Genomic DNA, 230,686 nt, shown 5'->3' with positions numbered 1-230,686 from the left:
AGAAATTTATTCAATATACTCATACACTTGATCATCCATCATTTGCAAAACAGCTGTTTATGCTGATCGAAGATGCAAGACTTGAAGAAATCACCAAAAAGAAAAGACCAGGTACTAAAAAAGCTTTTGCTACAAGGCGCTCGGTCTATTTCAAGTACTTCAATTCACAATTGAACGTACACAAGGTAAAAGGAGTTACAACCGATGCATTTTTTAATCTGATTTATTTGCTTATATTTGCTGATTCTCCAATAGATGAGTGGCCACACGTCCAGACAGATATTAACCGGGCAAAACCGTTTATCACACAGCAAATTGAAAAAGCACACGAAACTTCATCTACGGCGGATACGATTAAAATTTGTAAAGCCTTATGTGAAGTAACGGATGAGTTGCTTGCAAAAGATATGCTGAATGAATATTTCCATCTTCCTGAAAAGACAATTAATAATTGGGCTGAAGGACTTACATTTGAAGATCTGAAAAGAAAAGATGAACTAATCAATGACGATGTTGAAAAAGAAAAGCCTACCGGCAATGAAGAAGTTGAAGATGAGGAGTTTAAAGCTTGGCACAGGGAGTCTGAAGAAGAAGGTGAGTCTTTTCTGCAATTCGAATTAGAATCAGGCACAAAGACTTCTATAGATACTGAAGCTGCGAGAGAAGGCGATGACCAGGAACAGGCTCTCGGGAGTGTGCAGGGTAGTTCCAAGAAATCTCAGCGACAGGAATTTGATGAACAGGATGCTGAACGAAAATCAGAGGAAACAAATGAAGGGGGATCTTCTAAATACGGTAAAGAAAATGAGCATGCGTTTCCTGTCTTTGAAAATCCTGACATTGTAAAGGATCAGGAAAAGTTACTATACCAGCAGTATAAGAAAGATATATCACTTTATCAGAAAAAACTTCAAAAAATTATAGAAAAAACACTGGATCATAAAAAAACAAATCCTCGAGATCATCTTGTAAAAGGCAGACTGAGCAAAAATCTGATCCCTTACTTTACTGATGAAAAACCGAGAATATTTTATAAAAAAGATGAAGAATCTCCTAAAATTGATGCTGCATTTGAGTTATTACTTGATTGTTCAGCTTCAATGTTTGACAAAATGGATGAAACGAAAAAAGGACTCGTTTTATTTCATGAAGCATTGAAATCGGTTCAGGTCCCTCATGAAATTACCGGGTTTTGGGAAAGTACACCTAAGGCAGGACAGGATGGACAACCAAACCATTTCAGAACAGTGATTTCATTCGATCGAAGCCTTTACCAGGGTGGAGAAGAGATCATGCAGCTTGAACCAGAAGAGGATAATCGCGATGGTTATGCCATCAGACATATGACTGAAAGACTTGAAAAACGGACTGAAAAACAAAAGTTTTTACTCGTTTTCTCTGATGGTGAGCCTGCAGCAGCCGATTATGAACAGAATGGAATTGTTGACACACATGACGCTGTGCTTTCAGCCAGAAAGAGGGGAATAGAAGTGATGAATGTTTTCCTCTCAACGTCAGAAATCCCTGAAAGTCAGAAAGAAGTTATTCAAAATATTTATGGGCGATTCAGTCTATTTGTTCAAAACATAGATGAACTTCCGGATATTTTATTTCCGCTGTTGAAAAGACTGCTGTATAAGAGCATATAAAATCAGATTTCATTCACTGAGAAAAAAATCATGATGCATTCCCGTTTCTAATTCTCTTTTATTGACTACACTAAGAGTAGCAAAAAGAACAGAGGAGATGAACAACGGTGAATGCACAGCATTTGGCCCGCCTGGAGGAATTCAGCAGACATAACGACCATGTTAATAAGAATTATTGGAAAAGTTCCAAGCGAAAGTCTTCTGACTGGCAGAGAAAAATGTAAAAACCGCTGTGTATCTGACACAGCGGTTTTTGTTCTAAGATCCTTTGTTTTTAAGTTGAAGTAACTGCTGTTTTAATTCAGCTTCCATCGCCTGAATTTCACCTTCAGCCTGTCGGCGTTTCTGGCGGCCTTCTTCCTGAATGCGTAACGTTTCCTCTAATGTAGATACAAGGTTTGACTGAGTTGTTTTTAACGTCTCAATATCCACAATTCCTCTTTCATTTTCCTTTGCGGTTTCAATACTGTTCGTTTTTAACATCTCTGAATTCTTTAATAGCAATTCATTTGTCGTTTTCGTTACCTGCTTTTGAGCTTCCACAGCACGTTGCTGTCTGAACAAAGTAAGCGCAATAGCAATTTGGTTCTTCCAAAGTGGGATCGCTGTCAGAATAGAAGCCTGGATCTTCTCAGCCAGTGCCTGGTTAATATTCTGAATCATTCTGATCTGAGGTGCACTTTGAATCGTGATTTGTCTGCTTAACTGAAGATCATGGATTCGTTTATCCAGTCTGTCTAAAAACTGCATCATATCATTTACTTCCTGATAAGCCATCTGATCAGTGCTTTTTTCAGCTTTATTGCGCAGCGTGGGAATGACATTGTTCTCAAGGTCTTCACGTTTTATTTCTGCAGCAGCAATATAAATATTCAACGCCTGAAAATATTCCTTGTTTTCATTATAAAGCTGATCAAGCATTTGAATATCATCAATTAATGATTTTTTGGAATGATCAAGCCTCACACTAATCCTGTCAACCTGAGCTCCAACTTTTTGATATTTGGATAAAATTTCATTGACGGATCTATTAACACGGCTGAATAACTTAGAAATCACATTTTTCTTTTGTTCCGTTAATTCATCAGGATCAATTTGCTCAAGCCTGTCCATCAATTCCTTTAATATATCACCAATCGGACCAACATCTTTTCTCTGCACATGATCAAGCATGGCATGAGAGAAGTTAGATAGTTTTGACTGGGCAGCGGTCCCATACTGCAATATTGACTGGTGATCAGCAGGATCTATTTGTTTAGAAAGGATTTCAGCCTGTTTACGGTCTTCTTCCGTTAACACATCAGCTAATCTTTTTGGTGCAGGGTTTTGATTTGAATCTTTTTCAACAGTTGTCACTTCATTTTCACCAAAGGGGTTTGCCAGCAAATCATCCAGATTGGACGATCTTTCTTCTACTTTTACCTGTTGCTTATCTTCCATTAAAACAACCTCCCGCTATTTATGCTCTATTGTCTTTTTGGCCATATCCAATTCGATTCTTAATGTATCAATGTCATTTGAAAGGACCTTCATTAAGTCTTCTTCCAATGAACTATTCAATTCATGAAGTGTTTTTCTTGTATCTTCCAACGAAACCAACACTTCTTTATTTTTCACTGGTTGAGTGACAAGTAACGTATATTTTTCTGTCAGTTCAACAGCAGTGTCCAGGTGATAAAAGAAAAATCTTTCTGAGATATAAAAACGTTTAGGATCCTTTTTAACAATTGTAAAGATTCTTCTTGAAAATTTAATCATATCATTCAGCTGTCTCATAGCTGAAATTGATCTGATTTGAAACTGTTTGCCCTGAAGGCGTGAAATCTTTTTCTGAGCCTCTTTTAAATTAGATTGGATATACTCATACTCGCTTTTAGTTAAACCATATGTTTTTAAAAGTGAACGTTTTTGAAACCACTTTATTGTATAGAATGGGACCAGCCCTCCAAAAACACCTGCTAATACTGAAGGCCAGAAAGGCACATTTATGAGAAAGAGAGCCGAAATCCAGGTAATACTTGCAATAGGTATTGATACACCAAGACGGGTCAGAAAATTTAATATTTGTTTCATATCCATCTTCTCCTTTTACGGACTTATAGTATCTTATACGGAATAAGGATGTTATAAGTTTCAATTATCCTTTTTTCTATTGTCTACTATTAAAGAATAGGAAGCAAGCGAAGCAATTTCGAAAAATTACAATAGACTTAAAGACTATTTAAAACGAAATAAATTCCAAGAACAGTAGTTTTTTTTATTTAGTAAAGGTATAATATAATTCGAACGTACTATATATGAGCCATTTGGTTTATTTTTTTGGAAGCGAGGGGCAAAAGATGATTCAACAATTTGAGTACTCACACGAGTTAGCGGATATTTATCGCCTGTTTGGGGATCGCACGAGGTTAATAATGGCTAAGAAAATGGCTGAAGAAGAATGGACGGTATCTGAATTCGTTCAGTTGTTTGGTATCAGCCAGCCACTTGTCAGTCAGCACATTAAAAAACTTAAAACAGCAAAATTAATAACCGAACAAAGACAAGGTAAAAGAATTCTTTATAAGCTCAATGAAGAAGCAGAGAACTATCATTTAGTTTTAAGAATTATTGAACCATTAATTGTGGAAGAACCTGAACATGCGGTGAATCTTGAACCTGTGAACGTTTGATCGCTGAGCAAATCCGTTTCTTTTCTATTCAATGTTAAGTACACTAAAAGCAGCCCACTAAAGAAAGGCGGTGCTGCTTGTGTGGCGGATCGTTCAGCTGAAAAGCGATGCAGAACCATGGTGGTTTTTAGATGGATGGGAAAAAGATATTGTAGATGAGTGGCATTTCAGCTCTAAAGATGAAGCTTTTAATTTTTACAGCGATAAAATGACAGATAAACAAACGAAGTATGAATATGTACGTGTAAAAAGAGGAACACAGGTAGCATTTTGGAATAAAGAAGAGTTTTTTTTCTGTGATGACTGTGATGAGGATTTGCAGGTCTATCACGGCTTTATTTTATTTCACCTGGATGCACCATTTACGAAAGAAACGATGAATGCTGAAGAACAGTCTTTTTTCGAGAAAATTTTCACACATAAAAACGAGGCCTGAGTTCAGGCCTCGTTTTTATTATACCATTTTACTTTTTTTCATTCGCTGATCATCATAACGTTTTCTGATGGTAATGAATCTGTATGCATTCACTACAATCGCTTTACCAACTGCATAAGTAGGCACAGCCATAATCAGTCCGAGCAGTCCTCCAAAGCTTCCGGCAACCAGAAGAAGAAAAATGATGGTTAATGGATGGACCTGCAGCTTTTTCCCCATCACCTGTGGAGAAATCAAGTTACTTTCAATCTGCTGTGCAACAATGACAACAATAATAACGAATAAAGCAGTTAAAGGAGATTCTATGAATCCGACCACAACTGCCGGAATAGTACCGATAAAAGGTCCAACAAAAGGGATTACGTTCGTTAACATCGCAACTAAGGCTAGTACGATTGTGTACTCAAGCCCTATAATCAGGTAACCGATATAAAGCAGAACCCCTACACAAAAACTGACAATCAGCTGCCCCTGAATATAAGAGCTCAACGCAACGTCCATATCCTGCAATACTTTTCTGCCTTCCGGGCGAAATTCTTCAGGAGTAAAACGCAGAAATTGTTCTGGCAGCTTTTGACCGTCTTTTAACATGTAAAATAAAACAAAAGGAATGGTAACCAGCACAATCGCTATGTTTGTGATTACACCAATAATAGACATCAGGTTCGATCCAATTGAATCCAGTGACCCCTGAAGGGTACTCGCAATGCGGTCAGTAATATCCTGCAGGGAAAAGTCCTGCTGTTCCTGAATACTCTTAAACCAGTCAGACTGTATTAAATTCATCGTCATAGCGTTAAGCTCATTAAATATGGACGGGATATTATCCACTAATGAATTAAACTGCCTGGATAAAGGGGGTCCTATTAAAAAGACCAGTCCTACGATCAGACCGATACCGGCAAGATAGATAATTAGTATGGAGATTCCTCTGGGCAGATATTTTGCTGCAAAATTGACAACTGGTCTTAACAGATAGTAAAGTACACCTGCAATCGCAATTGGCGCAAACAGGGTAGTAACGATAATCACAATCGGGGTAAAAATATATTCTACTAATGATAACAAGTAAATAATAATTAAAATGGTTATTAAGCCAAAACCAAAGCGAAACCATTTTGACTTTGCTAATTCACTCAATTCTTTTCCCTCCATCAATATGTATAATTGAGAATATCATAACCTACTGCGATTCAATATGCTAACAATATATTCAAGAAGGAGGGGTCACCCATTGAAATTTCTAAAAAGAGTCCAGTTTATCTTACACTTCCGGAAATCACTGCCTTTTATTAAAGATTTCTTTATATCATCTTCAGTAAGTGCCGGAAAGAAACTCATCATTGGAGGACTGATCGCTGCATATGCTTTGATGCCGGCAGACATTATTCCTGATTATCTTTTTCTGGTAGGGATCACAGATGATATAGCCTTTACAACATTTATGCTGCAGCTGGCTATTAAAATGGCTCCGCATGAGCTCGCCAAAAAGCATCAATTGCATATCACCTAATTTTTTCAGCAATACTTCTTAATTGATTTGACATTCTCTATAAACGATGTATAATAAGGATTACAAGTCAATAAGCAAGGATACCTGCAGCGCATGATTCACATATTACAAAGAGTGATCGGAAAGCACGGTACTTTTTGTAATATGTGAATTTTCTATTTATGGTAAGTTTGCATATTGTCAATTTATTTTTGGAGGTTTTTTATTATGAAAACTGGTACAGTAAAATGGTTTAACGCAGAAAAAGGTTTTGGCTTCATCGAAGTTGAAGGAGAAAACGATGTATTCGTACACTTCTCAGCGATCACTGGCGATGGCTTCAAGTCTCTTGACGAAGGCCAGCAGGTAGAATTCGAAGTGGTTGAAGGTAACCGTGGACCACAAGCAGCTAACGTTGTAAAACTGTAATTGTTGATATAAAAACCGTTCTCTTAATTGAGAACGGTTTTTCTTTTTGTCGATTTTCATTGCCATTGCCCATACAGCGCATTTATCAGTTGCATAAGCTGACTATAAGGAGGCGGATGTAATGAAAGAAAAAGAGCCTGTTAAATCTTCTAAGCCACATCCATTTGATGCTTTTTGGGAATTTCAAAAGAAAAAAGCAGAGCGTAACGAAAAATTAAAAGAAAATAATTCCACAAAACCTTATTGGTGGTAAATGACATGCCGGCTGTCTTATTATAAAGATAGGAGCCGGTATACATAAGTGAACGCCGCTCAGAAGGGGAGGCACAAATGGAACATACTCGCGAAGAACAGGAAAACTTTTATTTTCGACTAAGAACTAAAACAGACGAATTTCTAAAGAGTAAAACAGGTAGAAATCACAAATATGCTAAATATCTGTTATTTGCACCTGATATCTTTTATTTATTAATTCAAGTCGTGAAGGACAAAAGAGTCTCCGGAAAAGACAAAGCTATGGTAGCAGGTGCAATCGGATATTTCATTCTGCCTTTTGATCTGATTCCTGAGGGATTGATCGGACCTGGAGGGTATATCGATGATTTAGTTGTTGCATCATTTGTATTACAAACGATCGTCAACAACCTGTCACCTGAGATTATTCATGATCACTGGGCTGGAGATGATGATGGACTTGAAGTCATCAAAAAAATTGCTGGTCTATCAGATAAGGTATTGAAAAAAGGAACACTCCCGGGATTACTGAAAAAATTTCAAAAATAATAAAAACCCCTGCTGAGATATATTCAGCAGGGGTTTTCTATTATGATGATACTTGCTGTTTATTCCATTCCAAAAACTCATCGTACGTCAGCTGTTTATCTGTGATCTTGCCATCCGTAATATCAATAATACGGTTTGCGATTGTCTGAACGAACTGATGGTCATGTGATGTAAAAATCATTGCGCCTTTATAATTAATCAGGCCATTGTTAAGCGCTGTAATCGACTCAAGATCAAGATGGTTTGTCGGTTCATCCAAAAGCAATACATTCGCTTTTTTCAGCATCATGCGTGACAGCATACAGCGTACTTTTTCTCCTCCGGATAGTACAGAAGGCTTTTTCCTGACTTCTTCACCTGAAAATAACATTCTTCCAAGGAAGCCTCTTAGGAAAGTTTCACTTTCGTCTTCAGGACTGTACTGTCTTAACCAGTCAACCAGGTCTGATTCCTGGCCTTCAAAGTAAGTGGAGTTGTCATGAGGGAAGTAAGCCTGTGAAGTTGTAATTCCCCATTTAAAGCTTCCGCTGTCAGGCTCAATTTCACCCATTAAAATACGCATTAACGTTGTTTTAGCAATCTCATCTGTGCCTGCCAGCGCAATTTTATCATCTTTATTCATTGTGAAGCTAACGTTATCGAGTACTTTTACACCGTCGATCGTCTTACTTATATCTTTCACCTGAAGAACATCGTTTCCGATTTCGCGCTCCATTTCAAATTGTACGAAAGGATATTTACGGGAAGACGGTTTAATATCATCAAGCGTTATTTTTTCGAGAGATTTTTTACGGGATGTTGCCTGTTTGGATTTAGAAGCATTCGCACTGAAACGTGCAACAAATGCCTGCAGCTCTTTAATTTTCTCTTCTTTCTTCTGGTTCTGGTCAGAAAGCAGTTTTTGAGCAAGCTGACTTGACTCATACCAAAAGTCATAGTTCCCCATATAAACCTGAATTTTACTAAAGTCCAGATCAGCAATATGCGTACATACAGTATTAAGGAAGTGACGGTCATGGGATACCACGATTACTGTATTCTCAAAATTAATCAGAAAATCTTCCAACCACTGGATCGCCTGAATATCAAGCCCGTTAGTAGGCTCATCCAGCAGTAATACATCCGGCTTGCCGAAAAGTGCCTGAGCAAGAAGTACTTTCACCTTTTCAGATCCAGTCAATTCAGACATTTTCTTATTAAAGTGTTCTTCTCCTATACCAAGACCCTGAAGAAGAATGGCAGCTTCTGATTCTGCTTCCCAACCATTCATCTCACCAAATTCACCTTCAAGTTCGGCTGCTTTAATACCGTCTTCATCCGAAAAATCTTCTTTCATATAAATAGCGTTTTTCTCCTGCATTACTTCAAAAAGGCGCGTGTGCCCCATGAGTACTACATTAATTACTTCTTCTTCTTCATATTCAAAGTGGTTCTGTTTCAAAATTGCGAGACGTTCATTTGGTCCCATTGAAACATTACCTGTCTGTGCTTCCAGTTCACCTGATAAAATCTTTAGAAACGTTGATTTCCCTGCACCGTTCGCGCCGATTAAACCGTAACAGTTACCCGGGTTAAATTTAATATTCACATCTTCAAACAGTTTGCGGTCTCCAAAACGAAGACTGACATCTGATACTTGTATCATTTAATAATCCCTCCATTAAAACATATCAATACATTATATCACTTTCTATTGCTTGATGGAAATGAATTAGAGATTAGTACAAATTCGAGAGTCTTAAGTTTGAAATAATATTTCTATATGAGATAGAATAAAGCATAGTAATCACTTGAAAGGTGGAGATCAATAATGCACCATATTTTTCATGAGGGTAAACAAGACAAACCTGTTTTACTGCTATTACACGGTACAGGCGGAACTGAGCAGGATTTACTGCCCATCGCTGATATGATAGACCCTGAAGCAAGTATACTAAGCGTCAGAGGGAATGTTAGTGAACAGGGCATGCCACGTTTCTTCAAACGATTAAGTGAAGGCGTGTTTGACATTGAGGATCTAAAGTATCGTACGAAGGAGTTACATGAATTCCTGGATGAAGCAGCGCAGAAGTATCAATTTGACAGAAAAAATGTCATTGCAATAGGCTATTCTAACGGAGCGAATATCGCCGGAAGTCTATTATTTAATTACAGTGATTCTTTAAGAGCCGCTATGTTACATCATCCAATGGTGCCATTACGCGACCATAAATTACCTGATCTTACAGGTACCAGAGTCTTCATCGGAGCAGGGGAAAACGATCCGATTTGTGCGCCTGAAGAAACTAAAGATTTAACTGAACTACTGAAAAATGCAGGGGCAGCAGTAGAAACAAAATGGTACAATCGCGGACACCAGTTAACTGAAGATGAAGTAACTGAAGCAAAAAAGTGGTATAAAACCTTATAGCAAATGGAAAAGCCTGCAAAATTGCAGGCTTTTCCTGTATAATGAAAGCAAACATATGATCGTACATGCGTTTACAGGCATCATGAATAGTCCGGAGATATATAAAAACCAAATTACATAGCTACTAAAAGGAGGAGTTAGATGAGTAAGCATAATCCGAAAAAATTCGCATTAAATATGAGCGCTTCCCAATTTACGAAGTTCTACATACTTCACATGTTATCGATCAGGCATTCAGGCATGATCAGTGAACATTTTAAAGCAGAATTCAGAAAGATAGGCGGAAATTGGGAGCCTGCTCCAAGCACATTGCTTGATGCACTTCATGATATGGCAGAAGAAGGCTTGCTTCACAGAACAGAGGATTATAAGTCACATGAACGCAAACGTCAGAAAGTCTATTGGTATACGTTAACGGACCAGGGAAAAGATGCTTTTGAAGTTATGAAAAAACAGTTCCTTCCATTATTTGAAGAACAAAAACGCATTATAGAAAATATCCTGAATACTGTTTTTAAATAACACCGGCATTCCAGCGGTGTTTTTATGTTTCTTTCTGTTAAAAATACCTCAGGAACGCTATACTTACCTGTAACAGCATCAAATTTTGTGATACAGTTAGTCAGTTATTTTAGATTTCAGGAGGCATAAAAATGAGCGAACAAGCATCAATTGGTGGAACGGTACAGACAATGACAGTCGGCGGTAAAACGTCTTTTGGTTTTTATTTAATGAGAGGAACTGAAGAAATCCCTATAAATGACTCAGAAATTCATGAAGAGATCAGTGAAGGTGATATCAGAGAGTTTTTTGTATACCCTGACAGAAAAGGAAGATTAACAGCGTCAACCATTATTCCGGAAATCAGAAAAGGTGTATACGGGTGGGCTAAAGTAATTAAAGTGAATGACCGTGATGGAGCGGCACTTGATATTGGCATTTCCAGAGAAGTGACTGTACTTCCGGAGGATCTTCCAGCTGTAGAGCACGTGTGGCCTGAAGCTGGCGATTATTTGTACATCACTTTACGTACAGACCTCTCTGGTCAAATGTTCGGAAGACTTGCTACAGAAGAAGTGGTACAGGTCTTGTCAGAACGTGCAGATGAAGATGTGCACAACAAAGAACTAAAAGGAAGACCATACCGACTTCTGCACGTAGGTACTTTTGTGTTAACAGAAGAAGGATACCGTTGCTTTATACATGAAAGTGAACGTAAGAGTGAGCCACGTCTTGGCCAGGACATTACAGTACGCATTATTGGCGTGAAAGAAGACGGCTCATTAAATGGTTCACTGCTTCCTAGAAAACAGGATAAGATGGACGAAGATTCAGAAGTCATTTTTGATTACTTAATTAGTCGTGGTGGCAGCATGCCATTTGGAGACAAGAGCAGCCCGGATGAAATTAAAATGATCTTTAATATGAGTAAAGCGTCGTTTAAACGTGCACTTGGAAGACTTTATAAAGAAAAGAAAATAACTCAGAGCAACGGAGAGACACATTTAATTCAGTCTAACGGAGATGACCGTTAATGAAAATAGATGTGACAAAAAATGAGTACCGAGAGATTTTAAGAGCGCTTTACCTTTCAGATATGGTCAGACACTCAATGAAGGAAGCGGGAGAGCATTCCCAATCCTTCGTTGAAGCTGAGCAAAAGCTCTACGCTTATTATAAGGATTTTGAAAGTGAAGATTTGATTGAAGAACATAATGCCGTGTTAGTGCCAACGTTAACAATGGAATCTGAAGAATCTGTTCATTTAAGAAAGTACGAAAATGACATACTGGAGGATCAGATTGCTGCTGTTTTAGCAAGAAATGAATGGGAAGAAGAGCTAAAAAAAGGATCTATTACTGAAGAAAGTGCGATCGAAGCATTGATTCAGCTTGAAGAAAAATATCATCAGCAATTGGCTGCAAAAGGCTTATCGTCACTTACTGTAAAATAAAGGAGGATAATTGAATTGATGCGTGTACAACCGGCAATGATAGCATTAAATTTGATATTTGCTGTATTTTTCGGAATATGGAGTGTAAGGCAATTTCTCAGTGATGATTTTGCTCTTGGTATTTTTTTAATATTAATCAGTGCAGTAAATGGTTTTATCGCATTCAGACGATATAAGATCGCTAAATTTCATGAAGAAGCAAAATAAAAAGTGGGCATTCACTTTTTATTTTTTCTATTCTGTCTCACTATTAGTAGTAAACTTTTGAAATGAGACAGTATTCGTGAGGGTTCATTAACTTCCTATAATATATATTATGTAAACTAGAATTAGTGAATAAGTTATAACTGCAAATATGATCTCTCCCTCTAAAAAAATGACCTGCAAATATGCAGGTCATTCATTTCTGGATGAATCTCTTGGATGAGCTCTCATGTTCTTACCATAAAAAATTTCATCCATCTCAATTTTGAGTCTGTCAGTAATGTCTGATGCTTCATCATCTGTTAGTGAATCTTTATTATAACCAAACAGATAGTTGTTTAGATCAAAATCTTTCAGCTTACATTTAGTGTGAAATATATTTTCCGGATATACATTCACATCAATCATGTCATAATCATCCTTGATACCACTAGGAATGAAATTTTGTATTGAATTGATATCATGGTCAATAAATAGCTTATGACCATCTACATCACGTGTAAACCCACGTACCCTGTAATCCATCGTCATAATATCTGTATCAAATGAATGAATCAGGTAATTCAAAGCTTTTAGCGGTGAAATTTCTCCACATGTTGACACATCAATATCTGCTCTGAACGTACTGATCCCTTCATGAGGATGATATTCCGGATACGTATGAACAGTAATATGACTTTTATCCAGGTGAAGTGCTGCTGTTGATGGCAGCGGCCCTGGTGACTCTTCAAAATTTTCGGTTGGCACTTCCACGATTGGTCCTTCAGATACGAGAATCGTAACACTCGCCCCCTGTGGCACGTAGTCCTGTTTTGCTACATTCAATACGTGAGCCCCTATAATATCTGCAACATTTGTGAGGATTTTAGTTAACCTGTCCGCATTATACTGTTCATCAATATATGCAATATACGCTTCTCTTTCCTTTTTTGATTTCGTATAACATACGTCATACATATTAAAACTGAGAGATTTCGTTAAGTTGTTAAATTCATGCAACTGAATTCTTTTTTCTTGTGACAATTTCATAATCAAACTCCTTTAAGCATACGAGTATTTATTTCCATACCCCTGACAGATAGGTCTGAAACGAATGAAGCTCATGCTTGTAGTTTACCACTGCTTTCTACAATTTTAAAACGTTAAAACTCCCTGCTGAAAAAAGGAAGAAACCACTTTACTCCTTTTTTATTGAATGGAAGCAATTTCATATCTAAAATTAAATGACTTAAATATGCACAAAAACAAACAGTCGTAATTCCCTCTATACCGAGTCTGAGTTCAAGTGTATGAGCAATGTAAGTAAATATGATCAGACCCGGTAGTGAATGCGTCAAACCTCTGTGAGATAAAAAAGAACTTACGATTGTGAATAAACCAAAGTAAATCAGCCAATACTCCGTATAAAACCAGCCGATCCCTGCTAAAGTAAATCCGGTCAACATAACCATAAACCGTTGTTTAATTAAAAATCTTGGTGCAATAATGAGAGTGACGGCAGCAATAAGACCTCCTGCTTTTATGACACCTGACAAGGAAATCAGACTGAATATGCCTATTAATACACCGATCGCCGATAACGTATACCAAAGCCATTTACGATGAAGTGATATTCTGTTTGAAAGCCTGCCATTTGTGTCCAGGTCCGGCGCAAGCGCGGCTGTACTTCCAAGAAGCATAACCAATCCTGTTGCTGCAGGCTCAAGGTCATAAAATACAGCTGTACCCAGACCGATTGTTGTACCGACAAGTGCATGAGATGCGCCTTTCATAATTCTTCATCCTTTTCACTGAATATGTATAAAACTATTATACCGAACATATGATCGAACATCTATAAAACAGCATAATAAGTTGTTTTTTTCTATTTTTTTGGATTAATCGGGTTTTCTTAGGGTAAATATTGATTGTAATCAAATAAATTAGGAAAGGGGTGACAGCATATGATGAGAATTTTATGGTGGATTATTGTTATTTTAATCGTAGTTTGGCTAGTAGGACTGCTATTAGATATTGCTGGTGGTATTATTCATGTATTAATAATTATTGCAGTCATCTTAATCATCTACAACCTGATAACAGGCAGGAAAAAATTATAGATAAAAACGCAGCGCTAAAGAAAAGGCGCTGCGTTTTTTATTATTTAAGGAATTCTTTTATCGCTTCCTGATTTGCCGCCCAGTCTAATTCAAGAACGGATCCGGCTCCTTCATATGTTGGCGTGGAATAGGTACCTTCAACAGGTACAGTAAGCCTCTCAACTTCTCCTCCACCACTGAATAACACACTTGAAAATAAGCGTAATTTGGATGATTCAGATATGCTTGTCTGCAGATAAGGCTGAACAGATCCAATCGTCTTCGGTGCTCTTGCAATTGAAGATACGCTGACTGTATGATCGATCAATGCTTCAATTACCTGCTGCTGACGATCGACTCTACCAAAATCACCTTCACTGTCAGCTCTGAACCGGGCATAGCCAAGCAATTCCTGACCATTAAGTTTTTGTTCTCCAGCTTCAAGTGATACACCAATTTTTTCGGACATCGCTTTTTCTACATTCATTTCGATCCCGTCAGGTGCAATTGTATCAACAGCTGTTTCAAAAGCTTTAAAGTCAACAATCATATAATCGTGTATTGGAACGTCAAAGTTATGATCAATCGTTTTCCTTAATAATTCCGGTCCACCAAGATAAAAAGCAGTATTCAGCTTATAAGGACCGTATTCCGGTATTTCTGTATAGATATCTCTCATTAGTGATACGAGTTTAATCGTGTCACTTTCACTATCCCACTGAGCGATCATCATTGTATCAGACCTTGATTTTTCTTCTCCTCTGCTATCGACACCAATTAACAAAATGTTTCTTTTGCCGTTTTCCGGTGAAGAACGCTGAAACTCCTCACCCTGCTGAAGAGTTGGTGCAGCTCCTTGTGAGGACTGGTAACCCAGCCAGTATTGACTGCCTGCATAACCTGCAACGATCATGATGAACAATATAAATAAAGCAAATATCATTCTACCTTTTCTTATTTTCTTCTTTCTTTTTTGAACTCTTGTTTCCATAGCTCCTCCTGAGTGTGTGATTACACACCGTTAATCTCTGTCTTGATTATTAATATAGACGCATATCTGCGCTATTCGTTACACTTTAACCTCTCTTTTTATAAAAATCAAACCATATTTCGGGAAAAATTGATATCGGAATGTTAAAATAAACTATTCTAAATTGGAGGTCTTGATATGAAATTTGAAAAAGCAACATTTGCCGGAGGATGCTTTTGGTGTATGGTGAAGCCTTTTGATCAATTTGAAGGGATTGAGAAGGTTGTTTCAGGTTACACCGGAGGACACATAAAAAACCCTTCATATGAAGATGTGAAGTCGGGAGAATCAGGTCACAGAGAAGCCGTACAAATTACGTTTGATCCAGCGCTATTTCCTTATGATCAGCTGCTTGAAATATATTGGCAGCAAGTGGATCCTACAGACGATGAAGGACAGTTTCAGGACCGTGGTCCATCTTATCGTGCTACAGTTTTTTACCATAATGAAGAACAAAAGTTAAAAGCTGAAAAGTCAAAACAGGATCTTGCAAATTCAGGTCGCTTTAAAAAGCCGGTAATAACGCCAATAGAACCCGCAGCTGAATTTTATCCTGCAGAGGAATATCATCAGGAATTTTATAAAAAAGACCCGGAAGCCTACAAAAAAGATCGAGAACAGTCAGGCAGAGATGAGTTTATCGGCCAGTATTGGGACAAATAAGCATAAAAAAGTGAAGGCACATCAGGTGCCTTCACTTTTTATATAGAATCAGAAAACAAAATGTAACATTAGCCAGTCAAATATAAACCAGACCCCCGTGATGATTCCTGCAAGTGCAAAAAATAATACGATAACATTTCGATCTGCATTCTTCTTTTTTAATTGTACATAAAAAATGATCATGCTAATCATCAAAAGAATAAATCCGAACAGCACTATACCTACACTCCCCTTTTATTCCCCCACACATAGGTGTGCAGCTGGGGTAGAACTCGCACGTGATTCAACCGGTTATTTTCCATCACTTTATCAATCAGCCATTCATATCTTGAAATTAAGTTAGGAATCAGCTGTTCATCTTTTTCTTCATGTACCTGATCATTTCCAGTCTGAAGATAAAATGGCACATCAGGATAGCGATGATGAAGATCTTCAGCAAAATTCAGATCATTATCATCAAAAATCACTATTTTAAGAGAATAAGCGTGGTGACTTTCACTTAGTTTTTTCATGATATCATCAAGAATTCCCATGTTTGGTTTCATGCCTGAACTTGGAGGTTTAGGTGAAAGTGTCAAATCATCAATATCCATGAACCAGTCCTGCCAGATACTGCCCTGGGTTTCCAATGCAACTTTGATCCCTTCCTGATGAAGAAGATCAACGAGCTCAGATAAATGTTTAAGCAAAGCAGGATTCCCACCGGAAATGGTTACGTGCTCAAATAAATCTCCACCCGTTTCTCTTAATTCTTCAAGAATTTCTTCAGCTGTCATTCGATTAATTTCATCTTTAGCACTTCCATCCCAGGTAAATGCTGAGTCACACCAGGAACAGCTGTAATCACACCCTGCTGTTCTGACAAACATTGTTTTCTGACCAATCACCATGCCTTCACCCTGAACTGTCGGGCCGAAAATCTCTAATACAGGAAATTTCTTTTCGCGTTTTTCCATTATTGATTCCCTGCTTTCTTAGGCCGGTATAGGACATAACTCGTTGGTGTTTCACGCAGAAATACCTGAAGGCATGTTGGATTGTTTTCAGTCTGTTGTAAATGCTTCTCAATAATTTCCCAAATAGACCTTGCGACAACTTCTGTTGTAGGAAATCTATCAGGATCATTTTTTGAAAACAAATCATCATCATTTAACAATGTGTGGTCGAAACGATCGTGAACGAGCTGTTTGATTTTTTTAAAATTGATTAAGAAACCTGCGTGGTCCAGATCGTCACCTGCAACAGTAATATTCACGTAGTAAGTATGTCCGTGAACAAACTGACACTTTCCTGCATCTTCTGTCGGAATTGCATGTGCTGCAGAGAAGTGGAAGTCCTTATTCAATTCATATGAATAATTGTGCATTGGAGCGGGATAGATTTGCTGCATCATCTCATCCCCTCCTTGCTGTTTAAATACTCGTTCATGCCATTCAAACGAAGTTTGCATGACGGACAATCTCCGCATCCGTCCCCTTTTATCCCGTTATAACAAGTGATTGTATGATTTCGAATATAATCAAATCGATTCAGTTCATCAGCAAGCGCCCATGTTTCTTTCTTATCTAGCCACATTAACGGTGTGTGGAACACAAAATCTTTATCCATCGATAAATTAACTGATACGTTCAGTGATTTCACAAAGGCATCTCTGCAGTCTGGGTATCCACTGAAATCAGTTTCGCAGACTCCGGTAACAACGTGCTTTGCATTAACTTGATGAGCTAATACAGATGCAAAAGACAGAAACATCAGGTTTCGTCCAGGTACGAATGTTGATGGAAGTTCTCCTTCTTTTTCTGTAATTTCCTCATCTCTTGTTAAGGCAGATGGTGCCAGCTGGTTTAGTAAGCTCATATCTAATAAATGGTGTTTGACACCCAAATCGCTTGCGATCTCTTTTGCTGCTTCAATTTCAGAGGCATGACGCTGACCGTAAGCGAATGTCACAGCTTCTACTGAATCAAATTTTTCCAAAGCCCAAAATAGACAAGTGGTACTATCCTGACCACCGCTAAAAACAACAATTGCTTTATTTTTATCCATAAAAAAAGCTCCTCTCCTTTTCATGATGCGATTCATGAAAGAAGTAAGAGTGTTCACGAGTCAACTAAAAAAAAGCAGGGTTTTCCTGCAATGTGTCCTAGTTTTTTATAGAGGGATGGTCGCGAACCTCTTTACCTATTCATATACTACATGTAGTTTATCACATGTCCGTACCTCTGAGAAGCCGCAAGTGGCCCTGCGGCTTATAAAATTAGAAATTTTGAGGGTTTGGTACTACTTCAATATTTCTGCTGCCTCTGACCATATCACTGCCACATATCGGACACTGTTGTTCTACCTGGCCTTTTACAGAGAAATTATCACGCATCCATACATTACAGCCATCAGCTGAACATTCCCATACGTCAGTTTGCTCTTTTTGAATTTCTTCAGTTGGTTTTCTTTGAAACATCACTGATTGTCCCCCTTCAGTTACAAAATCAGGTTTTATCTTTGATCAGATAAAAGGGATCTTGTAATGTCTTATCTTACAGTATATCATTATACATTTACTATTATACACTATTTATCATTTCTTTGCTTGTTGCATTGATTTCTTCTATCATTTTTTTGTGTAATATAAAAACAGCCGTACGGAACGGCTGTTTGTTTGTTATTCCGGTGTCCCGGGACGAGGTGACTTCCCTGTCTGGTCTTCCTGCAGTTCATTGTAATATTGAACAGATGTCTGTGCACCTTCCGACATCATCTTATCATCTTCATGAGAGTAGTCAGTGGTTTTTTCACCAGTCTTATAATTATCGTATGATTTCTTTGCATCATCCACCATTTGACTTACTTTCACTTTCGAATCTTCAAAAGCAACTTTTGCTTTGTCTCTGTTTTCTTTTTTCTTAAAATAAGCTGCGCCTGCTGCGCCAAGTCCAAGTATTGCTAGTCGTTTAAATCCCATTATAAAGCCCTCCTCTTTCATTCATATTATCTTTATTTCCTTTATTGTTTCTTTTGAAACATCTTTTTAATTCGGAGTTGCTACTAAGTAAGTTTTATTCAGATTAAAAAAAGGGAATGTAATACTAGTAAGCCTATTAGGAGGGATAAAATGAGCAAAGATAATAAATTTAACGACCAGCCTGATCGCATCAAAAGTGATAAGAAAAATATCCTGGATCGGCACGAAGATGAAAAGTTCACTGATCCTGTTCCTGTTGAAGATCAGAAAATTGATCAGAAAAATGAAAAAAAGAAAAGAAACTCACAGTCTGATTCTTCTTCGGAAGGGTTATTGGACACCGAGAAATAAGATATGTATAAATCCTCTAATTCGTGTTAAAATATGAGTGTAGTATTCCTCTAGTCAATTGCTCATTACTATTATTCATGGAGGTGGCTTAATTATGAAGCGAAACCGAGATGAACTGTTAAGAGACCATCAGCCGGAGGAAACAGCACATGTAAGAGCTGACCAGTTATTGACGAATGGATTACGTGAGGATGAAGTTCAGGAAATTTCTGAGTTTCAGGATGATGGCTGGCAATTTGTAGATGAAGATTATTAATTTAAAACAAAACTCCCTGCACTTGTGCAGGGAGTTTTATAATGCCTACAATTCATCTGTTTGCCGTGAATTAAAACTGCATAACACTAAATATCAGTTTGACATAAAAGTTCCGCCGTTAATATGAATCGTCTGACCAGTCATATAGGAACTGTCATCTGACGCCAGCATCACGTATGCAGGAGCAAGCTCCGCAGGCTGACCTGGTCTTTCCTGAGGATTAGAAGCTCCAAATTCAGACACCTGTTCACTGTCAAATGTTGAAGGAATTAACGGTGTCCAAATTGGCCCTGGTGCTACAGCATTTACTCTGATTTTTCTTGCTGTCAATGATTTTGCAAGAGATCTTGTAAAGCTCGTGATTGCACCCTTTGTTGAAGAATAATCAATCAGCTGTTCGTTTCCTGCATACGCTGTCACAGAGCTGGTATTAATAATCGCACTACCTTCTTTCAGGTGTTCAAGTGAAGCTTTGACTAAATGAAACATTGAAAAAATATTTGTTTTAAAAGTTTTTTCAAGCTGAGCAGCAGAGATTTCTTCAATTGAGTCTTTCGGGTGCTGTTCCGCTGCATTATTGACTAGTACGTCAAGGCCGCCAAATTCTTTAACAGTACTTGAAACTGCCAATTTACAAAATTCTTCATTACCTACATCGCCGCTGAGAATCAGACATTTTGCTCCATAGGCCTGCACTTCTTCTTTAGTTTTTTTAGCGTCTTCATGTTCATCTAAATAGACAATAGAAAGGTTGGCACCCTCTTTTGCATAAGCAATAGCAGCTGCTTTACCGATTCCACTGTCTCCACCGGTAATCAGGATTGTTTTTCCCTTCAGCTTCCCGCTCCCTTTATAATTCTTATCATCGTGAATGGGTTCAGGGTTCATTGCTGATGTTTCACCAGGCTGTTTGTTTTGATGTTGTCCGGGCTGGCCATTTTTTTGGACATCTGAAAAATTCACTTTATCTCCACTCCTTTATAGTCAATTGACGATCTTTTCTTTATTCCTCTAGTACATGTATTAACCAAAATACACCAACCGCAAACCATCATATTTTTCAAAAAGTGGGAAAACGTATTCTCTACCGGTTTTATTATCACAATTAAAAACCGCCTGTTATACTGACAGGCGGTTTGAAGGGTATTCATTTAGTATTGTTCCTTGATTGACAGGTTTCAATTGCATGACCTTAAATTCAGGATACATTGCCGTCAACTGTTCACTCACACAGGACGAAGCTGAATCTTCAGCAAAAACAGCAATACAAGGACCTGCTCCGCTGATTGTCACTGCAAAAGCACCCAGATCACCTGATTTTTCTTTAATCTCTTCAAATTGCGGGAAAAAATTCAACCTGTACGGCTCATGAAAACCATCCTTCATCATGACTTGACCGGCTTTCCGAAAGTCTTTGACTAATAATGATGCCACCATAACATTCGCTGCAGCACTTGATAATACTGCTTCATGGTGCTTCAAAGTATCAGGTATGACACCTCTTGATTTTTCTGTTTCAAGCTCATTTTCAGGTGCCATGATGACGACTGAAAATCCTTCAACGGGCAACGATATACTAGTTAATTCATGATCAGCATATCTTGAGACAGTCAATCCTCCGGCAATAGAAGCTGATACATTATCCGGGTGGCCTTCAATTTCTGAGGCAGCTTTTATTTGCTCATCAATACTTAAATTTAAGTTCATTAGGCGATCTGCTATTGAAACACCTGCTGCTATAGCTGCAGCACTGCTCCCCAATCCTCTGGATAAGGGGATATCAGAACGAACGTATAGTTCAGCTGTCGGACATTCCATACCAGCATCTCTTGCTACCTTATGAATTGTTTTCAGAATCAGGTTTGATCCATCAGGCGGCAGGTGCTGAAATTCCTGTTGATCATATGAAACGCTCCATGAACTGCCAGGTTCCACATCAATTGTCTGGAATATTGGCAGAGCAAGTCCGATCGAATCAAAGCCCGGTCCCAGATTTGCTGTCGAAGCTGGTGTTCTTACTGAAAATGGAGAGAAGGTCACAGAATAACCTCTCCTTTCAATTCGCTTCTTAATGCTTCAATTTCAGGTTTAATGACAAGAGGTTCCAGGTCTGAAATGCCAATTGCAGTTTCCGGATCTTTGAGTCCATTACCTGTTAAAACAGCAGTAACAGTAGATCCTTTTTTAATTTTCCCTTCAGCAATACGTTTCTTTATAGCTGCAATAGGTGCGCATGATGCAGGTTCTGCAAAGACTCCTTCGCGTTGGGCTATCAACTGATATGCTTCCAGGATCTCTTCATCTGTCACTTCTAAAATATGACCATCAGACTCTTCCAAAGCATTTAAAGCTAATTTCCAGCTCGCAGGATGTCCGATACGAATTGCAGTAGCGACTGTTTCAGGCTGATCGAACACTCTGCCGTGCACAATTGGTGCCGCTCCGGAAGCCTGGGCGCCAAGCAGCTCAGGAAGACTCCCTCCCTGCTTTTGTTGATATTCAGTGAACCCTTTCCAATACGCTGAAATATTCCCTGCATTTCCTACAGGAAGAGCCAGAATATCCGGTGCCTGTCCAAGCTGATCAATTAATTCTAATGCTGCTGTTTTTTGACCTTCCAGCCGATAAGGATTTACTGAATTCACAAGTGTAATATCCTCTTCTTCACTGATTTTTCTCACAAGGTTTAACGCCTCATCAAAATTTCCTTCAATTGAAATGATCTCAGCTCCATACATACGCGCCTGAGCAAGCTTGCCAAGTGCAATCTTCCCTTCCGGAATAACGACAATAGTCCGTAATCCTGCTCTGGCACCGTAGGCAGCTGCAGAAGCCGAAGTGTTTCCTGTTGATGCACAGATGATTGCTTTGCTGCCTGCTTCTTTTGCTTTCGCTACAGCCATTACCATTCCACGATCTTTAAAAGAACCGGTAGGATTTGCACCTTCTACCTTAGCGTAAAGTGTAATTCCCCACTCTTTTGACAGGGTTTCTAAATAGATTAAAGGGGTGTTTCCTTCATTCAGGCTTAACATAGGTGTTTCTTCATTTACCGGGAGCCATTCTTTGTATTGTTCTAGTAATCCTTTCCACCTCATTAGCGGTCGCCCCCTTCTACTCTATATTGACTGATAATCGTTTTTACTACGTCAGAGCCGTTTAGTTCATCAATAATTTTATGATGATTTTTTCTGGAGACCGGATGAGTAATTAAAATCACTTCAGCCTCTCCTTCCTTTTCTCCAGGACGTTGTATAATTGAACTCAAACTTGCTTCATACTTTCCGTAAATATCTGTCAGTGATGAAAATACACCAATTTCATCTTTTACCAGCAGCCTGTGAAAAAATTGTGCGCGTTGCTGATCTTCCTGCTTAATTTGACGGGCATTCACGTAATCAATGTGTCTTGCACCAGAAACGCCTAATAGAAGGTTTCGGCATGCTGAGATGACATCAGATACTACAGATGTAGCGGTTGGCATAGACCCTGCTCCAGGACCGTAAAACATTGTTTCTCCAACAGCATCACCATATACATATACAGCGTTGTACTCATTTCTGACTGCTGCAAGCGGGTGGGAAGATCTCAGAAATACCGGCTCTACAGCTACGTCTACACCGTCTTTATCTTTTTCAGCAAAGCCAAGCATCTTTACGCTATATCCAAATTGCTCAGCAAGTGACATATCTTCTGCAGTAATATTTGTCATTCCGGTCACTTCAACATCATCCAGATAAACTTCCATTGAAAATGCGAGCGTCGCAAGAATTGCCATCTTTCTCGCGGCATCCAGTCCTTCTACATCAGCTGTCGGATCGCTTTCAGCAAATCCAAGTGCCTGCGCTTCTTTCAATGCATATTCATAGCTCCAGCCTTCTTCTTTCATTTTAGTCAGGATATAGTTAGTCGTTCCATTCACGATTCCCATAATTGTAGAAATACGGTCAGAAGCTAAACCATCTTCAAGCGTCCTGATAATCGGAATCCCACCGGCCACACTCGCCTCATAATAAAGGTCCGCCTGGTGCTCTTCAGCTAACTTTAATAAAGAATGTCCGTGAAGAGCCATTAAGTCTTTATTCGCAGTTATAACAGCCTTATTTGCTTTCAGGGCTTTTTCGATCGCCTGGTGTGCTTCTTCTATACCGCCCATTACTTCGACAATTACTTTAATGGATTCATCCTGTATGACATCGTCTATATCTGTTGTTAATTCACTTCCATTTATATCTGCACTCCGGTGTTTGTCTATATCCCGAACAGCAATTTTTTTAATTTTCACGGCTGCTCCAAGTTTTTGGGAAAGTTGCAGCTCATTTTCTCTTATAATCGTTGCAACTCCGCTTCCTACTGTTCCAAAACCTAACATTCCAACATTGATTTGCTTTTCCATCAACATGCACCTGCTTCCATTACATTGTACTTTATAAAAAGACATTTGTTTTTGATATACGGACAATTATAGCTCTGTGAGTACTTTGTGACAACCCATTAACCAGAACTTTTTTCACATTTCACAAGCAAACGCTTACATTTAAACCGACTTGTAAACTTATTATGGAAGACACTTCTATATTATGAGAAACTGTATATAGAACCACTTGGGAGTGAACGTGTTGATTAAATTTTTAAACCTATCAATTACAGCTTTAGTAATTATTGCAGTAAACGTGATACTTATGATGATACTAGAATCCGGATTTATCGATGTTTCATTTTTTGCAGGTATTTTCAGTATTGTTGTAATCCGATTTTTTACAGCTCCGGGCAACTACGCTAAAGCGAACAGGCAGCCTGCAGAATCATCTCTTTCGACGGTTCAATTTGAAGAGCAGACAAAATACTTGTATCCGAAAGTGATAGAAGGAACCAGTTTAGTTTATACAGCTCTTTCATTAGCCGCAGTTTTTATTGCCTATTATGATTATTTAATATGACAAAAACAGCACATCCTTTCATGTGCTGTTTTTGTTTTCTTTGTATAGGGTATAGCAGGTTAGATAGACGTATAGGAGGCAAACATCCATGATCGATCATCAATGGTTTTTGGCTGTACTTGATACCAGACCAAATGAATTTGAAGGCTACCATTACAGCGTTTGTTTTATAAACCAGTCTGAATCTAAAATTGATCAGCTTACTTATACGGTTTCAGGACAAATTAAAGCTTACCCCCGGCCAATCTCTGCTGAAGAGACCAGGGTACTTGGTGATTTAAAACCTCATTATGTTGTTGAAATCGAACATGTACCCAAAAATGGTTTTATTGGTGATTTGACTTACACCTTTGATATCATAATCGGAGAGAAAAAAGAAACGCTGCATTTCTTTATCCCGAAACAACTCATTGGTGCGGCATATTCTATGTATGATCTTCCTGTCGTTCACCAGCGGGGCTATTTCTTTTTAAACAAAAGTGATTATTTGAAGGAGTGAATGGAATGAATTTGAACGAAAGATTAAAAAATGGACAACTGTTGCCTCTCTCTGATAAACCTAACAATGTTTCAACTCAAACGGATGATTCTGAAAAAAGGCTTGAACCACTTCCTTACAGAGGTTCAAGGGATGAATCTAAACAAAGACTTAAATCAATTCTGGAATCCATGGATAAAATCGTGATTAAAAATGAAAACGAAAATATGATTTATGCCATTGAAACCTCGTCATTCTTTAAATTTAAAGATGATGTAGATTTTTTATTTTCAGATGATGAACAAGTGATTCATTACCGCTCTGCATCTCGCGTTGGACACTCCGACTTCGGCGTGAACAAGAAACGGATGAAAACAATACGAGATCTTTATATGGAGGAGATTTGATGGAACGTTATCAGGCAGTGATTATAGGCGGTGGCTCTGCAGGTATGACCGCAGCTTCCGGTATGGCTTCATTGGGAGCAAAAGTAGCGCTCATCGAAAAAAGAGATTCATTGGGAGGAGATTGTCTGCATTTTGGATGTGTCCCTTCTAAAGCATTAATTAAAACGGCTAATATGTCACATAATATGTATGAAGCCGCAGATTTACTCGGATTAAATATAAGTGGCACGTTAAGCTTTGAAAAAGTGAAGAATAGAATTAACGAAGCGAGAGACACGATTCAGTCTCATGACAGCAGTGACAGGTTTACTGATATGGGTGCTGATGTGTATTTTGGAGAAGCTTCATTTGAATCTGACCATGTCATCAATATTTCTGGTGAAACCTCTATTTACGCAGATAAAGTAGTGATAGCTACAGGTTCAAAACCTGTTATCCCTCCTATCGACGGTATAGAAACGATCCCATATGTAACGAATGAAACAATCTTTGATCTCCCTGCTCTTCCTTCGAAATTGGGTGTCATTGGCGGTGGTACAGTAGGTTTGGAAATGGCTCAGGCATTTTCAAGACTGGGTTCTGAAGTGACTGTATTCGAAGGATCAGGCAGACTCTTTTCCAAGGAAGATCGTGATATTGCACGCTTTATGGAAAACGAAATGTCTAAAGAATTAAATATTGAACTGAATGCAAAAGTAATAAATGCTGACTATAAGAATGAGAAGTCTGTATTGACAGTGGAGCAGAAAGATCAGCAGTCAACCTATGAGTTCGATGTAATATTGGTGGCAGCAGGACGTAAACCGGCGATCGATTCGTTACAACTGGAAAATGCAGGTGTTGAAAAAGTAAAAGGCTTTATTCATACAGATACCTCATTCAGAACATCAAGACCCCATATATTTGCTGTTGGTGACACGATCAATACACTGCCATTTACTCATGCTGCAGGAGAAGAAGCTAAAACAGTGGTATCAAATGTTCTATTTGGACTGAAGAATACACTCGATCACAGCAACACTCCATGGGTCACTTTTACTGTTCCCGAGGTATTCCATCTGGGCATGACTGAGCAGGAAGCTGAAGATCATAACATTGACTATAAAGTTTACAGAGCACATTTAAATGAGGTTGACAGGTTTATCACAGCTCATGAAACCAGAGGATTCGTAAAATTTATTACAGATAAAAAAGGTTATATACTAGGTGCACATGCTGCCGGTACTGATGCCGGTGAATGGATGCAGCTTGCTGTTTTTGCAAAGAAAAACAAAATGAAAGTTGGCACACTCTCCAGAATGGTATACACCTACCCGGTTAAGGCCGGTGCAGTGCAGAAATCAGCTGATTTATTCTGGAGAGAAAAACTGTTTGACGGACCAATTCCGAAGTTAACTAAAAATTTTTTCGAATTAAAGTACAAACTGTCTAACGGACCACGTCAACAGGAAGAACAAAATCAACATTAAAAAAAGCAGCCTTAGTGGCTGCTTTTTTTATCGGATCTGACCGTTTCCTGTCATTACATACTTAATTGTGGTTAATGCCGGTAATCCCATTGGTCCGCGAGCGTGAAGCTTTTGAGTTGAAATACCAATTTCAGCACCAAAGCCAAGTGCACTGCCGTCAGTAAAGCGTGTAGACGCATTTTGATATATTGCTGCAGCATCTACCATTCCTTTGAAACGCTTTGCAGTATTTTCATTTTCTGTCACGATTGCTTCTGAATGTTTTGTTCCGAATTCATCAATGTGCGCAATCGCTTCATCTACATCAGAAACAATTTTCATCGCGATATCAAGACTCAGGAATTCATTTGCCCAGTGATCCTGATCAGCTTTCATCGCACCAGGAATAACTTCACATGCTGAATCATCACCATAAACATTGATATTATTTTCTTCTAACGTTGCAATAAGCTTATCTTTGTGTGTATTTAAGAAAGCTTCATGAATGATCACTGTCTCAGCAGCATTACATACTGCAGGACGATCAGTTTTGGCATTCACTAAAATCGCTAGTGCTTTTTCAGCATCGGCATCTTTATCTATATAAATGTGGCAGTTCCCTACACCCGTTTCGAGCACTGGAACCGTTGCATTGTTAACAACCGCTGAAATCAGCTTGCCACCACCGCGTGGAATCAGCACATCGATGTGTTCTTTCATTGTAAATAGCTCTTCAGTTGCTGAACGATCCGTGCTGTCAATAAACTGAACTGCATCTGAAGAAATTTCAGTTTCCTGAAGTGCTTCTTTCATAACGCTGACAATTTGACGATTCGAGTTGATTGCAGAAGAACCGCCTTTAAGCACAATTGCATTACCGGATTTTAATGCCAGTCCGGTAGCATCAGCTGTAACGTTCGGACGTGCTTCATAGATCATTCCGATGACACCCAGTGGCACACGTATCGTTTGTACATTTAGACCATTTTCAAGCGTCCACTCATCTGTAACCTTTCCAGATGGATCATCAAGCTTTGCTACCTGGCGCAAGCCGTCTGCAAAGTCTTTGACACGATCCTCATCAAGTGCAAGACGGTCCATATAAGCAGCGTCATACCCTGCATCTTTTCCGTTTGCAAGATCTTTCGAATTGGCTTCAAGAATCAATGCAGTATTCTTTTCCAAATGGTCAGCAATAGTATTTAATGCTTTATTTTTAGTTTCAGTTGAAAGCAGTCCGAGCTCTTTTGAAGCTTTCTGTGCTGCCTGCGCCTGTTGTTTTACATTTATTTTTGTCATTGTAGTCATCAAACCACTCCTTGTGAGATTTTGGTTTTTTGCCTTTATATCCTTGATTAGCCTGTCGATTAAACTCCCAGTGGAAGCGCTACATCCAATTCACATACGAACGATTCATTATTGATTGCGGCTTCCGGCTTCTGGTCAGACTGATTAAGTTGGAATTGTTCAAGATCTTTAGAAGAATAATTGACAACCCCAAGTCCAAGCTTGTTATTATCCACGTCTAAGATACGTACAACACTACCTTTTTTAAAGTATCCGTTGATTTGATAAATATGACTTGGCTGTAAATTACCTTTTTCATTTACAATGATATCTTTTGCTTTTTTATCAATTAAAATTTCACCTTCAGGGCCTGAGTTAAACGCAATCCACTGTCGTTTACGGTCAAGATTCACATCAATTTTTGCAAGTTCAAAGTAAGTCCCGCGCGCAGTTTCATTTACTGCTTCTACAATGATGTCTTTCACACCGGCTCTCCCGAGGAAAGATGGTATGCCTGAAGCCATAGAAATTTTAAATGCATCTATTTTAGATCTCATACCGCCAGTACCGACAGCTGAACCCGGTTCACCAGCCATATCTTCAATTTCACGTGTAATTTCAGTTACTTCTTTTAACAGTTCAGCGTCAGGGTTTTTACGCGGATCATCATTATACAGTCCGTCAATATCAGATAAAATAACCAGCTGATCAGAATCTACAAGGCCTGCAACTTTGGCAGATAATGTATCGTTATCTCCAAATCTCAGGCGATCAGTTGTCACAGTATCGTTTTCATTAACGATCGGTACAATTCCGCGCTCCAATAAAACATTAATGGTATTTCTCACGTTGTTGTAGCGTGTTTCATCGGAAAAATCGCTGCGGGTAATTAAGATTTGTGAAGCAGCATATCCGTGAGATGTAAACAACTCAGAATAAGTCTCAATCAGACGTCCCTGGCCAATTGCTGCCGCTGCCTGTTTTTCAGGTAAAGATGATGGACGGTTAACAAAGCCCAGAGTTCTGTACCCGGCTGCCACAGCACCAGAAGATACTAATACGACTTCATGGCCATCATCTTTTAATTCAGCAACCTGATCTGTAATACGCTGAATTTTTCTTCGGCTGATGTCACCTGATGAACTTGTCAATGAACTGCTTCCAATTTTAATTACAACTCTTTTTTGATTATCCGATGTCATGCTATCACTCCTGATTTTAAGAATTTCTGTCTATTGTTTTTAAACTGTTTACTGAACAGTTACTTTAGCCATTTGTTCTGTAATCTCTTTCGATCGGTTCATTGCACCCTCTATGGCTGCCTTAATTGCTGTACCCCCGCCATTTTCGTTTAATGCGTTCAGTCCAGCAGCAGTTGTTCCATTTGGTGATGTAACGTTTTGTCTTAATTCAGTTGGTGTTTCATCGCGTTCAATCATCATTTTTGCTGCGCCAAGGATTGTCTGTGCACCAATATCACGTGCTTGTTGAACATTCATGCCATTCTCCTGGGCAGTCTTTTCAATATGCTCCATCAAATAATAGAAGTAAGCCGGTCCGCTTCCGGCGATACCTGTGAAAAGATCCATTTGATCTTCTTCAATCACGTACACCTCTCCAATAGAAGAAAGCAGACTTTTAGCTAACTTCACGTTTTTCATCGTGACATTCTGTCCCGGTGAAATTGCAGTAGCTGATTCTCTCAGCATACTTGAGGTATTTGGCATGACTCGAATCACCTGTTGACCTTCATTTAAGTGTTCTTCCATAAATTCAGTTGAAATTCCGGCTAAAACACTCATTACGACCTGATCTGGTCTAATATAATCTTTAATTGAGAGTAAAGAGCTTTCTGCGTCTTTAGGCTTCATAGCCAGGAAGATCACATCATAAGAAGAAAGCTGTAATTTATCCCTCATAATTCCCTGAATTCCATATTCATTATGAAGTTCAAGTAAGCGATCAGCGTTACTTCTGTTTGTTGCAGTGACTTGACGGGGTTCTAGTGTTCCAGTCTTAACGATCCCTGAAATCATTGCCTCCGCCATATTTCCTGCTCCAATAAATGCTACTCTTAAATCCTTAGACATTTAGCCCATCTCCTTTGTTTTCATTGCTATTTTCAGATATATTGTTCGGTTTTTTGTTCGCTTTTTTAATCACGAGTATTATCGTAACACGTAGGAGACCTCACACAAGGGTAAACCGGAAAGTAGTGAGTTAGAAGCAGTTACACAGAGTGAAAGCGCTAACATGCGGGTGAGATTTCTCCTGAATCCGAATTATGGCTTCTCAGCGTACCAGAACATGAAATTTCGGCATATTTAATTTTCGTTTTTACTTAGCACTCTTATAAATTGCGCTATACGTGTGTTTAAAGCACTTTATAAAAAAACTCTGAAAAGGAGTGTCCTTTTCAGAGTAAATTTCATACTGATTATTTTTTCAGTTTAAGATCTAGATCAAATTTATTCATTAGATCTTTTACTAACTTCTGGTGGTATTCATCACTTACGACTCCATGAGAGCCACGAACAATTTCAGTTGCATAGTGCAGTGGAGGTGCTGATTCTTCCACAGGATCTATGACAATAAACGTTAAACTCTTATGGTAATGAATGCCGTCCACTGTCACATCTACCATTGCAGGTCTGTACATGCCACTGTCGACTCCTTCACGGTGAAACAGATATTCAACTGCGCTCTGATTTACTTTATACAACACACCCTCACCAGAACCGCCGGTTTCAATTACATTTGCCCTGCCTCCATCATGCACACTTAATGAATAGTTCATTTCAAGTCTTTCTACTTTTCCGCCGCCAATTTTATTCAAAAACAGATGATCCACTTTTGCCAGCTTAAATCTTTCATCATCCATACATGAACCATAAGCAAAGTAATACTGAATCGGTCTATCCATTTCCATGTGTATTAACCAGTCATTGAATCTGACATTCTCTACTAATTCAACGTCCGATTGTGGAACCTGAGTAAATGCTTCATGCTCACCAAGGTGATCAGTATAAACAGTTATTTTTGCAAGTTCACCATTCATTTTCATTAAATTTTTTAAGTTCTTGCTCTTTTCAATACTTACTTCATAGAGCTCACCATATGCTCTTTCATTCGAGTCCGGCTGCAAAATCGGATCCAGATGGTCCGCTAAAAACAGCTTTCCTTTCGTCCATGCCTGGGAAGCGAGTAATTTTTCCCCTTCAAGAATAATATCTCTACTGCCATGTTTTCTTAATGTGCCATAAACAAAAAATAGTTCACTCATATTATTAACTCCTTTAATAAATAACTTAACTCGTACACACGTTCGTGTTACACTTAACTAGGTGATAATAATGAAACTGATTAGATGGAGTTATGCCGGGCGTGGAAGAGTCAGAGCTTATTTTGATGAATTTCCTCATTCAATTGTTCACTTATCAAAAATCCGAAAAAAATATTTTGTTAGATTTGTCGATTGGAACAAACTTGATCCTGTCGTCAGCAGGGATGATCTTTATGCAATTGAAAAAACAGTTAATGAAGCCCTATCCAATGATTTTAAGATAAAGAATCAGGAGTAGAATTGCAAGCTGAACGGTATGAAGATGGGAAAAGTGTTTGCCGGATTAATCCGGGCTGATAGAACCCTATATTTACAGACATAAAAAAAGCGTGCACAAGGCACGCTTTTTTTTAATCTTTTTCAGGGCCATCGTCCCAGCACTCAGTATTTTTCAGATTAGGAATACTGTTCTTATAAAATACCGGGTCAATTCCCTGTCTTTTTTGCTGCTTGTAATCCTGAAGCACTTTAAAAGCCAGAGGTGCCATAAGTGAAATTGCAATTAAGTTAATCAATGCCATTGTTCCCATCGAAACATCTGCAAGATTCCATACAACTCCGAACTCCTGTACCGCTCCAAAATACACCATACCAATCACAATAAAGCGATAAATATTTACGTAAAGCATATTATTTCGGATAAATTCAATATTTGTTTCTCCGTAGTAATAGTTCCCAACGATGGAACTGAATGCAAAAAGGAAAATTGCGACACTAATAAAGCCCGCTGCCCAATCTCCTACGTGATATGCAAGCGCGTCCTGAGTCAGCTGAATGCCATCACTTCCGTTTAAATACTCATTGGACATAATGATAATCAATGCTGTTGCGGTACATATGATGATTGTATCAACAAATACACCCAGCGCCTGTATTAATCCCTGCTTAGCAGGGTGTGTAACCCCTGCGGTTGCAGCAGCATTAGGCGCGCTACCCATACCGGCTTCATTCGAGAAAAGACCTCTTTTAACACCATTTAGAATCGCTGCACCAATACCTCCGGAAACAACTTCAGTAAATCCAAAAGCATTGCTGAAAATAACCTGAAACATTGGAAAGACTAGATTAAGATTCGTGACAAGAACATATAAAGCAAGAATAAGATAAAGGATAGCCATAACTGGTACAACAATGCTTGTCACAGCTGCAACCCGCTTTACACCACCAAAAATCACAATAGCCGTTAACACGACGAGAACAAGTCCGACAATTTGACGATTCCAGCCAAATGACCCTTCTAAAGCAAGTGAAATCGTATTTGATTGAACTGAATTAAATACAAGTCCAAATGTAATAGAAATAATAATTGCAAAGATTATACCGAGCCATCTTGCATTAAGACCCTTTTCCATATAATATGCCGGCCCGCCGCGAAAGCCGTCTTTATCGTCATCCACTTTGTATACCTGAGCAAGAGTGGATTCCACAAACGCTGTAGCAGATCCTACAAGCGCGATCACCCACATCCAGAACACAGCACCAGGACCTCCAAGTGCGATGGCAGTTGCAACTCCGGCGAGGTTCCCTGTTCCTACTCTTGAAGCAGTAGAAATTGTAAATGCTTTAAAAGAAGAAATCCCTCTTCTTCCCTTAGCAGACACCGTAGTTTTTTCAGTCAGAAGCTTTAACATATCCCCAAAAGATGTGAATTGCAAAAAGCGTCCTCTGATCGTAAAATACAATCCGCAGCCTATCAATACAATGATCAGTATGTAGTTCCACAAAAACCCATTCAGTGTTGTTGCAATCTCGTCAATCAATGTAACAAACTGTAATGAACTCAAAAGAAATCCCCCTTTATTTAATGACATAGAAATGGAAGAAAGCGGCACCTTCTTCCATTCCCCCTATATTCTTTTAATTAAACCTATTCATTCACAATATTTCTCCACGATTGAATAACATTCCCTTTATCAATCTCATCAATAATGAATGAGCCGTTTGAATACCTGTCATTGTTACGCAGCACTGACGTTTTGATCGAAGCACGATTGCCTTTATCAGTTTCCAGAATAAATTCGTCCGTTCGCGCTGCATTAAAAATTTCAACCAGCCTGTGAGGATTCCGCTTAAGTTCTCTTAGCATTATGAGACCTCTTTTAGCTCTGGAGCTCTTTTCAAATTCGGATACTGCCATTTTCTTTACTGCACCACGATTGGTGATCGCCAAAAGACTGTCTTCATCTTCTGCAATAATGGCAGATACTACGAAATCACCGTCTTTCAAATTAATTCCTTTCACTCCAGCGGCACGTTGGCCCACCATACCCACTTCTTCTTCCGAAAACCTTAATCCATAGCCATAATGTGTAGCGAGCATGAGCGTACTTTTACCATTTGTTCTGTGAACTGCAATCAATTCATCCTCTTTTTTTACATTCAACCCGACAAGCAGACGGGCAGTCCTCTGAGCTTTATACAGACTTAACTCAGATTTTTTAACCATACCCTTCTTCGTAATGAAAACAAGCGTATCATGGTCAAAATTATTTACACCTTCAGCGTGTATAATTTCTTCATCCCGATCTGCTGAGACAATGGATGAAAAATGCTGTCCAAGATCTTTCCAGCGAATCTCCGGCAGCATGTGGACAGGAAAATGAATGTAATTACCTTTGTTTGTGAAAAGAAGCAGTGAATCTGTCGTGTTTATATTCAAAAGCGCATGCAGCCTGTCAGTATCTTTCATAGCTAAATCTTTGCCATTAGATGCGGCATAAGATCTTTGAGATGTACGTTTGATGTAACCGTCTTTAGTCACTGATACGACAACGTCCTCACTCGCTACTAACACTTCCATGTTAATTTTAATTTCTTCTATATCGTGCTCAATAACTGAACGTCTGCTGTCTTCGTATTGTTTTTTGACTGTTTTCAACTCTTTTTTAATGACAGAAAGCAGCTTTGAATCACTTGTCAATATTGAATCCAATTGATTAATTTTAGCATCGAGCTCGTTAGATTCTTTTTGCAGAGCAGTCACATCTGTATTCGTTAAACGATAAAGTTGTAATGAAACGATGGCTTCTGCCTGGACTTCGGTAAATTCAAAACGCTTTTCAAGATTGTTTTTTGCATCTTTTTTGTCTTTTGAACCACGAATCGTCTCAATGACTTCATCGAGTACCGATAAAGCTTTAATAAGCCCTTCAACAATATGCTTTCTATTGATGGCTTTGTCGTAATCATATTTTGTTCTTCTGGTTACAACCTCTTTTTGATGTCCAATGTAAGCATCGAGCATATCATTAAGGCCCATTAACATTGGGCGCTTTTTATAAATGGCAACCATATTAAAATTATAGTGAACCTGCAAATCAGTATTTTTATATAAAAAATTTAATACGCCATTCGCGTCAGCTTCTTTCTTTAGCTCAACGACGATTCTCAGACCTGTGCGATCTGTTTCATCTCTGACTTCAGCAATTCCTTCAACTTTTTTGTCAGCTCTGGCCTCGTCCATCTTCTTTACAAGCACAGCTTTATTTACTTCAAAAGGGATTTCCGTTATCACAAGCTGCTGTTTAGCGCCTCGGATATCTTCTATATCAACTTTTCCGCGAATAACAATTTTACCTTTGCCTGTCTTATAAGCATTTTTAATTCCATCCACGCCCTGGATGATACCGCCTGTTGGAAAATCAGGACCTTTAATAACAGTCATCAGATCTTCAACTGTCGCATCAGGCTTTTCAATCCTCATTACCGCTGCATCAATCACTTCACCTAAATGATGAGGTGGAATTTCTGTTGCATACCCAGCAGAAATTCCGGTTGATCCATTGACCAGAAGGTTGGGATACCGGGCTGGCAGCACAACAGGTTCTTCAGATGTATCATCAAAATTTGAAATGTGATCGACTGTATCTGATTCTATGTCACGAAGCAACTCACCTGAAATAGCTGATAATCTGGCTTCTGTATAACGCATTGCGGCAGCAGGGTCACCATCTATACTACCGTTATTTCCGTGCATTTCCACAAGTAGATTTCTCACTTTCCAGCTTTGACTCATTCTGACCATCGCCTCATAAACAGAAGAATCTCCGTGCGGGTGATAATTACCAATTACGTTACCCACAGTCTTGGCAGATTTTCTAAACCCTTTTAAGTGTGTATTTCCTTCCATATGCATTGCATACAGTATTCTGCGCTGTACGGGCTTTAAACCGTCCCTTGCATCAGGCAGTGCTCTTTCCTGGATTATATATTTGCTGTAACGTCCAAATCTATCCCCTAACACTTCTTCAAGAGGAAGATCCTGAAAGCGTTCTGTCGCTGTCATTTACTTATTCCTCCTCTGATGTCATGATTTGTTCATTTTCAAGAATGTTCTCATTATCTTCCAGACCGAATGCAACGTTCGCTTCGATCCATTTTCTTCTTGGCTCTACCTTATCACCCATCAATGTTGTTACCCGTCTTTCTGCACGGGCGCCATCATCAATTCTTACTCTGATCAGCGTGCGCGTTTCAGGATCCATAGTCGTTTCCCAGAGCTGTGATGCGTTCATTTCCCCCAGACCTTTATATCGCTGAAGTATATAACCCTTACCGACTTTTTTTGTTACATTGCTTAATTCATCATCTGTCCAGGCGTATTCTATTACTTCTTTTTTACCAGTACCTTTACTCACTTTATAAAGTGGAGGAAGTGCGATATAAACTTTTCCTCCTTCAACAAGCGGCTTCATATAGCGATAGAAAAATGTAAGTAGCAGCACTTGTATATGAGCACCGTCCGTATCAGCATCTGTCATGATAACAATTTTATCGTACTGCACGTCATCCAAATTGAAATCAGGTCCAACACCGGCACCAATGGCATGAATAATTGTATTAATTTCTTCATTTTTAAAAATATCAGCCAGCTTCGCTTTTTCTGTATTGATTACTTTACCACGCAAAGGCAGCACCGCCTGGAATTTCCGGTCACGACCCTGCTTAGCAGAACCCCCGGCAGAATCACCCTCGACTAAATATAGTTCATTTTTCGCTGCATTTTTTGATTGTGCAGGAGTAAGCTTTCCCGACAGAATCGTATCCGATCTTTTTCTCTTCTTTCCGTTTCTTGCATCTTCGCGGGCTCTTCTGGCAGCTTCTCGTGCCTGCTGCGCTCTGACTGCTTTTTTAATCAGCATTGAGCTAATATCAGGATTTTCTTCAAGGAAGTAAAGAAGTTTACCTGCAACAACTGCATCTACTGCAGAGCGGGCCTCTGAAGTACCAAGCTTCCCTTTGGTCTGACCTTCAAATTGGAGAATTTGCTCAGGCACTCTAATTGAAATAATACTGGCAAATCCCTCTCTGATATCACTGCCTTCGAGATTTTTATCTTTTTCCTTCAGAAGGCTGACCTTCCTTGCGTATTCATTGAAAATTCTTGTGACAGCTGATTTGGCACCAGCTTCATGCGTTCCGCCATCTTTGGTCCTGACATTATTGACAAAAGATAAAATGGTCTCTGAAAACCCATCATTGAACTGAAATGCAAGTTCCACCTCAATTCCCCCGTGCTCACCTTCGAATGAAACTACAGGATGCAGCGTATCTTTTTCCTCGTTCAAATAAGAGACAAATGCCTGAATACCAGTTTCAAATTGAAAAAGTTCATTTTTATCTTCTCTCAGATCTGTAATTTCGATTGCAAACCCTTTTAATAAAAACGCGCTCTCTCTCAGCCTTTCGCTTAAAGTCTCATAATTAAAATGGGTCACACTGAAAATCGATGGATCAGGCTTAAAATGTATTAAAGTACCCGCTTCTTTCGTTGACCCCTTTTTTTCAAGCGTTGTTACCGGTTTGCCTCCATTTTCAAAACGCTGCTTAAAAACAGAGCCATCCCGGTAAATTGTAACGTCAAGCCATTCCGAAAGTGCATTTACTACTGAAGCACCAACGCCATGAAGACCTCCACTGGTTTTGTAGCCGCCCTGTCCAAACTTACCGCCTGCATGAAGTACTGTAAAAATTACTTCTGGAGTAGGTTTACCTGATCGGTGGATTCCCGTCGGCATGCCCCGCCCGTAATCCCGAACTGAAATACTGTCATCTTCATGTATTTTTACATCTATTCGTTCGCCGTACCCACCGAGGGCCTCATCGACTGAATTGTCCACTATTTCATATACCAGATGATGGAGACCGCGTGCGTCAGTTGAACCTATATACATTCCCGGTCTCTTCCGAACAGCTTCTAGACCCTCAAGTACCTGGATTGCATCATCGTTATATTCCATTGTTGATTTTTTAGACACTAAAATTCCCCTTCCAACTACACAAACAGGTGTTCGCTTTTATATATTATAGCATAAAATGCCGTACCCATCATATTCTATACTTATTTTATCAGGCATTTCAAATCCAATTGAACAAAATACCTGTGTCAACCCGTATTATTTTTTATTTTACAGAAATAATACGAAAAAAAGCACTGCATTTAAGCAGTGCTCATCAATTTAAGGCTGGGTAATACTATGTTCCACTTTAATACAGCGATCCATGATCACTTTTCGGCCCTGGTCTGTTAAATTCTTGTACACTTCCTCGTCTATTACATCAAGTTGTGTCCAGAATACCGGCGCATCCGTTTCAAGATAATCTTCAGCTAATTCTTTTAAAAACTCTGAACGTCTGAATACATTTACGATGTCAACACTTTCCGGTAAATCCTTTAAAGTTGGCACTGCTTTAACGCCAAGAGCCTCTTCAATCATCGGATTAACCGGGATGATTTCGTACCCTGCATCCTGCATTGCTTTCGATACACTGTAAGAAGTTCTTGCCGGATTATCACTTAAGCCGACTACGGCAATTTTTTTAGCATCCTGTAAAATTGACCTGATTTCATTACGGTCTGGATTTTCCAATTTATTCATCCCCTTATTCTTCAATTAAACCTTTGCTTGTCAGAAATTCTTCTGCAATCGTTCTGTAATCTTCACCGTCTATATCTGCTTTTGCATTCATTTCCTGCATCTCTTCTTCTGAAATTTGACCAGCCAATCCGCCCATTACCTCTTCAAGTTCAGGGTAATTGTCAAGAACTTCCTGTCTCACAAGCGGTACTGCATCATATTTCGGAAAGAAACCTTTATCATCTTCAGTTGTTTCAAGTTCAAACCTTTCAATACGTCCATCAGTTGTAAAAGCAGGAATCACATCCACTTCACCTGTTCTGACAGCATCATACATGATACTCGGATCAAAACTTTCAGCTGTAGTAAATTCAAAATCATAAGCTTCAACTAATGCATCATAACCATCTGCTTCCCGTTCATAGAATGAATGAGGAGCCCCAAATACAAGTTCACTGCTCATTTCAGCCAGTTCACTATACGTTGAGGCTTCAATGCCTTCACCACTTCTGTAAGCCATCGTATAACCATTTTCAAATCCAAGTGGCTCCAGCCAGGTTACTTCAAATTGTTCTTCATACCCTGATCTGACACGTTCTAAGACTGAATCACTTGATTCACCCTGTTCCGCTTTTTCATTCAAAACTGCTTCAAGGCCCGTTCCTGTATATTCTACGTACATATCGATGTCACCATTTTCCAGTGATGGTGTCAGAATGGCCACTTCTCCAAGTCCTTCTTCCAATTCAACTTCGTAATCAGAATTTGCTTCGATATAAAGCTCTAAAATATGAGGCAGAATGTATTGTTCAGTCCAGGGTTTACCTGCAACGATAATTGGATCATTACCTTCTCCTGATCCGCTTTCCCCGCCGCATGCTGCCAATATTCCGGACATAGCAATTATTGAAGCTCCTGCAATTTTTTTTGTATGTTTCATCAAATCACTCCTTATTATGATTTTAACCCTTTTGGTGTCGTTTTTTTCTCAAGCGTTTTTAGTATAAAATCGAATATCAATGCTAATAGCGCTACGGGTATCGCTCCTGCAAGTACTAGACTGTTGTTATATGATTGCAGCCCTCTCCAAATCACATCACCAAGTCCCCCGGCGCCTACAAATGTAGCGAGTGTCGCCACACCTACCGTCAATACTGTAGCTGTTCTGATACCTGCCATAAGAAAAGGTAGAGACAATGGCAATTCAATTTTAAATAAAATCTGACTGTCCGTCATGCCCATTCCTCGACCGGCTTCGATTACCGCCTGATCTACACCGGTGATACCTGTATATGTATTTCTTAAGATAGGCAGTAAAGCATAAATAATGAGTGCGATCAAAGCTGTTTCAAACCCAATGCCCATGATAGGGACTAAAAATCCGAATAAAGCTAAACTTGGTATGGTCTGAAAAACTGCAGTAACGCCAATATAAAACTCTGCAACCTTCTGATTTCTTGAGATGAATATTCCCAGAGGCAGACTAATCGCTATGGCAATAAAGATAGCAGTAAAAGATAAATAAAGGTGTTCAAGCGTAGCCTCGATGATCAAACCCTGGCGTGACATCACAGTATCTATAAATGTTTGAAAGAAGTTCATCGTGCTGCCTCCTCTTCATCAATTCCTGCAAGTGCTGTCAGCAGACGATCTTTCTTCAATACACCAATCACCTTTTCATTTTCTTTAACTGACGCCGATTCAACTTTCTGCTGAATAAAGTATCTCACTGCGTCCTTTATCGTCAACGAAGCATCTATCACATAAGCATCTTCTGGTCTAGTTACTGTTGAGTCGACAAATGCATGAATGCTTTGACTGGAATGATCATTGAGGTAGGTCTGAATTCTCTCTTCGCCTATGAAAGATCGGACAAATTCGTTAGCCGGATTTCTTAATAATTCCTGCGGAGCTGCAATTTGCTGTATAACGCCATCTTTCATGACAACAATTTCATCTGCGATTTTCAGTGCTTCATCCATATCATGAGTCACAAACACGATCGTTTTTTTGATCGTCGTCTGTAACTGCTTCAACTCATCCTGCAGCTGCTCGCGGCTGATAGGGTCCAGGGCGCTGAATGGCTCGTCCATCAGGATAATTGGCGGTTCATCAGCAAGGGCCCTCACAACACCCACACGCTGCTGTTGACCACCACTCAATTCCAGAGGGTATCTTTTCTTATAGATTTCCGGTTCAAGACCTACAAGATTCAACAGCTCATCAACCCGGTTTTCATATTCAGCTTTCTTTTTCCCTTTTAATTTTGGAATCAGACCCACGTTTTCTTCAATCGTCATATGCGGGAAAAGTCCTATTCTCTGTATGACATAGCCAATATTTCTTCTCAATTCGACTTCCTTAACAGCACTTGTATCTCTGCCATCAATCTCTATTGTGCCGGAAGTAATACTGATCAGCCTGTTGATCATTTTCATCGTCGTAGTCTTTCCACATCCGCTTGGTCCGATCAGTGCTACAAGCTGACCTTCTTTAATATGTAAATTCATGTCTTTGATCGCTTCCGTACCGTCATCGAACGTTTTGGAAACATTTTTAAAAACGATCATAGATGCACCCCTTTCCTTTCTCTATATCTATAAATTAATTCCCCTAGTACAAACTTCATAAACTTTTTTTTAGCAGTTACGACAGTTTACAATTAAATTAAACGGATAATGAATAAAAGTTTATTTTTCATTGGTCTATTCATGATAATATAAAGATAATCATTTTACATATCCTAAGGAGACTCTATTATGGAAATTGCGATTATACTGATTGTTGCTTATATTCTCGGATCAATCCCTTCAGGCTTATGGGTTGGAAAATTATTTTATAAAAAAGATATTCGGGATTATGGCAGCGGTAATCTTGGCGCCACGAATACATTCAGAACATTAGGAAAAAAAGCAGGAATTGTCGTCACGCTGCTGGATATCTTAAAAGGTACTGCTGCTACTATTATCCCACTGTTAACCGGTCTGCCTGATATCATGCTCATTGCTGGAGTAATCGCTGTGATTGGTCATATATTCCCGGTATTTGCCGGCTTCAGAGGAGGCAAAGCTGTTGCTACTTCTTCTGGAGTTGTGCTGGGTTATGCACCTCTTCTATTTGTGTTAGTTGTGCTTGTTTTCTTGATCACACTGAAGCTATCTAAGTATGTTTCACTCTCTTCAATGGCCGCTGCACTATTCGGCATACTATATTGCATCATTTTCACAGATGATCTATTTTTGACAATTATAGTTGGCGTAATGGCAGCATTTATTGTCATTCGTCACAAAAGTAATATCTCCCGCATCAGAGATAAAACAGAACCAAAAATCACATGGATGTAAAAAACCTGTGCTGTCACCATTGGACAGCACAGGTTTTTTAATGTCCAAAAAGATGTGGGGAAACAAATATCATTACAATAGCTGCAGCTGATAGGACACCTGTACTCATCAGCCATATTTTTTTGTTTCTACGATGCATCAGGACGAGTCCGCTGTAAAGAACTGCCCCAACAAATATTGAAATGAGTGCTTCGACACGGTCAGAAGGCTCTAATTGTATAAATACCTGCACTGCAAGACCGCCAAAAATAAACGCACCAATCCACCAAAATAGTTTTTTCTCCAAGATTAACACCCTTTCTTTGTCATGATATGCTTCTTATTCTATAATAAAAGTTAATCTAATATCTGTTAGTTAGTAACAGATTCGAAAGGAGTTTCTTCAATTGAACATCACATTATCAAATGAAGCGCTTGAATGGTTTAAAAATGAAATGCTAATTGAAAAAGGCTCCCATGTTCGGTTTTTCGCTAAATACGGTGGTTCCAGTGCGGTGCAGGAGGGTTTTTCTCTCGGTGTCGCAAAGGACGAACCCGTTGAACCTGCAGCCGAAACAGAAAAATCAGGCATATACTTTTTTGTAGAAGAAAGCGATGTCTGGTATTTTGATGGTCATGACCTGCATGTAGCGTATGATAAAAAGCTGGAAGGTCCGGAATACGAGTATAAAAAATCCTAAACCGCAGAAATGCGGTTTTTACTTTAAATTAAATCTGTCTATCTGGTCTTCCATTCCTTCTGCCTTCAGGATTTCCAGCTGAATATCTCCAATCAGGTCATAGTGTGAGTAACCATCTTCTCGGACATGAATCCACTCTTTCTTTAAACCGTACTTCTTCCCCCATTTATATAATTGATTTAAATTGGAAGCCCCTGCTTTCGTTACTGTCTTCATATTATCAAACCGGTCATCTATCCAGTAGTGCGTTAAGAAAGCGACTTTTCCTGCTTCAATTTCTTTTTTCCACTTTACCAATTCATGTCTCTTTATTCCAAAAGCCATTAAGATCTGCTCTTCTGCATTTCGGGTACTTTTTTATGTGCTTCACACGCTTCATGCCACTCCGGAAAAAACTTTCTTATTAAAACCGGTCTGAAATTGTCACGTTTCACACACACATGCTTTGTTAAAGCGGTTGCTGCTATTTTTCCATTTTCAAGGAGGATTTCATAACCATAGTGTGTTCTTAAACCGTCATAATGTTCCATCCATGTATGTATTGTAACGGTATCTCCATACTTTACAGGACTTTTATAGGAAATATTCACATCCATCACAGGAGCAAGAATACCTTCATTCTCCATATCAGAATACTTAAACCCCATTTTTTCAATTAAAGAGGTTCTTCCGATTTCCATCCATACTAAATAATTGGCGTGATAGACTACACCCATTTGATCGGTTTCAGCATAGCGAACTTCTATTTCTTTTTTTGCAGTTAACATTCATTAACCTCATTTCATTAGGATGTAGCATTATTATAACTCAAAAAAATGAGAAGAAAAAATAAAAGCACCCTATCCCGGATGGACAGAATGCGATCTGATTAGTTTTTCTCGTTCCAAGAAGTCCATCTTTTTTCTAAACGTTCCTCAATCCGATCCATTTTTACTGGATCTCTTTGTATGTCAGATCGATTTTCTGCCATCAACTCCTGAAAGGTCTTACCTTTAACCCTCACGTCGCAGTCACCTCCTAATATCAGTATGTCACAAAATATAACAGCTTAAACTATAATTATTTGAATATTTAATTACTTAAAAATTTTTGATATAAAAAATCCGACAGTCGGATAACTGTCGGATCATAAAAAATTAAACTGTCAGTTTGTCACGAAGTACCATTCTCAGGATACCACCGTGACGGTAGTAATCTACTTCTACATCTGAATCAAAACGTGCAAGCACTTCAAATTCAGTTACTTTTCCGTCTTCACCAGTTGCAGTCACAGTCAGAATATCACGAGGTTTAACATCATCCGTGATATTTACTGCAATTGATTCCGTGCCTGTTAAGCCTAATGTTTCAGCACTTTCGCCCTTCTTAAATTGAAGCGGCAGAACGCCCATAAACACAAGATTTGAACGGTGAATTCGCTCATAGCTTTCTGCAATAACAGTTTTAATACCAAGAAGGTTAGTACCTTTGGCAGCCCAGTCACGTGATGAGCCCATACCGTAATCTTTACCGGCAATCACAACAAGTCCTGTATTGTCTTTCTGATACTTCATACACGCATCATAGATCGCCATCACTTCACCTGTAGGCCAGTAAGTTGTATAACCGCCCTCTGTACCAGGTGCAATCTGATTACGGATACGGATGTTAGCAAACGTACCGCGCATCATTACTTCATGGTTACCTCGACGTGATCCATATGAGTTAAAGTCACGGATTTCAACGCCATTTTCACGCAGGTATTTACCTGCAGGTGTATCCTTACCAATTGCTCCGGCTGGTGAAATGTGATCTGTCGTTACAGAGTCTCCAAATTTACCAACAATGCGCATTCCACTAAGTGTTTCAATTGCAGAAGGATGTTCAGTAAGTCCTTCAAAGAATGGAGGATTCTGAATATAAGTCGAATCATCAGAAAATGCATAGAGTGCATCATCATTCGTCTCAATTTCGTTCCATCTCTCATTATTATCAAATACACGCTCATACTCTTCACGGAAGAGCTCAGGTGTTACAGTTGATTTAACAATCGCATTCACTTCTTCAGTAGTTGGCCAAATATCTTTCAGGAAGATATCCTGACCGTCTTTCCCTTTACCGATTGGATCCTTTTGAAGATCGATATCAACTGTACCAGCCAGGGCATAAGCTACAACCAGTGGTGGAGAAGCAAGATAGTTAGCACGTACTAACGGGTGGATACGGCCTTCAAAGTTACGATTCCCGGAAAGAACAGATGACACTAGTAAATCACTTTCTGAAATTGTTTTTTCTATTTCAGGAAGAAGCGGTCCGGAGTTACCGATACAAGTTGTGCAACCATAACCAACAAGATCGAATCCTAGATTTGCAAGCGGATCAAGCAAGTCAGCATCTCGAAGGTAACCGGACACTACTTTAGAACCTGGTGCGAGTGAAGTTTTCACATACTTCGGTACTTCCATGCCAAGATCAACTGCTTTTTTAGCTACAAGTCCGGCACCGAGCATTACGTATGGATTAGATGTATTTGTACAGCTAGTGATTGCTGCAATTCCAATCGCACCTGTTTTCATTGGTACTACGTCTCCATTGTTAAATTCAACAACGGCTTCTTTATTAATTTCTTCTTTTTCAAGACCAAAGCCCTGAACACCTTCTTTAGCAGTCAGTGCTTTATGGAATTCCTTTTTCATATCAGAAAGAGGGATCAAATCCTGTGGACGCTTAGGACCTGACAGGTTAGGTTCCACTTTTGAAAGGTCAATCTCAACGATATCAGTATAAGTCGGATCTTCTTTGTCAGTAGTAAAGAACATATCATTATGCTGTAAGTATTCTTTTACAACAGCAATATCACTGTCTTCACGTCCAGTCAGACGCATGTAGTTAAGAGATTCTTCATCAACCGGGAAGAAACCACATGTAGCGCCGTATTCAGGTGCCATGTTGGCAATCGTTGCACGGTCAGCAAGTGGCAGATTTGCAACACCTTCTCCGAAGAATTCAACAAATTTTCCAACTACACCTTTTTGACGAAGTACCTGCGTTACTTTCAGTGCAAGGTCAGTCGCAGTTGCTCCCTGTGGAAGCTGCTTAGTAAGGCGCACACCGATTACTTCCGGGATCGGGAAATATGATGGCTGCCCCAGCATGCCTGCTTCTGCTTCAATACCGCCGACACCCCATCCTAATACACCGATTCCGTTAATCATCGTTGTATGTGAGTCAGTTCCGACAAGTGTATCCGGGAATGCAATTGTTTCGCCTTCCGCGTTTTCATTTGCATGGACAACATTTGCAAGGTACTCAAGGTTTACCTGGTGTACAATACCTGTTGCAGGCGGAACAGCACGATAGTTGTCAAAAGCCTTCTGTGCCCATGAAAGGAACTGGTAACGCTCAGCATTGCGTTCAAATTCAAGATCCATGTTAACCTGGAGCGAATCCGGAGTACCGTATTTATCAACTTGTACTGAGTGGTCAATTACAAGATCAACCGGAATTTCAGGGTTAATTTTATCTGGAGAACCACCCATTTTTGACATTGCATCGCGCAGTGACGCAAGGTCAACTACTGCAGGTACTCCTGTAAAGTCCTGAAGAATAACGCGTGATGGTTTGAAAGGAACTTCAGAATCCTTCACTTCTTCAGAACCCCAGTTAGCAAGGTTTTTAATATGGTCTTCTTTAATAATACGACCATCATATTGACGTAAAACAGACTCAAGCAAAACGCGGATTGAGTATGGAAGTTTGGAAATGTTCGTAAGACCCTTTTCTTCAAGCGCCTTTAACTCATAATAATGATAGCGTTTACCTTCAAGCTCGAAAGATTTTTTCGATTGAAAAATATCTTGATTAGCCAACTTATTTCCCCCTCTAAATTTTAGTAAAGCGACGTTATGTAACTTTTTTCGCACAATTTAATCTTAATACAACTGACTTCATAAGTAAATATCAATAAAGTTATGTTATTTGATAAGTTTAACTTATCAAATAACATAAATACGATTCATTCTGGTTAAAACACGTGAATTCTAGCACCTTTTTTCATAGCTTTAATAATCCTTCAATATGATAAGTGCTTTATCAGCATAATATTAATGTTGCCGATTCATCAGTACATGGCTGATATCAAGCAGCCAATGTTCATTTCCTTTTGGAGCAATCAATTGTATACCGATCGGCAAACCATTTTCCGCAATGTGCAATGGCAGGCTAATTGCAGGCTGCCCCGTTAAATTGGCAAGCTGAGTGTAAGGCGTCAGTGTTAAACTTGGCTCAAACATTTGGTAGATTAAATCCTGCTGGTCCTTTTGTGAGATTGAACCGATATTTTCAAGTGCACTCTTCATCTTCCCATTGTATCTCAGTTGACCAATTTCAGGCGCAGTGTGGGCAGCTGAAGGGGTTAAATACAAATCATATTTCTCATGAAATTCATGCATTGCTGCTGATGCACCATCCCACGCAGCCAGACTTCGGCTAAATTCTCCTGCTGAACATTTTAAACCCGCCTGATAGAGTGCCCATGTTTCAATTTCCATATCTTCAAAAGTTAACTTTCTGCCCAGAGATACTTCTAAATTATAAATAAGGGACGCCATCTCACCCGAGTTCATCAAATAGTATTGTTTGATCAGCTCTGTTCCGTTAATTTCAGGCGTCGCTTCTACACATGTATAGCCCATACCTTCTAACTTGATAACTGTATTCATTACAGCTTGTACTGCTTCTCTGCTGACGGGCGTACCTACCGGAGAAACAGTTGAATATGCTATTTTAAATCGTTGATGTTTGTTCATTGCATCCAGATATCCATCACGATACAGAGGCGTATGGAATGCGGCTTCCTTCTGATAAATTTGCATACTTTCCAGCAGCTGAGCAGTATCTCTTAAAGATTTTGTAAGAAAAAAATCGATTGCAGCACCCTGCCACTGCCTTCCTGAACCGGGACCAACCGAAATCCTTCCACGCGTAGGCTTTAAACCAATTAATCCTGAGAATGAAGCAGGTATCCGTATGGACCCTCCACCGTCACTTGCACCCGCTACAGGTACCATGCCGCTTGCAACGGCAGCTGCTGCACCTCCACTTGACCCTCCAGGTGAATGGTTTGGGTTTATCGGGTTCCTCGATGGACCGTGCAACACGGGCTCAGTAATATTTTTCAAACCGAATTCCGGTGCATTAGTATGCCCTAAAATAATAAAACCTGCTTTTTTTAATCTGTCTACGAAATAGCTGTTTCTGGATGCATATGTATTTGCTAAAATTCTGGAACCTGCAGTTGCTGGGGAACCTTCAACATTTTGTGACATATCTTTTAATAAGACAGGCACACCTCCGAATGGAGCGGACAGGTCAGCCTCTTCAGCTTCAGCCAGTGCTTTTTCAGATCGCAAATGAGTAACTGCATTTAAATGAGAGTTATTCACTTCTATCATACTAATGGCAGCTTCAACAGCTTCCCGCGAAGTAATTTGTTTCGATTTGATCATTTCTGCAAGTGCTGTTGCATCCTTTGTTAAATATTCTTCAGGCTTCAAACGATCATCCTCCTATTTAGGCGCTCTGAATCCAGCGTTTTCTGCTTCTTCAACTGAACAGAACCACTCCTCTGGAATCGTTTGTTCATAATATGATGATGTTTCCGTGTGATAGATCTTATCACCGCGCGAATTAACATTGCCTTTAATTGTACATGACTCATCTGTTTGATCTGTTTTATAATTTTCAAGTGACCAAATTCCCAGTTCTTCTCTCTGAGCCTCACCTTCCGTTGCTTTGAACTCATCTACATATCTCGTGTTTGGCGGATAGACAGAAACCCTCGCAAGGCCTGCTGCGAGTATCTTTTCGTTAAACATTTCTTCATTATGCCATACATACGCTAACAGCCTGCCGTAACGGTCTCTTTCAGAAACATCAAGCTCCAATTCTACAAATTCTCCTTCAAGCTGAGATGTAAATTCGGAGGCTTCTGGTCCATATGGCTCTACACCAACTGTTGGATGTTTCGTTTCAGGCGTATCTATTAATAACAACCTAATACGCTCATCTGAACCATCGCCAAGCTTCACATCCAGCGTATCGCCATCTACTACATAAGTAACTTCTCCGGACAATTCATTCTCACTGCAGCCACCGAGCAACAATAGAAAGAATATAATCGTAAATCTCTTCATTCGACCTCCGTTTTACGGGTGTTTTTCTTGATAGTTTTCATAAAATCCGAGCACTTCCTCTACATATTGATCACTTCGATTATATAAAAAAATTGCTTTTTCCAATTCACCTTCAGAAGCTCCGTTTTGTGACAGATAGTTCGCTGCACTGAATACGGCATCCTCCAGATCATAAGGATCGGCTACGCCATCTTCATTTGCATCAACACCATATCCCCCATACTTCTCAATCGCTGAAGGGTCTGTTAATTCTTCAGTAGGAATATCACCTTCGCCCAGCCCGCTGCAGCTTGGATGAGACCACCCGATAAATGTACATGGCATAAACTGCATATGACCTTCTGCCCCAACAGGAGAAACCAACGTGTCCATAGTTGAAAATCTAGTTTCGACTCTGTGATGAGCTGCAAGAAGACGCCAGTCAACATCATACTCATCAGAAGCTTTCTTATAAACTGCTATATTTTCTTCAGGAATCTGCAGTTCAACTGGTGCACCGTTTTGCTCCAGTACGTCAAGTGTTTTGCCCCGGTACTCGTCATCACTTAATAAAACATATGCAGTTGAGAATATCACTACTAAAAAAAATGAAAACAGAGTTAATAGCAACCTATTACGTTTGATTTTGTTTTTACGCTTATTTTTAGCCAAACTGCCAACCTCTTCCTTTATCTTCTTACACTCTTATATTGTAACGGTTTGGGTTAATGATGAACAGAATTTACCGTCTGGAAAGCCAGGATCCACCTTTAGCCTTTTGTTTGTTTATCTCTAATGACACGATTCAATTTTTTTATAGATTCCGTTATCATTTCGATTTCCTCTAAGGATAAGTGAACATAATAATCATTTCTCATCTTTTCATTAAAATCTTTAATTCTCCTCGCAAACATACGGCCTTTTGGCCCCAGATAAATGAGTGTCTCCCTTTTATTATCAGGATTTTTCTCCCTCTCCAGAAAGCGATCCTGTTCGAGTCTTGCAATTGCCTGACTGACTGCACTTTTTGACACTTGGAATTCATCAACCAGCTCTTTTGCAGTCAAAGGTGCGTGTGCCACACAAAACATTAGATAACTCTCCTGCTGAGGAGTTAAATTAAACTGGCTGAGTGTAGCCAGATCATCTGTTAACAATCTGCTCATTTCATCAAACGTGTCATGCAGTTCCTTCACGTATGTATCAAGAGTTTTCATCATATATCTCCTTATTTCGCAAATAGTTAAGTTCAGTTAACTATACTATATAGACATTTTTCATCTAATTCAATCATAGTCCTCTTTTTATTGCACTCACTAATGATATATTCACTACATGTCGTACATTAAAAAATAACGCACTGTAATTTCAGCTTAAGGCGGATTCTCTGCGAAGCTCTAAGACCCACCAGCCTATCTATACCTGTCTTAATTGTCCCTTAATACCAGGTGACTTGCACCCTTTCGATCCAATCATCATCCGTGCAAAGATCACATAGCAAAAAAATCCTCTGTGCCCGGAAGAACACAGAGGATTTTTCAATTTTACTTTTCTTCGTTTGTAGATTTAGATTGCTTTTCTTTCGATTTCATTTTATTAGGTTTGAGCATTAACCCAAGCTCTTTCCGCTCTTCATTCAATGCTTTATAAGTTGAAATCATCATTAATATCATGATAAAGGAGAACGGAAATGCTGCTACAATTAACGCATTCTGAAGTGCTTGCAGACCATCTGCTGATAACAGGATAACTGCTACAGCTGACTGGGCAAGTCCCCATGTTAACTTAACCGTATTAGGTGGTGTCAGTGAACCATAGGTTGTTTGCATACCTAATACAAACGTAGCTGAATCAGCAGAAGTAATAAAGAAAGTACTGATCAGCAGAATTGCGATCACTGATAGGATAATGCCTAATTGATATTCATTAAACACGGCAAACAATACTTCTTCGGTCAGTAATCCTGTTAAGTCAACATTTCCCTGCTGCTGAACGTTAATCGCACTAGAACCGAATACAGCGAACCAGAAAAAGCTGACAAGTGAAGGTAAGACAAGTACACCAGCCATAAATTCTCTGATTGTTCTTCCTCGTGATACACGAGCAATGAAAATACCTACGAATGGTGACCATGAAATCCACCATGCCCAGTAGAAAATTGTCCAGGCATTAATCCAGTCACGATTGCCTGCGTCAAGAGGCGCGATTCTGAAGCTCATTTCCAAGATATTTTGCGCATAAGCTCCAAGGGAGTTTGTAAATAGATTTAGTATTAACATAGTAGGACCAATTACCAGCATAACTACCATCAGCAGAACTGCCAGTACCATATTTGTATTCGACAAATATCTGATCCCCTTACTAATGCCTGTCCATGCTGAAATCATAAATAGCACTGTGACGATCGCTATGATGATTAACTGCCATGTAAAACTAATTTCAATGCCAGTCAGATAGGCTAATCCGCCATTAATCTGAATTGCCCCAAATCCAAGTGTTGTTGCTACTCCGACAACAGTGGCAAAAACAGCGAGCACATCTACTACTGTGCCCCAGCCCCCGCGCATTCTATCTCCGAATAAAGGAATCAGCGTGGCAGATACCAACCCTGGTTCTCCTTTTCGGAATTTAAAGTAAGCTAACGCTAAGGCTACTACTGCATAGATTGCCCATGCATGGAGTCCCCAGTGAAAGAATGTATATTGCATTGAGTCTTTTAAAGCTTGATCACTGCCTGCTTCAGCAAGCGGTGGATTGCTGGCGAAATGCAGCATTGGTTCTGCTGCCCCCCAAAAAACTAATCCAATACCCATTCCGGCACTGAACAACATGGCAAACCACGTACCAGTTGAATACTCCGGACGCTCATCAGGCTTACCAAGTCTGATTTGACCGATTGGTGTTAATGCAAGAGCGATACAAAATATGACCATGATGGTCACGAGAATTAAGTAATACCAACCAAACGTTGATGAAATAAATGACTGCATATTGGCAGTTGCTTCTTGAAAACTAGTAGGTGCAGCAATGGCATAAATAACAGCTGCCAGTACTATCGCTAAAGTAATCCAAAAGACATTTGATACTCTCTTTTTCATAATACTCTCCTTCCTTAATATAGTTTTACATCCCTGCGTGATCTAGATAAAATGAGGGAAATAGATAGCTGGTTACTAGGGACTACACATATATACCCTTAACCAGAATTTAAAAACACGTTCATCATCGTATCATACCGGCATAGAGCCTTACAAGGGATAAATATTCCACAAATTATAAAAACGCCAAGATAAATGGCGTTTTTAGGAAAAAATATCTAGTTATTGCTTTCAAATATTATGGTTGGTTCTTCTGGCAAAGATGGCTGTTCCGGGTTTAGATCTACAGATGAATCAGGTAGATCAGATTGATTTCCGATCTCCTGTCCACTCTCTTGCACAGTATCATCCGACGTTTTTTCGGTCACTCCAGATCCTGTACTTTGTTCTTCATCCATTTCAGATGAAGGAGAGTTTATTTTAGTAGTTTCTTCAGTAATTTCCTGATCTTCCACATACTCTTCCGCTACTGTATTTTCTTTTTCCGAAACATTTGTGTCCTGACTTTCCTCAGGCTGTTTTTCATCTACTTCGTCTTGCTGATCTACTATTTGTTCATCATTCGACTCTTCTTCATCAACAGAAATCAACAGAAATGTGATCATCATCACACTGGTCATCAAAACTGTCGACATCACACTGAGCAATATCCATTGCCTTCGGTTCATGATGACCCTCCTTCTGTTAATAAGTTGTCAGTTTCAGTTTCCTCTGTATCCAATAAATCCCCCGCTGCCAAAATGATAAAGTCGTCTGGAATTCTTCAAGAGGTACTGTATACTCTGCACCATTATTATTCCACAACTGATTAAAATAAGCTTCAGTATCTTCCATTACTTGAGTACGAGAAGGACCTGATATCACAATGTCACTCTCGAGATTGTAATCTCTCATATTCCGCATTGTAAAATTGGTTGAACCTGAGATTATTTTACTTGATTCACCTGTACGTACATACATCATTTTCGGATGATATTGTTCAATATCAACATTATACCACTTAATATCGATTTTATTACCAGAATTTTCTATCATTTCGTTAGCGACCGGTCTGTTCGGAAGTCCGGTTTTTTTATTTCCGAAAGCTGTTTCATTTGGGTCCATTACAATTGAAACCTTTACATCTCTATCAGATGATGCAACTAACTCATCTACAATATCAGGTTCTGATAAGTAGTACATCGCAATCCAGATCTCATCATTTTCTTTTGTATCTGTAATTGCCTGAAGCACTTGAGCTTTTGTTTTTCCTTCTGTACTGTAGGATACTGTTAATTCTGCATCATCTTGATTAGCTGGTGGTTGAAAATCAGGAAAATCAACATGACTTCCTGACATTCTTGCAACCGCTTCTTCTGCATTTAGCATATCTTTGATTACCTGTCCATTCACTTCATACGCCACATTACTGTGAAAGCCTGATTCATTATGAGCGTTCGCTGACAACACCATACCGCTTTGATCAGTAATGACAACTTTTCTGTGATTAGCTTTTATATTGCCAAGATCTAGATAAGATCTGACGGTCATTTCCGGCCCTCCATCTACAAAGCCATTAGGAAGCCAGCCGTTTTCACTTTTCCCGAAATACTTTGGCCCCATTCTCCAAAAAGCAGAATAAATTGGGGTAGAATCTCGAAGCGGTTCTAAATTTGAAATGATTACTTCCACACCAGCATCTTTAAGAGGTTCAAGCCATTCACCGGGATATGAACCATAACCGGTGTTAAAAGGATCGGTTATAAAGATAATCGGCATGTCAGGATGGTCTGATTTTTTTTCGATTATTTTATCCATTAGATTACCAGCTAAATCAGGGTATCCTTTATCCTCACTCACTCTTCCATCCATCATGAAAATATCAATGACTACAAATTCTTCTGCTTCATCGATCATTTCATGCACACGGTCATATATTTGATGGTCAAGCACACGCTCTCCATCTTTTTCATAAGTTAAGTCACGATAAAATGAGACATCACTTGACGGATATTCCTCACTTTGTATAGAAATCCCTTCCGGTAGTGGCTTAAATTGATTGTAAAACAGGATAACTAAATAAACGACTAAAAAAGCCAGTAAATACCATCTTTTTTTCTTAAACCACTTTTTCTTTTTCACGTTTTTCCTCCGACTCAACTTTCTCCCAATGCTTTAAGATCAGCTATGATTTCGTCTTCCGGCACTGATTCATATCCATCATAACTCTTCACTACTGTGCCGTCCGGACTGATAAGATAAATACTTGTAGGATGACTCATTTGATCAGAACCGGGATCGTCCACAACAAGACCCTGGAATGATTCGAGTGCCAGGGTGCTGACCTCATCAAAGTTATATCCTGTTAAGAAATCCCACTTTTCTTCATTGAGATCATATCGCCCCATAAATTCCTGTAATGCTTCTTCTGTATCTCTTTCAGGGTCTACACTGAATGAAATCATCCGATAACTCTCTATCCCTTCATCCTCAATCGCCTGTTGCAGCTCTGTCATATTATAAGTCATTGGAGGACATACAGTATCACAATTAGTGAAAATAAAGTTTGCGACTACTGGCGTACCTTCTAAATCCTGGTTAGTCACTTGATCTCCATTATGATTGGTGAAATCAAAACCTTCTAATTCTCTTTCCATATTCCCTTCAAACTCACCGGAACATGCAGACATGACCATTGTGGCAGTCATTCCTGCAGCTAATATTCTTTTTTTCATTTTAAAGCTCCTTTAACCGAATTCCCCGTATGTACTCAATCGTACAAAAATCATTAAGCTGTTACAATATCACCTGATTCATTAAGTTGTATATATTGTGACACTCAGATTGATTCAAATATAAATTTTGTGGAGCTTCCGCCTTTAGATGAAAATACTTCTAACCTGGCATCAATACGCTCTTTTAGTTCCGGCACATGCGATATCACTCCCACTAACCTTCCGCCTGCCTGAATATCCATCAGTGATTCTATTGCCTGATCAAGAGATTCAGGGTCAAGTGTACCAAAACCTTCGTCAATAAACATCGTTTCCAGTGAGACTCCTCCTGCATAAGACTGGACAACATCAGCAAGCCCCAATGCGAGCGCTAAAGACGCTTTAAATGCCTCACCTCCCGATAATGTCTTGACGTGTCTCTGCTGCCCTGTGTAGTGATCCATCACCAGCAGTTCAAGTCCACCCTGTTTGTTTCCTTTAGACCTGTCTTCTTTTCTGTGAAGTTCATACCTTCCGGAAGTCATCTTTAATAGTCTTTCATTCGCTACTAACAGAATATCTTCTAAATAATAGGCTAGAACAAATCTTTCAAATGTCAGCTTTAGTTCATTTTGACCGTTTGCAATTTCTGATAAATGCCCTGTAATTTTATAACTTTTTTCAACCTCACTTGAAGCATCCATATTTTTTTCAAGTTCCACCAATAAGTTTTCATGGTGGGTAATATATCTGATTAACGAGGAAGTTCTTTCTTCTAACTGCTCTATTTCTTTTTCCACTGTTTCTTTCTCATGGTTAAGCACCTTTATATCAGGTCTTGAAACATTTTCTAAATCCATTTTCAGTTTTTCGGCATACTCATTCAGTGCATAAACTTTTTTTTCATATGATGATATTTGATTGTCCAACTCTTCTTTTTTATTTTTTTCAAGCTTGGATTGAACCAGATCACTAACTTCTGAAAATATAGAGCCCTCAATTACTTCTTCCAATTTTTTTGCTGCATTCTCATAGGAAACTTCAGCCTTGGACTCTTCTTCAAGCGCCTGTTTATATCTCTCTGACAATCGGCTATACTCTTTTTCAGCTTGTTGAAAAGCAGTCTCTGCATGCTCAAATTTTTCTTTATAGGCAGTAATTTTTATATCCAGTTCCCTGATCTCTGCTGACAAGTATTGTGTATCAAGATATTTTGAAGGTATCTCCTCTTTAAGCTGATTCACCTGTGTTCTGATACTGATAAACGCATCTCGTTTTTGTTGTACGATTTCTTCAAGCTCCTGTGTCTTCTGTTTTAATTCTGCTGACTGCTGCTCAACTTCCTTTCTTTCAATCGAAGGCTCTTTATCATTTAAAAATTTGATCAGCTCTTCATGTTCATGATTTTTTTTCGTTTTTAATTCAAGATAGTAGTGGATATCATCATGTCCGTCATATAGCTCGGATGCAGTAATTTCACTGTTAAGTTTCTGTTTATTTTGCTCAACTTCTTTCAATTTAGCATTCAAATGTTCTATGGCCGATTCAAGTTTAATAACTTCAGATTGATACAACTGAATGTTTCGTTGGAATACGGATGAATCAACGATATCCCCACCCTTTTTTGCCGGGTTAGGATGATCAGGTGAACCACATACAGGACATGCTTCACCGTCTTTCAATTCACGTGACAGCTCCAGAGCATGCTGTGCTGATTGCTCATGTAATGCCTGATCTAAACGAACCTGTTCCTTATCCAGTTTGATTTTAAAATCACTTAGTGAACCTTTTTTATTATTTAATTCCTTGATGGTAAATTGAAATGTTGATTCTAACTCATCAAGTTCCTGAAACATTTTAATAACTGAATGAATGCTGTTTAACTGAATTTTAATTTCTGAGGACCTGTTTTGGTTTTCATACCATGATTGTTGCTTGGTGAGCAGTTTTTCTCTTAATGTTTCATTTTCAGTCAATTGCTTTTTAAACTGATCCAGTTTCCCTCGTTCTGCTTTTCCAATTTCAGCATGATGTGAGAGGTCTTTGGATTTTTCATGATATCTTTCGGTCTTATCTTTAAATGCCAGAAGTTCAGTCTGCTTTTTTTCTTTTAACTTAAACTCTTCTTTTACATCTTTTAAGCTTTCCAGTGTCTTTTGTAATTCAGCGCACTCCAGTTTCATTGCAATCAGTTTCCCATGTGTTTCTATCCCGTATTGACTTCTGACACGCTTATCTTCTTTTTTGATATTAGCATCCTGATAATAAGGCCATATAGTCTCGGCTTCTATTGTCATGTGAAGTGTTTGCTTTGCTTGACTGATTATATCGCTTTGCTCTTCCAATTGATTCAACTCTGCATTGGTTTTTTCCAATTCATTAAATGCACGTTCCACATAACTGGCGCTTTCAATTGCTTTTAGAACTTTTTTATAATTTTCTCTTTTATTAGTGATGTCTTTTTTATTTATATTTGACTTTTCTTTCTGAGTTGCTACTAAGTTTTTAGCTATTATTATAATTTCTTTTTCATTTTTACGTCCCTGAGTTAAAGCTTCCTTCAGTTCTTCATGATCAAGTGGGTCGAATCCTGAAAACAATCGTTCACGGTCTTTTGAGTATCCGTCTGCCTGATCTCTTAATTCCTTTGATTTTGATTTTAAATAATCCTGAAAAAATCTATATGATTCAGTGTGGAATAGTTTCTGAAGAATTCTTTCTTTGTCCGTGCTGTCAGATGTAAGTAAAGTTCTAAATTCACCCTGCGGAATCATCAGTATCTGTTTGAACTGGTGAAAGTCCAGTTGCATCAGACGATTGATGTGCTCGTCAGATTCACTAAGTGTTGCACCTATCAGATGATGTTCTCCATCAATCAGTTCATAAAACTCAGCTTTAGCGCTTACAGTCGTATACCCTTCCCCTCTTGACTTCTTTTTCACCTGGATTGGAGAACGGTTAATACGATAGATTTTACGTTTTAAAGCAAATGTAAAGTCTACACTTGTTAACAGGTCTTCATCTGCAAAGTCACTTCTCAAATCCTGAGCAGAGCGCTCTTCTCCACTTGTTTTTCCATACAGTGCAAACGCAATCGCATCAAAAATCGTCGTTTTACCTGCTCCTGTCTTTCCTGAAATCACAAACATTGTTCTCGATCCAAGCTCGTCAAAATGGATTTCTTCAGTTTTCGCATATGGACCAAAGGCACTCATAACCAATTTGATGGGTCTCATTGATTGTCACTTCCTTTTAAAGCATCGTTCATACTGGTCTCTAATTCATTCTCAATCTCTTCTGTCCACTCTGCTTCAGTTACATATTCAAAGAAGCGTTTAAAAAGTTCAGGATCTGAAATATTTTCATGCTTCTCACGCACCTGTCGTTCCATATTGCTGTCCCGTATTGCTCTTTCACGCTCAAGGTGAAGAACATTCGGATAAATTGACCTTAATTTGTTTATCGGATCAATTAAAGCACCTTCATCTGTTAAGACTGCTTTAATATAGTCTTCTTTATATTTATAAAAGTCCTGGGATAACATTTCTTCCAGAGAACCACGAAGTATAACTAAGTCTCTTTTGGGTTTTAAAAGAATCTCTTTTACTGCAGCCTTACCATTTTCTATCGTAACGCTTTTTACCATTTTGTGATGATCCGCTTCAGAAAAGGAATATTTTAATAGTGAACCTGCATAATGTATTTTTTCATCTCTAATCGCATATGGACTGTGAAGATGTCCCAGTGCTGTATAACAAAATGAATCAAAACATTCTTTGCCCACAGTGCCGGCTCCACCTACAGATAAAATCCGTTCGGAATCACTAGTGGAACCCCCTGCTACAAATGAATGACCTACCAATACTTCAGGTTTTTCACCAAAGTCTTTTGCTGATTTAATCACTTTTACAATTTCAGTCATCGCATCATGATGAGTAGCAATTGTTTCACTATTTAACAATGCTCTAATCACTGCCGGTTCCGCATAAGGGACTGAATGAAATCTAACGCCATTTATTTCTACACCTCCATCATCCGGCTGCCATTTACCTGTGACGTGGAGGTTCGAATGTTTATACCATGCGGATCCAAAAGAAATGCGGTCTGCACTATCATGATTGCCGGATATTGCAATGATCGGGATTTTCATATCCACATTAAGTGTATGTAGTGTGCGGTTCAGGAGATTGACTGCTTCAGCAGGCGGAACTGAACGATCATACAAGTCTCCTGCAATCACAATTGCGTCAGGTTTTTCCGTATCTGCCAGTTCAATAAATTGATCTAGAATGCAGGCTTGGTCCTCTGTCATATACACCCCATGAACAAGCTTTCCGAGATGCCAATCAGCTGTATGTAAAAATTTCATTTTATTATTCCCCTTTTATAAATGATTATTTCATTATATCAGAACAGGCGTTTGTTATTATCGTGATTCAGTATTCACATTCAAAAAACGTATAAAAATTCATACTTTTGACTGATTTATTAATTTGAATTTTCAGATATTATTGTATATACAACCAATGAGAGGAGGAAAAACCATGAGGAAAATCGAAACAGAATACGTTGAACATCATGATTTAGAGTCTGAAGATTACATCCGCGTAACCGCTGACAACGAAAATATATACGAAGTCCGCCGTGAAAACCTTCACCAGCTACTCTCTCTTGGCTATCGTCAGGTAAAATGATTACTGCCCCCACTTCTTTAAACAATTTTAATGCTAATATAATACATGACTTTATCAGCCAGTTCTTGAAGCCATCAGTAAACTCCTTTATAATAATCTTAGATTAATTGAACGGAGTGACGGATGTGCTTGAAGGCTGGTTTTTATGGTTTATACTTTTTTGGGTCGTAGTACTTGTCTCTTTGTTTGCAATCGGCGGTTTTTTTATGTTCAGGAAATTCCTGAAAAGAATGCCTAAAGAAGACGGAAAATCAGATTTAGATTGGGAAGAGCACTATGTGAATAAAACAATTCATTTATGGGGAGCTCCTGAGAAAGAATTGCTGAATGAACTTGTCAGCCCTGTTCCCGAATTATTCCGCGATGTAGCAAAACAAAAAATCGCAGGAAATATCGGAAAACTGGCTATCTCAGAAAATGCCGATAAGATTACGCTCGACTTGATCATTAGAGGCTATATTGTTGCCACACCTAAAAGAGATCATAAATTTTTGCGAAAGAAACTGGATGAACTGAATATTGATATTACACAGTACGAAAACTTATTTGTCCTATGAAAAAAACATCACAATGTGATGTTTTTTTATTTTCCAATATTTAAGCCATTTGTGTGGATTGAGCAGACGCATTCCCTTTTTCAATTTTTCTGAATTGAATCAGCATCGCGCTTCTCCAGGGCACAATCATCCCAAATGCTAAAATCCAGAACATACCGCTTAACGTTCCTAATTCAAGTGTAGTACTTAATGCAAGCTTCATAATAATTCTCAACACAAGGAGTCCAATCAGGATGAAGGGAAAGGCCCTGGAAGCTTTTAAATAAATTCCGTCTTCCTTTTGTTCGAAACTTGACGTTTTAATCAGTACAATTGAAAACAATGCACCGACAACCAGAGCTTCCAGCGCTTCAAGCGGTGTTACTCGGAAATATGGAAAGAGAAACATGAAAGCACCTGTACTCATAAAAATCGGGGGTAAAAATATTTTTTTTGCTGTGACAGGTTTTTTAGCAGCTTTCAGCCTGATTATAAAGACAGCTACACCCATAAAAACAGCAGCTATTGTAGAAAGATATAAAAGCATAAGCACACATCCTTAATTCCTCACATATGTAAACCTCCGTTAAGTATAATAGAGTTTTATCATTTTGTAAAAGGCACTCATGAGGCTACTTCTTCACCACTCTGCTTAGCGATTCCACAACACGCGTTCCATCAAAGGGCTTTACGATAAAGTCTTTAGCTCCTGCTTCGATGGCTTCAATCACCATTTTTTGCTGTCCCATAGCTGAACACATGATAATATTGGCTTTTGGATCCTCTTTTAAGATTTCCTTAGCAGCAGAAATACCGTCCAAAACAGGCATCGTAATATCCATTGTTACCAGGTCAGGGTGTAAAGATCTATATTTTTCTACAGCCTCTTCACCATTCTCAGCTTCTCCAATTACCTGAAATGTTGAATTTTCAAGCATATTCCTTAATGTCAGTCTCATAAATTTAGCATCATCAACAACAAGAACTTTTGTCATCCATATCACCCTTATCTATATAGTTAATATTAACTATACAACTAAACTAAAAGTCCTTCAATAGTTTACTGTTAATCCTTACCTTTTTAATTTATATAGCTGATTACATCGTATGTATGGTTGTGATCAGCAGTCTTAAGTAATTTAACTCTAATTATTAAAGCTCTGTTAAAGTTGGCTGTTGATTTCCGCTTCAGGCGGACCCCGCAGCCGGGCGCTGAGCCATCATGCTTCGCCTGTCCCATCTGTCCCTTCCTGCCATAGGGAGTCACCGCCTTACGCTCCAATCACCAGCTGTGCAGAAATAACACTGGACTTTATCATAGTCATTATAAAAAACCCGGAACAGAATTTGTTCCAGGTTTTTTCACTCTATCAATATTTATGAATCTTTACACTAGTAGCTCATAACAAATCGACACTGCAAGTAATTAAATAACTTAGAAACCGGTGAAGTCACCGAATATAGGCAGCATTAAATTTATAATCCAGGTTAGGCCATCAAAGAACAATATAATACCCATTGCGATCATCACCCAGCCACCGACCTTCATAATTAAAACACTTCTCTTCTTAATCCAATTCATTTTCCCGAGGAAAAATGAAAGAATAAAGAATGGTAATGCAAACCCTAAGAAGTAAGCAATCATGTAAGGAAAACCTGAACCCGGGTTGGATGCTGACATCGTAAATACAGCACCTAGTATTGGTCCCATACACGGTGTCCAGCCAGCTGCAAAAGCGAGGCCAATCAGTAATGAACCTGCATATCCGGATGGACGGTTTTTAAAGTTCAGCCTTCTTTCCTTCATTAAGAAATCCGGAGAAAAAACGCCTACAATGACCAGTCCAAAAACAACAATTAATATGGCTCCAACCTGGCGAATCACGTTTTGATACTGGTTAAAAATATCTGCGATCCACGTAGAGGTAAATGCAAGACCGAGAAAAACAAGTAAAAACCCTAATAGAAAAAACAAAGTATGAAGCAAGCTCGTTTTTTGTCTCATTCCTTTACCTTTTGACAGGTCTTCAACAGACATCCCTGTAATGTATGATAGAAATGCTGGGTATAGCGGTAGTACACATGGAGATATAAAACTTAAAAATCCCGCTCCAAATGCAAAAAAGATATTCAAATCAGTCATAAAAACACTCCGATCGGTATTCAATAGATTCATTTTAGCAAATCAAAGCAAAGTTCTCATTGCCTTCAGCCTAATATATATATTACATTTTTATGTATGTTATACTTCTGTCACAAATCTACTTGTAAAAATACTGGGATTAGGGATTAATTTCTTTTCAATTCATTCTTTTTTCTGTATACTAGACCCTAAGTTAACAGAATGACAAATAATGTATAGGTTCCATTAAGGATCCTGACGAAAGGATAGACTTTGAATGGGGGATCAACACAAAAAGCTAATTGAAGCCATTGAGGACAAGCGTCAGTTGTTGATTCACACTGCTGCTAAAGAAGGACTATCATCTCCTTCTGCCGTTCGGTATTCTCAGGAGCTTGACGACCTTCTAAATGAATTTGAACGAATACACACTTACAGACCAGCTGCATTAGAGGTACAAACAAAATAAAAAAGGCTTCTAACATTGAAGCCTTTTTTATTTTGTTTTATGCCCTGGATTCTATATATGTAAATTGATATGGGAAATTTTAAGTGCTGGTTACTCAATACGGTATAAGCTTTTAAATAATTCCTAATTAATATTGGTATGTTAGTATCCATTATTGCTTTTATATCACTGACGTTTGTGGTTTAAGTTCATCACGCTCCTGGCGAAAAGCCTTCCGTGTGAAGCGAATGTCAACAGTCTTCTTTAACAAATGCTTCTGAACAAATAATAAAAGCACTCCTAGTTAAAGAAGTGCTTGTCAATTTATTATTTACCTTGTTGTTTATTCATAGCGCTCATCATCTGATTGATTTTTTTCTGCGACGGTTTCTGCCCCATCTGCATCATCATCATGCGAAGCATTTGCTCATTGATTGGCGGGTTCTTTTTAAGATAGGTCATCATGTATTTACGTGCGATGAAAAATCCAAGTGCGACTCCGGCCAGCAAAGCTACAACAATTAATACAATTGCAAGCCATAATTCCATTTCTTATTGCCTCCTATTTGTTACTTTCATATAAAAGTGTACAAGATCAATGAGCATTATACAATCATTTATTACATAAATCGAGTACTTTATATAATATTTTTTCACAAATCTACCCATAAGGGTTTTAACCCGAATTCTCTTTACTTAAATAAAGCTGAGGGGCAACTCATAGCCCCCCAGCTTTCACAATTATCTATTTCTGAATTAACGCTTCAACGCGTTTTACTACATTTTCAGCTGTAAAGCCATACTCTTCAAGGACTTTTCCACCTGGAGCTGATGCACCAAATGTATCAATTCCCAATACATCGCCTTCATCTCCAGTGTATCTTTCCCAGCCAAGCGGAGACGCCATTTCAATCGCAAAACGCTTCTTCACATTCTTCGGCAGCACAGATTCTTTATATTCTGCAGATTGTTTCTCGAAACGATCCCATGATGGCATTGAAATAACTGACGCATCAATATTTTTTTCACGAAGTGATTGTTGGGCTTCATAAGCAAGGCTGATTTCGGATCCAGTTGCAAGAAGCAGGACATCAGCATCTTCTTTTTCAGAAGGTGATAAAACATATGCACCTTTCTTCACACCTTCATACGCAGATTCTGCAGAACCAGGAATTGTAGGAAGACCCTGACGAGTTAGTACAAGTACCGTTGGATGGTCAACCGCTTCCATTGAAAGTTTCCATGCAGCTGCAACCTCGTTTCCATCAGCAGGACGTACAACTGATAGTCCTGGCATTGCTCTAAGTGAAGGCAACTGTTCAACCGGTTCATGAGTTGGTCCATCTTCCCCAACTGCAATACTATCATGTGTAAATACATACGTTACTGGCACGCCCATCAATGCTGATAATCTGATTGCCGGTCTCACATAATCACTGAATACAAAGAATGTTCCACCGTACACACGCAGACCGCCATGAAGCGCCATACCATTTAGTGCTGTACCCATCGCAAACTCACGTACTCCAAACCAGATATTTCTTCCTTCCGGTGTTTCAGGAGTAAAGTCTGCTTCATCTTTCATCATTGTGTTATTCGAACCTGCAAGGTCTGCTGAACCCCCAAATAATGAAGGAACCGTTTTTGAAATTGCATTCAGAACTTCTCCTGAAGAAGCACGGCTAGCAAGAGACTTGCCTTCTTCATATACAGGCAGTTCATTGTCCCATCCTTCTGCAAGTTTACCATTCATAGCATTCTCAAATTCCTGTGCCAGTTCAGGATAAGCCTTTTTGTAGCTTGCGAATGTCTCATTCCACTCTTGTTCTTTTTTCGAGCCATTCTGTGCAACTAACTCTTCAAAGCGATTATATACTTCATCAGGTACATAAAATGCTTCTTTAGCTTCCCACTGGTACGCCTCTTTTGCTAATACTGATTCTTCATCACCCAGTGGTGCTCCGTGCGCTTTTGAAGTGCCTGCTCTGTTTGGGGAACCGAAACCAATGACAGTCTTGATTTCAATCATCGCAGGGCGGCTCGTGTCTGCTTTAGCAGCTTTAATTGCATCTGCCACTTTCGCAACGTCGTTACCGTCATCAACGCGGATATATTGCCAATTGTAAGATTCAAATCTCTTTTTTACACTTTCAGAGAATGAACGGTCAAGGTCTCCATCCAGAGAAATATCATTCGAATCATATAAAACGATTAGCTTGTCTAACTGTAAATGTCCAGCCAATGACGCTGCTTCTGAGGATACTCCTTCCATTAAATCACCGTCACCACAAAGGGTGTAAGTATAATGATCAACAACCTGGTGTTCATCCCGGTTATATTTTGCGGCTAGATGTTTTTCAGCCATCGCCATGCCGACAGCCATGCCGATTCCTTGTCCAAGCGGACCGGTTGTCGCTTCTACACCTTTAGTATGTTTATATTCAGGGTGACCTGGTGTTTTAGATCCCCACTGCCTGAAGTTTTTAATTTCATCTAATGAAAGATCATAACCTGAAAGATGAAGAAGACTATAAAGAAGCATTGATCCGTGGCCAGCTGAGAGTACGAAGCGGTCACGGTCAAACCAGTCCGGATTTTTCGGATTGTGATTCATAAATTGAGTCCATAGTGTATACGCAAATGGTGCTGCACCCATTGGGAGTCCCGGGTGACCGGAATTCGCTTTATCAATTGCGTCAATTGATAGTGTTCTGATCGTGTTAATTGCTAAGTCATCTGTCTTATTAAACATCAAATACATCCTCTCTATATTCACGTGATACGTCTTATTGTACGAAAAAAAAGAGAGATGTACAAACATCTCACCCCTCAAAACATAAACTCTTAAAGAATTAATTCATTTTAAGCATTATTAATTCAGTTTATTTCTATTTTTAGCGTCCTTAAGTTTCTCAGGCGTAACATCTTTACCTTCAGGATCAATAACAGTCACATTTTCAATCGTCTGCTTCATGGATCCTCTGAAAGCCTTCAAATACTCCTGCCTTAAAGCCTGTTGTTCTTCAGCTTCAGCTGCTGAAAGTGTGTCTTCCTTGGATTTCGCTGATAATTCATTTATTCGTTTAATCTTGTCATCAGATAACATTTCATTCACCCCTTCTTTCAGGTAAGCTTCTATGTATGTTAAAAGAAAGAGAATGGTTTGACAAGTTATTTGATCACTCAGTCTTTGATGCCATGTATTCCACATACCTTCTGTGCACAGTCGCTTTGGAAACCGGATGTCCCAATCCTCTGAGTACAGATGAAATCTCCTGAAAGGTAAGACCATTTGTACGCAGCCTGACGATTTCATCTACAGGAATTTCGATTTTTTCCCTGCCGTCTTTGTTTCCACGGTTTTTCAGATTTTTTTGCGGTTTAAAGCCCTGTTCCACTGCGCGTTTCATCCCTCTTTTAATTTTGAGATTATGCAGCTTTCTCTGATGCTCCTCAACCATACTGACGATTTGAAGTATCATTGAATCTGATTCTGATAATTCAAGTTCCCCATCATGAGCAATCGTGAAAATTTTAATCTCTTCTTTCTGTAATGTATGCAACAGAGCAATCTTCGCATTTCCTCTCCCAATTCGTGTTTCATCCTGAATCAGCAGCCCTTCAGCCTTATAAAAACGAATACTGTCTAACAGCTCAAACACACCGTCGCGATCAAGCTCAAACCCGCTCTCTTTTTTCCGAATAATTGAAACGACTTGGTAATTCATTTGATCGGCCAGATTCTTCAGTTCTTCTTCCTGCCTTGTAAGTGAAGTTTCCTGCGCTTCCTTTTCAGTACTGACCCTGCAGTATATAATAACTTTCAACAGGTTCACTCCTTATTTATTTTCAGATACTAAATGAATTGTGTCTTTGTCATAATCCAAAACTTCCTTGCTTACAGGAAGCTCCAGCGAATCACCAGCCAGAATGACATGTGATGATAAATTATTATGTTCTGTTACCCATTCAATGAAACGCTCCGGCGTCATGGATGAATGACCTGCATATTCTTCAGCATACGCCCATAGTGTATCACCATTTTCGACTGTAACCTCTGCATAAGATGTATCACTTGTTGCCGTTTGTGTAAATACCAAAAATAAACTTAAAATCAGTGCCGTAACCACGAATAGAATAACAAATGAATATTTTCTCCACAATGCAGTCATTAAATATCGCCTCCATCGAATATGTGTTCGCTTTTGTTACTCTGAGTATAATACGAACATTTGTTTTGGTCAACACAAAAACTCGAACTTATGTTTGTATTTTTAAAACTGCTATGCTATAATTTAGAAAAGATTTGAAGTAAAGAGAGGTGCTTTAACTTGAAGAAATTATCAAAACGTCAGCTTGATATATTAAATTTCATTAAACGGGAAGTTCAGGATAAAGGGTATCCGCCTTCCGTTCGTGAAATCGGTCTTGCAGTTGGACTGGCCTCAAGTTCCACAGTGCACGGTCATCTTGCAAGGCTTGAGAGCAAAGGACTTATCAGAAGAGACCCTACTAAACCGAGAGCGATAGAAGTGATCTCTTTAGAAGAGGATAAGATCCCAACACAGCGCGTTGTGAATGTGCCACTGGTTGGTAAGGTAACTGCAGGTTCACCGATTACAGCAATTGAGAATGTAGAAGAATACTTCCCTCTACCTGAAAGGCTTGCTTCATCTGATGATGCGGTTTTCATGCTGGAGATCATGGGAGATTCTATGATTGAAGCTGGAATTTTAGACGGGGATCTTGTTATTGTTAAGCAACAAAATACTGCTAATAATGGTGACATAGTTGTTGCGATGACAGATGAAGATGAGGCTACAGTTAAACGCTTCTTTAAAGAAAAAGATTATGTGAGATTGCAGCCGGAAAATTCTTCAATGGCACCAATTATATTAAATAACGTTTCTATTTTGGGTAAAGTTGTCGGGGTTTACAGACAAGTACATTAAAAAACTGAACGGCCTGACATTTACGTCAGGCCGTTCAGTTTTTTTGTTTAAGTATGGTCAAGAAGAACGGATTTGATATAATCAGCAAGTTCATCCGGAATCTCTACAGGCAGCATATGCCCTCCCTTATCAAACAGATGTGTCGATGAAGATTTAATTTTCTTGTCAGCCTTGTCGAGCATTTTGAGGGGATTATAAATAACTTCCTGTCTTCCTGCAGCTACGTATACAGGCATGGTTAGAGTCGATAACTCTTCATCTTTAAACATCTTAGGAGGGGTCATCACGTACTCCCAGGTGACATGTTTCTGGCCGTAAAAATATAACTGATGCAGTTTTTCGTGTTCAGGTTTTTTGTTAACCGTCAACCACCTGCAAAAATGATTAATAATAATTGATTTATTTGGAATTAAATTTGTAAGTAAAAGCCTGAAATAAAACGAAAGATTCATTCTTTTAATTGAAGCTGCTGGAGAAAGTATAATAAGTGATTTAACTCTTTCGGGTTTTAAAATTGCATAATTCATCGCATGCCAGCCACCATTAGAATGACCAGTAATCGTTACCTTCGTAAAATGAAATTCATCAAACACTTCTGTTATCCATGTTGCATAATCTTCACGCTCATTCAGGTGTTCTTTTGTATTACTAAGATTGAATTCACCTAATACATCAATAAAATATAGTTCGAAATCAGCAGATAATTTCGTAGCACACTCATACCATTCAGCTGAACTGAAACCAAATGCATGAAAGAAAACAAGCGGCTCTTTACTTTTATTACCACACACTTTAACGGAAACATCTCCGAAGGAAGTCTGTACAATTTTTTCTTCGTAAGAAATTTTCCAAAGATTCATGACTTCTTTATAAGTTGTATAATATTGCTCAAAACCTTCTTTGGATTTAAACCCCTTATAGGATTCCGCCAAAACAATCACCCCTTTTACCTCTTTTACCCGTTATTAAAAGGCTTGCACCCTTGTTAGTTATTTTTTAATTATTCATTTGTATATTAACCACCTTCAGTTACTAATAAGCATGTATGGTAAAAGTAAATAGATTATCAAGAGCTTAAAAAAGCCCTTAAAGCATTGCTGCTTCAAGGGCATTAATATTAGTACATTTCTAAATACTGTTCTCTCTCCCATGGGTGAACCTGCGTGCGGAACATAAGTTATATAGAAGAAACACGTCATAGAATGTATTAAATACTGTCCTTATAGCATTTTTCATTTTAACATAGTATGCGACTATTAATGATTGTAAAACATTTGTGGGCGTTTTGTGGGCAGTACTGTGGGCGTAATAAAACCCTCTATCACTTTGATGACAGAGGGTTTTATTTATTCTGATTTTCTTCTGAAATAGTTTCCGTCTGAGTAATCTACTCTTTCTCTTTCTTCGAATGAATCCATAAACTTTTCATACACATTACCTGCTGCTACAAACAAAATACCAGTAGCAAACGCTCCAAAAAATGTCGCAATTGCTATTGGTGCTCTATAGGGGTGTGGATCAAGCATATCAAGATCATCTGCAAATATAGCAGTTGGATCCAGCACCTTTAGGTTTACCCAAATATAAATTAATGATATGAATCCACTGACAATAAATATGTAACCAATCCATCTTAGAATTTTCTCCATGCTCATCCTCCTTTTTTACCATCATACCAAAAGATTCCATTATTTGAGACAAAAATTTTTAATTGATTTTAATCAAAGAGAAAAAGTACAGAATGATCAATTTCTGCTTCTAAATCTTCTTCTGTATCAACATCACTTGCAGCAAATTTAATTTCTTTTAAACCAACCGAATTGATTATATACTCAGCTAATTTATCTTTATGGTTCGTACCCGGAGTATTGTAAAATCTATTCAACGCTCCGGCAAAAAGATCAGCAAACTGAAGAAATATGTCACCATCAGAAGACATAGGAATTATTTGATCTATTTTCACATCATCATTAAAATGCAATTTGAAATTATCCGTTAAAGATTGTTTTAAAGTTTCTAATGTAAGTTCACTATCACCATCTTCATCTTTAATCAAATCGATTTTTTGAGGAAATGTTATTCTATTTGATTCAATCTCATGGTTCAATCCAAGCCTTACAAATTGGTAGTAAAGTTTATTAACAAGTTCTGAAATTGGTATTTTATTAATTTTGGTTTTATTTACCGCTACGGCTTTAAAGCTAGCCATGTCAGCATTATTGATCAGGGTATCAAAAAATTCTATATAAAGATTTAAATCTTTATCATTATTTTTAAGTTCCTTAAAATGAAATTCATTTGGAAGAACGACACCTTCGGACTCTTTTTTCTTCTTCCATTCTATATTATTTCTCAGCACCTTAGATGATGATTTATTATTAAGTATCCAAACCCCAGCTACCATTAAATAATTACTGGTTTTTCCCGTTTCATCCGCATAAATCACAGTAATACCATGGCTTGGTTGCTCCATAAGTTGAGATTCTTTTTCACTTTCCTCAAGGCCTCTTCTTCTAGCTCTGACTTTTTTATCAGCTAGAAACATTTTATACTCGTTTTGTATTTTTGCTCTTGATCTTGCTATAGAAGTCAGTCTTTCCATTTTATATAGTCTTGTTAAATCTACAAAGTTTGATTTTAGCCCATTATATACCTGCCAATATTTAATTTGTAACGTAATATCAGAATTACGCGATTCAGGATATCGGTTTAGTATGTGCGCCACTCTTGTTGTAAGGTGTTTCGTATCACCTGCTCTGACAGCTCTCCACAATGCTTCTTTTTTCTTCTTTCTATCAATTTCTTTAGCGATATCTTCAGGAGATGGAATCGTATCATCCCCTTCATCTGATAATATTTCCGCATCAATTTGTTCCAATATTTCTAAATCCTGATTATCATTAGTCATTTTATCCCTCCTTACAACCAAATTCTCCATATTTTTTAAAATCCCTTTTTATTTACTGAAAAAATTGTCAAAATAAAAAAGCCCCCAACCTGAAATGGCTGAGGGCTTAAACTTATTTTTGCTTATCATAATTATAGAGCATTTGGTTAACTTGCTGTCGGGTAGCAGGGAAGGTCGGTCTTGTACCATCTGATATACCCTTTTCTTTTACCCATTCAGTAGCTTCTTTGTGAGCTGGATACGGTTCAGCATTTGGATCCTGAAGAATGCCGACACGATTAATTATAGTTGCAATCGCACCAATTGCATCCGACTCAGAGATATCACCTTTCTCTGTCTGCTCAGCATGCTCTCTTGAACTGAAGATACCGACTGTGTGAGCATCTTCAAATAATTTAACTGTCTCTTTTCTAAATGTAGGGCTATTTGGTTTGAACAAAATGGTTTCCTCCTTAGAATCATTTTTATTTGGTGCTGTTGCCCCTGGTACTGCAGGTGGTTTAACGGCTGCCTGAAGTGCTTTCTTCGACTGTGGACCATATACGCCATCGGCAGTTAGCTTTCTACTCGACTGAAAAGCTTTTAATGCTGATTCACTTGCCGGGCCGAATATGCCATCTGCTGTGATCTTATGGCCAAGCGCAATCAATAGCTTCTGCATTTCTTCAACTGCAGCACCTTCAGCACCATTTTCGAGATAATCGCGTTCAGAAGCTGCCTGTACACTCCCGAATGATGGGCGCTTACCTGCCTGGAGGTCTCTCCATGTTAAACCCTTCGTATATTCTAAATGCGGTGCATCCACAAATCCTTTCCAGTCTCCACCCCACGTAAAACCCAACGATTTCCCAATCTGAGCTACCCGACGCCACTGAGCGTCAACTACCCAAATGGCTTTTAAACCATCGTCTGATACTAAAAAGTAATCAATGGCCAGTCCGTAGTTGTGTACGGATTGTCCAGGCTTTGCATTTGAAACGATGCTTCCTTCATTACCGTAAAGCTTTCCATTCCACCAATAGTTAGGGCGGCCCATGCCGTAGATTGAAGCTTGCTGAGTGTTGGATCGGTAACCTGAACTAATTTGAACGTTAATACCTTCATCGTAAGACTTTGTTATAAGTGTAATAGCCAGTGATCTAATTTGAGGCACCACAGCGCCCATATTGCGAACACTGCGGTCAATTAAAGTCTGTAACGGTACTCTGCTCATTTTAATTCATCCTTCCTTTTAGCTTTCTCAAGTTCTTCATCTACTTTCGTTCCGCCCAATTCCTCTTTAAATTGTTTACTTAGTGAAGCTACATCGTCAGGATTCATAACCTTTAATTTGTTTGCTAACTCTTTAGGCACTAGGACACCGACCTGTGCAAGATTTTCAATGATTGATAGTACTTCGTTTGCGATATAAAAAATAACGGTTGCATAAGTAATCGCACCGTTTAACCCCAGTATTTGATCAATAATATTTGCTATGATGATCACACCAAAAATGAGAATCTTTCTGGCGTAACCAAACAGACTTTTTCTTGACCACAGATTGCCGTTTTTAACTGCCTTAAAAATGCCAGTGACAATATCAATTGCCATCAATAACATTAAAAAATCCAAGAACTTTACCGGACCGAATAGATATAACCGTGCTACTTCTAAATGCTCCAAATCGACACCTCCGACAGATAGTAAAAATAAATTGTCCATTATGATCTTCCTCTCTTAATGAAATGGACCCCCCTTGTTGCATATAAAAAAGCACCTCATGTGAGATGCTTTCTGATCATTATTTACTTCTATTTCTTATGGAGATTAAGTCATCTATATATTTCATCTCCTCGTCCTTAATCTCATTAAAGATATTGTCCACTCGGTCATCAAACTCTAATCTGTTTTTTACTAACCCGTTTTCAATGAGTATTTCTAATACTGCTTTGTTAAATGCTTTTTGTTTAATATGTTGAAATTCAGTACTAATTGTAATAATATTCTCTGCTTCACTCAAGGTTCTCCCTCCTCTTCTGTATCAGTATTTCGACAGAAGAAGAGGTCAATCCTCTATTTTGCCAGTAAGTCTGCTAAGAACATGAGCTCTTCTAATTTTAATTCACGTCCCAATTTCCCTTCAAACTCTTCGACAATTTTCTCAAGCAGTTCTGAATCAATTTCTTTTACTAATGGCTGATAGTCCACAATTGATCAACACCCACAAAAGAATTTGAAACGACCCTAGAACCTCTATCAATAATATAAACTATCTTCTTACAAATGAAACTAATTTTTAAACAATTTTTCCAGTGACAACATACTTATTTCCTGATTTCGCTAATAAAACCCGATCTCCGGCAGATGGTTCATAGTGACTTAAATAAGGAAACGGACCAATAGGTGACGGATCACCATCGATCACGACGCTTGGTCTTGAACCATCATTCGCATAAGCAGCATCGATGGTGCCCAGGACATGCTGCCGTGGTTCCCTTTTTCGCCGACCACCAGTCAGTTGCCTTTGGACCTCCTCTCTGATGACCTGCAGCAGCGCCCCTGCTCCCTGATTCAAATTAGGTTTCACTCTCTCACCTCCTAAACGGTTATGATTTCCCGGGCTCTGTGACTCATCGTTGCGCCTGCTGCCAGCGTCATGCTCCAACCGAGCTCCTGAAACTTTGCATTCACTCCTAAAATGTCATGCTGCAGACGGTAAATATCCTTATGACTGTGCATTGGCATAATGGCAGTTTGAAACGTCATTTCCGTGTAAACCTGAGAATCCTGAAACGCCTGCTTTTGCACAATCCCCTGCAGGCTTGTGATATCAGCCGCGTCCACATCGATATACTTCGTGACGGTACGACCACGGGCCGGAATACTTGTCGGACTGTCTGGACTCATATTTTCGTATGTGTACGTGAGTGGTACCCGGTCAGGCTCACTGATCACCCCTACCCATTGGTTAGGTACCGCAAAGAAATCCTGTAAGGCAGTTGCTCCCGGCGTAATGACTGACCACTGATCTGTCTTATACTCAAACTCAGATGATCGTGTGGAAGGATTGCGGTATGGCCGGCTTGTAAAGTACCCATATTCGTCCACATAAATCTTTTCATAGTTAATCGCCTGTAGGAGGGAATTAATAACCTCTAATCTGCTTGTATCTGGATCCCAAGAAAACCATGTAGGTAGCTGCACGTCTGATTTTTCAATGTTGATCTGAGTAACTCCTGTGGACTGAATGATATCTGTGATGACATCCGTTACATATTCACCTTCGTCAGCAACGTACCTCGCTGTGAATCCGTCATCGATTAGAATCTGCAGTTTGTCATATGCTTCTACATTCCGATAAATCACGCGCTGCTGATATGACTTTTCAGGCGTGGATAATAAAAAGACGCCGAGTGGAAACTCGATGGTCTCATTCCGTATACGCAGCCGGGCAAAGGGCTGTATGCGATCAGATAAGTAATTGATCTCACCAGTATCTTTGATTTGAAACTTTGCTGTCCGATGAATTTCTGCTTCGTTGTCCATATCAATTGTGGAAGAATCAGCGACGACTAAATGTGAGACATCACCGATCCGCTGATCTTCTTTATTTAACAGGTCAAAACGGAAGTCAATATAACGACTCCCGTATCTCCCCAATAGCGCTGAAATGACCTGCTCTTTTGTTAGATTCGGGTGAGTTAATGGCAGCATCAAATGTCCTCCTCATAATCAACCTGGATAAACTCAATCGGCACGTTATAGCCCCAATCCGTTTCTGTTTCAGGCAGCATAAAAATGACGCCGAACATACGCCGCCCTCTTGCATCCCGATATAATAATGTGGTCTGCCTGCTTAATAGATTGTGCAACGCTTCAAGATCATCGGACTCTCGCTCAATCTGAAGGACCACAATTACTTTTGACTGCTGCCGTGGAGAAAACTCAGCCATTGGATGAGCTCGACCTTCAAAGGCTGTGACCTGTCCACTCAACATTCGCTCTGCTGATCGCCCAGGCTCGAAGTATTCAAAATGATAAAGGCTGCCCGTGTCATCTGGATCCATTAACCAAATACTCTGCAGGTTGATTGATTCTGATACGGTACCACTATTGCAATACGTTTCATTGTTTCCATATGCCTTTACATAATATTGATAGGTTTGATCGTGACCAGGTGTGTAATCAGTGAATGAACCATTTAACGGGACAGCATTCGCGATTCTTGTCCATGAGGCTTCGCCTGATTTTCTTCGGAATACATTATGATGAGTAACGTATGGCTCAGTTCCTACCGGATCCGGATTTGTAATCTGTAGTTGAATAGTTGCTGCATATCCATTTCCGCTAATACTCAAAGTTGGAACAGCCGGCGGTGTATATGAAACCAATACGTTAATTACATGAGGATCACTCCACAATCCATCACTGTTCTTGATAGATAGCTCAATCGAATAATTCTCTTCATTTTCAAGACCGGCGTTTGCAGTTACTGCTTTATTCATTGATGTCCGCTCATCCGTCCACACAATTGAATCAGCTTCATCTTTCACCTGTAAACGATAGCCTGTTTGTCCACTGGATGACCATTGAATAGTCGGGTTTGCTACAGCAATAGTCGAACCTTGGCTATAATTTGTAATCGTCGGCATAGCAGGTTTATTGCCTGCGAAGAAAACTTGAATGTCTGAATAAGGGCTCGACAGCTCTGCTTGATCGTATGTTCTTATACGCCATTCAATTTCACCATAAGGTAAGCCACTAATATCATGATATTGATTCACTGTTACCTGTGAGACTTCATTCCATGTGAATGAGCCTCTTAATCTCCATTGCAGATCATATTTTGATTGTGGATCCCCGGAGTCAGGGTCATTATGCTGCCATGATAAACGAATTGTTTGAGCCCGATCTCTCGATTGTCCACCGGCAGGAGATAAATTGATTGGTGCAGCTGGAGCCTGGTTATGCTGAATTGTAAATACTCCATCTGACTCATCCCATTCACTGTAATCATAACCGTCATAAGCTCGAATTCTTAATTTTGCTGTAGATGTTTCTGGTTCGTTTATAAAATCATAATCATATGATGTTGCACCAGGTGAAGTCAAACCAATTAAATTTGTGTAGTTTCCTCCATTATCAATTGAAAGTTGAAGATTGTATTGTATTGATGCACTATCCCAAATTTCATATTTTATATAAGCCAGGTAATCATTCCCCGGATTATTGGGTGATACGGTTGTACCGTAATAGTACCAGCCCTTTTGGTATTCTGCGTTCCCATAATTATGTTGCATTTTTCCTTCGGGGTCATTTATTTCTATTGCTACTTTAGTTCCTATAGGTAATTTAACTAGCCGACTAGGAATACCAATGCGATAGTATATTTCAGCATTATTTAGTGCCTGGACTGTTTCTGTATGATATATCACACCATCAGGTAACTTAGTCGTTTCGTTCACTCCTACAAGTCTCATGGTGAAGTTATATGGGTAGGAGTCTGGATTTATACACCTTAAATACATTCCAATTTCAGAAATGTATTGGTTTTCGGTAACTTCCATAACTTGTCCGGAATTCCCTGTAGTTGCACTCATCCATGTTGCGAAAGGAAGCCCACCAGTTTTTACGTACTCAGTTATTGTGGTTTCAGTATTATCCTCGCTCTCTTTCCACGCTATAGTATGCAAACTGTTCCAAGTCTCTCCACCATTAGGATTCAATAAAATTGGGGAGGTTGGTAAGGTATTATAGTTAACAACTAATTTGGGTCTGGCTGATGTATAAGAAGATTCTTTAGATCTAAATTGAAAATAAGCATCTACGTTATCACTATTTAATCTTACACCATAATTAGGAGTTTCTTCGTTTGCCCATTGATCGACAATTTCGGTAATGTTCCAGCTTTTCACACCTAAACCACTCAATGAATACTGTCCATACCTAGTATCATTGACACTCGGTTTGTTTGGCTGAGATATTGTAGCTTCTTGCCATTCATCTAACACGATTTCAGCCCAGGAATTTACTGCTTTGTTTCCCCAGTTATAAGCTGTTAACTGTAATTCAGCATTTAATATTTTAGCGTCGTTAGGAATAAAACTTAAATCACATTGAATGTAAGTATAATATCTTGTAGCTGTACTGTTTGAACCAATGATTACTGAGACATTACTTCCGTAATTAGAAGCAGAACCTTCGAAGATATATGCATCCTTCATCAAATTTTGATCGTTAATAGTTACAGTAGGGTCAATCTCAATAGGATAAACTAGACCAGTCACATCTGCTGTGAGCTGTACATACGTTTTATTGTTCTCTTGAACGATAGCCTGTTCGACATCTCGCTCCGTTCCCGCAGCATCTAATAACCAAGCAGGAGCAAGCTTTAATTGTCCCGCTCTCAGGTCTTCGGTAAACTCTTTTCCTTTGACCTCAAAAGAAAAAGACGAAGGCGCACGATCTGTTTTCAGAATGATCGTTTCCTTCAGTCCATCTGGTATTACTTTCAATTCAACATCTGCATCATTCCAAACATCCTGATATGTGATCGTACTTCTATCAGTTGAATGTAGTTCACCTTTTGATGGAGAAGCCCCAACCGGAATAAAGGTCAGCTTATCCTGACCCTTTCCGATAGAGTACCCTTTCTTAAAATTACGCGGAATTTTTACATCAAAGGGAACATTTAAACCTCTGAATCCATATTGATCACGGTTCATCACTTTCTTTTGTTTAGCCGCTTTTGCAACTTCTTTTGCTCTTTTAAAATCTTCTTTGCTTTCACGTGTAACTGGTTCTTCGATAATATCAAAATCAGCTTCGTCATAAAGATCAGTATTGATATTATGAAGGTTTCCTTGTTCATCTTCATAATGGACTGAGCTTTGAAAAATCTCAGTTGTATAGGATCCATCAAAGTTCATCCAGGTCTTACTATTACGAGTACGCTTTGGCATCATTTCTCCGACTTTAAAATTGTTCGTTGGCAAGCTGATCACCCCTTTCTTGAAATCTGACGTAATGCACCTGATGCGGTATTGAATGAATAAGCCGCGATTTCTTCGCTATCCATATAAATGCTGATCGGCTGCGGTGAACCTTGTGATAATGGGACGGTCCTGGAAACAGCTGCACTTATTGAATTAATCATTCGATCAGCTGATGGCATTGAAGCTGTGGAAGGCAATACTGCATTAATCGATGAAGCATTTAAAGTACCGATGCCAGCAGTAGAAATACCACTCATAGCTGATTTAATTTTCCGGCCTAATGCTTCAATCTCTCCTAACCTGCTACTCAGAGTGCCGACCACCCCATTAACTAAACTGTTTCCGTAATCCTTACCAATGTTCAGATAGTCGTCCACATACTCTTGAAGCGCTGCCTTTGATTTCTCCTGATTCTCGATCTCCTGAAGCACCTGTTCATTTCCTAAATCTTTTATAGCTTGCATCCATGCCTCATTTGCCTGTGCTTGCGTCAAGTTGCCCTGTTCCACATGCAGGGCTAATTGTTCCTGGAGTGCTTCAAACCGCTCACGCTGGAGCTCATACTCTTTCTCAGCAGCCTGCATGGCTTGCTCTTGTTCCAGTTCAATTGCTTCAAGTTGTTGAGCTCTCATTGCTTCATATTGATCTGCTCTCAATTCATATCGTTCTTCCAGTGCTTCCCGCTCCTGATCACGCTGTTTTTGCAATAATGAGAGAGAATCTTCAAGTGCCTGCTCCTGCTGATCATATGAATCATTGATCTTATCTTTTTCAAGCTGCAGGGATTCGCGTAAGTCCTCCCGCTCCCATTCAAGGCGTTGCTTTGCGATAGTAGAGTCAAGGTCCGCAATCTCCTGCTTAACGGCTTTAACCGTATCTTCATCACCCATAAAGTTCGCAACAGTCAACCGGCGGTTTAGATTCTCCTGTTCACTTGCAAACTCAGCTTCTATTTCTTCCCGACCTTCACGCTGTTCTTTCTTTTCAAGTGCTGCAAGTTGCTCATCGATGGCAGACAGTTCAGCATCTCGACGTTTATTAATATTTTCAATCTGACGCTCAATGGCTGCTTCTTGCGCCTTTGTCTGAGCATCAAAAGAAGCAAGCGCTGCATCCTTCTGACGATCCAGTTCCGTTAAAAAGGAATCCGTCTCACCTTTAAATGCTTCACTTGCTACTCTATTTTTATCATCCAGGTCATTCAATTGATTTCTCAGTGCTGTTTCGTATGCACGGTTTTGAGCAGTCGCCATTTCATAAAACGCTTCAGCACCTATTTTAGCCGACTCTTCAGCAAGTCTGGCCGCCTCCTCAAATGCTTCGCGCTGACTATCCATTAATGAATCGGTGAACGCCATTTGTTCTGCTTTCAAGTCATGCAGCTCACTTGTAGCTGTGGCGACGCGTTCATTATAATCTGAGAGCGAAATTTTGCCGTTATTATAAGCCCAATTTAATTTGTCGATGATGATCTGCTGCTCTTTAATTCGGTTCGCATATTCACGTTCTTTTTCTGCCTGCAGCACAGTCAGCCGGGCCTGCTTTTCTTTCGCATCATTTAATTGTTCGATTGTTGCGCCTTCTTGAGACAGTAAAGCAATTTGACGTTCAAGGCTCGCAATCTCAGCCGCTCTGATCTCACGTATTCTGCCAACAGTGCTGCCGGCTGATGTGAGGTTAAGCATCGGCTGGTAGTCCACAAGCTGATAATCACTTGTATCCGGCGTACCATTCGCATAGCGCGGTACATTATTAAAAAATTGTTTAGTCTTCATTGCTGATAAAACAGAAGTACCTTTCGGTAGGTCCATGAATGTTGGTGTGGAAGGACTGAGTAAGGATTCTCCACCAGGTAGATTAATGAGCTCTGGTCCGGCATTGAAGCCAGTACCATCACCTACAAGAGCAAGACCTCCAGGGTGACTGTCAGTACCATGAGCATATCCAATACGTCTGAAGTTATTTGAATCCTGTGGTTGAAGTCTCACAGGTTTATAAACGATACTTCCAAGTTCGCTATTCAATTGTTCAACAGATGGGCTTGTATTTAGTTCAACATCCTTATATATCGTTCTTCCTGCTACTTCATTCATTGTTTCAAGCTTTGAACGAGCTTCATCAATTTTGGCTTGCTGACTATCCAGTTTAGCGTTTTGGTTATCATATTCCCTTGTAGAGATCTGTTGTGTCGCCAATTGTTGATCAAGTTTATTTCGAGCAACATCTATATTAGCTTGTTCTTCTCGAAGTTTATCTAACCCTTTACCTTTTTCGGATGTGAGTCCTGCTTGTGAAAGGATTAAGGCTTCGTAATCTGCAGTCAATTCATCATACAAAGAAAGTTCTTGTTCAACTTTTCCAAGTTTTTCTTCCTGTTTTCCAATTTGCGAATCGTAGTATTGGATTTGCTCTTGATTTGCTACATTGTTATCCTGCAATTGATCTCTTTCAGCCTGAAGTCCATTTAACTTATTTGCCAGCGCTTCTTGATCTGTCTGACTCATATTCTTACCAGCTTGATCAATTTCTTTTTTAACACCTAATATTTCTTTATCGATTTGCTGAATACGTTCGTTTCCAGCAGCTTCTTCATCCACAAACACTTTTCTATTTGCAGATAAACTATTGATTTCGCTTTGAATAGCCGATTGTTCTTTTAAAGAGTTTTCAACATTTTTACTCTCTTCATAAAGAGCATTGTAAGTATCAGCAGATAACCTTTCACGTTCAGCAGCACTTAATTCCTTTACTTGACTTAGTACCGCAGCGTAGGCATCACCTTGTTCACTGATTGCAAGAGCAGTTGCAGGTGCGTTTTCCACAATTACTTCATTCAAACTCAAGAATTCTTCCATTTCAGCATTAGTCAGACCGCTTTTTTCAAGAAGCAATGCTTGTTCATCCGTTAATGCTTTGATCGCATCTTCAGTTTTAGCTTCCTTCAGTTCTGCCATAACATCCATGTAGTTAAGAATTTCACCTGTAGTCAGCTCATTCTTTTCCCGGAGCTCTTCAAATTTCGCAATATTATTATCAAGCTGATCAATTTCATCTTCTCTAGCTTGTAATGCTTCCACAGTTTTTTCAAGGTTCTGATCACTAGCTTTGTTTAACTCATAAATCCCCAATGCAAGAGCTCCGGTACCTGCCACAGCTAATCCAGCAGGGCCACCAAGACCTAATAGACCAATCTTTCCTACCAAGCCTTTACCGCCAGACTTTCCTAATAAATCACCTAAACTTGTACCGACTTTAATTAAACCACCGACACCGCCTGCAATATGACCAAAACCAACCGTTGCAGGTCCTAATGCTGCAGCTAAGCCCGCTAATTGAACGACATTCTCCTGCGCTTCAGGAGACATATCTTTAAATGCTTCAGTCATTTCATTTACTTTGTCTGCTGCTTTTGGAAGCCATTCCTCTGCTAGATCAACCAGTATTTCACCAGCCGGCTCTAAATCAGCTTGAAAATCGCGGAATGCTGCAGTAGCTCTTGTTCCGATGTTATCATTCGCTGCATCCCCGGCTTTCTTTGCTGCACCTTCTACTTCACCCAACAAGTCTATGGTTGGATCTAGCGCAAGAAGGGCACTGTCTTTTACGTCTTCCCATTTAGTACCGAAGATTTCCACACCTGCAGCATTTCGTTCTGTTGCATCTTCCATGCCAGAAAGCGCTGTGATTGTAGCAAAAAACGCACCGTTGGCTTTTTCACCACCTTCTGCTATATCTGACATCATTTTCTCGCCGTCAATACCGATTCGCTCATATCCTTTAGCGACACGTTCACCTGACTGCTCCGCTTCAATCGTGAACTCTTTCATAGCATCTGCTAATACGTCAGTATTTCTGGACCCAGATTGCAATCCTTGTATGAGCAAATTCATCGATTTTTCACTGGATAAACCAAGTGCCTCAAATTGAGGACTGTATTCACGGAATGTATCAAGTAAGTCATCACCACGAGGACCGGCAAGTTGTAAACCTCTTGTCAGAAGGTCCATTGCTTGAGTTCCGGAATCCCCAAAGTTATCCATGATTGTACCTGCTGCAGCAGTGGTTTCATTGATACCTACTTTGAATACCTTTTCCATATCGAATGCAGCTGCAGTAACTGCTTTAATATCTTTGTCAGACATATTACGCATGTTTTGTTCAACTGTCGCAACGTTTTCAGCCGCCTGCATTACAGAATCGCCGTATGCATCTTCCCACAGCTCTTTTGAAATATTCATTAATTGGGCAGCACGATCTTCTGTAACGCCTAACTGAGCTTGAATTTGTCCTTGTGCTGCGTCAAAGTCTGCTGCAGATTTAAGGGACGCTACACCAAGACCAACGATTGGAGCCGTGACACCAACTGTCAGTTTCTCACCGACATTCTTTGATTTTTCTGCAACGTTATCTAATTTATCAGCCGCTGCTCCGGCTTGCTTCGATAGCTTCTCCCACGCTGATTCAGTCTGTCCTGCAATTGACTGTTGACGTTTTAATGCTTCATTGACCTGACCAATCTCAGTTTCAGTACGGGTATATTCAGCAATCGCTTTATTAAGCTTCGTTGATAGGTTCTCAGTCGCTTTGGCATCTTTACCCTTTTCCTTCACAGACTTGTCATAAGCGTCACGTAATTGTTTCACGTAACCTTCCTGCTGTTTCAAGGTACGCCCCAGAGTCTCCTGACGTGTCTTTAAACCTTCAATAGACTGACCCCAATCTTTACCCTTTTGACGTAAGATGGTAAGCTCTCCACCCATTGTTTTAAGGTTACGTTCAGCTGATGCAATTGTTTTATTAAACTCTGCTCCGCCGTCCAGAGAAAGGGATACTTTCAACTTGCCGATTTCTTCTGACATGGTTTCACCTCACTCCTTTACATTAATAGGAATCCATAATCTTTTACTGGTGCCGACTGACCACCATCTGCTTTAGGTTTTGATAAAGTCATTACAAATAAATAACGCCAGAAGTCCATCTGATCAATTTCTTCCAAGGAATGACCTTTATCAATCAGATAATGATACATTTCTTTTATTCGATCAGGCGTTATTTTTTCTCCTTTTTTCCGTTTCCCTCTTCATCCTTTGGTTTTAGTTCAGCGTACGGATCTTTAGTAAGATCGTTTACAAATTGACCAATTACTTTAAAGATTTCATACGGTGCAACCCCATTTATAAATTCCTCTTCTGTAAATTGATGCTGAAATGTACGAACAATCAAACCCACATATTCTTTTACATTGTCAGTCGTGATCTTCTCAATTCTTTTCGATATCACTAAATAATCTAAATATGCTCCCATTGGAGGGTAAGGTAAGTGATATGTTTTTTCTTCAACCTTTACTTCTTTTTCACCGTTGTCATTATCAGTCGTTACAAGATTTTTCAATATAATTTCCACTAAAATTCCTCCTTATAGATAAATAGAAAAAAGAGAGCCCGTGAAGGACCCTCTTACACTTTGTTGATTAAGGCGTTGGTGTTTCTTCAGACACAGCGTCAAACCATGCATCGATCACAGCCTGATTCGAGTCATCCTGAACGATATGGATTTTTTCATGTCCATCAGAGTCACGTCCGATAAACGTAGCCGAGATAGTCGGTGTCTGGAATTCAGGTGATTCACCTTTTGTATTATTCGTCTGAGTCGGACGGCTGAATTTACCTTTATAGAGCCAGATGTACGCATCGTCTTCATCTTCACCTGTTAGACGACAGCCAAATGCTACATACGGTGCACGGTCATTACGACTCTGCACTAAGGCACCATCTGAGTTAATTTTCTGGCCAAGTAGTGCAGCTCGATCTTCAAGTGACAGTGCAGCAATACCAATTTCTACAGTTGTTGGTCCGTTAGAGCTTGCAGTTGCTGATGGGCCGTTATCAGAGTAAAGTGTAGCCATATTCGTGGTAGGTGTCTCATTAAAAGACATTGCCCCTTTCAGTGCTACTGGTGTGTCATAAACAGTTGGTCCACCCTTTGGGTCATCCGTCAAAATCGCATAGTGAAAATTATCTAATCCTGTATACATTAATGTTTCCTCCTTGTTTTTCAAATAATAAAAAGCCCTCAGTCTGAGAGCTTCATTGAGTAGTTATAAGTCAGGTGATAATAGTAATAGCCGGTGTCTGTCTCATATCCCGGAATGCCACCAGTAAATAAGAATTCCGCCTCTGCCATTAACTCTTTTACCTGAGAGACCAGTGCATTGTAATTACTTTTAGAATAAACGCTCACCTGTACATTAGAGAGCGTATTCTGTAATTTGTTATCCGTGTGAATGTTAGGCCTGTCCACAACCTCAAAGTAGATCACATAGGTCGTAGCCGATCCACTGTAAAAATGGAGCGCCGTCGGAACGGTAACCGGCGCAAGTGCATTCTGGATTACACCGGTGACACTCATAGCCCCATCCCTTTCTGCAGTTCTTCTTTTAAGATTCGGTTCAAAGCTTGTAGTTCCTGATAAAAAGTTGGTCTTAATATTGGACGAGCTGGCATCTTGCTTGTGCCCCATTCGTGGAAGAACATATAGAAAGCATCGTTTTGTTGGTTACTGAAACCAATGAAAATCTTACCGGCATGAACCTCACTAATGAGAACACTTTCTTCAGCTTTACCTGTCTTTCTATCAAGACCCAATTTATATACATTATCAGTGAGTTTCTTTTTTAAATGTTCCGCACTTTTGTTTAATGCAGAGCCTTCCACCTCACCAAATATCTGCATATCCTTTAGTTTTTGAGAGAGTCTGTCAACCCCCTCAAACTCTACCCTCATGACTGATCATTCAGGGCGGCAATCGCTTTATCCTTACCTCTAACCTTTTCGCCATTAGGTAATTCATAATGACCGCCTCCCAAGTGTTTTAGTTCAGCTTCAGTTTCTTCTTCTGCAGCAACTAAAAAACCCTTATCGATTAATTCATCAATTCGGGCTTGTGAGGTATTTGTATAAAGTTGATCCTTACCATAATACTGTTTATCAGTGTCTTTAAATAATCGTTTTACTTTGTATGATTGAGCCATTTCCTGTCACCTCTCCGTTATCGTTTTTCGTTGCCAATGATCGTCAGGGTTCTGTTCTCTTCCTCATCATTTAGAATTGATTCAATATCAAATTCTCGATTGTCATAAAGGATTCTCATATCTTCATCCAAACCCTCAGTGTAATGAATGATAAACCGCATCTGATTTTCATTTTGTGTGGATGAGGCAGAAAAGTATTCAGTACCCTTCAAAGTTTTAATCATCGCCCAGGCTGCCTTTACATCCTGCCAACCTTCCACAGGGAAACCATCCGGATCCTTACCGCCTGATGAATACTTTTGGAACATAACCCTGTGCCTGAAATGGCCGGAGTGATTATTCGGATTATACTTAAATGGTTTCATCCGTTTCATCCTCCAGCACAATTTCATCAAGCGCCTTATCTAAACCTAATCCGTTTATCTCGCTTTGGAAGTTTTTATTAAAAAACTCCAATGCATCGTTATAAACGTATCTTGACCTTTCATAGACCAGCTCCTTAAAATCTTCATCAGTTGCAATATCATAAGGTCCGCAATCTTTAAGCAGCGCTTTTTCAGACGCAGAAAGAATGCGCTCCAGGTTATCATCTTCATAATCTCCCAGGTGCATCCTTTCTTTAAATTGAGTTACGATCTCCGGTGTGATGCTCATTTACATCACTCCTTATCCTTTTTCTCATCAACCCTTAACAGATAAGAGCCGTCAAGGTTTTTTGCTACCTCGTCGGCTCTTTTTATAGTCATTTCAATTTCATCATTCTTTTTATACTTCTCATCAGTGTGGATGTCCCTAAAGGTTTTCAACACTTTGAATTTAACCATCAATGATTACTCCTTTCTTAGCCTGCTGGTACTTCTGCCGGAGTAAAGTTGATATCAAGGTCATAAACAAGTGCAGCCTTGTTATCTTTCGGCTTACCATTCGCAAACTGCTTCATCGTATAAAGTGTTGCATCTTCAATAGCAAGAGTCTGATCAAATTTCTTAACTTTAACTCCGCCAGTCAGTTTCGCTTTGTATCGACCTTTAACAAAGAATAGCGCTTTACCTGCAGGGATTTCATCAGATTCAACCATTGTTAGATTGTATGGTAGTGACATTACCCACTGACCGTTATTAGTTTGAATTGTGTTACGGAATTTAACGGCAATTGCATCAGTAGAGTTAACTACCATCACAACTTTATTATCTACCTTTACAGAGTCGCCTTTAGCGTCCACAGAAAGAGCAGACACCACTCCAAACAGTTCCCCTGCAACAATTTCACCGTTTTCTGAAGGAGTGAAAGTTAACGTACCGCTCGAAGTTTTATCAGTTACTGCACCAGTTCCCGGATCCACATTTTTTAGGAGTCCGACAGGTTGTTTCGCAACAGAGCCGCCACCTTTCACAAGACCAAATTCCAGACCTACGCTGTAAGATTCAGTAAGAAGGGCGCGAACATAACGCTCAATCCACACTGGTCCAAGTTCAAGCATGTCATTCGGAATAACTGCAAATGCTGTCAGTTTCAGTGAGCCTACCTCTTCATCAGTAAACGCAGCTGCTACTTGACCTGCGATAGGTCCGAATAGATCTCCCCATGCATAAGTTTTTGTAGGATCCGCATCAATGTATCTTTTGACCGCTCCGAGGTTCTCCAAGCCAATTGCTTCAATTAAAGGATGTTCCTTAACAAGGTCCTCAAATACACGCTCCTGGGTAGTAACAGGAAGGATAGAATCATCATCAAAACCTCCTGAAATAACCACTTCATTGAAGAATTTATTTTCTTCTGAAGTCAAAACGTTTTTGCCGCGCTGCTGAAGGATTGAACGATCAAGCATTTCATTGTTAACCTGCTTTGTGATGGCTGCAGTTACTTCTGTTTGAAGTGCTTCAAAGTAGTTCTCATACGCTTCAGTTTGTTCTGTATCAGTTGCCTCAGCATTTGAAAGAACAGCAGTCAACTTTTCTTTAGCATTCTTATAAGCTTCTGATTTGTTAAATTTAATTGTCATTCTTGTTTCCTCCAATTTTGTGTAAACTAAAAGACCCTTACAACTCTGTTACGTTTAACAGGTGCAGGATCTTCCGTTTGAGTATTTTTTAATTGAGTGATTTCATTTTGCATTGCTGCAATTTGATTCTGTAACGAATTGATTAATGCATCATCAACATTTTCAATATCTTTTTCCGGCTCACTAGCTACTGCCGTAGCAAAACCAATATCCAGTGCTTCTTTCGCGCTGAACCATTTCTCCTCATCTACCATTGTGGTCATTTCTTCACGATCAACATTAGCTTTAGTCATATAGATATCGATAATTCCTGATTCCAATTTTTCCATGACATCAGCTTGCTTACGTAAATCTCTCTTGGTGCCCCATACAATAATACTGGCTTCATGGATCATAATCATGGCACCGTAACCCATAATCAATTCGTCAGCTGCCATTGCAATAATGGATGCTGCTGAGCAGGCCCATCCATCCACATGCACTGTGATTTTACCCGGATGCTTTTTAAGTCGATTATAAATAGCAACCCCATCAAAAGCGTCACCACCAGGAGAGTTTAGGTGAATAACTAAATCATTATTTCCCGCTTCTCTTAAAGCATAATCAACATCTGATGCTGAAGTAGAGTCTCCCCACCAGGAATCTCCGATAACGCCATAGATCGTTAGGGTAGATTCACTTTTTTCATCATCATGAGCGACAGCAAAGTTATGAGGGATGCTTTTAAGTTTAGTAGTATACTTCTCGTTTTTGAGTTTTAGAAATTTCATTTTTCATTCTCACCCCCTTCAAGTGAACCGATTTCAGTATAGTTTTTGGTGATGAAGTGCTTATCAAGATTTGGATTGTCTGATCTTTCTTTTCCGGCTTCTTCACGAATTTCATTACCAGTGAAGGCTCCGGATGATACAAGCTTGTCAACCTTATCCGCAATATCGAATAGCGTATTATAGGAAATCGGCCTGATATCCAACATATCACCATTCATATATTCAGCCTTCTCAAAAAATTTGTAATTAGCTTCATCTTTTATTTTTTTGAGAAAAGGATTGACGGCGAACATCATGTAATTCTTGGTTTGCTTCTCTACATCTGCAATGTCGCCGTACAGCAGACTGGTCGGGATATGCATTGAGAGTGCCACCTGATCCAAAAAACCTTTGGTGACTTTGTTAATTTCGTCCACAGATTGAATTCCATTACCGCCACCACTGAAGTGTTCTTTATATCCGAACCCCGGCATCTGAGGAATGATTGCAATATCTTTGTCGCTGACTGCCTTGTACATCTTGTTAATAAACTCTTGCAGTTTATTCAAAGACTGTTCGTTTTTGGCTGTATTCGCGTCCATATCGACTGTAGAACGAATTTGATTTTTACGTTTTTGAGATGTCAAAAGACGCCCGAACAATTCGCCATAATCATTGAATAAACTGTCGATCAAAGGCGACAATTTTTCATTGCTGTAACGCAAATGTAGTACTTCATTTTGTAAGAACGTTCGAGTGAATTCCCAGTCTTTAACGACGACTTTTGAAAAAACATCTTCTTTGACCGCATATTCTTTATGTTCAAAGTCATCTGCTATCAATAGATCTTCATCGTCCGCTTGGATAATTAAGCACTCATTGTCATAAACGAGCTTGTAAACAACTTGCTGCCAAAACGTGCTGGCGGTCATGTTTTTATTCGGTCGCACATTTAACCTGTAATACAAATCGTTTTTTTTATAGCTGCCTTTTTCTTTTACGCGGAAATCAGATTGACTGATGGTCCTGGCCAGAAACGAAGCACATGTGTCGATGGCTAATTTTTTCATGTAAATTCGTTTCGCGTCATTTTGAAGTAGTTCCAAATCAAATGAAAAAGCCACTGCGCTATTCTTTCTCAATATAGAATCTATAAGCCCCAATATCTCACCCCCTTTAGAAATTAATATCAGCCAGCATGAATGACTCGCCTGTGACTATTTCATCCGCCCGGTACATGCCATGAACGAAAGCTTGGAAACCGTCAGTCTTACGTCTGATAGGTTCTTTCTTCTGATACTCTTTATTGCCGTCTTTCTTAGTAACTACAAGGACATTTTGTGTGTACCAGCGCATCAGTGGGTTATCACCAAAGATAATTTGTTTATTTGCAAATGCCATCTCAATCCGCGGCGCCAGCAAACTGTGAATCGCTCTCGGATTTCGAATGATCTCAACTTCAAACCCTTCAGCTTCAAACAAAGGTTTTAATATTTCCATTCTGAAATTATCCGCAATAATTTTTTTGATGATGTAAAACTGTCTCATTTCTACGAACCACTGAACTATTAAGTTTGGATCCAGTGACGGGCCGTCCACAATCGTGATGAGACCCTCCTGCTCCCATTCTTTAATCGGTGCAAACTTACGCTTGCCGGCTAATTCAGCATCATGTTTTTTAGAATAACTGTAATACTTATCAACGAAATCTTTTCGAGCATATGAATGAGTTTTAAAAATGTAATCATCACTTTGACGAAATAAAAGACCACACGCAGCAAAGTCTCTAATGCTCGCATAGTCTAAACAGCCAATGCACTCTTCATTTAATAGATCAGGTACCTCTCGATTTGTGGATGATATCTCTTCCCAAGTTGCGACTGATCTCTCTAAATCGGTCATAGGCAAGTTCATTCGCTTTGTCATGAACTCTTCCCGATTCGTTGGATCATCCTCTAAATCTTCATACTCTTCATAGATCGTATCGAACAATCCTTGAGCATAAGTTCCCCTGGGTTCACATAACATCGGATTCGACTTTTCCCAATTAGCATCATCATCGATTTCATTTTCGTCATCCAATTTACAGATGAAGGGGAACAGAGCGTTTGGCCGGGCGCCACCAGATAAAACTTTCATAGCCTTTTCTTTCATTTTGTCCAGGAAGCCGTCACGCACATATCCGTCTGTTCCAATATAAAACTCTCTCGGATTCTGCTTTTTACCTAAACCGGATATATGAACCCGCACGTCTTTATTGCCTTCATAACGGTGAACCTCGTCAAAGACAACAGCACCATCACGCAGACCATCTTTCGTTTCGCCGTTTGAAGTACGGAACTTTAAAATAGATTCCGTTTTCTTATTCGTGATCTTTTCTTTTGTTCTGGACCACATACCTTTTAAAGTGCTGCTTCGACCAATAACGCTGTAAGTCTCTTCGAATGAAGTTTTTGCCTGTTCTTCGGAGTTGGCGACAATTGAAATATTGTACTCCTGGATCCCATGTAATGGACTGGTTAAGAAATGTGTAATGCCTGAAATGATTCCGTTCTTACCAGCGCCCCGGCCCATCATCCATAAAAACTTACGATAGAAGACTCGATCATTTTTTTTGAAAAACAAAAAGATGAAAGCAATTAAAAATCGCTGAAAAGGCTCAGTGGGAAAATACCACTTTTCAATGAACCTCACGCAGTTTTCAATCATTTCATCATCGAAATACAAATCATCACGACTGAGCACATAACGCTGTAAATACTCAATCAGATCAATTCGTTCTTTATTCAATTTTATTTTACCGGCTTCATAGAGTTGAATATATTCTTCTACATACTTATTTGTAATCATATTAAATCATCTTCCGTTGGTTCTTCCTCCACAGGTGAGGGCGTAGAAGAAGGGGCATCTCCTTCACTGATAAAATTGAATGTTTTTTCTAAAGCTATTAACTGTGCGTTGATTTTCATTTTTTCGGTCATAGCAGGATGTGACTTAATAAACCGCTGCGTACCATTTTCAATAACAATAGTCGATCCATCTTTTTTTATAGCCCTATCACATGCAATATCTAACTTTATTAATTGAATGTATCGTTTAATTTTCTTCACTTCAATTAAGTCATCTTGATCAATACGACTCATTAATTGAAGTTCTAATTTTCTAATTGTCAACTTACCCCTCCCCCCTCTCGCGTGGAGCAATATTTCCTCAATGAATGTCGACAGTACACCCCTCCACCGGTCCTATAGAAAATTTAAAATGACCCAAGTTTTTGGGCGGGGGTGTAATTAATTTTCATCCAAGAAACTTTGTAGTTGCAGTTTTTCAGAACGGATTTTATTTAACTCTTTCTTAGCTCCAGCTTTCTCTTCGTACAATCTCTGGAGTTCCGAGATTGTCATCTCTTCAGCTCGTTCAACTTGTTTTAATCTTTTTTCAACTGCCTCTTTTACATAGTACATAACACTACCACCTCTCATCATGCTTCCATTTGTTTTGTGATGCCTGATAACGATTATGGATTTTATTGTGATGATGTAAGCACACCGTCTGAAGGTTATCGAGCTCCAGCGCTAATTCAGGATGAGTTTCGATTTCTTTAATGTGATGGACATTGAGTTCAATACTCTTTCGCTCACCATCTGATTTAACTGAATCAACGTGTACTAATCCTTCAGCTTTGCACAACTGGCATTCATAGTTATCACGCTTCAATGCTTGAATACGTAATCCATTGGCGCCTGACCATGCTGATCCTTTATAGAACCTGCGCTTCTGATCTTTAGTTTGGTATTGATTCATAACTTTCACCTCACAGTCATTAACGCTGACCAGTCGAGATATAGGATCACTTCCTTACTTAGATTTACACCGAGAACAGTTCTTTATTGAAGTCATCACGTTCTAGCAATTCATCTAATGAAGTATCGTTTAAGTATTTCACTGAGTAATACATTCGCTGATCTGGATAGTCTTTGTAGTAATCAAATAACTTTCCATTTGGTTCGAGCTGCACAGGTTTATCAAGCTTATGAATGTTTAGTAACTTAATCTTTTGATTTAGATTCATATTACTCACTCCTGTTAAATTAAGACATAATAAAAGAGCACTCACGAATGAGCGCCCTTTTCTCAGATTTCTATGTTCTCACTATAATTGATTTTTTCAATGAATTTAATGGGCAGAATATAGAGTGAGTTTATACTAAAGTCACTCTATACTTTATCAGCAAATGTTATCATTCTCTTAATTTGAGCATGCTTAGCGTAAATATACTGTGAACTGTATCCTAAATCTTCAGCTACACGCTCGAGTGTTTTACCTTCAACGTACTTTCCGTAAAGGATTTGATGTTCAATTCCTCTGAATCTTTTAATTAAAGATTTCACATCATGAAGATCATTCATCTTACAAGCAAGTTCATGTTCAATGCGTTCAATATGTTCTTCAAGTTTTGCAGCACTGCTTTCGGGATGAATCTTTAGTTTAGCTAAATCACCTTCAATCCATCTTCCTAATTCACGATTAGCTCTATATAAATTGTTTTCAAGATAAATAATTTCATCTTCTAACTTATGATAGTCTTGCAACCATTCAAACAATCTACTTCACCTGCCCTTTTCGTAAAATGCGCTACCTTCTGTTACCGCCTTGAACCTTTGATACGTATAGGTTTATGACCTATTTATGAGTATCGGGTAACGCATTTACCCCCTATTTTTCTTTCATAAGACTAGTTTTTTATAAAAATAAATATAAATATTATAAAAGAAAGTGATTTTATCTGTTACCTGTTACTTAACCTCTCAAAATATTGATATTAATGGATTTCTGAAGGTAACAGGTAAGGTAACAGGTAACGCATTTGACGTTTTTTTCATTAAAAAAACTTATAAAAGTCACGATTTTATTTAATTTCGTGACCAAATACGGTCACGGTCATTTTTCAAGCCTTGATATGACTCACTTCCCTATCCACCCTTGACCGGAATTTGGTCACGCAGACAAAAAATTAAGACTCTGAGACGAATAATCTTTTATTCTTACCATCGATTTTCTGTTGTTTAGTACTAAAACCAAAGAGCTGCTTGACCTGCTTACTAAAGCTAATATTACTTACCGCCTGGTAACCATTCTCTGAGCAATACAATTTATACTGCATATAGACATCACCAACCACATTGCGCTCTAGATCAATATCCTCATTATTTACAAAACTAATGATCGGATTGTTTTCTTCCTGATAACGTGACATTTCATCATCGATGATTTTCGATTTCGTAAATTGTTTTTTCTGCAGTAATCTTTTCAACGCTTTCAGTGCCATATTCAAAACATACTGCATTGATTCATTCGAAAGCAGCTTATCCGTAATGAATGGATCAAAGTCGTCATCGTTTACACTGAACTTGGCTCGAAACGGAACGATCTGCAGCCGGCGACCTAAACCATCTGAATAGTCATTTATTCTTGGCATTTCATTTGCACTGAAAATGAGTTTTGCATAATTCGTAAAATCAAAAGGATCCTTACCCTTACGTTCTACGTTCAATGTCTCACCAGTTGAAAGCTTTTTGAAAACTGATGATTCCTTAATGTAACCTTTCGAAATATCATCACCAATATTGACGAGCTTGCCAAACAATTCAGCTGTTTTAAACCGCTGATCTAATTCTTTCAGGTCCAATGATGCCGCATTGTCTGTACCTGCGAGTCTTCGGATAATTTTTAAATAAGATGATTTACCGTTTGATCCGTCGCCAGTCAAAATGAAAGTAGCCGCAAACTCATTTCTTCTGAATAAGATGTAACCCAGAATCTCTTCCAGTATGGCCCGTACCTTTTTATCGTTGACCGCCAACTTATTAAATGTTTTGTCAGTCACTTCATAATACGCGTCTGCTATGTACGCGATTGGTATTTTATTTCGTGTAATGATCTCCGGTGAAAATCCCTGAAGCTCCCAGGTATCTAAATTCAGAATGCCATTTTTAACAGGAACATATTTCACGGGTGCAAATTGTTTATCATCAGCTTTCAGCTGAAGGTATGCCAGTGTCTCCTGTCGTTGCATTCGCTTCAGTGAAGGAATGTGTTTAATCATTGCACCCTCAATATCAGACTGGTCATCCGAGTACACTCCATCTTTATAGATGTGCAGCAGGTTAGCAATTTTGCAGATGTGATGTTCATTAATTAAAAAATTGCCGAACTTTTCATGCTGAAAGGATCCTTTAATGAAGAATGATTCTTTCATAAATGCATCATCACGCAAGATGATATTCAGTTCTGACTGCTCAACTGGATCTTCTAAAATGTAATGATTGATTATTGAGATGGTATCTTTGATATCATTCTTGGCCATTCCCTGGGACTGCATTTTTAAAATGTAGGTGAATAGTTTATCGTTCCGTCCATCTCCATCTGATAGCTTTGTTAAATTTGGATTCTTTTTGTTGTAAGGATATAGCCACGCTGGCAAAGGTTCATGATCTTTCACTTTTCGAATCCATTTTCTAGATTCTCCATCAATCTTTAATGGATCTGCAGTGTTTTTAATTCCAAGCTTATAATCACAATGGATGCCTATATTGGAAAACCATTTTATTTTATTGGCTGTCAGGTCATACCCCTTAAAATAAAAATGCATACCATTCGTTGTCTCCAAGACCGAGCATTGAATGTCTTTATCCTCAACGATGTCCAAGAGAATTTCTGCTTCATTCATTTCATCAACATCGACCATAATGTAATCGTCCTCGAGGATCCCTACAAATGATGATTCTTTCCTAGCAGTATGATAGGCAAATAGCTTTGCCCCATTTTTAAATGAAGTAGCTGCATGCTTTCCATTTCCTTTTAAATATCCTTTATAAATGATAATCACCTACTTTCATGGTAAAATATTCTTAAAAATGATTGGAGTCTACAATTTGGAAAACACTAATAAACAAAATAAAGTAGATAAATTAATCAAATTTACACCCCTTTACAAGACAATTAATATAGATAGCGATAATTATCAGTTCATATTTTCTTTTCTCAATGAGAATTTCTCTAACCAATTTGATAGCTATTGCATACATTGTAAAAATGAAAGTACTTTTAAGAAAGTCACGGATGAATCTTATACTTACAATCTTCAATTAAAAAAAATTACTGCTCAAGATTTGTCAATTTTTTATGGTTTTCATCTAATAGAATATAAATGTTCACGTAATGAAACTCATAGCTATTCTTTTTCCTACAGATTTCAAGATCTTGAATTGACTAAAATTGGGCAGTTTCCTTCAATTGCAGATATTGCAACCCAAACCATTCAAAAATATAGAAAAGTTCTCAAAAAAGACTATAATGATTTTTCAAGAGCTATTGGTTTATATTCTCATGGTGTAGGAGCAGGGTCGTTCGTCTATCTTAGAAGAATATTTGAAAATTTAATTGAAGAAACCAAAGAGAAATTTTCTTCAACACAATCCGATTGGAATGATGACAAATATCAAAAATCAAGAATGGATGAAAAAATTGATATACTTAAATCAGATCTACCCGAATTTCTCGTAAAAAATAGAATCCTTTACGGAATACTGAGTAAAGGTATTCATGAATTGTCAGAGGAGAAATGTATTGAGCTTTTCCCTCATGTAAAACTAGCAATTGAGCTAATACTTGATGAAAAACTTGCTAATATAGAGAGAGAAAGCAAGATTAAGAATCTAAGTGAAATCATGTCCTCTACTGCAACTGAATTATAGAACTAACTCTGTCCAATAAACGCATTGATCCGGTCAATGGCCAGATCTAGGTACCACCAGTAATCTAACTTGCCTGGTATCGATGCATTCTTAATATCATCATTAATAATGAAACATCGTTCAGGTGTGTAAGATATTTTTGATGAAGCTCCATCCTTAACTTTTGTTAGCTCTTTATCATTTTTATCTACACTTGCAAATAACCGAAATACTTTTTCATTCATGCGCCGGGTCCCATACCTGGCGTATTCATATTTATTGCTGACCTTCACGATTTTTTGAAACTTGATTAACTCTGTGCAATTGAAAACTGTTTCTTCCGGATCCATACCATGAACAAAATAATTCACGATGGCTTCATTCACTATCGGTAAATCATTATCAAGTGGATTTAATTTCTTTACGTAAGAGCCCTTTGATTTGTAGTTACCTTCAACATCTACAAGGATATAATTATTTACATCCTTTTGGATCACCTTCGTAAATTCTTCAAACTCAAGCTCCATTCTCGTGCGCTGCTCCCACTCATAACAGATATCATCGATCAATTCATAGTCATCATAATTTCTCATTTTGACCAGGACTCCATCTGTATTAGATTGAATAACGTCACAATGCGGTTCCAGTTTTTCAATTAAGTCAAGCAGCAGAGTCATCCCTGCAATACATACATTGTTGGCCATAAGAGGATCATAAAGCCCATTATATTTATCTTTCATTGCACCGTATGTTCCATTAATTACGATCTTCAAAGGTGCCTGTCGTTTATCTTTGGCTGCCTTATATTTAAGCCTGGTATCTCGAATTTCTCTGAATTTCTCAGGGTTTTTTATATTACGACTGAGGTAGTCATACTCAATCATAAGTGCAGGATAATAACTAGCTACATCGATATTTAGATAATCGCCAGTCCCATAATAATGATGACGTGCACCATGTAGTCCACCCCAAGCAAATATATGAGGAACACCTGCTACCTTTAAATCGAGAACCTTATTGTAGTCTTTGTTCTCCTGGTAGAACTCTAATACTTCAGTATATTTATCGATCTGCAATGTGTTTGGAAAGCTAAAGTTAAACTCATCATTGCGTGGAATTAATGGCTGCTTTGCTTCCAAAATGACTGAAGACAGTTGCGCCTTAGTCTTGGATATATTTTTGATAGGAAGATCGAACATCTTCAAAAGCTCAAGTTGTGATTCAAACTCATTTATTGTTTCAGTGAAAATGTGCATGGTTTCATGCACATCATGTCGACAATATTTAATGACTTCATCGATCTCTTTTTCATCAAGCTCCCGATCTATCGTAAAGCTTACAGAGGTTTCCTGAATGTCATGACCCTGAAACCCTTCCAGCTGCTTCAATGATCGTAGCTTACTAACCATCACATCATAGTTTAAGAGTTTGATTTTCCAGAAGTCTTTGTAAAACTTCCACCCAGGTTCATTCTTCACAATGATCCAATGATTAATTTCCTGTGGAGCAAATCCACAAATGATTGCCTTTAAAATGTACTGGTCATAATGCCGGCTATTATATCCGATCCATATATCTGATTTATGCTGGTTATAATGCTGAATTAAAGCTTTTTCATTGTTCACAAAAACTTTTTCTTCTTTAGTTTCAGTATCGATGATCACCACTAACCAGTCATATTTGAAGACTTCAAAGTCGTAAAAGAGCATTTACTTCACTCCAAACCATTATTTCCTGTTTTCAGCTCTGCTTCCATTTGCTAGAATTCTAATTGTGATATATTTAAACTAGGAGTTGTACAATGAAAAATAATAGATTATTTTGGAGCTTGTTTTATAAACAAATTCGCCGTTCACTTTCATATAACCCATTTTTTTACCCATTATTTGATACTTATGATTTGATTGAAGACTTAAAAAGATCTAGAACATCGATAGATATTAAAATTGAACAAGTCAATGCATCTTTAAAAGAAACATCCACTGTCATTAAAGAACTTGAAGAAGAACTTAGCCTCAGAACCGAGAAACTAAAAAAGTTACAAATTGATTATGAAAAATATTCAAAATTAGCTGCAGTAGAAGAAGACAAAGCTGCTGCAGTAATTGAGCAAGTTAAAAGCACATTAGTATTGGGCAAATCAAAAGATAGATGGTTTAGTTTTGGTCTAAACATTGTGGCAGGATTAATATTATTCGTGTTGGGTTTATTTCTAAGCCCCTTAATTACAAACTACTTTGGAATAGGCGGCTAATAGAACCTATATTAAAGGGAGCCCGAGAGCTCCCTCCTATTTAATTATTCAACTTCAAAGACTTCAACGATTTCAAATGTATCAAAGCCGTCTTTGTTCGTGCCTTTTTCCAGAAGATACTCAAACTTCCCATCAATGTCTTCATGGATATCAAGGACCAAGTCAGCATAATCTCCGAAGCTTGAAAACTTCACATCATCCTTTTCACAATCCCATAGCGATCGTAGCATTTGATTATTCTGATGTACCTGCAGGCCGAAGGCACGGTCATTCTGAGGCTGCATGACTTTGTTATAGAAGATTCTCTGTCCTTCCAGATCACCGTCAATGATCTTGAACCAAATGGATAACATTGGATCGCCTTTTTTCGATTCAGTCATTTCCATCTTTTCAACTTCAACTTCATACTGCCCATCTGGCACCGGCTCAAAATCTCCACCACCATTTTCCTCAACATCTTTTACATCTTCTTGTAATGCGTCCAGGTCAACCTGCTTATCGAACTTATCCCAATTGAATCCCATTATTCATCATCCTCCTGATCATCGTTTAATTTCACTGTGCCATCACTTTCGACGTTATACTCCACACCTTCATGTAAGTCCTTAACCGGTTCTTCACTCTTTGATGGAGCATTTTCCATGATCTCGCGTGGCGTATCATAACTAAATGCCAGATCGATTAAGAAGTACGTTCCATATTTATTATGCTTCTCACTAATCTTCCATGAAGTCAGATAAATATCCGACTTTGCATCTTCAACCACTTTCTCTGCTTCTTCACGTGTATCTGCATAATGCTGCTCTTTTGCATTCAATTCTTTAACGGCCATTTTCAATTCCTCCAATTAATTTAGTTTTTAGAACGGTAACATGTCGTCAGATATTTCGATGGGTTGACCATCATTAGCGAATGGATCATAATCCTTTCTGTTAGACTTGCTACCGACGGCTCCGTCGAGTACGTTTTGGTTTCTCTTCTTCAGCTGCAGATGTTTCTTCACTATCAGATTCACCTGGAGGTGTATCATCTTCAACCGGCTTTCGGGATCTGCGCTGACGTTTGGGCTTTTCCTCTTCCTGTGCAGGAGCATCTTCAGTCTTTCGAGATCTACGTTCACGCTTAGGTTTTTCTTCTGTAGCTTCTGCTTCTTGCTGAACTTCTTCAGCTGCTTCAGTGACTTTTTCATTTTCATCCTCAGCTGGCTCTTTTTCTTTTTTACTCCGGCCAGAACGCTTTTTCTTTTCTTCTTTCTTCGGTGACTTCCCTTCTTGGGCAGCTGTAAGTTCTTCGATAAATGCATCGAGTTCCAGAGGAATAGTTTCAACTTGGAAGTCAAATCGACCACCACCGAACACGTTTTGTTTCTTGGCCAACTGAAGGTGTCTTTCGTCTTGTGAATCAACAAATGCTCTTAAAGTTAAATCAACAGTTCCGGTAAGAAAGTTTGCAACCTTATCGTTGATGTTCGGCTTAAACGTTGTACGCTTGGCACCACCCTTTAATGTGATCTCTTCAGCCTTCTCCTTGCTTATATAGATCACCTGATATCCTAAAGCTTTCAGACGCTTCATGGCATTGTTAAATTCAGTCGTTACTTTGGACCATCCTTTTCCGTATGATCCGTCTGATTCGTGCTCCCAGCCATTTTTATCAAAAACATACACTCTGCAGTGTTCATAAATATCTTCAACTAAATCCAGGGCAACTGCTTCAAAGTCACTATCGTCTGTTTCAAGATCACTGATCGTATCCAGGAAGATATCCCATGCTAACTTACGATTGGTTACGCGGCCCGATTTGCTGACCACATCTTTGATTGAAACCACAGGCGCAGTCGTATTGTCTGTGTTTCCATCCGTGTTTAGAAACAATACATTTTCCACGTTGTCGACGAATGTTGATTTACCTACATATGAATCTGCATAAATCCAAAAGTCCGGTTTCGTATCAATCGTTCTCTCACGACGTTCATTTTTCGGCAATGCCATAATAATCTCTCCCTTTTCATTTTCGATTGCTTCCAGGTAATTCGGTCTGAAGCGTGGAATGCAGCTGAAGCAATTTCCACTCTTATTCCGTTTCGTAAATGTTGATGTATTTTCAATATCCGTGATTGAGTTCATGAAATAGATGCTTTCCATATCATCAAACTCAATGGATACAAGTTGTATTTTTGAATCTTCGACTGTCTTCATTAACCTCTTCCGGAAGTGAAACAAATCTTCCGTATCCTTTTGCTTTAAGCTCGTCTTTGGAGCAAAGATGTAAGCAAGCTTTCTTACATGAAACCCGTCTCTTTCGAGAAAATCCTTATAGATGTGCAGCTGAGCTGACTTCATATAGTTTTTAATGTTGTTAGAGTATTTAAAGTCGATAACCATGCAAGTGCCATCTGGAGCTTTTGCAATTAGATCAACAAACCCCACATATTCTTCATGATCGATCTTATACTCATGAATAAATTCGAAGTCTGGAAACTGCTCGTACAAGTAATCTTTCACTTTAGGAATTAGAATTTCTAATTTCATCGCCTCTTCCACGATCGCATTCGTCAGGACCGGAAAAGAGTTGAAGTAATCCTGAATAGCTGTTTCAACATCCTGTTCAATCCCTGAGTGAAGAGCATTTCCGATGATCAAAGGATTGTCTGCATCGAATTTGGGCAGCTCGGTTAATCGATCGACGTACCGGAGTCCAAAGTGATATGGACAATCGTTGAAGAGTAATACCCGACTATAGCTGTATTGAGTCATGTAAACCACCTCACCTTCCAGGACTCAAAACCTTTTGGTCTGAGTACATAAGCCTCACCACCAGAATCTCTTATTTTACGAATGTTATAGAGCTGCAGCTTACTGGCAGTACCCACATCCGTTTTTAATTCAATCCCATGAAATACTCCATCGATGCATGCCAAGATATCCGGAATACCCTCTTTGGTGTATTGACTGCCGGCCCAATATTTCACATGCCAGATGTCATGATCTTTTAAATATTTGATGACCTTTTTTTGAAAGACTGACTCTTTCATTTACTTCACCGTGAATTTCACATAGGCTTTTTTATCCGTTACTTTTGGATAATCCTCAAGTAGCTCACCATATAACTTCGGTTCCTTCTCCTGCAGTTTTTTGATGTCTATACTTTTAGAAGAACTGCCCTTTACCCATGTGACCTTTAAAAAGTCATTATCAATTGATTTAATGTCGTGCTGTGCCATTGCATCTTCAAGTTCAGCTTTGGCATCTTTCACTTTTATAGTTAATTCCTTTTGCTGCTTCTCCATAATTGCCAGGTGCACCATAGCCTGCAGGTATTTATTTTCAAACTGTGTCACTTCATTACTCATATTGAACCCTCATTTCCGGTCAGAATGTTATAGCAGCCAGTTACTAAATTGATTTGATAAATGACATCATCAAAGGCATCATGTTTCACTAAAGCATCATTATTGAATCTTTCTTTTAAATCTTTTTCAGAGATTCCAAGTTTATGTGATGCCAGGTCAACAATCGTTCGAACATCACGATCATTCCGATAAAAAATCGGGTATTTTAAATCCAGCTGCTCAAATTGATGTTGGATCATTTTGTTATCAAATAGGATCCCGTTGCCCCATAAATACAAGTCGTAACCTTGAAACTCCAATTCACAAAGCCAGTCGTGAAACTCCCTTAAAATATCCTCACTGGAATGAGCACCGAAGCTTAATAGCTTGTGAAGCAGCTCTTTATCTGTTTCAAGCCACCATTTGATTGTTCCACCCGTAACTTTCAACGGCTGCTCATTTTTTTCTATATCTGCAATCAAATTAAATTGATCGGTTTGACTACCAGTACTGATATTAAATGCGATTGCTGAAAGCTGAATAATCGTTGAATCACTGTTGGTGCCCAAAGTTTCAATGTCCGTCATAATGTCTAATCTCATTCAATTTCCTCCTCTTTTAATATCCCACCGTGGTTGCTTTGCTTTTCCTCTGCGTCCAGCTTCACTCGGGTCAACTTTAGGCGTGTTTATTGCAGTTTCAATATCCATTCCTTTTTTCGTGCGCTGATATAACATCGCTTTAGTAACGCCGTTATCAGCTGCACGTTGAACTTGTCGGACTGTAAATTTAGCCACGTTATTCTTCCTCCTTCTCAAATAGAGCATCTGTGTAATCTTTTCGTTCCTTCAACACTTCGAGCATTCGCCATTCTATGGATCCGTCCGTGAGTAAGTAATAATAGAAACAAGGACGATCCTGACCAATCCGGTGAATCCGTTTTTTACTCTGTTCAAAAAGCTCACTTTTGTCTGTCAGTGTGAAGTAAACGACTTTATTTGCTTTCTGCAAATTCAATCCCATAGCCCCTGCTTGGTATTGAATCAATGTAATGCTGTTTGGCTGAGTCTCATATGCAGAAAGATCTTTGAGATCACCATTGATTGTGCTAATTGGTCGATCAATCATTTCAACCAATGTAGCGTATTCCCTTTTGAAGTTATAAAAGATCACGACACGATCGTTTGTGCTGTCTATTAGGTCTTTAACATATTGAAGCTTATGTTGGTTATAGAACCCTGCCAGTTGCCTTAAAATAAGCTTCTTAGCTGCCGGCGTATCACCAATTAATTCTTCCTGCTCAATCTCAATAATGTGATGCTTTTTAAATTCTTTATATGCTTTTGTGCTTTGAATCTTAATGAGCTGATCATTGACTGCAGGTAAATCAAACACCTCTTCAGTCTTCATAAACACTGCTCCATATTCTCTGAGCTTCGCTTTTAAACGCTCCACATTTTTATATCCGGTAATGACCATCTTCTGATTCCGATCATCCCATTCCTGAATGACAAACTGTTTCAAGAACAGCTTCTTAGTAATCTTCCAACCTAATAGATGAAGCTGAGACCACAACTCTTCATATTTGCCACCAGTGGGCGTTCCTGAAAGTAAAATCACATTCGATGCATGAAGCTTTAAAATAAACTTGCTTCGATTGGACGACTCATTTTTGATCATCGATGACTCATCCATCATCATCGTGAAGTCTCTCAATTTTTGAAGCTCAGGCCGCCTCCATACTTTGTCGTAATTGATGATCAGGACACTCTCCGGAGGAATCTTTTCAATCGGTTGCTTATCAAAGATGATTACTTCATAGTCATAGTGCTGTTCAAAGTGTTCTTTCCAGTCCGGTATTTTGGACTTTTGACAGATAACTAAATTATATGGAGTGTTAAGCTCCCACATTTTTTCTGATCCAACATATGTCTTTCCAAGCCCCATATCTAAGTAATAGGCGACCCTGTTATTTTCATATGTTTGATCCAATGCACGGTCCTGATGTGGGAATAATTTCATTTACATCACCAAATTTCATGCTATACTTGCTGTGAAAAATAGTTTTTCTTGGACCACTTTGCCGAGTGGTCTTTTTATATGGCCTGATAACATGTAAGTTGCTGCTCTTCAATGAGATACTTTTTAACATTTGTTGCAAGTACCACATCTTTACCGAAGACAAAATATGAATCCCCTGAGTAGATCTCAATTCCGTAAAAGTCTTCTATTGGATGATTTTCTTCCGGCTTCACTCTTCTCACCTCCCTTCAAGTGATCCCAATCATACAGATGACTTATCCAGGTACTTCACAATTTCATTCAGCTTTTGAAGTTCCTCTTTACTACTGCAGGAATCAATTAAACTTTGAAGCTTTTGTTTAATTTCAGTTTGTTCTTCATGATCACGGTATGCTTTGATCACTAATCCTTTTTCGTCTGTGTAAAACTCCATTGGCTGACCAGTGTCCCATCCATTGATTCTTCTGATTTCTTTTGGAATGACAATACGTCCTAACTCGTCAATTTTTCTAACAACACCTAATGCTTTCATTTCACTTCATCCCCTTTAATTTATTCATGTGTGCAGCTGCTTTGATGGCCCATAACTTTTCTTCAAAGTTCATCTTGTTCCAAACACTTGACCTGATCTTCATCTTCTATCACCATCCTAAACTTTCTATGAGGTACGAATACGGCGTCTATTCTTGCTTCAGCATTTAACCTGACCCACTGACGATTGAATCCGTTATAAAATTCCACTGGCTGACCATCTTCGTAATACAGCTTAATCGCTTCTTCAGCAGTAATACGTTCGTGGTTCATGAATCAATACCATGTGCCATTCGGGCAATAGTGCCACCACTCGCCAGTGTCATAATGTACATTGAGACAATTTTCTTCTTCGTTTACTTCGACCTTCACAATGTGAGACAGATCGTAATTAACACGTTCTTTTAATCCCATTGAACTGTTGTGATTGGCATAAGTCATCTGCAATACAGAATATTGACGATCATCAAGATGTTCTGCTATTGGTATCTTTTTTGACATTTTCAAACTCTCCCTTCCGGTCCAATGTGAGATTTCATTCGATCAATCAGAGCCTTTTTATAATTGGTCAGCCTCATCATTCTTCTGAAATATTTTGGTGACTTGCGCCATGTCCGGCAATCTTCTACTTTGTTATGAAGCCACAATGCTTTCCTGCGTAAATTTAGTGTTCTTTCACGATAATTTTCCACACGATCACACTCCTGGAATCTTTCTAACTGTGCCAGTGTATCTGTGGACGAGTACCAGCATGTCATCCACTACTTTACTGACGAGCCAATTGTCACTATTGAGATTGCAAGCTTTGATCAACTTACGCTGTGCAACGGTTGGCTTTTTACCATGTTTCATTAATCCACCTCCAATTAATTTATTGAGCATTGGATAACGTTTAGATGTCATAGCGATATGTTCTGCTGCCATTGTCACTTTGTGGATGAAATCATCTGTCATGGGATCGCCTCTTATTCATATGGATATTGTTTGATCCGTTCCAACAGATACTCACTGACTTCTTTTGCAGGGAATACCCACTTCTTACCGACACGGTATTTTGGAAAGTCTTTTTCATATAAGAAGTGTTCTTTTAAAAAATTGACGCTCATACAAGTTTGTCGAAGCAGCTCATTCATATCCCAAAAAAGTGTTTGTCCTTCTAACTGGTCAAGCCGTTTACTTAATTCCTTTTTAAACTCAGATTCGATGTACTCTTGATTCAATTTCACTTCTACCAATTTATTCACCTCACCTACGATTTAATTGGTTGAATAGATAGGATCTTTTGAATGTGTTTAATATGTTCCTGAGCTTTTGGTCCGGTTTTACGGCCGTGAATTATATCCGATAGATAAGCATTTGAAATACCCAACATATCTGCTAATTGCTTCTGGCTCATTTTTCTTTTAAATAACTCTGATCGAACTTTCATTCCTAATTCTTCTGACATCATTGCACCTCAATTCATCGGTTTGACGTTGCTACCGTCGTGTATAAGCTATTAGTTATGACATACCGTCATTGGCTCGGTATCACAGCGCTTTTAAAATAAAAGCTAATTTATTAGCTAATTTCCCAAAAAGTATTGACCTATTTTAGACTTTAATATAGAATCAAGACATAGCTAAATAAGACTATAAAAAGCCTGATGAAACATACATTTAAACCGTTCCCCAACGTGTAATGTATTTTGTATAGGTCGTTATTTTTGTACTCATTTAGCTAATAGATTAGCTTATGAACATAGTTTATTAGACTTTAATGTAGATGTCAAACAATTTTCTACAAAAAAGTTTAAAATCGTTGTCATAAGCGACAAGGATGGTTGATATGACAGTATTTGATAGAGTAAAAAAATTAGCAGACGAACAGAAAATTTCAATCACTGAACTCGAAGAGCGTCTCGGTTTTGGCAAAAACTCACTCTATTCATGGAAAAAGAAAGTTCCTAATGCAGCAGGACTTCAGAAAATAGCAGATTACTTTAATGTGTCTACTGACTATTTGTTAGGTAGATCAGAAGTGAAAAGATTCGATGACGTTGATTTCGATGATGATGATTTATTTTTAATTCAAAGAGCTCGCAAAAAAATGTCAGATGAAGAAAAGAAAAGATTTATGCAGGTGATGAAATTGACATTCGTTAAAGCTTTTGAAGAGGACGATGACGATGAAGAGGATTTTTAAACCAAACTTTAAGAAAGCTGAGAATGCTGCTATCGAACTGCACTCGATAGCAAAAACTAAAGAATTACCCGTAAAAGTGCGCAAAATGGATAAGTTTTTCGATGATTTAACAATTAAGAAATATTCTTGGTATGCGAAAGAATGGGAAATGACTCTTGAAGAAGTCATTGAATACCTGGGGAGTGATGAAGGTTGCTGCTTTTATTTAAAGCAATTCGATAGCTATTTGATACTTTATAATGAAAATATTGATACAAATGAAAGAATCAGATGGACAATAGCTCATGAGTTGGGCCACTATATGTTAAAACATAATACTAAATCTAAACGAGCGATACTAGGTCGCGGAGGATTGTCAGATGAAGAATATGACATGTATGAGAAAGAAGCAAATTGTTTTGCAAGGAATCTTCTTGCACCGCCAGTTGCTGTTACAAATTTAAATGTTTTTTCAACAGATTCTCTTATTCATATATGTAAGATCAGCTTAGAAGCTGCTAATAATACATACAATTTTTATGACAATGGATTTAGAATGGGGAAAACATACAATACAACATCAAAAATTGGAAGACAATTTTCTGGATTCTTAAACAAAGTTAATAACAACAAACGTTGCGATAATTGTGAAATGAATTTTTCGATAAAGAATTCAAACTATTGCGTTGTGTGTGGAAGTGGAAACATTTCTCACAACTATTTAATTAAAGGAGAAGATGCAGACATGATATACCCAGGCTATGCTACAAACGGGAACCACAAACCTATCACATGCCCTCGTTGTGAAAATGAAGAAATTAATATTAATGGGAATTATTGCTCTACATGCGGATTTTATCTATTAAATACCTGCACAAACAACTTACATGATCAGTCATGTACTGATGATCCTATGCCAACAAATATTAGGTTTTGTCCTTATTGCGGTGCTCAATCAACCTATTACTACAACGGCTTACTTGTGAACTGGGAGCAAATAAAATTTCCAGAAAGAAATAAAGAAGATCCATTTGCTTCTAATAATACGCCAATTTATATTTCAGAAGATGAATTGCCATTTTAGAGATAAAGGAGGTAATTAGATGGCTAGCTTCAGACGGAGAGGTTGTACATGTACTGGAAAAAAACGTTGCACATGTGGTGCTAAATGGGAATACCGGTTACGTTATAAAGATCCCATTGAAAATAAATTCAGGGAAGCAACCGGTGGAGGTTTCACATCGAAAGCTGAGGCCATACTTGCAGCTGACAAAAGAAAAATTGAACTTGAAGAAGGATATGATCAGTCAGAGGATATGACACTTGAAGCCTACCTCCAGTACTGGCTGACTGAATATAAAAAAGACAGCGTGAGAAAGAATACGCTGATTACGCACCAGACAGGTATTAAAAAGAGAATCCTCCCCTACTTTAAAAATGTAATGCTGAGTAAAATCACACCGATGATGTATCAAAAGTTTTTAAATAGCTTACACGAGAATGAATACTCAAAACGTACGATTGAGATTACCCATTCCACCATGAACAATGCACTGGCCAAGGCTGAAATGATTGGAAAGATTAAAAAGAACCCATGCACGAATGCTGTGATTAAAGGTAAAACCAAAAAGCAGGAAATAGATTTCATTGATAGCGGAGATATATCGGAGTTTCTTACACAGGCTCATAAATACGGTTACATCTATTGGATCTTCTTTAAAACGCTAATTGAAACTGGCATGCGTAAAGGTGAAGCAGCTGCCCTCCAATGGACTGACATAGATCTAAAAGCTGGCACGATCAATATCAATAAAACCCTTGATTTCGATGCTAAGCCTGATGAAGAGTTATTCGGCGATCCAAAAACCTACAAGTCCAGTAGAGTGGTTACGATTCGGAAAAGTTTAATTAATGACCTTCACTTCCATATGAAATGGCAGAACCAAAATAAACTCGCCTTAAAAGAATTGTACCGTCATGATATTAACCTGGTGTTCTGCAGAAATGACGGAGACATTATGCCAAAGAGCAGCTTGTTCAATGCATTTGAAAGAATACTGAAGCGTTCAGAACTTCCTAAACTGCGCATACATTCCCTGCGTCACACACACGTTGTTTTACAAATGGAAGCCGGTGCGAGCATGAAATATATCCAGGAACGTTTAGGACATGACAGCGAGCAAATAACAAGTCAGGTGTACGCCCACATCAGTAAACGAATTGAAACAGAATCGATGGACCGTTTTGAAGCATACGCTAAAGACATCCTCGATTAATTTTTTACTGTATCATGTGGGCAAATTGTGGGCAACGTCATTATGTATCTTTTCAAATGCATTAATGCCCACAAAAAGAAAAACCCCAAAGCCTTGTGGCTCGAGGGTCAAAACTCTTAATACATTTCTAAATACTGTTCTCTCTCCCATGGGTGAACCTGTGTGCGGAACATATCCCACTCTATTTCTTTTGCCTCTACAAAGTGTTCGAAGATGTGTTCACCGAGGCCGTCAATAATAACCTGGTCATTCTTCAACTCTTCAAGTGCTGCAAAAAGTGTGCCAGGAAGATCTTTGATTCCTGCTGCTTCACGTTCCTGCTTATCCATTACATAAATGTTTCGGTCAATCGATTCTGGTGGAGTCATGTTGTTCTTAATACCATCCAGACCTGCTTTAAGCATTACTGCCATAGCAAGGTATGGGTTAGCAGATGGATCAACAGAACGAACTTCAACTCGCGTACTCATTCCACGTGATGCCGGAATACGTACCAGAGGACTGCGGTTTCTTGCAGACCATGCAATATAACAAGGCGCTTCATAGCCTGGTACAAGACGCTTATAAGAGTTTACAGTCGGATTTGTAACTGCTGTAAAGCCTGAAGCATGATTTAGAATGCCGGCCATAAACTGCTTCATTGTTTCACTTAGCTGTTTATCAGCATTTTCATCAAAGAATGAGTTTTTACCTTCTGTAAACAGTGACATGTTAAAGTGCATACCTGATCCGTTAACACCGAATAATGGTTTAGGCATGAATGTTGCATGAAGACCGTGCTTTCTCGCAATTGTTTTAACTACAAGCTTAAACGTTTGAATATCGTCACATGCAGATACTGCATCAGCATATTTAAAATCAATTTCATGCTGTCCCGGAGCAACTTCATGGTGAGACGCTTCAATTTCAAAGCCCATTTTTTCAAGCTCAATTACGATATCACGTCGGCAGTTTTCTCCAAGATCTGTAGGTGCAAGGTCAAAATAACCACCCTTATCATTCAGTTCAAGCGTAGGCTCTCCATTAACATCGAGTTTGAACAGGAAGAATTCCGGCTCAGGCCCTAAGTTGAAATCAGTAAATCCTAACTCTTCCATTTCAGTCAGTACACGCTTTAAGTTGTTTCGTGGATCTCCATCGAATGGAGTACCATCCGGATTGTAAATGTCACAGATCAAACGGGCGACCTTACCATCTCCTCCAGCTGTCCAAGGGAAAACAACCCAAGTGTCAAGATCCGGGAACAAATACATATCTGATTCTTCAATACGAACGAAACCTTCAATAGAAGAACCATCGAACATCATTTTGTTATCTAGTGCTTTTTCTAACTGGCTTACAGGAATTTCAACGTTCTTAATTGTACCAAGAATGTCTGTAAACTGAAGTCTGATGAAATTCACATTCTGTTTCTTAGCCATTTTCATAATATCTTCTCTTGAATACGTGCTCATTAATAACTCCTCCTGTTGTATGTAATTATTTAACGGAAAAACCTGGATAGGTCTCCCGCTCTTAAATTGGTTTTGCTGTACTTACCATTACCCATCATTTCCTGTTTTAACAGTTTTCTAAGGTCGTTTTCTGATAAGTCAGGCTTTTTAGCAGGTCGATCTGAATTGGCTTCTGTGCCATCCCCCAGGATCCGCTTAATTCCAGCCATATTCACACCTTGCTCGAGAAGGTCTTTAATCTCAAGTAATTTGTCAATATCATTTAATGAAAAGAGGCGGCGATTACCTTCCGTTCTGGCCGGAGCAATTAAACCGTGCTCTTCATAGTAGCGAATCTGACGGGCGGTTAAATCGGCCAGCTGCATGACTGTTCCTATAGGAAAAAGAGGCATGCTGCGTCTAATATCACTGCCCATCATATAACCCCTTTCTTGCCTGTCGACAATTTAACTATATATCATGTTAAATTTTCTGTCAACTACATGTTAGGTTTTATAACATGAATTTGTCTTGACTATTATTTTCTTCCCTTTTTACAACGATTTATGCATATTTTCTAAAATTAAATTATTTTTATTCAATTTAATACATTGGCTATGTTAAAGTCAGCTAAAGTTTTCCGCATCGGTATGCCTGTGGTGAGACCCCTCAGATTCCTTCTGCCGAAATCACCCATTTCCGATTCCAGTGATGATGCTCTAACATCGGTAATATAAAAAAACGGAACACATCAAGTCCCGTTTAGATTTTTTCATAAATTATTATTCATTTTTTTCAATGCTCCAGTAATTGCTATTTTGACATGCTCATAAGTCAGTCCGCCTTGTATATAGGCGGCGAACGGCGGTCTTAAAGGGCCATCAGCAGACAGTTCTATACTTGAACCCTGCACAAAAGTTCCTGCAGCCATAATCACATCATCCTCATAACCGGGCATGTAATCAGGATGCGGAGTGAAATTTGCATTAATAGGAGAAAACTCCTGCACACCCTGACAAAAAGCAATCATCTTAGCCCGATCATGAAATTCAACTGCCTGAATTAAATCCGTTCTGTATTCATCCCACGACGGAGTGGTTTTCATTCCTGCTTCTTCTAATAATGCAGAGGTAAAAACCGCACCTTTTAATGCTTGGCTGACGACGTGCGGAGCAAGAAAGAATCCCTGATACATCTCCTGCAGTGAATATAAACTGGCACCTGCTTCCGCACCAATTCCTGGAGAAGTCATACGAAAAGCACAAAGGTCAATTAAGTCCTGTCTACCTGCCAGGTATCCACCTGTTTTAGCAAGCCCTCCACCCGGGTTTTTTATGAGAGAACCCGCAATTAAATCGGCACCTGCTTCAATTGGTTCTTCTGATTCAACAAATTCCCCATAACAATTATCAACAAAAATGATGACATTCGGATAAATCGATTTGATTTCAGCAATGATTTTCTTTATTTTATTTATTGTAAAAGACGGTCTCACAGCATAACCTTTCGAACGTTGAATACCTACAACTTTTGTTTTATCAGACATGTTTGCCAGAACAGAATCAATGTCAATATCATCATTCAGGAGATCTGTCTGTTTGTAGTGAATGCCAAAGTCTTTCAATGAACCATTATTAGTGCCTCTTATCCCGATAATTTCTTCAAGCGTATCATACGGTTTTCCGGTTATATAATGTAATTCATCTCCAGGTCTCAAAGTGCCGAACAAAGCAATATTAATCGCGTGTGTACCAGAAATGATCTGAGGCCGGACTAAAGCAGCATCAGCTTTGAACGTGTCAGCATAAACCGCTTCGAGTGCATCTCTGCCGTGATCATCATAACCATATCCTGTGGTAGGGTTGAAATGACTGTCGCTAATTTTATTTTTTTTAAAAGCATTCAGTACTTTTAACTGATTAAATTCAGCAGTGCCTTCGATTTCCCTATGACGCCATGCTATTTTATTTTCTATTTTTTTATTTAAAGTATTCATTTCTTCAGTATCGTACGAATTTATACTCATTTATATTTCTCCTGAATTATATTTTCCCGGCAAGCGGATGATCTGCGCTGATATATCCTTCAGCAATATAACTTTCATTCTCTTCAACAAATTCCAGCTTTGTTAACATGCTCTCGTTTTTTAATTGAGCCAGTACTTTTCCATCATCTGAAGAGATCATCATGCTGTAGGGTTTTAACAAATGTTTAACTTCTTTCTCAATCTCTGACAGTACTTTTTTATCTTCTTTTTTCACTGCACTCATTAAAACGAATGGATCGGTGCGATCAGCAACAAAATCTTCAGTCAATAAATCTTCTTTATTATAAACCGTCATTCTTGGAATTTGATCCATGTCGAGATCACTCAACAATTTTTTAACTGTCTTTTCGTGTTCTGCGTGATTAGGATGTGAAGAGTCCACAATGTGCAGCAAAAAATCGGCTTCTTTTACTTCTTCAAGTGTGGATCTGAAAGATGCTATTAATGAAGTTGGCAAATCTTTTATAAATCCTACAGTGTCAGTAATAATCGTCTCAAAACCACTTGGAAGCACACACTTTCTTGAAAGTGGATCCAAAGTAGCGAAAAGCTTATTCTCTTCATGTGTATCTGCGTTGGCAAGCAAATTAAAAAGCGTTGATTTACCAGCGTTTGTGTACCCAATTAACGCGATTTGAAAAGCCTGATTCTGTTTACGTCTTTCTCTGTAAATTGCACGATGCCTGACAACTTGTTCGAGCCTTTTTTTAATCTCTCTTATTTCTCTTCTGATATGACGGCGGTCTGTTTCCAGTTTCGTTTCACCCGGTCCTCTTGTACCGATGCCTCCTCCAAGTCTTGAGAGTTCAACCCCCTGTCCCCCGAGTCTTGGGAGCATGTACTCAAGTTGAGCGAGCTGCACTTGCAGCTTTCCTTCTTTTGATCGTGCTCGCTGCGCAAAAATATCAAGAATCAGTTGAGTCCGATCGATCACCCGCGCTTCAAGCACTTCAGATAAGTTTCTATTTTGACTTGGCGATAATTCACTGTTGAAAATAATCAGGTCCGGTTCAAATTCTTCAACAGCTGTCGAAAGTTCTTCCAGTTTTCCTTTCCCGATATACGTTGCAGGATGTACTTTATCCATATTTTGAATGACTTCTAAAACCGGCTGTGCGCCGGCAGTTTCAGATAGTGCGTTCAGTTCACTCATCGATTCATTAAAATCCTGAACTGCCTTATCAGTGTTCACTCCGACTAAAATCGCTTTTTCCATTTTGATATCCAATCGCATCACTGCTTTCTACTGTAATTTTTATCAAAAAGATTTGAATGTTGAAGATTGAATTGCGTTCGATTCATGATACAATCATCTTTGGTTCAATTCAAGGGGAAGGCAGGATGATGATCGTTGACCTGGGAAGTACTAAGTATGATTGGCACAATTGCTTTCGCAATATCCGGCGCGATTATCGCAATGGAGGAAGAGTATGACATATTAGGAGTCTATATATTAGGTATCGTGACCGCTTTTGGCGGTGGCGCGATCAGAAACTTGTTAATCGGTGTTCCTGTCTCTGCTCTATGGGAACAGGGGATGTTTTTTCAAATCGCACTGTTGTCGATTACAGCCGTTTTTTTATTTCCTCATAATTTATTAAAACACTGGAAGCGTTGGGGCAATATATTTGATGCAATGGGGCTCGCAGCATTTGCGATCCAGGGAGCAATCTACGCAGTTGAAATGAATCATCCATTAAGTGCTGTAATTGTTGCAGCAGTTCTCACAGGCAGTGGCGGCGGTATTATACGTGATCTGCTCGCCGGAAGAAAACCACTCGTACTAAGATCAGAAATTTATGCTGTATGGGCCATTCTGGCAGGCGCTGCTGTAGGGCTAGGAATCGCGTCAGAACCATGGCATTTATATATCTTATTTATATTAACCACTACACTTCGCATATTATCTTATATCTATAAGTGGAGACTGCCGTTTAAGTCTATCCATCCGGCATAACCGGAAGCAGGATATCTTCAGATGTCCTGCTTTTCTTTTTTGAATTCCTCAACCCCCTTTATTACATCTTCCTCTGAAATCAGTATGCAATCTTTTTTTGTTAGGGATTCAACTTTTAATAGACGAACGGCTTGAGCTCTGATTATAAATTCAATAATATTTCGCACAAACCTCCCGTTTCCATTAATTCCGTCCATTTCCCTCATAATCGTTAACAGGCGATTGTTAGCATTCTTAGAGAGCTGGTATTCTTTATCCCTGAACATATTAATCGCAATTTTATTCAATTCTTTTAATTGATAATCCGGAAAGTATAAAATATGTGAAAAGCGGCTTCTCAAACCGGTGTTCATTCTAAGAAATCCATTCATCTCACGTTTGTATCCCGCCAATACACAAATGAATCTGCCATTCATATCTTCCATATGCTTCACCAGTGTATCAATTGCTTCTCTGCCAAAGTCTTTATCTCCACCCCTGGATAATGAGTAAGCTTCATCTATAAAAAGAATACCACCTTCGGCTTTTTTAATGAGCTCTCTCGTTTTAAGTGCGGTATGTCCAATATATTCTCCAACAAGATCAGCTCTTTCAGCTTCAATCAGCTGTCCTTTTTCGAGGATCTTTAATTCTTTTAATAAATTTGCCATTACTCGTGCGGCGGTTGTTTTGCCGGTCCCTGGATTTCCGTAAAACAACATGTGATGCGATTGCCGCTCAGTCTTCAGTCCAAATTCTTCACGTTTGCGATTTATCACTGACCAGGCAGCGATCGACTTCAACGTGTCTTTTATATGATCTAAACCTACGAAATTTTCAAATGCATCCTCAACCTTCATCCACTCTTCACTTTCAATCCGATGAGATGAATGCTTCTGGCTAATGATATATTTAACCTGACCGTTCATAATTCACCCCTTAGGAATGTCCATATGGGATTATATGAATACATGCAGAGTAAATGAATCATTGCTTACTCACCCGTAATAAATGAAAAAAGCGCGCCATTTGGCGCACTTTTATTCAGCTTCAGTTTGGATTGATACATTTTTTGATGGAACAAATGTTGAAATGGCATGCTTATAGACCAATTGTTGTTTTCCTTCGGATTCAAGCATGACCGTAAAACTGTCAAATGCCTTAATTTGTCCGCGGATTTGAAATCCATTAAGCAGAAATACAGTCACAAAAGTACTTTCTTTTCTTAATTGATTTAAAACCTGATCCTGAATATTAACAGCTTGCTTCATCTGAGCGCCTCCTAAAATTGACTGTCTCTATACTTTCGCCTTCTGTTACTAAATTCCTGCATGATAATCGATTATTTCCTTAATCTTTTTTTCTCTGTTTTCAGTCATGTTAAACCAATTAAAGGTCATTTTGTTGCGAAACCACGTTAATTGCCTCTTAGCATAGCGTCTTGAATTCTGCTTAATCTGATCTTGAGTCTGTTCAAATGTGAGCTTACCATCAAAATAGTCGTAAAATTCTTTATAACCAATCGCCTGAACAGAAGTTACACTGCGAATGCCGGCATCATAAAGTTTTCTGACTTCTCCTTCCAGACCTGCTTCAATCATGAGATCAACTCTTTTATTAATTCTTTGATAAAGCAGATCGCGATCCATATCCAGGCCAATTAACGTATGATCATAAATTGATTCAGCCTTTTGTGAAGCTTTCAGCTCTGCCGGGGTCATACCGGTCGTTTCAATGATTTCAAGTGCTCTGATCACCCGTCTAATGTTATTTGGATGAATAGCAGATGCTGAATCACTGTCTAACTCAGCCAGCCTTTTATGCAAATCAATTTCCTGATTTTCATTTTCTGCTTCCAGCTTAGCCCTGACCGATTCATCTTTTCCTTTTTCAGAAAAATGATAATCGTATAATACTGATTGAATGTAAAGTCCAGTTCCTCCTGTCAGCACAGGAATTGCTCCACGCGTATGAACTTCATCAATCTTTACTCTGACTGCATGTTGATATTCTGCTGCAGAAAATGTTTGATCAGGTTCTTTTATATCAAACAAATGATGAGGTATGCCATGCATTTCTTCAGGTGTAATCTTTGCAGTACCTATATCAAGACCTTTATACACCTGCATTGCATCCCCATTAATGACTTCCCCGTTTATTCTTTTTGATAACAGGATACTCAGTTCAGTTTTACCAACAGCTGTAGGTCCTGCTATTACAACGACTTTTTTTTTCATTTTACCCCTGCCTGTTTTTTTACATTTAACCAATACAACAAATCATCAATTACGCTGTTTGCATTTATTTCATTTAACATTTCGTGACGCCCATTTTCGTATAAATAAACATCGACTGATTGAATGCCTGCGTTTGTATACAGTTGAGCAGATTTAAATACACCTTTTCCAAAGTCTCCAACCGGATCATTTTTACCACTCAAAAATAAGATTGGCAGTTCTTTTCTTATTTGGTTGATTTCTTTTTTGTTGTAGATCATGTCTATACCTTTAAATAACACTTTATAAAATCTGTTTGTTGAAACAAATCCACACTTAGGGTCATCTATATATTGTTTTACAGCTGCTTCATTGGACGATAACCAGTCAAATGGTGTATTTGAATCGGGAAATGAATTGTTATAACTCCCAAAAGATAGTTTGTTCAACAATTCTGCTTTGCCTTTTGGCTGATAAGCACTTAGGACTGAAGCCAGTATCGTTGCCGGAACACCCAATAATCCAAGAGGACCGTTTGTGCCTGATAGCACAACGCCTTCATAAGCATCTGAATATAGTTGAATGACCCTTCTTGCGATAAATGACCCCATGCTGTGACCAAATAAATAAACAGGCAACTCATTACTTAAACATTGGTCACGAACTTCGATTACATCATCGGCCAACCTGGTAAAGTCAGTGTGAGTTCCATAGTCACCAAATTCACCGGTTAATGCTGCTGTTTCTCCATGACCTCTGCAATCGTGACCAATCACATGATAGCCATTCTGGTTTAATACAGATGCAATGTCTTCGTAACGGCCAATATGCTCTGCCATCCCATGACAGAGCTGTATTGCGCCTTTAATAAAATTTTGTTCAGATGTCCAAAAAACTGTATACAATTCCTTGCCGTCTGTTGTTCTGGTGTAAAATGACTCTTTCATTTAACCACCTCAGATATTCTTTATTTAACCGGTGCAACTGCATCACGAAGTTCTTTTTCAAGCTCTACCTGATATGTCTGATAAGTTGATTCATCCCAGCCTAACAGGTTTTGCATTAATTTTAACACAACTTCCTTCTGCAGGTGCACAGCATTTATATCAAAGAATAAACGTCCTGTTCTTCTGATGAAGAAGTCGACCGGCTTTACAGTCATTTCCTCCTGAATCGCATAAACGACTTCTGCGTAAAGCGATGGTGTCATCGGATACTCAAGCTGCATTCCTTTTGCAGCATGTGCAAGAGTATACAATTTGTCAGTATTAGAGCCGTAAAATGCAGCAATCTTTCTACCTTCAGATTCAGTCAGACCATATTGAACTGCTTCTTTCGCTTTTTGGTCGACAAACTGATCGTAGTTCGCTGACCCGCCAAACTCAGCTCCAGATAGAGGCATATGAACAGTTTTACATTTTGAAAACGATTTTTTTACTTCTTTTTTCAAGCGTTCAGAAGCCAGATCTACTACATGTTCAGCCATTTTACGATATCCCGTCAGTTTACCGCCGGCAATTGTAATCAAGCCACTGTCGTGTTCCCACACTTCATCTTTACGGGAGATTTCAGATGGGTCTTTCCCTTTTTCGAAAATTAACGGACGAACACCGGCCCAGCTTGATTCCACTTGTTCTTCAGTTACATGTACTTCCGGGAACATATAATTGATGGCATCTAAAAGATACTGTTGATCTTCAAGCGTCATTTTTGGATTAGCCGTATCTTTTTCATTCCCATAAAATGTATCAGTGGTCCCTATATAGGCTTTTCCATCTCTCGGGATCGCAAACATCATTCTTCCGTCAGGTGTGTCGAAATAAAGCGCCTGATTTAAAGGGAATACTGACTGATCAAGGACAATGTGAACACCCTTTGTCAGCTGAAGCTCTTTGTCATTTGTTGAGTAGTCTTTGTTTCTGACAATATCAACCCAGGGTCCTGAAGCATTAATCACTTTTCTACCCATTATTGTCTGTGTTGATCCATCCAGCTGATCTTTAACCTCAACACCTGAAACTTTCTTTTGGTCGTATGTGAAACGTTCAGCTTTCACATAGTTAATGAAATCCGCACCGTTTTCAACTGCTTTTTTAATAATCTCCAATGTAAGTCTAGCATCATCTGTACGGTATTCTACATAATACCCTGCACCTTTTAGACCCTCTTTTTTAACCAGAGGTTCTTTTTCAGATGCCTCGGCAGGACTTAGCATTTTTCTGCGTTCATGTTTTTTAACACCTGCCAAATAATCGTATACCCTCAGACCCACAGAAGTAGAAAACTTACCGAAAGTACCGCCTTTATGAATCGGCAGCATCATCCATTCAGGTGACGTTACGTGAGGGGCATTTTCAAATACGATTGCTCTCTCTTTACCAACCTCCGCTACAAGCTTTACTTCAAATTGCTTTAAATAGCGGAGTCCGCCGTGAACCAGTTTGGTCGAACGGCTTGATGTGCCTCCTGCAAAGTCCTGCATCTCAATAACAGCAACTTTCATGCCCCGTGTGACAGCATCAAGTGCGATGCCCGCTCCGGTGATTCCTCCCCCGATTATGACGAGGTCATAGACTTCTTCTGACATCTTTTTAAGTTTTTCTGATCTGCTTACACTTGAAAAGTTCATTTTGTATCCTCCTATTATTCCTTATTAACTCAGGGTTTTAATTCCAATACCTTTGCATTAGTAATATTTGTAAGAAGTAAAAAAAGAGAGACTGAATCCATATATGAAATGTCTCATAATGAATCCAGGCCTCTCTGCTCTCTACCCCATGTATTAACTTGACTCTACTATATCATATTTAGAGGTTTATTTAAAAGCTTGAGCTGCCTTTACTGCTTTTTGCCAACCTTTATAAAGCTGATCACTGTTTTCAGTATCCATCGCAGGATCAAACTCTTTATCAGTTTTCCACATTTCTGCGATTTCTTCTTTACTTTCCCAGAATCCAACCGCGAGACCCGCAAGATACGCAGCTCCAAGTGCAGTTGTCTCACTTACAACAGGACGTTCAACCGGTACATTCAAAAGATCACTTTGAAATTGCATCAGGAAGTCATTCTGAACTGCCCCACCGTCAACACGCAGCTTCTTCAGCTTAATTCCTGAATCTTTTTCCATTGCATCCAGAACATCTTTTGTCTGATAAGCAAGACTTTCCAATACTGCACGGACAAAATGTTCTTTTGAAGTACCACGGGTTAAGCCGAATACAGAACCTCTGACATCGCTGTCCCAGTATGGTGTTCCAAGACCAACGAACGCAGGCACAACATAAACGCCATCCGTAGAATCAACCCTCTTGGCATAGTCTTCACTTGCAGCTGCAGTTTTTAACATTCTCAAGCCGTCGCGCAGCCACTGAATCGCACTTCCAGCAACAAATATACTTCCCTCGAGTGCATACTCAACTTTACCGTCAATTCCCCACGCAAGCGTTGTCAGCAGACCGCTGTCTGATTTTACAGATTTTTCACCTGTGTTCATCAGCATAAAGCAACCTGTACCATACGTATTTTTCGCCATTCCTTCTTTGTAGCAGGCTTGACCGAACATAGCAGCCTGCTGGTCACCGGCAGCACCAGCAATCGGAATTTGTTTTCCAAAGAAATGATGCGGTGCGGTTTTTCCGTAAATTTCTGACGACGCTTTAACTTCCGGAAGCATCGATTCGGGTACAGTTAAATGTTCAAGTAATTCTTTGTCCCATTCAAGATCATATATGTTATACATTAATGTTCTTGATGCATTTGAATAATCAGTAACATGAGCTTCGCCGCCAGTTAACTTCCAGATCAGCCAGGTGTCAATCGTACCGAATAACAGATCACCTTTTTCAGCTTTTTCTCTAGCACCATCCACATTGTCCAGTATCCATTTCACCTTTGTTCCTGAGAAATAAGCATCGATCAGGAGGCCGGTTTTATCTCTGAAAGTATCATTCAGACCTTTTTCTTTCAACTCATTACAAATATCAGCTGTTTGTCGTGATTGCCAGACAATTGCATTATATACAGGTATGCCGGTATGTTTATCCCAAACTACAGCTGTTTCACGCTGATTCGTGATTCCAATGCCTTCAATCTGATCCGGTTTCACTTCTGCCTCTGATAACAATGATGCAATAACTGATAAGATAGAGCCCCAGATTTCATTTGCATTATGTTCGACCCAGCCCGGCTTAGGGAAAATCTGTTCAAATTCTTTTTGTGCTATTTTTACAATTTCACCTTTTTTGTTAAACAGAATTGCCCTTGAACTTGTTGTACCCTGGTCTAACGATAAAATAAATTTCTCCATTATGATCTCCTCCTTATTGAATTAAAGATGTTTTCTTTTTATCAACTAAGTGTGCAGCAAACAGACAAAGAAGAACGACTGCCGCCATAATCCAAAACATTATATGAAGTTCTCCGGAGAATATATATCTGTAAAACAATCCTCCAAATGAACCGCCAAGCACTGGTCCGAGTATCGGTATCCAACTGTATCCCCAGTTAGAATTACCCTTCCCGCTGATCGGTAAAACAAAATGAGCAATTCTCGGTCCAAGGTCACGCGCCGGGTTAATGGCATAACCTGTTGTTCCACCTAACGAAAACCCGATTGCCACAATGAGCATACCTACAATGAACGGGTTCAACCCTTCAGTGAAATCATTTGCGCCAATGAATAAAATACCCAGCACCAAAATAAATGTACCGATAATTTCACTTAATAGATTTGAGAAGTTGTGTGGAATAGCCGGACCGGTTGAAAACACGCCGAGCTTAGCTCCCTGATCTTCAGTCACTTTCCAATGTGGAAGAAAATGCAACCAGACAAGTACTGCACCAATGAACGCACCAATAATCTGGGCCACTATGTAGCCAGGTACTTTCAGCCACTCAAAATCTCCATTAAATGCAAGACCAAGTGTTACTGCAGGATTCAAATGCGCCCCACTGAATTGCCCTACTGCATAAACACCCATTGCCACACCAAGTCCCCAGCCAAATGCGATTGCAACCCAGCCGGCACCTTCAGCCAACGACTTCTTGAGACTCACATTTGCCACAACGCCGCCACCAAATAAGATCAGAATTGCTGTTCCGATTACTTCCGCGATGTACTCATTCATTCCTGATCTTCCTCCTTATTCCCGGAAAATAAAAAGACCCACAGAATCCTCCCTGTATTTAGCGTAGGATCTGTGAGTCTCTTAGTCTCTTCACGGGTTATTAACTTGGTTCATATAATATCAGCTCTTGAAAACGCTGTCAAATCATTTCCCGAAATACATCCACAGAGAATGAGAAGAAGTTGTAATCGCACTCGCTCCAGCTTCTATAGCAGCAGACACTTCCTCATGATGATCGATCAGACCCCCGGCAATAATCGGCTTTCCGGTTTCCAATTTCATTCGTTCTATCATTTTCGGCACAACACCCGGAAGCAGTTCTATATAATCTGGGTCAGACTGTTTAATTAATTCCACACTTCTCTTAAATGCATTTGAATCAATTACAAAAGTACGTTGTATGGCCTTAACATTCAGTTCCCTGGCTCGTTTCACAACATTTTTTCTTGTCGATATAATGCCATACGGTTTAATGGTCTGGCATATATATTCAGCTGCATGTTCATCATTGGATAAACCCTGTATTAAATCCATGTGCAAAAACATCTTTTTGTTTTTACTGTTTGCATATTCAAAAACACTTTTCAGCATGCCAATATGAAGATCGAGAAAAATGCCATATTCAAAAGAATATTTAAGCATTTTATCAAAGTCTTTCATCGAATGAACAGCCGGAAGTATTTTTTGGTCTCCGAATTCCATAAGACACCTTCTCATAATTATTTTTACATCACTCTTTTAAACATTTTTTCCATATCATAAGATGAAAAGTGAATAATTACAGGCCTTCCATGAGGACAAGTAAATGGATCCACACATCCAGACAGCTGACTGACTAAGTGTTCCATGTCTGCTTTTTGCAGATAGTGATTCGCCTTTATAGACCTTTTGCAACTCATAAGGATCGCTGCTTCTTCTCTCAGCTTATAAATATCCACTCTCTTATCTGAGAGGATTTGCTCAATCATTTCTTCGATGATTTCACTTTCCTCACCTTCGGGAAACCACACAGGGTGTGCTCTGACGATTAAACTGTTAGAGCCAAATTCTTCAGCAAACACACCAGCATCCTCGAGAAGTGACAAGTTATCTTTCACTTTAATATACTGATCACCAGAAAAATCAAAAGTTAGCGGGACAAGCAATTCCTGCGTTTCTTTATTTTCCTGAGCAAGCTTTTCACGGAAATATTCGTATTTGATTCTCTCCTGTGCCGCATGCTGGTCAATCATATAAAGCCCCTCTTCACCCTGACCAATAATATAAGTGCCATGTGCCTGTCCGATCACCGAAATATCCGGAATACGTTTTTTGGGCGGCTGGGGTTTAATCAAATCTGCTTCGTAATTTTTTTCCTTTTGTTCATACGTACGATCAGCTTGCCGGTCTGGCTCTTCAAACATCTGCGAGATCTGCTCTTCAGGAACCGGACTTTCAAATTCAGTTTCCTTAGGCGTCAACTCTTGTTCTTTTGCTGTACCCCAATTAAATGTTGTCTGCTCAGAATATTTTTTTGGTTCTTTCTTTTCCGTCACACCACTTGGAATGAGTATTTCTTCACGAAAAGCTTTTTTCAGCGTTTCCGCTATTACGTGCTGTAATTCTTTTTCTTTACTGAATCTTACTTCCTGTTTCGAGGGATGAACATTCACGTCTACAAGAAGCGGATCCATTTCAACGGATAAAAGAATAACCGGAAACCTGCCTATAGGCAACAAGGTCTGATAACCTTCAAGCACCGCTTTCGTAATCCCGTAATTTTTAATATACCTGCCATTGACAAGAACTGAAATATAACTCTTGGAAGCTCGGGTAACCTCAGGAAGCGCAGCCCAGCCCGAAACGGTAAAGTCCAGTGAATCCCCTTGAAACTGAATCATTTTTTTCACCGTCTGAATACCATAAATAGCGGATAACACCTGCCTTACATCACCCTGACCATTTGTGTGAAGCAGCGTTCTGCCATTATGAATCAGTCTGATTGATATTTCAGAATGTGATAAGGCCAGTCTGTTCACAATATCAGTGATGTTACCGAGCTCTGTATTGATTGTTTTCATATATTTCAATCTTGCAGGCGTATTAAAAAACAATTCTTCCACTTTGATGTCCGTGCCTTTTCTCGCTGACGCTGCTTCCTGTTTGAGCAGCTTACCGCCGTGTATGACAGCTTTTGCCCCCTGATCGCCGGTTGAAGATACAATTTCCACTTTGGCAACTGAGGCAATACTTGGAAGCGCCTCTCCTCTGAACCCCAAAGTTTTAATTCTGAAAAGGTCATGTTCATTTTTAATTTTACTCGTTGCATGTCTTGAAAAAGCCCTTAGCAAATCTTCTTCTAAAATTCCCTCACCATTGTCTTTTATCCTGATACTTGATAAGCCTGCTTCAATCAACTCGATTTCAATAATAGTTGAATGGGCATCAATGGCATTTTCCATCAGCTCTTTTACAACTGATGCCGGCCGTTCTACAACTTCTCCGGCTGCAATTTTATTAGCTAAAAATTCATCAAGCTGTTGTATATTCCCCATCGGCAGCCCCTCCCCGGTTTATGATTTTGCTACCAGCTTTCCAGCTTTTTTCTGCAGCTTGTAAAGTTCATTCATCGCTTCCATTGGTGTCATCTCAAGTACATTCATTTTCTGAATTTCTTTTATTACTTTATTTTCAGCTTGATTATTTTTCACAGGCAGATCAAAAAGAGTCATTTGACCTTCTTCTGATAACTCTTTCGTTTGACTGCTTTTCTCAGCTTCAAATTCCAAAAGTAATTCATTTGCACGACTAATCAGTGATGCAGGGAGGTCAGCGAGTTCAGCAACATGGATCCCATAACTTTTATCAGCCGGTCCTTCTTTCACTTTATGCAGAAAAATCACTCTGCCATCCTGCTCTGCGGCTGCTACATGAATATTCTTCATCCGTTCAAGTTTGGAAGACAGATCTACAAGCTCGTGATAATGAGTCGAGAAGAGTGTTTTAGCATTAATTGAATCATGTACGTATTCAATGATCGCCTGAGCAAGTGACATCCCATCGTACGTCGACGTGCCTCGGCCAATCTCATCAAATAAAATTAAACTGTTTTCAGTCGCATGCTCCAGTGCATGCTTTGCTTCAAGCATCTCTACCATAAACGTACTTTGCCCGCTTACAAGATCATCCGCAGCTCCGATTCTCGTGAAGATCCGATCAAATACTGGCAGTTCAGCACGATCAGCAGGTACAAAACATCCCATCTGAGCCATCACTGAAATGAGTGCTACCTGACGCATATAGGTGCTTTTCCCTGACATATTAGGCCCTGTAATCAATAACATCGAACGGCTTTCATCCATCGTGCATGAATTTGGTACATACTCATTTAAGTTCATTACTTTTTCAATGACCGGGTGTCGCCCTTCTTCGATATTTAACGTCTGATTTTCAGAAAATACCGGTTTAACATAATGTCTTTTTTCACTTACATAGGCGAAGGCCTGAAGGACATCCACCTCACTGATTTCCTTAGCGAGACGCTGAATCCGCGGAATTTCTTTCTTAACACGTTCTCTGATAACTTGAAAAATTTGATTTTCAAGTTCTACAGACTTTTCTTCAGCTTCTAAAATCAGCGTTTCTTTTTCTTTCAGTTCAGGCGTAATAAAGCGTTCAGCATTCGAGAGCGTTTGACGCCTTTCGTAGCGTTCATCATTTAATCCGGATAGATTGGATTTTGTCACCTCGATATAATAGCCAAATATTCTGTTATAGCCGATTTTTAGCGATTTAATGCCTGTGATGGATTTTTCTTTTTGTTCAAGTTCGGCAATCCATTTTTTCCCGTTTCTACTTGCATCTTTATACTGATCAAGTTCTTCTGAATAACCATCTTTAATAAAGTTGCCGTCTTTAATTATCATAGGGGCCTGGTCATCAATTGAATTGTCGAGCAATTCAGCGATATCACTGCATGCATCCATAGAATCAGCTCTGCTTCTCAGCTCTTCATCAGGTATTTCGTTTAATTTTTCTTTGATAAATGGAACCTGTTGCAAAGATTTTTTTAATTGCACAAGATCTCGCGGATTAACCGAACCAAAAGCCACTCTCCCTGCGAGACGTTCCAGGTCATATACATTTTGAAGAAGTTCTCTTAAAGACTCTCTTTCAAAAAAGTGATTTTTTAAACTCTCAACCAGATTCAGACGCTCATTAATTGAATGCTTGTTAATCAGCGGCCGCTCCACCCAATGTTTGAGCTGTCTGCTTCCCATCGCTGTTACAGTTTCATCAAGCAGCCAGACGAGTGAACCTTTTTTTGAACCACTTCTGGTATTTTCAGTTAATTCTAGATTCCTTTTAGAATTCGGATCAATTTGCAGGTAGGCGTTCACTTCGTACTGTTCTGTTTTCTGAAGATGTTCTAAAGCTCTTTTTTGAGTATCTGCAGTGTAATGCAAAAGCAGACTAATACCCTTTTTCACTTCATCGTCTTCAAGTTCACTTAACAATCCCTTATCAAAGGAAAGCGTTTCAGTGTCTACTTTTGAAAAAGCACTCATCCCTCTATCTTGAAACTTTTTGATTAACGCTTCATTGACTGAGGATGGCAAAATAATTTCTTTCGCTTTAATCATTGTAATTTCCTGAAGCATCAAATCTTCGCTGCCTACGACCGCAGCCTTAGACTCACCTGTCGATAAATCAAGATAGGCTACACTGTATCTGTCCCCAGAAAGTTGAACAGCAGCTCCCAAAAAATGATTTTCTCTTTCATTTAATGCATTCACAGCAGTACCTGGTGTAATCATTTGAACAATTTCTCTTCTTACAACCCCTTTTGCATGCTTAGGGTCTTCAGTCTGTTCACACAAGGCAACCTTAAATCCTCTTTCAACTAATTTTTCTATGTAAGAAGCTGCAGAGTGATAAGGAACACCACACATCGGAATTTTATCTTCTGTACCGCCTCCCCGGGCAGTTAATGTAATTTCGAGTTCCTTCGAAGCCTTCAGGGCATCTTCAAAAAACATTTCATAAAAGTCTCCAAGCCTGAAAAACAGAAAAGCATCAGGAACTTCTGCTTTAATTCTTAAATACTGTTGCATCATAGGTGTGTATTTCGTCAAGATTTCTCTCCCCGTTCATTAACTTTTTATATGGGGAAAGTATAGCACAAATGCAGTCTGCTCACTTATAAATACAACTGCAATGAAACTTCTTACACCGCTGAAGTTCAATAAAAAAACACTGTCCGGAGACAGTGCTTTACTCATGACCAAATACATTTGTATTAATATGTTCCAGTTCTTCATCTAATTCATAGTCATCCCAATCGTCATCTGATGGGTGCTCCCTGGTAAATGCTACACATACTTTAGTTTCTCCTACACATTCAGCCGCAATTTCTCTTTCTGCATGAACAATAATATGCTGGCCTTTGTCCGAAATTTCAGCCTCAATGCAGTTCGGCTGCTGGAGAACTCTCGCAATGACTTCATGATCATTTCTAGCGTCTTTGTCACGATATCGAAGACTGATCTCATCCTGATATGAAATACTTTCAATAATGACAGAAGTTTTGGTGTTTTGATGATGGGAATACCAAACATTCACTTCATAAGAACCGTGCACTTCGATTTTTTCTCCGGATTTCTTCGCGGTGTATTTATGATTGATGATCCAGCAGCCGAGAATACTTGACGGTTTGTGAGGTGGCTGAACCGTATGTTTTGATTTCACATACTTCCTTCCCTTTGCCACCACAGACTTCGTAATTATTTCACGGTATTCCGTCATTTAAGCGGCCTCCTTTCATTTCTCCCTTATCTTATGCACCATTTTAAAAACATGTGCAAATAACCCGACTTCTTTAAAATAATAACGTTATTATTTATTTTGGGTAAATACCTGTTTGTTATTATTTATTTTTATTTGTATAATGATTATAATAATAACGTTATTATTTATGGAGGTGTTTATATGACGGTTACAATTAAAGATATCGCAAAAGCAGCAAACGTCAGCTTTTCTACTGTGTCAAAGGCATTGAACGACAGTCCGTTAGTAAAAGAACCTACGAAACAGTTAATATTGGAATTAGCAAAAGAAATGGGTTATGAAACTAACACATCCGCTAAAATACTTGCCACAGGGAAATCAAACGCTGTAGGTATTTATTGTCCTGATCTATATAAACCAGAATATGCAGCCTTCGTTCATGAGGTGAGTAATCAATTAAAAGCACGGGGGTATTTGCCTGCAGTTTCAACTTCCGGATTTGAAGATGCAAAAGAATTATTTGCACGATTAAGAGCAGGCGCCGTCATCGTTGTAGATCAAAAAGAGACCACTTTTGCAAATGTCAGTATAACTTTACATGCGTTCAACCAGGAAGGTGACCAGCTCTTAATGAATAACAATTCGTTAAAGAGAGAATCCGCCAATAAAGCGGCAAATCTGCTGTTATCTACCGGTCATCAATCTATTTTAGTGATTAGTGAATTTATGTCCTCCGGTTGGTTATATGACAGCTTTAATAAAAGTGCAGGGTCCATTCATTCAATCAGACACCTTACTGTAAACAGCCATGATCTTGAACATTTTTACATGACTGTTCGCACGCTCCTGGATGACACAATGCCTGATGCTGTGGTGTGTTCATCACGAAAAATTGCAGAGTTCACATTACTTGCAAGTAAGACACTTGGTCTTAATATTCCCGGGAACATGTCAATCATGGCGTATGATGAAATGATGGACCCCTCTTCCCCTGTTTCTTTATTCGGACTTTCAATAAAAAAAAGAGCTGAGAGAATCTCAACTCAAGTTCATTCTTCCATTAATCAATCGGAAAATATTTTTGCTAATCCGGCACCGGAAATACTTCTTAATTACACAGTAAAGCTCTAATAACAACGTTGTTATTAGAGCTTTACTTCATTATTTGTTGTTTTTATCATATGCATCCTTATCCAGATGCGCTTCAGTTTTACTTAAAATAGACAGTGCTTCTTTTTTGTCTTCTTCCTTTACATAGAACTCTAAAATGTAATGAAACGCTTCAGATGACTCTGCCTGACTGACGACATCACGATCAGTGATAATGCCTGCGCTTGGTGTGGAGCTGGAACTGAAACTTAATGCCGGCAATAGAAACGGATTACTGTCAGTGTCCGGAATTGAATCAATTCTTGCATCTCTGATCGGACAGCGCTGTAGTTTAGCCAATGTGGTTTCTGCATCACTTTCATTTTTAAAGTATGCTTGCAAATGATGTTCCATGGTATTCCTCCTATATGAATCGGTTTAACATTTTTTACCCTTAATCTGGCTATTTAAACAATTCACATAATAAAACGGCTTCAGTGCTAAAACTGAAGCCGTTCACATTTAATTTTAGAAGAACCCTAATTTCGTAGGGCTGTAGCTGACCAGCATATTTTTTGTCTGCTGATAGTGATCCAGCATCATCTTGTGATTTTCACGGCCAATACCGGACATCTTATAGCCGCCAAACGCTGCATGTGCCGGATATTGGTGATAACAGTTTGTCCAGACACGGCCGGCCTGTATACCTCTTCCGAATCTGTACGCTGTATTAACATTTCTGGTCCAGATCCCTGCACCCAGTCCATACAATGTATCATTCGCAATTTCCATCGCTTCTTCATCCGTCTTAAATGTTGTTACAGATAGAACCGGCCCAAAAATTTCTTCCTGGAAGATTCTCATATCATTTGTACCTTTGAAGATTGTCGGCTGAATGTAATATCCTTCAGCAAACTCCCCTTCTTTTTTGTTAATTTCTCCACCTGTAACAAGCTCGGCTCCTTCTTCTTTACCGATTTGAAGATAAGACTGGATCTTCTCCATTTGTTCAGTTGAAGCCTGGGCACCCATCATTGTATTAGGATCGAGTGGATTCCCTGTGTTTATTTCTTTTACGCGCTTCACTACTCTTGCCATGAACTCATCGTATATGTCTTCATGAACGAGCGCTCTTGAAGGACACGTACACACTTCACCCTGGTTCAGCGCAAACATCAATAATCCTTCCACCGCTTTATCTACAAATTCATCATCCTGATCCATGATATCTTTAAAGAAGATATTCGGGGATTTCCCTCCGAGCTCAAGAGTTACCGGAATCAGGTTTTGAGAAGCATATTCCATGATCATACGTCCAGTTGTTGTTTCACCTGTGAATGCAATTTTCGCAATACGTTTACTTGATGCAAGCGGTTTACCTGCTTCCAGACCAAATCCGTTGACAATATTGAGTACACCCTTAGGCAGAAGATCTCCAACAAGCTCCATTAAAACAAGAATTGAAGATGGAGTCTGCTCCGCAGGCTTCAGAACAATACAGTTACCTGCAGCCAGGGCAGGTGCAAGTTTCCACACTGCCATCAATAGCGGGAAGTTCCAAGGGATAATCTGACCCACTACTCCCAGTGGCTCATGGAAGTGATAGGCAACAGTATCATGATCAATCTCGCCTAAAGTGCCTTCCTGAGCACGAATGACGCCGGCAAAATATCTGAAGTGATCGATTGCAAGAGGAAGATCCGCGTTAAGTGTTTCACGAACTGCTTTGCCATTCTCCCACGTTTCAGCTACTGCAAGCATTTCCAGGTTTTCTTCCATACGATCTGCAATCTTATTAAGGATAATCGATCTTTCTGTAACTGATGTTTTGCCCCATGCATCTTTAGCTGCATGAGCAGCATCCAGTGCTTTTTCAATATCTTCTTCAGTCGAACGTGCAACCTGACAGAACGTTTTACCATCTACCGGAGACGGATTGTCGAAGTATTGCCCTTTTACAGGCGCAACCCACTCTCCCCCTATGTAGTTATCGTATTTTTCCTTAAAGTTTACTAGTGATCCATCTGTATTCGGATTTGCATATGTCATTCGTTTGTCCCCCTTATTTTTTGTGAAAAATCAGCCCTGCCCTCCTTTTATGTAATCGCTTTCATTTCGACAGGAAAATAAAAGCTCTAAAAGAGCTATACTCCATTTTTATCAAATATTAAGATCATTGTCAATTTTCAGAACTTAATACATAGAAAAAAGCAGATACCGAAGTACCTGCTTTTTTATCTGCGTCATGAGCAGCTGCTGCCAGGACCATTTTTAACCTGAGCGCCTGTTTCACCTTTTAAAATATCTCCGCCAGTCTGACGAATTATTTCATCAGTCACTGTATTTGATACAGTGTTTGCGACCATCTGAAGCAGATCATTGACTTCTGTTTGAGATTGTTTAAATTCCTGAACAATCGGAATTTCATCAATTTCTTTTTCAACCTTCTCGATTTTAGTTTCAATCATTTTTAGCGCTTCGTGTTTGCCGTAATGCTGAAAGTTAACAGCCTGTTTTTGAAGGCTTCTCAGGCTTGCAATTTTTTCTCTGATTTTTTGGTTTTCCTGAATCTGAGACTCCGCACGCTTAAAGAAATCCACTTCTTCTGTTTCTGTAATCATCTGTGCAAGTTCTTTAGCTCTTGCTATAATGTCTTTTTTTGTATATTTGTTTTCCATTTATCCATTCACCCCTGCAGGTTCCTCTGCTACTACCAGTTCACCGTTAAGGCTCCAGGTTTTAGCATCAGTAATTTTTACCGTTACTCTTTTTCCGATTACATGTTTTGGTGCTTTGAAATTTACGAGTTTGCTCGTTCTAGTATAACCTGAAAGAACTTCAGGGTTTTTACGGCTTTCACCTTCTACCAATACTTCCATCGTCTGTCCTTCCAGCTTTTTCATCGCTGTGAGAGACATATCATTCACTAGATTATTCAGACGCTGTAAACGGGCTTTCTTCACGTCCATTGGTACATTATCCGTCATCCTCGCTGCTGGTGTCCCATCACGTGGAGAGTAAATGTACGTAAATGCAGTTTCAAAACCTACTTCTTTATACAAAGATAAAGTTTCTTCAAACTGTTCTTCTGTTTCATTTGGAAAACCGACAATAATATCGGTTGTCAATACAGCATGAGGGATTGCAGTTCTGATTTTTTTAACGAGTGTCAGGAACTGCTCGCGCGTATATTTTCTTGCCATTAATTTCAACACTTCCGAAGATCCGTGCTGAACAGGCAGATGAATATGCTCAACAAGGTTGCCTCCCTTTGCAAGCACTTCGATCAGGTAATCATCAAAGTCACGCGGATGACTGGTAGTGAACCGAATTCTTGGGATATCAATTTTACGCAATTCATCCATCAATTCACCAAGACCATACTCATTATCTTTCAAGTCTTTTCCATAAGCATTAACGTTCTGTCCGAGAAGCGTAACTTCCTGATAACCCTGAGCAGCCAGGTGCCTGACCTCCTGAATGATATCCTCGGGTCTGCGGCTTCGCTCTTTTCCTCTCGTATAAGGAACAATACAATATGTACAAAATTTATCACAGCCGTACATAATGTTTACCCAGCCTTTTATCGCTCCTTTTCTGACCTTAGGAAGATTCTCAATTACATCGCCTTCCTTAGACCATACTTCAACAACCATTTCTTTACTCATATATGCTTCGCTCAGGATATTTGGCAGTCTGTGTATGTTATGAGTTCCAAAGATCATATCAATGTGAGGATGTGTCTTTAGTATTTTATTAACGACTGACTCTTCCTGAGACATGCATCCGCATACACCAATCAGCAGATCCGGTTTCTCAAGTTTCAAAGGCTTCAGGTGACCGATTTCTCCAAACACTTTGTTTTCTGCATTTTCGCGGATTGCGCAAGTGTTCAACAGAATGACGTCTGCGTCTTCAGTTGTATCAGTCGGTTCATATCCAAGCTGAAGAAAGATCCCTGCCATTACTTCAGTATCGTGCTCATTCATCTGGCAGCCGTATGTGCGAATATAAAATTTGCGTCCTTCACCCATACCCTGCAATGTTTGATCTATTTTAAAATCTTCATGATAATTCACATCTTCTTTACCGCGTCTTTTGGCATCTTTTAATGATGGCGGGCTGTAGACAGTTTGAAAGTATTGACTGTAATCTTTTTCTTTCTTCTGTCCCTGAGATGTCTGAGTGGCATCTTGATTTGCAAGGCGCTGCTCTTCATTCATCTTAATGTCCCCTTTCTTTCTGATCAGCCCTGTTATCATTCAGCAGATGACTTGCGATTATTTTGGCAAGTCAATCATGGAGACGATCACAGCCTGAACGTATGGTTTAAAAAACCCATGTTATTTAAGTATAAATGTTAAAAAGCTTACTGACAACATGATCGCTCCGGTTGTCGTTAAATTGACTAAATTAAGCTATCAACTATTATGTAATCACAGAAATGCGCACGTTAGTCACGTGCGCATGCATGCCTACATGAATTCTTTCACAAGATCATTAAAATAATTTTCATCCAGCTGAAGGTTTTGGGCACTTAATGGTTTTTCGTCATAACCGTCAATCAGTTCCTGATAGGAAGGCTGCTCAATATCCTGATAAATCAAACCGGTCACTAGTCCATCATGCTTCATCAATGTCTGCATAGCAGCCTCTTTATTATGAGCATCGTAATCTTCAACTTCAGAAAGCTTGACCAGGTTTTCTTTAAACCAGTCATACGTATTAACTTTGTTATAGGTCACACATGGACTAAACACGTTAATTAATGAAAACCCTTTATGATTAAGCCCCTGCTCGATTAGACTTGTCAGCTCTTTTAAATCTGACGAAAAACCCTGAGCCACAAATGTCCCTCCGGAGGTCAGTGCCATTTCCATTGGATTAATAGATGGTTCAATGGCTCCTTTTGGAGTTGACTTCGTTTTGAATCCTGCTGAAGATCTGGGCGACGTCTGTCCTTTTGTTAAACCGTATATTTGATTATCCATCACGATATACGTCATATCTATGTTTCTTCTGATTGCGTGAATTGTATGTCCAAGGCCAATTGCAAATCCGTCTCCATCTCCGCCTGATGCAATGACTGTCAAGTCCCTGTTAGCCATTTTAACACCTTGTGCGAGCGGAAGCGCACGACCATGAATACTGTGGAATCCGTAAGAATTAATATAGCCTGAAATTCTTCCTGAGCAGCCAATTCCTGAAACAACTGCCAGGTTTTCAGGTGTTAAACCTACATTCGCTGAAGCCCGCTGAATCGCTGCCTGTACTGAAAAGTCTCCACATCCGGGACACCAGTTAGGTTTCACATTATTTCTGAAGTCTTTGAATGTAACCAATTAAACCAGCTCCTTCGTTAACAATTCAACCTCTGAAGGCAGAAATGGCGTGCCATCATATTTCTTCAGACTATGAATTTTCGATGCCATTCCAACATTCATCTTGATTAGTGATGCAAGTTGACCCGTAGCATTATGTTCAGCCACGATTACTTTCTCTGCTCTCTCCATCAGTGGTGCCAGCTTTTCTGTCGGGAATGGGTGCAATAATCTGATATGGGCATGGTTTACTTTTAATCCACCAGCCTCAAGTCTTTCCTGAGCTTCTTCTAAAGCACCTCTTGTCGAATTGAATCCTACTAGCAGAATATCCGCTTCTCCATGAATAGAATTATCAATGTCCACTGCTTTATGAAGCGTGACATCATTCAGCTTTCTCATCCGCTTATCCATTTGCATCTGACGGTTCAGCGAAGATTCTGATGGTTTCCCGGTTTCATCATGTTCAACACCAGTTACGTGATGAATACCATTTTTCATCCCTGGCAGCACACGTTTTGAAACGCCATCTTCAGTCACCTCATAGCGTTTAAAGTACTGCATGGGTTCCAGTTCATCTAATTCTACTGCATCATTTACCAGCTTCCCGCGGCCAATTTGAACTTTAGCGTAATTCAGCGGATCTACAGACTGTTTACCAAGAGAAAGTTGCAGGTCGGAAAGAACGATAACCGGACACTGAAATTCTTCTGCAAGATTGAAAGCATCAATGGTGTCATAAAAAGCTTCTTCCGCAGTACTTGGTGCCAGAACAATCTTAGGAATGTCTCCGTGAGTGCCATAAATCATCTGCATCAGGTCAGACTGTTCCTGCTTAGTAGGAAGCCCTGTAGAAGGTCCTCCACGCTGTGTATCTACGATGACAAGCGGTTGCTCTGTCATACCTGATAAACCAATAGACTCCATCATTAACGATAAGCCAGGGCCGGCAGAAGCTGTAAATGCCCTGACACCTGCATAATTTGATCCAATCGCCATTGTAGCTGCAGCGATTTCATCTTCAGTCTGAATGACTGCTCCTCCAAGAGCAGGCAATTTTTTGATTAAGTATTCCATAATTTCAGATGCCGGTGTAATCGGATAGGCAGCCATAAATCTGACACCGGCTGCAATTGCGCCAAGCGCGATTGCGTCATTACCTATCATATACATCCTCTGAACACCGTCTGCTTCATCAAGCTTATGGGAACCTCTTTTACTGCCAAGGAGCTCTGAGGCTGTGTTAAAACCGGCTTCAATTGCCTCCATGTTTTTCTGCACAACGACTTCGCCTTTACGTTTGAATGTTTCCTGGAGCACACCTGTGAATACTTCAAAAGGCAGATCCATGATTGCGCAAGTTGAACCAATTGCCACCATATTCTTCATGAGTGAAGTACCGAGTCCAGAAGCAATTTCTGTAAAAGGCACAACAATTAATTGAGCCTCACAATCTTCAGGGTTTACAGGTTTAAATTTTGCATCTGCTATAATAATGCCGTCACTATTCATCTCGTGGTAGTTGACATCAATCGTCTCCTGGTCAAATGCTACTAATATATCCAGGCGGTCTTCCACCGCTCTTACTCTAGTTGTACTTACTCTGATTTTATTGTTTGTATGTCCACCTTTAATTCTTGAAGAAAAATGGCGGTAGCCATATAAAAAATAACCTAGACGGTTCATTGCCATAGAGAAGATTTCGCCTGTACTTTCAATCCCTTCTCCCTGCTGTCCGCCAACTTTCCAGGAAAGCTGCTGTTTCATTCTATCTCTCTCCTTCAATTACACATTATGTCTCATTTCATCATTGTACATTTTATCATGTTTGCAAGGGAGGCACATCTTTTTGTCAGTACCGCGTATAAATTCAGTCCTTCGAACGAATATTAGTTTACATAATAAAATTAAAGTCAACATAAAAAGCTGCTGTACAATTGTACAACAGCTTCCCTATTATCTCGGTTCGATGATTAATTTGATTGCCGTTCTTTCTTCGCCATCAATCAGAATATCTGTGAAAGCAGGGATGCAGATCAGATCAATACCTGAGGGAGCAACAAAACCCCGGGATATTGCGACAGCTTTAACAGCTTGATTCAGTGCTCCAGCTCCGATTGCCTGTACTTCTACGAACCCTTTTTCCCTTAAAACTCCTGCTAATGCACCTGCCACTGAATTTGGATTAGATTTTGATGATACTTTTAATACATTCAACTGCAGATCTCCCTTCCTCAACCGCTAACATGCGCTAGTGTCCATTCACTATATTCGTTTTCGGAAGAAGTTATGCATAGGCTCTGCGGTAATGTTGTGTATTTTTAAAGCGGATGATCTTCGTTTATTAAAATGCGCTCAATAGAATCTGCTTTGCCGGTTTTTCTATCCAAGGTAATAAGACAGCCACTTAATAATGTTCTGCCGGTTTTAGGCACTTCAAACCGTGATGGCAAGCCTGTGACAAACCGCTTTAAGACAGCTTCTTTTTCCATACCTAAGATTGCATCATACGGACCGGTCATGCCCACATCTGATAAATAAGCCGTACCCTCTGGAAGTATACGATTGTCAGAAGTCTGTATATGCGTATGCGTACCAACGACTGCAGATGCTTTACCATCTAAATACCAACCCATCGCCTGCTTTTCACTTGTAGCTTCAGCATGAAAGTCAACAAAGACAAATGGTGTCTGTCTTTTAGCTTCGACGACTGCACGTCTTACAGCAGGGAAAGGGTCATCAACCGGATTCATAAAGGTCCTTCCCAGGGCATTGATTACTGCAACTTCAGCACTCCCTGCCTGTAAATAGCGGATCCCCTTACCTGGTGCACCCTGTGGGTAATTTAATGGTCGAACAAGCTGATCGGCTTTATCAATAAAGTTGAACAAATCTTTATTGTCCCATGTGTGATTTCCAAGTGTAATCATATCTGCGCCTGCACTAAGCAGCTGATCGTAAATTGGTTGTGTAATTCCTCTTCCGGATGCAGCGTTTTCGCCATTCACGATTGTTGCATGAGGTTCGTATTTTTCTTTCAGTTTCGGAAGGTATTCATCTATCATTTCTCTTCCAGGAGATCCTACTACATCTCCAATAAAAAGTATTTTCATTTTAGTCCACTTCCTATTGATGTACTTTATTCAGCTAAACTTTAGCATGAAAATAGAGCCGTTACAACTTTATCAACGACAAGACCTTTATATTCCGGCGACTTGGCCGGAAGTCAGTTCAAATTAATAAAGCGATGCACCATATACGGTACATCGCCTTTATTATTTTGCGTATTCAACAGCTCTTGTTTCTCTGATTACCGTCACTTTTATGTGACCCGGATAATTCAGTTCTTCTTCGATCTGTTTGCGGATATCACGGGCGAGTCGGTGTGCAGTCAAATCATCAATCTGCTCAGGGCGGACCATAATGCGTATTTCTCTGCCAGCCTGAATTGCAAATGATTTTTCTACTCCCTCGTAACCTTCTGAAATCTCCTCAAGACGCTCAAGTCTTTTAATATAGTTCTCAAGCGTTTCGCTTCTTGCTCCGGGGCGGGCTGCTGAGAGCGCATCTGCAGCAGCAACGAGTACTGCAATAACTGAAGTAGCTTCATAATCACCGTGGTGAGAAGCAATACTGTTAATCACAACCGGATGTTCTTTGTACTTAGTGGCAAGTTCTACGCCTATTTCAACGTGGCTGCCTTCCACTTCGTGATCAATTGCTTTCCCGATATCATGAAGTAGTCCCGCTCTTCTTGCTAACGTTACATCTTCTCCAAGCTCGGCTGCCAGAAGTCCTGACAGGTAGGCAACTTCAGTAGAATGCTTTAATACATTCTGACCATAACTCGTACGGTATTTCAATCGGCCGAGAACCTTAATCAGATCCGGATGAAGTCCATGTGCTCCCACATCGAATGTGGTCTGCTCACCAATTTCCCGGATATGCTCGTCCACTTCCCGACGTGCTTTATCCACCATTTCTTCAATTCTTGCAGGGTGAATTCGACCGTCCTGTACAAGTTTTTCAAGTGCAATACGGGCCGTTTCTCTTCTGATTGGATCAAACCCGGATAGGATAACAGCCTCAGGAGTATCATCAATGATTAAATCGATTCCTGTCAGCGTTTCCAATGTTCTAATGTTACGTCCTTCCCTTCCGATGATGCGGCCTTTCATTTCATCATTCGGCAGGTTTACGACGGAAACAGTGGTTTCAGCTACATGGTCAGCCGCACATCTTTGAATTGCCAGTGACAAGATCTCTCTTGCTTTCTTTTCTGACTCTTCCTTAGCACGGTTTTCCTGTTCTTTCACCATAATTGCAATGTCCTGAGACAGTTCTTTCTCAACCTGATCCAGTATAATTGCCTTCGCTTCTTCACGCGTCAGTGCAGATACACGTTCAAGTTCGAGTTCTTGCTTTTGAACCATCTCCTCCACTTTGCTTTCCATCTCTTCAATATGTTGTTGTTTTTCATGCAAGGATTGATCTTTACGTTCCTGCATTGACTCCCGCTTATTAAGCGAGTCATCTTTGCGATCTAAGTTTTCTTCCCGCTGCATAAGGCGGTTTTCCTGCTTTTGCAATTCATTTCTGCGTTCACGGAGTTCTGCTTCAATTTCTGAACGAAGCTTATGATTTTCATCCTTCGCTTCAAGCAGTGCTTCTTTTTTAAGTGCTTCTGCTTCGCGTTTCCCGTTTTCCAGGATTTGGTCAACAGTCCCTTTAGCACCGCCAACTTTAGCATCCATCATGAATTTGTGTACCAAATAACCAACAACCACACCGACGATAATGCCAAGCAAAATGGAGGTAATTTCGAATTGTCCCATCGTATTCACCTCCTCTTGCTATTTCTTTTCTCACTTTGTCTTTTCAGGATCCTCCAAATTTTTCGGAAGACTTCATGACATTTACTAATCAATTAGAAAAATTGAAAAATATACAATCTTAATTTTAAGTCTGCAAATTTTCATTGTCAAGTAACCTAGAATAATCTGCCTCATAACATTTCACAACAAAAGAGACAGGATGTAAATTCCTGCCTCTTTTTGATCACTTTATTTCTCTTCCAGAAGGTTCATTTCATCCGCTTCGGGCTGTTCTTCTTTAGATGCTGCGTTCGTCTGATCCATTCCATGGTGATCACGAATTTTCAAAAGAATCTGCTGACGCAAATCCGTATTTTCTTTCAGGAATTGCTTAGCGTTTTCTCTACCCTGACCAAGTCGCTCTCCTTCATATGAATACCAGGATCCACTTTTCTGAACGATATCCGCTTCTGCTCCAAGGTCAATGATTTCGCCTTCTTTTGAAATTCCTTCACCATACATAATATCCACTTCTGCAATACGGAATGGTGGCGCAACCTTGTTTTTAACTACTTTAATACGTGTTTTGTTACCAACCATATCATTGCCCTGTTTCAATGTTTCAGCACGACGGACGTCGAGTCGGACAGAAGAATAGAATTTCAGTGCACGTCCACCAGGCGTCGTTTCAGGACTGCCGAACATTACGCCGACTTTTTCACGAATCTGGTTAATAAAGATTGCGATGGTGTTAGACTTACTGATTGCACCCGAAAGCTTTCTTAGCGCCTGAGACATCAAGCGTGCCTGAAGACCAACGTGGGAATCGCCCATCTCTCCTTCGATTTCCGCTTTTGGAACAAGTGCTGCCACTGAATCGACAACTACGATTTCAACTGCACCGCTTCGTACAAGTGCTTCAGCAATTTCCAGTGCCTGCTCCCCTGTATCCGGCTGTGATAATAGAAGTTCGTCAATATTTACGCCAAGCTTTGAAGCATATACCGGGTCGAGCGCGTGCTCTGCATCAATAAAAGCTGCCTGCCCGCCGTTTGCCTGTACTTCAGCGATTGCGTGCAGTGCCACTGTTGTTTTACCTGAGCTTTCCGGACCGTAGATCTCAATTACACGGCCACGGGGATAGCCGCCAACTCCTAATGCTGCATCTAATGAAACTGAACCACTTGAAATAGTGGAAATTCTTCTGTCAGTCTGTTCTCCAAGTTTCATGATTGAACCTTTTCCGAACTGTTTTTCTATTTGTTTAAGCGCCATATCCAGCGCTGCCTGACGATCACTCACATAAATTCCTCCTTTAATATCGACGTCGTATATGACGTCTCATAACCTAACTCTACTATACTCTTTTCTTCATCAGATAACAAGCAAAAACCGAACATTTATTCGCATTTATTTTCAGATCAAATATCCTTTCAAAAAACATTTATTAGATTCGTTTGAGTGGCTTTTCACTGCTTTATCAGACAGTTGTCCCAATGAAACTTTATTTTAATAGTTGGTGTCCTATTTTACAAACGGCCCGGTATTCTTTTCAATTAATTGTATGATTGCATAAAAGCCATGTTTAACAGCTCTGATTCTTTTAAAGTTCCTATCGCCTTTTAGCGTTAATTTAAATGAAGAAACTAAACCATTTTTTAAAGACACCCCAAACCACACTGTCCCTTCAGGTATACCTTCGAAATCACCTGGTCCCGCCACACCGGTAAAGCTGATTCCAATATCGCTGCCAAACTTATGACGAACCTGTTCTGCCATGCTTTCAGCGCACTCCTGACTGACTGGACCAAATTCTCTGATCATCTCCCTCGGAACACCAAGAACATTAACTTTAGCCTCACTATTGTAAACTGTCATACTGCCTGATAAATAGCTGCTTGCACCTGGAATTGCAGCTGCTTCCGCAGAGAACAACCCGCCAGTCAGGCTTTCAGCTGAGGATATGGTTAATCCCTTTTCTGTAAACAACCGAGAAGCCTTCTGTTGCAGGTTATCCTGGTCAAAACCATAGCAATACTCCCCTACTCTGTCTTCGAGTATTTTCACCATATCGTGTACCAAAGTCTCAGCAATTTTTATGTCGTGACTGTTAGCGGTTATTCTCAGTGTTACCTCACCATCTTCAGCCAATGGAGCAATTGTTGGGTTCGTTTGACCATCCAGAAGGTCTTCAATACGCGTTTCCAGATCTGCCTCACCGATTCCAAAGAAACGCATCACTTTCGAATAGATCAAGCTGTTCTCTTCATTTTGATCATTCAAGTAAGGAAGTACCTGTTCAGTGAGCATCGGTTTCATTTCCCTTGGTGGCCCGGGTAGCAAGATATATGTCGAAGTGGCAGTTTGCTTGATCATACCCGGAGCCATGCCGTGAAAATTAAATAATACGTGACTTCCTTCAAGAACAAGTGCCTGTTTTTTATTATTCTCTGTCATTGAAATGCCAGTCTGTACATAATATTGTTCGATTGCATTTAATGATTTCTCATCATAACAAAGACTGCAGCCTAAATGTCTGGCTGCAGTTTCTTTTGTTAAGTCATCTTTTGTCGGGCCAAGCCCACCTGTCAGAATAATTAAATCGGATCTGTTTTCAGCTGCTTCTAATTCTTTCTGAAGCCGTTTATCATTGTCCCCAATCACACTGTGGCGGTATACATTAATACCCGATTCCGCAAGCCTTGCAGAGATGTACTGTGCATTTGTATTAGCAATCTGGCCTAACAGCAATTCTGAACCTACTGCAATAATTTCTGCATTCATAAAAGCATCTCCTTATTTGGAGTCACGGAAAGCACCCCAGTTTTTAATGAAATAATCCACACCTGACCACACTGTAAAGAATGCTGCGATATAAAGTGCGATCATATCGAACGGAATATTAAACATGGTAAAGAAAATGTTGTGAAGAAGTAAAGCTGAAATCGCGACAATCTGCATCCACATTTTTATCTTACCCAGCATCGCTGCAGCATGAACTTCTCCGGATCCTGCAAGCACCAGTCTCAGGCCGGTAATCGCAAACTCTCTTGAGATAATGATAATCACAAGCCATGATGGCGCCATCTGCAGCTCTACCAAAATGATTAACGCTGCGGAAACAAGCAGTTTATCTGCCAAAGGATCAAGAAATTTCCCGAGATTTGTTACCTGATTAAACTTTCTTGCATAATACCCGTCAACCCAGTCAGTTGTAGCCGCAAAAATAAAAATAAGTGCACCGATCAAATGACTGACCGGCATCTCTGCTCCTAAGAGCGTCACGTTTCCCCAATTGAAATCTACAAGCATAATAATCATAAACAAAGGAATTAAAAAAATTCTTGAAATGGTAATTTTATTAGGTATGTTCATATGATTGCTCCTTTTTAAATGTCATTGCTTCTTTACTTACTAATAACCTTTATACCCATATATGTAAACACTGAGCAAAAAAATAGTCATCACGCCGGATGACTATTTTTTATCTATGAAGGATTTTGAACCTGGAAAATCATATTTTGAGTAATGATATCTGATAATCCAAATTCAACTTGCTGGTCATTTATCTTCACTGTAGTTCCTGGCGCACTGCCAACTCTGATCCTAAACCAATCTAGATCAGACGCATCAAATGTAATTCCATTACCAGACGAAATCATTTGATCCACAAGCTGGTTTCCAGACTGATCTGTAATGCCAACCCAAGTAGCGTCAGAATCAATCGTTACAGTCAGCTCCTCGGAAGAAGTAACTTGATAATTTGTTGTTTCCCCTTCAGATCCAGTATTTTCAACTGTCAGTGATTCTTCTGCCGGCTCTTCAGCAGGTTCTTCAGTTTCTTCCTGCTCTTCAGCCGGAGTATTCTCTGTAGTATCTTCAGACGCGTTATTTTCCTGCTCTTCAGTGTTTTCATCTGATTGATCAAATGAAATGTTTTCTTCCTGCTGAACCTCTTCATTATCAGCGGGCTCTTCACTATCAGCCGACATCCATGACTGAACTAAAACCCATGCCAAAGCGACAATTCCAATTACAAATACCAGCATCACCGCGGTAGGAATAAACCTGAATGCCGTTGTTGAACTCTTATTTCCACCTCTTGTTTTAACTCTTGACAGTTGCGAAGGGATTTGTTCATCATGATTTGAAGGAATATCAGAAGAATAAGTCTCAAACAGTTCTTCTGCGTTCAGGTCAACAGCTTCTGCATATTGCTTAATAAATGCCCGGATATAAAATGCGCCGGGCATCATTGAATAATCTCCCTCTTCAATACCAAGGAGATATCGTTTTTGTATTTTAGTTAAGCCCTGAAGCTCTTCAAGAGAGTAACCTTTAGATTCTCTTGCTTCTTTGAGGCGGCTTCCTAGTTCTGTCAATGTTTACACCTGCCAATACTTAAAATTCAAATTCTCCAAAATCCGATCCGTTGAACATCGTATTCTTATGCATTAACTCATATGTAATTTCTTCATCCGGATCATGACGAAGCTCAATAATATAGTCAAAATCATCTATAGAATATTCAGTGTTCTCAACAAAAATGTCTGGATGTTCTATCACTTTAATTGAAGGCATCCTCATGATTTCACGCACGAGCTGCCAATGTTTATCCGACGCACGCTTCGTCGAAACCACTCCATCAATAATAAATAAATTATTATCATTATACTCATCCTGAATTAATTTATCACGGACGGTTTGTTTTAATAGTGTAGATGATACAAACAGCCATTTTTTATTTGCACATACACTTGCTGCAACAATAGACTCTGTTTTTCCGACTCTCGGCAAACCGCGTATGCCGATTAACTTGTGACCATCCTGTTTGTAAAGTTCAGCCATGAAATCAACAAGCAGACCAAGCTCATCACGGATAAATCTGAAAGTTTTTTTATCATCTGCATCTCTCTGGATATACCTTCCATGACGCACAGCCATTCTGTCACGCAGCTTAGGTTCTCTCAATTTGGTCATTTGAATGGTATCCATTGTTCTGAGAATCAGTTCTAGCCTGACAATCTGTTCATCGTGCCTTGCCAGCAGGAGCATGCCTCTGCGACCTTCATCAACACCGTTGATCGTGACAATATTGATCGACAGCATACCAAGCAGTGACGAAATATCACCAAGCAGACCGGGACGGTTTTTTTGAATTTCGTATTCGAGATACCATTCCTTTTTCTCCATGGTGCCAGCTCCTTAATATAAAACTTTCGTATCTATAAGATTAATAATAAAGCATTTGTTTGGAATAGAAAAGGAAAAACAGAAATTGCATCGAAATAAGTAGAAAATTGCCTCCTCATGTCGATGAGGGGGCAATTTTCATGGTTAGTGTTTAACTGAACCGCCCGCAAGACGGATCATAAGATTGGCGAGAACATGCTGCTCGTTTTCATCTGCTGCCCTCCATAAATCTGCCAGCACCCGTTCCTGTTCGTTTTTGGGATCTACATTCTTTGCTAAGTAATCACCAATTTGAAATGCTACATCAGACATTTTGTCTTTGTTCATTCCCTGTTTTTGTGCTGTAATGACTTTTTCACCGAGGAAATCTTTCCACTGCTGCCAGTTATCCAGAATCGACATACCTTCTCCTCCTTTATTCATGAGCCTCCGGGACTCATGAATAGTATGAACGTTGCGGAAGAAAATATGCGTATCAGTTATACCAGCCGCCGTTAACTGAAAGAACATGACCATTTATATAGGAGGACTGTTCACTGAGTAAAAAAATAACTGCATCCGCAATTTCGTATGGATGACCGAACCTGCCGGCGGGAATTTCATCTTCAATCGCCCGTTTAACTTCGGGGGAATAATGAGCAGTCATCTGTGTTTCAACCGCACCAGGAGAAACTGCATTGACCCGAATTCGGTTAGGAGCCAACTCTTTTCCAAGTGCTTTAACGAATGAAATTTGTGCACCTTTTACAGCTGAATACATCACTTCATATGAAGCGCCTGTTTCACCCCAGACTGAGCTAACAAAGACAATTGAAGCACCTTCCCTTTGACGCATTCCGGGAATTACGCTGCGGAGAATCCTGGCTGGCTGATAAAAATGGACGTTCCAGAGTTTTTCCATCTTTTCATCAGATATCTCTTCAAATAAGCCTTCATCATGATGACCACCTGCTTGAACGACTGCGTCAGGCTGTATCAGGTTACTGATTGCACGATCAACATCCTTTTCGTCATTAAGGTTCACTCTGAGCGGAATGATCTGATCTGACTGCCTGGCATAACGCTTCAGGCTGTTCACTATTTCCTCGTTTGTGTGGAACTGCGCAATGACAGTATGGCCCGACTGTAACAATTTACTGCATACCTCGTAACCAATCCCGCCACTGCTCCCTAAGACTAAAACTGTTTTATCCATTTTCTTTAGGCAGAATATAGAAGCTGGTGATTCTATCTTCTTTTACCAGCGAAGAAAATGCTTCATGTACATCCTCAAGTGTTAATGTCTCAAGAACAGGAACAGCTTCGAACAGATCCATATCATTGAATGCATAGCGGGTAAATTGATTTGCAATGAACTCAGGTGAATTTAAAGACCTTAAAAACCCGCCGATATTTTTCTTTTTAACAGACTGCAGCTGCTGTTCAGTAATTGACGGTTCTTTCACTTCATTCAGGATGATTTCCTTAATACGTTCAGACAGCTTTTGAGGATTAGCAGAATTACTTCCAATTAATGCGAAACCAAAATTATTTTCCTGCGTAAAGTCATATGAAAAATGATCATCGATTAAGCCATCTTTATATAAAGAAGTGTAATGAGAAGAAGTTTTGCCGAATAACACATCCAAAGCTGTATTGACAGCAAGCTCTTTTTTCATCAATTCTTTTCCACTGATCCCTTTTTCAATCGATTTAATCCCCATCATACACTTGGCGACCTGAACGTCCATGTGCAACTCATGATGCGTCCTGTTCACATGCTCAGGTTCTTCTTCAAATTTTCTTTCAATTTTTTCTTCCGGATCGAAGTCTCTGGCAAGCTGATTATCTCTGATAAAGTTCATAATTCCCTCAGGCTCAACTGCGCCTACAATGAATAACATCATATTTGATGGATGGTAAAAGGTTTGATAACACTGATACAGATGATCTTTTGTAATCGATGAAATTGATTCTACAGTGCCTGCGATATCAACCTTGACAGGATGATTTTTAAACATGTTTTCAATTGCACCAAAATATAAACGCCAATCTGCATTATCGTCATACATGGTAATTTCCTGTCCGATAATGCCCTTTTCCTTTTCAACTGTTTCTTCTGTAAAGTAAGGTGATTGAACGAAATCAATTAATACATCCAGGTTCTTTTCAAAGTTTGATGTGCTTGAAAATAAGTACGCAGTTCTCGTAAATGATGTGAATGCATTAGCAGAAGCTCCATTCATACTGAATTTCTGAAAAACATCCCCTTCTTCTTTTTCGAACATTTTATGCTCTAAGAAATGAGCAACCCCATCAGGAACACGAATATAATCATCTTCGCCAAGCGGGATAAACTGGTTATCAATTGAACCGTATTTTGTTGTAAATGTAGCAAAAGTTTTGTTGAAATCCTTTTTCGGCAAAATACAGACCTGTAACCCATTGCTCATTTTTTCAATATATATTTTTTCATCTAACTGAGAAAATACTTTTTTATGCACTTTCAGCCACCTCCGTTGCAGTTAACACATACGTTGTATCTTTTATCAGCTTGTGTGCTGCTTTAATGACATCTTCTTTAGAAACACGTTCTATACCATCAAACCATTCATTAATATGAACCGGGATTCCTGCAGTCTCTCCCTGATATAAAACTTCAACAATTCCTCTTGGAGAATCCAATGTTTCAAGCATTTGGTTTGTCATTACAGCCTTTGTTTGCGAAAGTTCCTGTTCAGAAATATCACCATCTCTGATCGCTTCAAGCTGTTGTTCAATAATCGATTCCGCTTTCTCAATCTTTGCTGGGTCTACACCAGACATGATAACGATCAATCCTTTATGACTTTCTAGACGGCTTGCAGCGTAATATGCCAGGCTCTCTTTTTCACGCACGTTAATAAATAGCTTCGAATGAGGAAATCCACCCAAAATACCATTCATAACAGCCATTGATAGGTAATCCTGATCTCCATACACCGTATTTGATCTGTACCCGATGTTCAGTTTACCCTGTTTAATTTGTTGCTTTTCCACGACTTTTTTGGCTTTTTCAACCGTTACTGAATGACTGTCAGTTTGAACAGGCTTCCGTTCACTCAAGGAAAATTTATTTTCGCACAGCAGTTCCATCTGTTCTACTTCCATATCACCAACAATATAAAGGTCAACTTCATCTTCTGAAACCATTTTCTGATACGCTTCATACAACTTCTCTGTCGTAATGCTTTCCAATTCCGACTCAATTCCATTCGGATGAAGTGAGTATGCTTCATCACTGCACATCTCTTCTACCAGACGCTGAGAGGCATATCGCATTTTATCATCTTTTACGGCTTTGAGTTTTTGTTTCAACGTTCTTTTTTCTGCCTCTACAACTGTTGAACTAAAGGCGTTATGTTCAATTAACGGATGAAAAACCATTTCATTCAGGACATCCAATGCTTCTTCTGTTAATGGTGTTTTGTCCTGCAGATACTTTTCATTTGGAATGTCTACCGCAAAGGTAAGGATATGATATTCACCTTTTTTATTTACATCAACAGAAGCACTTGCACCATATAAGTCATCGAGATGACTTCTGAAAGCGGCCGTGGTTGGCCATTTCGCTGTACTACTCTGTAGAACATATGGCAATAAAGCTCTTGCAGTTACGTTTTCTTCAGAAAGCTTAGATTTAAATTTAAGTACAAATTGATTCGTTTTAAATTTCTTTGTTTTAACAATTCTTATGTTCAGTCCGCTTTGCTGAATTTTATGTTCGTCTAAGTGCATAAAGGTTCCTCCCGGATTCATGTTTGTTAATAGTATTTATATTCTCTAGTTTCACTATACATTTGATGATGCCTGTACAACAAGCATTATTGATTTAGCCCTGTTAGAGTTGGCTGTTGTTTACCACTTCAGACGGAAACTTTTCGAGACCTGGCAATGAGCGATCAGGCTTCACTTGTCCGATCTGTCCCTTCCTGACAAAGTAGTCACCACATTGCGCTCCAATCACCAGCTTTGCAGAAACAACAATGAACTCTTAACTAAGCTTAAATAAAAAAACCGCCTGATTGATGATCAGACGGCTTAATGAGTTTATCGGCTTCCTTTGATGTAAGGTTTTCCGATTGATTTAGGTGCATCAGCACGTCCGATGAAACCTGCAAGGGCAAGGATCGTCAGAATGTAAGGTGCTGAAAGTAAAATCCAGTTCGGAACATCTGCAAGCAGCGGGAAGCTTGACCCGATAATGGCAAGGGATTGCGCAAGACCGAAGAACATTGCTGCGCCCATTGCACCAAGCGGATGCCATTTACCAAAAATAACTGCCGCAAGTGCGATAAATCCCTGACCTGTGATTGTACCTGCACTGAAATCCTGAGTGATTGTCTGGGCATAAACTCCACCACCAAGACCTCCGAAGATTCCAGATATAAATACTGCAAGATAACGCATTCTGTATACATTGATTCCCATTGTATCAGCAGCCATCGGGTGTTCACCTACTGAGCGAAGTCGAAGTCCGAATGGCGTTTTGAAAAGGACAAACCAAGCGCCAATGGCTATGAAAATTGCCAGGTAAGAAGTAATATAGTTGTTAAAGAAAATTGGTCCTATTACCGGTATATCATATAGAAGTGGAATTCTTTCATAATATAAAGGTACTGGAATTTGTGGCGTTTGACCTGCACCATACCAGTCTTTAATTAAATATACACCAAGACCTAATGCCAGGAAGTTAATCGCAACACCACTGACAACCTGGTCAGCACGGAACGAGATTGATGCAACAGCATGTAGTAATGAGAATAGTCCCCCAATGACCATTGCTGCCAAAAGCGCGATCCAAGGTGTCCATCCGCCCAGTGCAGATGCAAAAGTAATATTAAATACAACAGCGGCAAATGCGCCGATAACCATTAAACCTTCCAGACCGATATTTACAACACCAGACCGCTCAGAGAAGACACCGCCTATTGCTGTAAAAATTAGCGGGGCTGATGCAAACAGCATGGATTTGACTAAAATTTCAAATGCTGATAAAACATCCATTTATTTTGCCCCCTTTTTAAGACGCTGCAACAGATACGCAATGATGTAGCTGGATGCAACAAAGAAAATAATAATGGCGATAACTATTTCAACAAGCTCAGTCGGAACACCTGATTCAAGAGGCATAATAAGCGCTCCCTGCTTCAGAATACCAAATAAAGCAGCTGCAAGGATGACGCCTAACGCAACGTTTCCTCCAAGAAGCGCAACGGCAATTCCGTCAAACCCTACGCCTGAGAAAGCACCGTGAATAAATCCATAGCCAAACGTACCGAGTCCTTCCATCGCTCCACCAAGACCTGCGAAGGCTCCGGAAATAACCATTGAAAGAATAATATTACGATTTACATTCATACCTGCATATTCTGATGCATGCTGGTTAAAACCTACAGAACGTAATTCAAAACCTGTTGTTGTTTTTTCAAGTACAACAAAATAAATAATGGCTGCCGCGAGAGCAAGAAAAATACCATAGTGCATAGTAGAGAACTCAGTCAGCGTTTCAAAGAAAGGTGATTTTAATGACGCTGATTCCGGCACACGGTCCGTTGTATTTTGTCCATCAGAAATCACATATCGTACAAGGTAATTACACAAATGAAGTGCAATGTAGTTCATCATAATCGTGACGATTACTTCGTGTACGCGAAGTTTTGCTTTTAACAGCCCTGGTACAAAAGCCCATAATGCTCCGGCTAGCGCACCCGCAAGAATGGCCATTGGCAAATGAATGATTTTTGGCAGATCAAATGCAAGACCTACCCAGACTGATGCAACCCAGCCGACTAATAGCTGACCTTCTACACCAATGTTAAAAAGTCCTGTACGAAAAGCAAAGGCTACTGCGAGACCAGCAAAGATATATGGTGTGATCTGTCTGATCGTTTCACCGATATAAAATCCTTCTCCGAGTGAACCACTAAGTAATGCTGCATAGCCTTCAATCGGATTATAGCCTGAAACCAGCATGACAATGGCTCCAACCAGTAAACCGAGAACGACTGAGATAACAGGAATCATGATCTTCTGCCATCTGCTGAATTGATTAAACATTCTCTGTTTCACCTGCCTTATTCTTTGAGCCCGCCATCAGTAATCCCAGTTCCTGCTCTGTTGTTGTTTTAGGATCAACAATTTCGATAATATTACCGTCATAAATAACAGCGATACGATCACTCACATTAATAATTTCTTCAAGTTCAAATGATACAAGTAGTACTGCTTTTCCATTATCACGCTGTTCAATGAGGCGTTTGTGAATGAATTCAATGGCTCCTACATCCAGTCCACGCGTTGGCTGTGCAGCGATCAGCAGATCAGGGTCGCGGTCAACCTCACGTCCGATAATTGCTTTTTGCTGATTACCTCCTGAAAGTGCACGTGCAGGTGTTGTTTCAGACGGTGTACGGACATCAAATTCCTTAATCAGTTTTTTCGCCTGTTTATTAATTTCTTTATTGTTCAGCATACTGTATTTTGAATACGGCTTATGATAGTAAGTCTGAAGAACCATATTATCTCCGATTGGAAAGTCCAGTACCAGACCGTGCTTATGCCTATCCTGAGGAATATGACCTACGCCTGCTTCTGTAATTTTTCTGGTTTTATAAGAGGATAAATTTTGATCATTTAACTTGATTACTCCGGACGAAACTTTTCTGAGTCCGGTAATTGCTTCAATCAGTTCAGATTGACCATTTCCATCCACTCCTGCAATCCCCACGATTTCTCCAGCTCTTACAGAGAGATCGAGATTCTTAACAGCATTAACACCACGTGAATCTTTCACATTTAATTGAGAAATTTCAAGTACATTATGTGTTGGACTGGCTTCTGTTTTGTCTGTTTTAAATGTTACATCTCTTCCAACCATCAGACTTGCAAGCTGCGTCGGAGTTGTACCTTCAACATCAAGCGTATCAATCCCTACACCTTTACGGATGACCGTAACGCGATCACACACCTCAATAATCTCTTTCAGTTTATGGGTGATAAGAATAATTGATTTACCCTCAGCTATTAGCGTTCTGAAAATCTGAATTAATTCTTTGATTTCCTGAGGTGTAAGTACTGCGGTAGGCTCATCAAAGATAAGAATTTCCGCACCGCGATAAAGCGTTTTCAGAATTTCCACACGCTGCTGCATGCCAACAGAAATATCTGCAATCTTTGCATTCGGATCAACTTTAAGTCCATAACGGTCAGAGATTTCCTGAACTTCGCTCTCTGCTTTCTTCATATCGATGTTCAAGCCTTTTTTTGGCTCAAGGCCAAGGACAATATTTTCTGTGACTGTAAACGTGTCTACAAGCATAAAGTGCTGGTGAACCATTCCAATCCCAAGTTCATTTGCAACGTTCGGGCTGGTTATGTTTACTTTTTCACCACGAACTTTGATTTCACCCTTTTCCGGCTGGTAGAGTCCAAAGAGAACATTCATTAGTGTTGACTTTCCTGCACCATTTTCCCCTAGTAGTGCGTGGATCTCACCTTTTTTTAATTGAAGCGTAATATTATCATTCGCAACAATTCCCGGAAACTCTTTTCGGATGTCGAGCATCTCTATCACATAATCCATCCGTTATCACTCCTTTATTTATCGTGCGGTGGTAGGTTGAATGAGGTCTGACTTCTTTTTCCAAACCTCTTGGAAAAATGCTAAATGAAGAAGGGGTACATTCCCTTTTTCAGTTAACATTCTTGCAAAAAAAAAGGGAATTTCAGGACTGATACAGCCCCTCCATTCCCTATGCATTTGTTTTACTCAAGTGTAGATGGTACTTCGATTTCACCATCAACGATTTGCTGCTGGTAGTTAGCAATTTCATCAAGCATTTCCTGTGAAAGGTTGTCCTGACTTTCAGCAATTGCGATACCCTCTTCCTGGATACCGTACTCAATTACTTCTCCACCCGGGAAGTCGCCTTCCATAGCACGAGTAGAAATATCCTGAACAGCAACGTCAACACGCTTTACCATTGAAGTAAGTGTTACGTTATCATCACCAACCTGACCTTCTTCCCACTGGTCACGGTCAACTCCGATTACCCAAACCTGACGATCAGGGTCCTGCTGCTTAAGGTTTTTCGCTTCTGTGAATACACCGTTACCAGTTCCGCCTGCTGCGTGATAAATGACATCAATGCCTGAACCGTACATTGAAGCTGCGATCTGCTGACCACCTGCAGCATCATTAAAGTCACCTGCGAATTCAATTTGTACTTCTGCATCCGGGTTCACTGCTTCAACACCGGCCTGGAAACCTGCTGCGAATTTGTTGATCAGGTCAGATTCAACTCCGCCTACAAATCCAATCTGATCTGATTCAGTTGCCATAGCGGCTGCAACACCCACAAGGAATGAACCTTCATGCTCTTTAAATGTAATCGATGCAACATTGTCACCTTCAGAAACATCATCTACAAGTGCAAAATTTGTATCAGGGTTCTGACTTGCAACGTCTGTGATTGCCTGATTAAGCAGGAAACCGATACCAAATACAAGATTGAAATCATTACGCACTGCAGTGTTCATATTTGTTACATAGTCTGCATCGTTATTTGACTGGAAGTAAGTGTAACCGTCTGTACCCTCTTCAAGACCATTATCAGCACCGAACTGCTGAAGACCTTCCCATGCTGACTGGTTGAATGACTTATCGTCAACACCGCCAGTATCTGTTACCATTGCTACTTTAAATTCGCTTGTTTCTTCAGCACCTTCTCCACCAGTGCTGCCTTCGTCTGTACCTGTATCAGCTTCATCACTTCCACATGCGGCAAGAACAGTACCTGCTGCAAGAACCATAGAAAGTGCTACCCCATACTTACGCTTTTTCATTTTGTTACCCCCTAAAAAATTTTTCGTGTATTAGTAGGAATGCATAAATGCATTAAACACGCTTACGAACAACATGAAAACTAAATCGATCAGCTTTAAAATAATTCAGAGAATATAGAATAGGCTGATCCTTATCATCAAAGTGAAGCTGCTTTAAAACTAATAAAGCAGTTTCAGGTTCACAACCCAGGATGGGAGAAACTTTTTCATGGTAGCCTGCAGGTTCAATGTGAGTAACAGCATACGATATGTACATACCCCCATTTTCTTCAAGCAGCGAAAAAATTGACCTGTCCTGATGGGTAAATGAAGTAGGCATGAGATCTGCCGGGATTTTATCAATACAGTATACAACCGGATCGCCATTTGCAGTTCTGACCCTTTCAATGATTGTCATATCATCATCGGTAGAACAGTTAAAACGATCCATATCTTCATCAGTAGGCTGATGTGTAGTGGAACTTAAAAATACGGTTCCGGGTTCCATACCTGCCATGCGAATCATATCAGTAACACTGTATAATTGCTCAATGCCTGATGAAAATAACGGTTTTGCATTCACAAAAGTTCCTACACCATGCCGCCTGACAATTCTGTTTTCTTCCTCCAGAATTCTAAGCGCTTCTCTCAGTGTAGCCCTGCTGATACCCAGCTGCCTCGAAAGTTCAAATTCCGATGGCAAGCGTTCTTTTTCCTTATAAACGCCTTTGTCGATATCTTTCTTCAGTCGATCAATTACCTGAAGATACAGATGCCGATTATCTGATTTAATAGTCATATAAAGACACCACCAACTCTTTTGACATCAGACATCTGATGTATTTCATTCCTACTAATCGAAAATACTATAACACTTTTCTTTTTGAAAAGGAATACAAATAAGTAGTTTTCACAAAAATTCTTTCTATTCCATTACATAATTATTACATTTGTTACAACTATCTATTAAAAAGTGAATTGTAACCCTTTTATATGTAAATAATAGGAATTTAAGCAATTCTTTGTGACTTTATAGCATTTCTGAAAGCGGTAACAATAGTATAGCCTATTTGTCTGTTCCTTGTATATAGGTCAGACATCAAATGTCTGATTTTTATTCTAAAAATTTTCATTCCACGCCGAATACTTAAATAAAACAGCAGGGGTAACGTCCCCTGCTGTTAATCAATTATTCTTCCTGAGATTTAGATTTAAGCACTGTTCTTGGTTTACTGCCTTCATAAGGACCCACTACACCTTGCTGTTCCATCGAATCAATTAATCTTGCAGCACGCGTATATCCGATTCTGAATCTTCTTTGCAACATTGAAACTGAAGCTGTCTGCATATCTGTCACCAGGTCAACTGCTTCACCATATAAGTCATCATCTGACTCTTCAGGTTTTGATTCATCAACCTCATCAGGGATCATTTCTTCCTGATACTGTGCTTTTTGCTGTTCAATTACGGCACTGACAACATTCTCAACTTCTTCATCACTTAAGAAAGCACCCTGGACACGGACCGGTTTATTTGCACCGACAGGCATGAAAAGCATATCACCTCTACCTAACAGTTTTTCTGCTCCACCAGTATCCAGTATTGTTCTGGAATCAATTTGCGATGACACAGCAAAAGCGATTCTGGATGGAATATTTGCTTTAATCACACCTGTAATGACGTCGACTGAGGGTCTTTGAGTCGCGATGATCAGGTGAATTCCTGCCGCTCTAGCCATCTGTGCCAGCCTTGTGATTGAGTCTTCAACATCATTGGATGCAACCATCATCAAGTCTGCAAGTTCATCGACTATCACAACAATGTATGGCAGCTGCGGCTGCTTTTCTTCATTTTTTTCATTGTGTTTTCGCACGTGCTCGTTATAACCTTCAATATTTCTCGTTCCGGTATGTGAAAATAAATCGTAACGTCTTTCCATTTCACTAACTACTTTTTTTAACGCTTGAGAGGCTTTTCTTGCGTCTGTTACTACTGGCGCAAGCAAGTGTGGTATTCCGTTATAGACGTTCAGTTCAACCATCTTTGGATCTATCATCATTAACTTAACTTCATGAGGTTTTGCACGCATTAATATTGAAACGATTATCCCGTTAATGCATACAGACTTCCCGCTCCCTGTTGCACCTGCTACAAGCATATGGGGCATCTTATTTAATTCAGCAGCTACTGCTTCGCCAGTAATATCACGTCCAAGACCAATCAGCAGTTTTGCATCGTCACGCTTACCTTTATTAGCTTCAAGAACTTCTCTTAATGACACCATGGCCACTTCAGAATTCGGCACCTCAATACCAATCGCAGATTTACCCGGTATTGGTGCTTCTATCCTTATATCTTTAGCGGCAAGCGCAAGCGCGAGGTCATCATTCAAGTTAACAATTTTACTTACCTTTACGCCAACATCAGGATGAACTTCATATTTCGTGACAGCGGGTCCAAGGTGAACTTGTGTCACTTTAGCCCTTACACCAAAACTTTGAAAAGTTTTTTCTAATTTTGATGCATTCTTTTGAATTGCTTTGTATTCACTGCTTTGATCTACGTGTGGCGGCATGGCAAGTAAATCCAGTGAAGGCACTTGATATTCTTTATTCTCCACTTCTTCAACACCCGGTGAAGAAGTAAATTCTTCAAGCGCTGGATCTGCAGGTGCTTCTTCAACTTCAATATTTTTATCAGGTTGATTGAGAGCTGGAGTATGTTGAACTGGTGCTGTTTTTTCAGCAAAGCTCGATATTAATGGCTCGAATCCTTCAGATTCTTCTTTTTCAACATCTTTATTTTCATTTTCTTCACTATTTTTCTTCGATGCTGATCTTCTGGATATTTGTTCGTGTTTCCTCTTCATATTTTTCGTATCACGCTTTTCCCGTAATGAAGTCATAATCCAGTATATGAATTCGCTCAGTTTTCCACCGAACCAGCTGAGTATAATCCTTCCTGTTTGTCCAATAGATCTCCCCGACACCATCAAAAGACCAATGATCATCAAAGCACCGGAAGCTATTTTTGAACCGGTGGAAGCGAACAGTAGATTAAATACTGCGTAGATAAAAGCACCAATCATACCGGAACCCGCATTAGCAGTGAACTCGTCCATAATAATGCTGTGGGTCTGAACGAGCACACTGCTACTCGTAATCAAGTTGTCCTGTTGGAGCTGATCAAACAACAATACGTGACTCATTAGAAATATACTCATCAAAATTAAGAAACTGCCAATTATTCTTGATCCTTTAAAAGATGGCAGTTGTCTGTATAAAATGGCGTAAACCGAAACCAATATGATAGAAATTGGAAATAATAATTGAAAGTTTCCAATCATATAAGTAAACATCATAGTGAGCAGTTGTCCGGCAGCACCAAGCTGAAAAGCAGCAATTAACGCTAATGCAATCATCACAATACCAGTCAGTTCATATGTAAGAGCTGAATCTTTTTTACGTGTCTTTTTCGTATTCTTCCTCACGGGCGATTTTCTTTTAACAGGTTTTCTTTTGGCTTCAGCCATTCTATCTTCCTCCTTTTCCGGCTGAAAAAAACAGACAGAAATTTTCTGTCTGTTTTTGATTGAATCACTCAGTCATAATTGAATTAAACTTCCATAATGATTGGTAAAATCATTGGTCTGCGCTTGGTACGTGTATAAAGCAGATGATTTAGTGAGTCTCTGATTTCCTGTTTAATTCCTGACCAGTCAAATGTACGATTTTCAACATTTTTCTCTACAATGTTTCTCACAGCGGAAACTGATTCTTCCATCAGTTTTTCTGATTCTCTCACATAGACAAACCCTCTGGAAATTACTTCCGGACCGGCTGCGATCGTTTTATTCTTACGGTTCAGTGTAACAACAACCAGCAGAACCCCATCCTGTGAAAGCAGTCTTCTGTCACGTAAGACAATATTTCCTACGTCTCCAACGCCTTTACCATCAATTAAAACGTTGCCGGTTTGGATTCTGCCGCTCATCTTCATTTTACCGGACTGATATTCTACAATATCGCCCTTGTCAGCAATGAAAATATTTGAGCGCGGAATACCCATTTCTTCAGCAAGACGGCCATGAGTGATCAGATGACGGTATTCTCCCTGGATCGGTATAAAATATCGCGGTTTCATGAGATTCATCATCATTTTCAAATCTTCCTGACTGCCATGTCCTGATACGTGTACGTTTTTGCTGGATGTAAGAACAGTTGCTCCTGCTTTAGTCATTTCGTTAATTGAACGGAATAAAAATACTTCCATTCCAGGCGATGGGGTAAATGTTATCAGGACCGTATCGCCTTCCTGAATGTTAACTAAAGAATGGGTCTGGTTTGCCATACTTTCCATGACTTTGAATGGCTCGTCATGAGTACCCGACAATATGATGACGATTTCATCATCGTTGTACTGATCAATTTCATTCGGTTTAATACGTGTTTCTTCATCGTACGTCAGATGGTCAAATCTTGAAGCTACATTTACCACACGTTCAGCTGCTTCTCCAATCACAGCTACTTTTCGTCCAGTCGCAGAAGCTGCGTCAAAAATCTGCTGAATACGAATCAGGTTCGAAGCATAACATGTTACAATCACTCTTCCATTTGCCTGATTAATACTGCTTGATACTTGTTTTTCAATCACAGCTTCTGAAGTAGTGTGGCCTGGTTTTTCAGCTTCTGTACTGTCTGACAGCAAGGCGAATACACCTTTATCACCAAGCTTGGCCATTTTTCCAATATTAGATGCATATCCACCTTTAGAAGACTGGTCAAACTTAAATTCACCAGTGTGAACAATGGCTCCTTCAGAAGTATGAAGGGCAATCCCGAGTGAATCCGGAATGCTGTGAGTCGTGTTAAAAAATGTAACATTGACAGAATCAAACTTCATATTACTCTTCTCATGAACAGTATAAAATTTAACCCGTTCTTTAAATCCGTATTCTTTCAATAGTGCTTTCGCAAGTGCAACTGTCAGCTTTGAGCCGTAGACAGGAGCTTTCACTTTCTCGAGCAGATATGGCAGTGAGCCAATCGAATCATCGTGACCGTGTGTCAAAAAGATTGCTTTGACCCGCTCTTTGTTTGCCTCTATATACTGAAAATCCGGAATGACAATATCAATGCCAAACATTTCATCTTCCGGGAACTTTAGCCCGGAGTCGATAATGAATAAATCTTCATCTACTTCAATTACATACATATTCTTCCCGATCTCGCCTACGCCGCCGATGGGAATTATTTTTATTTTTTCATTTTTTTCTTTTGACAATCTAATTTCCTCCTACAAAAATGTTATCCGATCTTTTGAAACAGCTGTGTCCATTATACTGTAAGTTTAGAAAACTGTACACGTATTTATCAGACTGCTGATAAATAGAGAAGGGTCTTTTTCCTTTTCGGAAAAAGACCTCGCAATTAACTCTATGATATGCCCGCCATCTCTGAATGAAACTTCTTCACTGCCTCAAACAGTTCTTGCGATTCGTCTGAATTTAATTCAACCAGCGGAAGCCTTACACCCCCGCAAAGAATTCCCTCTTTATTCAATGCAGCTTTTACCGGAGAAGGGCTTGGCTGAGCGAATAATGCTCTTGTAAGAGGCAGAAGATTCTGATGAATGCGTGCTGCTCCTGATAAATCTCCATTTAAGAAATGGTTAATCATTTTCTGCATTTCTATTCCTGCTACATGGGAAGTCACTGACACTACACCTTCTCCACCAATCGAGAGAAGTGGTAAAGTTAACCCATCGTCACCGCTGTAAACTAAAAATTGATCGTCAGTTCCTGCAATAATTTCTGTCATTTGATCCAGGCTTCCGCTCGCTTCTTTTACAGCTACAATATTTGGTACTTTAGACAATTCGATCATTGTTGCTGCTTCAATGTTAACAGCTGATCGCCCTGGAATGTTATAAATCATTACAGGCAGCCCGGTCTTTTCTGCCACTTCAGTGAAGTGTTTCAGCAACCCTGCCTGACTTGGTTTACTGTAATATGGCGCAACAAGCATAATCGCATCTACACCCGCTTCTTTTGCAGCCAGAGAGAGATTGAGCGTGGTTTCAGTACTATTGGTCCCTGTACCTGCTACAACAGGTACCCGCCCTTTTACAATACTTACAGTTGCTTTAAACAGATCAATTTTTTCTTCGAATGATAACGTTGGTGATTCCCCTGTGGTTCCTGCGACAACAAGTGAGTCTGTTCCGTTATCTAATAAGTAATTAACAAGCTTATCCAATCGGCTGTAATCAATTTTATTGTTTTGGTCAAATGGAGTAGCCATTGCAGTTGAAACTCTGCCAAAATTCATTATCTTCACTCCTGTGTGGTTACTAGTTCATTGTTGATAAAAAATTGATGCAGCAGCTGCTGTGCCTGAATTGACTTTTCACCGTCCAAAAGCACCCAGAAAGTCATATGACTGTCAGCTGTCTGCCAAATATTAATTTTATTTTCAGTCAGCAAAGAGACAATGGAGGATGCAATACCCGGCCGTCCAGCTATACTGCTGCCGATCAGCGCAACCTTCGCAACATTATGTCTGCTTTTGAAATAGATATATTTTTCATCTAAAATACGTTTTAAATCGAAAAAAAACACATCTTGAATTGTAAACTTCACTTCTTTTGGCTGAATGGATATCAAATCAATACTGATCCCTTTTTCAGCGAGTATTCTGAATATAAAATCACAATCCTGGGCCTGAACGGCGATTTGTACAAGGTTTTCAACAGCTGTAACCGAGTGGATGGATTCTTCATGATCTGCTTCAAGACCAATCCACGTTCCGTCTTCAGCTGATAAGTCACCTGTCCATACAGGGATGTTGCCTTTCCGTGCCCATTCAACTGCTTTAGGATGAATCACTTTTGCACCCTGATGAGCCAAATGAAAAGCTTCATCATATGAAAGTATCTTGACCACTTCAGCATGATCGACAATGTGCGGATCTCCGCTCATTATTCCTGCAACATCTGTAAATAATTTGCAGTGAATCGCACCTATACTTGCAGCGATCGCACAAGCAGAAGTATCACTCCCGCCTCTTCCCAGAGTTGAAATCCTGCCTTCCTGATCTTCACCCTGAAAACCGGGGATAATAATGACGTTTGTATTTTTTAATTCAGAATAAATCGCATGAGTGTTCACAGAATAAATATCCGCATTATAAGTTCCATTCGTTTTTATTCCCGCCTGTTTGCCGGTTAAAATTTCACTTTTTATTCCATTCCTGTGAAGCGCTGCTGAAAACATTGCTGCTGAAATGATTTCTCCGCATGAAAGTAATAACGATTTTTGATGCGGCGGAAGCAATAGCGGGTCGGTCAGTGATAATAGCGTATCTGTCGCATAAGGTGCTCCCATTCTGCCCATTGCAGATACAACGATGATTACCTGATTTTGCTGTTCCAGTTCACATTCGACATTTTTAACTGCCATATCTCTTTTAAAAGCTTCTGATAACGAAGTACCACCAAATTTCAGAACAGAAATCGGCAATGTGACGCTCCTTTCTGAAGCGCGTGCACGTTATACGAGTTTTAATTTAATGAGACTTTCTGCGATTTGTACTGAATTCCACGCGGCTCCTTTTAATAGATTATCTGATACAATCCACATGTGGAAACCATGATCTTCGTCAGGATCTTTTCTTACTCTTCCAACAAAAACATCTGTTTTTCCTGCAGCTGTACTTGGCATAGGATATTCCTGCTGATCTGGATTGTCCTGAAGCGTAACACCAGGTGCTTCCGAAAGAATTCTATGAATATCAGCAGTATTTTTCCCTTTCTCAGAAACCTCTATATAAACTGACTCTGCGTGGCCTGTTTCTACTGGTAACCTCACACAAGTCGCGGAAACTCTCAGTTCAGGCATATGCATAATTTTCTTTGTTTCGTTAATCATTTTCATTTCTTCAAATGTATAGCCGTTTGTATCAAACTTATCAATTTGCGGAACGGCGTTAAATGCGATCTGATAATGACGTTTGTCACCTTTTACAGGTAATACACTTGCTTCAGGCACTTCCCCATTCAAAACAGCCTGTGATTGTGCTTTCATTTCATCAATCGCCTGTACTCCGGCTCCTGAAACAGCCTGATAAGTGGACACGATTACTTTTTCTAACCCCAATTCTTTCCGGATCGGTTCAAGTGCAGCAACCATCTGGATGGTTGAACAATTAGGATTTGCAATAATACCTTTATGATGCTGAAGATCAAGTTCATTTACTTCCGGCACTACTAAAGGTACATCTTTATCCATTCTGAATGCACTTGTATTATCAATCACGATTGCACCGCGCTTCGCAGCTTCAGGTGCAAGCTTTTTAGATATATCGCCTCCTGCTGAAAACAGCGCGATATCAATGCCTTCAAAACTTTCCGGTGTTGCTTCTTCAACCGTCACAGGCGCTCCATTAAATTGAATTTGTTGTCCTGCAGATCTTGCTGATGAAAGGAGTTTAATTGATTCGATTGGAAAATCCCTCTGCTCAAGCATAGAAAGCATTTGAGTTCCGACTGCCCCAGTTGCACCTACTACTGCTACGTTATATCCTGTACCTTTCATAATTGAAAACTCCCTTCTGACCTTTCCCTGCATTACGTTAGACAGGTAAAGCGCTAATGTGTATTCATACAAAACATTGTATCATTTATTCTTTCAATTTCTCAATCTCTTTTACTTGAATGTCGTAATGTTATGACTGGTTGATACTGTTTTCCATTTATCGCATGAATGACGGAATCAGGTATTTCATCCATATGTGCTACTAATGAGTTAGGCTTCTGATCAGGATCATCCTGACTGAATGGTACAAAATACATGTTTTTTGCAGCCATTAACTTCATCAGGTTCATTCCATTTAAACCGAGTCCGTCATTTGTAGAAATGGCTATCACAACAGGCTTGTGATTGCGCATTGTAGCTTTAGCGGCCATTAAAACCGGGGAATCTGTTAAAGCATTGGCAAGCTTTGCAAGGGAGTTGCCCGTCAATGGAGCAATCACCATACAATCCAGTGGCTCAACCGGGCCAAGGGGCTCTGCTTCTGCAATCGATTTAATACATGTTCGTCCGGCAGCTTTTTCTATTTTTTCTAGCCATTCTTCACCTTCACCAAACCTTGTATTCGTTGTCTGCATCGTGTGGCTGACCACTGGTACAATTTCTGCTCCTAGTTCCTTCAGTTTGATTAATTGTGGTAATGCCAAATGGTATGTGCAGTGAGAACCTGTGAATCCAAATCCAATTCTCTTTCCTTTTAGCATTTGTTTATTCCCCTTTTTCATTAATCTTCTCAAGGATTGCCACTGCGAGTATCTCTCCCGCAGTCCTCGGTGCAACCAGTCCAGGAAGACTCGGTGCTTCCAAATAATTAATATTCTTCCTCTGAGCATTCTCAGTTTGTTCTTTCGGTGGATGGGATGCGAGTTCAATAATAAAGATGCCTGGGGGACAGAATGACATTGCAGTATTGGAAATGATATTTTGTCCTGGAATTGTGTTAATCCACACATCTGCTTCAGGTAAGCAATGGTTTAGATCTTTAATCAAACCTGCCATTACGCCAATTTCCTTCATCCTGGCAACTTCTGCTTTCACAGTAGATAAAGCTGTTACTTTGGCTCCCATCGCATGAAGAACTCTTGCAGCAGTTAACCCGACTCTCCCGCATCCTGTTAATAAAATGTGCGATCCGTGAATTGTAGAATCAGTATGCTGAATAATTAACCATACGATTCCTTCTACAGTAGGAATTGAATTATTAATGGCAATTTCATCTTCTTCAAATAAGTAAATAAATTCTTTTCTGCTTTGATTATTCCACTCAGTCTGTATGCCTGAAAATATGAGACAGCGCTCAGAAACCCTGTTTAATAACCGGCTATCCATTTTCAGATTTTCAGCACTGAAAGAAGATTTGATTTCACCGGTTGATGATATACCGCTCACAGGAAATATAATTGCATCAAGATGTTCATATGGAATGTCATCAATATGCACTTTTCTGTACCCCGGCTCTGTCAAACTTAACTGATCAAAACCACATAAAAAAACTTCTGCGCCTTTTTTACAGATTTCTTCAGCAATGACAAGCTGTCTGGCATCTCCACCGATTACAGCTGTTTTTTTACCTGTTAAATCATGTTTTTTCAAAGAGCATCCACTCACTTCATTCTTCATCATTCTCCGGTATACTATGTAAATTCTTTTGTTCTTGTGATAGCTTCCCTTTTACTAAGATCAATTCTTTTCCTACGGAGTGAACACTTTTCCACGGTATCGAATATTCTTCTTTTGAACGTGTAAACGGGTTTATTTTCCCGGCTGGGACTAAGATGTTAATAATTTCACCTGTTTCCTCATCAAACTCGATATCCGCATTGCCAAGTATGCCCATTCTCTCTGCCTGATTAATATCAATAATTTCTTTTCTGTAGAGTTCACTCATTTTCATTTTGTTTCCTCCTGTATTTATAATGTCCGTTGAACAGAATTGTTCCTGCTATTTATACGTATGTGTAAAACAGCAAAAATATCTGAAACAATAAAAAAACTGCATAGCAGATGCCATACAGTTTTTTTCTTATTCAACTGACACTTTTTCCCCCTGAGGTGAAATAACTGAGGAAGCAAAGTCCCCTCCTAATAGCTGGTCAGCCACTCTTTTAACAGAATCCTGTGAAACAATATCGATCTTTTCAATCAGTTCGTCCATTGAACGATGTCTTCCAAGCATTAATTCATTCTTTCCATTTCTGCTCATGCGGGCATTTGTACTTTCAAGCCCGAGTACAAGGTTACCTTTAAGCTGCTCTTTAGAAGAGGTTAATTCTTCGTCGGTTAACCCATCCACTTTTAACTTTGCAATTGTAGTATGAATGGTATCATACAATTCATCAAACTGCTCAGCCCCGGTTCCTGCATAAACAGTCAATAATCCGCTGTCACGATGAGCGGAGTGATAGGAAAAGACAGAATAAGCTAATCCTTTATCCTCCCTGACATCCTGGAATAGTCTTGAAGACATACTTCCGCCAAGTACATTGTTCAGTACAATCAAGCTGTAAGTATCTTCATGGCCGATTGGCAACCCTTCATATCCAAGACAAAGGTGCGCCTGCTCAGTCTCTTTCTTTCTCGATAAATGAGAATAATGAAAGACAGGGACATCATTGATTTTTTTTGCGGAGGTTGAAGAAGTATAATCGCCAAACAGCGCTTCAATTTCTTTTATAAATTCAGGTCCAATATTTCCCGCAGCTGAAATGACAACATCTTCAGGGCGGTACATTTCATATACATACTTTTTCAGGTCGCTGCTCGTAAAAGAATTCAGAGTCTCTTCTGTTCCCAGGATCGGATAACCGAGTGGATGACTCCCATAAACAGCTTCTCCCAGTAAATCATGAACGATATCATCAGGCGTGTCTTCATACATCTTAATTTCTTCAAGTACGACATTTTTTTCTTTTTCAAGCTCTCCAGGATCATATACGGAATTAAAAAACATATCTGCAAGAACTTCAAGTGCGTGTTTTGCGTGATTGTCTAAAACTTTTGCATAGTAACATGTATATTCCTTAGATGTAAATGCATTGACATGTCCGCCAATCCGGTCAAACTCTTCAGCAATCCTTCTTGCTGAACGTTCTTTTGTCCCTTTAAAGAGCATATGCTCTATAAAGTGTGAGATTCCATTGTTACCCTGGTCTTCATCTCTTGAACCAGTACCAATCCAAACTCCAACTGCAGCTGATCTGACAGTCGGTATATGCTCATAAACAATCCTCAGACCATTTTTGCACGTATGACGTGTAATCATAAAAAACATCTCCTAAATCTTATTGCACTTAATGAAATATTTTACTATGGTTAAAGGATTTTTTCATCTCAAAAAGCTTGTGAAGCTGCAAACTGAAATATCCTTCAGTTTTTAGTCAGATACTGAAGGGTTAGACATCCGCCGTGCGTAACCATAGAAAAACCGGCTGATTAGCCGGTTTTTGAAAATTATTTTTGCTCTTCTTTTTCTTTCTGTTCTTTGATAACAGCTTTACGGGAAAGATTTACTCTTCCCTGGTTATCAATTTCAGTTACTTTAACTTCAATTTGATCTCCAAGTGACAATATATCTTCAACTTTGTTCGTACGTTCTTCCTGAAGTTCAGAAATGTGTACAAGACCATCTTTTCCATTAAATATTTCAACGAAAGCACCGAATTTTTCAATACGTTTTACTTTCCCAAGATAATTCTGACCCACTTTCGCTTCTCTGACCATATCTTCAATGATTTGCTTTGCTTTCGCATTCATTTCAGAATCAGCTGAAGCGATGAAGACTGTACCATCCTGTTCAATATCAATTTTAACGCCTGTTTCTTCAATGATTTTATTGATCGTTTTTCCGCTCGGTCCGATGACGTCACGAATCTTGTCAGGTTTAATTGATAATTGAATGATCTTCGGAGCGTAAGCAGAAAGTTCTTTTCTAGGTTCACTGATTGTTTCAAGCATTGAATTAAGAATGTGAATTCTTCCTTCTTTAGCCTGCATCAATGCCTCTTCAAGAATTTCTTTAGTCAGTCCATCAATCTTAATATCCATTTGTAGTGCTGTTACACCTTTAGCTGTACCAGCAACTTTAAAGTCCATATCTCCAAGGAAGTCTTCCATACCCTGAATATCAGTCAGAATTGTGTAGTCTTCTCCAGATTTAACAAGTCCCATTGCAATACCGGCAACCGGAGCTTTAAGTGGAACACCTGCATCCATCATCGCCAGTGTACTTGCACAAATACTTGCCTGAGAAGTTGAACCATTAGATTCTAACACTTCTGACACAAGACGAATTGTGTATGGGAAATCTTTTTCGCTTGGCAGTACTTTTTCCAAAGCACGTTCACCCAATGCACCGTGACCGATTTCACGTCGGCCAGGTCCACGGATTGGACCAGTTTCTCCTACGCTGAATAGCGGGAAGTTATAATGGTGCATAAAACGCTTAGATTCTTCAAGTCCAAGTCCATCGATGATTTGCACGTCTCCAAGCGGTCCAAGTGTCGCAATACTTAACGCCTGAGTTTGTCCACGTGTAAACAGTCCTGAACCATGTGTTCTTGGCAGCGTTCCAACTTCTGAAGACAGCGGTCTGATTTCATCAGGTTTCCGACCATCCGGACGCACTTTATCCTGCGTAATCTGACGGCGAACTTCCGCTTTAACCATTTGGTCAAGCGCTTTTTTCGCATCTTTCAGGATTGCATCTTCTGCTTCTTCTTCTTCAAATACAGCCAGGACTTCTTTTTTAACAGCTGAAATAGCTTCTTCGCGCGCATGCTTTTCATGAGTCTGAACTGCAGAAACTAATTTTTCTCCAGCCATCTCCTTGATGCGGCTAGCTACATCTTCGTTAAGCTCAGCAAGGACAATTTCTCTCTTTTCTTTACCGCATGCTGCTACAATCTCTTCCTGGAATGCAATCAGCTTTTTAATTTCTTCATGGCCAAACATGATAGCTTCAAGCATTTTTTCTTCGGTAATTTCATTGGCACCGGCTTCTACCATGTTAATCGCATCTTTAGTCCCTGCAACAATTAATTCCATCTCACTTTGGTTTTGCTGGTCGATCGTTGGATTGATAATAAACTCATTATTAATCATACCAACCATTACGCCTGCAATCGGACCGCCGAATGGAATATCTGAAACACTCAGTGATAGGGATGAACCGAACATTGCTGCCATCTCAGATGAACAATCCTGGTCCACACTCATTACCATGCTCATGATCTGTACATCGTTACGGAATCCATCAGGAAATAAAGGACGAATCGGACGGTCAATTAAACGGCTTGTTAAAACTGCACGTTCACTTGGACGACCTTCACGCTTGATAAATCCTCCCGGGATTTTCCCCACTGAGTACATTCTCTCTTCATAGTTAACAGTTAACGGAAAGAAGTCGAGTGGCTTAGGCTCTTTAGAACCCGTTGCCGTACTCAATACAACTGTATCGCCATAACGGATAAGTGCAGCTCCGCTTGCCTGTTTCGCGAGCTGACCTACTTCAACTGTAAGCTCTCTGCCTGCCCAGTTGGTTGTAAAAACCTGCTTTTTCTGATCCATCTAAAAACCCCTTTCTGCAATAAACATAGTAAATCATTTTTGTTGTTCTTTTCACTATGTACAAAATCATACTATTTTATCCTAATAAAAAAGCGGGACGAGGCCCGCTTTTCATCATTGCATTCTTATCGACGAAGACCAAGCTTGTTGATTAGTGCGCGGTAACGTGCTACATCGTTTTTACGAATGTAAGACAGCAGGTTACGACGGCGTCCAACCATTTTGAATAGTCCACGACGTGAGTGGTGGTCTTTCTTATGAGTACGAAGGTGCTGGTTCAGGTTGTTGATATCTTCAGTAAGAATCGCAACCTGTACTTCTACAGATCCTGTATCCCCTTCGTGAGTGCGGAATTCCTGAATAATTTCTGTCTTGCGTTCTTGAGTAATAGCCATAATAAATAGCCTCCTGTAATTTTTATTAAAATCCCCTGTTACCGAGCAGACGGCGGAGTAACCGCAAGGCCAAGCAAAGGTTCATTCGTACATGATTATACTACCATAAGCGAAATTCGGTTGCAACCTGCAGCTGATTATCAAGATAAGTGCCGCGCTAAAATAGCAATCGCTTTATTTTTATCTTTCTCTATCTGGGCAATCAGCTCATCCACTCCGTTGAATTTCTGTTCACTGCGTATGCGCTCAATCCATTGCACCTCTACATGCTCTCCGTAAATACTTTCATTGTAATCAAAAAGATGAACCTCAACGCTGAGCTTTGCATGATCAGGGTCGTTAAATGTCGGCTTATATCCAACATTACAAATACCATCGTGCCACACATCACTGACTTTCATTTTTACAGCATACACACCTGCAGATGGGATCATCAACCCATTCGATGTGTCAATGTTTGCTGTCGGAAATCCTATTTTCCGGCCTCTTTTTTCTCCGTGAACGACAAGTCCTTCAGTTTCATGATAGTTTCCAAGCAGCTGTGCGGCTTTAGAAGGATTTCCATTTGATAAAAGCTCACGAATTCTTGTTGAACTGATTTTTTCATTTTCATCTTCCTGTTTTTCAACTGTGCTCGAAGTAAATTTTCCTCTGGCATGAAACGGAAGCGTCTCCATTTTCCCTCTGCCAAACTTTCCATAGGAATAATCAAAACCTGCAGTGATATGAACTGCGTGTATACCAATTAAATACTGATCGACGAATTCCTGAGGCTCAAGTGAAGCGAACGCAGATGTGAATCGTACAATCAGTAAATAATCGACGCCCATTTTTTCTATCTTCCTGATTTTTTGATCCAATGAAGACAGATACTGCACGCTGCTTTTTTTTGAGCTGAGCACAACTGACGGGTGAGGATCAAATGTCATGACTGCACTTTTAACCCCATGTGATACAGCATAGTCCTGTGCGGTCATTATCACTTTCTGGTGCCCCAGGTGAACGCCATCAAAGAATCCGAGAGCGATTGATAACGGTGGAAAATCCTTCTGTTTCATTTGATGCGGGTGGTGAAGTGTAATTACTTTCATGACAATTCCTTTCTCATCCTGTCCATATAACTTTTACGGGCTTAATATAACCAGCCTTTTCAGGATGTAGGTGATAAATAGCCAAAACGGTATCCTGATAAAATACAACAATCGGTTCTCCCATTTCACCTGCCCATTCATCAGGTGTTGGCAGCACAGCACCATGTTTTACTTTACTAGCAACTTTATCACTTACTGTCATCTTCTTCAATCCGGATAAACCGAGTTCCATCGGCTTTAAAATAGTTTGAGGATCTTCCAGCGCTGAAAGCTGTTCCAACGTAACACAGTCTGACTCAGTAAATTGTGCTGAAGAAGTTCTGGTTAACCTAAGCATATGTGCTGGAAATCCCAGCAACTCCCCAAACATGACCGCCAGCGTCCTAATATAAGTGCCTTTTCCGCAGATGATATGTGCGTGAAACTTAAAGGTATAATTTGTTTCGTCATATTCAAGTGAAGTGTCATCAATTTCTATTTGGTGAATTTTCACTGTGCGCGATGGACGTTCAATCATTTTGCCTTCTCTTGCATATTCATAGAGCCTTTTACCGTTCACTTTTACAGCTGAATACATTGGAGGTGTCTGCTGAATATCACCGGTAAGCTGTTCAGCTGCAGCAAGCAATTGTTCCAGTGTTATTTTTGTTTCAACGTTTTTTTTATCGATTATCTCTCCTGAAGCATCCTCAGTTTCAGTCGACTCTCCTATCACAATTTGTGCTTTATAGGACTTGCCGGCCTCTGTTATGTATTCAGCGATTTTCGTCGCCCTTCCGATGCATATTGGCAGGACTCCATCAACATCAGGATCCAGTGTACCGGTATGCCCGACCTTTTTAGTTCTTAATATTTTTCTTACTTTAAACACACAATCATGAGATGTCATGCCCGGTTCTTTCCACAATGGGAGTATGCCATTCATTTTCAAGCTCCTATCCTAGGTTTTATAGGTTTTTCCTACGCATTCAAAAAAAGGCAGACAGAATAAGATCTGCCTGCCTTCCTCTTATTCGCGTTCTTTTAAATCCCGGATCAATGATTCAATACGGTTACCCGTTTCAATTGATTCATCGAATTCGAATAACAGTTCAGGAGTCTTACGAAGCCTGATTCTCTGTCCAATTTCAGAACGGATAAATCCTTTCGCTTTAGCAAGGCCGCGCAATGTATTTTCACGCTGTTCTTCGTCTCCAAGTACTGTGATGTAAACAGTTGCCTGCTGAAGATCACCTGTCACTTCAACGTCAGTCACTGTTACAAAACCGATTCTTGGATCTTTCATTTTACGACCGATAATATCGCCAAGCTCTTTTTTCATTTGTTCTCCGACTCTGTTTGAGCGCAATGACATAATATGCCACCTCTTTATCAGGAAAATTTGTATCCGCTACAGCTTTTCTACCACAGCAGCGCCTGGCTCCCATTCAGGAAAAGATTCCATAAATGAAAGTGCCCGCTTTACTTCTTTTTCAGCAGCAGCATAATCTGCTGCTGCTGAGACAAGTTCAATCACTGTACGCTGCCACTTATCCTGATAGTCTATCTCAGCAGCGGAAACATTATACTTTTGCTTTACCCTTGTAAGGACCCGCTTTAACACAGATCGTTTTTCTTTTAACGAGTGTGAAAGGGGTAGATGGAATTCACATTCCGCTCTGACAATCATTTACGTTTGATTTCTTCCATCACAAACGCTTCAAAAATGTCCCCTTCTCTTACATCATTATAATTCTTAAGCGTGATACCGCACTCGTAGCCTTTTGCCACTTCTTTAGTATCGTCTTTGAAACGCTTAAGTGTGTCCAGATCGCCTTCAAATACAACAATACCATCACGAATTAATCTGATACCGCTATCTCTTGTGATTTTTCCTTCAGTTACATAACTTCCGGCGATTGTTCCAACTTTAGAGACTTTAAATGTCTGACGGACTTCAGCCTGACCGATCACTTTTTCTTCGAATTCAGGATCAAGTAATCCAGTCATAGCAGATTCAATTTCTTCAATTACCTTATAGATAATTCTATGAAGTCTTACGTCAACTTGTTCTGCGTCTGCGGCACGTTTTGCGTTAGCATCCGGTCTAACATTAAACCCGATGACAATCGCATTTGATGCAGCTGCTAATGTAATATCTGATTCAGTAATCGCACCAACAGCTGTGTGAATAATTTTCACATTTACGCCTTCCACTTCTATTTTCAGTAGTGAAGCGGCTACAGCTTCCACAGAACCCTGCACGTCACCTTTTACGATTACGTTCAAGTCTTTCATCTCACCCTGTTTCATTTGTTCAAACAGGTTATCAAGAGAAACTCTTGTTTTTTCTCCACGCTGTGCCTGAAGTGCCTGCTGTGCACGGGATTCTCCGATAGAACGAGCAGTTTTCTCATCTTCAAATACAACGAATCGGTCACCTGCTAAAGGCACATCGTTCAATCCGGTAATTTCAACCGGTGTTGAAGGACCTGCTTCTTTCACCCGGCGGCCAATGTCATTTACCATCGCACGCACACGACCAAATGTATTACCTACAACAATCGGATCACCAACGCGCAGTGTACCATCCTGTACAAGAAGTGTTGCCACTGAACCGCGGCCTTTATCAAGCTCAGCCTCAATAACAGTTCCCATTGCACGGCGTGTAGGATCAGCTTTTAATTCTTCAACTTCGGAAACAAGTCCGATCATTTCAAGAAGGTTGTCAATACCATCGCCATTCAGAGCCGATACCGGTACGAAGATCGTGTCTCCGCCCCATGCTTCAGATACAAGTCCGTGCTCTGTCAGTTCCTGCATCACTCGATCAGGGTTAGCAGCCTGTTTGTCCATCTTGTTCACCGCAATGATAATCGGTACTTCAGCAGCTTTTGCGTGATTAATCGCTTCTACTGTCTGAGGCATTACACCATCATCTGCTGCTACTACAAGAATTGTAATATCCGTTACTTTGGCACCTCGTGCTCGCATTGTTGTAAAAGCGGCGTGACCAGGTGTATCAAGGAACGTGATTTTTTTACCATCATTGTCAATCTGATAGGCTCCGATGTGCTGGGTAATACCACCCGCTTCGCCTGCAGTTACCTTTGTTTTACGAATTGAGTCAAGAAGAGTTGTTTTACCGTGGTCAACGTGTCCCATGATTGTTACCACTGCAGGACGTTCAATCATTTTGCCAGCTTCAACTTCTTCATCGAAATACGTTTCAAGGTCTGTAGAATCCACCAGGATTTCTTCTTCGACTTCTACTCCGTAATCTTCACAGATTAATTCAATTGTATCTTTATCAAGTTCCTGGTTCACTGTAGCCATTACACCTACCATGAACAGCTTCTTCACAACTTCAGTAGGTTCACGATGCAGCTTTTTCGCCAGTGCAGCAACTGTCAGAGATTCTGTAAAAGTAATTTTTTCAGGAAGCTCTCTATGTTTCATAGGAGTTGGCTGGAATGGCTGTTTATTCTTCTGGTTACGGTTATTTTTACCGCCTCGGTTCTGTTGACCGGGACGCTGTCCGCCGCGACCTTTTCCGCCCTGTTGACCGCCTCTTGCCGGCCCGCGGTTTTGGGCTTGAGGACCGCCGCCTTTACCCTTATTTTGCTGGCCACTTGTATTTTGAGTGCTGCGGTTCTGGTTTTGAGGTTTTTGCGTCGTGTCTGTAGAAGACTTACCGCCAGTATATGCCTTATCCAGTTTTGCTATCGCATCACTCTCTAGTGTTGCCATGTGATTTTTCACTTCAATATTCATTGTTGTTAATTTATCAATTACTTCTTTACTGGTGACATTTTGCTTTTTTGCGTATTCATATACACGTACCTTACTCATTCGTTCACCCCCGTTAAGATTCGTCGAGCAGTGAGATCAGTTTATCCGCGAAGCCTTTGTCAAGGACAGCAACAGTAACTCTTGCTTCCTTGCCGATCAGTTGTCCAAGTATATAACGGTCTTTAACCATTCTAACCGGAACTGCATAATAAGATGCTTTATCCGTCACTTTTTTTCGAGTGTTGCCAGAAGCATCTTCCGAAAGTAAGACGAGTTTTGCTTTATTATTTCTGATCTCTTTCACTACTAATTCTTCGCCTGATATTACTTTTCCTGCTCGAGTCGCAAGACCCAATAAAGACATCCATTTTGGCTGTCTCATTTATTTAGATCCCGCTTCCACATATTCAAGAAGCTCGTCATACAGCTCGTCCGGTACCTCGGCTTCTAAGTGGCTGGCTAGTACATTTTTCTTTTTTGCTTTCAAAATTGCTTCTTTATCTTTAGATAAGTATGCGCCACGTCCTGATTTCTTTCCTGTCGGATCAATAGAAACGACCCCTTCTTTAGAACGGACGATACGGATCATTTCTTTTTTTTCTTTCATCTCATGCGTCGCAACACATTTCCGTAAAGGTATTTTACGCTGTTTAGTCACTTGAATGAACTCCTTTACTCGATGTCATCATCCGGATAACTGAATGATTGGTCCATATCTTCATCTGAGAAAAGCGGTTGATCGTCACGTGGAAAAATTCCCATTTCGCGCGCATCGGTTTCACTCTTAATATCTATCTTCCAACCTGTAAGCTTTGCAGCAAGCCTTGCGTTTTGACCGCGTTTACCAATTGCAAGGGACAACTGATAATCAGGCACAACAACTGTAGTGGCTTTGTCTTCCTCATTCACTTGAACATCTACAACCTTTGATGGACTAAGTGCATTTGCAACAAATATAGTTGGATCTTCAGACCACTCAACGATATCAATTTTTTCACCCTTAAGCTCGTTGACAATTGCCTGAACACGTCCGCCTTTAGCACCTACGCAGGCACCGACAGCATCTACTTCTTCGTTATCGGAGTGCACAGAAATCTTTGAGCGGTCTCCTGCTTCGCGTGAAACAGATTTGATTTCAACCGTACCGTCAAATATTTCAGGTACTTCAATTTCAAATAGTCGTTTTAATAGACCGGGGTGTGTTCTTGACACAAAGATTTGAGGTCCTTTAGTCGTTCTTTCAACTTTAGTAATATAAACCTTTATCCGGTCGTGTGGTTTATATGATTCGTTAGGCATTTGTTCATTAAGCGGCAGCAAAGCTTCGATCTTGCCTAAAGCGACATAGATGAAACGGTGATCCTGACGCTGAACAATACCAGTCATAATATCATCTTCACGATCAACAAATTCTGTATAAATAATACCGCGTTCAGCTTCTCTGACACGCTGAGTAACGACCTGCTTAGCAGTTTGAGCAGCAATTCGCCCAAAATCTCTAGGTGTAACTTCAAGTTCTACAATATCTCCCACTTCATAAGCAGGATCGATTTCATGTGCATCATCAATCGAAATTTCCAGACGTGAATCAAATACTTCGTCTACAACTTCTTTTCTCGCGAATACACGCATTGAACCGTTATCAAGGTTCAGGTCAACACGAACATTTTGGGCCTGGTTAAAATTGCGTTTATAAGCAGACACAAGTGCTGCTTCAATCGCATCGATCAGCACATCGCGTTCAATACCCTTTTCTTTCTCCAGGTATATCAGCGCATCAAGTAATTCAGTACTCATTCTTTTCTCTCCTTTCACAGGTTAAAATGTAACGGCTAATCTCGCTTTAGCTACTTTTTCTTTAGGAACAGCAAGTTCTTTCTTTCTCGTCTTGATGGTAACCGTTATATTCAGTGTTTCTCCATCATATTTGTCCAGTACGCCTTCTATTTCTTTCATGCCGTCGATTGGCTCATACGTTTTTACATACACCTGTTTGCCAATTGCATTGTGAAAGTCTTTTTCCTTTTTCAGAGGGCGCTCAGCACCTGGAGACGAGACTTCAAGAAAATAGTTCTGCTGAATTGGATCGAGTTCATCCAGTTTTTCACTTAGGCGTTCACTGACAATCCCGCATTCCTCAATATCAACGCCGGGCTCTTTATCAACAAACACGCGAAGAAACCAGTTGGATCCTTCCTTCACAAACTCCACATCTACTAGTTCGAGGTTCATTTCCTCCAGAATTGGGTTTACAAGTTCTTCAGTTAGTTCATTAATTTTACTCATCAGTTTCCTCCATCATTCTCTGAAAAATGCCTGAAACAAGACAAAAGAGCGGGCGGCACCCACTCTTTTGACGTCAGAGTTATCTAAAACATTTCCGTGAATATAATACCATATATTGCGAAACCGTGCAAATAGCTTAGAACAGTGATAACTGGTTCTGGTCAGGCAGTCCCTCAAGACATCCTTGTGAATCCAGATATTCAATGATCGTCTTTGAGACTTTTCCGCGTTTTTGAAGATCTTCTTTAGATAAAAACTCTCCGTTTTTTCTGGCTTCAACAATATTGATCGCTGCATTTGTCCCAAGTCCCGGTATTGCATTGAATGGCGGGATAAGAGCGTCGCCTTCGATTTTAAATTCTTTGGCATCTGATTTATAAAGGTCCACTTGTTTGAAATGATACCCTCTTTCAACCATTTCAAGACACAGTTCAAGAACTGTCAGCGAGCTTTTTTCTTTCGGCGTTGCTTCCAGACCCTTTGCATTAATTCCTTCAATTTTCGCTTTGATCGCCTGTGACCCTGCTGCCATTGCTTCAAGATCAAAGTCTTCAGCTCTTACAGTAAAATATGCAGCATAATACAGTTTCGGGTGATGAACTTTGAAGTAGGCAATTCTGACAGCCATAAGTACATAAGCTGCGGCGTGCGCTTTCGGGAACATATACTTGATCTTTTTACAAGAATCAATATACCAGTCCGGTACGCCATTTTTCTTCATTTCCTCTTCCCACTCAGGTGAAAGGCCTTTACCTTTACGAACAAACTCCATAATTTTAAATGCAAGTGATGGTTCAAGACCCTGATAAATCAGGTAAACCATGATATCATCACGACAGCCGATTACATCGGAAAGTTCACATATCCCGTTATGGATAAGCTCCTGTGCATTTCCAAGCCAAACGTCGGTCCCGTGTGACAGACCGGAAATCTGTACCAGTTCTGAGAAAGTGGTCGGCTTGGTATCTTCAAGCATCTGTCGAACGAAGCGTGTTCCAAACTCCGGTATACCGAGTGTGCCGGTCTTACACATAATTTGTTCCTGGGTCACTCCAAGTGATTCAGTACCGCTGAAAATTTTCATTACTTCAGGATCATCCGTAGGAATCGTTTTCGGGTCGATCCCTGATAAATCCTGCAGCATTCTGATTACAGTAGGATCATCGTGCCCTAAAATATCCAGCTTCAACAGATTGTCGTGAATTGAATGGAAATCAAAGTGTGTCGTTTTCCATTCTGAATCACTGGCATTCGCAGGAAACTGTATTGGCGTAAAATCATATATATCCATATAATCCGGTACAACAATAATTCCGCCGGGGTGCTGACCTGTTGTCCGCTTTACACCTGTACAACCGCCGGCAAGTCTTTCAACTTCTGCACCTCTGAAATGCAGGTTATGATCACCGGCATAGCCTTTCACATAACCAAATGCTGTTTTGTCGGCTACTGTTCCAATTGTTCCTGCACGGTATACATAATCTTCTCCAAACAAATCTTTTGTATAGTTATGGGCGACCGGCTGGTACTCTCCACTAAAGTTCAAATCAATATCCGGCACTTTATCCCCCTTGAATCCCAGGAACGTTTCAAACGGAATATCCTGCCCATCTTTGACATAAGGAATCTGACAGTCCGGGCAGTCTTTATCATCCAGGTCAAACCCGGATCCAACTGAACCGTCATTAAAGAATTCGGAATGCTTGCACTTAGGACATACGTAGTGCGGCGGCAGTGGGTTGACTTCAGTAATCTCCGTCATAGTTGCGACAAAAGAAGATCCTACAGAACCACGTGAACCTACCAGGTAACCGTCAACCAATGATTTTTTTACAAGTTTATGAGAGATCAGATAGATTACAGCAAAACCGTGACCGATAATACTTTTCAGTTCTTTTTCAAGTCTCGCTTCTACGATTTCCGGCAGGTCATTACCATAAATACTTCTTGCCATCCCATAACTCATCTCACGCATTTCTTCATCGGCGCCTTCAATTTTAGGGGTGTATAGCTCGTCTTTTATCGGCGTCACTTCTTCAATCATGTCAGCAATTTTGTTCGTGTTGTCGATCACGATCTCTTTTGCTTTTTCTTTCCCTATAAAAGACAGTGCATCAAGCATCTCGTTTGTTGTCCTGAAATGTACGTCCGGCAGCTTATGTCTGTTAAGAGGATTTGCGCCACCCTGGGATGCAATCAGAATTTCCCTGTAAATTTTATCATTTTCATTTACGTAATGAACATTCCCGGTCGCAACTGCCGGGATGTTCATCTTATCTGCAAACTCAATCACTTTAGTAATAATTTCTTTCAGGTTTTCATCGTCCCGGACAAGCTCTAAGTCTATTAAATGCTGATAGGCTGCCGGCGGCTGTACTTCAATGTAATCATAAAAATCAGCCAGATCCTCTACCTCTTCAGGAGATTTCTGCATCATTCCTTCAAAAATCTCACCTTTATCACACGCAGATCCAATTAATAATCCCTCTCTGTGTTTGTTAAGAAGAGACCTCGGAATGCGGGGAACTCTGTAAAAGTACTCTAAATGCGAAATTGAAACTAACTTAAATAGATTTTTTAACCCCTGCTGAGTCTTAGCCAAAATTGTAATATGGTTCGGTCTCGCACGCTTAAACGCGTCTCCTTCACCCATATAGTCATTTAACTGATTGTGATTAGTAATCTCTTTTTCTTTCGCTTCTTTTAACAGTTTCGCTAAAATATATCCGGTGGCTTCCGCATCAAATATCGCACGGTGGTGCTGAGTCAGCTCAACATCAAATTTTTTCGCCAATGTGTTTAACCGGTGATTCTTAAACTCAGGGTGTAAGAACCTTGCAAGTTCCAGTGTGTCAATTACCGGATTCGAAGCTTTGTCCATCCCGGCACGTTTATAACCAACATTCAGAAACCCCATATCAAAAGATGCATTATGCGCAACAAGTGTATCGTCCTCACACCATTCTTTAAAATCAGCCAGCACATCTTTAATCTCAGGGGCGTTACGCACCATATCATCTGTGATGCCTGTCAGATTGATCGTTGTTGCAGATAGCGGATGGTGAGGATTAGCGAATCGTTCAAACCGGTCAATTATTTCTCCTTCTTTCACCTTTACGGCAGCCAGTTCAATAATTTTATCGTAAACTGCTGAAAGACCGGTCGTTTCCACATCAAACACGACGTAGGTTTCAGTTTCCAGATTCCTGTCTGCTGTATTGTAGGCGATCGGAACTCCGTCATCAACCAGATTCGCTTCAAGTCCATATAAAATTTTAATATCATTTTTAGCTCCGGCTGCGTGCGCCTCCGGGAATGATTGGGCAACTGCGTGATCTGTAATTGCGATGGCTTTATGTCCCCATTTTTTCGCCTGGGAAACCAATGAAGATACCGAGGATACAGCATCCATCTGACTCATCGGTGTATGCAGATGAAGTTCAACGCGCTTTTCTTCAGATGTATCCTGTCTCAGCAATGGCTGAATTTCCATCACATCCTGAGCGATCATCACAAGATCTCTTACGAATGTATCATTTTGTATTGAGCCTTTCGCTCTGACCCACATTCCCTTTTTGAGCTGCTGCATAATCGCTGCGTCTTCTTTATCTCTTGAGAACATTTTTACAAGAATCGAGTCTGTATAGTCAGTCACTTTGAAAGTAAGAAGTGATCTGCCGCTTCTTAACTCCCTCACTTCTGCATCAAACACGAGACCCTGAATGGCAATTTTTCGTTCTTCTTCCTGAATCGTTTTAATTGCGACGGGCTCATCCGGTTTAATTGAATAACCAATGGCAACAGGTCCGGTATGGGTGTCACCGGCATTTTTCTGATCTTCAAGCTTCTGCATTTCTACAAGTGCCTGTTTTGCCCATTCTTCTTCTTCTTTCTTTTTTGATTCTACAAAAGCTTCATACTCTTCATTCGAATCATCCTTGGAAACTTCCGTGTGAAGAACATATGGCCCTAATCCCCATTTTTCAAATGCACTATTCAGGATCTCCGCGTACTTATTCTTAATTTGTGTGCCTTCTGTTTCATTTGACACTTTTATCGTTATTTTATTTCCGTTAATTTCTGGCTTCTGTACTGATAAAAGCTTGAGAAGCGGTGGTGCGATCCCCTGGAGCTCTTCAAGACAGGTTTCCCAATAATCACAAACAATATCTGATGAAACTTCTGTATTTGCGAGCTTAATGGTAAAGGATACTTCAGCAATATGTTGAAATGACTGGTGCAATCTTGCTGTAAAGTCCTTCATGATCTGACTGGGTACGACTGACTTTAATTGAAAAACAAAATGCCATTTTTTATCTTTTTTATGGACAGCAAGCTTTTCTATTTCTGCTTCTTCAAAATGATCTGCGTACATATCTCCCGTCATATTCAACTGAGTCAGCAACAGCCGGAACTTTTCTTTTTTCGATAAATCTGTACTCATAGTTCCTCCTTATTCAGACAGCAAAGGCTGGTGCATGCACCAGCCTCAAGTTTTAAAATGTATTTTTCGGAATTATTAATTAGAAAGCTGGCGGAAGATTTCCTGGAGCTTATCCGTCAACTCTTCTTTTTGTACTTCGTACGACTCGCCATTTTTCCTAATTTTCACTTCAACAATACCTTCCGGTGCACGCTTACCTACTGTTATTCTGACTGGCAGACCCATTAAATCAGAATCAGCAAATTTCACTCCTGCACGTTCTTTACGATCATCAAGCAGTACCTGATAGCGGTAGTCGGACAGAAGCTTATAAAGTTCTTCTGCAGTCTGAGACTGAACTTCATCCTTCATATTAACAGGAATGATATGAATGTCATAAGGCGCAATATTAGTAGGCCACGTCAATCCATTTTCATCATTAAATTGTTCTGCCACAGCTGCTAATGTACGCGATACGCCAATACCATAACATCCCATAATCATCGGTTTAGAACGCCCATTTTCATCAAGAATATTAGCATTCATCGGTTCACTGTATACTGTTCCGAGCTTAAATACATGTCCCACTTCAATTCCGCGTGCGAATTGAATCGTGCCATTACCATCAGGAGAAGGATCACCTTCCACCACAAAACGAAGGTCAGCGTATTGCGCAACGTTAAAATCTCTTCCAGCTTTTAAATGTGTGTAATGTACACTTTCTTTATTCGCTCCAGCAATCATATCACCCATCGCTTCCACAGCATGATCAGCAATGACGGTTACATCTTCAGAGAGACCTACCGGACCGATTGAGCCTGGTTTGACACCGGTGAACTGAATTGTCTGTTCTTCAGTCGCCAGTTCGACTACCAGACCATTCACTGCGTTTTTGACCTTAATATCATTCACTTCATGATCACCGCGCACAAGAACCAGAACCGGTTTTTCATCCACAATAAAGAGCATGGATTTTACTGTATTTTCTTTATCAACGCCAAGAAAATCTGCCACAGAGTCAATTGACTTCTGTTCAGGCGTTGACACCTCTTCTTTATCTTTACCACTGTGTGTTTGATGTTCGTACTGTTTATTAACTGCTGCCATCTCAAGGTTAGCCGCATATTCAGATGAATCAGAGTATGCGATTGTGTCTTCCCCTATTTCAGAAAGCACCATAAATTCATGATTGTCTTTTCCTCCAATCGCACCGGAATCGGCCAGTACAGCACGGAAATTTAAACCGCAGCGTCGGAAAATATTTTTATATGCTTCAAATAACTTCTCATAAGCTTCATCCAGACTTTCCTGAGATGCATGGAAAGTATAAGCATCTTTCATTAAGAACTCACGGCCTCTGAGCAGACCAAATCTTGGACGTTGTTCATCCCGATATTTTGTCTGGATCTGATAAAGTGTTAAAGGCAAACGTTTATATGATTTTACTTCATCTCTTAACAGACTCGTAATCATTTCCTCATGCGTAGCCCCAAGCGCAAATTCACGGTTGTGACGATCCTGCATTCTCATCAGTTCCGGTCCATAAGTGAACCATCTTCCTGATTCTTCCCACAGCTCTGAAGGCTGAAGTGCCGGCATTAGCATTTCTACACCACCGGCTTGATCCATCTCTTCACGAATAATACTCTCGACTTTTTGAAGCACTTTTTTTCCAAGTGGCAGAAACGAATAAATACCACTTGCGTTTTGTCTGATATATCCCGCTCTCAAAAGCAGCTGATGACTTTTCACATCTGCTTCAGACGGTGTTTCTTTTAGTGTTGGAATCAATGTTTGACTTTGTTTCATTTATAGCACCTCTGTTTTTTAATTGCTTATAAAAAATATCGCTGAATGTCATTCCATGTGACAACGATCATGAGTAACATTAATAATGCAAATCCGACAAAATGAACCATACCTTCTTTTTGCCTGTCTATCGGTTTTCCCCGAAGTGCTTCAAAACCGAAGAATAACAATCTCCCTCCGTCAAGTGCAGGAAGTGGAAGTAAATTCATAATACCGAGATTAATACTCAATATCGCTCCCCATTGCATGAGTTGGTAAATACCCAAAGCTGCAACTTCTTCTGTGCTTTTGTAAATTCCTACAGGTCCTGCTAATGCGTCAATAGAAAATTGACCTGTGATCAATTGACCTAAAAGATCAAAAATAAGAACTGTATATGCATACGTTTGTTCAGCCCCATACTTAATGCTTTGAAAAATATTCGGCGATTCAATTAGCGGATTATAAACACCAATAATACCTTGTGATGTCGTTTCTTCACCTTGCTCAATGGTTCTTTCTTCAGGAACAACATTGAAAGATAAAGACTCTTCTCCTCTTCGGACATCAAGTGTAATTTCTTCACCTGGAGACCGGCTCACAATACTTGTTAGTTCATTCCAGGTTGAAATTTCTTCTCCTGAAATTGATACGACCTCGTCGCCTTTTTCAAGTCCGGCTTCTGCGGCAGGGTCTCCCGGAACAACATCTCCCAATACTGCTCTGTCAGCTGGTATTCCTGCAGCCATTCCAAGAATCGTTAAAACAATGAACGCCAGCACAAAATTCATAGCCGGCCCTGCGAATATTGTTAAGAATCGCTGGTGCAGTTTTTTTGAATTAAATTGTCTATTATAAGGAGCAACCTGCGTTTCAACACCATCTTCAACAAATACAGTTGTTTCTGACAGTTTGAATGTCTGCAGTATCTCTTCTCCTTCTTCATACCCTTTAATATAAAGGTCCTTCTCAACGTCTGCTTCGGCAACCTCTACTACACGAAGGTCAGGGTAACGGTCCTTATTATTTAAAATAACTTTTTGAACCTTTTCATCCTGATCCAAAATTAATCCCGCTCTGAAACCCGGTTTGAGTTCCAGCAGTTCCGCATCCTCACCAGCCATTCTTACATAGCCGCCAATTGGAAGCAGACGAAGCGTATACTGCGTTTCATTGCGTTTAAAAGCTAAAACTTTCGGTCCCATACCGATTGCAAATTCACGGCATAAAATACCTGCTCTTTTAGCAAAAACAAAATGTCCAAGCTCATGAAAGAACACGAGTGCACCGAAAATTATTATAAATGCGATGACAGAATTCATCGTCACAACCACCTTTTAAATTGTTATGTCCGGTTCAAACGGACTTTAACCCATTGTAGCACGTTCCAAAAAAGTGGGGGTCAATTCAGCCTTTGAAATCCGCAAGAATTTTTGAACGCGTTTCCTGGTCAGCTTCAATAATTGTACCCAAATCAGGGTTTTGTATCGGATCATGCGCTGCCATTGCTTTTTCGATTACATATTCTATATCTAAAAAGCTGATCTTTTCGTTTAAAAATAAAGCAACAGCTGCTTCATTTGCTGCATTTAGTACAGTTGGCATTGTGCCACCGGTACGCCCTGCCTGATAGGCAAAATCCAGACATCTAAACCGCTCAAAATCCATTTTTTCGAAATGAAGCTTTCCTATTTCTTCGAGCTTCAACCTGCGATCTGTCTTATGAACAAAACGGTCGGGATAGCTGAGTGCATATTGGATCGGCACTTTCATATCGGGTGTGCCCAGCTGAGCAATAACCGAGCTGTCATGAAACTCTACCATTGAGTGTATGATACTTTCTCTATGTTGTAGCACATCTATTTTGTCATAAGGCAAATCAAACAGCCATTTCGCTTCAATGACTTCAAGTCCCTTATTCATCATACTTGCTGAGTCGATTGTAATTTTTGCACCCATCGACCAGTTTGGGTGATTAAGAGCATCTTTAACCGTTACATTTTCAAGTTCTGCTCGTGATTTATCTCTAAAGCTTCCTCCAGAAGCAGTAATGACGAGTCTTTCAATATTTTTACGCTTTTCTCCTTGAAGTGCCTGAAAAATCGCGGAGTGCTCACTATCAACAGGTAAAATCGTGACTTCGTGCTTTTCAGCTTCTGCCATGACAAGGTGCCCTGCAGTTACCAGCGTTTCTTTATTTGCGATGGCAATCGTTTTTTTTGCTTTAATTGCTTGTAAAGTAGGTTCAAGACCTACACTTCCAAGCACAGCATTAACGAGCAATTCTGTTTCGGGATGAATCGCTGTTTCAATTAATCCCTCTCTGCCCGACAGAACTTTTACTTTTCCTATGTATTCTCTTGCAAGTATGTCTGCATCCTCTTTAAATTGTACTGATACAAGAGAAGGACTGAATTCTTCAATTATTTTTCGTGCCTGATTAATATTTCGTCCTACAGAAAAAGCTTCCAAAGAAAAACTGTCCTGATGAGCACGAAGTACATCAAGCGTTTGAAGTCCTATTGAGCCCGAGGCACCCATTAATGAAATCTTTTTCATCAGTTTCAAGCTCCTTTATCAAATTAATTGCAGAATATGCATCAGTGGCAATACAAATAATAAGCTGTCAAATCGATCCAGCAGACCACCATGGCCAGGAAGTATATTTCCTGAATCCTTCACACCATAATGTCTTTTTAACGCAGATTCTACCAGGTCTCCAATTTGACCAAACGCCGACAGAACCACAGTGGCAGGTAATAAATACCACAAAATCGCATCTAGTGGAGCGATAAAATAAAATACCAGTACTGCAACTAAAGCACTTAAAATTCCACCTATAAAGCCTTCCACTGTCTTATTTGGGCTGATATCCGGCCACAGTTTTCTTTTACCCATTGATTTACCAATGAAATACGCACCCGAATCCGTCGTCCAGATAATGATCAGGGCATATACTACCCATAGTATGTCTTCATTTCTTGTTTCAATAAAGTAGAAAAATCCAATCCCAACATACAGCATTGCAAACACTGCAAATGCAGCATCATCAAAAGTAAAACGATTTTTCTTCAGTACTGTGTATACAAGTAGAAGTAAAACTGATAATAGTGCTGTTTCTATTTTTGAATAATTCAACTGATTGAGTAATTCATAATATTCTATAGGCAACAGGAAAATCCACAGCGTAATCATTGAAATGGCCCCTGGGATCGAGCGGAACTGAATCGAACGCATTCTTAATACTTCGTATAACGCGACTGTCGCAATAAAGTATGTTCCTATTACGAATAGCAGTCCACCTGCCCAAACGACTGGGATAAATAAAGCCGCTGCAAGGACACCGGTTATAATTCTTTGTTTCATGTCATATCCTCGCTTTTTAACCCGCCATACCTTCTTGAACGCTTTTGGAAACCTTCAATTGCCTCGACTAAGTGTTCTTCCTTGAAGTCCGGCCATAGTACATCAGTAAACCAGAACTCTGTATAAGCCATTTGCCAAAGCATAAAGTTACTTAATCTGATTTCGCCGCTGGTCCGGATCAGTAAATCAGGATCTCCAAGATGTGGAGTCATTAAATATGAACCAAACAAATCATCATCCAGTTCTTCCGGCATTACCTTACCATCTTTTACATCACATGAAAATGCCTTTATTGCCTGGATCATTTCATTTCTGCTTCCGTAATTTAAAGCAAAATTTAACACGAGTCCATCGTTATGAGCAGTTTTCTCGATGGCCTGGTCCACAGCTATTAAAGTGTGTGATGGTACCTGGTCTCTATCGCCCATCATTTGCACCTGTACATTCTCTTCAATCAGCTCAGGGAGGAAGGTTCCAAGAAATTCTTCCGGAAGCTTCATTAAAAATTCAACTTCCATTTTAGGCCTGACCCAGTTTTCTGTTGAAAAAGCATAAAGCGTCAAGGCTTTCACGCCCAGATCACTTGCTAACCTGGTGATTGGTTTTACTGTCTTCATTCCTTCATGGTGACCGGCGACTCTCGGCAGCGCTCTTTTATTCGCCCACCTGCCATTTCCATCCATAATAATCGCGATATGGTCAGGCATTTTATAATTTTTACAATCATTTATTCGTTGAGAAAGGGAGTCCGGCTCTTTTGTGGACGTCCATCTTTTCATTTTTTCGAGCATTGTATTTCCCCCATCAGGTAATTGCATATTTTTAGCTAGTCCTATCATATCAAATAAATACTTGAAAATGTTGCCTTGTTTTGAAAAGGGGCATGAATAAAGAAAACCCCCTACACCGTAGAGGGCTTTCTGATGAAGATTTGATTAAACTTCAAGAATTTCCTGTTCTTTTACTTTAGCAAGTTCATCGATTTTCGCAATATGATCGTTTGTCATTTTTTGAACATCATCGCTGTAACCGCGCAGGTCATCTTCAGTAATATCTCCTGATTTCTCCTGCTTTTTAAGGTCATCATTCGCATCACGACGGATGTTACGAATACCAACTTTTGCTTCTTCGGCTTCTTTTTTCACTTGTTTAGCCAGCTCACGACGACGCTCTTCAGTCAATTGTGGAATCGTAATACGGATTAAAGAACCATCATTTGAAGGATTTAAACCAAGATCTGATTTCTGAATTGCTTTTTCTATATCCCCAAGCGCTGTTTTATCGTAAGGTGTGATTTGAAGAAGTCTTGCTTCCGGAACTGAGATTGATGCTACCTGATTGATTGGCGTTGGTGCGCCGTAATAATCAACCTGGATCTTATCAAGCAGGGAAGCACTTGCACGACCTGCTCTAATATTCGCAAGGTCTCTGGAAAATGATTGAATTGCTTTAGCCATTTTGTCTTTCGTTTCATTCATCGTTTGTTTTGCCATTATTTTTTCCCCCTGACAACTGTGCCGATTGGTTCACCAAGAGCAGCACGTTTGATATTTCCATTATCCATAATTGAGAATACTATGAGTGGGATATCATTGTCCATACATAGTGATGAAGCTGTCGAATCCATTACGGCCAAACCGTCTTTTAAAACGTCCAAAAATGAAAGTTCATCATACTTCACTGCACTTGAATCCACTTTTGGATCTGCCGAATACACGCCGTCCACATTATTTTTAGCCATTAAAATCACTTCAGCTTCAATTTCTGCAGCTCTTAACGCAGCAGTAGTATCCGTTGAAAAATAAGGATTACCAGTACCTGCCGCAAAGATTACAACGCGTTTCTTTTCAAGATGTCGAATGGCTTTCCTTCTTATATATGGTTCTGCGACCTGGCGCATTTCAATAGAAGTTTGAACGCGGGTTTGTACCCCGGCATTTTCAAGACTATCCTGAAGTGCGAGTGAATTCATCACCGTTGCCAGCATACCCATATAATCCGCGGAAGCTCTATCCATTCCCATTTCACTGCCGATCTTTCCACGCCAGATATTACCGCCGCCTACAACTACAGCTACCTCTACACCAAGATCAGATAGTTCTTTGATTTGTTCTGCTACTGATTTAATGATTGGGGGATGAATACCGAAACCTGCCTCTCCGGCAAGCGCTTCACCACTTAATTTTAATACCACTCGATTGTATCTTGATTTACTCATAGAGTCCTCCCGTATGGTTCATTTTTTCAAAAAAAGGGAACACAAAGTGTCCCCCATTGTCGTTTTAAACAACGATTATTTTTTCACCTGGCTCATTACTTCATCAGCGAAGTTGTCCTGGCGTTTTTCAATTCCTTCTCCAACTTCGTAACGGACAAAGTCAGTCAGCTGAGCGCTGTTTGAAGCAAGGAATTCTTTTACTTTTTGATCAGGGTTTTTAACGAATGGCTGATCTACGATACAGATTTCCTCGAAATATTTATTCAGGCGGCCTTCTACCATTTTTGCAACGATATTTTCAGGCTTGCCTTCTTCTAGCGCTTGCTTAGTAAGGATCTCACGCTCTTTGTCAGCTTCTTCCTGAGAAACCTGGTCACGTGAAATAAATTTCGGATTCAGCGCTGCAGCGTGCATCGCTACATCTTTCGCTACCTGCTCTTCTGTTGTTCCTTCAACTACTGAAAGAACTCCGATTCTTCCGCCCATGTGCAGGTATTCACCGAATACTGCATTGTCTTCTTTTGTACGGACTGCGAAACGGCGAAGGCTGATTTTCTCACCAATTTTACCTACATTTGTCGTAATATAGTCGCCTACTTTAGAACCATTATTCATTTCAGTTTCAAGTGCAGCGTCTACTGATTCTGGCTTTGTAGCAAGCAGGTGGTCTGCAAGCTCATTACCCAGATTAATAAAACCGTCGTTTTTCGCAACGAAGTCAGTTTCAGAGTTAAGCTCAAGAATAACTGCATCATTGCCATTGCTCTTAATAAAAGTAAGACCTTCAGCAGCGATACGGTCAGCTTTTTTCGCCGCCTTAGCAATTCCCTTCTCACGAAGAAAGTCTACTGCCTGATCCATATCTCCATTTGTTTCCTGAAGTGCTTTTTTGCAGTCCATCATACCTGCACCAGTTTTTTCACGAAGTTCTTTAACCATTTGAGCTGAAATAGCCATGAAATTTCCTCCTTCATTCTGTTAAAAAAACATTTTTATCCTTTAAAAAAGGTGATAAGGGATTTTCCCGCTTATCACCTTTTAAAATTATTACTCAGCAGCTACTGCTTCTTCTTCCTCTTCTTCAACCTGCTTAGACTCAAGAATAGCATCAGCCATTTTTGAAGTTAGAAGTTTAACCGCGCGGATCGCGTCATCATTTGCAGGGATTACGTAGTCGATCTCATCAGGATCACAGTTCGTGTCAACGATACCTACGATTGGAATATTCAGCTTGATTGCTTCTGCAACAGCGATGCGCTCTTTACGAGGATCGATGATGAATAAAGCATCCGGAAGCTTCTTCATGTCTCTGATTCCGCCTAGGAATTTAACAAGACGATCGTATTCTTTATTAAGCTGAACTACTTCTTTCTTTGGAAGTACTTCAAATGTGCCGTCTTCTTCCATCTTTTCGATTTTCTTAAGACGGTTAATGCGAAGCTGGATTGTGTCAAAGTTTGTTAGCGTTCCACCTAACCATCTCTGGTTAATGAAGTGCATTCCTGCACGTTCCGCTTCATCTTTAACAGATTCCTGAGCCTGCTTCTTAGTACCAACGAAAAGGATTTCTCCTCCGTTAGCTGAAACTTCTTTCACAAACTTGTAAGCTTCTTCTACTTTTTTAACCGTCTTTTGAAGGTCAATAATGTAGATTCCGTTACGCTCCGTGAAAATGTACTTCTTCATTTTTGGGTTCCAGCGGCGTGTCTGGTGGCCGAAGTGAACACCTGCTTCTAGCAATTGTTTCATTGAAATTACTGACATAGTGTTATTCCTCCTTGTGGTTTTTCTCCTCCGCTACGGTCATTTACAGGTCGGAAACTGCTTAAAATAAGCAGCACCATCCGCCCAATCACGAAGCGTGTGTATTAACACCGTTAACAACTATAACATATAAAAAAAAAGTCATCAAGTAGTTATTGATGACTCTTTTTAGCACATTATGATTGCTTGAATTTCAACATGAGCTCAATTTCCGTTTTTCCTTTTTTCAATTGTTTCGCGATCTCTTCAACCGTATACCCCTTACTCTTCAGGTCTTTTGCCTGGTCGCTGACTGACCGGGGTTTGCCTGCCGGCTTTTTATATGCAGCCGTGGCCATATTACGTGTCGTTTTTGCAGTTAATCCGGGTTCCTCAGTTTTATCAGGGTCCCCATCGGCCGGTTTTGCTGTTGTTTTGCTGATTTTCTCAAATTGTTTCAGAAAATGCTCATTTTCTTCTTTCATTTCAAGCAGATAGCCTGTAAATGTCTGCTCAATTTCATTCAGCGTTCTTTCATGCTGAACTTCTTTACTGATCAGCCGGTTTTGCCTCATGAACAACAAATAAATTGAAAGAAATGCGGCAATGTTAAAGATAATAGAGAGTATTAATAGAAATAAAATCATGATGGCTCCTTTTTAACCCGAAAAATCTACTCTTCTTCCTTTGAAAGGGTGAGACTGTGTTTCAATCATCGTCATATTTTCTTCAACATGCTGATTTTCAGGTGTTTCACTTTGTTCATTTCTCTCGCGATCTCGTTTATCTTTTGTTTTTTCACTCTCTCCGAAGCGGTTAACGGATTCCATCTTTCTTAGCCGCTCTTTTTCAGCAAGCGCCGCCATCTGACTTTGATTAATGGCACTTTGCTGTTGTTGCTGGTCTGCCAGCTTTCCGGCATCAACAGTTTTGGGGATCGCAACCTGCAATTCAATCAGTTTGAGGCTCATTTTACACGCTCCTTTTATGTCCGGCTGTATTCTGAAGCCAACAGCTTTCTTAATTTGAACAGACATTTTGAATGTATCTGGGAGATACGGGATGTGGATAAATTCATTACTTCCCCTATTTCAGTAAGTGTCAGCTCTTCTGTATAAAACAGACTGAGTACAAGCTGTTCTTTTTCATTTAATTGAGCAATGACACCTGTTAAATCCTGAAGAAGTTCATCTTTTACCAGCTGTTCCTCAGGGAGTACTGTATTTTGGTCTCTTAGTGTATAAGCGGATCCGTCACCTTCATCATCATTGGATTGATCATCCATGGATAGAACATTGGCAAATAAATGTTCCTGCGTAATCTGGTAGACATCTTCAACTGGCATATCCAGCGCTGCAGCGACTTCCTGTGCTTCTACATGTCTAAGTGACTTTTGTTCAAGCTCTTCAATTTTCGCATCCACTTTTTTTGCTTTTTCCCTTGCCGAACGGGGCATCCAATCTTCTTTTCGAAGCCCGTCAATTATCGCACCGCGAATCCGGAATGAAGCATAAGTGTCAAACTTTAAATCTCTGTCCGGATCAAATTTTTGAAGTGCATCCAAAAGCCCCATTAGCCCAAGACTTTTTATATCATCCCGTGATACATTTTTGGGCAGCCCTGCACTGATTCTCTGGACATGATACTGTACCAGAGGCATATAACGCTGAACGAGCATATCCCCTGCATGAGAATCCCTGGAGGCAGTCCACATCTGCCAATAGTATTTTTCCTGATCTTTTGCTGACTGATTCATGGCACGCCTCCTTTATTTATGGCTCTGCAATGATTAAGATGTTACAGAAAATCATCTAAATCTTTAGACATATTATATATGTTTCCTATTATATCAAAAGGAGGGACTTTTGTGTTTTTTCAATTAAAAAAGAGCCCTTAAGGCTCAAAATTTAAATCGTTTTTTCTCCAACATTAACTGTTCTGATGTGAAGCAGTGCATTTACAGGATCAAACTCTATTGTTCTGCCACTATTTCCACCTGTATCTTCACTTACAATACTAATCTTATACTTTTTTAGCGTTTCTTTTACTGCTTCCACATTCCGGGGACCGATCCTCATGGTATCTTTTTGTCCTGAGAATTGGAACATTTGAGCACCACCGGCGAGTTTAGCTTTCAATCTTGCAGCAGGCAGCCCAATTCGGTCGATTAAAAAAGGAATGCCTGTATCGGCGAACTTAGCGTGGTTAATTTCACCGGACCTTGCCAATGATGAATCCGGAAGCATCACGTGAAGCAAACCGGCTTTCTTGCTGCGTTCATCATATAATACAACACCAACACAGGATCCCAAACCGGACGTTCTGATCGTATCAGGAGGGGATACGATTTCAGCATCAGCAATCCCCACTTTTATAATATTTCCCGTTTTTATCAAATCAATCTACTCCTAAAGATCGAAACAGGATCTTAAATGATTCAGGATCCGGGAGTAGAAAGAATTGTCCGTTCGCTCCCTCTTGTTTTTCACCCTCATCAGTAAGTTCTGTATCAATTACGATTACTTTATCTCCGGCCTGGGACAGTTCAACAAGTCCATAGCTGATGATCGCCCCAGCCATATCTATGGCAATCGCAGGGACAGTCGGATACAAATTCAGATTAGTAAAATCAGATAATGCAGACAGGTATGATCCTGACAGTATATTGCCCATTTCCTGCAATGCGGAAAGTCCAATTTCCGATTCACCGATCTCATTAAAATTAAACGCTTTATTATTCGTTAACGTTCTAATAAAGCTTTCTGCCTGGTGAGTAGAAAGGATAAAAAACATACTGCCTGTCATTTCACCTTCAATACGCAGAAAAACACTTACAACTACATTGTCAGGACCGCCTGCAATATCCATCATTTCATCGAACGATACGACTTTAACATGAGGAACCGCCATATCTACTTTATTTCCAAGCAGTGATGATAGTGCAGTAGCTGCATTGCCGGCACCAATATTGCCAATCTCTTTTAAAATATCCAAATGGTACGCGGTAATATCTTCCTCATAACTCATGCAGCATTCTCCAGTACTTTATCAAGCTGCAGAAGAATTAATAGTCTGCGGTCAATTTTTGCGACTCCATTAATAAAATCTGTCTCAATACTTCCGACTACGTTCGGCTGAGGTTCAATCGAGTCTTCCGGCAGATCAAGTACATCATTAGCAGAATCTACGATCAGTCCAACGTCCAGTCCATCAACTGTAATGATGATAATTCTGGTATGCTCATTTTCTGTGCCGTCTTCCAGTGAAAAGCGTTTTCTGAGATCAATGATCGGCGTTACTACTCCACGCAGATTAACGACTCCTCTGACATAGGCAGGTACGCCAGGCACTCTTGTGATATGCATGATTTTTTCAATTGACTGAACGTTTTGAACAGGTACTGCATATTCTTTATTTACCAGTTGAAATACGATTACTTTAAGATTATTTTCCTGATTTGTCATATCATTGCACTCCCCGCTACTATAAGAAAATTTTTATCTGAAGCTTTTTTACTGGATCAGCGCATTACAATCAACGATTAATGCAACTTGCCCATCTCCTAAAATCGTTGCGCCTGATATAGCAAAAACATCTCCCAAATAATCTCCGAGCGATTTAAGCACAACTTCCTGCTGTCCTATAAATGAATCTACGACAAGACCTGCAAGCTTTTCTCCTTTGCGCACAATAATGACTGAATGAATGTCTTCATCAACATTTTTATTCACATCAAAGACTTCATTTAAAAATACAAGAGGCACCACTTTCCCTCTGAAATCAATTACCCGCTGATTATGAGCATGTAAAATCTCATCATTTTTAACAATTGCTGTTTCAATAATAGACGAAAGAGGAATCGCAAATTTTTCTTCTTCCACTTCTACCAGCATGACTGAAATGATTGAAAGTGTCAGTGGTAATTGAACTGAAAATACTGACCCTTTTCCTTCGGTTGAATGAATCGTAATGGACCCACCCAAAGATTCAATCGTTGTTTTAACAACATCCAGTCCTACACCGCGACCGGAAATATCCGAGATTGTGTCAGCAGTTGAAAAACCGGAGGCCATGATCAGTTCGAAAATTTGTGAGTCAGTCATGGATTTTGCCTGCTCCTGTGACACTATGCCTTTTGAAAGTGCTTTGTTTAAAACTTTGTCTTTACTGATCCCTGCACCATCATCTTCGATTTCAATAAAAACATGATTCCCGCTATGATAAGCTCTCAGTTGAATTGTACCTTCTTCTGTTTTACCTTTGTTTTTACGCTCTGCAGGTGACTCAACTCCGTGATCAATTGCGTTTCTCAGTAAGTGTACAAGCGGATCTCCAATTTCGTCGATCACAGTACGGTCAAGCTCTGTATCCTGCCCGCTAATGTCCAGATTAATTTGTTTGTCCAGGTCACGTGCCAATTGACGGATCATTCTAGGGAAACGGTTAAATACGGTTTCTACCGGTACCATTCGCATAGTTAAGATAATAGATTGCAAGTCTCCTGAAATGCGTGACATGCGCTCAACTGTCTCATTTAATTCCCCATGGTTGAGCTCCTTGGAAATCTGCTCAAGGCGTCCTCTGTCAATGACAAGTTCTTCAAACAAATTCATTAATACGTCCAGACGGTCAATATTTACACGTATTGTTTTATTAGAAACAGCTTTCTGGATATCTTTTTCTTTATTTTCTTCAGGAACTTCCGCAACAACTTGTGCTACTGCAGCTTCTTCTTCAGCGTCTTGTGATGGCTGGTTTTCAACGAGCTCAAAATTAACTTCTTCAGCCTTTGCAAGATCAACTTCTGACACCTTCATCACGCTTTTTTCAATAAATTCCTTATCTTCTTTGGAAGCAAACGTTACACAAAATTGCTGATCAAAATTCTCTTCTTCAAGTTGATCAACAGCTGGAGAAGACTTCACAACTTCACCAATTTTTTCAAGCACTTCAAATACCATATATACACGTGCTGCTTTTAACAGACAATCTTCCCTCAGGCTGACTGTCAGCTCATAAGCTTTATAGCCCTGCTCTAATGATTGTTCAATCACTGTTCTTTCAAATTCGTCGTAATGAATGGACGAAGTAGTTTGTGGAACAGCGTCTGAAGCTGATTCACCATTTTGAATGGCTTCAAGCATACTAAGTGAGCGGCTGACGTCTTTTTTTCCGTCCCCTCCTGAGGCGATCGAAGCGATCATATCTTCAAGATCATCAACTGCCGAAAAAAGTGCATCCATTACGGCAGTTGTAACACTCAGCTTTTCATTTCTGATGTCATCCAGTACGTTTTCCATGTTGTGTGTCAGACTTGCAAGATCTTCATAACCCATCGTAGCTGACATGCCTTTTAATGTATGAGCTGATCTAAAAATCTCATTTACAATTTTTATATCAGCTGGATTTTTTTCAAGCTCCAGCATTTGAGCATTACAGTTTTGTAAGTGATCTTTACTTTCTTCAATAAAAACTTCTAAGTATTGGTTCATCTCCATGTTGAACTCACCCTTCTGCTAATATAACAATTCTGTTTGCAATTTCATCAAGCGGCTCTGTATAAGTGACCAATCCGGTGGCATGAGCTGCTTTTGGCATTCCATAAACAACACAGGTGTCTTTTGATTCTGCAATTGTTTCCACCAACTCTTTCTGGTTTAATTGTACCAGACCTTTTGACCCATCAGAACCCATTCCAGTCATAATGACCGCAATTTTTTTTATATTTTTTAATTTTGACGCAGATTCAAACATAAAATCCAAGGAAGGTCTGTGTCCACTGAGCGGAGGTTCTTTACTCAATGACAAAGAAAGATGGTTTCCGTGCTGGTTAATATTCACATGATAATCTCCTGGTGCTACATATGCGTGTCCTTTTTCCAGAACGTCACCTTCTTCAGCTTCTTTAACATTCAATTGGGAAAGCTGGTCAAGTCTATGAGCGAGCGATTTTGTAAATCCGGGAGGCATGTGCTGTACAATCACCACTGGCGCATTCAAATGATGTGGTAATCTTGACAGAACTGTCTGCAACGCTCTCGGTCCTCCTGTCGATGTGCCGATCAATATTAATGTGTGATCGCGTCTTTCAGGTTTACTATCGGTCAATTCTGGTCTTTTTTTACTAATTAACTTTGAGACTTTTAAAGAGGGACTAATTGTATGAGGTTTTTTCAATGAAGCAATTGAAGCATTCAGCACTTTATGTATCAATTCTTCTTTTATCAAGTGTAAATCTAGTGATATAGTCCCGGAAGGTTTAGCGATAAAATCCACTGCTCCATAATCCATGGCTAAAAGTGCATTTTCAGCCCCTTCTTTTGTCGTACTCGACAACATCACGATTGGCAGTGGATTTTCACTCATAATACTTTTTAAGGCTTCTAAACCGCTCATTATTGGCATTTCAACATCCATTGTTACTACATCAGGCTTTAACAGTCGGATTTTAGCAATTGCATCCTCACCGTTACGTGCTGTACCGATTACTGCGATTTTATCGTGACTTGATAAAAACTCCTGTACCAGCTTTCTCATAAATGCAGAATCGTCCACTACTAATACTTTTACAACACCTTTGGTCATGTTATCACCTCACTTTTTTCTAAAGAATGCAGAAAGACGGTCTGTGAATCGGTTTTTCACATTATGGACTTCTCCATTATTTTCTTGTAAATAAGCATGAACCAGATTTTTTAACGTTTTCGAAGCCGGAGAATTTGGATACAGCTTTGTAAATGGTGTTTGACTATTCACTGATTTCCGGACAAAAGGGTCCTCCGGAAGACTGCCAAGCAGACGGACTTCCTTGCCTAAAAACTTATCCATAGCAGCTTCAAGTCTATTAAGAGCCACTTTTCCTTCAGCAGGATTCATCACCCGGTTACATAACACAGCGAATTCTTTTTCGGGGTCTTTCATATGGATGAATTTCATCATTGAATATGCGTCCATAATCGATGTTGGTTCACCTGTAGTAATGACAATCACTTCATCTGCTGACATGATCAGTTCAAGTCCATTTTCTGAAGCACCTGCCCCCATATCAAAGATGAGGTAATCATATGATTTTAGAAGAGAGCTGAAACCTTCCATCAATCTATGGATCTCGAGGTCCTTCCACTCAACCATCTTATTCAGACCTGAGCCTCCTGATATATATGAAAAATTTTCTTCAACCTGAACGATCACATCTTCGATTTCTCCATCACCTTCAAGGTAGTGGAGAATGGTACGCGCTGAGGATTTCCCAAGAAGAATGTGGACGTTACCCATACCGATATCCATATCCATTAAAAGTACTTTATTTCCTTTAGCTGCAACTTCTGAAGCAAAGTTAATTGAAAAATTCGATTTCCCAACTCCCCCTTTTCCACTGACTACAGCGATTGCCTTACCTGACGGCTCATTTATGTGCTGCATTTTTTGTCTTAAAGATTCAGCCTGATCCATCAGTTATTCACACCTTTGATTATAATGTCACTTACATATTTATGTGATGCTTCTACGATATCCTCCGGAACTGCCTGTCCATTCGTGATGTAGGCTGCTCCGATTTCACTTTCCATCATCACATGAAACGCCGGTCCTGCCGTTACGCTCTCATCACACTTTGTAAAAATCAGTCCATCAATTTTCATGTCGCTAAATCGTTCGTAAACCGCTTTCATATCTTTATATTTGGAAGTCATTGATAATACAAGAAATGTCTGAATATCAATATTAAAATCTATCGTATTGACCAGGTCCTCTACATACTGAACCTCTCGATAATTTCTTCCTGCTGTATCAATTAATACATGGTCAAAATCCTTGAATTTTTCAACAGCTGCTGCAAAATCCCCACGGTTGTAAATGACTTCTAAAGGGACATTCAGCAGCTCAGCATATGTTTTTAATTGTTCAATTGCTCCGATTCTATACGTATCAGAAGTAATAAAACCAATTTTTTTCTTATTCTCCATGACCAGTTTTGCTGCCATTTTCGCAATGGTCGTAGTCTTACCTACACCGGTAGGTCCGATCAGACTGATATATTTCTTCGAATCATCAATACCCCCGTGGGACAGTTGCTGTAAGGAGGCTTGAATGTGTTCCTCCGTCCAATGTGAAACTTCATCGTCATGAGGTTGATTCTGCCACTTCTCATGAAGCATTCGACCGGTTTCGATCAACCAGCTTTCTTTAAAATCCTGTTCCTGCAGCTTTAAAAGAATGTTGCGTATGGGCTGAGGAAAATCCTGATAGCCGGATTGATTAAGAGATAGCGCACTGACCATTTTTTTAAGTTCTTTTATTTCATTCTCCAACTGATTGTCTTCTTTGATGGGCTGTGACTGTTCCATCGTTGCAGCTGACTGATCAACCGTATGCTCCTGCTGATCAATACCGGCTACAACTTCAATTTGCTTTGACTTAAACATTCCTAAAAATCCGCCTGTGTAGGTTACCTTTGAATTTAGAATGACGGCATCACTGCCTAATTCTTTACGTACCTTTTTCATTGCTTCGGGCATTGTAGGTGCCGTTATTTTTTTCATTTTCAATCTACATTCACCACCCCAACGCTTTGAACTTCTACATTTGCCTCTAATTCATTATAAGATAAAATTGGAATTTGCGGGAAATACCTTTCAGTCAGCTGTCGTATATACATTCTTACTGCAGGTGAACACAAAATAATTGGTGTCTGTTCAGTCATTGAGAGCTGTTCGATCTGTTGTGCCATCGCTTCTAAAATCCGCTGTGAATCATTTGGATCAAGTGAAAGATAATTACCGTGCTCAGTCTGCTGCACATTATCTGCAGTCAGTTTTTCGATGCGTCCTGAAAGTGTAATAACTCTCAACGTATCTCCAGGCTCAGCAAATTGGCTTGTAATTTGTTTTGCCAAAGACTGCCTTACGTATTCTGCGAGCACATCTGTATCCGTTGTCATACGCGCATAATCAGCAAGCGTTTCAAAAATGATCGGCAGGTTACGTATTGATACATTTTCACGCAGTAATTTAGACAGTACCTTTTGCACGTCACCAACACTAAGTGGTGAAGGAGTCACTTCTTCAACAAGAATCGGATAGGATTCCTGTAAATGATCAACAAGCTGCTTTGTCTCCTGTCTGCCAAGCAGCTCATGCGCATGCCCTTTAATCATTTCTGTTATATGTGTAGAAACAACAGAAGGTGGATCTACGACAGTATAGCCGAGCATTTCAGCCTGGTCCTTAACTGATTCATCAATCCACTTGGCTGGAAGGCCAAATGATGGTTCAATCGTATCTATACCTTCAATCGAATCATCGTCTCCGGGACTCATCGCAAGATAATGGTCTAGTAACAGTTCACCTTTAGCGACTTCATTCCCCTTGATTTTTAAACGATACTCATTCGGCTGTAATTGGATATTATCACGAATTCTCACAACTGGAATAACTAATCCGAGTTCAAGCGCCAATTGCCTTCTGATCATCACAATTCTATCTAAGAGATCTCCGCCCTGATTGGCATCCGCAAGCGGAATTAATCCATAGCCAAACTCAAATTCGATCTGATCCACATTTAAGAGGCTGACAACGCTTTCGGGACTCTTCATTTCATCCGTAGCAGTTTCTTCCTCAGTCTCAGTGGATTCTTCTGTTTCTAATTTCCTCGCCTTAGATAATGTATAACCGCCAAGGACGAGAATAAGCGCAATTGGAAGCGTCAGTAAATTGCTAATTGGCGTAAAAATACCAAGAAGCGCAATCGTTGTACCCGCTACATACATAATCGGGCCAAACGAAAATAGCTGATTCGTGATATCCTGTCCGAGGTTACCATCTGATGCTGCTCTTGTTACGACAATCCCGGTTGCAGTTGAGATTAACAAAGCCGGAATCTGAGAAACAATCCCATCACCTACTGTTAATAGTGAAAACTGGTTGGCTGAATCTGCAAGTGACATACCCATTTGAACAATACCGATAATCATACCGAAAGTTAGGTTAATCAGAACAATGATAATACCAGCGATCGCATCACCTTTAACGAACTTCGTCGCACCATCCATTGCCCCGTAAAAGTCGGCTTCTCTGCCGACTTTTTCACGTCTTTCTCTCGCATCAACTTCTGAAATCATCCCGGCATTAAGGTCAGCATCAATACTCATCTGCTTTCCGGGCATCGCATCAAGCGTGAAACGTGCAGCTACTTCAGACACTCGCTCTGCACCTTTTGTAATAACGACAAACTGGATAATAATCAGGATAATAAATACAACCATACCAACAAGTATATTTCCGCCGGTAACAAATGTTCCGAAGGTTTCTACAACCCCTCCGGCCTCACCTCTGCTTAAAATCGCTCTGGTAGTTGAAATATTAAGACCAAGTCTGAATAAAGTTAAAAGTAAGATTAAAGAAGGAAAGATTGCAAATTCAAGCGGTTCTTTCATATTCATTGATGTAAGCAGAACGATCAGGCCAAGTGTGATATTCACAATGATCAGAACGCTCAGCATCCAGGATGGAAGCGGAATGACCAACATGGCGATAATTAAAATCACACTGGCGAGTATAGCTAAATCTTTTCCTTTCATGCCGGTCCCCTTTCAAGCTTCACACTTTGTTTTTTAGTCGATATACATATGCAAGAATTTCAGCTACTGCTTTAAAAAATTCTTCCGGTATTGGATCACCGATTTCTGCCTGATCATATAGAGCCCGGGCAAGCGGTCGGTTTTCAACAGCTATTACATTATTTTCTTTTGCAATTGTCTTTATTTTTTGTGCAAGAAAATCCACACCTTTAGCAACAACCACCGGTGCATCAAATTCTCCATCTTTATATTTCAGAACAATAGCATAGTGAGTCGGATTCGTGATGACGACATCTGCATCAGGTACTTCAGACATCATCCTCTTCATCGCCATTTCCCGCTGACGCTGTTTAATTTTTGACTTGATCAGCGGGTCACCTTCCGTGTTCTTATATTCATCTTTAAGATCCTGCTTTGACATTCGTATGTTTTTTTCAAAATCATATTTCTGATAAAGATAATCAAGGACAGACAATATTACTAACAGTGCAGATGCAATAAGTCCCATTTGAACGGTTAACGTACCAGTTACCCGCAGTGTTTCGTGAACCGGGAGTAAAGATAACTCAAGTACATCTTCTATACTGAGCCAAAGAATAAGGAATGTCGTCATTCCCACTAAGGAAATTTTTAAAACTGATTTTGCAAGTTCTACAAGCGCCCTTGCGGAAAAGATTCTTTTAAACCCTTTAATCGGGTCAAGCTTTGAAAATTTAGGTTTCAATGGATCCGCTGTGATTAAAAATCCAATTTGCATGTAGTTCCCTACGATTCCTCCCAGAGCTGCTACAGCCATAATTGGTAATACAATCCAGGCTACTTCTGTCAGCATTTCCCCATACACAATGACTGCAGTATCTGCAGTAACCGGGCGCTTAATGTAGTCTGTAAGCGGGACGAACATCAAATTCAGTACTCTTTCCTGAAACCAGCCTCCGGCAAAAAATAAAAAGAAAAATACGCTGAAAAGGATAAATGCAGTGTTTACATCCTGACTTTTGGCTACTTCACCTTTTTTGCGGGAATCCTGGCGTTTTTTCGGCGTTGCTTTTTCAGTTTTTTCACCTGCGAAAAATTGAAGGTCCAACCTGAGCTTCATGTATTAACCGCCTCCAAGCGTGATCATCAAATCCCGCATTACCACAAATATTAAATCAAACAATCTTTCAATCACCTGAAATGTCACACCCATCAGTATAATAAGCACAATAAATGCAACCGTAATTTTTATCGGAAACCCAATAACGAAAATATTAAATTGAGGTGATGTCCTCGCTACAATTCCCAATGCAATATCGACCAAAAATAATGTTGCAACCACTGGTGCAGCCAGTTGAAATGAAATCACAAATGTTGCCGCAAAGGCTTTTATAATGAGCTCGGGTGTCAGTGGATCCCCAAAACCCAGGGTGACCTGATCCAGTGGTATATACTGGTAACTGAAAAATATACCGTCCAATATCAGATGATGGCCGTTTAATGCTAATAATAATAAGAGTGCAAGTGTATACAAATATTGACCAATCAGCGGACTTTGAGCACCTGTCTGAGGATCAATCACGTTTGCCATCGCAAACCCCATTTGGAAATCTATAAAATTACCGCCTATTTGTATGGCTGATAGAATGATATAAGCAATCAAACCTAGAAACAGCCCGACTATCGCTTCTTTTACAATTAACAAAATATACTCACCGTTAATTTCAAACGGCTCAGCATCAAGCGTATAATACATCATCCATGATAGCAGGATCGCGAGCCCGATTCTGTGCGTAGTTGGAATTGCTCTGTGAGAAAATAACGGCATCGTAACGAAAAAAGCAGTAACTCTCACGATAATTAAAAGTAATATAGTCAGCCTGGGATATAATTCTTCCATAAGCTATCCGATATACCTTGTAAGATTTGTAAATATATCTGATGCATAACTGACCAGTTGTGTCAGCATCCAGGGACCGAAGAAGATTAATGCAACCATTACCGCAATAATTTTTGGTATGAAAGCAAGTGTCTGTTCCTGGATCTGTGTTGTTGCCTGAAAAATACTGACTAATAATCCCACGATTAGTGCAACCAACATTAATGGAAGGCTGATGATCAAGGTGATAAAAACACCGCGTTCAGCAATCGCAATAACCATTTCCCCATTCATCTATATTCACCCACCTAAAAGCTCTGCAGTAAGGACTGCATAACAAGATACCAGCCGTCTACCAGAATAAACAGAAGGATTTTAAACGGCAGCGAAATCATGACTGGAGGGAGCATCATCATCCCCATAGACATCAGAACAGACGCAACTACCATATCAATGACCAGAAAAGGAATAAAAATCATAAATCCCATTTGAAAAGCAGTTTTAATTTCACTCAGTGCAAATGCCGGCACCATGACTGTCAGAGGAATGTCCTGAATCGTTTCAGGCCTCTCAGCTTCTGTATAACTTAAAAACAATTCAAGGTCTTTTTGTCGTGTGTGTTCACTCATAAAGTCTTTAAAAGGTACAGAAGCTTCCTCATAGGCAGTCTCTAAATCTATCTCTTCATCAAACAAGGGGGTTAAAGCCCGTTCGTTTACCTCACTGAGTACCGGTGCCATAATAAAAAAAGTTAAAAACAATGCCAGCCCGATAATGACCTGGTTCGGTGGCATCTGCTGAGTCGCCAGAGCTGTTCTGGTGAAAGACAATACAATGACAATTCGCGTAAATGAAGTCATTAAAATTAATATTCCCGGTGCCAAAGACAGCACGGTCAGAAGTAAAAGCAGTCTGACGGATGTTGCTACATCATCGGGAGGACTGTCATTAAAAAACTGTATGAACTCATCCATCTTCATTACGCTCCTTGTCTTTAGCTCTTTCGAACATTTTCTTACGCTCTTCATTATGCTGGTTTAATTGATCTTTGAACAAATTACCGAATGATTGATTTTTCTCTGGCTGCTGATCAGCTTTATTTCTTTTCAGCTTATCAATAAATCCTGCAACCGGACTGTCAGTTACAGTCTCGCTCTGATCAAAATATTCTTCAATCTCAACCACTTCTTCAGGTGTTGTCACTTCTTTGATCAGGTTTACATCGTCACCTACACCAAGAATGTAATAGCTGTCAGCAATTTTAACAATTTGTACAGAACGGTTCCCACCCAGTGTTGTACCGCCCATATTTTTAATCAGCCTCGTCTGCTGATAATTTTTCGTTTTACTGTTAATAAATTTCAACAAGCCAAACAATAAAATAATAACAAAGGCTAGTGCACCGATTAAACGGAGAAATGTCATAAAATTGATACCGGACGGCTCGTTACTTTCACCAACTGCTGGCAGTTCCTGCTCGGCACAATCTTCTGAAGGATTATCCCCCATACAATCAGATACGTTACCCGGACTTGCAAACAAAATTTGCCCTCCTCCTGTAAAAGCAGTACACAGAAGGAGAACAATCAATAGTTTTTGAATCATTTTCATCAACCTATCGCTTTAGAAATTGCCTCAATCACACGGTCAGCCTGGAATGGTTTTACAATAAAATCTTTAGCCCCTGCCTGTATAGCATCAATAACCATTGCCTGCTGTCCCATTGCAGAACACATAATAATTTTCGCAGAGCCATCAATTTTTTTAATTTCTTTTAATGCCGTTATGCCGTCCATCTCAGGCATTGTAATATCCATTGTTACAAGGTCAGGAGATGTCTCTTTGTACTTTTCAACTGCCTGAGCACCGTCAGCAGCTTCACCCACCACTTCAAATCCGTTCTTAGTTAAGATATCTTTAATCATCATGCGCATAAAAGCAGCATCGTCTACAATCAATATTTTCTTCGCCATGTTATTAACCCCCAGCTATATTAGCGTAATTTATTTAAGCGGTCTGACTTACTGACAATATCGGTAAGCCTTACACCAAAGTTTTCTTCAATCACTACAACTTCACCTTTAGCAATTAATCTATTATTAACCAGAATATCCACCGGTTCACCAGCAAGCTTATCCAGCTCAATAATTGAACCTGATGTCAGCTCCAGAATTTCCTGAACCGACCTTTTTGTACGTCCAAGTTCCACTGTAACCTGCAGCGGAATATCAAGAAGCAGGTTGAGGTTTCTCGATTCCCCTGCACTAAGCCCTGGCGTATCGAATTGAGAAAACTGTGCAGGCTGAACATCAACGCTTTTAGAAGGTGCGCGATCTCTGTTCAACTGGATGTCAGTCTCTTCAGGCATTCTTGATGAATGGTTTACTCTTTCATCCTGTTCAGTGTACGTATCTGCAACCCTGCTTTCTTCTACTGGTGCCGGCCTTTCAGCCACTGGCGCGGAAGCAGCTGCTTCATTCACAGCTTCAGCCTGTCCGCCACCCATTAATTGTTCTACAAGTGATTTCCCGAATTCCAATGGGATCAGCTGCATAATGTTCGAATCAATAAGTGAACCAATTTTTAAATTAAACGAACTTTGTATGACATGATCTTCCTCAGGTAAATTACCCATACCAGCCTGATTCTCCAGATCCATCAAATCAATTGTTGGCGGTGATATGTCAACCTTTACGCCAAAGATGGTGGACATAGAAGTTGAAGCAGAGCCCATCATCTGGTTCATGGCTTCCTGTACTGCGCTTAACTGAATTTCTCCCAGGTCGTCAGAAGGATCAGTTCCATCTCCACCAAGCATTAAATCAGCAATAATCGCAGCATCTTCCTGTTTAATGACTAACAGGTTGTTACCTTTTAATCCTTCTGTGTAATGCACATTGATTGCAACTGAAGGATGAGGAAATGAATTCGGAATATCTATTGTTTTTACTACAGTTACTGTTGGTGTTGTTATCTCAACCTTCTGGTTAAGAAGCGTTGAAAGCGCAGTTGCAGAACTGCCGAAAGAAATATTTCCAATCTCTCCTAACGCATCGATCGCCACCTCATCAAGCTGTTCGGACGGTTCATCGTTATTTTCTTCCGGCTCATCATCTGCTGTGCCTTTTAACAACGCATCAATTTCATCTTGGGAGAGCATGTCATCACTCATCATCGTCCTCTCCTCCTTTCACTTCTTCAATAATTTGGACACCAATTTTTTTACCTATTTGCCCAGGCTGTGCAATGAATTTTGGAATATCACCTATTTTCAAGACCACAGGTTCATCATATCGATGACTTAATTCGAGCACGTCACCTACTTCAAGCATTAAAAATTCCTCAATTGCCAGCATAGACGAACCAAGTTCAGCTGAAATTGATAGATCAGCTTTTTTAACACGTTTTTCAAGCTGAAGCTGTTCTTCAGGTTTTAATTCTTTTTTCTGCGACTGCATCCAATGCTTAATTGATAAATTAGGCATAATTGGCTCCAGTACAACGTGTGGAATACAAATATTCATCATTCCTGTCGATTCTCCCACTGCAGTATTCAGTGAGATCACGACGACGGTTTCGTTTGGAGAAATGACCTGCAGGAATTGAGGATTAACTTCAAAGTCAGTTAATATCGGATCAATGTCCGCTACATTTCCCCACGCTTCCCGTAAATTATCAAAAGCTCTTTCAAATAATGTAGACATAATCTTCGTTTCAATTTCTGTCAGGTTATCAATTTTGCTGACACTTGAACCATGACCGCCTAGCACCCTGTCCATCATGGCATAGGCGATGTTCGGATTAATTTCCATCAGTATTTTCCCATCAAGCGGCGGCACTTCATAGACGTTAAGAATTGTCATTTTGGGCACCGACCGTATAAATTCCTCATATGGAATCTGATCAACAGATGCTACATTTATTTGAACATATGTCCGGAGCTGGGCAGAGAAAAATGTCGTGAGCAGCCTGGCAAAGTTTTCGTGAATTCTTGATATACTTCTGATTTGATCTTTTGAAAACCTTAGTGCCCGTTTAAAGTCATAAACTTTAACCTTTTTTTCCTGCTCTTCTTTTTTGATCTCTTCCGCTGACATCTCACCTGTAGAGATGGCTGACAGTAATGCATCAATTTCATTTTGCGAGAGAATATCTCCAGCCACGCTAATTCACCTCCGTCCATCTGCATCTTTCATTATTGAACGACAATAGATGTCGTATAAACCTGAATGACTTCACCTTCCTGAAGAAGCTCATTCACCCGGTTTTTCACTATTTCTTCAAAAGCATTTTTTCCTGCGCTGCCTTCAAGATCTGATCGAGTCATCTCGAGCAGTTCATCGATTAAAATATCTTTCACCTGGAACTCCAGCTGTGTTAATTCTTCAGCTGCTTCCTTGCTGTCTGTCTGAATCGACATAGACACTCTGGCAAAATTATTACTGCCAATATTTGTCGTAACTTCAGGAACCTCTACAGTTGCCTCTACGATCTCTGCAGCAGACAGTCTGACTTCTTCCTCTTCTTCTCCGTCTTTTGCCAGCTGATTCGTCACTACAAGGACGATCACACCAACAAGCGTAATTGAAACGAGAATAATGAGCATCGTTAATACAAGCTTATTCTTCATCTGCAACATCTTCTTTCAAATGTGTCATATTCAACACATGGATTGTCCGGTAAAAATCTGTAATTTTCACCTTAATATCGCTCATTGAATCTTTCACGACATATTTTTTACCGTTTGTCAGCGTAATCGTGGTGTCCGGAAAAGCTTCTACTGCTTCGATATAAATGGCATTAATCATAAAATCTTTATTATTCAGTCTTTTAACATGGATCATAAAAGCCGGCGTCTTCATCATAGCTGAAGACGCCGTCACCCCCTCACCGGATTATCGCTTCAGATTAACTAACTCTTCTAAAATTTGGTCAGATGTTGTAATAATACGTGTATTTGCCTGGAATCCACGCTGAGCTGTGATCATCTCAGTGAATTCCTCTGAAAGGTCAACGTTGGACATTTCCAGTGAACCTGCAGAGATTGAACCGCCGATTGTTTCAACATCACCTACATTTGCAACTCCAGAGTTAACTGATTCCTGGAAGAGATTGTTTCCGGCTTTTACAAGACCAGCAGGATTATTAAAGCTTGCAAGACTTAGAGATGCCATTGGTTCAACGAGACCGTTAGAGTATACTGCATTCACTATTCCACCTTGAGAGACTGAGAAGCTTTCGATTGTACCGTCAAGATTTCCGTTGGCTCTAGCTTGGACACTTACTTCACCAGGCAGGTTAGTTAGATCTTCAACGTCTATATCAAGATCATTGAGGTCAAATGTTCCACCATCACCAATATCAATCGGTCCTCCACCTGTAAGCTCAGCTTCTCCATCAGCATTGAATGTAATATTCATTGTGACAGAATCAACTGGATCAATTGAGTTATTGATTACTTCAAGATTCCAATCGTCAGTCGCACCGTTAGGCGACATTCTCATTTCAAATGTATGTTCTTGACCATTGTCATCAACAATTTTCATTTGCTGGGAAACAGAATAGTTCGGATCAGAAACTGAATTTGAAAGGTTCCCACTCAATGCCATCTCAGTAGAAGTTTGTGCAGGCAACACGCCACTTGAATTAATCGTAATGTCTTCCATCACACCGTTATCAAACTGCTGAACTCTGTACCCATCACCATTTACGAGCGTACCTGCCTGGTCAAGGTAGAAGTTCCCGCCTCGTGTATAGAGGTTTTCTCCACCAGGACCTTGTACAACGAAGAATCCATCGCCATTAATTGCTAAGTCTAATGAACGTCCCGTTGTCTGAAGTGATGCCTGAGTTTGAACGCTGTCAATTGTTGCTGTTACAGATCCCAGTCCAACTTGCAGCGGGTTTTTACCTCCGCGGCCGTCCTGTGCAGCGGATGCGCCAGAAATCGTCTGGTTCATCGCTTCCTGGAATGTTACACGGCCCTTTTTAAAACCGAATGTGTTAACGTTTGCGATGTTGTTACCAATTACATCTAATTTAGTCTGGAAGTTTTTAAGTCCTGCGATACCTGAATACATTGAACGAATCATGTTGTTTTCCCCTTTCGTGAGCGGCTTCTGTCAGTCGGCCAGCTCATAGGCTCCTTTATCTAAGGTCCACCTATTCTAAAATAATTGTGCCATCAATGTCCGTGAAAATTTGGTCTTGTAGGTCTTTTTTATCCATTGCGGTTATGACAGTTCGATTTTTCACACTGACAATCAGTGCGGCCTGTTCAAGCAGTACTAGTGAGTCTTTTACACCTTTACTGTCAGCTTCATTAATTTTATCTGTTACTCTTTGCCATTGATCCTGTGAGATCTGAATATTACGGGATGACAGTCTTTCATTCGCATGTCTGCTGAATTTCAGCTCTTCCCCTATTACCTGCTGAAGCTTGTCAGCAAATCCGGACTGTTTGACCTGTTTTTTTACAGGAGCTGCCGGTGGTGTGTGGATCGGGTTAAATCGGATCTGCTCCATTTTTTCAATTCCTTTACTGTGCGATTTTTATCAGCTCTTCCGCACTCACACGCTGTTCATTTTCCGTATGCAGCCAGATCGCGCCATCTTTTCTCGTTACAGAAACAACTGTGCTCTCAAGCTCTTTGTCATCTTCCATCCAGCTGACTTTCTTGCCTATCAGCATACTCGCCTGCTGCAGTGTGTTTTGTGCTTCCCCATTGTTCAATTCTGAGATATTGCCAGGCGTAAGTGTCGTACCATCTGAAAGTGTGAACTCAACTGAACCACCCTTGAATTTAACAGTCTCAACTTGACCCCTGCCGTTTACAGGTACTTCTTCTCCATCAACGCTTTCCATCTTATCCCATTTCACATTCTTGCCCACAAACTCGTTATATTGAATTAACGCTGTTTGTTCCTGCATTGAAGCGAACTTTTCAAATGAAGAGGCCATATTCGTCATTTGCTCAAGACTTGAGAAATTTGCCATTTGAGAGATAAACTCTTTATCTTCCATCGGCTTAGTTGGGTCCTGATTTTGCAGCTGGGCAATGAGCAGCTTTAGAAACTGATCTTTTCCCATTGTTTGATCTTTTGGTTCCAGTTTCTTTTTTTCCAAAGAAGAGAGATACAAATTTTCGTTAATACTCGTTGGATTCAATCATTACACCTCAATATTTAAGAATATGTCATGGAATGACACTTGTTCATCATCAGGCTGATCCTGCTGTTCATGCTGTTTTTCACGCTTTTCATTGTTTTCCTGATGTTTTTCGCCGTCTTTATCAAGTCTGTTTTCACTTGTCTGAGCCTGCATGATTTCAATTTTTTCAACCTGCAGATTCTGAGCGCTAAAAGACTGTCTTAACTGATTCAGTTGAGAATCAATCATTTCTTTCGCTACGACAGTTGAAGCAATAATTCTCGCTGTCATCATTCCGTCTTTTTGCATCAGTTCAATTTTCAACGTTCCCAGGTGCTCCGGCTGAAGTCGGATCATTAGTTTTTCAGTGCCATTTACTTTTCCAAAATTCGCTTTTTGCATCACGTTTTGGAATTGCTGCATTAGTTGTTGTGCAGAATCCGATTGTCTTAAAGGCGGGTTTAATGACCATTTAACCGGTCCGGACTGTAACTGCAATGTCTGTAAATTCAGCATTCCTGTTTCACTTTTCAATGGTTCTGGAATAACTGATGTTTGTTTTAGAACTTCTTGTTTTAAAGGTGCCTCTAAATCTCTCACAGCTGACTTGAATAATTTCTCTATCGTTTCAAGCACATCTGACATGTTTTGCTGCAATTGAGATTTTTCTGTTCCGGCAGATTTTTTAGGGTCTATTAAAGCAAGCCCTTTGGTCAGTAAAGCCAATTTTGCTAAGTCGTCATGAACCAACTGCGATTTGTCACCTGAAACATCAGTTTTTACCGTTCCTTCGTTCACAGCTAATTGCTGAAATAATGCGTGTATTACTGTTGATAAAACCTCAGTATTTTCATCCTGTTCACCAGGAACTAACTCTTCTGCATTGAATGCTGGAAGTTCAACAATCATATTTTCTAATTCACCGACCGTTTCCTCACTAACACCTGCTGACATTAACAACTCATTGACAGTCATATCCTTCATTTCTTCTGCATCAAACATCATAAACATTTGTTTCAAAGTTGGATCCAGATCATTAACCTCTTTTAAAAATGCTTGTAAGTCCTCTGTATTCAAGGCCTTTACCAGACTTCCAAAAAGTTCTTCCAATTCTGGTAAGCTTTCAACGTCAATGTCCACTGTCTCTCCACTCATTCCGAGCAGTAGACTGCTGAAGCTGTTCTGTGTGTTTTCCATGCTTTCTTTCACACTGCCAAGCTGTTGAGTAACCTGCACCGGCTGTAATGTTACGTTTCCTACCAATTCATTTTCACCTCCCTTCAAGTATTATTGTGTACGGTTCGATATGAGTTCTGTATATCGTGCAGCATCTTCTGCAGGCATCGCTGAAAAGATTTCCGATACATTTTCAGCTGAAAGGTTGGCAAGAATCCGTATCGCATCTTCATCGTTCAGGTTCATAATGATTGGTGCTGCTTCTTTCCCTTTCATATCCTCGTACACTGTTACTACCTCTGCGAACTCTCTGCCAGCAGATTCACGTTCGTTCTGAAGCTGCTCAATCTCCGCCTGCAGTCTTTCCTGATCTTCGATTAACAGATCGTTTTCATCTTCCAGACTAACCATTTCCTGCTCCAGCCGGCTAATGAGTGAATCTTTTTCTTCTATTTGTGCCTGAAGACTGACAATACGTTCTTCTGGGTTAACAGGAGTGTTTTCCGGCTGTTCTTCTTCACCAACGAAAGGAATGTTGATTCCTGCTTCTTCTGCTTTATCGACGATATTATAATCCATTATCGATAACACAATAAGCGTTATAAAGATCAGAAAGAGAAAAGGCACAAAAATCAGCAGAAAAAAAACTTGTAATTTCCCTGGAGATTTAGCTTCTTCAGCTTCACTCCGGATAGACTGTTTTTGCTGTTTTTGTTTCATTTTTTTCACCTTTTTCTGCGGTTGATAAACTGTGCGATAGACAATTCATTCATCTGATCTCTGTCAGCCTGTTCCTGCTCTGCAAGAAACCGCTTTTTATCGTGTTCCCTGATCTTTTCATATTTTCTGACTTCAATATTTCTTTCCATAAGCCGGTGTTCGTGACGCTGCATATTAGTTCTGGCGTCCATCACCAGTTTTTGCTGATAAGAGATGCTTTTTTCAATATTTGTTAAAAACTGCTGACCATGTCTGAGTGATTGTACCGGGATGCCCGTTTTGATCTGATCTGCTTGTGACCCTTCCATCAGTTCTTTCTTCTTTAACAGCTCATAAAGCTTTTGTGCCATTTTTTCAAAAGAATCCACAGAGGTTTTATAGCGATCTTCTGCTTCTTTCTGCTCCCTTTCTCTAACAGTCAGCACGCGTTCAAATCTATATTGATAAGTCATAAATTACCCCTCACCTTTTTCTGATAATTGGATTAACTGCCCTGCAGTGTCAGACAGCTTAACTTTTTCATCAGTTGACTGTTTTAAAAACTGCTTAATAACAGGCTGATATTTTATTGCTTCATCAATTTCTTTTGACGAGCCTTTTTTATAGGCACCAATATTGATTAAGTCTTCAGCCTGCTCATAAGTACTCATTAACTCTCTCATTCTTTCAGAGGCTCTGAGGTGCCCTTTTCCAGCGATGTGGTTCATTAATCGGCTTACACTTTTTAAAATGTTAATCGCAGGGTATTGCCCTTTATTCGCAATCGACCGATCAAGAACGATGTGGCCATCAAGTATGCCTCTTACGGTGTCAGCGATTGGCTCATTCATGTCATCACCATCTACAAGCACCGTATAAAATGCTGTGATACTGCCATTCTCATTTGTGCCTGTGCGTTCTAATAATTTTGGCAACAGACCGAACACTGATGGTGTGTATCCTTTAGTAGCAGGCGGTTCTCCAACTGCAAGTCCAATCTCCCGCTGAGCCATCGCTACTCTGGTAACCGAATCCATCATTAACATGACGTTCAAGCCGCGATCCCGAAAATATTCTGCAATAGCTGTTGCTGTTAAAGCGCCTTTAATCCTCATTAAAGCCGGCTGATCTGAAGTGGCAGCGATGATGATGCTTTTTTTCACACCTTCAGGCCCAAGGTCACGTTCAATAAATTCCCTTACTTCACGTCCTCGTTCACCAATCAGCGCAATGATGTTCAGGTCTGCTTCAGTGTTTCTTGCAATCATACCGAGCAACGTACTCTTACCCACTCCGCTTCCTGCAAATATACCGACTCTTTGCCCTTTACCTACAGTAAGCATGCCATCGATTGCTTTAACCCCTACTTCCATTACTTCATTAATCGGTGGGCGCGTCAACGGGTTCGGGGGTTCCTGTTCTGTTGTCACCTGCCTCATTCCGGCTGGCAGTTTGCTATTGTCAATCGGATTCCCCAAAGGATCAACGATTTTCCCAATCAGTGCTTCTCCAACACTAATCTCTAGTGGTTTTCCACTCGCCTCAACAATACTACCCGGTGCAATATCCTGAACATGTGTGAATGGCATTAACACAACCATTTCATCTTTGAAACCAACTACCTCAGCTTTAATTTGGATGGTCTGTTTTCTGGCGCTGGAATGCACATGTATGTAACAAACTTCTCCAATTGAACTTTCAGGACCCTGAGACTCAATCATCAAACCGATGACTCTCTTGACTTTTCCATAATGCCGAACCGTTTTAAGAGATGAAATATGCTGTATTAATTCTGCTGCCTTCATTTTTTGCTCCCCAATATCTCAGCCAGACCAGCTTTCAGCTCTGACAGCTGAGTATCAATACTAATATCGATTCTTCCATTTCCGGTTTCAATAAAGCATTTGTAAGGTTCCAGTTCTTCTTCCGGATAAATATACAGCTTTACATCGGTCGGGAATATTGCCAGCAGTTCTTCTCTCTCTTCCTGAAGGAATGAAAATTGCTGAACTGCTGTATAAATTTTAATCTCTTTCATTTCACGCGCTTCTTTGATGCCTTTTTTAACAATAGGAAGAAAACTTTCAGGTGATTCTTCTAATTTCTGTGACATGATTTTTTCTGCAGCTTTTATGGATAGCTCAAGAATGACAAGTTCATTTTCTTCCAAATGAGCTTGCAGCGTGCTTTTTGCGGAAATTACAACCTCTTGCGCTTCTTCGATCAGCTGTGATACATCACTGTATCCTTTGTTTCGACCTTCTTCATATCCCTGTGCAAATGCTTCTTCGTAAGCCTGCTTCTGCAATTCTTCCTTCTCTTTTTCCCAGTGATTTCTTTTTTCATCTATTTGCGATAATAGCTTTTCAGTTTGCTGCTGCGCATCTTCAAGTAATTTCTGTGCCTGTTCACCGGCATCCATCATTAACCGGTTTGACTCTCTGCGCGCCTGTTCAACTGTCCATGACAACGTATCATCTGTATGTGCAGCATCGGGCATAATTTGTCTGAATGGAATAGATTTCCCTATCGTTTGAGACTCACCGACAAATCCTGATTTGATGATTCTAGACAATGACATCATCTCCCCCGCCGCGGGCAACTATGATTTCCCCAGCTTCTTCAAGCCTTCTTATTACGGCAACAATTCTGCTCTGTGCCTCTTCAACGTCACGGAGTCTCACAGGACCCATATATTCCATCTCTTCTTTGAAATTTTCAGCCATACGCTGTGACATGTTTCTGAATAACACGTCTTTGACATCGTCCGCTGATACTTTCATAGACAGCAGAAGATCTTCGTTTTCACAATCTCTGATCACACGCTGTATGGAACGATTATCGAGTGTGACAATATCTTCGAATACAAACATTCTCTTTTTAATTTCTTCAGCAAGTTCAGGATCCTGTATTTCGAGAGAATCCAGAATTGTTTTTTCTGTTGCTCTGTCTACTCCATTAAGCACTTCTACGACTGCTTCTATTCCGCCTGTTTCAGTGTGATCCTGCTGTACAGTACTTGAAAGCTTTCTTTCAAGTACAGATTCAATTTCACTGATTACTTCAGGGCTCGTGCTATCCATTACTGCAATTCTTTTTGCAATGTCAGCCTGAACATCCTGAGGAAGGCTCGACAAAATCTGACCTGCCTGTTGTGGGTTCAAGTAGGATAAAATAAGCGCAATTGTCTGTGGGTGCTCATTTTGAATAAAGTTAAAAATTTGCATCGGGTCAGCTCGTTTTGCAAAATCAAACGGTCTCACCTGCAAAGAAGATGTCAGTCTGTTAATGACCGCACTTGCCTGGTCAGCTCCCAATGCTTTCTCAAGTACGGATTTCGCATAACCTATACCGCCTTGAGAAATATAGTCCTGGGCGAGAGCAATATGATGAAATTCTTCTAAGATCTCTTCTTTAATTTCTGATTCGACTTTTTTCACACCTGATATTTCCAGCGTCAGTCGCTCTATCTCTTCTTCATCCAGATGCTTATAAACAGAAGATGCTACATCAGGGCCAAGGGAGATGAGCAATATTGCTGCTTTTTGCTTCCCACTTAATTCTTTTTCTCTTCTAGCCACCTATAACACTCCTATTCATCTGCAATCCATGATCTGAGAAGTTTTGCGAATTCTTCAGGTTTTTCTTTTGCCATTTTTTCAAGCTGCTTTCTTTTAAGTGTACCTTCTGTTTCTTTTTCATTGTTCACATCAGGTACATCAATTGGTTCTTCAACTGTCATAAACACTTCTTCTTCTTCAACCTGTCGGCGTGAACGTATAATAAAGAAGATTAAACCAATGATTACCAACAGCAATACGCCGCCTACTATATAGGCCCATAAAGGGATAACAGGAGCGACTTCAGCTTCAGCAAAATCTGCTCTGCCATTAAATGTCTGGGCAGATACAACGACTTTATCTGTAATTTCTTCAGGCGTCAGCTCATTGGCTATATCAGCATCAATTGATGTACTGATAATTGTTTCAAGCATCGTTTCAATATCATCTATACTTTGTTGCGGAAGTGTTGCCGGATCTTCGGGGTCTGGCGGCTCAACCATTACCTGAAACCCGATATCACGGATTCGATATGGACTCTCAACAATTTCTCTTCGAATTCTATTTACTTCGTTATTAATTGTTTCTTCTTCGCGTTCATAGTCCCCATTGCCCTGGTCACCTTCGACAAACCCTACAAGATTATCAGCCGGGTCTTCGCCTTCCGGAACGCCGCCAGCAGCATTCGTCCCTTCAAAGGTTTCAGTAATACGTCTGGCACTGATTTCGATGCCTTCCATATTCTCTTCATCAACAGGAGTCACTAGATTTTCTTCTCTATTTTCCTGATCAAAATCAATGTCTGTCGACACGCTGACAACCACTTTATCCTGACCAACTAATGTACCAAGCATCATTTGAACCTGACGCTGCAGATCTCTTTCAATTGTTTGTTTCAATGCCATTTGATCTGACAAGTTAACACCTGCAAATGAAGAATCCTGATCTTTCATGTCAAAGTATTCAAAAAACTGATTCATAATGACGATATTCTCTGTAGGAAGGTCTGGCACACTTTTTGATACAAGGTGATACAGTGAATTGATCTGACCTTCATCAAATTGATAACCCGGCTGTGTATTTACTACAACTGAAGCTGAAGACTGCTCCGGATTATCGTTTAAAAAAACACCCTGTTCAGGAATTGTAATCATAACAGTTGCATCCTGAACGCCGTCTATGCTTTTAAGTAATGTAGCAATTTCAGTCTGCATGGCATCTACATGCATGACTTTAAATTCATTATCAGTCATTCCGAATCCGGCATTTTCACTAAAAAATGAGTAGTCTATGTTACCCGAATTAGGTATCCCTTCAGCAGCAAGCTCTACCATCAATGTCTCAGCCTGAGCTTCGGGCACGAGTATTGCAGTTCCGCCTTCAGTAATTTCTGAAGGAATTGCTCTGCCGTCCAGCGTTTCTTTAATCATACCGGTTTCTGAAGGGGTAAGATTACTGTATAGTGGCACCAGTGTTTGTCTGGTAGCAAAAATAGCAGATAATACAATAATTAATATGATAAGTGCTGCGATACCACTAAATAAATACCACTGTTTTTTAGTTTTAGTGCCGGCGAATGTCTTTACTCTGGTAAAAATTTGTTTGAATCTTTCGTTCATGACAATCCTCCGGTCTCCCTTTTAAAATTACCGATCGTTATACAGGCATCCTCATAATTTCCTGATACGCTTCAACAGCTTTATTTCTCATTTCCATCGTCAGGTTCAGGGAAACTGATGCTTTTTGGGAAGCAATCATGACGTCATGAAGTTCAACATCCTCACCATTAATCATTCGGGTTGTCATTTTGTCACTTTCAATTTGTGCAGCGTTTACTTCATTAATAGAATCTTTCAGCATGGCTGCAAAATTCTGTTGTGCATTATACGGTGAAATTTTAGCGGAATTTTGTTGTGTTGATGGGTTAATCAGGTTCAATCCCGCAGTATTCATGTTTTGTATCATCATTTAGTGTACTTCCTTTCCAACTTTAAGATCGTCCAATTTGTAATGCCTGCATCATCATAGACTTGTTTGCATTAAAAACTGTGACGTTTCCTTCATATGATCGAGTAGCTGACATCAGATCAACCATCTCACGCAACGGATCGACATTCGGCAATTCAACATAACCATCTTCATTTGCATCAGGATGCTCAGGATCGTACAAAAGCTCACCCGGTGTTTCATTGTCTTCTATAATTCTTGAAACTGTTACACCTTCGCCTGCATGAGAAGGCTTGTTCATAGCCGTATTCAGCATTGAAGAAAAGTTTCCTTCCTGCGGCTTCAGCACGACTGACTTTCTCTTATAAGGCTGCCATTCTCCATTTTCAAAAGTCGCTCTTGTTGTATCAACATTTGCCATATTAGATGAAATAACATCCATTCTCAGGCGCTGACTAGTCAATGCTGATGCCGTTGTATTCATTGAATGAAACATACTCATTACTGACCACTCCCTCTGATTACGCTTTTAAGAGATCCGAATTTCCCGCCTATTCTTTCAATCAGTGAATTATAGTAAATTTGATTAGTTGCTAAGTCAGCCATTTCTTTATCTACATCAACACCGTTTCCGTTTTCACGAACACTGTAAGAACGTTGCGAGATACCCGTACCACCATCTTGTCCAACTGAAAGATCAAAGTGTAATGGATGAGCATTCCTACGATTAGATGTCATTTCTATTTCATCTTGTAACATTGTCTTAAAGTTTACGTCTTTAGACTTATAACCTGGTGTATCCACGTTTGCTACATTATTTGCAATGACTTTCTGCTTAACTGCAGAATAATCAAGGCCTCTTTCGAGATTGTTAATTGTGCCTGAAAATAAGTTCATATTAGCACCTCATTTCCTTATTTTTCGACCTATTGTCTAATTTTCAGACAATATAAAAAATCACTTATACATCATTTTAATGGTAGGACCATTGATAGTCTACACTTTATCCGTAAAGTTTTATAGTTATAAAGATCTATTTTTAAAAAACAATACTTTTATATCAGTTTATTTGCTGGTATGAATGTTTTCAAAAAGTTAAGTACAATATATGGAATGACTATTACAAAGCACCTTAGAGGCGTTATCTATTTGAAATGAAAGTTCCATTTTCATACTGTCGAAATTTGCAACGGATTTCATCAACATTCACAAAATAGACATATTTTATATTCTACATATCGTCAAAAAAGACAACAGAACATTCTGTTGTCTTAGAAGGGTGTTTACAGATATATAATTTGATTTGATCACTCCGCCAGACCTTTAAACCAAGTCATGCAATAAAATCATTTTAACGATATAAAAAAAGCCGGCGGATGCCGGCTTTTAATTAGTTTCTTTTCATATTTTCAAGTTCAAACAGGAACTTATCATTTAACACTTTAATATATGTTCCTTTCATACCAAGTGAACGTGATTCAATGACGCCTGCACTCTCAAGTTTTCTTAGGGCATTAACGATCACCGAACGTGTAATTCCAACGCGGTCAGCAATTTTAGAAGCTACAAGTAAACCTTCCTTGCCATCAAGTTCCTCGAAAATGTGTTCAATTGCTTCAAGCTCGCTGTATGAAAGTGAACTGATCGCCATTTGAACAACGGCTTTCGTTCTTGCTTCCACTTCGATTTCGTCAGCTTTTTCACGGAGGATTTCCATCCCTACTACTGTTGCACCATATTCTCCAAGAATGAGATCATCGTCTTCAAATGCCTGTTCAACACGTGCAAGAATCAGCGTTCCAAGACGATCACCACCGCCAATAATAGGAACAATCGTTGTTAGTCCTTTGGCGAAAAGTTCTTTGTTTTCTACCGGGAATGCAGTATAACCACTCTCGATATCAAGGTTTGGTGAAGTTTCCGTCACATTGAACAGGTTCTTTGTATACTGCTCAGGGAACTGACGATCTTCAAGCATCTGCTTCATTCTTTCATTTTCAATTAACTGATTGACAGCAAAGCCTAACAACTTCCCTTTTCTGCTTAAAATGAATACGTTAGCTTCGATGACATTGCTTAACGTTTCCGCCATTTCTTTAAAATTGACCGGCTTACCGGCTGATTGTTGTAACATTGAGTTAATTTCTCTTGTTTTTCCTAGTAAATTCATATCCTGAATTCCTCCTGCGATTGATCTATTTTTAATTTTTCTTACCATCTTTCCCTTAATCGAAAAACTCAAAACATCTATAAGATAAACTCACTTAAATCTCTGTTCCCTGCAATTTTGCCCAGCTTTTCATCGACATAAGCGGGCGTAATTGTTATGGTACCCAGCGTAATGTCAGATGCCTCAAACGATAAGTCTTCCAGCAGTTTTTCCATAATTGTATGAAGTCTTCTTGCGCCAATGTTATCCGTTTCCTGGTTCACCTGGAATGCAATTTCGGCAAGTCTGCGTACTGCATCCTCTGTAAACTCCACTTCAATACCTTCAGTCGCCATCAATGCTGTATACTGTTTTAACAATGCGTGATCCGGCTCAACCAGGATACGTACAAAGTCTTCCACTGTAAGTTTTTGAAGTTCAACGCGAATCGGAAATCTTCCTTGCAGCTCCGGTATTAAGTCCGATGGTTTCGCTGTATGGAAAGCGCCTGCTGCTACAAATAACACGTGATCAGTTTTCACCGGGCCGTATTTAGTATTAACAGTTGAACCTTCTACAATCGGCAGAATATCTCTTTGAACACCTTCTCTCGAAACATCCTGTGAGCTTGAACCTGATGACTTAGATGCAATCTTATCAATTTCATCAATAAAAATCATACCTGTCTGTTCAGCGCGGTACAGCGCTTCTTGAGAGACTTCATCCATGTCGATCAGCTTGTGTGCTTCATCATGGGTCAGCACTTTTCTGGCATCCTTAACTGATAACTTTCTTTTCTTTTTCTTTTTCGGCATCATATTGCTGAGCGCATCCTGGAAGTTCATCCCCATCTGCTCCATACCTGATCCCTGAAGCATGTCATACATTGATGCTGACTGACTTTCATCAACTTCTACAGTGACAATCCGGCCTTCAAGTTCGCCGTCTTTCAATTTTCGGGCTATTTCTTTTCTTTTTTCACTTAATGATGATTCATCTTCCTGAACATCAGATTCTTTATCCTGATTCTGCTCATTCCCACCAAACATCATTTCAAATGGATTTTTAAAATTTTGCGATTTTTTTGCAGAAGGAACAATTAATTTAACCAGCCTTTTGTTCGCATTTTCTTCTGCCTTCGCCTGGACTGATTCCATTTTTTCATCTTTAACGATTCTTACTGCAGTTTCCATCAGGTCACGCACCATGGATTCAACATCCCTGCCGACGTAACCGACTTCAGTAAACTTCGTCGCTTCTACTTTAATAAAAGGAGCACCAACAAGTTTAGCAATTCTTCTTGCGATTTCAGTTTTACCAACACCTGTTGGACCCATCATCAGAATGTTTTTTGGGATAATCTCATTTTTCATTGCTTCATCCAGTAAATTTCTTCTGTATCGGTTTCTGAGTGCAACTGCCACAGCTCTTTTAGCATCGCGCTGACCTACAATGTACTGGTCAAGTTTTTCAACAATCTGCTTAGGTGTTAACTCTGTTGACTGTCTCATTCGACCGCCTCCTTATAGCTCTTCAACAATGATATTATGATTTGTATAAACACAAATATCCGCCGCTGTGTGTAAAGCTGCATCCGCAATCTCTTTTGCACTCATATGGTCACCAGCGTGCTTCATTAACGCTCTGCCGGCTGATAAAGCATAATTGCCTCCTGAGCCAATTGCGAGAATACCATCATCAGGTTCAATTACTTCTCCGGTACCTGATATTAAAAGCAGTCCATCTTTATTCATCACGATCAGTAATGCTTCAAGACGTCTTAGTACTTTGTCGCTTCTCCATTGCTTAGCAACTTCCACTGCTGCTCTTTGAAGGTTGCCGTTATATTCCTGAAGCTTGCTTTCAAACATTTCAAACAGTGTGAATGCGTCCGCTACAGAACCTGCGAATCCTGCCAGTACCTGACCGTTGAAAATTTTCCTTACTTTTCTTGCTGTGTTTTTCATCACAACAGCATTTCCGATTGTCACCTGACCGTCGCCGGCCATAGCAGCACCATCTTTATGCCTGATTGCAAAAATTGTAGTTGCATGAAATTGTTCCATGTACACCCTCTTTTCTTTTAGCTCAGTTAAAGTTGGCTGTTGATTTCCGCTTCAGGGGGACGCTTTCCGTGGCCGGGCGCTGAGCCATCAGGCTTCGCCGTGATTGTCTCACCTGTCCCTTCCTGCCACAGGAGTCACCCCCTTACGCTCCAATCACCAGCTGTGTAGAAACAACAATGGACTTTAACAAAGCCTCTCGTTTAAGCTCTTGGATGAAATGATTGGTACGTATTTTTTAAATGCTCTTTCGTCACGTGCGTATATAGCTGAGTTGATGAAAGGTGAGCATGTCCAAGCAGTTCCTGGACCGTTCTCAAATCCGCTCCGCTATTCAGCATATGCGTTGCAAATGTATGTCTCAGCATATGTGGATGTATAGAATGGTTTAAGGAAGTCTTTTCAATGAGTTTACTCAGGATATGGCGAACCCCTCTTGAAGTAAGAGGTGCTCCTCTATGATTTACAAATAAATAAGAATGCTCTTCCTTCTTCATCATATTGCCGCGTGCATGCTTTATATAGTCGTTTAATGCATCTCCGGCAAAATGTCCAAACGGCACATATCTTTCTTTACTTCCTTTACCTTTAATCAGGACTGTCCCAATCGTCAGGTCAAGGTCTTTCATCTGAATACCTGTACATTCAGCCACCCGTATTCCTGAAGCATACAAAAGTTCGAGAAGTGCTTTGTTCCTTTTGGATAAAGGATCCTCTCCGCTGCACGCTAAAAAAAGCTGCTCCATTTCATTCTCATAAAAAAAATGAGGCAGCCTGCCTTCTTTTTTCGGATGAATAATATAAGACATCGGATTAACAAATTCCGGGTTCTCTCTATTTAAATAGGTGAAAAAAGTTTTTAAGCTAGAGATCTTTCTCGAAACCGAGGCGCGTGAATAGGAATGCTCATGCAAACTGACCAGATATCCTCTGGCGAGCAGATCATCCGTTTCATTAATATGTTTAACTCCTTCACGGCTCAAAAATTCAAAAAAATGATCAAGATCGTGAATATAGTGTTCAACTGTTAATGATGAGTAATTCTTTTCAGTTTGTAAATATTGAATAAAAGAATGTTTCGCTTCATCAGAATATTGAATCATTTTCTCACCTCACAAAAGCCTCTAAATCTTATCATGGTTTAGAGGCTTTTGCAATAAATATCACACTTTTTTCGCAAAGTTCTGAATTGTTTCGATTGCCCTTTCAGCATGTTTTTCTGCACGTTCTTTTTTATTCTTGATTCTTTCACCCAGATCAGGGAATAAACCAAAGTTTGCATTCATCGGCTGAAAGTTCTTCATGTCAGCCTGTGTGATATAGCGCGCCATGCTTCCCATAGCAGTTTCCGCAGGGAATAACAAAGGATCTTCCCCTTTAATTAAACGGGCTGCATTAATTCCTGCAATTAATCCGCTGGCTGCTGATTCAACATATCCTTCTACACCAGTCATTTGACCGGCAAAGAAAAGATCTTCCCGGGCTTTCAGCTGATACGTTGATTTCAAAACACTCGGTGAATTAATGAACGTATTTCTGTGCATCACACCATACCGGACAATTTCTGCATTTTCCAGACCAGGAATCATTCTGACCACTTCTTTTTGAGGCCCCCATTTTAAATGTGTCTGAAACCCTACAATATTATAGAGTGTTCCAGCCGCATCGTCCTGTCTTAGTTGAACAACTGCATATGGTCTTTTTCCTGTCTTGGGATCTTCAAGTCCAACCGGTTTCATAGGACCAAACAGAAGTGTTTTTCTGCCTCTTGAAGCCATTACTTCTACAGGCATACAACCTTCAAAATAAATTTCTTTTTCAAATTCCTTCAGCGGTACTACTTCAGCTTCAATCAGTGCATCATGAAAACGATTAAATTCTTCTTCAGTCATTGGACAATTCAGGTATGCTGCTTCCCCTTTATCATAACGTGACTTTAAATAAACTTTATCCATATCAATGCTGTCTTTTTCCAGGATAGGTGCTGCTGCATCATAGAAATATAAGTACTCTTCACCAGTCAGTTTTTTAATACTCTCCGCAAGTCCTTCTGTCGTAAGAGGGCCAGTGGCAATAATCGTAGGGCCTTCCGGAATTTCAGTAATTTCCTCTGAATGTACTGTTACGTTCGGATGGTTTTTAACCTTTTCAGTCACATATCCTGCGAATTCATGACGATCAACCGCCAGTGCACCACCCGCTGGAACTGAACTTGCATCAGCAGCTGAAATAATGACAGAATCCAGTGTACGCATCTCTTCTTTTAACACACCTACTGCATTAGTGAGACTGTTTGCACGCAATGAATTACTGCACACTAACTCTGCAAATTTATCTGTATGGTGAGCCGGTGTTTGCCTTACAGGTCTCATTTCATATAAATCAACTGCGATTCCTCTCTCAGCAATTTGCCAAGCTGCTTCACTTCCTGCTAATCCTGCTCCAATTACATTTACACTCTTCATAACAATTCCTCCATTCCTAAACTCACAAGAAAGAGCCTGGCGGAGAAACCGCCAGGACTTTTTTATACCTGCTGTTCTTCTTTATAATCGCAATTCGGGCATTGAATCTGATTACCTTTTTTAAGTTTCTTTTCGATCAACGTAGTCTCACACTTCGGACATTGTCTGTCGACCGGCTTATCCCATGACAAATACTCACACGATGGATAACGGTCACATCCGTAGAAAATTCTATTTTTCTTACTTTTTCGTTCGATCACATTGCCTTCTTTACAGGTTGGGCACTTCACACCAATTTCTTTTACGATCGGCTTAGTGTTTCTGCAGTCCGGAAAGTTGCTGCAGGCCATAAAACGTCCATAACGGCCCATTTTGATCACCATTGCATTCCCGCATTCTTCACAATCTTCCCCTGCATACTCATCTTTGATTTCAACCTTTTCCATTTCCTGTTCGGCTTTTTCAAGGTGACCTTCAAAGTCCTTATAAAATTCATCAATGATCTTTACCCATTGTATCTGACCTTCTTCTACATCATCAAGTTCTTTCTCCATTTTTGCAGTAAATTCCACATCGATAATCTCCGGGAAAAATTCTACAATCAATGCAAGAACTATTTCTCCAAGCTCAGTAGGTATAAATCGTTTGTTATCTAAAGAGACATAGCCCCTTTTCTGAATTGTATCCAGAGTCGGTGCATAAGTTGAAGGTCTTCCAATACCCAGTTCTTCAAGCGTCTTAACCAGTCTGGCTTCCGTATATCTTGGAGGCGGCTGAGTAAAATGCTGTTTAGGTTCGATATCATCAGACGAAACAGTCTCACCTTCCTTAAGATCAGGTAAGTAGTTCTCCTTGTCATCTGACTGATCATCACTGCCTTCAATGTAGACCTTCATAAAACCCGGGAACTTAACTTTTGAGCCGCTTGCTCTGAATTGTACGTCACCATTCATTAAGTCAACGCTCATGGTATCCATTACAGCTGGTGACATACGGCTGGCAACGAAGCGTTCCCAAATCAATTTATAGAGACGGTACTGATCTCTGCTCAGATATTGTTTAACTGAGAGCGGAGTTCTTAAAGCACTGGTAGGACGGATTGCTTCATGGGCATCCTGAGCATTTTTGCTTTTTTTAGAAGCTTTCGGTTTGTCATCAGCAAGGAACTCTTTTCCATACTGCTCTTCGATGATACCGGCTGCTTCAGCTTTCGCCACATCAGACACACGTGTGGAATCCGTTCTCATATACGTAATCAACCCGACAGTACCTTCTTTTTTACCTAGATCAATCCCTTCATACAGCTGCTGTGCAAGCATCATTGTCTTTCTTGCTCTGAAATTTAATTTACGGGCAGCTTCCTGCTGAAGAGATGAAGTAATGAATGATGGAGCGGGATTTCGTTTCCGTTCTTTTTTTGTTACATTTTGAACTTCAAACTTCTTACCCTTCATCTGGCTCAAAACTTCTTTTACGTCTTCTTCGTTTTCAAGCTTTTTCTTTTTACCCTTTAACCCGTAAAAGGATGCCTGAAAATCTTTACTGCCTTTTTTAAACTGACCATCGATTGTCCAGTATTCTTCAGGCTGGAAATTTTTTATTTCATTTTCACGGTCGATAATCAGGCGAACTGCAACTGATTGGACACGGCCGGCACTCAGTCCTTTTTTTACTTTCTTCCATAGTATAGGACTGATATTGTAACCAACAAGACGGTCGAGAATTCTTCTTGCCTGCTGAGCGTCTACTCTGTCCATATCTATTTTTCTCGGATGCTTAAATGATTCCTTAATCGCATCTTTTGTTATCTCATTGAAAACTACGCGGCATTCCGAATCAAGATCCAGGTCCAGACTGTGAGCAAGATGCCAGGCGATCGCTTCACCTTCTCTGTCGGGGTCAGCCGCGAGAAATACACGTTTTGCTTTTTTGGCAGCCGTCTTCAGTTCTTTTAAAACAGGACCTTTACCTCTGATGGTAATATATTTAGGTTCGAATTCATTTTCGACATCTACACCCATCTGGCTTTTTGGGAGATCTCTGATATGTCCCATAGATGCCTTCACTTTATACTTTTTTCCAAGATACCGCTCAATCGTCTTTGCTTTGGCGGGTGATTCTACAATTACTAAAAAATCTGCCATTCTTAATCCTCCCTGGAGGTTACTCAACCTTCATATGCGTAAATATATGTGCAACTTTTTACATTTGTCAATTATTTATTGATTATATAGATGATTGGCTGAATTAATCCACAGCTATTATAATTAAATCTGCAGAAAAGCCAACACGTCAATCTTGTTAGCGTTTACACCCTGAAATTATGAAAAATCTCTTCTTATGTGCAATTATGGTCTGAGACACAATGTAAACTATATTTTTTCAAATTGCAACTTTTTTTATTTTTGACTTTGATGCTAATTGACTCTATTTTGACTATTTACAGCACGATTTTCACCTGTTAAAGCATTTTTAAAGTGTTTACTTTATACGCCATTCATCAATTATATCCAGTGCACTGACAGTTAATTTTGCTCCCTGATTAATCAGTGAATTCGTCCCTTCACTCAAAATATTGAAGATTGGGCCTGGCACTGCAAAAACATCTCTGCCTTCTTCTAAAGCCCTGTCCACTGTAATCATCGTGCCACTTTTAATAGCTGCCTGAGTAACAAGCAGACCTCTGGATATCCCGGCGATAATTCTGTTTCTCATTGGAAAATGAAATTTTTGAGGTTTGATGTAAGGAGGATATTCTGAAAGAAGAAGTTGTTTTTTAATCATTGCCTCATATAAATCATGGTTACAGCGCGGATACTGATAGTGAAACCCACTCCCGATTATACCGATCGTTTCAGCACCGAGCGCAAGACTGTGTGCAATTCCATCTGCACCTTTAGCCATACCGCTGACGATCCCTACCCCTCTTCTCATAAGTCCAGGTAGAATACATTCAAGCGTCCGTTCAGTATAACTATCAGCATTTCTCGACCCTATTACCGCCAGTTGATTTGTGTTGTTAAGCAGATTAATGTTTCCTCTGCTATACAATATGACTGGAGGATCATAGATTTCCCTTAAGCGTTCAGGGTAAAGTTCATCAAAAATTGTAATAAAGGATGTACGGGATTGGGTCAGGTGTGATTCAATCTCTTTGTACGTGGCAGAAAAAAGACATGAAGAGATTTTTTGAGATTGATGAGGGGTAAGTTTAACACTGACTGGAGGATTGCTTAGCGGCCGCTCTAAGGCCGGGTCTGCCTGTAACCATAGAAGAAGTTGTTTGTTACTTAAAACGTTCATATAATGCAGATATAGCAACTTTTCTTTAAATTGACTATCGGACATATAGTCACTCCTTTTATAAATTAAATTTGTATGAAAAGAGCTGCCTGGGAAACAGACAGCTCTTTTAGTATTAATGAGTTTTACACTTATCAAATAAACCTTTTTCTTTCAATACTTTAATCAGCGTTTCACCCATAACAGATGGAGTTTCTGCTACGGCGATTCCGCATTCATTCATGACACGGATCTTTTCTTCAGCAGTACCTTTACCGCCTGAAATGATCGCGCCAGCGTGACCCATACGTTTCCCAGGAGGTGCAGTTGCACCGCCAATGAATCCTACTACAGGCTTTGTCATGTTCGCTTTAACCCACTCAGCAGCTTCTTCTTCAGCAGTACCGCCGATTTCGCCAATCATGATGACAGCTTCTGTTTCAGGGTCATTGTTGAATGCTTCAAGTGCATCAATGAAGTTTGTTCCGTTGACCGGGTCTCCACCGATACCAACAGCAGTTGATTGTCCAATACCTTCTTCTGAAAGCTGGTGAACAGCTTCATAAGTCAGTGTACCAGAACGTGATACCACACCTACGTGTCCTTTTGTATGAATGTATCCAGGCATAATACCGATTTTACATTCGTCAGGTGTGATCACACCCGGACAGTTAGGACCGACAAGACGTGTCTTTCTGCCTTCCATATAACGCTTAACTTTAACCATATCCACAACCGGGATATGCTCAGTAATACAAATCGCCATATCAAGTTCTGCATCTACACACTCAAGAATTGCATCTGCAGCAAAAGGTGCCGGCACATAAATAACTGACACGTTAGCGCCTGTTGCTTTTACAGCTTCTTCCACTGTGTTGAATACAGGTACACCTTCTACTTCATTTCCACCTTTACCAGGTGTCACGCCTGCTACGATCTGAGTACCGTATTCAAGCATTTGCTTTGTATGGAATAAGGCTGTAGAGCCTGTGATTCCCTGAACTAATACTTTTGTATTCTTATCAATAAAAACACTCATTTATGCTCCCTGCCTTTCTCAGCCTACAAGTTCCACGATCTTTTGTGCGCCGTCAGCCATTGTGCCTGCTGCAACGATATCAAGATCTGACTCATTTAGAATTTTCTTGCCAAGTTCTACATTCGTTCCTTCAAGTCGTACAACAAGCGGTACTTTCAAACCAACCTGTTTAGCAGCTTCTACTACACCTTCAGCAATAATGTCACACTTCATAATTCCACCGAAAATGTTAACGAAAATACCTTTTACATTTTCATCTGAAAGAATGATCTTGAATGCTTCAGTTACTTTCTCAGCTGTAGCACCGCCCCCAACATCAAGGAAGTTGGCCGGGTCTCCGCCGTAGTGCTTGATAATGTCCATTGTAGCCATTGCAAGACCTGCACCGTTAACCATACAGCCGATATTTCCGTCTAAAGAAATATAGCTCAGGTCATATTTAGACGCTTCAATTTCTTTCGCATCTTCTTCATCAAGATCACGGAATTCCATGATGTCTTTTTGACGATAAAGTGCATTTGCATCAAAGTTCAGCTTCGCATCAAGCGCCATTACATTGCCGTCTCCAGTTGTAACAAGCGGATTGATTTCTGCAATTGAACAATCTTTTTCAACAAACATTTTGTAAAGTCCAAGCATAAATCGAACTGCTTTATTAACCATCTCTTTAGGAATGTTGATGTTAAAAGCAATACGGCGTGCCTGGAATGCTGTCAGACCAACAACAGGGTCAATTGATTCACGGAAAATCTTTTCAGGTGTTGCTTCTGCAACTTCCTCAATTTCAGTTCCGCCTTCCTCAGATGCCATCAATGTGATACGTGAAGTCGCACGATCAAGTACAAGACCTACGTAATACTCCTTCTTAATATCACAGCCTTCTTCGATAAGTAAGCGCTTAATTTCCTTACCTTCCGGCCCTGTCTGGTGTGTAACCAGTGTTTTGCCTAATAATTCTTTTGCGTATGTACGGACTTCATCAATACTTTTAGCAATTTTAACTCCGCCCGCATTACCGCGGCCGCCCGCATGGATCTGTGCTTTAACTACTGTAACTGCCGATCCAAGTTCTTTAGCTGCTTCAACAGCTTCTTTCGGCGTGAAAGCTACATAACCCCGGGGCACGGATACTCCATATTTTCTAAGGAGTTCCTTTCCCTGATACTCATGGATATTCATGTTTTATCCTCCTATCAAACTCTTTTGAAAATAGACTGCGCTTTCATTGTATAGAATGAATGATGTGATGTCCACTATTTGAGGCGATATTGTGAAAATTTGATCATTGTCTGAATTATCTTATTTTTTTATCTGATCGATACGGTAAATAAATGCAAACACTTCAGCTACAGCCTGATACAATTCATCCGGTATTGTTTCATTTAATTCCAGCTGACTCAGAAGCTCCACCAGAGATTCATCCTGCTGTATTGGAACATTGTGATCTTTTGCCTTTTCAATAATTGACTCAGCAATTTTTCCTTTTCCTTTAGCTGACACTACAGGTGCCTGTCCGGTTTCAGATTTATAAGTTAAAGCAACAGCCTCAAGTCTTTTATGCTCTTTCATATTTTCAAATCCACCTTGTGATAAGCAGAAGACAGAGCATCCTCTGCCGGATTCATGATTGGAGGGTCAACTTCTCTGGTACTGTGAAATTTTACTGAAGAAAACGAATAGCCCGCTTCCTGAAGAGCAGTTTTCAAAGCAGGTACAAAAGGTTTTGCAAGCTGATTGAGATGCTCGTTTTCATTATAAATATCGAGTGATACGACACTGTTTTGAACATTCATATCAATGATGCTTTCTTTTAATTCTGAAAGCGTAATATAAAACAGCACTCTGACATGCTCTGGATCCAGTGTGCCATCACTTTTCTTCCGGCCATTTAATTTCATCATGACATCAGTATGCTGTGCTCCAAGTTGAATCGGAAATTGCATGATAAGCTGCTGTTGCGGACCATTTTCTGCAGACAGCAGCTGCATGCCGTTTAAGCGGTTCAGTACTTGTTCAGCAGACTCCCTTACCTGCGTGTTTATGCCTTGCATCGACAGTAAAGATACAAGCTGGGCCTTCAGTGTTTGAGTGGCTGTTTCAGGTGAATTTCCGGCATTCAGCAGTCTGGCCTCATAATCCGTGCCCATTCTCTGTATCACTTCCTTCAGCATCATCTGAATAGAAGACGAGCTGTTCTGCTGACCAATCAGGCTTTGCACTTCTGCTGCTGCTGTCCGGACTGATTGATGGGGCTGAGTAAAATCAGCAGAAGGTAATTGCATAGACTGGATGCTGAGAGGCGATTGAGGCTTCACCTGCAGAAGAACCCCCTGCGCCTTTATAACAGCTTCAGCAAGCTGCTGAGCAGCTCCTGACTGCTGATAAACCTTAACTGCCTGCTCCAGCTGATTAATCTGTGCCTGTACGTTCTGGCTTTGAGGCAGTGCGTGAAGCGCTTTTAAGATATTTTCGCTGCCTTTTAACATTTGAACAGGATCAGCTGTGATTGCCCAATTATTTAACGTGGCATTTTGCGGAAGAACCTGCAGTGATTTTAATCCTTCCAGTGCCTGGTTTCTTACAGCAGGTGATCCATCTGACATTTTTTCAAACAGTCGCTGGATCGTATGGTCCTGCAACATTTTTGCGTACGGCTCCTGAACGGACTGCATCACTTGATTTAATGGCGTTTGTCCCTGAGATTGCAACAGATTTTTCATTTGATTTAACAAGCCGGAGATTGGTTCAGAAATTCCGGCGTTCGCAGAGAGCAATGGGCGGAAAATACTTTCTTTTAGAGGAAGATCTTTAGATACCATCCACTTTAAAACTGAAAGTCCCTCTTCTTTATCAGTTATTCCGGACAGTAAAGTTGCAGCTGATGATAATTTTTCCGTGGTCACTGACACCTGTTTTTCGATCATAGAAGAGAGCAATGCTTTTACTTCTTTATTCCCTCCAAGCCCAATTGATTGTAACAGCTGCTGGACATCTGCTTTTCCGGATCCATCTGTTTTTACAGGTTTCAGGACTAGCGGATTTCCTGCGCTTTCCACTTGAAACCATTTCGCTTCCCCTTCTGAAAATGCGCCTGACACAACCGCAGTCAACGTTCGTCCCCCAACTTGAATGTCCATTTGCTGATTGCCCAGACTTTTCAACATTTTCCCATGTACAATTTGTCCGGTTTTGAGCGGCTGTTGCCTATCCTGCTGTTGTGTACTGACAGCAGCTCGCTGCTGTCCAGAAATATATGAAGCCATACCTTCACCTCCTGCTTATTGCTTAACCATTGATTTAACAGGTTCAAAAGATCGTCTGTGTTCACCTGTAGGTCCCAGTCTATTTAGAGCTGCCACATGATCTTTCGTTCCGTAACCTGCATTTCTTTCAAATCCGTAACCCGGATATTTTGCGCCCGCTTCTTTCATCAGCCTGTCTCTTGTTACCTTTGCAATCACTGAAGCAGCTGCAATACTTACACTTTTTGCATCCCCTTTTATAATTGATTCCTGAGGAATTTGTATGTTAAGTGTTACTGCATCCGCCAATATAAATTCAGGCTCCTGTTTTAGCTCACTGATTGCTTTTATCATTGCTTTTTTTGACGCATTTAAAATATTTAACTGATCAATTTCCTTCGCATGAATAATGCCTACACCTACATCAGCAGATCGCATAATATCTGTGTAAAACGACTCTCTCTGCGATTCACTCAGTTTTTTTGAATCATTCAGTCCAGGTAGATAATATTCGTCAGGTAATATAACTGCTGCCGCTACGACTGGACCTGCAAGAGGGCCTCTCCCTGCTTCATCAGTGCCGGCAATCAGTTGATAACCTTTTTTTAAGGCTATTCTTTCATAATGCTGCATGCGCCGATACGACTCTGCCTTTGCTTTATCTTTTTCAATCTTTGTATAATAAGTTTTCAAGAGCTTTTTTACGCCTTTTCGCTCATCTGACTCCAGCGTTTTAATCAGTTCACTTTGAGGAGAGTGAGTAAGCAATTCTTTAATTTCTTTAATTGTCAGCATTATGTCACCTATCTTCTATATCGGTAAAATAGTTAAAAATTAAAGGCTCCCACAAATGCGGAAGCCTGCTGGTTATTCATCGTCTAAATGTTCAAGGTCAAATGTTATTGGGCCAAATTGCACATTTCTGACATCTCTCACGATAATATCAGCAGTTTTATCGTAATCGATTTCTCCACCAGTCATCAGGCATCCGCGCTTTTTTCCAACATGATTAAACAGCGCTACCGGATCCTGTGGAATTTCATCCATTCCGTATCTTTCTTTCAGACGGTCCGGATAATAGGTTTCAAGAAAACGCAGTGCGTAAATCGCAATATCCTGCAGATTGAGGAGATTATCTTTTATCGCACCAGTGAGAGCAAGCCTGTACCCTACCTCTGGATCTTCGAATTTGGGCCACAAAATACCTGGTGTATCGAGCAATTCCATTTCTTTTCCGGCTTTAATCCACTGCTGTGCTTTGGTCACACCGGGACGATTGCCAGTCTGTGCAATATTTTTCTTTGCAAGCCGGTTTATGAGAGTGGATTTCCCCACGTTTGGAATACCGACAATCATTGCTCTTACTGCGCGTGGTCTGATTCCTCTTGACCTCATCCGGTCCCACTTTTCACTTAAAATATTCATCGTTTCTTTTTGTATCTGCTGTAAGCCTGAACCCTTTTCAGAGTTGATTGCTACAGCACGTACACCCTTTTTCTCAAAATAGGAAATCCATTCTTTCGTCTTATTAGGGTCTGCCATATCTGCTTTATTAATTAATATCAGTCTGGGCTTTTGTCCGATAATTTCTTCAATCATTGGATTTCTGGATGAAAGGGGGATCCTTGCATCTACCAGTTCAAATACGATATCAACGAGCTTCAGTTTTTCTGTTACCTGCCTTCGTGCTTTGGCCATATGACCTGGAAACCATTGGATACTCATCACAGCATCACTCCTTATGAAACAATTTTATATCTTTAAATGGCCAATAAATCAGCGGTGTTTCTCCTACTACTTCATCAATCGGGATCGGACCTATATGACGGCTGTCTTTACTGTATTGTCTATTGTCACCCATCACAAACAGATGATTTTCTGGAACTTCATCAAAGCCTGTCAATTCGAATAGAGTAAAATTCTCTGTAAATGCCTCTGTTCCCCGAAATGATTCTTCAACCGGCTCTCCGTTTATGTATAATTGATCATCTTTAAATGCGACAGTTTCGCCCGGCAGACCAATAACTCTTTTTATATAATCTTCTTTTTCTGACACATGAAAAACGACAATATCGAAGCGTTCAGGCATTGTGTATGTGTATTGAAATTTATTTACAATCATCCTGTCTCCATCCTGCAGTGTCGGGACCATCGAGCTTCCGTCTACCAAAACCGGAGAAAAGAGAAATAAGCGAATAACAGCTGCAATGAGAACAGCTGCAAGTAAAGTTTTTGACCATTCCCACCACTCGTTCCTGATCTCCACATTACTTCCCCCATCTACCTCAGATGAACATATTGTATCATAGAAACTCCGTATCTATTCAGTATTGGAGACATAAAAAAAGAGCCCGCAGGCTCTTTTTTTACAATTAGCGAATTTCTTTAATTCTAGCCGCTTTACCGCGTAGGTTACGCAGGTAGTAAAGTTTCGCACGACGAACTTTACCGCGACGCACAACATCAAGTTTCGCAATTTTAGGTGTATGCACAGGGAATGTACGCTCAACTCCAACGCCGTAAGAAATCTTACGGACTGTGAAAGTTTCACTAACACCACCACCGCGGCGTTTAATTACAACACCTTCAAACACCTGAATACGTTCGCGAGTTCCCTCAACAACCTTAACGTGTACCTTAACAGTATCACCAGGCTTGAATGTAGGCAGATCAGAACGAAGCTGTTCATTAGAAATTTCCTGAATTAGGTTATGCATCATTTTCAACTCCTTCCAACAAATGCTCTTGCTTTTTTGCAGCGGAACATTGTGTTCAAGGCTTATCCACTAACGTGAACTAAGCACAAAATCTATAATACCACATAAAAACACTCTATTCAATGGTATTTTTAAATTCGTCAATCCATCTTTTTTGCTCATCTGTTAAATTAATTTCTTTGAGCAGATCAGGACGTCTTGTATACGTTCTTCTAAGCGATTCCTTCATGCGCCATTCATCAATTTTGGCATGGTTGCCTGACAACAGGATATCCGGTACTGTCATTCCTTCATAATTAGCAGGGCGCGTATAATGAGGATGCTCCAGCAATCCGCTTGAATAAGAATCCTTTACAGCAGACTGATCATTTCCAAGAACTTCTGGAAGCAGCCTGACTACGCTGTCAGTCACGACCATTGCACCGAGTTCCCCGCCCGTCAAAACAAAGTCTCCTATTGAGATTTCGTCTGTGATAAGGTGGTCTCTGATCCTTTCGTCATAGCCTTCATAATGACCGCAAATAAAGATGAGGTGTTCTTCCTTCGAAAGCTCTTCAGCTTTTTTCTGATTGAACCTTTCTCCCTGCGGACACATCAGAATCACACGCGGAGCAGATTCAGCCTCTTTCTTTAAATGATTTACCGCATTAAAAATGGGTTCAGGCTTCAATACCATACCTGCTCCGCCACCATATGGATAATCATCAACTGAATTGTGCCTGTTGTTAGCAAATTGACGAAAATCAGTAACTGCGTATTCTACCGCACCTTTTTCTGCTGCTTTTTTTAAGATCGATTCTCCAAAAACCCCTTCAAACATCGCAGGGAATAATGACAGAATATCTATCTTCATTCCAGCAGCCCTTCAATCACATGAATGATTACTTTTTTATCAGCAATATTCACATCTTTTACGACTG

251 protein-coding genes and 1 riboswitch (2 of these 252 only partly in view) are annotated in these 230,686 nt (G+C 39.8%); of the genes, 34 read left to right on the top strand and 217 right to left on the bottom strand.

From position 1 onward, the window contains the following. Positions 1-1,649, top strand: the 3' portion of a protein-coding gene (locus E2626_RS03945) for a vWA domain-containing protein (RefSeq protein WP_134379897.1). The gene continues 265 nt to the left of window position 1, outside the view; 1,649 of the gene's 1,914 nt are visible here — the last part of the coding sequence; its start codon lies beyond the left edge, outside the window; its stop codon occupies positions 1,647-1,649. A gap of 258 nt (positions 1,650-1,907) precedes the next feature. Here E2626_RS03945 and E2626_RS03940 read toward each other — a convergent pair whose 3' ends face one another. After that, complete coding sequence (locus tag E2626_RS03940; protein WP_134379895.1) at positions 1,908-3,089, bottom strand: toxic anion resistance protein; 1,182 nt, start codon at positions 3,087-3,089, stop codon at positions 1,908-1,910. Positions 3,090-3,104: 15 nt separating this feature from the next. Further along, positions 3,105-3,722 (bottom strand): 5-bromo-4-chloroindolyl phosphate hydrolysis family protein, encoded by a 618-nt coding sequence (locus E2626_RS03935; protein WP_134379893.1) that lies wholly within the window; start codon positions 3,720-3,722, stop codon positions 3,105-3,107. Between the two features lie 266 nt (positions 3,723-3,988). Here E2626_RS03935 and E2626_RS03930 point away from each other — a divergent pair, with 266 nt between their 5' ends. Both E2626_RS03930 and E2626_RS03925 read left to right on the top strand, forming a co-directional pair. Beyond that, the gene (locus E2626_RS03930; RefSeq protein WP_166786730.1) at positions 3,989-4,321 is read left to right on the top strand and encodes an ArsR/SmtB family transcription factor; all 333 of its coding nucleotides are present in this window, start codon (positions 3,989-3,991) and stop codon (positions 4,319-4,321) included. A 79-nt stretch (positions 4,322-4,400) separates the two neighbouring features. Continuing rightward, positions 4,401-4,757 (top strand): DUF1033 family protein, encoded by a 357-nt coding sequence (locus E2626_RS03925; protein WP_166786729.1) that lies wholly within the window; start codon positions 4,401-4,403, stop codon positions 4,755-4,757. An 18-nt stretch (positions 4,758-4,775) separates the two neighbouring features. Here E2626_RS03925 and E2626_RS03920 read toward each other — a convergent pair whose 3' ends face one another. Further along, positions 4,776-5,897: an AI-2E family transporter gene (locus tag E2626_RS03920; RefSeq protein WP_244094235.1), complete on the bottom strand. Its 1,122-nt coding sequence runs from the start codon at positions 5,895-5,897 to the stop codon at positions 4,776-4,778. A gap of 94 nt (positions 5,898-5,991) precedes the next feature. Here E2626_RS03920 and E2626_RS03915 point away from each other — a divergent pair, with 94 nt between their 5' ends. The 4 genes from E2626_RS03915 to E2626_RS03905 all read left to right on the top strand — a co-directional run bounded on the left by E2626_RS03915 (position 5,992) and on the right by E2626_RS03905 (position 7,461). Next, entirely contained in the window at positions 5,992-6,270 is a 279-nt protein-coding gene (locus tag E2626_RS03915) for a YkvA family protein (protein WP_134379885.1), read from the top strand. Between the two features lie 207 nt (positions 6,271-6,477). After that, positions 6,478-6,678, top strand: coding sequence for a cold-shock protein (locus E2626_RS03910; protein ID WP_134379883.1), 201 nt, complete (start codon positions 6,478-6,480; stop codon positions 6,676-6,678). A gap of 121 nt (positions 6,679-6,799) precedes the next feature. After that, on the top strand, positions 6,800-6,931 hold the full coding sequence (locus E2626_RS17430; protein ID WP_279587247.1) for a hypothetical protein: 132 nt from the start codon (positions 6,800-6,802) through the stop codon (positions 6,929-6,931). 77 nt (positions 6,932-7,008) lie between these two features. Further along, a complete protein-coding gene (locus E2626_RS03905) occupies positions 7,009-7,461 on the top strand; it encodes a YkvA family protein (RefSeq protein ID WP_134379881.1) in 453 nt (150 codons plus the stop codon). A 40-nt stretch (positions 7,462-7,501) separates the two neighbouring features. Here the strand turns inward: E2626_RS03905 and E2626_RS03900 are convergent, their stop codons facing one another. Beyond that, positions 7,502-9,106, bottom strand: a complete 1,605-nt coding sequence (locus tag E2626_RS03900) for an ABC-F family ATP-binding cassette domain-containing protein (RefSeq protein ID WP_134379879.1) — start codon at positions 9,104-9,106, stop codon at positions 7,502-7,504. A 165-nt stretch (positions 9,107-9,271) separates the two neighbouring features. On the opposite strand from E2626_RS03900, the gene E2626_RS03895 reads away from it, so the two are divergent. From E2626_RS03895 to E2626_RS03875, 5 genes are all read left to right on the top strand, one after another. Then, a complete protein-coding gene (locus E2626_RS03895; RefSeq protein WP_134379877.1) occupies positions 9,272-9,871 on the top strand; it encodes an alpha/beta hydrolase in 600 nt (199 codons plus the stop codon). 141 nt (positions 9,872-10,012) lie between these two features. Beyond that, on the top strand, positions 10,013-10,393 hold the full coding sequence (locus E2626_RS03890; RefSeq protein ID WP_134379875.1) for a PadR family transcriptional regulator: 381 nt from the start codon (positions 10,013-10,015) through the stop codon (positions 10,391-10,393). A 131-nt stretch (positions 10,394-10,524) separates the two neighbouring features. Next, positions 10,525-11,406 (top strand): CvfB family protein, encoded by an 882-nt coding sequence (locus E2626_RS03885; RefSeq protein WP_208528120.1) that lies wholly within the window; start codon positions 10,525-10,527, stop codon positions 11,404-11,406. Beyond that, positions 11,406-11,825 (top strand): hypothetical protein, encoded by a 420-nt coding sequence (locus E2626_RS03880; protein ID WP_134379873.1) that lies wholly within the window; start codon positions 11,406-11,408, stop codon positions 11,823-11,825. The genes E2626_RS03885 and E2626_RS03880 overlap by 1 nt, the downstream gene beginning before the upstream one ends. A 15-nt stretch (positions 11,826-11,840) precedes the next feature. Next, positions 11,841-12,032: a hypothetical protein gene (locus E2626_RS03875; protein WP_134379871.1), complete on the top strand. Its 192-nt coding sequence runs from the start codon at positions 11,841-11,843 to the stop codon at positions 12,030-12,032. A gap of 189 nt (positions 12,033-12,221) precedes the next feature. Here E2626_RS03875 and speD read toward each other — a convergent pair whose 3' ends face one another. Next, positions 12,222-13,058: an adenosylmethionine decarboxylase gene (speD, locus tag E2626_RS03870; RefSeq protein WP_134379869.1), complete on the bottom strand. Its 837-nt coding sequence runs from the start codon at positions 13,056-13,058 to the stop codon at positions 12,222-12,224. A gap of 113 nt (positions 13,059-13,171) precedes the next feature. After that, positions 13,172-13,801, bottom strand: coding sequence for a metal-dependent hydrolase (locus E2626_RS03865; protein ID WP_134379867.1), 630 nt, complete (start codon positions 13,799-13,801; stop codon positions 13,172-13,174). Positions 13,802-13,972: 171 nt separating this feature from the next. On the opposite strand from E2626_RS03865, the gene E2626_RS03860 reads away from it, so the two are divergent. Next, the gene (locus E2626_RS03860; RefSeq protein ID WP_134379865.1) at positions 13,973-14,128 is read left to right on the top strand and encodes a lmo0937 family membrane protein; all 156 of its coding nucleotides are present in this window, start codon (positions 13,973-13,975) and stop codon (positions 14,126-14,128) included. Positions 14,129-14,168: 40 nt separating this feature from the next. On the opposite strand, the gene E2626_RS03855 is transcribed toward E2626_RS03860, so the two are convergent. Next, on the bottom strand, positions 14,169-15,098 hold the full coding sequence (locus tag E2626_RS03855; RefSeq protein ID WP_134379862.1) for an LCP family protein: 930 nt from the start codon (positions 15,096-15,098) through the stop codon (positions 14,169-14,171). Positions 15,099-15,275: 177 nt separating this feature from the next. On the opposite strand from E2626_RS03855, the gene msrA reads away from it, so the two are divergent. Further along, the gene (gene msrA / locus E2626_RS03850; protein ID WP_134379860.1) at positions 15,276-15,800 is read left to right on the top strand and encodes a peptide-methionine (S)-S-oxide reductase MsrA; all 525 of its coding nucleotides are present in this window, start codon (positions 15,276-15,278) and stop codon (positions 15,798-15,800) included. Between the two features lie 48 nt (positions 15,801-15,848). Here the strand turns inward: msrA and E2626_RS17160 are convergent, their stop codons facing one another. The 6 genes from E2626_RS17160 to E2626_RS03825 all read right to left on the bottom strand — a co-directional run bounded on the left by E2626_RS17160 (position 15,849) and on the right by E2626_RS03825 (position 18,759). Then, on the bottom strand, positions 15,849-16,016 hold the full coding sequence (locus E2626_RS17160; RefSeq protein WP_166786728.1) for a hypothetical protein: 168 nt from the start codon (positions 16,014-16,016) through the stop codon (positions 15,849-15,851). 5 nt (positions 16,017-16,021) lie between these two features. Continuing rightward, the gene (gene queE, locus E2626_RS03845) at positions 16,022-16,756 is read right to left on the bottom strand and encodes a 7-carboxy-7-deazaguanine synthase QueE (RefSeq protein ID WP_134379858.1); all 735 of its coding nucleotides are present in this window, start codon (positions 16,754-16,756) and stop codon (positions 16,022-16,024) included. Next, positions 16,756-17,193 carry a 6-carboxytetrahydropterin synthase QueD gene (gene queD / locus E2626_RS03840; RefSeq protein WP_134379856.1) on the bottom strand — a complete coding sequence of 146 codons (438 nt, stop codon included), beginning with the start codon at positions 17,191-17,193 and terminating at the stop codon, positions 16,756-16,758. The genes queE and queD overlap by 1 nt, the downstream gene beginning before the upstream one ends. Next, positions 17,190-17,846, bottom strand: coding sequence for a 7-cyano-7-deazaguanine synthase QueC (gene queC / locus E2626_RS03835; protein ID WP_134379854.1), 657 nt, complete (start codon positions 17,844-17,846; stop codon positions 17,190-17,192). Before queC ends, queD begins: the two co-directional genes overlap by 4 nt. A 91-nt stretch (positions 17,847-17,937) precedes the next feature. Further along, positions 17,938-17,982: riboswitch (PreQ1 riboswitch) on the bottom strand. 75 nt (positions 17,983-18,057) lie between these two features. Next, entirely contained in the window at positions 18,058-18,258 is a 201-nt protein-coding gene (locus tag E2626_RS03830) for a cold-inducible protein YdjO-related protein (RefSeq protein WP_134379852.1), read from the bottom strand. 201 nt (positions 18,259-18,459) lie between these two features. Then, a complete protein-coding gene (locus E2626_RS03825) occupies positions 18,460-18,759 on the bottom strand; it encodes a hypothetical protein (RefSeq protein ID WP_134379850.1) in 300 nt (99 codons plus the stop codon). Positions 18,760-18,909: 150 nt separating this feature from the next. Between E2626_RS03825 and E2626_RS03820 the strand changes: the two genes are divergently transcribed. Both E2626_RS03820 and E2626_RS17155 read left to right on the top strand, forming a co-directional pair. Continuing rightward, positions 18,910-19,110, top strand: a complete 201-nt coding sequence (locus E2626_RS03820) for a hypothetical protein (RefSeq protein ID WP_134379848.1) — start codon at positions 18,910-18,912, stop codon at positions 19,108-19,110. Positions 19,111-19,204: 94 nt separating this feature from the next. Then, complete coding sequence (locus tag E2626_RS17155) at positions 19,205-19,366, top strand: hypothetical protein (RefSeq protein WP_166786727.1); 162 nt, start codon at positions 19,205-19,207, stop codon at positions 19,364-19,366. A gap of 93 nt (positions 19,367-19,459) precedes the next feature. On the opposite strand, the gene E2626_RS03815 is transcribed toward E2626_RS17155, so the two are convergent. The 4 genes from E2626_RS03815 to E2626_RS03800 all read right to left on the bottom strand — a co-directional run bounded on the left by E2626_RS03815 (position 19,460) and on the right by E2626_RS03800 (position 23,762). Then, complete coding sequence (locus tag E2626_RS03815) at positions 19,460-20,329, bottom strand: SDR family oxidoreductase (protein ID WP_134379846.1); 870 nt, start codon at positions 20,327-20,329, stop codon at positions 19,460-19,462. A 156-nt stretch (positions 20,330-20,485) separates the two neighbouring features. Beyond that, positions 20,486-21,406, bottom strand: a complete 921-nt coding sequence (gene thrB / locus E2626_RS03810) for a homoserine kinase (RefSeq protein WP_166786726.1) — start codon at positions 21,404-21,406, stop codon at positions 20,486-20,488. Further along, positions 21,403-22,464, bottom strand: a complete 1,062-nt coding sequence (thrC, locus tag E2626_RS03805) for a threonine synthase (RefSeq protein ID WP_134379842.1) — start codon at positions 22,462-22,464, stop codon at positions 21,403-21,405. The genes thrB and thrC overlap by 4 nt, the downstream gene beginning before the upstream one ends. Next, complete coding sequence (locus E2626_RS03800; RefSeq protein WP_134379840.1) at positions 22,464-23,762, bottom strand: homoserine dehydrogenase; 1,299 nt, start codon at positions 23,760-23,762, stop codon at positions 22,464-22,466. Before E2626_RS03800 ends, thrC begins: the two co-directional genes overlap by 1 nt. 223 nt (positions 23,763-23,985) lie before the next feature. Between E2626_RS03800 and E2626_RS03795 the strand changes: the two genes are divergently transcribed. The 4 genes from E2626_RS03795 (at position 23,986) to E2626_RS03780 (ending at position 26,660) form a co-directional block, all read left to right on the top strand. Next, the gene (locus E2626_RS03795; protein WP_134379838.1) at positions 23,986-24,306 is read left to right on the top strand and encodes a hypothetical protein; all 321 of its coding nucleotides are present in this window, start codon (positions 23,986-23,988) and stop codon (positions 24,304-24,306) included. A gap of 88 nt (positions 24,307-24,394) precedes the next feature. Further along, positions 24,395-24,805, top strand: a complete 411-nt coding sequence (locus E2626_RS03790) for a hypothetical protein (RefSeq protein WP_134379836.1) — start codon at positions 24,395-24,397, stop codon at positions 24,803-24,805. A 5-nt stretch (positions 24,806-24,810) separates the two neighbouring features. Continuing rightward, positions 24,811-25,191, top strand: coding sequence for a DUF1499 domain-containing protein (locus E2626_RS03785; protein WP_134379834.1), 381 nt, complete (start codon positions 24,811-24,813; stop codon positions 25,189-25,191). After that, on the top strand, positions 25,191-26,660 hold the full coding sequence (locus E2626_RS03780; RefSeq protein ID WP_134379832.1) for a dihydrolipoyl dehydrogenase family protein: 1,470 nt from the start codon (positions 25,191-25,193) through the stop codon (positions 26,658-26,660). Before E2626_RS03785 ends, E2626_RS03780 begins: the two co-directional genes overlap by 1 nt. 27 nt (positions 26,661-26,687) lie before the next feature. On the opposite strand, the gene E2626_RS03775 is transcribed toward E2626_RS03780, so the two are convergent. The 4 genes from E2626_RS03775 to E2626_RS03760 all read right to left on the bottom strand — a co-directional run bounded on the left by E2626_RS03775 (position 26,688) and on the right by E2626_RS03760 (position 31,209). Then, the gene (locus E2626_RS03775; RefSeq protein ID WP_134379830.1) at positions 26,688-27,947 is read right to left on the bottom strand and encodes a glutamate-5-semialdehyde dehydrogenase; all 1,260 of its coding nucleotides are present in this window, start codon (positions 27,945-27,947) and stop codon (positions 26,688-26,690) included. 59 nt (positions 27,948-28,006) lie between these two features. Then, the gene (gene proB, locus E2626_RS03770; RefSeq protein ID WP_134379828.1) at positions 28,007-29,128 is read right to left on the bottom strand and encodes a glutamate 5-kinase; all 1,122 of its coding nucleotides are present in this window, start codon (positions 29,126-29,128) and stop codon (positions 28,007-28,009) included. A gap of 48 nt (positions 29,129-29,176) precedes the next feature. Continuing rightward, positions 29,177-30,016: a pyrroline-5-carboxylate reductase gene (proC, locus tag E2626_RS03765; protein WP_134379826.1), complete on the bottom strand. Its 840-nt coding sequence runs from the start codon at positions 30,014-30,016 to the stop codon at positions 29,177-29,179. Between the two features lie 347 nt (positions 30,017-30,363). Then, entirely contained in the window at positions 30,364-31,209 is an 846-nt protein-coding gene (locus E2626_RS03760; RefSeq protein ID WP_134379824.1) for a gamma-glutamylcyclotransferase, read from the bottom strand. 70 nt (positions 31,210-31,279) lie between these two features. Here E2626_RS03760 and E2626_RS03755 point away from each other — a divergent pair, with 70 nt between their 5' ends. Then, a complete protein-coding gene (locus tag E2626_RS03755) occupies positions 31,280-31,507 on the top strand; it encodes a hypothetical protein (RefSeq protein WP_134379822.1) in 228 nt (75 codons plus the stop codon). 112 nt (positions 31,508-31,619) lie between these two features. On the opposite strand, the gene E2626_RS03750 is transcribed toward E2626_RS03755, so the two are convergent. The 7 genes from E2626_RS03750 to E2626_RS03720 all read right to left on the bottom strand — a co-directional run bounded on the left by E2626_RS03750 (position 31,620) and on the right by E2626_RS03720 (position 40,696). Further along, complete coding sequence (locus E2626_RS03750; protein ID WP_244094234.1) at positions 31,620-33,053, bottom strand: alanine/glycine:cation symporter family protein; 1,434 nt, start codon at positions 33,051-33,053, stop codon at positions 31,620-31,622. 83 nt (positions 33,054-33,136) lie between these two features. Next, positions 33,137-35,554, bottom strand: coding sequence for a DNA topoisomerase IV subunit A (gene parC / locus E2626_RS03745; RefSeq protein WP_134379818.1), 2,418 nt, complete (start codon positions 35,552-35,554; stop codon positions 33,137-33,139). A gap of 4 nt (positions 35,555-35,558) precedes the next feature. Then, positions 35,559-37,508 (bottom strand): DNA topoisomerase IV subunit B, encoded by a 1,950-nt coding sequence (gene parE / locus E2626_RS03740; RefSeq protein WP_208528123.1) that lies wholly within the window; start codon positions 37,506-37,508, stop codon positions 35,559-35,561. 219 nt (positions 37,509-37,727) lie between these two features. Beyond that, positions 37,728-38,147: a CoA-binding protein gene (locus E2626_RS03735; protein ID WP_134379814.1), complete on the bottom strand. Its 420-nt coding sequence runs from the start codon at positions 38,145-38,147 to the stop codon at positions 37,728-37,730. Between the two features lie 4 nt (positions 38,148-38,151). Further along, the gene (locus E2626_RS03730; protein ID WP_134379812.1) at positions 38,152-39,066 is read right to left on the bottom strand and encodes a glycine betaine ABC transporter substrate-binding protein; all 915 of its coding nucleotides are present in this window, start codon (positions 39,064-39,066) and stop codon (positions 38,152-38,154) included. Between the two features lie 14 nt (positions 39,067-39,080). Next, positions 39,081-39,728 carry an ABC transporter permease gene (locus tag E2626_RS03725; protein ID WP_134379810.1) on the bottom strand — a complete coding sequence of 216 codons (648 nt, stop codon included), beginning with the start codon at positions 39,726-39,728 and terminating at the stop codon, positions 39,081-39,083. Next, positions 39,725-40,696, bottom strand: coding sequence for an ABC transporter ATP-binding protein (locus E2626_RS03720; RefSeq protein WP_134379808.1), 972 nt, complete (start codon positions 40,694-40,696; stop codon positions 39,725-39,727). Before E2626_RS03720 ends, E2626_RS03725 begins: the two co-directional genes overlap by 4 nt. A 189-nt stretch (positions 40,697-40,885) precedes the next feature. Here E2626_RS03720 and plsY point away from each other — a divergent pair, with 189 nt between their 5' ends. After that, the gene (plsY, locus tag E2626_RS03715; protein WP_134379806.1) at positions 40,886-41,470 is read left to right on the top strand and encodes a glycerol-3-phosphate 1-O-acyltransferase PlsY; all 585 of its coding nucleotides are present in this window, start codon (positions 40,886-40,888) and stop codon (positions 41,468-41,470) included. 37 nt (positions 41,471-41,507) lie between these two features. On the opposite strand, the gene E2626_RS03710 is transcribed toward plsY, so the two are convergent. Further along, entirely contained in the window at positions 41,508-41,756 is a 249-nt protein-coding gene (locus E2626_RS03710) for a hypothetical protein (RefSeq protein WP_134379804.1), read from the bottom strand. Positions 41,757-41,856: 100 nt separating this feature from the next. Between E2626_RS03710 and E2626_RS03705 the strand changes: the two genes are divergently transcribed. Further along, positions 41,857-42,150, top strand: coding sequence for a HesB/YadR/YfhF family protein (locus E2626_RS03705; RefSeq protein WP_134379802.1), 294 nt, complete (start codon positions 41,857-41,859; stop codon positions 42,148-42,150). Positions 42,151-42,168: 18 nt separating this feature from the next. On the opposite strand, the gene E2626_RS03700 is transcribed toward E2626_RS03705, so the two are convergent. The 14 genes from E2626_RS03700 to E2626_RS03635 all read right to left on the bottom strand — a co-directional run bounded on the left by E2626_RS03700 (position 42,169) and on the right by E2626_RS03635 (position 58,462). After that, complete coding sequence (locus E2626_RS03700) at positions 42,169-42,474, bottom strand: hypothetical protein (RefSeq protein WP_134379800.1); 306 nt, start codon at positions 42,472-42,474, stop codon at positions 42,169-42,171. Then, positions 42,474-42,917: an acyl-CoA thioesterase gene (locus E2626_RS03695; RefSeq protein ID WP_134379798.1), complete on the bottom strand. Its 444-nt coding sequence runs from the start codon at positions 42,915-42,917 to the stop codon at positions 42,474-42,476. Before E2626_RS03695 ends, E2626_RS03700 begins: the two co-directional genes overlap by 1 nt. 101 nt (positions 42,918-43,018) lie before the next feature. Next, positions 43,019-43,153 carry an FbpB family small basic protein gene (locus E2626_RS17535; RefSeq protein WP_134379796.1) on the bottom strand — a complete coding sequence of 45 codons (135 nt, stop codon included), beginning with the start codon at positions 43,151-43,153 and terminating at the stop codon, positions 43,019-43,021. A 133-nt stretch (positions 43,154-43,286) separates the two neighbouring features. Beyond that, positions 43,287-45,998 carry an aconitate hydratase AcnA gene (gene acnA, locus E2626_RS03685; RefSeq protein WP_134379794.1) on the bottom strand — a complete coding sequence of 904 codons (2,712 nt, stop codon included), beginning with the start codon at positions 45,996-45,998 and terminating at the stop codon, positions 43,287-43,289. A 234-nt stretch (positions 45,999-46,232) separates the two neighbouring features. Then, entirely contained in the window at positions 46,233-47,684 is a 1,452-nt protein-coding gene (locus E2626_RS03680) for an amidase (protein ID WP_134379792.1), read from the bottom strand. 12 nt (positions 47,685-47,696) lie between these two features. Continuing rightward, entirely contained in the window at positions 47,697-48,323 is a 627-nt protein-coding gene (locus E2626_RS03675; RefSeq protein WP_134379790.1) for a thermonuclease family protein, read from the bottom strand. A 12-nt stretch (positions 48,324-48,335) separates the two neighbouring features. Next, complete coding sequence (locus tag E2626_RS03670; RefSeq protein ID WP_134379788.1) at positions 48,336-48,974, bottom strand: lytic transglycosylase domain-containing protein; 639 nt, start codon at positions 48,972-48,974, stop codon at positions 48,336-48,338. A 98-nt stretch (positions 48,975-49,072) separates the two neighbouring features. Further along, positions 49,073-49,519 (bottom strand): MarR family winged helix-turn-helix transcriptional regulator, encoded by a 447-nt coding sequence (locus tag E2626_RS03665; protein WP_166786725.1) that lies wholly within the window; start codon positions 49,517-49,519, stop codon positions 49,073-49,075. A 327-nt stretch (positions 49,520-49,846) separates the two neighbouring features. Next, the gene (locus tag E2626_RS03660) at positions 49,847-51,400 is read right to left on the bottom strand and encodes a glycine betaine uptake BCCT transporter (protein ID WP_134379784.1); all 1,554 of its coding nucleotides are present in this window, start codon (positions 51,398-51,400) and stop codon (positions 49,847-49,849) included. A gap of 218 nt (positions 51,401-51,618) precedes the next feature. Further along, positions 51,619-52,068: a hypothetical protein gene (locus E2626_RS03655; RefSeq protein ID WP_134379782.1), complete on the bottom strand. Its 450-nt coding sequence runs from the start codon at positions 52,066-52,068 to the stop codon at positions 51,619-51,621. Between the two features lie 16 nt (positions 52,069-52,084). After that, complete coding sequence (locus E2626_RS03650; RefSeq protein ID WP_134379780.1) at positions 52,085-53,521, bottom strand: phospholipase D family protein; 1,437 nt, start codon at positions 53,519-53,521, stop codon at positions 52,085-52,087. Between the two features lie 14 nt (positions 53,522-53,535). Further along, entirely contained in the window at positions 53,536-54,114 is a 579-nt protein-coding gene (locus tag E2626_RS03645; protein ID WP_134379778.1) for an SCO family protein, read from the bottom strand. A gap of 104 nt (positions 54,115-54,218) precedes the next feature. After that, positions 54,219-57,329, bottom strand: a complete 3,111-nt coding sequence (locus tag E2626_RS03640) for an SbcC/MukB-like Walker B domain-containing protein (RefSeq protein WP_134379776.1) — start codon at positions 57,327-57,329, stop codon at positions 54,219-54,221. Further along, on the bottom strand, positions 57,326-58,462 hold the full coding sequence (locus E2626_RS03635; protein ID WP_134379774.1) for an exonuclease SbcCD subunit D: 1,137 nt from the start codon (positions 58,460-58,462) through the stop codon (positions 57,326-57,328). The genes E2626_RS03640 and E2626_RS03635 overlap by 4 nt, the downstream gene beginning before the upstream one ends. Positions 58,463-58,637: 175 nt before the next feature. Here E2626_RS03635 and E2626_RS17150 point away from each other — a divergent pair, with 175 nt between their 5' ends. Together E2626_RS17150 and E2626_RS03630 are read left to right on the top strand one after the other, a co-directional pair. After that, a complete protein-coding gene (locus tag E2626_RS17150; protein ID WP_156129546.1) occupies positions 58,638-58,787 on the top strand; it encodes a hypothetical protein in 150 nt (49 codons plus the stop codon). 125 nt (positions 58,788-58,912) lie between these two features. Beyond that, the gene (locus E2626_RS03630; protein ID WP_134380364.1) at positions 58,913-59,344 is read left to right on the top strand and encodes a DUF2621 domain-containing protein; all 432 of its coding nucleotides are present in this window, start codon (positions 58,913-58,915) and stop codon (positions 59,342-59,344) included. A 40-nt stretch (positions 59,345-59,384) separates the two neighbouring features. Here E2626_RS03630 and E2626_RS03625 read toward each other — a convergent pair whose 3' ends face one another. The 3 genes from E2626_RS03625 to E2626_RS03615 all read right to left on the bottom strand — a co-directional run bounded on the left by E2626_RS03625 (position 59,385) and on the right by E2626_RS03615 (position 61,466). Beyond that, a complete protein-coding gene (locus tag E2626_RS03625) occupies positions 59,385-59,870 on the bottom strand; it encodes a CcdC family protein (protein WP_134379772.1) in 486 nt (161 codons plus the stop codon). 85 nt (positions 59,871-59,955) lie between these two features. Then, the gene (locus E2626_RS03620) at positions 59,956-60,318 is read right to left on the bottom strand and encodes a response regulator (protein ID WP_134379770.1); all 363 of its coding nucleotides are present in this window, start codon (positions 60,316-60,318) and stop codon (positions 59,956-59,958) included. Between the two features lie 440 nt (positions 60,319-60,758). Continuing rightward, positions 60,759-61,466, bottom strand: coding sequence for a cytochrome c biogenesis CcdA family protein (locus E2626_RS03615; protein ID WP_134379768.1), 708 nt, complete (start codon positions 61,464-61,466; stop codon positions 60,759-60,761). A 256-nt stretch (positions 61,467-61,722) separates the two neighbouring features. On the opposite strand from E2626_RS03615, the gene E2626_RS03610 reads away from it, so the two are divergent. After that, positions 61,723-61,914 carry an aspartyl-phosphate phosphatase Spo0E family protein gene (locus E2626_RS03610; protein ID WP_134379766.1) on the top strand — a complete coding sequence of 64 codons (192 nt, stop codon included), beginning with the start codon at positions 61,723-61,725 and terminating at the stop codon, positions 61,912-61,914. Between the two features lie 306 nt (positions 61,915-62,220). Here the strand turns inward: E2626_RS03610 and E2626_RS03605 are convergent, their stop codons facing one another. From E2626_RS03605 to yneA, 5 genes are all read right to left on the bottom strand, one after another. Next, positions 62,221-62,442: a YneF family protein gene (locus E2626_RS03605; RefSeq protein ID WP_134379764.1), complete on the bottom strand. Its 222-nt coding sequence runs from the start codon at positions 62,440-62,442 to the stop codon at positions 62,221-62,223. 196 nt (positions 62,443-62,638) lie between these two features. Then, on the bottom strand, positions 62,639-64,645 hold the full coding sequence (gene tkt, locus E2626_RS03600) for a transketolase (RefSeq protein WP_134379762.1): 2,007 nt from the start codon (positions 64,643-64,645) through the stop codon (positions 62,639-62,641). A 120-nt stretch (positions 64,646-64,765) separates the two neighbouring features. Beyond that, entirely contained in the window at positions 64,766-64,999 is a 234-nt protein-coding gene (locus E2626_RS03595) for a DUF896 domain-containing protein (RefSeq protein ID WP_134379760.1), read from the bottom strand. A gap of 73 nt (positions 65,000-65,072) precedes the next feature. Then, the gene (locus E2626_RS03590; RefSeq protein WP_134379758.1) at positions 65,073-65,720 is read right to left on the bottom strand and encodes a YneB family resolvase-like protein; all 648 of its coding nucleotides are present in this window, start codon (positions 65,718-65,720) and stop codon (positions 65,073-65,075) included. A 12-nt stretch (positions 65,721-65,732) separates the two neighbouring features. Further along, positions 65,733-66,065, bottom strand: a complete 333-nt coding sequence (yneA, locus tag E2626_RS03585) for a cell division suppressor protein YneA (RefSeq protein WP_134379756.1) — start codon at positions 66,063-66,065, stop codon at positions 65,733-65,735. Between the two features lie 159 nt (positions 66,066-66,224). Here yneA and lexA point away from each other — a divergent pair, with 159 nt between their 5' ends. Beyond that, entirely contained in the window at positions 66,225-66,845 is a 621-nt protein-coding gene (lexA, locus tag E2626_RS03580) for a transcriptional repressor LexA (protein ID WP_134379754.1), read from the top strand. A 47-nt stretch (positions 66,846-66,892) separates the two neighbouring features. On the opposite strand, the gene E2626_RS03575 is transcribed toward lexA, so the two are convergent. The 30 genes from E2626_RS03575 to E2626_RS03450 all read right to left on the bottom strand — a co-directional run bounded on the left by E2626_RS03575 (position 66,893) and on the right by E2626_RS03450 (position 93,389). After that, on the bottom strand, positions 66,893-67,777 hold the full coding sequence (locus tag E2626_RS03575; RefSeq protein ID WP_134379752.1) for an alpha/beta fold hydrolase: 885 nt from the start codon (positions 67,775-67,777) through the stop codon (positions 66,893-66,895). Between the two features lie 414 nt (positions 67,778-68,191). Next, a complete protein-coding gene (locus E2626_RS03570) occupies positions 68,192-68,494 on the bottom strand; it encodes a hypothetical protein (protein ID WP_134379750.1) in 303 nt (100 codons plus the stop codon). A 68-nt stretch (positions 68,495-68,562) separates the two neighbouring features. Continuing rightward, a complete protein-coding gene (locus E2626_RS03565; protein WP_166786724.1) occupies positions 68,563-69,753 on the bottom strand; it encodes a DUF3800 domain-containing protein in 1,191 nt (396 codons plus the stop codon). 112 nt (positions 69,754-69,865) lie between these two features. Beyond that, positions 69,866-70,966, bottom strand: coding sequence for a M15 family metallopeptidase (locus tag E2626_RS03560; protein WP_134379746.1), 1,101 nt, complete (start codon positions 70,964-70,966; stop codon positions 69,866-69,868). Next, positions 70,963-71,454 carry a phage holin family protein gene (locus tag E2626_RS03555; RefSeq protein WP_134379744.1) on the bottom strand — a complete coding sequence of 164 codons (492 nt, stop codon included), beginning with the start codon at positions 71,452-71,454 and terminating at the stop codon, positions 70,963-70,965. Before E2626_RS03555 ends, E2626_RS03560 begins: the two co-directional genes overlap by 4 nt. A 79-nt stretch (positions 71,455-71,533) precedes the next feature. Then, a complete protein-coding gene (locus E2626_RS03550) occupies positions 71,534-71,752 on the bottom strand; it encodes a hypothetical protein (protein ID WP_134379742.1) in 219 nt (72 codons plus the stop codon). A 53-nt stretch (positions 71,753-71,805) separates the two neighbouring features. Beyond that, positions 71,806-71,940, bottom strand: coding sequence for a hypothetical protein (locus E2626_RS17425; protein ID WP_279587246.1), 135 nt, complete (start codon positions 71,938-71,940; stop codon positions 71,806-71,808). A gap of 88 nt (positions 71,941-72,028) precedes the next feature. Next, a complete protein-coding gene (locus E2626_RS03545; protein WP_134379740.1) occupies positions 72,029-72,319 on the bottom strand; it encodes a hypothetical protein in 291 nt (96 codons plus the stop codon). 11 nt (positions 72,320-72,330) lie between these two features. Continuing rightward, positions 72,331-73,446, bottom strand: a complete 1,116-nt coding sequence (locus tag E2626_RS03540; protein ID WP_134379738.1) for a hypothetical protein — start codon at positions 73,444-73,446, stop codon at positions 72,331-72,333. After that, the gene (locus E2626_RS03535; RefSeq protein WP_134379736.1) at positions 73,446-76,727 is read right to left on the bottom strand and encodes a DNRLRE domain-containing protein; all 3,282 of its coding nucleotides are present in this window, start codon (positions 76,725-76,727) and stop codon (positions 73,446-73,448) included. Before E2626_RS03535 ends, E2626_RS03540 begins: the two co-directional genes overlap by 1 nt. 5 nt (positions 76,728-76,732) lie before the next feature. Further along, entirely contained in the window at positions 76,733-81,586 is a 4,854-nt protein-coding gene (locus E2626_RS03530) for a phage tail tape measure protein (RefSeq protein ID WP_134379734.1), read from the bottom strand. A gap of 17 nt (positions 81,587-81,603) precedes the next feature. Then, entirely contained in the window at positions 81,604-81,756 is a 153-nt protein-coding gene (locus E2626_RS17145; RefSeq protein WP_166786723.1) for a hypothetical protein, read from the bottom strand. A gap of 20 nt (positions 81,757-81,776) precedes the next feature. Further along, positions 81,777-82,130 carry a phage tail assembly chaperone G gene (gene gpG / locus E2626_RS03525; RefSeq protein ID WP_134379732.1) on the bottom strand — a complete coding sequence of 118 codons (354 nt, stop codon included), beginning with the start codon at positions 82,128-82,130 and terminating at the stop codon, positions 81,777-81,779. A 67-nt stretch (positions 82,131-82,197) separates the two neighbouring features. Continuing rightward, positions 82,198-82,761, bottom strand: coding sequence for a major tail protein (locus tag E2626_RS03520; RefSeq protein WP_134379730.1), 564 nt, complete (start codon positions 82,759-82,761; stop codon positions 82,198-82,200). A 38-nt stretch (positions 82,762-82,799) separates the two neighbouring features. Then, positions 82,800-83,135: a hypothetical protein gene (locus tag E2626_RS03515; RefSeq protein WP_134379728.1), complete on the bottom strand. Its 336-nt coding sequence runs from the start codon at positions 83,133-83,135 to the stop codon at positions 82,800-82,802. Beyond that, positions 83,132-83,509 carry an HK97-gp10 family putative phage morphogenesis protein gene (locus tag E2626_RS03510; RefSeq protein WP_134379726.1) on the bottom strand — a complete coding sequence of 126 codons (378 nt, stop codon included), beginning with the start codon at positions 83,507-83,509 and terminating at the stop codon, positions 83,132-83,134. Before E2626_RS03510 ends, E2626_RS03515 begins: the two co-directional genes overlap by 4 nt. Next, positions 83,506-83,757: a hypothetical protein gene (locus E2626_RS03505; RefSeq protein ID WP_134379724.1), complete on the bottom strand. Its 252-nt coding sequence runs from the start codon at positions 83,755-83,757 to the stop codon at positions 83,506-83,508. The genes E2626_RS03510 and E2626_RS03505 overlap by 4 nt, the downstream gene beginning before the upstream one ends. Before the next feature lie 17 nt (positions 83,758-83,774). After that, positions 83,775-84,122, bottom strand: coding sequence for a phage head closure protein (locus E2626_RS03500; protein WP_134379722.1), 348 nt, complete (start codon positions 84,120-84,122; stop codon positions 83,775-83,777). Beyond that, on the bottom strand, positions 84,109-84,411 hold the full coding sequence (locus E2626_RS03495; protein WP_244094233.1) for a hypothetical protein: 303 nt from the start codon (positions 84,409-84,411) through the stop codon (positions 84,109-84,111). The genes E2626_RS03500 and E2626_RS03495 overlap by 14 nt, the downstream gene beginning before the upstream one ends. A 5-nt stretch (positions 84,412-84,416) precedes the next feature. After that, positions 84,417-84,581, bottom strand: a complete 165-nt coding sequence (locus E2626_RS17140; RefSeq protein ID WP_166786722.1) for a hypothetical protein — start codon at positions 84,579-84,581, stop codon at positions 84,417-84,419. A gap of 17 nt (positions 84,582-84,598) precedes the next feature. Then, the gene (locus tag E2626_RS03490; RefSeq protein ID WP_134379720.1) at positions 84,599-85,759 is read right to left on the bottom strand and encodes a phage major capsid protein; all 1,161 of its coding nucleotides are present in this window, start codon (positions 85,757-85,759) and stop codon (positions 84,599-84,601) included. Between the two features lie 26 nt (positions 85,760-85,785). After that, positions 85,786-86,529 (bottom strand): head maturation protease, ClpP-related, encoded by a 744-nt coding sequence (locus E2626_RS03485; protein WP_134379718.1) that lies wholly within the window; start codon positions 86,527-86,529, stop codon positions 85,786-85,788. Beyond that, positions 86,526-87,674: a phage portal protein gene (locus E2626_RS03480; RefSeq protein ID WP_424955116.1), complete on the bottom strand. Its 1,149-nt coding sequence runs from the start codon at positions 87,672-87,674 to the stop codon at positions 86,526-86,528. The genes E2626_RS03485 and E2626_RS03480 overlap by 4 nt, the downstream gene beginning before the upstream one ends. Positions 87,675-87,684: 10 nt before the next feature. Beyond that, positions 87,685-89,358 (bottom strand): terminase large subunit domain-containing protein, encoded by a 1,674-nt coding sequence (locus E2626_RS03475; protein ID WP_134379716.1) that lies wholly within the window; start codon positions 89,356-89,358, stop codon positions 87,685-87,687. Further along, complete coding sequence (locus E2626_RS03470) at positions 89,355-89,681, bottom strand: hypothetical protein (RefSeq protein WP_134379714.1); 327 nt, start codon at positions 89,679-89,681, stop codon at positions 89,355-89,357. Before E2626_RS03470 ends, E2626_RS03475 begins: the two co-directional genes overlap by 4 nt. A 117-nt stretch (positions 89,682-89,798) precedes the next feature. Then, entirely contained in the window at positions 89,799-89,972 is a 174-nt protein-coding gene (locus E2626_RS17135) for a hypothetical protein (protein ID WP_166786721.1), read from the bottom strand. A 4-nt stretch (positions 89,973-89,976) separates the two neighbouring features. Continuing rightward, a complete protein-coding gene (locus tag E2626_RS03465) occupies positions 89,977-90,312 on the bottom strand; it encodes an HNH endonuclease (protein ID WP_134379712.1) in 336 nt (111 codons plus the stop codon). Positions 90,313-90,376: 64 nt separating this feature from the next. Beyond that, positions 90,377-90,580 carry a hydrolase gene (locus E2626_RS03460; RefSeq protein WP_134379710.1) on the bottom strand — a complete coding sequence of 68 codons (204 nt, stop codon included), beginning with the start codon at positions 90,578-90,580 and terminating at the stop codon, positions 90,377-90,379. 146 nt (positions 90,581-90,726) lie between these two features. Then, a complete protein-coding gene (locus tag E2626_RS03455) occupies positions 90,727-91,113 on the bottom strand; it encodes a hypothetical protein (RefSeq protein WP_134379708.1) in 387 nt (128 codons plus the stop codon). 410 nt (positions 91,114-91,523) lie between these two features. Further along, complete coding sequence (locus E2626_RS03450) at positions 91,524-93,389, bottom strand: DNA primase family protein (protein WP_134380358.1); 1,866 nt, start codon at positions 93,387-93,389, stop codon at positions 91,524-91,526. Positions 93,390-93,444: 55 nt separating this feature from the next. Between E2626_RS03450 and E2626_RS03445 the strand changes: the two genes are divergently transcribed. Beyond that, on the top strand, positions 93,445-94,266 hold the full coding sequence (locus E2626_RS03445) for a short-chain dehydrogenase (protein WP_134379706.1): 822 nt from the start codon (positions 93,445-93,447) through the stop codon (positions 94,264-94,266). Between the two features lie 2 nt (positions 94,267-94,268). Here the strand turns inward: E2626_RS03445 and E2626_RS03440 are convergent, their stop codons facing one another. After that, a complete protein-coding gene (locus E2626_RS03440) occupies positions 94,269-95,954 on the bottom strand; it encodes a hypothetical protein (RefSeq protein WP_134379704.1) in 1,686 nt (561 codons plus the stop codon). Between the two features lie 92 nt (positions 95,955-96,046). On the opposite strand from E2626_RS03440, the gene E2626_RS03435 reads away from it, so the two are divergent. Continuing rightward, positions 96,047-96,499, top strand: a complete 453-nt coding sequence (locus E2626_RS03435) for a coiled-coil domain-containing protein (protein WP_134379702.1) — start codon at positions 96,047-96,049, stop codon at positions 96,497-96,499. A 44-nt stretch (positions 96,500-96,543) separates the two neighbouring features. Here E2626_RS03435 and E2626_RS03430 read toward each other — a convergent pair whose 3' ends face one another. The 16 genes from E2626_RS03430 to E2626_RS03355 form a co-directional block, all read right to left on the bottom strand. Then, positions 96,544-97,023 carry a DUF669 domain-containing protein gene (locus tag E2626_RS03430; RefSeq protein ID WP_134379700.1) on the bottom strand — a complete coding sequence of 160 codons (480 nt, stop codon included), beginning with the start codon at positions 97,021-97,023 and terminating at the stop codon, positions 96,544-96,546. Beyond that, positions 97,023-97,331 (bottom strand): organic solvent tolerance protein OstA, encoded by a 309-nt coding sequence (locus tag E2626_RS03425; protein WP_134379698.1) that lies wholly within the window; start codon positions 97,329-97,331, stop codon positions 97,023-97,025. Before E2626_RS03425 ends, E2626_RS03430 begins: the two co-directional genes overlap by 1 nt. A gap of 109 nt (positions 97,332-97,440) precedes the next feature. Next, on the bottom strand, positions 97,441-99,255 hold the full coding sequence (locus E2626_RS03420; protein ID WP_134379696.1) for an AAA family ATPase: 1,815 nt from the start codon (positions 99,253-99,255) through the stop codon (positions 97,441-97,443). Next, entirely contained in the window at positions 99,252-99,533 is a 282-nt protein-coding gene (locus E2626_RS03415; RefSeq protein WP_134379694.1) for a VRR-NUC domain-containing protein, read from the bottom strand. The genes E2626_RS03420 and E2626_RS03415 overlap by 4 nt, the downstream gene beginning before the upstream one ends. Further along, a complete protein-coding gene (locus E2626_RS03410) occupies positions 99,534-99,851 on the bottom strand; it encodes a hypothetical protein (RefSeq protein ID WP_134379692.1) in 318 nt (105 codons plus the stop codon). Continuing rightward, entirely contained in the window at positions 99,848-100,432 is a 585-nt protein-coding gene (locus E2626_RS03405; protein WP_134379690.1) for a 3'-5' exonuclease, read from the bottom strand. Before E2626_RS03405 ends, E2626_RS03410 begins: the two co-directional genes overlap by 4 nt. Then, on the bottom strand, positions 100,433-100,627 hold the full coding sequence (locus E2626_RS03400; RefSeq protein ID WP_134379688.1) for a hypothetical protein: 195 nt from the start codon (positions 100,625-100,627) through the stop codon (positions 100,433-100,435). Between the two features lies 1 nt (position 100,628). Next, positions 100,629-101,852, bottom strand: a complete 1,224-nt coding sequence (locus E2626_RS03395; RefSeq protein ID WP_134379686.1) for an SNF2-related protein — start codon at positions 101,850-101,852, stop codon at positions 100,629-100,631. A 74-nt stretch (positions 101,853-101,926) separates the two neighbouring features. Then, positions 101,927-102,085 carry a YqaI family protein gene (locus E2626_RS03390; RefSeq protein WP_244094232.1) on the bottom strand — a complete coding sequence of 53 codons (159 nt, stop codon included), beginning with the start codon at positions 102,083-102,085 and terminating at the stop codon, positions 101,927-101,929. 29 nt (positions 102,086-102,114) lie between these two features. Next, positions 102,115-102,384, bottom strand: coding sequence for an AbrB/MazE/SpoVT family DNA-binding domain-containing protein (locus E2626_RS03385; RefSeq protein WP_134379682.1), 270 nt, complete (start codon positions 102,382-102,384; stop codon positions 102,115-102,117). A gap of 62 nt (positions 102,385-102,446) precedes the next feature. After that, positions 102,447-102,656, bottom strand: a complete 210-nt coding sequence (locus tag E2626_RS03380; protein WP_134379680.1) for a hypothetical protein — start codon at positions 102,654-102,656, stop codon at positions 102,447-102,449. A 3-nt stretch (positions 102,657-102,659) separates the two neighbouring features. Further along, a complete protein-coding gene (locus E2626_RS03375; protein WP_134379678.1) occupies positions 102,660-102,884 on the bottom strand; it encodes a hypothetical protein in 225 nt (74 codons plus the stop codon). A gap of 2 nt (positions 102,885-102,886) precedes the next feature. Then, positions 102,887-103,075 carry a hypothetical protein gene (locus E2626_RS03370; RefSeq protein ID WP_134379676.1) on the bottom strand — a complete coding sequence of 63 codons (189 nt, stop codon included), beginning with the start codon at positions 103,073-103,075 and terminating at the stop codon, positions 102,887-102,889. 4 nt (positions 103,076-103,079) lie between these two features. After that, complete coding sequence (locus E2626_RS03365; protein ID WP_134379674.1) at positions 103,080-103,337, bottom strand: DUF6906 family protein; 258 nt, start codon at positions 103,335-103,337, stop codon at positions 103,080-103,082. A gap of 11 nt (positions 103,338-103,348) precedes the next feature. Then, positions 103,349-103,609, bottom strand: a complete 261-nt coding sequence (locus E2626_RS03360) for a group-specific protein (RefSeq protein WP_244094245.1) — start codon at positions 103,607-103,609, stop codon at positions 103,349-103,351. Positions 103,610-103,632: 23 nt separating this feature from the next. Beyond that, complete coding sequence (locus tag E2626_RS03355; RefSeq protein WP_134379672.1) at positions 103,633-103,830, bottom strand: helix-turn-helix domain-containing protein; 198 nt, start codon at positions 103,828-103,830, stop codon at positions 103,633-103,635. 380 nt (positions 103,831-104,210) lie between these two features. Here E2626_RS03355 and E2626_RS03350 point away from each other — a divergent pair, with 380 nt between their 5' ends. Genes E2626_RS03350 through E2626_RS03340 form a run of 3 tightly spaced genes read left to right on the top strand, consistent with a single transcriptional unit; the run spans position 104,211 to position 106,822 of the window. Then, a complete protein-coding gene (locus E2626_RS03350) occupies positions 104,211-104,567 on the top strand; it encodes a helix-turn-helix domain-containing protein (RefSeq protein WP_134379670.1) in 357 nt (118 codons plus the stop codon). After that, positions 104,551-105,630 carry an ImmA/IrrE family metallo-endopeptidase gene (locus E2626_RS03345; protein WP_166786720.1) on the top strand — a complete coding sequence of 360 codons (1,080 nt, stop codon included), beginning with the start codon at positions 104,551-104,553 and terminating at the stop codon, positions 105,628-105,630. Before E2626_RS03350 ends, E2626_RS03345 begins: the two co-directional genes overlap by 17 nt. A gap of 19 nt (positions 105,631-105,649) precedes the next feature. Next, positions 105,650-106,822 (top strand): tyrosine-type recombinase/integrase, encoded by a 1,173-nt coding sequence (locus E2626_RS03340; RefSeq protein WP_134379666.1) that lies wholly within the window; start codon positions 105,650-105,652, stop codon positions 106,820-106,822. 116 nt (positions 106,823-106,938) lie between these two features. Here the strand turns inward: E2626_RS03340 and glnA are convergent, their stop codons facing one another. The 4 genes from glnA to hflX all read right to left on the bottom strand — a co-directional run bounded on the left by glnA (position 106,939) and on the right by hflX (position 111,536). After that, on the bottom strand, positions 106,939-108,276 hold the full coding sequence (gene glnA / locus E2626_RS03335; protein WP_134379664.1) for a type I glutamate--ammonia ligase: 1,338 nt from the start codon (positions 108,274-108,276) through the stop codon (positions 106,939-106,941). A gap of 29 nt (positions 108,277-108,305) precedes the next feature. After that, positions 108,306-108,692 (bottom strand): MerR family transcriptional regulator, encoded by a 387-nt coding sequence (locus E2626_RS03330; protein WP_134379662.1) that lies wholly within the window; start codon positions 108,690-108,692, stop codon positions 108,306-108,308. A gap of 335 nt (positions 108,693-109,027) precedes the next feature. Continuing rightward, positions 109,028-110,281 carry a methionine gamma-lyase family protein gene (locus E2626_RS03325; protein ID WP_134379660.1) on the bottom strand — a complete coding sequence of 418 codons (1,254 nt, stop codon included), beginning with the start codon at positions 110,279-110,281 and terminating at the stop codon, positions 109,028-109,030. Between the two features lie 16 nt (positions 110,282-110,297). Continuing rightward, a complete protein-coding gene (gene hflX / locus E2626_RS03320) occupies positions 110,298-111,536 on the bottom strand; it encodes a GTPase HflX (protein ID WP_134379658.1) in 1,239 nt (412 codons plus the stop codon). A 117-nt stretch (positions 111,537-111,653) separates the two neighbouring features. On the opposite strand from hflX, the gene E2626_RS03315 reads away from it, so the two are divergent. Continuing rightward, positions 111,654-112,259, top strand: coding sequence for a trimeric intracellular cation channel family protein (locus E2626_RS03315; RefSeq protein WP_134379656.1), 606 nt, complete (start codon positions 111,654-111,656; stop codon positions 112,257-112,259). A gap of 17 nt (positions 112,260-112,276) precedes the next feature. Here the strand turns inward: E2626_RS03315 and E2626_RS03310 are convergent, their stop codons facing one another. The 11 genes from E2626_RS03310 to cotE form a co-directional block, all read right to left on the bottom strand. Continuing rightward, complete coding sequence (locus E2626_RS03310; protein ID WP_134379654.1) at positions 112,277-113,167, bottom strand: AAA family ATPase; 891 nt, start codon at positions 113,165-113,167, stop codon at positions 112,277-112,279. 111 nt (positions 113,168-113,278) lie between these two features. Further along, positions 113,279-113,509, bottom strand: coding sequence for an RNA chaperone Hfq (gene hfq / locus E2626_RS03305; RefSeq protein WP_134379652.1), 231 nt, complete (start codon positions 113,507-113,509; stop codon positions 113,279-113,281). A 48-nt stretch (positions 113,510-113,557) separates the two neighbouring features. Continuing rightward, the gene (miaA, locus tag E2626_RS03300) at positions 113,558-114,475 is read right to left on the bottom strand and encodes a tRNA (adenosine(37)-N6)-dimethylallyltransferase MiaA (protein ID WP_134379650.1); all 918 of its coding nucleotides are present in this window, start codon (positions 114,473-114,475) and stop codon (positions 113,558-113,560) included. Next, the gene (locus E2626_RS03295; protein ID WP_134379648.1) at positions 114,472-115,401 is read right to left on the bottom strand and encodes an alpha/beta fold hydrolase; all 930 of its coding nucleotides are present in this window, start codon (positions 115,399-115,401) and stop codon (positions 114,472-114,474) included. The genes miaA and E2626_RS03295 overlap by 4 nt, the downstream gene beginning before the upstream one ends. Positions 115,402-115,421: 20 nt before the next feature. Then, positions 115,422-117,083 carry a glycerol-3-phosphate dehydrogenase/oxidase gene (locus E2626_RS03290; protein WP_134379646.1) on the bottom strand — a complete coding sequence of 554 codons (1,662 nt, stop codon included), beginning with the start codon at positions 117,081-117,083 and terminating at the stop codon, positions 115,422-115,424. Between the two features lie 186 nt (positions 117,084-117,269). After that, the gene (gene glpK, locus E2626_RS03285) at positions 117,270-118,760 is read right to left on the bottom strand and encodes a glycerol kinase GlpK (RefSeq protein ID WP_134379644.1); all 1,491 of its coding nucleotides are present in this window, start codon (positions 118,758-118,760) and stop codon (positions 117,270-117,272) included. A gap of 13 nt (positions 118,761-118,773) precedes the next feature. Beyond that, complete coding sequence (locus E2626_RS03280; RefSeq protein ID WP_134379642.1) at positions 118,774-119,580, bottom strand: MIP/aquaporin family protein; 807 nt, start codon at positions 119,578-119,580, stop codon at positions 118,774-118,776. Between the two features lie 144 nt (positions 119,581-119,724). Then, positions 119,725-120,282, bottom strand: a complete 558-nt coding sequence (locus E2626_RS03275; RefSeq protein WP_134379640.1) for a glycerol-3-phosphate responsive antiterminator — start codon at positions 120,280-120,282, stop codon at positions 119,725-119,727. Between the two features lie 23 nt (positions 120,283-120,305). Next, positions 120,306-122,114, bottom strand: coding sequence for a DNA mismatch repair endonuclease MutL (gene mutL, locus E2626_RS03270; RefSeq protein ID WP_134379638.1), 1,809 nt, complete (start codon positions 122,112-122,114; stop codon positions 120,306-120,308). Positions 122,115-122,132: 18 nt separating this feature from the next. Then, the gene (gene mutS / locus E2626_RS03265) at positions 122,133-124,694 is read right to left on the bottom strand and encodes a DNA mismatch repair protein MutS (protein WP_134379636.1); all 2,562 of its coding nucleotides are present in this window, start codon (positions 124,692-124,694) and stop codon (positions 122,133-122,135) included. A gap of 139 nt (positions 124,695-124,833) precedes the next feature. Next, complete coding sequence (gene cotE / locus E2626_RS03260) at positions 124,834-125,364, bottom strand: outer spore coat protein CotE (RefSeq protein ID WP_134379634.1); 531 nt, start codon at positions 125,362-125,364, stop codon at positions 124,834-124,836. A gap of 183 nt (positions 125,365-125,547) precedes the next feature. Here cotE and E2626_RS03255 point away from each other — a divergent pair, with 183 nt between their 5' ends. Further along, positions 125,548-126,477, top strand: coding sequence for a LacI family DNA-binding transcriptional regulator (locus E2626_RS03255; RefSeq protein ID WP_134379632.1), 930 nt, complete (start codon positions 125,548-125,550; stop codon positions 126,475-126,477). A 30-nt stretch (positions 126,478-126,507) separates the two neighbouring features. Here E2626_RS03255 and E2626_RS03250 read toward each other — a convergent pair whose 3' ends face one another. From E2626_RS03250 to rimM, 104 genes are all read right to left on the bottom strand, one after another. Then, positions 126,508-126,849 (bottom strand): hypothetical protein, encoded by a 342-nt coding sequence (locus E2626_RS03250; protein ID WP_134379630.1) that lies wholly within the window; start codon positions 126,847-126,849, stop codon positions 126,508-126,510. A 114-nt stretch (positions 126,850-126,963) separates the two neighbouring features. Further along, entirely contained in the window at positions 126,964-128,484 is a 1,521-nt protein-coding gene (gene adh, locus E2626_RS03245; RefSeq protein WP_134379628.1) for an aldehyde dehydrogenase, read from the bottom strand. Between the two features lie 194 nt (positions 128,485-128,678). Beyond that, positions 128,679-129,113, bottom strand: coding sequence for a YlbF/YmcA family competence regulator (locus tag E2626_RS03240; RefSeq protein ID WP_134379626.1), 435 nt, complete (start codon positions 129,111-129,113; stop codon positions 128,679-128,681). After that, entirely contained in the window at positions 129,114-130,658 is a 1,545-nt protein-coding gene (miaB, locus tag E2626_RS03235) for a tRNA (N6-isopentenyl adenosine(37)-C2)-methylthiotransferase MiaB (RefSeq protein ID WP_134380352.1), read from the bottom strand. A 252-nt stretch (positions 130,659-130,910) separates the two neighbouring features. Continuing rightward, positions 130,911-131,777 (bottom strand): 2-oxoacid:ferredoxin oxidoreductase subunit beta, encoded by an 867-nt coding sequence (locus E2626_RS03230; protein ID WP_134379624.1) that lies wholly within the window; start codon positions 131,775-131,777, stop codon positions 130,911-130,913. Further along, a complete protein-coding gene (locus E2626_RS03225; RefSeq protein WP_134379622.1) occupies positions 131,778-133,523 on the bottom strand; it encodes a 2-oxoacid:acceptor oxidoreductase subunit alpha in 1,746 nt (581 codons plus the stop codon). A gap of 189 nt (positions 133,524-133,712) precedes the next feature. Next, on the bottom strand, positions 133,713-133,973 hold the full coding sequence (locus E2626_RS03220; RefSeq protein ID WP_134379620.1) for a stage V sporulation protein S: 261 nt from the start codon (positions 133,971-133,973) through the stop codon (positions 133,713-133,715). Between the two features lie 104 nt (positions 133,974-134,077). Further along, positions 134,078-134,869 carry a TIGR00282 family metallophosphoesterase gene (locus tag E2626_RS03215; RefSeq protein WP_134379618.1) on the bottom strand — a complete coding sequence of 264 codons (792 nt, stop codon included), beginning with the start codon at positions 134,867-134,869 and terminating at the stop codon, positions 134,078-134,080. A 162-nt stretch (positions 134,870-135,031) separates the two neighbouring features. Continuing rightward, the gene (gene rny / locus E2626_RS03210) at positions 135,032-136,591 is read right to left on the bottom strand and encodes a ribonuclease Y (RefSeq protein WP_134379616.1); all 1,560 of its coding nucleotides are present in this window, start codon (positions 136,589-136,591) and stop codon (positions 135,032-135,034) included. A gap of 228 nt (positions 136,592-136,819) precedes the next feature. Beyond that, the gene (gene recA / locus E2626_RS03205; protein ID WP_134379614.1) at positions 136,820-137,872 is read right to left on the bottom strand and encodes a recombinase RecA; all 1,053 of its coding nucleotides are present in this window, start codon (positions 137,870-137,872) and stop codon (positions 136,820-136,822) included. A 222-nt stretch (positions 137,873-138,094) separates the two neighbouring features. Continuing rightward, positions 138,095-139,354, bottom strand: coding sequence for a competence/damage-inducible protein A (locus E2626_RS03200; protein ID WP_134379612.1), 1,260 nt, complete (start codon positions 139,352-139,354; stop codon positions 138,095-138,097). Positions 139,355-139,366: 12 nt separating this feature from the next. Next, positions 139,367-139,945: a CDP-diacylglycerol--glycerol-3-phosphate 3-phosphatidyltransferase gene (gene pgsA / locus E2626_RS03195; RefSeq protein WP_134379610.1), complete on the bottom strand. Its 579-nt coding sequence runs from the start codon at positions 139,943-139,945 to the stop codon at positions 139,367-139,369. Between the two features lie 113 nt (positions 139,946-140,058). Next, the gene (locus tag E2626_RS03190) at positions 140,059-140,952 is read right to left on the bottom strand and encodes a helix-turn-helix domain-containing protein (protein WP_134379608.1); all 894 of its coding nucleotides are present in this window, start codon (positions 140,950-140,952) and stop codon (positions 140,059-140,061) included. Between the two features lie 19 nt (positions 140,953-140,971). Further along, positions 140,972-141,763 carry a YmfK family protein gene (locus E2626_RS03185; protein ID WP_134379606.1) on the bottom strand — a complete coding sequence of 264 codons (792 nt, stop codon included), beginning with the start codon at positions 141,761-141,763 and terminating at the stop codon, positions 140,972-140,974. A gap of 144 nt (positions 141,764-141,907) precedes the next feature. Then, a complete protein-coding gene (locus E2626_RS03180; protein ID WP_134379604.1) occupies positions 141,908-142,165 on the bottom strand; it encodes a DUF3243 domain-containing protein in 258 nt (85 codons plus the stop codon). 73 nt (positions 142,166-142,238) lie between these two features. Then, complete coding sequence (ymfI, locus tag E2626_RS03175) at positions 142,239-142,958, bottom strand: elongation factor P 5-aminopentanone reductase (RefSeq protein WP_134379602.1); 720 nt, start codon at positions 142,956-142,958, stop codon at positions 142,239-142,241. Then, positions 142,951-144,246: an EF-P 5-aminopentanol modification-associated protein YfmH gene (gene yfmH / locus E2626_RS03170; RefSeq protein WP_134379600.1), complete on the bottom strand. Its 1,296-nt coding sequence runs from the start codon at positions 144,244-144,246 to the stop codon at positions 142,951-142,953. The genes ymfI and yfmH overlap by 8 nt, the downstream gene beginning before the upstream one ends. Next, the gene (gene yfmF, locus E2626_RS03165) at positions 144,239-145,519 is read right to left on the bottom strand and encodes an EF-P 5-aminopentanol modification-associated protein YfmF (RefSeq protein ID WP_134379598.1); all 1,281 of its coding nucleotides are present in this window, start codon (positions 145,517-145,519) and stop codon (positions 144,239-144,241) included. Before yfmF ends, yfmH begins: the two co-directional genes overlap by 8 nt. Before the next feature lie 312 nt (positions 145,520-145,831). Continuing rightward, positions 145,832-146,788 (bottom strand): ABC transporter permease, encoded by a 957-nt coding sequence (locus E2626_RS03160; protein WP_134379596.1) that lies wholly within the window; start codon positions 146,786-146,788, stop codon positions 145,832-145,834. After that, entirely contained in the window at positions 146,789-147,841 is a 1,053-nt protein-coding gene (locus E2626_RS03155) for an ABC transporter permease (RefSeq protein WP_134379594.1), read from the bottom strand. It abuts the gene before it with no gap. Beyond that, positions 147,834-149,366, bottom strand: a complete 1,533-nt coding sequence (locus E2626_RS03150) for an ABC transporter ATP-binding protein (RefSeq protein WP_134379592.1) — start codon at positions 149,364-149,366, stop codon at positions 147,834-147,836. Before E2626_RS03150 ends, E2626_RS03155 begins: the two co-directional genes overlap by 8 nt. A gap of 182 nt (positions 149,367-149,548) precedes the next feature. Further along, positions 149,549-150,628 (bottom strand): BMP family lipoprotein, encoded by a 1,080-nt coding sequence (locus E2626_RS03145; RefSeq protein ID WP_134379590.1) that lies wholly within the window; start codon positions 150,626-150,628, stop codon positions 149,549-149,551. 52 nt (positions 150,629-150,680) lie between these two features. Further along, the gene (locus E2626_RS03140) at positions 150,681-151,406 is read right to left on the bottom strand and encodes a GntR family transcriptional regulator (RefSeq protein WP_134379588.1); all 726 of its coding nucleotides are present in this window, start codon (positions 151,404-151,406) and stop codon (positions 150,681-150,683) included. Between the two features lie 390 nt (positions 151,407-151,796). After that, positions 151,797-154,139 (bottom strand): DNA translocase FtsK, encoded by a 2,343-nt coding sequence (locus E2626_RS03135; protein WP_134379586.1) that lies wholly within the window; start codon positions 154,137-154,139, stop codon positions 151,797-151,799. 83 nt (positions 154,140-154,222) lie between these two features. Continuing rightward, positions 154,223-155,890, bottom strand: a complete 1,668-nt coding sequence (locus tag E2626_RS03130; RefSeq protein WP_134379584.1) for a ribonuclease J — start codon at positions 155,888-155,890, stop codon at positions 154,223-154,225. Positions 155,891-156,042: 152 nt separating this feature from the next. Then, the gene (gene dapA, locus E2626_RS03125; protein ID WP_134380349.1) at positions 156,043-156,939 is read right to left on the bottom strand and encodes a 4-hydroxy-tetrahydrodipicolinate synthase; all 897 of its coding nucleotides are present in this window, start codon (positions 156,937-156,939) and stop codon (positions 156,043-156,045) included. A 2-nt stretch (positions 156,940-156,941) separates the two neighbouring features. Further along, entirely contained in the window at positions 156,942-158,126 is a 1,185-nt protein-coding gene (locus E2626_RS03120; RefSeq protein WP_134379582.1) for an aspartate kinase, read from the bottom strand. A gap of 30 nt (positions 158,127-158,156) precedes the next feature. Continuing rightward, on the bottom strand, positions 158,157-159,200 hold the full coding sequence (locus tag E2626_RS03115; RefSeq protein WP_134379580.1) for an aspartate-semialdehyde dehydrogenase: 1,044 nt from the start codon (positions 159,198-159,200) through the stop codon (positions 158,157-158,159). A 101-nt stretch (positions 159,201-159,301) separates the two neighbouring features. Beyond that, positions 159,302-159,901 carry a dipicolinate synthase subunit B gene (locus E2626_RS03110; RefSeq protein ID WP_134379578.1) on the bottom strand — a complete coding sequence of 200 codons (600 nt, stop codon included), beginning with the start codon at positions 159,899-159,901 and terminating at the stop codon, positions 159,302-159,304. A 4-nt stretch (positions 159,902-159,905) separates the two neighbouring features. Then, entirely contained in the window at positions 159,906-160,790 is an 885-nt protein-coding gene (gene dpsA / locus E2626_RS03105) for a dipicolinate synthase subunit DpsA (RefSeq protein WP_166786719.1), read from the bottom strand. Positions 160,791-160,806: 16 nt separating this feature from the next. After that, complete coding sequence (locus E2626_RS03100) at positions 160,807-161,091, bottom strand: YlmC/YmxH family sporulation protein (protein ID WP_134379574.1); 285 nt, start codon at positions 161,089-161,091, stop codon at positions 160,807-160,809. A gap of 129 nt (positions 161,092-161,220) precedes the next feature. Next, complete coding sequence (locus tag E2626_RS03095) at positions 161,221-162,459, bottom strand: M16 family metallopeptidase (protein WP_134379572.1); 1,239 nt, start codon at positions 162,457-162,459, stop codon at positions 161,221-161,223. Positions 162,460-162,647: 188 nt separating this feature from the next. Further along, entirely contained in the window at positions 162,648-164,762 is a 2,115-nt protein-coding gene (pnp, locus tag E2626_RS03090) for a polyribonucleotide nucleotidyltransferase (protein ID WP_134379570.1), read from the bottom strand. A 125-nt stretch (positions 164,763-164,887) separates the two neighbouring features. Next, entirely contained in the window at positions 164,888-165,157 is a 270-nt protein-coding gene (rpsO, locus tag E2626_RS03085; RefSeq protein ID WP_134379568.1) for a 30S ribosomal protein S15, read from the bottom strand. Between the two features lie 140 nt (positions 165,158-165,297). Next, positions 165,298-166,248 carry a bifunctional riboflavin kinase/FAD synthetase gene (locus E2626_RS03080; protein WP_134379566.1) on the bottom strand — a complete coding sequence of 317 codons (951 nt, stop codon included), beginning with the start codon at positions 166,246-166,248 and terminating at the stop codon, positions 165,298-165,300. A gap of 13 nt (positions 166,249-166,261) precedes the next feature. Beyond that, on the bottom strand, positions 166,262-167,173 hold the full coding sequence (gene truB, locus E2626_RS03075; protein ID WP_134379564.1) for a tRNA pseudouridine(55) synthase TruB: 912 nt from the start codon (positions 167,171-167,173) through the stop codon (positions 166,262-166,264). A gap of 84 nt (positions 167,174-167,257) precedes the next feature. Continuing rightward, a complete protein-coding gene (gene rbfA, locus E2626_RS03070) occupies positions 167,258-167,602 on the bottom strand; it encodes a 30S ribosome-binding factor RbfA (RefSeq protein ID WP_134379562.1) in 345 nt (114 codons plus the stop codon). 36 nt (positions 167,603-167,638) lie between these two features. Beyond that, entirely contained in the window at positions 167,639-167,917 is a 279-nt protein-coding gene (locus tag E2626_RS03065; protein WP_134379560.1) for a DUF503 domain-containing protein, read from the bottom strand. Further along, positions 167,914-170,079: a translation initiation factor IF-2 gene (gene infB, locus E2626_RS03060; protein WP_134379558.1), complete on the bottom strand. Its 2,166-nt coding sequence runs from the start codon at positions 170,077-170,079 to the stop codon at positions 167,914-167,916. Before infB ends, E2626_RS03065 begins: the two co-directional genes overlap by 4 nt. 13 nt (positions 170,080-170,092) lie before the next feature. Next, the gene (locus E2626_RS03055) at positions 170,093-170,401 is read right to left on the bottom strand and encodes a YlxQ family RNA-binding protein (protein WP_134379556.1); all 309 of its coding nucleotides are present in this window, start codon (positions 170,399-170,401) and stop codon (positions 170,093-170,095) included. After that, positions 170,402-170,677: an RNase P modulator RnpM gene (gene rnpM, locus E2626_RS03050; protein ID WP_134379554.1), complete on the bottom strand. Its 276-nt coding sequence runs from the start codon at positions 170,675-170,677 to the stop codon at positions 170,402-170,404. It abuts the gene before it with no gap. A gap of 14 nt (positions 170,678-170,691) precedes the next feature. Beyond that, complete coding sequence (gene nusA, locus E2626_RS03045; RefSeq protein WP_134379552.1) at positions 170,692-171,816, bottom strand: transcription termination factor NusA; 1,125 nt, start codon at positions 171,814-171,816, stop codon at positions 170,692-170,694. A gap of 21 nt (positions 171,817-171,837) precedes the next feature. Continuing rightward, positions 171,838-172,305 carry a ribosome maturation factor RimP gene (rimP, locus tag E2626_RS03040; RefSeq protein ID WP_134379550.1) on the bottom strand — a complete coding sequence of 156 codons (468 nt, stop codon included), beginning with the start codon at positions 172,303-172,305 and terminating at the stop codon, positions 171,838-171,840. Between the two features lie 136 nt (positions 172,306-172,441). After that, a complete protein-coding gene (locus E2626_RS03035; RefSeq protein WP_134379548.1) occupies positions 172,442-176,749 on the bottom strand; it encodes a PolC-type DNA polymerase III in 4,308 nt (1,435 codons plus the stop codon). 75 nt (positions 176,750-176,824) lie between these two features. Then, entirely contained in the window at positions 176,825-178,537 is a 1,713-nt protein-coding gene (locus E2626_RS03030; RefSeq protein ID WP_134379546.1) for a proline--tRNA ligase, read from the bottom strand. A 26-nt stretch (positions 178,538-178,563) separates the two neighbouring features. Continuing rightward, positions 178,564-179,838: an RIP metalloprotease RseP gene (gene rseP, locus E2626_RS03025; RefSeq protein ID WP_134379544.1), complete on the bottom strand. Its 1,275-nt coding sequence runs from the start codon at positions 179,836-179,838 to the stop codon at positions 178,564-178,566. Between the two features lie 85 nt (positions 179,839-179,923). Then, complete coding sequence (gene dxr, locus E2626_RS03020; protein WP_134379542.1) at positions 179,924-181,075, bottom strand: 1-deoxy-D-xylulose-5-phosphate reductoisomerase; 1,152 nt, start codon at positions 181,073-181,075, stop codon at positions 179,924-179,926. An 18-nt stretch (positions 181,076-181,093) separates the two neighbouring features. Next, positions 181,094-181,882: a phosphatidate cytidylyltransferase gene (locus tag E2626_RS03015; RefSeq protein WP_134379540.1), complete on the bottom strand. Its 789-nt coding sequence runs from the start codon at positions 181,880-181,882 to the stop codon at positions 181,094-181,096. After that, positions 181,879-182,673, bottom strand: a complete 795-nt coding sequence (locus tag E2626_RS03010; RefSeq protein WP_134379538.1) for an isoprenyl transferase — start codon at positions 182,671-182,673, stop codon at positions 181,879-181,881. The genes E2626_RS03015 and E2626_RS03010 overlap by 4 nt, the downstream gene beginning before the upstream one ends. A gap of 144 nt (positions 182,674-182,817) precedes the next feature. Next, positions 182,818-183,375, bottom strand: coding sequence for a ribosome recycling factor (frr, locus tag E2626_RS03005; protein ID WP_134379536.1), 558 nt, complete (start codon positions 183,373-183,375; stop codon positions 182,818-182,820). Next, positions 183,375-184,100 carry a UMP kinase gene (pyrH, locus tag E2626_RS03000; protein ID WP_134379534.1) on the bottom strand — a complete coding sequence of 242 codons (726 nt, stop codon included), beginning with the start codon at positions 184,098-184,100 and terminating at the stop codon, positions 183,375-183,377. Before pyrH ends, frr begins: the two co-directional genes overlap by 1 nt. A gap of 75 nt (positions 184,101-184,175) precedes the next feature. Further along, positions 184,176-185,057: a translation elongation factor Ts gene (gene tsf / locus E2626_RS02995; RefSeq protein ID WP_134379532.1), complete on the bottom strand. Its 882-nt coding sequence runs from the start codon at positions 185,055-185,057 to the stop codon at positions 184,176-184,178. 90 nt (positions 185,058-185,147) lie between these two features. Continuing rightward, a complete protein-coding gene (gene rpsB, locus E2626_RS02990) occupies positions 185,148-185,864 on the bottom strand; it encodes a 30S ribosomal protein S2 (protein ID WP_134379530.1) in 717 nt (238 codons plus the stop codon). 176 nt (positions 185,865-186,040) lie between these two features. Further along, a complete protein-coding gene (locus E2626_RS02985; RefSeq protein ID WP_166786718.1) occupies positions 186,041-186,490 on the bottom strand; it encodes a hypothetical protein in 450 nt (149 codons plus the stop codon). Positions 186,491-186,502: 12 nt separating this feature from the next. Further along, the gene (locus E2626_RS02980; protein ID WP_134379526.1) at positions 186,503-186,814 is read right to left on the bottom strand and encodes an RNA polymerase subunit sigma; all 312 of its coding nucleotides are present in this window, start codon (positions 186,812-186,814) and stop codon (positions 186,503-186,505) included. Between the two features lie 14 nt (positions 186,815-186,828). After that, positions 186,829-187,599: a FliA/WhiG family RNA polymerase sigma factor gene (locus E2626_RS02975; RefSeq protein ID WP_134379524.1), complete on the bottom strand. Its 771-nt coding sequence runs from the start codon at positions 187,597-187,599 to the stop codon at positions 186,829-186,831. A gap of 151 nt (positions 187,600-187,750) precedes the next feature. Further along, positions 187,751-188,239: a chemotaxis protein CheD gene (locus tag E2626_RS02970; RefSeq protein ID WP_134379522.1), complete on the bottom strand. Its 489-nt coding sequence runs from the start codon at positions 188,237-188,239 to the stop codon at positions 187,751-187,753. 1 nt (position 188,240) lies between these two features. After that, complete coding sequence (locus tag E2626_RS02965; protein ID WP_134379520.1) at positions 188,241-188,870, bottom strand: chemotaxis protein CheC; 630 nt, start codon at positions 188,868-188,870, stop codon at positions 188,241-188,243. Then, a complete protein-coding gene (locus E2626_RS02960; RefSeq protein ID WP_134379518.1) occupies positions 188,867-189,307 on the bottom strand; it encodes a chemotaxis protein CheW in 441 nt (146 codons plus the stop codon). The genes E2626_RS02965 and E2626_RS02960 overlap by 4 nt, the downstream gene beginning before the upstream one ends. A 48-nt stretch (positions 189,308-189,355) precedes the next feature. Beyond that, positions 189,356-191,341 (bottom strand): chemotaxis protein CheA, encoded by a 1,986-nt coding sequence (locus E2626_RS02955; protein WP_134379516.1) that lies wholly within the window; start codon positions 191,339-191,341, stop codon positions 189,356-189,358. A gap of 7 nt (positions 191,342-191,348) precedes the next feature. Then, a complete protein-coding gene (locus E2626_RS02950; protein WP_134379514.1) occupies positions 191,349-192,428 on the bottom strand; it encodes a protein-glutamate methylesterase/protein-glutamine glutaminase in 1,080 nt (359 codons plus the stop codon). Between the two features lie 9 nt (positions 192,429-192,437). Then, the gene (locus tag E2626_RS02945; RefSeq protein WP_134379512.1) at positions 192,438-193,295 is read right to left on the bottom strand and encodes a MinD/ParA family protein; all 858 of its coding nucleotides are present in this window, start codon (positions 193,293-193,295) and stop codon (positions 192,438-192,440) included. Next, positions 193,295-194,383, bottom strand: coding sequence for a flagellar biosynthesis GTPase FlhF (gene flhF / locus E2626_RS02940; protein WP_244094243.1), 1,089 nt, complete (start codon positions 194,381-194,383; stop codon positions 193,295-193,297). The genes E2626_RS02945 and flhF overlap by 1 nt, the downstream gene beginning before the upstream one ends. A 2-nt stretch (positions 194,384-194,385) precedes the next feature. Next, entirely contained in the window at positions 194,386-196,419 is a 2,034-nt protein-coding gene (gene flhA, locus E2626_RS02935) for a flagellar biosynthesis protein FlhA (RefSeq protein ID WP_134379508.1), read from the bottom strand. A gap of 19 nt (positions 196,420-196,438) precedes the next feature. After that, positions 196,439-197,518, bottom strand: coding sequence for a flagellar biosynthesis protein FlhB (flhB, locus tag E2626_RS02930; protein WP_134379506.1), 1,080 nt, complete (start codon positions 197,516-197,518; stop codon positions 196,439-196,441). A gap of 3 nt (positions 197,519-197,521) precedes the next feature. After that, a complete protein-coding gene (fliR, locus tag E2626_RS02925; RefSeq protein ID WP_134379504.1) occupies positions 197,522-198,298 on the bottom strand; it encodes a flagellar biosynthetic protein FliR in 777 nt (258 codons plus the stop codon). Between the two features lie 3 nt (positions 198,299-198,301). Further along, on the bottom strand, positions 198,302-198,571 hold the full coding sequence (gene fliQ / locus E2626_RS02920) for a flagellar biosynthesis protein FliQ (protein WP_134379502.1): 270 nt from the start codon (positions 198,569-198,571) through the stop codon (positions 198,302-198,304). Between the two features lie 14 nt (positions 198,572-198,585). Then, positions 198,586-199,251 (bottom strand): flagellar type III secretion system pore protein FliP, encoded by a 666-nt coding sequence (gene fliP, locus E2626_RS02915; protein ID WP_134379500.1) that lies wholly within the window; start codon positions 199,249-199,251, stop codon positions 198,586-198,588. Beyond that, the gene (locus tag E2626_RS02910; protein WP_166786717.1) at positions 199,244-199,819 is read right to left on the bottom strand and encodes a flagellar biosynthetic protein FliO; all 576 of its coding nucleotides are present in this window, start codon (positions 199,817-199,819) and stop codon (positions 199,244-199,246) included. The genes fliP and E2626_RS02910 overlap by 8 nt, the downstream gene beginning before the upstream one ends. Positions 199,820-199,887: 68 nt before the next feature. After that, positions 199,888-200,250, bottom strand: a complete 363-nt coding sequence (locus E2626_RS02905) for a response regulator (RefSeq protein WP_134379496.1) — start codon at positions 200,248-200,250, stop codon at positions 199,888-199,890. Positions 200,251-200,270: 20 nt separating this feature from the next. Then, positions 200,271-201,452: a flagellar motor switch phosphatase FliY gene (gene fliY / locus E2626_RS02900; protein WP_134379494.1), complete on the bottom strand. Its 1,182-nt coding sequence runs from the start codon at positions 201,450-201,452 to the stop codon at positions 200,271-200,273. Continuing rightward, complete coding sequence (gene fliM / locus E2626_RS02895) at positions 201,442-202,440, bottom strand: flagellar motor switch protein FliM (protein ID WP_134379492.1); 999 nt, start codon at positions 202,438-202,440, stop codon at positions 201,442-201,444. Before fliM ends, fliY begins: the two co-directional genes overlap by 11 nt. A gap of 32 nt (positions 202,441-202,472) precedes the next feature. Then, positions 202,473-202,907 (bottom strand): flagellar basal body-associated protein FliL, encoded by a 435-nt coding sequence (gene fliL, locus E2626_RS02890; protein WP_134379490.1) that lies wholly within the window; start codon positions 202,905-202,907, stop codon positions 202,473-202,475. Continuing rightward, positions 202,897-203,121, bottom strand: coding sequence for a flagellar FlbD family protein (locus E2626_RS02885; protein WP_134379488.1), 225 nt, complete (start codon positions 203,119-203,121; stop codon positions 202,897-202,899). The genes fliL and E2626_RS02885 overlap by 11 nt, the downstream gene beginning before the upstream one ends. A gap of 51 nt (positions 203,122-203,172) precedes the next feature. Then, positions 203,173-204,369, bottom strand: coding sequence for a flagellar hook protein FlgE (locus E2626_RS02880; protein WP_134379486.1), 1,197 nt, complete (start codon positions 204,367-204,369; stop codon positions 203,173-203,175). A 70-nt stretch (positions 204,370-204,439) separates the two neighbouring features. Beyond that, positions 204,440-204,802 (bottom strand): TIGR02530 family flagellar biosynthesis protein, encoded by a 363-nt coding sequence (locus tag E2626_RS02875; RefSeq protein WP_134379484.1) that lies wholly within the window; start codon positions 204,800-204,802, stop codon positions 204,440-204,442. Between the two features lie 13 nt (positions 204,803-204,815). Further along, positions 204,816-205,445 (bottom strand): flagellar hook assembly protein FlgD, encoded by a 630-nt coding sequence (gene flgD / locus E2626_RS02870; RefSeq protein WP_134379482.1) that lies wholly within the window; start codon positions 205,443-205,445, stop codon positions 204,816-204,818. Positions 205,446-205,448: 3 nt separating this feature from the next. After that, positions 205,449-206,690, bottom strand: a complete 1,242-nt coding sequence (locus E2626_RS02865; protein WP_134379480.1) for a flagellar hook-length control protein FliK — start codon at positions 206,688-206,690, stop codon at positions 205,449-205,451. A 24-nt stretch (positions 206,691-206,714) separates the two neighbouring features. After that, positions 206,715-207,323 (bottom strand): MotE family protein, encoded by a 609-nt coding sequence (locus E2626_RS02860; RefSeq protein ID WP_134379478.1) that lies wholly within the window; start codon positions 207,321-207,323, stop codon positions 206,715-206,717. A gap of 5 nt (positions 207,324-207,328) precedes the next feature. Next, positions 207,329-207,775, bottom strand: coding sequence for a flagellar export protein FliJ (gene fliJ / locus E2626_RS02855; protein WP_134379476.1), 447 nt, complete (start codon positions 207,773-207,775; stop codon positions 207,329-207,331). Between the two features lie 3 nt (positions 207,776-207,778). Beyond that, entirely contained in the window at positions 207,779-209,107 is a 1,329-nt protein-coding gene (gene fliI / locus E2626_RS02850) for a flagellar protein export ATPase FliI (RefSeq protein WP_134379474.1), read from the bottom strand. Next, on the bottom strand, positions 209,104-209,877 hold the full coding sequence (gene fliH, locus E2626_RS02845) for a flagellar assembly protein FliH (protein ID WP_166786716.1): 774 nt from the start codon (positions 209,875-209,877) through the stop codon (positions 209,104-209,106). Before fliH ends, fliI begins: the two co-directional genes overlap by 4 nt. Further along, positions 209,870-210,883 (bottom strand): flagellar motor switch protein FliG, encoded by a 1,014-nt coding sequence (gene fliG, locus E2626_RS02840; RefSeq protein WP_134379470.1) that lies wholly within the window; start codon positions 210,881-210,883, stop codon positions 209,870-209,872. The genes fliH and fliG overlap by 8 nt, the downstream gene beginning before the upstream one ends. A gap of 11 nt (positions 210,884-210,894) precedes the next feature. Continuing rightward, the gene (gene fliF, locus E2626_RS02835; protein WP_134379468.1) at positions 210,895-212,481 is read right to left on the bottom strand and encodes a flagellar basal-body MS-ring/collar protein FliF; all 1,587 of its coding nucleotides are present in this window, start codon (positions 212,479-212,481) and stop codon (positions 210,895-210,897) included. A gap of 37 nt (positions 212,482-212,518) precedes the next feature. Beyond that, positions 212,519-212,827, bottom strand: coding sequence for a flagellar hook-basal body complex protein FliE (gene fliE / locus E2626_RS02830; protein ID WP_424955115.1), 309 nt, complete (start codon positions 212,825-212,827; stop codon positions 212,519-212,521). 25 nt (positions 212,828-212,852) lie between these two features. Next, positions 212,853-213,311, bottom strand: a complete 459-nt coding sequence (gene flgC, locus E2626_RS02825; RefSeq protein ID WP_134379464.1) for a flagellar basal body rod protein FlgC — start codon at positions 213,309-213,311, stop codon at positions 212,853-212,855. Next, on the bottom strand, positions 213,311-213,706 hold the full coding sequence (flgB, locus tag E2626_RS02820; RefSeq protein WP_134379462.1) for a flagellar basal body rod protein FlgB: 396 nt from the start codon (positions 213,704-213,706) through the stop codon (positions 213,311-213,313). Before flgB ends, flgC begins: the two co-directional genes overlap by 1 nt. 493 nt (positions 213,707-214,199) lie before the next feature. Further along, on the bottom strand, positions 214,200-214,979 hold the full coding sequence (gene codY / locus E2626_RS02815) for a GTP-sensing pleiotropic transcriptional regulator CodY (protein WP_134379460.1): 780 nt from the start codon (positions 214,977-214,979) through the stop codon (positions 214,200-214,202). A 77-nt stretch (positions 214,980-215,056) separates the two neighbouring features. Further along, positions 215,057-216,469, bottom strand: a complete 1,413-nt coding sequence (gene hslU, locus E2626_RS02810; protein ID WP_134379458.1) for an HslU--HslV peptidase ATPase subunit — start codon at positions 216,467-216,469, stop codon at positions 215,057-215,059. Positions 216,470-216,481: 12 nt separating this feature from the next. Then, positions 216,482-217,024 carry an ATP-dependent protease subunit HslV gene (hslV, locus tag E2626_RS02805; RefSeq protein ID WP_134379456.1) on the bottom strand — a complete coding sequence of 181 codons (543 nt, stop codon included), beginning with the start codon at positions 217,022-217,024 and terminating at the stop codon, positions 216,482-216,484. Between the two features lie 200 nt (positions 217,025-217,224). Continuing rightward, positions 217,225-218,124: a tyrosine recombinase XerC gene (gene xerC, locus E2626_RS02800; protein ID WP_134379454.1), complete on the bottom strand. Its 900-nt coding sequence runs from the start codon at positions 218,122-218,124 to the stop codon at positions 217,225-217,227. Positions 218,125-218,184: 60 nt separating this feature from the next. After that, positions 218,185-219,486 (bottom strand): FADH(2)-oxidizing methylenetetrahydrofolate--tRNA-(uracil(54)-C(5))-methyltransferase TrmFO, encoded by a 1,302-nt coding sequence (gene trmFO / locus E2626_RS02795; RefSeq protein WP_134379452.1) that lies wholly within the window; start codon positions 219,484-219,486, stop codon positions 218,185-218,187. A 62-nt stretch (positions 219,487-219,548) separates the two neighbouring features. Further along, positions 219,549-221,630, bottom strand: a complete 2,082-nt coding sequence (gene topA / locus E2626_RS02790; protein WP_134379450.1) for a type I DNA topoisomerase — start codon at positions 221,628-221,630, stop codon at positions 219,549-219,551. Between the two features lie 337 nt (positions 221,631-221,967). Then, positions 221,968-222,834 carry a DNA-processing protein DprA gene (dprA, locus tag E2626_RS02785; RefSeq protein WP_134379448.1) on the bottom strand — a complete coding sequence of 289 codons (867 nt, stop codon included), beginning with the start codon at positions 222,832-222,834 and terminating at the stop codon, positions 221,968-221,970. Between the two features lie 70 nt (positions 222,835-222,904). Next, on the bottom strand, positions 222,905-223,807 hold the full coding sequence (sucD, locus tag E2626_RS02780; RefSeq protein ID WP_134379446.1) for a succinate--CoA ligase subunit alpha: 903 nt from the start codon (positions 223,805-223,807) through the stop codon (positions 222,905-222,907). Between the two features lie 18 nt (positions 223,808-223,825). Continuing rightward, complete coding sequence (gene sucC, locus E2626_RS02775; protein WP_134379444.1) at positions 223,826-224,986, bottom strand: ADP-forming succinate--CoA ligase subunit beta; 1,161 nt, start codon at positions 224,984-224,986, stop codon at positions 223,826-223,828. A 120-nt stretch (positions 224,987-225,106) separates the two neighbouring features. Further along, complete coding sequence (locus E2626_RS02770) at positions 225,107-225,376, bottom strand: EscU/YscU/HrcU family type III secretion system export apparatus switch protein (RefSeq protein WP_134379442.1); 270 nt, start codon at positions 225,374-225,376, stop codon at positions 225,107-225,109. Next, complete coding sequence (locus E2626_RS02765) at positions 225,373-227,070, bottom strand: hypothetical protein (RefSeq protein WP_134379440.1); 1,698 nt, start codon at positions 227,068-227,070, stop codon at positions 225,373-225,375. Before E2626_RS02765 ends, E2626_RS02770 begins: the two co-directional genes overlap by 4 nt. A 15-nt stretch (positions 227,071-227,085) precedes the next feature. Further along, complete coding sequence (locus E2626_RS02760; RefSeq protein ID WP_134379438.1) at positions 227,086-227,844, bottom strand: ribonuclease HII; 759 nt, start codon at positions 227,842-227,844, stop codon at positions 227,086-227,088. A gap of 72 nt (positions 227,845-227,916) precedes the next feature. After that, positions 227,917-228,774 (bottom strand): ribosome biogenesis GTPase YlqF, encoded by an 858-nt coding sequence (ylqF, locus tag E2626_RS02755; RefSeq protein ID WP_134379436.1) that lies wholly within the window; start codon positions 228,772-228,774, stop codon positions 227,917-227,919. Between the two features lie 7 nt (positions 228,775-228,781). Beyond that, on the bottom strand, positions 228,782-229,315 hold the full coding sequence (lepB, locus tag E2626_RS02750) for a signal peptidase I (RefSeq protein WP_134379434.1): 534 nt from the start codon (positions 229,313-229,315) through the stop codon (positions 228,782-228,784). 106 nt (positions 229,316-229,421) lie between these two features. Beyond that, a complete protein-coding gene (gene rplS / locus E2626_RS02745; RefSeq protein ID WP_134379432.1) occupies positions 229,422-229,766 on the bottom strand; it encodes a 50S ribosomal protein L19 in 345 nt (114 codons plus the stop codon). A gap of 115 nt (positions 229,767-229,881) precedes the next feature. After that, on the bottom strand, positions 229,882-230,619 hold the full coding sequence (trmD, locus tag E2626_RS02740; RefSeq protein WP_134379430.1) for a tRNA (guanosine(37)-N1)-methyltransferase TrmD: 738 nt from the start codon (positions 230,617-230,619) through the stop codon (positions 229,882-229,884). Further along, positions 230,616-230,686, bottom strand: partial view of a ribosome maturation factor RimM gene (gene rimM / locus E2626_RS02735; protein WP_134379428.1) — the end only. Its footprint extends 442 nt past the window's final position; 71 of the gene's 513 nt are visible here — the last part of the coding sequence; its start codon lies beyond the right edge, outside the window — the gene reads right to left on this strand; it ends in the stop codon at positions 230,616-230,618. The genes trmD and rimM overlap by 4 nt, the downstream gene beginning before the upstream one ends.

Source organism: Jeotgalibacillus salarius (assembly GCF_004405125.1).
In the GTDB taxonomy this organism is placed as follows: Bacteria; Bacillota; Bacilli; order Bacillales; family Jeotgalibacillaceae; genus Jeotgalibacillus; species Jeotgalibacillus salarius.
Note: the sequence above shows the minus strand (reverse complement) of the source record. Positions and strands in the feature narration are given on the sequence as shown.

Coding starts and splice junctions, on each gene's coding strand:
- E2626_RS03940 (WP_134379895.1), bottom strand. CDS start 3,089: ATGGAAGATAAGCAACAGGTAAAAGTAGAAGAAAGATCGTCCAATCTG.
- E2626_RS03935 (WP_134379893.1), bottom strand. CDS start 3,722: ATGAAACAAATATTAAATTTTCTGACCCGTCTTGGTGTATCAATACCT.
- E2626_RS03930 (WP_166786730.1), top strand. CDS start 3,989: ATGATTCAACAATTTGAGTACTCACACGAGTTAGCGGATATTTATCGC.
- E2626_RS03910 (WP_134379883.1), top strand. CDS start 6,478: ATGAAAACTGGTACAGTAAAATGGTTTAACGCAGAAAAAGGTTTTGGC.
- E2626_RS17430 (WP_279587247.1), top strand. CDS start 6,800: ATGAAAGAAAAAGAGCCTGTTAAATCTTCTAAGCCACATCCATTTGAT.
- E2626_RS03905 (WP_134379881.1), top strand. CDS start 7,009: ATGGAACATACTCGCGAAGAACAGGAAAACTTTTATTTTCGACTAAGA.
- E2626_RS03900 (WP_134379879.1), bottom strand. CDS start 9,106: ATGATACAAGTATCAGATGTCAGTCTTCGTTTTGGAGACCGCAAACTG.
- E2626_RS03895 (WP_134379877.1), top strand. CDS start 9,272: ATGCACCATATTTTTCATGAGGGTAAACAAGACAAACCTGTTTTACTG.
- E2626_RS03890 (WP_134379875.1), top strand. CDS start 10,013: ATGAGTAAGCATAATCCGAAAAAATTCGCATTAAATATGAGCGCTTCC.
- E2626_RS03885 (WP_208528120.1), top strand. CDS start 10,525: ATGAGCGAACAAGCATCAATTGGTGGAACGGTACAGACAATGACAGTC.
- E2626_RS03880 (WP_134379873.1), top strand. CDS start 11,406: ATGAAAATAGATGTGACAAAAAATGAGTACCGAGAGATTTTAAGAGCG.
- speD (WP_134379869.1), bottom strand. CDS start 13,058: ATGAAATTGTCACAAGAAAAAAGAATTCAGTTGCATGAATTTAACAAC.
- E2626_RS03865 (WP_134379867.1), bottom strand. CDS start 13,801: ATGAAAGGCGCATCTCATGCACTTGTCGGTACAACAATCGGTCTGGGT.
- E2626_RS03860 (WP_134379865.1), top strand. CDS start 13,973: ATGATGAGAATTTTATGGTGGATTATTGTTATTTTAATCGTAGTTTGG.
- E2626_RS03855 (WP_134379862.1), bottom strand. CDS start 15,098: ATGGAAACAAGAGTTCAAAAAAGAAAGAAGAAAATAAGAAAAGGTAGA.
- msrA (WP_134379860.1), top strand. CDS start 15,276: ATGAAATTTGAAAAAGCAACATTTGCCGGAGGATGCTTTTGGTGTATG.
- queE (WP_134379858.1), bottom strand. CDS start 16,756: ATGGAAAAACGCGAAAAGAAATTTCCTGTATTAGAGATTTTCGGCCCG.
- queD (WP_134379856.1), bottom strand. CDS start 17,193: ATGATGCAGCAAATCTATCCCGCTCCAATGCACAATTATTCATATGAA.
- queC (WP_134379854.1), bottom strand. CDS start 17,846: ATGGATAAAAATAAAGCAATTGTTGTTTTTAGCGGTGGTCAGGATAGT.
- E2626_RS03830 (WP_134379852.1), bottom strand. CDS start 18,258: ATGTTTCAAAGAAAACCAACTGAAGAAATTCAAAAAGAGCAAACTGAC.
- E2626_RS03825 (WP_134379850.1), bottom strand. CDS start 18,759: ATGGGATTTAAACGACTAGCAATACTTGGACTTGGCGCAGCAGGCGCA.
- E2626_RS03820 (WP_134379848.1), top strand. CDS start 18,910: ATGAGCAAAGATAATAAATTTAACGACCAGCCTGATCGCATCAAAAGT.
- E2626_RS17155 (WP_166786727.1), top strand. CDS start 19,205: ATGAAGCGAAACCGAGATGAACTGTTAAGAGACCATCAGCCGGAGGAA.
- thrC (WP_134379842.1), bottom strand. CDS start 22,464: ATGAGGTGGAAAGGATTACTAGAACAATACAAAGAATGGCTCCCGGTA.
- E2626_RS03800 (WP_134379840.1), bottom strand. CDS start 23,762: ATGGAAAAGCAAATCAATGTTGGAATGTTAGGTTTTGGAACAGTAGGA.
- E2626_RS03790 (WP_134379836.1), top strand. CDS start 24,395: ATGATCGATCATCAATGGTTTTTGGCTGTACTTGATACCAGACCAAAT.
- E2626_RS03785 (WP_134379834.1), top strand. CDS start 24,811: ATGAATTTGAACGAAAGATTAAAAAATGGACAACTGTTGCCTCTCTCT.
- E2626_RS03780 (WP_134379832.1), top strand. CDS start 25,191: ATGGAACGTTATCAGGCAGTGATTATAGGCGGTGGCTCTGCAGGTATG.
- E2626_RS03775 (WP_134379830.1), bottom strand. CDS start 27,947: ATGACTACAATGACAAAAATAAATGTAAAACAACAGGCGCAGGCAGCA.
- proB (WP_134379828.1), bottom strand. CDS start 29,128: ATGACATCGGATAATCAAAAAAGAGTTGTAATTAAAATTGGAAGCAGT.
- proC (WP_134379826.1), bottom strand. CDS start 30,016: ATGTCTAAGGATTTAAGAGTAGCATTTATTGGAGCAGGAAATATGGCG.
- E2626_RS03760 (WP_134379824.1), bottom strand. CDS start 31,209: ATGAGTGAACTATTTTTTGTTTATGGCACATTAAGAAAACATGGCAGT.
- E2626_RS03755 (WP_134379822.1), top strand. CDS start 31,280: ATGAAACTGATTAGATGGAGTTATGCCGGGCGTGGAAGAGTCAGAGCT.
- parC (WP_134379818.1), bottom strand. CDS start 35,554: ATGACAGCGACAGAACGCTTTCAGGATCTTCCTCTTGAAGAAGTGTTA.
- parE (WP_208528123.1), bottom strand. CDS start 37,508: ATGGAATATAACGATGATGCAATCCAGGTACTTGAGGGTCTAGAAGCT.
- E2626_RS03735 (WP_134379814.1), bottom strand. CDS start 38,147: ATGAATAAATTGGAAAATCCAGACCGTAATGAAATCAGGTCAATTTTA.
- E2626_RS03730 (WP_134379812.1), bottom strand. CDS start 39,066: ATGAAACATACAAAAAAAATTGCAGGAGCTTCAATAATTGCTATGTCC.
- E2626_RS03725 (WP_134379810.1), bottom strand. CDS start 39,728: ATGAACTTCTTTCAAACATTTATAGATACTGTGATGTCACGCCAGGGT.
- E2626_RS03720 (WP_134379808.1), bottom strand. CDS start 40,696: ATGATCGTTTTTAAAAATGTTTCCAAAACGTTCGATGACGGTACGGAA.
- plsY (WP_134379806.1), top strand. CDS start 40,886: ATGGAAATTGCGATTATACTGATTGTTGCTTATATTCTCGGATCAATC.
- E2626_RS03700 (WP_134379800.1), bottom strand. CDS start 42,474: ATGGCTTTTGGAATAAAGAGACATGAATTGGTAAAGTGGAAAAAAGAA.
- E2626_RS03695 (WP_134379798.1), bottom strand. CDS start 42,917: ATGTTAACTGCAAAAAAAGAAATAGAAGTTCGCTATGCTGAAACCGAT.
- E2626_RS03675 (WP_134379790.1), bottom strand. CDS start 48,323: ATGAAGAGATTTACGATTATATTCTTTCTATTGTTGCTCGGTGGCTGC.
- E2626_RS03665 (WP_166786725.1), bottom strand. CDS start 49,519: ATGAAAACTCTTGATACATACGTGAAGGAACTGCATGACACGTTTGAT.
- E2626_RS03660 (WP_134379784.1), bottom strand. CDS start 51,400: ATGAAAAAGAGAGTATCAAATGTCTTTTGGATTACTTTAGCGATAGTA.
- E2626_RS03655 (WP_134379782.1), bottom strand. CDS start 52,068: ATGAACCGAAGGCAATGGATATTGCTCAGTGTGATGTCGACAGTTTTG.
- E2626_RS03645 (WP_134379778.1), bottom strand. CDS start 54,114: ATGAAAAAAAGAATATTAGCTGCAGGAATGACTGCCACAATGGTCATG.
- E2626_RS03640 (WP_134379776.1), bottom strand. CDS start 57,329: ATGAGACCCATCAAATTGGTTATGAGTGCCTTTGGTCCATATGCGAAA.
- E2626_RS03635 (WP_134379774.1), bottom strand. CDS start 58,462: ATGAAATTTTTACATACAGCTGATTGGCATCTCGGAAAGCTTGTTCAT.
- E2626_RS17150 (WP_156129546.1), top strand. CDS start 58,638: ATGAGGAAAATCGAAACAGAATACGTTGAACATCATGATTTAGAGTCT.
- E2626_RS03625 (WP_134379772.1), bottom strand. CDS start 59,870: ATGCTTTTATATCTTTCTACAATAGCTGCTGTTTTTATGGGTGTAGCT.
- E2626_RS03620 (WP_134379770.1), bottom strand. CDS start 60,318: ATGACAAAAGTTCTTGTTGTTGATGATGCTAAATTTATGAGACTGACA.
- E2626_RS03615 (WP_134379768.1), bottom strand. CDS start 61,466: ATGACTGATTTGAATATCTTTTTTGCATTTGGAGCGGGATTTTTAAGT.
- E2626_RS03610 (WP_134379766.1), top strand. CDS start 61,723: ATGGGGGATCAACACAAAAAGCTAATTGAAGCCATTGAGGACAAGCGT.
- E2626_RS03605 (WP_134379764.1), bottom strand. CDS start 62,442: ATGGAATTATGGCTTGCAATTGTATTAATTGTTGTAGCTTTGCTGGCC.
- tkt (WP_134379762.1), bottom strand. CDS start 64,645: ATGTTTAATAAGACAGATGACTTAGCAATTAACACGATCAGAACACTA.
- E2626_RS03595 (WP_134379760.1), bottom strand. CDS start 64,999: ATGTTATCTGATGACAAGATTAAACGAATAAATGAATTATCAGCGAAA.
- yneA (WP_134379756.1), bottom strand. CDS start 66,065: ATGACTGCATTGTGGAGAAAATATTCATTTGTTATTCTATTCGTGGTT.
- E2626_RS03570 (WP_134379750.1), bottom strand. CDS start 68,494: ATGGAGAAAATTCTAAGATGGATTGGTTACATATTTATTGTCAGTGGA.
- E2626_RS03565 (WP_166786724.1), bottom strand. CDS start 69,753: ATGACTAATGATAATCAGGATTTAGAAATATTGGAACAAATTGATGCG.
- E2626_RS03560 (WP_134379746.1), bottom strand. CDS start 70,966: ATGAGCAGAGTACCGTTACAGACTTTAATTGACCGCAGTGTTCGCAAT.
- E2626_RS03555 (WP_134379744.1), bottom strand. CDS start 71,454: ATGGACAATTTATTTTTACTATCTGTCGGAGGTGTCGATTTGGAGCAT.
- E2626_RS03540 (WP_134379738.1), bottom strand. CDS start 73,446: ATGCTGCCATTAACTCACCCGAATCTAACAAAAGAGCAGGTCATTTCA.
- E2626_RS03530 (WP_134379734.1), bottom strand. CDS start 81,586: ATGTCAGAAGAAATCGGCAAGTTGAAAGTATCCCTTTCTCTGGACGGC.
- E2626_RS17145 (WP_166786723.1), bottom strand. CDS start 81,756: ATGTATCATTATCTGATTGATAAAGGTCATTCCTTGGAAGAAATTGAT.
- E2626_RS03520 (WP_134379730.1), bottom strand. CDS start 82,761: ATGTATACAGGATTAGATAATTTTCACTATGCGATTTTGACGGATGAC.
- E2626_RS03515 (WP_134379728.1), bottom strand. CDS start 83,135: ATGAGTGTCACCGGTGTAATCCAGAATGCACTTGCGCCGGTTACCGTT.
- E2626_RS03510 (WP_134379726.1), bottom strand. CDS start 83,509: ATGAGGGTAGAGTTTGAGGGGGTTGACAGACTCTCTCAAAAACTAAAG.
- E2626_RS03505 (WP_134379724.1), bottom strand. CDS start 83,757: ATGGCTCAATCATACAAAGTAAAACGATTATTTAAAGACACTGATAAA.
- E2626_RS03500 (WP_134379722.1), bottom strand. CDS start 84,122: ATGAAACCATTTAAGTATAATCCGAATAATCACTCCGGCCATTTCAGG.
- E2626_RS03495 (WP_244094233.1), bottom strand. CDS start 84,411: ATGAGCATCACACCGGAGATCGTAACTCAATTTAAAGAAAGGATGCAC.
- E2626_RS17140 (WP_166786722.1), bottom strand. CDS start 84,581: ATGGTTAAATTCAAAGTGTTGAAAACCTTTAGGGACATCCACACTGAT.
- E2626_RS03490 (WP_134379720.1), bottom strand. CDS start 85,759: ATGACAATTAAATTTAACAAATCAGAAGCTTATAAGAATGCTAAAGAA.
- E2626_RS03485 (WP_134379718.1), bottom strand. CDS start 86,529: ATGAAATTTCTAAAACTCAAAAACGAGAAGTATACTACTAAACTTAAA.
- E2626_RS03475 (WP_134379716.1), bottom strand. CDS start 89,358: ATGATTACAAATAAGTATGTAGAAGAATATATTCAACTCTATGAAGCC.
- E2626_RS17135 (WP_166786721.1), bottom strand. CDS start 89,972: ATGTACTATGTAAAAGAGGCAGTTGAAAAAAGATTAAAACAAGTTGAA.
- E2626_RS03465 (WP_134379712.1), bottom strand. CDS start 90,312: ATGAATCAATACCAAACTAAAGATCAGAAGCGCAGGTTCTATAAAGGA.
- E2626_RS03460 (WP_134379710.1), bottom strand. CDS start 90,580: ATGAATCTAAATCAAAAGATTAAGTTACTAAACATTCATAAGCTTGAT.
- E2626_RS03440 (WP_134379704.1), bottom strand. CDS start 95,954: ATGCTCTTTTACGACTTTGAAGTCTTCAAATATGACTGGTTAGTGGTG.
- E2626_RS03435 (WP_134379702.1), top strand. CDS start 96,047: ATGAAAAATAATAGATTATTTTGGAGCTTGTTTTATAAACAAATTCGC.
- E2626_RS03430 (WP_134379700.1), bottom strand. CDS start 97,023: ATGGGATTCAATTGGGATAAGTTCGATAAGCAGGTTGACCTGGACGCA.
- E2626_RS03425 (WP_134379698.1), bottom strand. CDS start 97,331: ATGGCCGTTAAAGAATTGAATGCAAAAGAGCAGCATTATGCAGATACA.
- E2626_RS03420 (WP_134379696.1), bottom strand. CDS start 99,255: ATGACTCAATACAGCTATAGTCGGGTATTACTCTTCAACGATTGTCCA.
- E2626_RS03415 (WP_134379694.1), bottom strand. CDS start 99,533: ATGAAAGAGTCAGTCTTTCAAAAAAAGGTCATCAAATATTTAAAAGAT.
- E2626_RS03410 (WP_134379692.1), bottom strand. CDS start 99,851: ATGAGTAATGAAGTGACACAGTTTGAAAATAAATACCTGCAGGCTATG.
- E2626_RS03405 (WP_134379690.1), bottom strand. CDS start 100,432: ATGAGATTAGACATTATGACGGACATTGAAACTTTGGGCACCAACAGT.
- E2626_RS03395 (WP_134379686.1), bottom strand. CDS start 101,852: ATGAAATTATTCCCACATCAGGACCGTGCATTGGATCAAACATATGAA.
- E2626_RS03385 (WP_134379682.1), bottom strand. CDS start 102,384: ATGAAAGCATTAGGTGTTGTTAGAAAAATTGACGAGTTAGGACGTATT.
- E2626_RS03380 (WP_134379680.1), bottom strand. CDS start 102,656: ATGAACCACGAACGTATTACTGCTGAAGAAGCGATTAAGCTGTATTAC.
- E2626_RS03375 (WP_134379678.1), bottom strand. CDS start 102,884: ATGTCAAAAAAGATACCAATAGCAGAACATCTTGATGATCGTCAATAT.
- E2626_RS03365 (WP_134379674.1), bottom strand. CDS start 103,337: ATGACAGATGATTTCATCCACAAAGTGACAATGGCAGCAGAACATATC.
- E2626_RS03355 (WP_134379672.1), bottom strand. CDS start 103,830: ATGTCAGAAGAATTAGGAATGAAAGTTCGATCAGAGTTATTTAAAAGA.
- E2626_RS03350 (WP_134379670.1), top strand. CDS start 104,211: ATGACAGTATTTGATAGAGTAAAAAAATTAGCAGACGAACAGAAAATT.
- E2626_RS03345 (WP_166786720.1), top strand. CDS start 104,551: ATGAAGAGGATTTTTAAACCAAACTTTAAGAAAGCTGAGAATGCTGCT.
- E2626_RS03340 (WP_134379666.1), top strand. CDS start 105,650: ATGGCTAGCTTCAGACGGAGAGGTTGTACATGTACTGGAAAAAAACGT.
- glnA (WP_134379664.1), bottom strand. CDS start 108,276: ATGAGCACGTATTCAAGAGAAGATATTATGAAAATGGCTAAGAAACAG.
- E2626_RS03330 (WP_134379662.1), bottom strand. CDS start 108,692: ATGGGCAGTGATATTAGACGCAGCATGCCTCTTTTTCCTATAGGAACA.
- E2626_RS03325 (WP_134379660.1), bottom strand. CDS start 110,281: ATGAGTATAAATTCGTACGATACTGAAGAAATGAATACTTTAAATAAA.
- hflX (WP_134379658.1), bottom strand. CDS start 111,536: ATGCGATTGGATATCAAAATGGAAAAAGCGATTTTAGTCGGAGTGAAC.
- E2626_RS03310 (WP_134379654.1), bottom strand. CDS start 113,167: ATGAACGGTCAGGTTAAATATATCATTAGCCAGAAGCATTCATCTCAT.
- hfq (WP_134379652.1), bottom strand. CDS start 113,509: ATGAAGCAAGCTGTTAATATTCAGGATCAGGTTTTAAATCAATTAAGA.
- miaA (WP_134379650.1), bottom strand. CDS start 114,475: ATGAAAAAAAAAGTCGTTGTAATAGCAGGACCTACAGCTGTTGGTAAA.
- E2626_RS03295 (WP_134379648.1), bottom strand. CDS start 115,401: ATGAAAGAGTCATTTTACACCAGAACAACAGACGGCAAGGAATTGTAT.
- E2626_RS03290 (WP_134379646.1), bottom strand. CDS start 117,083: ATGAACTTTTCAAGTGTAAGCAGATCAGAAAAACTTAAAAAGATGTCA.
- glpK (WP_134379644.1), bottom strand. CDS start 118,760: ATGGAGAAATTTATTTTATCGTTAGACCAGGGTACAACAAGTTCAAGG.
- E2626_RS03280 (WP_134379642.1), bottom strand. CDS start 119,580: ATGAATGAGTACATCGCGGAAGTAATCGGAACAGCAATTCTGATCTTA.
- E2626_RS03275 (WP_134379640.1), bottom strand. CDS start 120,282: ATGGAATTCGGAGACCAAAAAATACTTCCGGCTGTTCATTCGATGAAA.
- mutL (WP_134379638.1), bottom strand. CDS start 122,114: ATGGGGAATATACAACAGCTTGATGAATTTTTAGCTAATAAAATTGCA.
- cotE (WP_134379634.1), bottom strand. CDS start 125,364: ATGACGGAATACCGTGAAATAATTACGAAGTCTGTGGTGGCAAAGGGA.
- E2626_RS03255 (WP_134379632.1), top strand. CDS start 125,548: ATGACGGTTACAATTAAAGATATCGCAAAAGCAGCAAACGTCAGCTTT.
- E2626_RS03250 (WP_134379630.1), bottom strand. CDS start 126,849: ATGGAACATCATTTGCAAGCATACTTTAAAAATGAAAGTGATGCAGAA.
- adh (WP_134379628.1), bottom strand. CDS start 128,484: ATGACATATGCAAATCCGAATACAGATGGATCACTAGTAAACTTTAAG.
- E2626_RS03240 (WP_134379626.1), bottom strand. CDS start 129,113: ATGGAAAACAAATATACAAAAAAAGACATTATAGCAAGAGCTAAAGAA.
- miaB (WP_134380352.1), bottom strand. CDS start 130,658: ATGAATGAAGAGCAGCGCCTTGCAAATCAAGATGCCACTCAGACATCT.
- E2626_RS03225 (WP_134379622.1), bottom strand. CDS start 133,523: ATGAAACAGCAGCTTTCCTGGAAAGTTGGCGGACAGCAGGGAGAAGGG.
- E2626_RS03215 (WP_134379618.1), bottom strand. CDS start 134,869: ATGAAAATACTTTTTATTGGAGATGTAGTAGGATCTCCTGGAAGAGAA.
- rny (WP_134379616.1), bottom strand. CDS start 136,591: ATGGGACAATTCGAAATTACCTCCATTTTGCTTGGCATTATCGTCGGT.
- E2626_RS03200 (WP_134379612.1), bottom strand. CDS start 139,354: ATGAATGCAGAAATTATTGCAGTAGGTTCAGAATTGCTGTTAGGCCAG.
- pgsA (WP_134379610.1), bottom strand. CDS start 139,945: ATGAACATACCTAATAAAATTACCATTTCAAGAATTTTTTTAATTCCT.
- E2626_RS03185 (WP_134379606.1), bottom strand. CDS start 141,763: ATGGAGAAAAAGGAATGGTATCTCGAATACGAAATTCAAAAAAACCGT.
- E2626_RS03180 (WP_134379604.1), bottom strand. CDS start 142,165: ATGTCGATTCTGGATAACTGGCAGCAGTGGAAAGATTTCCTCGGTGAA.
- ymfI (WP_134379602.1), bottom strand. CDS start 142,958: ATGGATAAAACAGTTTTAGTCTTAGGGAGCAGTGGCGGGATTGGTTAC.
- yfmF (WP_134379598.1), bottom strand. CDS start 145,519: ATGCACTTAGACGAACATAAAATTCAGCAAAGCGGACTGAACATAAGA.
- E2626_RS03160 (WP_134379596.1), bottom strand. CDS start 146,788: ATGGATGTTTTATCAGCATTTGAAATTTTAGTCAAATCCATGCTGTTT.
- E2626_RS03155 (WP_134379594.1), bottom strand. CDS start 147,841: ATGTTTAATCAATTCAGCAGATGGCAGAAGATCATGATTCCTGTTATC.
- E2626_RS03150 (WP_134379592.1), bottom strand. CDS start 149,366: ATGGATTATGTGATAGAGATGCTCGACATCCGAAAAGAGTTTCCGGGA.
- E2626_RS03145 (WP_134379590.1), bottom strand. CDS start 150,628: ATGAAAAAGCGTAAGTATGGGGTAGCACTTTCTATGGTTCTTGCAGCA.
- E2626_RS03140 (WP_134379588.1), bottom strand. CDS start 151,406: ATGACTATTAAATCAGATAATCGGCATCTGTATCTTCAGGTAATTGAT.
- E2626_RS03135 (WP_134379586.1), bottom strand. CDS start 154,139: ATGGCTGAAGCCAAAAGAAAACCTGTTAAAAGAAAATCGCCCGTGAGG.
- E2626_RS03115 (WP_134379580.1), bottom strand. CDS start 159,200: ATGAAAGGTACAGGATATAACGTAGCAGTAGTAGGTGCAACTGGGGCA.
- E2626_RS03110 (WP_134379578.1), bottom strand. CDS start 159,901: ATGCTAAAAGGAAAGAGAATTGGATTTGGATTCACAGGTTCTCACTGC.
- E2626_RS03100 (WP_134379574.1), bottom strand. CDS start 161,091: ATGAAAATGAGTGAACTCTACAGAAAAGAAATTATTGATATTAATCAG.
- E2626_RS03095 (WP_134379572.1), bottom strand. CDS start 162,459: ATGATTACACGTCATACGTGCAAAAATGGTCTGAGGATTGTTTATGAG.
- pnp (WP_134379570.1), bottom strand. CDS start 164,762: ATGGATCAGAAAAAGCAGGTTTTTACAACCAACTGGGCAGGCAGAGAG.
- rpsO (WP_134379568.1), bottom strand. CDS start 165,157: ATGGCTATTACTCAAGAACGCAAGACAGAAATTATTCAGGAATTCCGC.
- E2626_RS03080 (WP_134379566.1), bottom strand. CDS start 166,248: ATGAAAGTAATTACACTTCACCACCCGCATCAAATGAAACAGAAGGAT.
- truB (WP_134379564.1), bottom strand. CDS start 167,173: ATGAATGGCATACTCCCATTGTGGAAAGAACCGGGCATGACATCTCAT.
- rbfA (WP_134379562.1), bottom strand. CDS start 167,602: ATGTCATTGCGCTCAAACAGAGTCGGAGAACAAATGAAAAAAGAGCTT.
- E2626_RS03065 (WP_134379560.1), bottom strand. CDS start 167,917: ATGATTGTCAGAGCGGAATGTGAATTCCATCTACCCCTTTCACACTCG.
- infB (WP_134379558.1), bottom strand. CDS start 170,079: ATGAGTAAGGTACGTGTATATGAATACGCAAAAAAGCAAAATGTCACC.
- E2626_RS03055 (WP_134379556.1), bottom strand. CDS start 170,401: ATGAGACAGCCAAAATGGATGTCTTTATTGGGTCTTGCGACTCGAGCA.
- nusA (WP_134379552.1), bottom strand. CDS start 171,816: ATGAGTACTGAATTACTTGATGCGCTGATATACCTGGAGAAAGAAAAG.
- rimP (WP_134379550.1), bottom strand. CDS start 172,305: ATGAGTAAAATTAATGAACTAACTGAAGAACTTGTAAACCCAATTCTG.
- E2626_RS03035 (WP_134379548.1), bottom strand. CDS start 176,749: ATGAGTACAGATTTATCGAAAAAAGAAAAGTTCCGGCTGTTGCTGACT.
- E2626_RS03030 (WP_134379546.1), bottom strand. CDS start 178,537: ATGAAACAAAGTCAAACATTGATTCCAACACTAAAAGAAACACCGTCT.
- rseP (WP_134379544.1), bottom strand. CDS start 179,838: ATGAATTCTGTCATCGCATTTATAATAATTTTCGGTGCACTCGTGTTC.
- dxr (WP_134379542.1), bottom strand. CDS start 181,075: ATGAAAAAGATTTCATTAATGGGTGCCTCGGGCTCAATAGGACTTCAA.
- E2626_RS03015 (WP_134379540.1), bottom strand. CDS start 181,882: ATGAAACAAAGAATTATAACCGGTGTCCTTGCAGCGGCTTTATTTATC.
- E2626_RS03010 (WP_134379538.1), bottom strand. CDS start 182,673: ATGCTCGAAAAAATGAAAAGATGGACGTCCACAAAAGAGCCGGACTCC.
- frr (WP_134379536.1), bottom strand. CDS start 183,375: ATGGCAAAACAAACGATGAATGAAACGAAAGACAAAATGGCTAAAGCA.
- pyrH (WP_134379534.1), bottom strand. CDS start 184,100: ATGAGTAAATCAAGATACAATCGAGTGGTATTAAAATTAAGTGGTGAA.
- tsf (WP_134379532.1), bottom strand. CDS start 185,057: ATGGCTATTTCAGCTCAAATGGTTAAAGAACTTCGTGAAAAAACTGGT.
- rpsB (WP_134379530.1), bottom strand. CDS start 185,864: ATGTCAGTAATTTCAATGAAACAATTGCTAGAAGCAGGTGTTCACTTC.
- E2626_RS02985 (WP_166786718.1), bottom strand. CDS start 186,490: ATGATTTTATTTCTATTAATACTCTCTATTATCTTTAACATTGCCGCA.
- E2626_RS02980 (WP_134379526.1), bottom strand. CDS start 186,814: ATGAGCCTCAAACTGATTGAATTGCAGGTTGCGATCCCCAAAACTGTT.
- E2626_RS02975 (WP_134379524.1), bottom strand. CDS start 187,599: ATGAATCAGTCAGCAAAAGATCAGGAAAAATACTATTGGCAGATGTGG.
- E2626_RS02965 (WP_134379520.1), bottom strand. CDS start 188,870: ATGAGTTATGAGGAAGATATTACCGCGTACCATTTGGATATTTTAAAA.
- E2626_RS02960 (WP_134379518.1), bottom strand. CDS start 189,307: ATGACAAATCAGGAAAATAATCTTAAAGTAATCGTATTTCAACTGGTA.
- E2626_RS02955 (WP_134379516.1), bottom strand. CDS start 191,341: ATGGAGATGAACCAATACTTAGAAGTTTTTATTGAAGAAAGTAAAGAT.
- E2626_RS02950 (WP_134379514.1), bottom strand. CDS start 192,428: ATGACCAAAGGTGTTGTAAAAGTATTAGTAGTGGACGATTCTGCATTT.
- E2626_RS02945 (WP_134379512.1), bottom strand. CDS start 193,295: ATGGATCAGGCTGAATCTTTAAGACAAAAAATGCAGCACATAAATGAG.
- flhF (WP_244094243.1), bottom strand. CDS start 194,383: ATGAAAAAAATAACGGCACCTACAATGCCCGAAGCAATGAAAAAGGTA.
- flhA (WP_134379508.1), bottom strand. CDS start 196,419: ATGAAAGGAAAAGATTTAGCTATACTCGCCAGTGTGATTTTAATTATC.
- flhB (WP_134379506.1), bottom strand. CDS start 197,518: ATGAAGCTCAGGTTGGACCTTCAATTTTTCGCAGGTGAAAAAACTGAA.
- fliR (WP_134379504.1), bottom strand. CDS start 198,298: ATGGAAGAATTATATCCCAGGCTGACTATATTACTTTTAATTATCGTG.
- fliQ (WP_134379502.1), bottom strand. CDS start 198,571: ATGAATGGGGAAATGGTTATTGCGATTGCTGAACGCGGTGTTTTTATC.
- fliP (WP_134379500.1), bottom strand. CDS start 199,251: ATGGATGAGTTCATACAGTTTTTTAATGACAGTCCTCCCGATGATGTA.
- E2626_RS02905 (WP_134379496.1), bottom strand. CDS start 200,250: ATGGCGAAGAAAATATTGATTGTAGACGATGCTGCTTTTATGCGCATG.
- fliY (WP_134379494.1), bottom strand. CDS start 201,452: ATGATGAGTGATGACATGCTCTCCCAAGATGAAATTGATGCGTTGTTA.
- fliL (WP_134379490.1), bottom strand. CDS start 202,907: ATGAAGAATAAGCTTGTATTAACGATGCTCATTATTCTCGTTTCAATT.
- E2626_RS02885 (WP_134379488.1), bottom strand. CDS start 203,121: ATGATCCATGTTAAAAGACTGAATAATAAAGATTTTATGATTAATGCC.
- E2626_RS02880 (WP_134379486.1), bottom strand. CDS start 204,369: ATGATTCGTTCAATGTATTCAGGTATCGCAGGACTTAAAAACTTCCAG.
- E2626_RS02875 (WP_134379484.1), bottom strand. CDS start 204,802: ATGGAGCAGATCCGATTTAACCCGATCCACACACCACCGGCAGCTCCT.
- E2626_RS02860 (WP_134379478.1), bottom strand. CDS start 207,323: ATGAAACAAAAACAGCAAAAACAGTCTATCCGGAGTGAAGCTGAAGAA.
- fliJ (WP_134379476.1), bottom strand. CDS start 207,775: ATGACTTATCAATATAGATTTGAACGCGTGCTGACTGTTAGAGAAAGG.
- fliI (WP_134379474.1), bottom strand. CDS start 209,107: ATGAAGGCAGCAGAATTAATACAGCATATTTCATCTCTTAAAACGGTT.
- fliF (WP_134379468.1), bottom strand. CDS start 212,481: ATGAACGAAAGATTCAAACAAATTTTTACCAGAGTAAAGACATTCGCC.
- fliE (WP_424955115.1), bottom strand. CDS start 212,827: ATGATACAAAACATGAATACTGCGGGATTGAACCTGATTAACCCATCA.
- flgC (WP_134379464.1), bottom strand. CDS start 213,311: ATGAGTATGTTTCATTCAATGAATACAACGGCATCAGCATTGACTAGT.
- flgB (WP_134379462.1), bottom strand. CDS start 213,706: ATGAACTTATTTTCAGGCACAATTAACAATCTCGAAAGAGGCCTTGAT.
- codY (WP_134379460.1), bottom strand. CDS start 214,979: ATGAATTTACTAGGAAAAACAAGAGAAATTAACTCAATGTTACAACAA.
- hslU (WP_134379458.1), bottom strand. CDS start 216,469: ATGAGACAGTCAACAGAGTTAACACCTAAGCAGATTGTTGAAAAACTT.
- hslV (WP_134379456.1), bottom strand. CDS start 217,024: ATGGAACAATTTCATGCAACTACAATTTTTGCAATCAGGCATAAAGAT.
- xerC (WP_134379454.1), bottom strand. CDS start 218,124: ATGATTCAATATTCTGATGAAGCGAAACATTCTTTTATTCAATATTTA.
- trmFO (WP_134379452.1), bottom strand. CDS start 219,486: ATGAAGAGTGTAAATGTAATTGGAGCAGGATTAGCAGGAAGTGAAGCA.
- topA (WP_134379450.1), bottom strand. CDS start 221,630: ATGGCAGATTTTTTAGTAATTGTAGAATCACCCGCCAAAGCAAAGACG.
- dprA (WP_134379448.1), bottom strand. CDS start 222,834: ATGTCCGATAGTCAATTTAAAGAAAAGTTGCTATATCTGCATTATATG.
- sucD (WP_134379446.1), bottom strand. CDS start 223,807: ATGAGTGTTTTTATTGATAAGAATACAAAAGTATTAGTTCAGGGAATC.
- sucC (WP_134379444.1), bottom strand. CDS start 224,986: ATGAATATCCATGAGTATCAGGGAAAGGAACTCCTTAGAAAATATGGA.
- E2626_RS02770 (WP_134379442.1), bottom strand. CDS start 225,376: ATGAAAGAGCATAAAAGACTTGAGGCTGTTGCTTTAACTTATAAATCT.
- E2626_RS02765 (WP_134379440.1), bottom strand. CDS start 227,070: ATGGCTTCATATATTTCTGGACAGCAGCGAGCTGCTGTCAGTACACAA.
- E2626_RS02760 (WP_134379438.1), bottom strand. CDS start 227,844: ATGCTGACAATTAAAGAAATTAAAGAATTGCTTACTCACTCTCCTCAA.
- ylqF (WP_134379436.1), bottom strand. CDS start 228,774: ATGAGTATCCAATGGTTTCCAGGTCATATGGCCAAAGCACGAAGGCAG.
- rplS (WP_134379432.1), bottom strand. CDS start 229,766: ATGCATAACCTAATTCAGGAAATTTCTAATGAACAGCTTCGTTCTGAT.
- trmD (WP_134379430.1), bottom strand. CDS start 230,619: ATGAAGATAGATATTCTGTCATTATTCCCTGCGATGTTTGAAGGGGTT.